Source organism: uncultured Pseudomonas sp., assembly GCF_943846705.1.
In the GTDB taxonomy this organism is placed as follows: Bacteria; Pseudomonadota; Gammaproteobacteria; order Pseudomonadales; family Pseudomonadaceae; genus Aquipseudomonas.
This window is the reverse complement of sequence record NZ_OX044366.1, coordinates 841,912-1,064,538: the sequence shown is the minus strand read 5'-3', so window position 1 is coordinate 1,064,538 and position 222,627 is coordinate 841,912. Positions and strand designations below refer to the sequence as shown.

The following is a 222,627-nucleotide window of genomic DNA, read 5'->3' as shown; positions in this document are numbered from 1 at the left end:
GGCGGTGATTGGCAAGGAAACCCGCGAGCAGATGCTCGCCCAGGAAGGTCGCCTGCCCGACAGCTTGATCGCCTGCATCGGCGGTGGTTCGAATGCCATCGGCCTGTACCATCCGTTCCTCGATGATAAGGATGTGCAGATCATCGGCGTGGAAGCGGCCGGTTATGGCATCGCCACCGGCAAGCACGCCGCCAGCCTGAACGGCGGTGTACCGGGCGTACTGCACGGCAACCGAACCTTCCTGCTGCAAGATGATGACGGTCAGATCATCGACGCCCATTCGATTTCCGCCGGCCTGGATTACCCCGGCATCGGTCCCGAGCACGCCTGGTTGCATGAGGTGGGTCGCGTTGAATACACCTCGGTCACCGACGACGAAGCCCTGGCAGCGTTCCACACCTGCTGCCGTCAGGAGGGCATTATCCCGGCCCTGGAAAGCGCCCACGCCCTGGCTGAAGTGTTCAAGCGCGCCCCACAACTGCCCAAGGATCACCTGATGGTGGTCAACCTGTCCGGGCGTGGCGACAAAGACATGCAAACCATCGTGCACCACATGGAAAAACAGGAGAAGCACGCATGAGCCGCCTACAGAGCCGCTTTGCCGAGCTGAAACAACAGAATCGCGCCGCCCTGGTGACCTTCGTGACCGCCGGCGACCCGAGCTATGACGCCTCCCTGGCCATTCTCAAGGGCCTGCCCGCAGCCGGTGCCGATGTGATCGAGTTGGGCATGCCGTTTACCGACCCGATGGCCGATGGGCCGGCGATCCAGCTGGCGAATATCCGTGCCCTGGAGGGTGGCCAAAATCTGGCGAAAACCCTGCAAATGGTGCGCGAGTTCCGTGCCGGCGAGCAGGTCACGCCGCTGGTGCTGATGGGCTACTTCAACCCGATCCACAAGTACGGCGTCGACAAGTTTATTGCGGACGCCAAGGAGGCTGGGGTCGATGGCCTGATCGTGGTCGACCTGCCACCTGAGCATAACGTCGACCTGTGCGACCCTGCCCAGGCCGCCGGCATCGACTTTATCCGCCTGACCACCCCGACCACCGATGATAAGCGCTTGCCGACCGTGCTCAACGGCAGCTCAGGCTTCGTCTATTACGTCTCGGTGGCCGGTGTCACCGGTGCCGGCTCGGCCACCCTGGAGCACGTCGAGCAGGCCGTTGCCCGCCTGCGCCGCCACACCGAGCTGCCGCTGTGCATCGGCTTCGGCATTCGGACGCCGGAGCATGCGGCGACTATCGCCCGCCTAGCGGATGGCGTGGTGGTCGGCTCGGCGCTGATCGATCAGGTGGCCAATGCGGCCAGCAGCGAGCAGGCGGTGGCGGGGGTACTCAACCTCTGCGCCGCCTTGGCCGAAGGCGTGCGCGGCGCGCGTAGCTGATAACCGTGGCACGGGCGGGCGTGTGCGCATGCCCACCGGTGCTGGTGGTTGCCGCTTGTGCACGGGCGGCTGCCTAGCGTCCAATAGCGCCTTTGGTTTTCGAGTCTTCTCATGTCCCGTCCGCCTACCGCCCGCAAACCCCGCGCCAGTAGCCAGAGCCGCATTGCCGGAATTCTTGCCGCTGCTCGCGAACTGCTGGCCGAGCAGGGTGTGGCCAGCCTGTCGATCTACAGCGTGGCTGAGCGGGCGCAGATCCCGCCGTCATCGGTGTACCACTTCTTCGCCAGCGTACCGGCGTTACTGGAAGCCCTGACGGCGGATATCCACGGTGCGTTTCGCGCCTGCCTGCAGGAACCGGTGGAGCATGCCAGCCTGCGCGACTGGCGTGATCTGTCGCGGTTGGTCGAGCAGCGTATGTTGGCGATCTACGCGGCCGATGCCGCTGCACGCCAGCTGATTCTGGCGCAGCATGGTCTGGCCGAAGTGACTCAGGCTGATCGCCAGCACGATATTGAGTTGGGGCAGTCCATGCAGGTGGTGTTCGACCGTCACTTCCCCTTGCCGCAACTGCCGGAGGATGTCGACGTGTTTGCCCTGGCGATGGAGCTGGGTGACCGCGTGTATGCCCGCTCGATACAGCTGCACGGCGCAATCACCCCGCGCATGGCTGAGGAGGGTATGCGCGTGTTCGATGCCTATCTCGGCTTGTACCTGCCGCCCCATCTGCCGAAACGCATTCTGTAGGCTGGGTTGGGCGCTTATCGCGTGGCGAACAACTCACGCGTAATCGGTGCGCCTTAACCCGCCAAATGGGCTGATGCTGCTGGGTGGGTTACGCGACAGCCTTTTACCGCAGCCTTCCTTGAGGCATACGCTAGGTGTCGCTAACCCACCCTACAGCGCTTTTTCAAACACCTGCGAGTTGCGCTGGAAGTTGTACAGCGAGGCGCGGGCGGCGGGCAGGCGGTCGACGCTGCTCAGCTCAAAGCCGCGCTCGCGGAACCAGTGGGCGGTGCGGGTAGTGAGTACGAACAGGGTTTTCAGGCCTTGAGCGCGGGCGCGTTCCTCAATGCGCTCAAGCAGCTCGTCACCCCGCCCGCCATGGCGGTAAGCCGGGTTGACGGCCAGGCAGGCCAGCTCGCCAAAATCCGAGTCGGCAATCTGGTACAGCGCGGCGCAGGCAATGATCAGGCCTTCGCGCTCGACGATGCTGAACTGCTCGATCTCGCGCTCCAGTACCTCGCGTGAGCGGCGCACCAGAATGCCCTGGTCTTCCAGTGGGGTGATCAACTCCATCAGCCCGCCGACATCTTCGATGGTCGCTTCACGCAGCGATTCGAACTGTTCCTGCGCCACCAGGGTGCCGTTGCCGGTGCGGGTAAACAGCTCGCTGAGCAGCGCACCGTCTTCGGCGTAGCTGACGATATGGCTGCGGCGTACCCCGCCTTTGCAGGCTTCGGCGGCGGCGTCGAGCAGTTCCGCCTGGTAGCTGTTACCCAGGCGCTGCAAATGTGCTGGTACTTGCTGTGGGCGCAGTTCGCGCACCAGCTTACCGGCCTCGTCGAGTAGGCCGGACTCGGCACCGAACAGCAGCAGCTTGTCGGCGTCCAGGTCGATGGCGGCGCGGGTGGCGACGTCTTCGCAGGCCAGGTTGAAAATTTCTCCGGTGGGCGAATAGCCCAGCGGTGACAGCAGCACGATGCTGCGCTCATCCAGTTGGCGGTTGATGCCCTTGCGGTCGATGCGCCGCACTTCACCGGTGTGGTGGAAATCGACGCCATCGACCACGCCAATCGGTCGCGCGGTGACGAAGTTGCCGCTGGTCACGCGCATGCGTGAGCCCTGCATGGGTGAGCGCGCCATGTCCATTGACAGGCGCGCCTCAATGGCGATGCGCAGCTGGCCGACGGCATCGATCACACACTCCAGGGTCGGCCCGTCGGTGATGCGCAGGTTGTGTTGATAGCGCGGCGTCAGGCCGCGCTCGGTCAGGCGCGCCTCGATCTGCGGGCGCGAGCCGTGCACCAGCACCAGGCGCACGCCCAGGCTGTGCAGCAGCACCAGGTCGTGAACGATATTGCCGAAATTCGGGTGGGCAACGCCCTCACCGGGCAGCATCACCACAAAGGTGCAGTCGCGGTGGGCATTGATATAGGGCGAAGCGTGGCGAAGCCAGTTGACGTGGTCGTGCATTACCTGAAGAACCTGTGTCGAATGAAGAACGCATGGATTGGCGTGGGTGCGCCAGACGAGGCAGCCGGGAGCGCTTTTATCGTCGCAGTTGGAGCAGCTTCACGCGTTCTCTCCTGCAGGTGGCACGGTCGGTTGGTTGGGTTGCAGGCAGTAATGATTGATCAGCCCGCGCAGTAGTTCGATGGTCGGCTGCAAACGTGAGGTGTCTAGGTATTCACCGGGCTGGTGGGCGCAGTCGATATCGCCGGGGCCGAGTACCAGGGTTTCGCAGCCAAGTTGCTGAAGGTAAGACGCTTCGGTGGCAAATGCTACTGAGGCGGCGGTGTGTCCGGTCAGGCGTTCGGCGACCCGCACCAGTTCGGCGTCGGCATTTTGCTCGAAGGGCGGCACGCTGGGAAACAGCGGCGCATAGTCGATTTTCACCTGGTGTTGCTCCGCCAGCGGTCGCAGCTTTTGCCGGATCACCGCGCGCAGCGCTTCCGGCTGCATGCCGGGCAGGGGGCGCAGGTCGAACTCCAGCGAGCATTGGCCGCAGATACGGTTGGGGTTGTCGCCACCATGAATACAGCCGAAGTTCAGGGTCGGCAGCGGCATAGTGAATTGCGGGTTGTTGAATTCGTGCTGCCACTGGCTCCGCAAGCTGCGCAGCTCCAGCATGACGTCCTGCATGGCTTCCAGGGCGCTGCGGCCCAGGCTCGGATCGGAGGAGTGACCGCTCTGCCCGAGGATGTCGATGCGCTCCATCATGATGCCTTTGTGCAGGCGAATCGGTTTCAGCCCCGTTGGCTCACCAATCACCGCCGCGCGCCCCAGCGGCTGTCCGGCTGCGGCCAGCGCGCGGGCGCCGGACATCGAGCTTTCTTCATCGCAGGTGGCGAGAATCAGCAGGGGTTGTTTAAACGGCTGTGCCAGTAACGGCTGCACAGCTTCGATGATCAGGGCGAAGAAGCCCTTCATGTCACAACTGCCAAGGCCCACCCAGCGCCCGTCGACTTCAGTGAGCTTGAGCGGGTCGGTCTGCCAGAGCGCGGCGTCAAACGGCACGGTATCGCTGTGTCCGGCCAGCACCAGGCCGCCTGGGCCACTGCCATAGCTGGCGAGCAGGTTGAATTTGCCCGGGGCAACTTGCTGCACGTCGCAGCTGAAACCGAGGTCGCCGAGCCAGCTTGAGAGCAAGTCGATGACCGGGCGGTTGGACTGATCCCAATGCGCCTGAGTACAGCTCACCGACGGGGCGGCGATCAGGGCGGCGAATTGGTCTTTGAGGGAAGGCAGGGGCATCAGCTATCTCCGCAAGCGAGACCCATCATAGGGCCAACGCTTGCAGAGATAAAACCGAAAAGGACTTTCTTAGAGGAAGATGCTGCGCAGGATATAGAAGAAGAAGATCGACAGCGCAGCGCCCACCGGCAGGGTGATCAGCCAGGAAATAAAGATTTTACCGATCACGCCCAGGTTCAATGCACCGATGCCGCGGGCCAGGCCCACACCCAGTACCGCACCCACCAAGGTATGGGTGGTGGATACCGGTAGGCCCATGGCCGAGGCACCGACCACGGTGGTGGCGGTGGCCAGTTCGGCAGCAAAACCACGGCTAGGGGTCAGCTCGGTGATTTCCTTGCCGATGGTGGCGATCACCTTGTAGCCGTAAGTGGCCAGGCCGATGACGATACCCACGGCACCAAGCAACAGCACCCAGCCCGGTACGGCAGACTTGGCACCGATCACGGCTTCACCGCCAGATTGGATCACCCCGACAATCGCCGCCAGTGGGCCGACCGCGTTGGCCACATCGTTGGAACCGTGGGCGAAGGCCATGGCGCAGGCGGTGAAGATCATCAGGACGGCGAAGACCTTCTCCACGCTGGCGTAGTGGAAGTCTTTGTCGGCTTCGACGTCGATCTTGATCCGGCTGAGCAGGGCGATGCCCAGCAGCATGACAGCGCCACCTACGCCCAGAGAAAGGAAGAATCCTTCACTGGTGGAGAGGTTCAAACCGATGTGCTTGAGGCCCTTGGTCAGGGTCATGATGCTGACCATAAAGCCGGTGATAAACATGTACAGCGGCACGAAGCGCTTGGCATTAAGGAAGGGATTGTCGGTGTCGATGATCAGCTTTTGCACGCTGGTAAACAGCCAGAAGGCGACAAAACCCGAGAGCAGTGGCGACACTACCCAGCTGGCCACGATCGGACCAACACCACCCCAGTTGACTGCGTCCATGGACACACCAACCGCGGCAAAACCGATCACCGCGCCGACGATGGAGTGCGTGGTGGAGACCGGCCAGCCTTTGGTTGAGGCCACCAGCAGCCAGGTGCCGGCCGCTAACAGGGCCGACATCATGCCCAGAACCATGAGGTCCGGGGTGATCATCGTGGCATCGACGATACCGTTCTTGATGGTTTCAGTGACTTCGCCGCCGGCTAGATAGGCACCGGCAAACTCAAACACCATGGCGATCAGGATCGCCTGTTTGATGGTCAGTGCGCGCGAGCCCACCGAGGTGCCCATGGCGTTAGCGACGTCATTGGCGCCCACGCCCCAGGCCATGAAAAAGCCGAAGAGGCAGGCAAGCAGCAGCAATACGAGGCCGTAGTCCGCAATCAGAGACATAAATAATTAATCCGTAGATTCCAGAAAGGACACTGGCGCATTAGCGCGCCAGCAGTTGTTCCAGTCGGTTGCCGACACGTTCGGCACGGTCGGCAACGTCGCCGACCCATTCGATGATCTTGTAGAGGAACATCACATCGACCGCAGGGAGATCCTTTTCCAGTTTGAACAGCGCCCGACGTACTTCGATTTGCATCTTGTCGGTGTCGCGTTCGATTTGCTCCAGCTCCATGACCATGGATTCGACCAGTACCGCTTCGCGGCCACCAAAGCCGGTTTCCAGCAACTCATCGAGTTCGTTCATGGCTTTCAGCGCCTGGGCGCTGGCATCCACGGTGCGTTGTACAAACGCGCGCATCAGCTGTTGTAAGTCTTGCGGAATGGCCATTTGCCGACCGAGCATAAGGCCGGCGATGTCCTTGGCGCGGTTGGCGACTTTGTCCTGTACACTCAGCAGTTCAAGCAGATCCGAGCGCGGGACCGGCAGGAACAAGCTTTTCGGCAGGTGTAAGCGCACGCTCTTCTTGAGCTTATCGGCCTCTCCTTCGAGGCTGGCCATTTCCTGTTGAACCTGTTCCACCTTGGCCCAGTCTTCAACCATCACGGCTTCGAAAAAAGGCACCAGGTTCGCTGCGCACTCATGAGCCTTGGCAAAATGTTTTTGCATCGGTCCGATGGGTGAACGGCCAAACAGGCTGGCAAATGGATTGACTGGCATAGGGTGAACCCCGGCGTTAAGAAGTTGGCAAGTATACGGATCAGTCCGCAGGCTCGCCAGCGCAGGTAATCGGACTGAAACAATTTCATAGTAGGCGTTGATTCCCATCATCATGAACAAAGAAACCGAAATTAAACTGCGGGTTAGCCGTGCAACCCTGGCCGCCCTGCGTGACCACCCGTTGCTGAAGAAACGCAACAAGAGTGGTTGGGAGCAGCGCGAACTGTTCAATCAGTACTTCGATACGCCTGCGCGCGATCTGGCGGCGGCCAAGGTTGCCCTGCGCGTGCGCCGCGATGGCGAGCAGTTTATCCAGACCCTGAAAACCCGCGGGCAGAGCGTGGCCGGTTTGTCCGAGCGCAACGAATGGGACTGGAACCTGGCCAAAGCCAAGCTGGACCTGAAAAAGCTCGATGACAGCTGCTGGCCAGCGGCCCTGGCCGAGCTGGACAAGAAGCAGCTGGTACCTATTTTCACCACCGACTTTGTCCGCGAGAAGGCGGAAATCGCCTGGGGCCGTGGCAAGGCCAAGGTGGTGATCGAGGCCGCGCTGGACCTGGGTAAAGTGATTGCCGGTGAAGGCCAGGAAGAAATCTGCGAGCTGGAGCTGGAGCTGCGCCAGGGTGAGCCCGAGGCGTTGCTGGAGCTGGCCGCCGAGCTGGCTGCCGATTTGCCACTGATGCCATGTGACATCAGCAAGGCCGAGCGCGGTTATCGCTTGTTCGATGCCAGCAGCTACAGCCTGAATTTGCCGGCACCTGCGCTGAACGCCGAAACCAGCCTGGATGACAGCGTAGTTGCGTTGGGCTGGCACTTGCTGGGCAGCAGCCAGCGTTTGGCTGAGCAGTACCGTTTCAATGGTCACTGGCGTTTGCTGGTCGAGTGGCTGGAGCAGTTGGTCGGTTTGCGTGCCTTGCTCGGCAGCCTCGGCCAGGCCGCGCCGCGTGCCAGCAGTCATGCCCTGCGTGAGTTGTTGGATGCGTTGCTGCTGGAATGGCGGCCACGGCTGCTGGCCGGTCAGCTGGATGAGCAGGTGCGTAAAAATGCCCCGGCGCAGTTCGCCGCCGAGCTTGAAGCCACCCGCTGGGGGCTGTTCTCCCTGATCACCTCGCGCTGGTTGCTGGCGCGCAGCTGGACCCTGGAGCGCAATAACCGCGGCAACCGCCAGGGTGCTGCGGTGCTGGGTAACTGGTTGCCGACCCTGATTGCCGATGAGGGCGCTGCGCTGCAGTTGCGTCGTTATCAGCAGCAGCCGGAAGACCTGGCTGAGCAGCTGCCGCGCATCGAGCGCCTGCTGGTTTGGCTGCATCTGGCGCGTGAGGTGCTGGAGGTGCTGGAAGTCGACCGTTTGTACGGCGAGCTGAACAAGCTGGTCGAACTGGCTAATCAGGCCATTGATCCGGATGTGCTGGCGGCGCGCAAGGCGCAGCTATTGACCATCGGCTCGTTGAAGGCTTGGCGTCAGCTGGTCAAATAACCATCACGCTGGCGGCAACTGAGCGCCAGCATGGGGAAAAGCGAAGGCTTGCCCGCTCTGCCCACCCACCCGGTGGCCGTCAGCGCGGGCAGGCCTTCTGTGTTTTTAGCGGATGCTGGGTGTGGCAAACCGAGGGGCGATTGATCACTCAGCTGCCACCACGAAAGCGCGCCCACACGGCGTCGACGGCGGCTCTGTGTTTTTCTGGCGGGGTTTCCAGTGCGTGCAGACGGCGTTTGGTGTCGCGGTTGGGGTAAAGGCCGGGCTGGTTGCGCAAGGCTTCGTCGAGGAACTCCCTGGAATCGGCATTGCCGCTGGGATACAGGGTTTCTGCGGTGATCAGCGCGGCTACTTTGGGTTGCATCAGGTAGTCGATAAAACGATGAGCCAGGTCGGGGCGCTTGGCGGTGCTGGGGATCACCAGGCTGTCGATAAACAGCACCGAGCCTTCATCCGGCACGAGAAAGCGTACTGGCTGGCCGGCATCAGCGGCAGCCAGTGCATCGCCGACCCAGGCCATGGCCACGCAGAGTTTGCCCTGGTTGAGGTCGTCGATATAACGCTCGCTGTCGATATAGCGCAGGTTGGGGCGTAAACCATCCAGGACCCGGCTAGTGCGCTCGATGCGGCTCGGCGCGCTGCGTACCAGGCTGCGACCCTGGTAGTTGAGCAGCACGGTGAGGGTTTCATCGGCAGCGTCGAGCACGCTGACGCCACAGCTGGCCAGGCGTGAGCTCTGTTCGGCGTCGAATAGCAGGCTCCAGCTATCTGGCAGTGGGCCGCCAAACGCGGCTTCGGCTTGCGGTGTGTTGATCGCCAGGCCTACCGCGCCCCACAGGTAGGGCAGCGCATGGCGGTTGGCTGGATCAAGGGCGACCAGGGTGCTGAGCAGTTGCTTGTCGATGTGTTTACGGTTCGGTAGCAGGCTGAAGTCCAGCGGCTGCAGGGTGCCGTTATTGATCAGTGCTGGCAGGGCGTCATGCGACGGCACGGCGATGTCGATGGCTTCGCCGCTGGCCAGTATGGTGTCTAACTCTGAGTCGGTGCTGTAGGTGCGATATTCCACGCGGATGCCGCTCTCGGCCTCGAAGTCCTTAATCACCTGGGGGGCGATGTAGTCGTTCCAGTTGTAGACGCGGATCACCTCCTCGGCGCTGGCCAGCAGCGGCGTCAGGGTAAGCAGCAATACGGCAAACAGGCGAGGCATAGTGATCTCCCGAAGAGGTTGATGTGGCATCAGCAGGAATTCGCGGCGCAACTTGCCCGTCTTCGCCTGAGGGTGCGAATAAAGGTAGGTGGCGCGTTGTACGGAATAAAAAAACGCCGGCTCGAAGGCCGGCGTTGGGTGTTGCATCAAACCGTGTGCAAGTACCAGTTGTACTCAAGGTCGGAGATTGAGTTCTCAAACTCGGCCAGCTCGCTTTCCTTGCAGGCGACGAAGATATCGATGTATTTCGGGTCGATATAGCGCGCCAGAACTTCACTGTCGTCCAACTCGCGCAGGGCATCGCGCAGGTTGTTCGGCAGGCTTTGCTCGTTTTGTTCGTAGGAGTTGCCTTCGATAGGCGCGCTCGGCTCGATCTTGTTGGTCAGGCCGTGGTGAACGCCGGCCAATACCGCTGAAAGCAGCAGGTACGGGTTGGCGTCAGCGCCCGCGACGCGGTGTTCGATGCGCACGGCATCAGCTGAGTCATTTGGCACACGCAGGGCGACGGTACGGTTGTCGATGCCCCAGCTCGGCGAGTTCGGCACGTAGTACTGCGCACCGAAACGACGGTAAGAGTTGACGTTAGGGCAGAGGAAGGCCATCGATGCCGGCATGGTTTCCAGGACGCCGCCAATTGCATGGCGCAAGGCATCGTTCTGCTCGGGGTCTTCGCACGAGAAGATGTTCTTGCCATCTTTGTCGAGAATCGAGATGTGCACATGCAGACCGTTACCCGCTTGGTTCGGGTACGGTTTGGCCATGAAGGTGGTGTCCATTTCATGGTCGTAGGCGATGTTTTTCACCAGGCGCTTGAGCAGCAGCGCGTAGTCGCAGGCCTTGATCGGGTCGGCGACGTGGTGCAGGTTCACTTCGAACTGCGCCGGCGCACTTTCCTTGACGATGGCGTCGGCAGGAATGCCCTGCTCTTTGGCACCTTCAAGAATGTCCTGCAGGCACTCGGCATATTCGTCGAGGTCGTCGATCAGGTACACCTGAGTTGAGTGTGGGCGTTTGCCTGATAACGGTGACAGTGGCGGCTGCGGACGGCCGTTCACGTTAGCCTGGTCAATCAGGTAGAACTCCAGCTCGAAGGCCGCACAGATGGTAAGGCCCAGTTCGTCGAACTTCTCAACCACCTGACGCAACACTTCCCGCGGGTCGGCAAAGAACGGCTCGCCTTCCAGCTCGTGCATGGTCATTAACAGTTGCGCGGTTGGGCGCTTCTGCCAAGGCTCGTAGCACAGGGTGTTGGGGATGGGGTAGCAGACACGATCGGCATCGCCGATATCCAGGCCCAGGCCGGTGCTTTCCACCGTCGAACCGTTGATATCCAGTGCGAATAGAGAAGCCGGGAGATTGATGCCGCGTTCGTAAACCTTGTGCAGGCTCGCGCGCTCGATACGCTTGCCGCGCACCACACCATTCATATCTGCAATTAGAAGGTCGACGAACAAGACCTCTGGGTGTTTCTTAAGGAACGCGTTCGCTTCGTTAAGCTGAACGACACGCGGGGGTACAGACATGATGCAACACCTTTTATGTTAAAAATATCAATCATGCAATTGCACAGGTGTGAGTCAATCTTAAACACCTGATGCTGTCAAGAGAGGCGTGTTTTGCCCCTGATTGGGGCGTTATGAGCATTTTTAGGGCGTCACAGGGCAGTCATGACCTGCTGCGGCCCTTGTTTTTCGGGGTGCTCAGTCGGGTGTGTTCAATTTTTTACATGACTGTTGTGAAAAAAAATGAACAGCGCTAAGCTCGGTTAAAACCTATAACAGCAATAAAACGGGTGTCTCATGTCGCGCCAGCCGATAATCGGCGTTAGTGCCTGTACCAAGCAGATCGGGCACAACATCTACCACACCGCCGGTGACAAATACCTACAGGCGATTGTGCATGTTGCCGGTGGTATGCCTGTGATTATCCCTGCACTGGCTGAGCAAATTGATCAGGCTTACTTGCTGCAGCACCTGGATGGCTTGGTATTCACGGGTTCGCCATCCAACGTCGAGCCCCACCATTATGCAGGCGACGCTAGCGAACCGGGCACTGCCCATGATCCGGCGCGCGACAATACGACAATTCCTCTGATTAAAGCAGCAATTGCCGCCGGCATCCCGGTACTGGGTATTTGTCGCGGCTTTCAAGAGATGAATGTGGCGTTCGGTGGCGCGTTGCACCAGCGTGTGCACGAGATTGATGGGCTGATGGATCACCGCGAACCCGCGGACCTGCCTGCCGAGCAGCAGTATGGTTTACGTCACGCGCTGCACATACAGCCGGGCGGGCTGCTTGCTGGTATCGGCTTACCGAACGAGATTCAAGTCAATTCTATACATGGTCAGGGCGTTCAGCGTCTGGCGCCGGGCCTTCGCGTAGAAGCTCTGGCACCTGACGGGTTGATCGAAGCGTTTTCCGTCAGTGGAGCCAAAAGCTTCGCATTGGGGGTGCAATGGCACCCCGAATGGCAGGTACGATCCAACCCGAATTATCTCGCCATCTTCCAGGCCTTTGGTGAGGCTTGCAGGAAGACGGCGGGGCAACGTTGAGCCAGTTATATATAGGCTGGCTTATATCAACCCTGAGGTCTCTATGAGCACCAAATTAGACCAGCTTTCGAGTTGGCTGAAAGAGCGCAAAATCACCGAAGTTGAATGCATGATCAGCGACCTTACCGGCATCGCCCGCGGTAAGATTTCGCCGACCAATAAGTTCCTCGACGAGAAGGGCATGCGACTCCCTGAGAGTGTGCTGCTGCAGACCGTGACCGGCGACTACGTCGAGGACGACATCTATTACGACCTGCTCGACGAGGCGGACATCGACATGTTCTGCCGCCCCGATGCGGATGCGGCTTTTCTCATCCCTTGGGCGCTTGAGCCGACGGCCATGGTCATCCATGACACCTTCGACAAGCAGGGCAACCCGATCGAACTGTCGCCGCGCAACATTCTCAAGAACATTCTCAAGCTGTATGCCGATAAGGGCTGGAAGCCCATCGTTGCGCCGGAGATGGAGTTCTACCTGACCAAGCGTTGCAGTGACCCGGACTTCCCACTGGAAGCGCCGATGGGCCGCTCCGGGCGTCCGGAAGTGGGTCGTCAGTCATTCTCCATCGATGCCGCCAACGAATTTGACCCGTTGTTTGAAGATGTTTACGACTGGTGCGAAATCCAGGGGCTGGACCTCGATACGCTGATTCACGAAGACGGGCCGGCGCAGATGGAAATCAATTTCCGTCACGGCGAGGCGCTGCATCTGGCCGACCAGATCACCGTATTCAAGCGCACCATGCGTGAAGCCGCGCTCAAGCATGATGTGGCGGCGACCTTTATGGCCAAGCCGATCACTGATCAGCCCGGCAGCGCCATGCATATTCACCAGAGTGTGGTGGACATCAAGACCGGTAAGAGCCTGTTCTCCAACGCCGATGGCAGCATGAGTGAGTTATTCCTCAACCATATCGGCGGCATGCAGAAGTACATCCCTGAGTTGTTGCCGCTGTTTGCGCCGAACGTTAACTCGTTCCGCCGCTTCCTGCCGGATACCTCGGCCCCGGTGAACGTTGAGTGGGGCGAAGAAAACCGCACCGTGGGCCTGCGCGTACCGGAAGCCACGCCGCAGAACCGCCGCGTGGAAAACCGCCTGGCCGGTGCCGATGCCAACCCTTACCTGGTCCTGGCGGCGTCCTTGCTGTGCGGCTACATGGGCATGGTGGAAGGCCTCAAGCCGAGCGCGCCCGTTAAAGGGCGGGGCTACGAGCGCCGTAACCTGCGCTTGCCGATCACCATCGAGCATGCGCTGGAGCGTATGGAGGCCTGCAAGGCTGCCGAGAAGTACCTGGGCGAGAAGTTCATGCGTGGCTATGTCGCGGTTAAGCGCGCCGAGCACGAGAACTACCGGCGGGTGATCAGCTCCTGGGAGCGCGAGTTCCTGCTGCTGTCGGTGTAACAGTCAGGTGCCTGGCGCAGGTGATCCTTGCGCCGGGGGGCCATCAAACATTTTATCGGGCTGTCAGGCACAGCCCGCGTCATCAAGGTGTTGTTATGAACAGTCAAGTGACCAACCCGAAAACCCGCGAATGGCAGGCCATGAGCCGCGAACACCATCTCGCGCCGTTCAGTGATTTCAAGCAGCTGGCGCAAAGCGGGCCACGGATTATTACCCAGGCCGACGGCGTGTACCTGTGGGACAGCGAGGGCAACAAGATCCTCGATGCCATGGCCGGGCTCTGGTGTGTAGCCATTGGCTATGGTCGCAAAGAGCTGGCAGACGCCGCCGCCAAGCAGATGCAAGAGCTGCCCTACTACAACATGTTCTTCCAGACCGCCACGCCACCAGCGCTGGAGCTGGCCAAGGCGATTTCCGAGCTGACGCCGTCAGGTCTGAACCACGTGTTCTTTACCGGTTCCGGCTCGGAAGGCAACGACACCATGCTGCGCATGGTGCGCCATTACTGGGCGGTCAAAGGCCTGCCGAACAAGAAAGTCATCATCAGCCGCATCAACGGTTATCACGGCTCCACCGTGGCCGGTGCCAGCTTGGGCGGCATGAAGGGCATGCACGAGCAAGGTGATTTGCCGATTCCGGGCATCGTGCACATCCCGCAACCGTACTGGTACGGTGAAGGCGGCGACATGAGCCCGGAGGAGTTCGGTATCTGGGCGGCCGACCAGCTGGAGCAGAAGATTCTCGAAGTCGGCGAAGACAATGTCGCAGCCTTTATTGCCGAGCCGATCCAGGGCGCGGGCGGTGTGATCATCCCGCCAGACAGCTACTGGCCGCGCATCCGCGAAATCCTCGCCAAGTACGACATCTTGTTTATCGCCGATGAAGTGATCTGCGGTTTCGGTCGTACCGGCGAATGGTTCGGCAGCGACTATTACGGCAACACCCCACACATGATGACCATCGCCAAGGGCCTGACAAGCGGCTACATCCCCATGGGCGGGCTGGTTGTGCGTGACGACATCGTCGATGTGCTCAACCAGGGGGGCGACTTCAACCACGGCTTCACCTATTCGGGGCACCCGGTGGCTGCTGCTGTCGCCCTGGAAAACCTGCGCATCCTGCGTGAAGAAAAGATTGTTGAGCGTGTTAAAGCAGAAACGGCACCGTATTTGCAAAAACGCTTACGTGAGCTGGCTGATCACCCGCTGGTGGGTGAAGTGCGCGGTGTTGGCATGTTGGGTGCCATTGAGTTGGTGCAGGACAAAGCCAGCCGCAAGCGTTTCGCGGGTGATGTGGGGGTGGGCATGATCTGCCGCGGTCACTGCTTTAATAACGGACTGATCATGCGCGCCGTAGGCGACACCCTGATCATTTCGCCGCCGCTGGTAATCAGCCATGCGGAGATCGACGAATTGCTAGAGAAGGCGCGTAAGTGCCTTGATCTGACCGCCGCAGAGGTGTTGGTTTAAGGTTATATATTCCTTGTTTTTCAGGCGTTTACGTCTGAATGTTGAAACACTGGAGTGACCTTGCCAGACTGCGCCAATGCGTGTGTCAGGCTCACCGGAAGGTGCTGCAGAGGGCTGCGCACTTTCTGGAAAACGACTACAACAACAGGAGCTGTACGCATGAAAATATTCGGCAAAACCCTTCTCGCGTTGTCCCTTGCTGGGGCTGTGGTGAGTGCCGCTCAGGCGGATGACAAAGTTCTGCACATCTACAACTGGTCCGACTACATCGCAGAAGACACCATCGACAACTTCCAGAAAGAAACCGGCATCAAGGTCGTCTACGACGTCTTTGACAGCAACGAAACCCTGGAAGCCAAGCTGCTGGCCGGCAGCTCGGGCTACGACATTGTCGTGCCATCCAACCCTTTCCTGGCTAAGCAGATCAAGGCCGGGGTATTCCAGAAGCTGGACAAGTCCAAGCTGACGAACTGGGAAAATCTCGACAAGAGCCTGCTCAAAGCGCTGGAGCCGAGTGACCCGGGTAACCAGTATTCGGTTCCCTACATGTGGGGCACCATCGGTATTGGCTACAACGCCGACAAGGTAAAAGAAGCGCTGGGCGAGAATGCCCCGGTCAACGCCTGGGACCTGGTGTTCAAGCCGGAAAACATGGCCAAGCTGAAAGGCTGCGGCGTGACCTTCCTGGATTCGCCGACTGAAATCCTCCCGGCTGCGCTCAGCTACCTGGGCTTTGCACCGGACAGCACCAACAACGCTGAGTTGAAGAAAGCCGAAGCGCTGTTCCTCACCATCCGTCCTTATGTGCGCTACTTCCACAGCTCCAAGTACATTGGCGACCTGGCCAACGGCAACATCTGCGTAGCCATCGGTTATTCGGGGGACGTGTATCAGTCCAAGGCCCGTGCTGAAGACGCCAAAAACGGCGTGAAAATCGGCTACAACATCCCTAAAGGTGGCGCTGGTAGCTTCTTTGACATGCTGGCCATCCCGGCTGATGCGAAGAATGCTGAAGAGGCCCATGTGTTCCTCAACTACCTGATGCAGCCAGAAGTCATGGCCAACATCACCAACTTCGTCCAGTTCCCTAATGGCAACGCCGCCGCTACGCCGCTGGTGGATGAGGTGTTGCGCAACGACCCGGGCATCTACCCGGACGCCGAGACCATGGCCAAGATCTACACCTTCCCGGATCTGCCATCCAAGGTGCAGCGCACCATGACTCGCAGCTGGACCAAGATCAAATCAGGTCAGTAATGCCATAGCCCTACGGTATGCGGTGGGTTCGCCCACCGCACTGCCTACAAAAATAAGGACATCACTATGCGTCGTACTCCTCTTTTGGCCGGTCTGTTGGCCGCCGCCGTCAGCGTCTCCGCCGTGCAAGCCGCCGAGCCTGTGGTCAAGGTCTACAACTGGTCTGACTATATTGGCGAAACCACCCTGGCTGACTTCCAGAAAGCTACGGGTATCAAGGCCCTGTACGACGTCTTTGATAGCAACGAAACCCTGGAAGGCAAACTACTGGCGGGCCGTTCCGGCTACGACGTCGTGGTGCCGTCCAACCATTTCCTCGGCAAGCAGATCAAGGCGGGCGCATTCCAGAAGCTCGACCGCAGCCAGCTGCCGAACTGGGAAAACCTTGACCCGCTGCTGCTCAAGCAGCTGCAAGTCAATGATCCCGGTAATCAGTACTCGGTGCCCTATCTGTGGGGTACCAACGGTATCGGCTACAACGTAGCCAAGATCAAAGAAGTGCTGGGTGTCGACAAGATCGATTCGTGGGCCATGGTCTACGAGCCTGAGAATATGAAGAAGCTCGCCAGCTGTGGCGTCAGCTTCCTCGACTCGGCCGACGAGATGCTCCCCAGCATGCTCAACTACATGGGCCTCGACCCGAATACCCGCAGCACTGAAGACTTCGCCCAGGCTGAAGCCAAGCTGCTGGCCGTGCGTCCTTACGTGCGTTACTTCCACAGCTCCAAATACATCGGTGATCTGGCCAACGGCAATATCTGTGTAGCCGTCGGCTTCTCCGGTGACATTCTGCAAGCGGCCGACCGTGCTGAAGATGCCGGCAAGGGCATCGAGATTGCCTACAGCATCCCGAAAGAAGGCGCCAACCTGTGGTTCGACATGATGGCCATTCCGGCCGATGCCGGTAACCCGAAAGAGGCGCACGCCTTTATCAACTATTTGCTCGACCCGGCTGCGATTGCCGGGGTCAGTGATTACGTCGGCTACGCCAACCCGAATATCAAGGCGGGTGAACTGATGGATCAGGATGTGCGCAATGACGAGGCGGTGTACCCACCGCAGGATGTGCTCGACAAGCTGTATATCTCGGCGGAACTGCCGGTGAAAGTACAACGATTGATGACACGTAGCTGGACCAAGATTAAGTCCGGCCAATAAATATAAAAAAGCCCAGCCAGTCTGGCTGGGCGCTACTGTTGCGGGAGTGTTGGGAATGGCAGTTGCTTCCAGTGCCTATAAGAAAGTGCTTGAAGGCGATCAACAACCAAAAGAGGTGTTGGTCAAGATCGAGCGAGTGTCGAAGAAGTTTGATGAGGTTGTGGCCGTTGATGACGTCACGCTGACCATCAACAAAGGTGAGATTTTTGCCCTGTTGGGGGGGTCCGGTTCAGGCAAGTCGACCTTGCTGCGCATGCTCGCCGGTTTCGAGCGGCCCACCGAAGGGCGGATCTTCCTCGATGGCGAAGACATCACCGATCTGCCGCCTTACGAGCGGCCGATCAACATGATGTTCCAGTCCTACGCGCTGTTTCCGCACATGAGCGTGGCCGAGAACATTGCCTTCGGCCTCAAGCAGGACAAGATGCCCAAGGCGGAAATCACTGCCCGCGTCGACGAAATGCTCAAGCTGGTGCACATGACCCAGTACGCCAAGCGCAAGCCGCATCAGCTCTCTGGTGGTCAGCGCCAGCGTGTGGCCTTGGCCCGCTCGCTGGCCAAGCGGCCGAAACTGCTGCTGCTCGACGAGCCGATGGGCGCGTTGGACAAGAAGCTGCGTTCACAGATGCAGCTAGAGCTGGTCGAGATCATCGAGCGCGTCGGCGTAACCTGCGTGATGGTGACCCACGATCAGGAAGAGGCCATGACCATGGCCCAGCGTATCGCCATCATGCACCTCGGCTGGATCGCCCAGATCGGCAGCCCGGTCGACATCTATGAAACCCCGACCAGCCGCCTGGTCTGCGAATTTATCGGTAACGTCAACCTGTTCGACGGCCAGGTGGTGGTCGATAAAGAAGATCACGCACTGATCGACAGCCCCGACCTTGAGCGCAACATCTACGTCGGCCACGGGGTTAATACCTCGGTGCAGGACAAGAGCATCACCTACGCCATTCGCCCGGAAAAACTGCTGTTTACCACCGAGCAGCCCAGCTGTGAGTACAACTGGTCGCGCGGCACCGTGCACGACATCGCCTACCTAGGCGGTCACTCGGTGTTCTACGTACAGCTGCCGAGCGGCAAGATCGTCCAGTCATTTGTCGCCAACGCCGAACGGCGCGGCGCACGACCTACCTGGGACGACGAAGTGTACGTCTGGTGGGAGGACGACAGCGGGGTGACATTACGCACATGAATATCAGCCGAAGCATTAGCCGCCGTATGCCCAAGGGCCGGCACCTGGTAATCGGGGTGCCCTTCCTCTGGCTGTTCCTATTCTTCCTGCTGCCCTTCATCATCGTGATGAAGATCAGCTTTGCCGAAGCCGACGTTGCCATCCCGCCCTACACCGAGGTGTTCAGCTGGGTGGACAACACCTTCACCCTGATCGTTAACCTGAGTAACTACATTTTCCTCAGTGAAGATGCGCTGTACCTGGCGGCTTACCTGGGGTCATTGAAAATAGCCGCCGTCAGTACGCTGCTTTGCCTGCTGATTGGCTTCCCCATGGCCTATGCCATCGCTCGGGCCGACAAGGCCAAGCAGATGGTGCTGTTGCTGCTGATCATGATGCCGACCTGGACGGCCATCCTGATCCGCGTGTATGCCTGGATGGGCATTCTCAGCAACAACGGCCTGCTCAACAGCTTCCTCATGTGGCTGGGGGTGATCAGCGATCCGTTGCAGATCCTCAACACCAACCTGGCGGTGTACATCGGTATCGTTTACTCGTACCTGCCGTTTATGGTGCTGCCGCTGTTCGCCAACCTGGTCAAGCATGACCAGAGCCTGCTCGAGGCCGCTGCGGACCTGGGCTCGAGCACCTACAACAGCTTCTGGAAAATCACCGTGCCGCTGGCCAAAGGCGGGATCATCACCGGCTGCATGTTGGTGTTTATCCCGGTGGTGGGTGAGTTCGTGATTCCTGAGCTGCTCGGTGGCCCGGAAACCCTGATGATCGGCAAGGTGCTCTGGCAAGAGTTCTTCAACAACCGCGACTGGCCGGTAGCTTCCGCCTTGGCCGTGGTCATGCTGGCGATCCTGATCATTCCGATCATTCTGTTTAACCGTCACCAAGCTAAAGAAATGGAGGGCCGGCCATGAAGCGTTTCAGTTTCTCCAACTTTATGTTGTGGGCGGGCTTTGCCTTTATCTACCTGCCGATGTTGATCCTGGTGATCTACTCGTTCAACGGCTCGCGGCTGGTGACGGTCTGGGGCGGTTGGTCGATCAAGTGGTACGTCGGCCTGCTCGACAACACCCAGCTGATGAACTCGGTGATGCGCTCGCTGGAAATCGCCTGCTACACCGCGATTGCCGCCGTAGCGCTCGGCACCATGGCCGCCTTCGTGCTGACCCGCGTCACGCGCTTCAAAGGCCGCACGCTGTTCGGTGGCCTGGTCACCGCACCGTTGGTCATGCCCGAGGTGATCACCGGTCTGTCGCTGCTGTTGCTGTTTGTGGCGATGGCCCAGCTGATCGGCTGGCCGGCTGAGCGCGGCATCATGACCATCTGGATCGCCCACACCACCTTCTGTTCGGCCTATGTGGCCGTGGTGGTGTCGTCGCGCTTGCGCGAGTTGGACCTGTCCATCGAAGAAGCGGCCATGGACCTCGGTGCCAAGCCGTGGAAGGTGTTCTTCCTGATCACCATCCCGATGATCGCCCCTTCGCTGGCGGCCGGCGCGATGATGTCCTTCGCCCTGTCGCTGGACGATCTGGTACTGGCCAGCTTCGTCTCCGGGCCGGGTTCGACCACCTTGCCGATGGAAGTCTTCTCCGCCGTGCGTCTGGGCGTGAAGCCGGAAATCAACGCGGTCGCCAGCCTGATCCTGTTGTCGGTGTCCTTCGCCACCTTCCTGGTGTGGTTCTTCGCCCACCGCGCCGAAGAAAAGCGCAAGAAGGCCCTGCAGGAAGCGATGGATGAAACCACTGGTGTCCTCCAGCAGGACGGTCCCGATAACCGTCGTGACCCCTCGCAAGTGCATGCCTGATCGCACCCTGCGGTAATGCACAAGGGCCACGTATGTGGCCCTTGTGCATTCTGCTTCGCCTGTTCGGCAGCGGCTAACGTCGTCTGCCAGCGGCTGCTCGGGCTAACCATTTCAGCGAGCGCTCAGCTGTATTGCCCGCATAAACGACCCGCGAAGTGCGCCCTGTTAAGGGGCTACAGCCGCTGCGGCGAAGCCAGCCAAGGCTTTTTGCAGCGTCTGTGTTACGGGGCAATCGGCTAGTGCATGGCGCTGCGCCAAAAACTCGGGGTCGTTGTAGCCCAGCCATACCTGCGCTGAGGCGTCTTCCCAGACCAGAGCCTTCAGTGGCAGGTCAATACCCACCGATTGTGCGCACTGCATAAAGGCGGTGCCGCCCTGCGGATTACCAAACAACAGAACCTCGGTGGGCCGCAGCGTCTTGCCGACCTTGGCTGCCCCGGCGGCATGGTCAATGCGCGCGAAGACGTGCAAACCCTTGGCCTTAACGATGGCCTCGAACTTGTCCATGGTCGCTTTCGCGGCATGGGGGCTCTTGAGCGCAATCAGGCCGTCAGCCGCTTGTGCATGGCTAAACAACGCAAACAGGGCGAGGGTGGCAAGGAGCTTGATGGTTTTCATGGGGTTTCCTTGAGCGCGTGAACATCGAGTGAAGGCCGTGTGCCACAGGCGGTCTTTGGGTCTGTATGGGCTATTGATCCAGATGAAATTTATGCAACAGCCGATGCAGGATGGGGGCTATCACGATAGTGCTGGTGGCAATGTAGACATAGCCAGAGAAAATCCCGAAAAGACTGGTGAACAGCTTTCCAGCCGTAGACTCTGGAATAACCGACAAACCCAGCCCACTGGTTAAGGTAATCGACGCCACCAGCGCCGCATCCAGCGCCATGTCGTCAAAATAAACATGCCCGGCGATGCCCAGCATTAACGTCAGCACGACCAGTGTAAAGGCGACCAGCACATGCAGGCCAACCCGCCGCCGGAAGGCTTTTTTGTCGATTAAAAGGCTGCTTTTACTTTCGTACATGTTCCCTCCCTGATAACTGACATACCCCATAACTCGTAGGTTATGAGGTGAGCGTTACTGTGTAGAGCCTAACCGGCGGCTTGCATCACCCACCACCGCTATTACTTACCGTAAAAGGATTAAGCGATAATTTTTAACGCGATATAAGGCGCGAGGTTAAATACAAGAAAGATGACTTTGTAAAAAGCCAGGTACTGAAAATATAAATATGGCAGCTGGTTTTTAGTTACACCCATAAGGCGACTATGCATAGCTGAAATAGGCCCTCGGCCAAGCATCAGTATGAGTGAGGTGATGCCGAACACAGCGATGTTGATAAAAGTACACCAACCGAAAAACGCAGTGAGTTGAGCGAGTGACATGGCAGGGGCCTCCAGTGCTGGCGTGCGAGCGGTGCCTGGAGTTTAGGTCAAGCGCCGGGCTTTGGCCCGTGCCGGAGAGCGGCGGTAAAGCCGGACACTGCAGAGCAGGCGCCGCAGTGTCCGGCAGGGCATAAGCGCCGATGGCTTATGTCAGGTCTTTGATTGTTTCCGACGTACCGTTATTTTTTACGGACTCAATGCCCTTATCACGAGACGCCGCAGTCGCATACATTTGGCTGGAGCCAATAATCTGATGGTTAGCCGCCTTTAAATTAAAGTACGCCTTATGGTTTGCCGACTCTTTTCTATCGTAACGCTCATCGGCCTGACAGTTCTTTTGCACCGAGGCAATACCGTTCTCGGCGCTTGCTCTCGACTTATACAGCTCGCTTGTGAGGATGGTCTCCGCATTGCCCGCTTTAAGCACAAAGCGGAACTGCCCGTCACTGCTATTCGTCAATTCATACCAACCAGCCATAGACATCTCCTTGTTTAGATTGCTGATGTGCGTGATGAGTGTAGTCGAAAGAATAAGGCTGGGCGGCGGATAGCAATCATGATCTTCGTGATCGATTGAGCCCTGGCCACCACTGCGCGAACTACAGAGTGGCCAGGGCGGTAAAGCCAAAAATAGGCCGGATATACGAATGCAACCGCTGACGACAAGTGCAAAAACAAAGCTTTGCTCACTACTTGTGGCGAGAGTTCATATACACTTATTAGGCTAATGGTTAGCCATTACTTTATTAATGAATGCGTGAAATTTATATTTAAGATTTCGTTTTTTGAGTGATGTGAGATTTTCACTTGGATACGCACCGGTTGTGATCATACGGAGTAAATCTCTGTCGTTTGGTAGTCGATAGCCAGACGAAACGCAGTGTGAGTTTAGCCAGTGCTCAGTTTCTTTAACAAAGATACTTAGTTGGTCACATTTGTAGCGGGCATCAACATGTTTCCACCACAGCATAATCGAAGATGCTAATCGCCGTTGAATGTCGTCCAGATAGTCTTGGCTAGTTGGGGCGATACTTGCCACAATGTGCTCTACGATCTTGTGGGTATAGAAAAGTAAATATGGAAGCCGACTATATAGATAGTTCCACTGTGTGATTTTTTGGCTCCAGCCAGAAAAAATAAAATTAATATTTAGTTGCTCAGTACGAATCGCTTTGTGCTCAGTAAATAAATGCATGGCGTGATTGCACACGCCGTCAAAACTATCGCCGCTGCTTTTGTCATATCTGAGCTGTGCTATATATTCGGCATCTAACCGAGATGATTCGCCAATAATACCGAGAACATTGTTAATGCGCGTGGCATGACCTGAAACCCCGCCTGCATTTTGCGACCTAAGCTTCAGCGGATCTGCCGCTAATGTTTCTGAGAAATTTAATTCATCGAGCACTATTGATTCAAGTAAATAAAGACTTTCCTGTAGTGGCTTTCGTATGAGCATAAAAGAGATCCCTAGTTTGGCTTTTCTGGAGTTTTCTAGGCACTCAAATACACAATGCATCATGTCTGATAGAACTGCGGGCAATATCGTGGTCTTTAATATATTTGCTCGATCATTTAGACGATTTTCTTTTTCGAGCCATGAAAAAATATCATCGGCGTCTACAAGAGATTTATGTTCTTCATCGCTCTTTAATTCAACTCTCGTGGTAAAAAAATTTCCTTCTTCACCTGATACTAAGATTTGCACCATTACATCATGTATGGAAAAGCACAAATCATGAGCATTATCAAAGGTGCTTGGCAGGAATCTTCCTTTTTTGTTTTTTGATGCGGAAGTCAATAGAGCACCTTTGTAAGGGGAACCTAACTATTAATTAGGCGACACGTGTGTCGCGGTCTGTCGCGAAGCGTGTCGCATAAGCTTCCTTGCTGTCAGCTAAGCCCTAGTCTCGCTTGAATGCGGTCGGGATAAACGCGATATGCAGGACGCAAGCCTAAGCGGCTGGATCAAGTGCACCAGCCAATTTGTGTACGAAGCTATGCCATCCGCATTGAGGCTGTCTACGCCGAGTGGGTAAAGCGCTTTAGTCCGCGCGTGGTTGCAGTACTAACTGGCTGCGGCTATTGGCTTTAATCGCCTCAGCATCCAGGTGCATCGGCACGTACTCACCGCGCATATAGCCTTCGGCCTGGTCCTGGTAATGCGCGTCGAACAGCACGCCACTTTGCCCGACCGGGTTTATGCCCAAGGCCGTGCTGGCGTCGGCCAGATCAATCAAGCGGCGGGTCGAGGGGCCGTAGACTACGGACCAAGGCGCGGGGCCGATGGGTTGCGAGAGGTTGTTCGGCGTTTCATGGCCGCCCGGTGCGGCGAACGGGCCGACGTTGAACAGCTTATCCAGCGGCTGCTGCTGGCCCAGCGGGTGGTTGTGGGTAAGGGTGTGGACGTTGCGCCAGGCCCACTTGGCTGAGTCATTACCCAGGGAGCTGCGCAGGTGAGCGAGGCTGGCTTGCCAGGCGGCTTTGACCGTATCCGCGCGGCTTTCCACGGCGTCGCTGCCGCGCTTGTCCCACCACGGCGAGTGGGCATCGGCGACCAGGCGCGGCAGGGCGCTGTCGAGTACCCGGGTTTGCAGCAGGTTGTTGAAGAAGGCTTCGCTCAGTTCATCGGCCATGGCTGCGCGGGTTAACTGGTAAACCAGTTGGTTGAATAGCGTGGCGGCCGTGCTGTCGAGGCTGTGCTGGCCATCCCAGCTGAGCAGTTGCTCGACCAGCGCTTGCTCTTCGGCATCGCCAGCGGCGGCGCGTAGGTCGGCAGCCAGCGGGGCGAGCAGGCGCTGCGGGTAGCCGGTGCCGGGTTCCAGTTGCAGCGCCTGGCTGTTGTTCAGGTCCCACTTCACGCTGCTGTCGCTAAGGCGCTGATTCAGGCGTTGGCCACGGTCGGGCAGGTTGTAGTAGCCGGGGATGGCCATACCGGTGGGCGATACGGGCTGGTAGTTGGCCGAGACGATATAGCCACGCGCCGGGTTCTCTTCCTGCGGGTTGGCGCTGAAGGGGTAGTAACCGTCTTTGTCGGCTTCGCCGCTGGCACCGTCGAGGATAAAGCTTGGGTTGACCCCGGCCGGGCGGCGCGGCAGTTTCGCCGCCGCCCACCAGCCGATATCGCCAGTGGCATTGGCCCAGACAATGTTCAGGCCCGGCGCTTCGATGTTTGCCACGGCGCTGCGCGCTGCTTCCAGGCTGTTGGCGCGGTTGAGTTGGTAGAAGCCGTCGAGAATCGGGTTGTCGGTTTCGAGGAACGCCCACCACATGGCAATCGGTGTGCTACCGGCGGTTTCGCCCAAGGCGCTGTTGATGATCGGGCCGTGCGGCGAGCGGCGAATGGTCAGGCTGACGGGGTCGGCATCCTTAACCTTGATCTGCTCTTCGCGGCTGTGCAGTTCGACCCACTGGCCGCGATACCAGACCTGACTGGGGTTGTCCGGGTTGGTCTTTTCGGCGATCAGGTCGAGGTCGTCATTCTGGAACATGGTGATGCTCCAGGCGAACTCGCGGTTATGCCCCAGCGAGGCGACCGGGTTGAGCGCCTGGTGGTGGCCATACAGGCTGAAACCGGGGTAGCTGAGGTTGGCTTCGTACCACACCGACGGTACGGCGAAGCGGATATGCGGGTCGCCGGCCAGCAGCGGTTTGCCGCTGGCGGTGCGGCTGCCGGCAACGGCCCAGGCGTTGCTGCCTTCGAATTGCGGCAGGCCGGCATCTTCCAGGGCGGCCAGGCTGAGCTTGGCGATGGCGTTGAGGTCTTGCCAGTCGCCGGCGGCGAGGTTCTGCCCAACCACGCCCTGCGGGTGCCAGTCGAGGTCGAAGACCTTGAGGTAGTCCGCGCCCAGTTGGTCGCGGATATGCGTCAGCACTGGCTCGGTGCGGAAGGCGGCGGCGAAGCTGTAGGCCATATAACCGGCGACGCTGAGGGTGTCGGCAGCGGTGAAGGGGCGCTTTTTGATGCCCAGCACGTCGAACTCAAGCGGGGCCGGATGGTTGGCCTGGTAGTGGTTGATGCCGTCCAGGTAGGCCAGCAGTGCTTTGCTCGCCGGGGTGCTCATGTCCAGTTTTGCCGCGTAACGGTCGGCATGTTCGCGGATGCCCAGGGTGCGGAACAGGCGGTCGGTGTCGAGCAGCTTGCTGCCGAGAACCTCGGCCAACTCGCCACGCGCCAAGCGGCGCAGAATTTCCATCTGAAACAACCGGTCCTGGGCGTGCACATAGCCGAGGGCGCGGTACATATCGGCTTCATTTTGCGCCTGAATATGCGGTACGCCGCGCTCGTCGTAATCCACTGTGACTGCGGCCTGCAGGGCGCTCAATTGCAGCTCGCCAGTACGTTGCGGCTGCTTGCTGTCGATGTACCAGTAAGCGCCGCCAGCAGTGGCGGCAACTATCACGGCCAGGGCAGTCAGGGTGCGTTTCATTGGGTCTTCCTTGTTAGCGGTTTGCGCGCATTGTGCGGGCTGGCTGCGGTGCAGGCATTGACCGAATACAGCAAGAGTGAAAGTCTTTGGTCAATTAACGGGAGTTGTATGGCCACCGATCCGCATAACAGCATCGCCAGCATCGCCAGCATGCTGACCCATTCTTCGACCCTGCGCCGTTTGCTCTATGAGGCGCTGGCGGCGTTGCACCTGGACCCCACCGATACCTACCGGCAGGCCTATCAGGGCGTGGTACTCGCGCCGCCGCTGCTCAACGCGCGTGAAGACCACGACAACGCGCCGCGCTTTTGGCAGGCGCTGGCGGGTATCAGCGGCGATGTGGATATCGGCCTGCACCTGGCGGAAACCATGCAGCCGCGGCCGATGGATGTGGTCGGCTATCTGCTGTTGGCCAGTCGGGATCTGGGCCAGGCGCTGGAGAGTTTTCTGCGCTTTCAGCACATCCTTTCCGGCGGCTTTGCCGCACGTCTGGAGCTGGAGGGTGAGCAGGCGCGGCTGATTTTTGACCTGAATTACCGTGGCGTCGGTTCGCTGCGTCAGCAGATGGAGTGCCTGGCCCTGCTGCTGCAGAAGATGCTCGCGAGCATCAACAACGACGGCAGTTTTCAGCTGTCCGGGGTGGAGTTCCGTCACCCTGCGCCGCGCCGCCTGAGTGAGCATCGACGTTTGTTTGGCCTGCTGCCGCGCTTTGCCCAGGCCCATGATGCGCTGATCTTTCCGCGTGCCTGGCTTGGCCGGCCGTCGCGCAGCGCTAACCCACGGTTGTTCGCGGTGCTGTGGGCGCAGGCCGAAGTGGAGCTGGCCGAGCTGCAGGAAAACCAGCTGCTCAACCGCGTGCGTTACTGGCTGGAGGTCAACCTAGGGGTGCAGTTGTGTGACCTGCCGAACTGCGCCAAAGCCCTGGGTTTCAGCGTAGGCGCATTGCAGCGGGCGCTGGCCGAACAGCAGCAGAGCTTTCGCCAATTGCACGATGAAGTGCGCCGTCTGCGCGCGCAAAGCCTGCTGGAGCAAGGCTTGGCGATCCGCGAAGTGGCCCGCGCCTGCGGCTTTGCCGAGTTGTCGCCGTTCTACCGCGCCTTCCGCCGCTGGCGGGGCGACACGCCGCAGGGTTATCGCACTAGCGGCTGACGCGAAAGCGCCGGCTCAAATTGCTCAGGCGTGCGGCTAGCTGGTTGAGTTGCTGGCCGTCGTTATTCAGCTGCTGGGCATCGCCGAGGGTTTGTTCCGCCACCTGCTGCACGCTGTGCAGATGCTGGCTGACTTCCGCACTGGTGGCGGCTTGCTCGTGGGTGGCGGCGGCAATCAGCTCGTTCATCTGGGTGATGGCGCTGATGTCATGGGCTACCGCGCCGAGCAGTTCAGCAGTGGCTTGGCTGTCCTGCACGCAACTGCGTACGCTCTCGCGGCTTGCCTGCATGGCGCTGGCCGCCTGGCGACTGCCTTGTTGCAGGCCGCTGATGATCTGCTGGATTTCCGCGGTGGACAGCGCGGTTTTCTGCGCCAGGTTGCGCACCTCGTCCGCTACCACGGCAAAGCCACGGCCATGCTCGCCCGCGCGAGCGGCTTCAATCGCCGCGTTAAGGGCGAGCAAGTTGGTTTGCTCAGCAATTGAGCGGATCACTTCCAGCACTTTGCCGATTTGCTCGGACTGGGTGGCCAGCGCTTGCACCTCGCTTTCCGTCACGTCGATTTGTGTGGCCAGCCTGCCGATTTCGCTGCGTATATGGTTGACCGAGCGGCTGCCCTCGGCGGCCTGCTGGTTGGCGGTTTGTGCGGCGGTGGCGGCACCATCGGCGTGCCCGGCCACCTCATCAATCGCCGTGCTCATCTGCAGCATGGCCGAGCTCATGTAGATGATTTCACCTTGCTGCTGATCAGCCCCGGTGCGCAGGTGGCCGGTGGCCTGCAGCAGGCTGTCACCCATCTGTTGCAGGCCTTGGGTGTCCTTGATTACTTCACCGACCAGCTCATCGAGGATGTCGAGGAAATGGTTGAAACCCTGGCTGACTTTGCCCTGCGCGGTGCTGCGGTAGCTGAGGTCGATTTGCTCATCGTTTTCCGTGAGTTTTTCGGCGGCCTGCATCAGCGCGGCACCTTCGACGGCTTCCGCGTGAGTCTGCAGGGCCAGGTAGATCAGAATCGCGCTTTCCACCACGACGTACAGCGCATGCAGAAAGATCAGCGGCCAGCTGCCATTCTTCACCACCAAGACCTCGACACCCTGCGCTTGCAGGGCGAAGAAGCTCAGGTGGTGCACGGCAATCACCACGGCGGCGACCACGATTGGCAACCAGTCGCGGTAATACACCAGAAAGGCCAGGAGCACGAAGATGCCGAAATGCATTTCTAGCATGCCGCCTGACTGGTTGATGTGCAGCGCCGACATCACCATAAAGGCTGCGCCCATCACGCAGCGCAGTAACCGTTGGCCGCTGATCAGCTGGTTGAGCACGCTGACCACCACGGCCGTACCGCCACCGACCAGCAGCGCCTGGCCCCAGGTGCCATGCCAGGCCGCGAGGCCGAGTGAGTAGACAAACATCAACCAGAGCACACCCAGCATGATGCGATCCGCTTTGCGGTAGTGCTGTTGCAGGGGGGAAAGGCGAGTAGGCATGGCGGGGGACCCGAAAGGTTGCGTTGCAGTCACGGTGAGTGTGGCAACCATCCTTGGCGAGTCGCTCATGTTGAGCGTTAAGTTGTACATGCTATTGCATTTGTATAATTCTAGTCGAGGGTTGTTGGGCCGAGATTAGCCCGTCGGAGCCCGCGGCAGGTGTTGTATCGGCATGCCGAATCTAGACATGAGGTCGCTTCTGCGTGTACTCACGCAGCACTGGCCTGCAGCCGTCAGTCGTTCTGCCAGTCGCAGAAGCAGCCCACCGCCAAGGTGTTGCTGGCGTTTACTGGGCGACCTGCGATCAGGGCATCGAGAATCGGCTCGATAAAACTGTTGCTGGAGGTGCAGGTGGCGCCTTCGCTGTAGGGGCCGAAGTAGGCCAGTTGGCCTGTGCGGTCCCAGACGGCCACCGCCGGGCTGGCCGGAATTTGCCCGCTGCCGGGCAGTGCCGCGAGCGGTTGCAGGGCGCTCAGGGTGCTCGGCAGCTGGCCCGTGCTGCCGGGCTTCTGCACGGCATAAAAGCTCACGCCTTGCGGGGCAAAACGTTCGGTCAAATCGGCCAAGTGCTGCTGGTTGCCGATATTGCACGGGCAGGCCGGATCCCAGAAATGCACCAGACGAATCGGTCCCGGGCCGGCCAGCTCGTCAGGCAGGCGCAGTTGCTCCCCGTAGAACAGCGCGGTCTGCTCGCTGAAACTGCGCAGGTAGCGCGCCTCATACCACCAGTAAGCGGCGAGCATGGCGGCGCCCCAAAGCAAAATCAGCAGGCTGGCGAGCAGGGTGTTGCGCGAGGGTCGGGTCATGGGCAGTCTTCACTTAACAGGCGCGCAGCTTGCCATGGCTGGCGTGACAGCTGAATATCCGCCCCCTGATAAAGCCGGCCCGGATGGCCTGCGAATATTCTCCTGTGATCGATGGAAGCCCCATGCCTGAGCCGTTTCAGCCGCAAAACCTGATTGCCAGTCTGCGACCCTTGGCCGCAGCCGGTGCGCTGTCGCCGGCTGAGCAGGCGTACCGACAGTTTTATGGGTTTAGCGATGCGCTGGCCGCACGCAGCCGCATGGGCTGGTTGCAGACGGGTGGTTATCAGATTGCCACGCAGCTTTGGTGGCCAGAGCAGCCGCGCGCCACCTTAGTGTTGCAGCACGGTTATTACGATCACGTTGGCTTGTACCGGCATGTGATCGAGTGGGCGCTGGGTCAGGGCTTTGCCGTGCTGGCCTGCGATCTGCCGGGGCATGGTCTGTCCAGCGGCGCACGTGCCAGCATCGGTGATTTTGCTGAGTACCAGACGGTGTTGCGTGCGCTGCTGGGCGAAGCCGCTGAGCTGGATTTACCAACGCCCTGGCACCTGTGTGGGCAGAGCACCGGCGGGGCGATCCTGATCGACTATCTGCTGACCGCTGAGCCTGTCGCGCAGGTTGGCGAAACCATTCTCCTGGCCCCGCTGGTGCGGCCACGGGCGTGGGGCTGGTCGCAACTCAGCTACCGGGTGATGCGCCACTTCGTCAGCGAGATTCCACGGCGCTTCAGCGTCAACTCCAGCGATGCGGCCTTTATCGAGTTCGTCCAGCACCACGACCCGCTGCAGCCGCGCAACCTGCCAACTGCCTGGATTGCTGCGCTGAGCCGCTGGGTGCCGCACATCGAGGCCGCGCCGCGCAGCACGCGCAGCCCGCTGATCATTCAGGGTGAGGCGGATATGACCGTGGACTGGCGGCACAACCTCAAGGTGCTGCAAGACAAGTTCGCTGCGCCGCAGATTCTGCGTTTGCCCGAGGCCGGGCATCACCTGGCCAATGAAGCGCCGGCCTTGCGCCAGCGCTATTTTGACTGGCTCAGCCAGCGCCTGGGTTAGATCCCGCGGGGTGCCGGGGCCAGGTTGGCGGTGCTCTGGCCAACCGCCAGACCGCCGCGGATAGCACTCAGCGCTGCTTGGTAGTAGGCCTTGCCGACGTCGGACTGAGCAAAGCTGACAAATTCCTCCAGCTCGGCATCACTCAACTCACGGTAAACGTGCAGCAGGGTGTTATCCAGGTCCGCACCGATCTGCTCCATCAGGCGCTGGCGCTGACCATTGAGCAAGGCTTGCGCGCTGCCGCCACCGAGCAGGCCGGGGAGCATCTGGCTGAGGCTGTCAGCGGCCACGCCGGCGAGCGCCAGGCTGACTTCGGCACCGGCTTCCTTGGCCGGCAGGGCCTGGGCCAGGTGGCGAATCAGCAAGCGACGGGTGGCACTGGCCTCAGTGCGCGGCAGGCCGTCGGCATAACGCGCCAGTTGGTCGCTGCGGGTGGCGAGCAGTTCGGCATCGACAATCTTGCGGCCCAGCGCTGACTGGAAAAACTGCAAGGCGCTGGCCGGTTGGCTGAGGCTGTTACGCAGGCCCTGTTGCGCGCGCTGGTCGACGGCGGCGGCGGCAAAGCGCTGGTTGCTGTTGTTCACCAGCGCCTGGTGTACCGCCGGCGGCAGGCTGCTGCGGTAGCGCTCCTGGGCGGCTTGCAGGGCATCGCTGAAGTGCATGCGCTGCTGCGGCCAGCCTGCCGCCTGATACAGCTGCAGGTAGTCATCGGCCAGGGCGGGCAGGCTCAGCAGCAGGGTTAGAACAACGGCAAGGGCGCGCATAGTGACTCCATTCTTGGGGCGGCTATTTTCGGTGTGCATTAAGAGCTTGTCGAGGTCAGTCGGCGGGCTGCTAGAATCGCAAACCTATATTTAGGTAGGTACTCATTCCTTCGGGGCGATCATTGAACACCTGCTCATCTAACGACCTCAGCGCCCGTGTGGCGTGCATTATCGATGACCTGGCCGAACGCGGCTGGTCACTGCAAACACACTTCATTGTCCCCACTCTGACCCTTGAACTGGCCGAAGAGTGCCGTAAGCGAGCAGCCGCTGGTTTATTGGTGCAGGCCGGTGTCGGCCGCAGTGCCCTGGCGGTTATCAACGAGGGGCTGCGTGGTGACCATATCCAATGGCTGGAGCCCGGGCAGAGCGCCGCCTGCGATCAGTACCTGGCGGTTATGGACGAGTTGCGTGGAGCCTTGAATCAGGCGCTGTATCTGGGGCTGGAGGATTTCGAAAGCCACTTTGCCCTGTATCCGCCTGGCGCCTATTACAAGCGCCACCTGGATCGTTTTCGTGATGATGACCGGCGCGCGGTCTCCGTGGTGTTTTACCTCAATGAGGCGTGGCAGGCCGAGCAGGGCGGCGCGCTGCGCCTGCACTTAGCCGATGGTAGCCAGCACGACGTATTGCCCCAGGCGGGCAGCTTGCTGGTGTTTCTCTCGGCGGACATGCCCCATGAAGTGCTGCCGGCCACCCGTGAGCGCCTGTCGCTCACGGGCTGGCTGCGCCGCCGTGGAACTGGGCTGCTTTAGCCTGCTGAATGTGAGGCCGTTATGCAGAAAATACTGATCAGCCGGTGCCTGCTGGGCCAGCGCGTGCGCTATGACGGCGGTGCCCATGGCCCATTTGCCCTGCTTGAGCGTTGGCAGCAGGAAGGGCGGGTGGTGGCGTTGTGCCCGGAAGTCGCCGGTGGCCTGCCAACCCCGCGTGCGCCGGCAGAAATCCTCGGTGGCCAGGGCGCGCAGGTGCTCGATGGATTGCTGCCAGTGCTGACCGTAGACGGTGAGGATGTCACCGCCGCCTTTGTTTCCGGGGCCGCGCAAGCGCTGGCCTTGGTCGCGCAGCATGGCATCCGTATCGCCCTGCTCAAGGCGCGCAGCCCGTCGTGCGGTAATCAGGAGAACTACGACGGCAGTTTCAGCGGCACCAAAGTGGCGGGCGAAGGTGTGACGGCAGCGGCTTTGCGCCGCGCCGGGGTGCAGGTGTTTAGCGAAGAAGAGCTGGCGGCTGCCGAAGCGGCGCTGGGCGCGCTTGAAGCCCAGTCGCTTGCGTAGGATGGGTTGAACTCAGCGATAGCCATGCTGTTGGGTTACACGGCGCATGAGATTCGTGGCGACTGTGGATAAACCACAGGCGCCGCTAACCCAACCTACGTGACGTCCGTTTTACGGGCATAAAAAAGGGAAGCCGAAGCTTCCCTTTTTCTTGCGTGGCGCGCGGCTTAGAACAGTACGCGGCTACGGATAGTGCCTTTCACGTGTTGCAGCTTCTCCAGCGCCAGGTCGGAGTATTCGGCGTCGACGTCGATCACCACATAACCCACTTTGGCATTGGTCTGCAGAAACTGGCCGGAGATGTTGATGCCGTTCTCGGCGAACACGTTGTTGATTTCGCTCATCACGCCCGGGATGTTAGCGTGGATGTGCAACAGGCGGTGCTTGCCCGGATGCGCCGGCAGGGCCACTTCAGGGAAGTTGACCGAGGACACCGAGGTACCGTTGTCGCTGTACTTGACCAGCTTCTCGGCCACTTCCAGGCCAATGTTGGCCTGCGCTTCGGCGGTAGAGCCACCGATGTGCGGAGTGAGAATCACCCGGTCCAGGCCACGCAGCGGGCTTTCGAACTCTTCGTCGTTGGACTTGGGCTCGACCGGGAATACGTCGATGGCCGCGCCGATCAGGTGCTCGTCCTTGATCGCTGCAGCCAGGTGATCCAACTCGACCACGGTGCCGCGAGCGGCGTTGATCAGGATGCCGCCCTTCTTCATTGCACGGATTTCCGCCTCGCCGATCATCCACTGGGTGGACGGCAGCTCAGGTACGTGCAGCGACACGATGTCGCACAGGCCCAGCAGGTCATGCAGTTTGGCGATCTGGGTGGCGTTACCCAGCGGCAGTTTGGTCACGGTGTCGTAGAAGAACACCTGCATGCCCAGGGACTCGGCGAGTACCGAGAGCTGCGTGCCGATCGAGCCGTAACCGACGATACCCAGCTTCTTACCGCGGATTTCGAAGGAGTTGGCTGCCGATTTGATCCAGCCGCCACGGTGGCAGGAGGCGTTCTTCTCGGGGATGCCGCGCAGCAGCAGGATCGCTTGGGCCAGCACCAGCTCGGCGACCGAACGGGTGTTGGAGAACGGTGCATTGAACACCGCGATACCGCGCTCACGAGCGGCTTCCAGGTTGACCTGGTTGGTGCCGATGCAGAAGCAGCCGACGGCGACCAGGCGCTTGGCGCAGTCGAGGACTTCTTCGGTCAGTTGGGTGCGCGAACGGATACCGATAAAGTGCGCGTCGGCGATCTTTTCTTTCAGCTCGTCGTCGGAGAGCGCGCCCTTGAGGTACTCGATGTTGGTGTAACCAGCGGCCTTCAGGGTATCCACTGCATTCTGGTGGACGCCTTCAAGAAGAAGGAACTTGATCTTGCTCTTGTCGAGAGAGGTCTTGCTCATCGGAGTACCTGTTGTCCCACGTAATGGTGTCAGGGAAGGGTCAGCGGCAGTGCTGACTGCACCCGCAGATCGGCTAAGAGGCATGATTCACGGGGGGCGTATGCTAGCATACGAGCCCCGCGAAACACCTACCCTGGCAGATGAAGCGTGCTCAGGGTGACCATGAATCGTATGAGAGTTCCGTAGATGACCAACCCTGCGCTGATCGAAGAGCTGAAGACCCTGGTTGAGCCCGGCAAAGTGCTGACCGATGCCGATTCCCTGAATGCCTTCGGCAAGGACTGGACCAAGCATTTCGCCCCAGCGCCCTTGGCAATTGCCTTCCCCAAGAGCATCGAGCAGGTGCAGGCCATCGTCCGTTGGGCCAATCAGCACAAGGTCGCGCTGGTGCCATCGGGCGGGCGTACCGGGCTTTCTGCTGGCGCAGTGGCGGCCAATGGCGAAGTGGTGGTGTCGTTCGACTACATGAATCAAATTCTCGAATTCAACGAATTCGACCGCACCGCCGTGTGTCAGCCAGGCGTGGTGACCAAGCAGCTGCAGATGTTTGCCGAAGATAAAGGCCTGTATTACCCGGTGGATTTCGCCTCGGCGGGCTCCAGCCAGATTGGCGGCAACATCGGCACCAATGCCGGCGGGATCAAGGTGATTCGCTACGGCATGACCCGCAACTGGGTGGCTGGGCTGAAAGTGGTCACCGGCACCGGCGAGTTGCTGGAGCTGAACAAGGACCTGATCAAGAACGCCACCGGCTATGACATGCGTCAGCTGTTTATCGGCGCCGAAGGCACCCTGGGCTTTGTCGTCGAGGCCACCATGCGCCTTGACCGTGCGCCGAAGAACCTCACCGCGATGGTGCTCGGCACGCCGGACTTCGACTCGATCATGCCGGTGCTGCACGCCTTCCAGAACAAGCTGGATCTGACCGCCTTCGAGTTCTTCTCCGACAAGGCCCTGGCCAAGATCATGGCCCGCGGCGATGTGCCCGCGGCGTTTGAAACAGAATGCCAGTTCTATGCGTTGCTGGAATTCGAAGCCAGCACCGAAGAAGTCGCCGAAGCGGCCCTGGCCACCTTCGAGCATTGCGTCGAGCAAGGCTGGGTGCTCGACGGCGTGATGAGCCAGAGCGAGCAGCAGCTGCAGAACCTGTGGAAGCTGCGCGAGTACATCTCCGAGACCATCAGCCACTGGACGCCGTACAAGAACGATATCTCGGTCACTGTGTCGAAAGTGCCGGCGTTTCTGCACGATATCGACGCCATCGTCGGTGAGCATTACCCGGACTTCGAGATCGTCTGGTTCGGCCATATCGGTGACGGCAACCTGCACCTGAATATCTTGAAGCCGGAGAACTTGTCCAAGGACGAGTTCTTCGCCAAGTGCGCGACGGTGAATAAGTGGGTGTTCGAGACCGTGCAGAAGTACAACGGCTCGATCAGCGCCGAACATGGCGTGGGCATGACCAAGCGCGATTACCTGACTTACAGCCGCTCGGACGCCGAGATTGGCTATATGAAGGCGATCAAGGCGGCGTTCGACCCGAACGGGATTATGAACCCGGGCAAGATTTTCCCGCTCTGAAAGCTACTGCACTCGGTCATGCTGCGTTGGCGGAGTCAGGAAAAATGCTCATTGGCACTAACCAACTGCGCTTTTTCCCGACTCCGCCGCCTTGCCTACCTTCGCTCGCGACGCTTTCAGCAAGCTGATTTAATCTTTCGTCGAAGCGACAGTCCGCGCTGAGTTGCCCACTATGGGCGATCAACTATGCAGATCGTAGGGCGGCTTCATTCGCCCCGCATAACTGCTCGCACAAAGAGCCGAGCACCGTATTCCCATAAGGAGTTGCCCATGAGCTACCAGCATCAGTATGTCGATGGCACCCACATCCACTTTCCCATGGGCAAAGTGGTGTGCATCGGTCGTAACTACGCCGAACACGCCAAAGAACTGAACAATCCGCTGCCCACCGAGCCGTTGCTGTTTATCAAAGCCGGCAGCTGTGTGGTGGCGCTGGATGATGGCTTCACCCTGGTCGAGGGTAAGGGCGACGTGCATTACGAGGCGGAAATCGCCGTGCTGATTGGCAAGCCGCTGTCGCGTACGCCGAATGCCGAGGAAGTGCTGGACGCCATTTCCGGCTTCGCCCCGGCGTTGGACCTGACCTTGCGCGACCTGCAAGCCACGCTCAAGGCCAAGGGCTACCCCTGGGAAACCGCCAAGTCGTTCGACGGCGCCTGCGTACTCGCGCCCTTCGTGCCGGGTGATGCGGTTGAGGACCTGAGCGATATCGGTATTCGCCTGGCGATCAACGGTGAGGTGCGGCAGGACGGCAACAGCCGCGACATGCTCAATCCGATTCTGCCGATGATCCAGCACATCTGCGGCCATTTCAGCCTGCAGCCGGGCGATGTGATTCTCACCGGCACACCCGCTGGTGTGGGTGCGCTGCATAAAGGCGATGAGCTGGTGCTGGAGTTGTTGGGCCATAGCCGCTTCGCCAGTCGCGCCCTGTAACCAGCGCTTAGCCCTCAGCTATACGTGGCGGGCACTTGGAGGTGTCCACTGGCTGGGGGGTTAACAGAAACTTAAGCGTTGCTCGCTAGTCTGATGGCCATCGTTCTTATGAGTAGTGTGCGATGTCGATCTGGATTTTCCGGCTGGTGCGTCTGCGCTGGCTGCTGCTGTGTGTGCTGCTCGGTGCTGGCCTGTTGGCGGCGAATTATCTGCACTGGGATGACCGACTGTCGTTCTGGGCCAAAGAGCAGCGTGTGAGCGCCGCCGAGCAGGCGCAGAGTATCTGGTTGCCGGGGTATCGGGCGGTGCTGCAAGGCAAGCCCTTGCAGGGCCTAGAGCATGATGAGCTGTCCGGGCTGACTTACAGTGCCGAGAGCAACACGCTGTTCGCTGTCACCGGTAAGTCCCCACAACTGATCGAGCTGAGCCTGGATGGCCAGGTGATGCGGCGTATCGATCTGCATGGTTTTGCCAATCCCGAAGGCGTGGAGGTGCTCTCCGGCGGTCGTTTGGCGATCATCGATGAGCGCAAGCGCACCCTCACCACTTTCAAACTGGGCGCACTGACTCGCAGCTTGGAGTTTACGGATCACCCCTCCTATGACCTGGGCTTTGCCGATGCTGGCAATAAGGGCTTCGAGGGTATTGCCTGGGACTCGCGCAATGAACGCGTGTTGCTGGGCAAGGAGCGTGGCCCGCTGGGGCTGTTCAGCCTGCCGTTCCCCGGCGAGGATGGGGCGGCCGGTACCTTGCAACCGCTCGCCTCCGAGCAGCTGTTTCTGCGCGATATTTCCTCGTTGACCTACGACGCCCGCACCGGCCATGCGTTGGTGCTATCGGATGAGTCGCGGCTGCTGCTGGAGGTGAACGAGCAGGGCGAGCCGGTCAGCTTTATCAGCCTGGCCCGCGGCATGAACGGCCTGCAGCGTGGCATCGGTCAGGCCGAAGGGGTGACCATGGATGCGGACGGCAATATTTATATCGTCAGCGAGCCCAACCTGTTCTATGTGTTGCGCAAAGAGCCGGCCAAGGTACAGCCACGTGAAGTGGATTAAGTTCGACTTCGGCGGCACCCGCAGCTCTGCTCCCACCCTCAGCAAGCGTAAAAAATATTGGACTCATTGATTGGGGTTTTTATATTTTTATTGTTGTATATCAACGATTTATGATTTTTTACAACGATTTGTGCGGGTGTTCTTAGGCACTATCGTCAAACGATTTGCACTTATTTGTTTGACATATTTTACGGCTTTGGCAGACTTGCTCGCAGGGTGTAGGGGCTTTTAGGCCCTTATGCCGAGCGCACAACAGGGTGCGTGCAACAGTGCTCAGCGCCCTGCATAGCAATGGCCGGTTGTCCGGCCCCAAGGTGAAGTATGTCCAGCAACGATAACAACAAGCGTCCAGCATCACGCAAACCGGTGGTCCTGATGTCCATGGGCACCCAAGAGCGCAAAGGTCACGCTTATCAAGTCATGACCCACAAATACATCACGCCAGTGGCCGAACTATCCGGCTGTGTGCCGTTGTTGGCGCCGAGCTGCTGTGGCGTCGATGACATTGACCAATACCTGTCCATGGTCGACGGCGTGTACCTGACCGGAGCAGGCAGCAATATTGACCCGGCGCTGTACGGGCAGAAGAACAAAACGCCGAGCAAAGGCCAGGATAAAGACCGCGACCTGTTCGATATTCCCCTGATTCGCGCGGCACTCAAGCGCGGTTTGCCGTTGTTTGCGGTATGTCGTGGCATGCAGGAAATCAACGTGGCGCTGGGTGGCACCATCCATCAGAAGGCCTATGAAGTGCCGGGCTTTAATGATCACCGCGAAGATTCCACCGATCCGGTGGCGGTGCAGTACAGCGACAGCCATACCGTACGTGCGCTGCCCGGCAGCTGGTTTGCCGAGCTGATGGGCGAGGAAGCGTTCCCGGTCAACTCACTGCACGGCCAGGCGGTCGATCAGTTGGGTGAGGGTGTCGAGGCCCTGGCCCATGCCGAAGATGGCTTGATCGAGGCGTTTCACCTGCCGGGCGTTGAGCAGTTCACTCTGGCGGTGCAATGGCACCCGGAGTGGCAGGCGGCGCAGAACCCGCACTCGGTGAAAATCTTCAAGGCATTCGGCGATGCCTGCCGTGAGCGTGCCGCTCTGCGCGACCAGTAAGCGCCTGTTTCTGTCTTGCATGTCTCTGGCTCGCGAGATCGTAAGGAGACGCTACGCGCTACAGCTCCACATAAAGAAGCCCCGCATGCGGGGCTTCTTTATGTCTGCGATTTAGCCGGCACTGCCGCTGGGGCGGTACTGCAAGGCTTCACCCAAGTGAGCGCGGCTTATATGCGCGGCGCTGTCCAGGTCGGCCAGGGTGCGCGCGACCTTCAGCACGCGGTGCGCGGCGCGCAAGCTCAGCCCCAGGCGCTCGCAGGCGTTTTCCAGCCATTGGCGGTCTGCATTGGGCAGGCTGCAATGCTGCTGCACGCCATTCAGGTCGAGATGGGCATTGGCGCAGCCTTGCCGATTCAGCTGCTGCTGGCGCGCCTTTACTACCTGAACGGCCAGCTCTGCACTGCTCGGCCCAGGCGCTGCGTCGGCGTTAAGTCGGGTGGTTTCGCGTGGCACTGTCAGGTGCAGGTCAATGCGGTCGAGAAAGGGCCCGGAGAGCTTGTTACGGTAGCGTTGGACCTGCTCGCTGCTGCAGCGACAACGCCCGGATGGATCGCCCAGATGGCCGCAGGGGCAGGGGTTCATTGCCGCCACTAGTTGAAAGCGTGCGGGGAAGCGCACCTTGTCGCGGGCGCGGGCAATCACGATATGCCCGCTTTCCAGGGGCTCGCGTAGCACCTCCAGCACTTTTCTATCGAACTCGGGCAGTTCGTCCAAAAACAGCACGCCTTGGTGGGCCAAGGTGATTTCGCCCGGTTGCGGGCGACTGCCGCCACCGACCAGCGCCGGCCCCGATGCACTGTGATGCGGGGTGCGAAACGGCCGTTGTGGCCAGGCGCTCAGCGGCGTGTGGCTGGCCACCGAATGAATGGCGGCGACTTCCAGTGCTTCCGCTTCGTTCAGCGCGGGTAACAAACCCGGCAGGCGGCTGGCCAGCAGGGTCTTGCCGGTGCCGGGAGGCCCGGTAAACAGCAGGTTATGCGAGCCCGCGGCGGCGACCAGTAGCGCGCGTTTGGCGGCAATTTGCCCCTGTACTTCGGCTAAATCCGGGTAGGGCAGCAGCTGACGCAGCAGGCCTTGGGCTTGATACGGCGCGATGGGCGTTTGCCCGTTGAGGTGCGCGGCGACTTCCAGCAGATGCTCGACGGCAATCACCGTCAGCCCAGACGCCAGGCTGGCTTCCTCGGCATTGGCCTTGGGCACCACTAAGGTGCGTCCGGCGGCGCGGGCGGCCAGGGCTGCGGGTAATACGCCTTGCACCGGGCGTATGGCTCCGGAAAGTGCCAGCTCGCCCAGGCATTCAAGCTGTTCCAGTGCCACCGCCGGCACCTGGCCGCTGGCGGCGAGAATGCCGAGGGCGATGGCCAGGTCGAAGCGACCGCCATCCTTGGGCAGGTCGGCCGGGGCCAGATTCAGGGTGATGCGTCGGGGTGGGAAGTCGAAGGCGCAATTGAGAATCGCGCTGCGCACGCGATCCTTACTTTCCTTTACCGCTGTTTCCGGCAGCCCGACCAGTGCCAGTGATGGCAGGCCGTTGGCCAAGTGGGCCTCGACGGTGACGGCGGGCGCTTCAACGCCGACTTGGGCGCGACTGTGGACTATGGCCAGGGACATCGATCACTCCTTGATCGGCAGATGCATCCGCTCGGGCGTTAGGCGTTGCTTGCGGTGGCGTCTGCGCTGCGGGTTTCCATCTCGGCGACCTTGGCTTCGAGGGCTTCCAGGCGCGCGCGGGTGCGGGCTAATACGACCATCTGACTGTCAAATTCATCCCGGCTGACCAGGTCGAGCTTGCTGAAGGCGCTTTGCAGTAGCACCTTGAATTGGGCTTCGAACTCGCCGCGCGGCAAGGGTGCGTCACCGTTAAACAGGCGCGAGGCGTGGGAGGTCAGGGCGTCTAGCAGGGCTTTAGGTGGCAGCATAATCAGGTTCCGTTTACAGATGGCGGCAGTGTAGCACGCAGCTTTATCCGGCTTGCCGGGTGCGCCTGGCGCAGGCTAGGTGCTGTTTGCACGGTTTTTGCGCGTTGCGCGGCCGGCCGTTGCACCGTTGTAGTGCGGTGGGTGTCGCTAGCGATCGGGTAAAAACCGCCGTGTTACCTGTAAGGCCATGAAATAAATAGATTTTTTATGACCTGGCAAGCTTTCTGCTTTGTCTCCTGTGACACATGCACCGATGCAGTTCCAGTAGGTCAGGCGAAGCGAGGAAGTGTTTCGTTGGAGCGGTTGCTGAGCATCGATGCCGCTGGATCAGGGCGGCGATGCATTACAAAAGCCAGGCACTGCGCTTAGACTTGAGCCGGGTTCGTAATTCCTGGGGCAAGTCCACCATACACGGGAGAGAGTTACATGAAGCTAGTCACTGCCATCATCAAGCCGTTCAAGCTGGACGACGTTCGTGAGTCACTGTCGGAGATCGGCGTGCAGGGCATCACTGTCACTGAAGTCAAAGGCTTTGGGCGTCAGAAGGGCCATACCGAGCTGTACCGCGGCGCTGAATACGTGGTCGATTTCTTGCCAAAAGTGAAAATCGACGTGGCCATCGCCGACGACCAACTCGATCGCGTGATCGAGGCCATCACCAAGGCTGCCAATACCGGCAAAATCGGTGACGGCAAGATTTTCGTTGTAAACCTGGAACAGGCGATCCGCATCCGTACCGGCGAAACCGGCACCGACGCAGTTTAAGCCTCCGCACGAACCCCACGCCCCAGGAGTTAAACCATGACTCTGCGAAAAATCGCAGGGCTAGGAGCCCTATTGTCTCTCGTTCCTGGCTTTGCCATGGCCGAAGAGGCAAGCCTGAACAGCGGCGACACCGCTTGGATGTTGGTCGCCACTGTACTGGTGCTGTTTATGACCATCCCCGGTTTGGCGTTGTTTTACGCCGGCATGGTGCGTTCGAAGAACGTGCTGTCAGTGTTGATGCAGTGTTTTGCTGTTACCGGGTTGATCAGCATTCTGTGGGTCGTCTACGGCTACAGCCTAGCCTTTGATACCACCGGCATGGAGCAAGGGGTGGTTAACCTCAACTCCTTTGTCGGCGGCTTCTCGAAAGCCTTCCTATCTGGTTTGACCCTGGACAGCCTGGTGGCTGGAATCCCTGAGAGCGTGTTCATCACCTTTCAGATGACCTTCGCCATCATCACCCCAGCCTTGATCGTCGGTGCCTTTGCCGAGCGCATGAAGTTTTCGGCCATGCTGATCTTTATGGCCGTGTGGTTCACCCTGGTTTATGCGCCTATCGCGCACATGGTCTGGGGTGGCGACGGTGCGCTGATGTGGGACTGGGGCGTGCTCGACTTCGCCGGTGGCACCGTGGTGCACATCAACGCCGGTATCGCCGGTCTGGTGGCCTGCCTGGTGCTGGGCAAGCGCAAGGGTTTTCCGACCACGGCTATGCCGCCACACAACCTTGGCTACACCCTGATCGGTGCCAGCATGCTCTGGGTCGGCTGGTTCGGCTTCAACGCAGGTTCTGCGTTGGCCGCTAACGGCAGCGCCGGTATGGCCATGTTGGTCACCCAAATTGCTACGGCAACGGCGGCGCTGAGCTGGATGTTCGCCGAGTGGATCACCCATCGCAAACCTAGCGTATTGGGCATTGCCTCGGGTGCTGTGGCAGGTCTGGTGGCGATTACTCCGGCATCCGGTACGGCGGGGCCGATGGGCGCTCTGGCGATTGGTCTGGCCAGCGGCGCGATCTGCTTCTTCTGCGCCACCAGCCTGAAACGCAAGCTGGGCTATGACGACTCCCTCGACGTGTTCGGCGTGCATGCCGTAGGCGGCATTGTCGGCGCGATTCTCACTGGGGCGTTCGCCGCGCCGGCCTTGGGCGGCTTCGGCACGGTGGAAGATATTCCAGCGCAATTGTGGATCCAGTTCGAGGGGGTGGCCTTCACGGTGCTGTACACCGCGCTGGTGACCTTGGTGATTTTGAAAGTGATCGACCTAGTAATGGGCCTGCGGGTCAGTGAAGAGGAAGAGACCATTGGCCTCGATCTCGCCCTGCATAACGAACGCGGCTACAACCTGTAAGCACACGGAGCGCGTCCGGCGCCAACCCGGACGTCTTAACCGAATAGCGCTATAAAAGCGCAACGGCAAGAGGTGAACCATGGACAACACAGCATTGACTGCACTGCAGTACGGTTTTGATACCTTCTACTTTTTGGTTTGCGGCGCCTTGGTCATGTGGATGGCAGCGGGTTTCGCCATGCTCGAATCGGGCCTGGTGCGCGCCAAGAACACCACCGAGATTCTCACTAAAAACATCGCTCTGTACGCCGTGGCGAGCATCATGTACCTGGTGATCGGCTACCACATCATGTACTCCAGCCCGGAAGGCGGCATCCTGCCAAGCCTGGGCTTTTTGATCGGTGACGAGAACAGCGTTGAGTCGGTCCTCGGCGGTGGTGACGATGCGCCGTATTACTCGGCGCGTTCGGACTTCTTCTTCCAGGTGGTGTTCGCCGCGACCTGTATGTCGATCGTGTCTGGTGCCGTGGCTGAGCGCATGAAACTGTGGGCCTTTCTCGCCTTTGCGGTGGTCATGACCGGTTTCATCTACCCGGTACAGGGCTTCTGGAAGTGGGGTTCGGGCTTCCTCAACGAAGCGGGCTTCCTCGACTTTGCCGGTTCCGGTGTGGTGCACATGGCGGGTGCGAGTGCTGCTCTGGCGGGTGTGTTGCTGCTCGGTGCACGTAAAGGCAAGTACGGCCCGAATGGCCAGGTTAACGCCATTCCTGGCGCCAACCTGCCGATGGCGGCGCTGGGTACCTTTATCCTGTGGATGGGCTGGTTCGGCTTCAACGGTGGCTCGCAGCTGAAGATGAGCACCGTCGAAGACGCTAACGCCGTGGCCAATGTGTTCGTTAACACCAACATGGCCGCTGCCGGTGGCCTGATTGCGGCGCTGATCGTGGCACGTATCCTGTTCGGCAAGACTGACCTGACCATGGCCCTTAACGGTGCGCTGGCGGGCCTGGTGGCGATTACCGCCGAACCGCTGACCCCGACTGCCCTGCAGGCCACCCTGATCGGTGGTGTGGGTGGCGTGCTGGTGGTGTTCTCGATCCTCGGTCTGGACAAGCTGAAACTCGACGACCCTGTCGGTGCCATCTCGGTGCATGGTGTGGTCGGGATCTGGGGCCTGTTGGCGGTTTGCCTGACCAATGGCGATGCGACTCTCGGCGCGCAGCTGCTGGGTATTGGTGCGATCTTCGCCTGGGTGTTCATCACCAGCCTGATCGTCTGGTCCATCATCAAGCTGGTGATTGGTCTGCGGGTAACCGAGGAAGAGGAATACGAAGGCGTGGACATTGCCGAGTGCGGCATGGAAGCCTATCCGGAATTCACCAAGCGCTGATTTCCGCTGGTTTGAACAAGGGCGCCTAATGGCGCCCTTTGTTTTTTCTGCGAGAGTTAAGGTCTGTTTGTTGTGATCAAATGGCAACAGACCCTAAAATGCGCGCCGTTGAGTGCAGATCGCCGATGCGCAGCGCTCAGCCAAGGCAGGACCCCCTGGATTTTTTATCAGCGGCGTTAGAAAGCTGACGCAGCTGGGCTATAACTACTCTGCTTTTCGCAAGTCATGAGGTTGGAACATGAGCGACGATGATCTGGAAAACGACGAATTAGAAAGCGCTGACGAAGACGAAAGCGAAGAATTGGCTGCCGCAGATGACGACAGCAGTGATGATGGCGACGGTGACGACGAAGTCGTACCCGCCAGCAAAAGCAAAAAAGCCAAGTCCGCTGTCTCGGTAGACGAACTGCCGAGCGTAGAAGCCAAGCAGAAAGACCGTGATGCCTTGGCCCGCGCCATGGAAGAGTTCCTCTCGCGTGGCGGCAAGGTGCAGGAGGTCGAGCCGAATGTGGTCTCAGATCCACCGAAAAAGCCGGAAGGCAAATACGGCAGTCGCCCTATCTAAGCGCTTGCGGTAAACCAAAAAGCCCACAGGTCAAAAGCCTGTGGGCTTTTTTGTGGTGGCTCGGATCGTAGGATGGGTTAGCCGCCGTGGCGATATTTGGCAATGTGGCATTTGGGGCGTAACCCTTCACTGCTGCGTGCCTGCCGGCATGCTGTGGGGTTACGCGGCAGCAGAGTCTGTGAGGTGCGCGGGATGGCGTTGGCCGCTAACCCAGCCTACGCCTGACGCCCTATAGGCTCGCCGTTCAGCTCCAGCTGTGCAGCAGTGCGGGCAGTTCGGCCAGGCTGCGAACCTGCCCATCCGGCAGATTATCGGCCTCCCAGGTTTTGCCCTGAGGGTTGAACCAGATGGCGCGCAGCCCGGCAGCCTGAGCCCCGGCGATGTCATCGCTGGGATGGTCGCCGATATGCACCGCGTGCTCGGCGGCAATACCGGCGCGTTTCAGCGCTTCGGTAAAGGGTTTCGGGTCGGGCTTGCCGACGCCCAGTTCCTCGGCGCACAGGGCGAACTGGAAGTAGTCCGCCAGACCGAGGCGGCGCACATCGGCATTACCGTTGGTGATCACCCCGAGTTGGAAACGATTGGCCAGTGCCTCGAGTGTGGGATGCACTTCGGCGAACAGTTCGACCTGATGACGCGCCGCGAGGAATATCTGAAAGCCGGCCTCGGCCAGCACCTGCGCGTCGCTGTGCGGGTAGCCTGCGTCTGTCAGGGCATGCAGGAGGATACGCCGACGCAGCTCGCTGAGGCGATGCTTGAGCATTGGTTCGGCCTGCAGCAGGCCGGCGCGAATCGACCACAGGTGCTCCACCGGCACTGCGCCGAGGCGCGGTGCGTGCAGGGTCAGCCAGTTGCGCAGCGCCGCCTCGGCGTCCTGCATCACCGGGGTGACATCCCACAGGGTGTCGTCGAGGTCGAAGGTGATTAGCTGAATAGTCATTCTGTGCCGCCTTTGCGTTTAGCCCTGGGGTGAGCCTGGTCATAGACGGTGGCCAGGTGCTGGAAATCCAGGTGGGTGTAAACCTGGGTGGTGGCGATGTCGGCGTGGCCGAGCAGTTCTTGCACGGCGCGCAAGTCCTGCGACGACTCGAGCATATGACTGGCGAAGCTATGGCGCAGCATATGCGGGTGCAAGTGCTGGCCCAGTTCGCGCACGCCGGCCTGGCGTACCCGCAGCTGCACCGCGCGCGGGCCGATACGGCGGCCCTGCTGGCTGATAAACACCGCGCCGTCGGCAGGCTTCGCCAGGGCGCGTAATGGCAGCCATTGCTCCATGGCCTGACGTGCCATCCGGCCGATGGGCAGCTCGCGGGTCTTGTTGCCCTTGCCCGTCACCCGCAGCAACCCGGCGGGCAGGTCGAGGCCGTCGAGGTTCAGGCTGACCAGTTCCGACAGGCGCAAGCCGGATGAATAAAACAGCTCAAGCATGGCCTGGTCGCGGCGGGCGATAAAGTCGTCTTCCAGCGCGCCATCAAGCAGTTGCGCGGTGCGGTCGGCGTCCAGGGTTTTCGGCAGGCGGCGCTCGCCCTTGGGCGGCATCAAGCCGCTGGCGGGATCACTCTGGCAGTGGCCTTCGCGGATCAGGTAGCGGTACAAGCCGCGAGTGGCTGACAGCAGGCGTGCCAGGCTGCGGCTGGACTGGCCTTGCATGTGCAGGCGGCCGACCATACGCCGCAGGTGCGCGCTGTCGAGCGCGCTCCAGCGGTCAATTTGTTCAAGCGTGCACAGCGCCAGCAGCTTGCTCAGGTCGTGGCGGTAGCCGATCAAAGTATGCGAGGACAGCTGGCGCTCACTGCGCAGGTGCTCGAGGTAGGCGTCCAAGAGGTCTTGCATGCAAGCTCCCTGCGGTGCGCTCGTTGCGCGGCTTAGCGTACCGAGCGCAAGGGGGTGGCGAAACCGGGTAAAACCCGCGCCAGGACTTCGGCGATATAGCCGAGGAACAGGGTGCCCAGCGAGCTTTTGTAATGCTGTGGATCGCTGCTGCCAATTGCCAGCACACCGTGCAGGCCTTGATCGGAGATGCTGACCACTGCTGCCGAACCGACCTGTTTGGCGTTTTTGCTGCCGAACAGGAAGTTCAGTTCATGCTCACGCAGCACGCCGCAGATGGTCTTGCCGCCGGCCAGCAGGCCGCCGATGGCCTGATGCGCTTCGGCGCTGCTGACGGAGCGGCCCACGGGCAGCGGCGCGTCACTGAACAGGATCAGGCTGACAAAGGGCACCTGAAACTCACTGCGCAGGCTGTCTTCCACGCAGCTGACCACCTCTTCCAGGCTGTTGGCATCGAGCAGATCAAGCACCAGGCGGCGGGTTTTGTCGAACAGGCGGTCGTTGTCGCGGGCCACGTCCATGAGTTGTGAGAGGCGATGGCGCATTTCGATATTGCGCTCGCGCAGCAGTTTTACCTGGCGCTCAACCAGCGACACGGTATCGCCGCGCTGGTGCGGAATACGCAGTTCGGGGATCAACTCGTCGTGGTCGATAAAGAATTCCGGATGCAGGCGCAGGTAGGCGGCAACTGTTTCCGAATCCAATGGCTTGGGTAAATCCTGCTTGTCGGTCATAAACGGACCTGTCCTTCGTAAACACGAACGGCGGGGCCGGTCATCATAACGGGCTGGCCTGGGCCTGCCCATTCAATGCTCAGCTTGCCGCCGGGCAATTCGATCTGCACCGGAGAGTCCATCCAGCCTTGGCTGATCGCCGCTACTGCCGCCGCACAGGCGCCGGTGCCGCAGGCCTGGGTCTCGCCGGCACCGCGTTCCCATACACGCAGCTTGGCGCGTTGGCGGTCGACTACTTGCAGGAAGCCGACATTGACCCGCTGCGGGAAGCGCGGGTGGTGTTCCAGCTTCGGCCCCAGGCAATGCACCGGGGCGCTGTCGACGCTGTCGACCCGCAGCACGGCATGCGGGTTGCCCATGGACACGGCCGCCAGTTCAACCTGTTGCTCGTCCACCGCCACGCGATAGCTCAACGCCTGCTGTTCGGCCTGGAACGGAATATCGGCAGGCACCAGGCGCGGTGCGCCCATGTTGACGCTGATCTGCCCATCGCTGCGCACGTCCAGCTCGATGATGCCGCCCTTGGTTTCCACGCGTATCTGCTTCTTCACCGTCAGGCGTTTGTCCAGCACGAAGCGCGCGAAGCAGCGTGCACCGTTACCGCACTGCTCTACTTCAGAGCCGTCGGCATTGAAGATGCGGTAGCGGAAGTCCACGTCCGGGTTGCTCGGCGGCTCGACCAGCAACAACTGATCGAAGCCGACGCCGGTGTGGCGGTCGCCCCACTGCTTGGCGTTTTTCGGCTGAATGTGCGCGTGCTGGCTGACCAGGTCGAGGACCATAAAGTCGTTGCCGAGGCCGTGCATCTTGGTAAAGCGCAATAACATGAGCGTGTCCTTTTAGCTCGCGGGCGGCAGGCTGCTTTCGCCTGCAAAAAGCTCGCTGAGCGTCTCGCGACGACGCACTTCGAAGGCCTGTTCGCCATCCACCATCACCTCGGCGGCGCGGCCGCGGGTGTTGTAGTTGGAACTCATGACAAAGCCATAAGCACCGGCCGAGCGCACCGCCAGCAAATCGCCTTCAATCAGGGCCAGATCGCGGTTCTTGGCGAGGAAATCGCCGGTTTCGCAAATCGGCCCGACGATGTCGTAATTGCGGGTGGCGGCATCGCGCGGTTGCACCGGCACCACGTCCATCCAGGCTTGATACAGTGCCGGACGGATCAGGTCGTTCATCGCCGCATCGACGATGGCGAAGTCCTTGTGCTCGGTGTGCTTGAGGTACTCGACCTGGGTCAGCAGGACACCGGCGTTGGCCACAATCGAACGGCCCGGTTCAAACACCAGCTTCAGGTCACGCCCGGCAATGCGCTCACGCACCGCCTTGATATAGTCGCCGGCCAGTGGTGGTTGTTCATCGCGGTACTGCACGCCGAGGCCGCCACCCAAGTCCAGATGCTTGATCTGGATGCCTTGGCCGGCCAGGTTGTCGATCAGAGCGAGCAAGCGCTCCAGGGCGTCGAGGAACGGCGGCAGCGTGGTCAGCTGCGAGCCGATATGGCAATCAACACCGACCACCTGCAGGTTCGGCAAGGCCGCTGCGCGGGCATAGACCGCAGGTGCATGCTCGATATCGATGCCGAACTTGTTTTCTTTCAGCCCGGTGGAAATGTACGGGTGGGTGCCCGCATCGACGTCCGGGTTGACCCGCAGCGAAATTGCCGCGGTCTTGCCCAGCTCAGCGGCGACAACCTGTAGGCGTTCCAGCTCGTCAGTGGATTCGACGTTAAAGCAATGCACGCCCACTGCCAGGGCGCGGCGCATATCGTCGCGGCTCTTGCCCACACCGGAGAAGACGATCTTGCTCGGCTCACCGCCGGCGGCTAGCACCCGTTCCAGTTCGCCGCGCGAGACGATGTCGAAGCCGGCGCCGAGGCGTGCCAGGACATTCAAAACGCCGATATTGGAGTTGGCTTTGACCGCAAAACACACCAGATGCGGCATGCCCTGCAAGGCATCGGCATAGGCGCGGTACTGCGCTTCGATATGTGCACGCGAATAGACATAAGTCGGCGTGCCGAAGCGTTGGGCGATGGCGGACAACGCCACCCCTTCCGCGAACAGCGCACCGTCGCGGTAGTTGAAGGCGTTCATGCGCTGTCCTTATTCGGTCTGGGCAGGTTCGGCTGCGGGTTCGGCCTGGGCCGGCGCGGGCTGGCTTTCTTCTGGCAGGAACAGCGGGCCTTTCTGGCCGCAGCCAGCGAGCAGGGTGCTGAGAGCAACCACGGTGAAGAGGGCAGTAAACAACCGCTTCATGATGAAATCCCTATAAAAAGCATAATGCGCTGGAGTATACCGAGGCCCCGACGCCTTGCCTATGCGCTGGGTTTCCCGTCTGGCGGGGCCTGCCTGTATCTTTGGTGCAGGCGCCAGCAGCGCAGATCAGGCGACTGGATGGGCACGCTCGCAGCGCTAAACCCTTGGTTTCAATCGCCGGCCTACAGGGTTTGCTCGATTACTTGGGGCGATAACGTGCTCGATGACGCGCCTGCAGCAAATCGCCGGGCGTTTGCTGCTGAGTCCGCGTACCCTGCAGCGGCGTTTGCCCGAAGCCGGGTTATGCTTTTGCCCGTTGCTGGGTGAACTACGCCCGCAACGGGTGCTGTATGGTCGGCGTGATCCGGCGTTGAACCGGGCAATGCACCGGTGAGTATCAGCCGTCAGCTGAACAAACATTTATCACCACAGCCCAAGACTGTTGCAGTCGCTGAACTTTTTTTGAGGTACGTCGCAATGAGTTTGACCGAAGCCCGCTTTCACGATCTGGTCGATGCCACCCAGCAGGCGGTGGAAGATATTTTCGATGACTGCGACCTGGACCTTGATCTGGAAAACTCGGCCGGAGTGCTGACCGTACGATTCGAGAACGGCACTCAGCTGATCTTCAGTCGCCAGGAGCCATTGCGCCAACTCTGGCTGGCGGCCCGTTCCGGTGGTTTTCATTTTGATTACGACCAGGCCAGCGAGCGCTGGATGTGCGACAGCAGCGACGAGCAGCTGGGTGAAATGCTCGCGCGCATCACCCTCGAGCAATCCGGTGCCGACCTTGAGTTCGAAGAGCTCTGAGGCGGTGGGCGAGCCGATTGACTCGCCCTGCCGTCGCCAGTGCTGCCTGGATGATCAGGATATCTGCCTGGGGTGCGGGCGTACGCTGCAGGACATTCTGGACTGGAGTAAAGCCGACCAGCCGCGCCAGCGCGCGATTTGTGCGGCGGCCGAGGTGCGCCTGCAACAGCGTGACGATAACCCTTGACCGGGTGGTCTTGTTTATTTAGGTAGCTGTGGTACGGTCAGCAAAATCTTGCAAAACCCCGTCTTCGTGATGGGGTTTTGCTTTTTTCACCATCCGTAAAGGGGACATACCCGCACCATGACCAGCCCATCTTCGCTCATCATCACCCGTCTTGATCTGCAGCGCTTGGAGCATTTGCTCGACAGTCTCGATGACTTCGGCCCCAATGCCGTGGCGTTGCAGGCCGAACTCGACCGTGCCGATGTGGTGGGGCATGACGAGGTGCCGGCCGGGGTGGTGACCATGAATTCGCGCGTGCATTGCCGCGAAGAAAGCAGTGGCAAGGATTACCACCTGACCCTGGTCTATCCGCAGGATGCCCGCAGTGAAGGCAGTGTTTCGATCCTCGCGCCGGTCGGCACGGCCCTGCTCGGTCTGTCCGTCGGTCAACATATTGACTGGGTCGCGCCCAGCGGCAAAGTGCTCAAGCTGACACTGTTGGCGGTGGAATATCAGCCGGAAGCTGCCGGCGAATACAGCCGCGGCTGAGTCGTGCGCTCAGGCTTTTTGCAGCGCCTGATTCAGCGCCGCCTCAAGGCGGCTCTTGTAACGCAGGTAATGCACGCTCTGCATATGCCCTTCGCCGAGTACCGCCGACAGGTCTAAGTCGGTGATATAGCAGGGGTAGCGCGCGCTATCGCGGCGTTGCGCGAGGATGTGTTGGGCGACGGCGGCGAACAGATCGCCAGCGTATTCCAGTTCAGAAAACTCTCGGTGATTACAGTACAAGGTGACGTGCGAGCGTCGGCCATCGCCGGGTTCGACGATGGCCTGCACGTCATAAAACGGGTGGCTGATCGGTGACAGCGGCGGCGAGCGGCGTTCCAAACTCTGCGCGCGCAGCGGTGCATCCGGCAGCACTTGGTAGTAGATAATCTCCAGCGGCTGGTGCGCCGGCAGGTTATCCAGCGGCAGCAGGGCATTGCGCCGGTACAGCACTGATTGCAGAAAGCGTTGCAGTGGGGTGAGCAAGCTCTGCTCATCACGGTACGGCAGTTGTTGGCGCCACAGCGCGTTGTGTTCGTCGAGCACCGTCAGCTCGGCCTGCTCGCTGGCTTCGTTCAGTCGGTAGAACACTTGGATGCACTGCGGCCGGCCGAGCGGCAGGATCAGCGCCAGGTCCTCACCTTGCAGAGCGCTTCGATCCAGATGTAAATCACTGTAGCCGGGCAGCTCTGCGCCCAGGTGTTCGATTAGCGTGGGCAGGTCTTTCAGGCTGGTGTGGCTGACGTGCCCGGGCTTTAGTTCAAGCAGGTGGTACTGCTGCTTGATCTGCAGCAGGTAGCGATTGGCCTGTTTGCTGCTGAAGCTGCCGAGGGTTTCGCGGAACAGTTCCTCGACCCGCTCAGCAATCGCCGTGGCGCGGTTGCGGCAAAAGCAGCGCACCCGCAGGTTAGGTTTACGGCCGTTGGCGGGGAGGTTGTTGAGGAAGTCGCGCAGGCAGTCGAGCAGTGCAGTGGGGCCGTCATAGCGGGTCACCAGCACTTCGTTCCAGCTGTTCAGGGTGACCTGGTCGAGGGTCAGAATCAGGTTCTCGCGCACCCCGGAATAACCCAGGGCATCGGTGCGCTCGCTGGTCATGTGCATGTTCATCTGGCTGAACTGCTTAAGCGGATCGATGCCGACGTTGACCAGTAACAGCACCTCGCTGGGGATGCTGGCGCTGAGCAAGGCGCTTTCGTCGATTGCCGGCAGTGGCAAGGGGATCGCCTGCTGCAGACTACTGAGCAGGTTGGACAGTTCAAACTCGCTGAGGTCGCTGCTGCCAGGGTGCAGCGACAGGCGTGTGCTGCTGTCGATCACGCCATTGCGCTGGCACCACGCGAGCAGCTCGATCAGCTCGCGTGAGCGCTTGAGCGGTGAGAAATCGGCCAGCTCTTGTGCGTTGACGTTGCCGCTGTAGAGGGCCCAGAGGGTTTCGTTGGGATCATCCGGGCTGGGGCTCTGGGCCAGGGTTAGGGTGTCTTCGGCGAGGTCGGGGGCGATGCCGGGGTTAATAAATTCGATCTTGCCGGCCTTGCGCTCGAATGCCGCGTACAGGCGGCGGCCGAGGATACCGAGGTCGCGACTGTTGAGCGAACTGCCCACGGCGGCGTTACGCGCGAACGCCGACAGAAAGCGATAGCTGTAGGTCAGTTCATTGACCAGCATGCGCCGCTCCACGCTGACCTGGCGGACCTTCCACTGGCTACGGCTGTCGAGCATGGCCAGCTGGCGACTGTCCCAGTTCCAGTCATGGGTCAGGCGCTCCAGCAGCAGGCGTTGCCAGCTCTTGCGGTTGTGGCGCGGCGGCCGGCTGAGCTTTTTATCGACCTTGAGGTACAGGCAGCGGCGGATCAGCTCTAGGCGTTCGTGTTCGCCACGGCCGAGCAAGTATTCCTCTAAACGACGATACACCACGATATAGGGGTCGAGCTCATCGACATCCAGGCGGTTGGCGAACACGGCCTGCTTGAAGCGCAGCGACAGGCACTCGACCTTGGGGTGTTCGCTGGCGTAAACCTCGGTCAGCAGCAGCTTGAGCACCGACTTGTAGGGCGACTCGATGCCCTTGAACAGCTGCCACATGCCCGCGCCGATAAACTCTTCCGGCGGGATGCGCGCCAGGTGCCCGAGGTCGATGACGTCCTCGCTGCGGACAAAGCGCTTGGCCAGCAGGGTGCTGGTGTAGTGCTGATAACGCTGTTCTTCATACACGGGGACCAACCACCACAGCGGAGTGCGCCCGCCGAGCCAGATCGCAGTGCGGTAGAACTCGTCGAGCAGCAAGTAGTGCTGGGTGGTGCCGCAATCGTCCGAGGTCAGTTGCGATTCGCGCTCGCCGAGGATGAAGCGTGCGGGGTTGATCAGAAAAAAATGCGCCTCGGCACCCAGGGTTGCCGCCCAGCTTTCCAGCAGTGCGCATTTCTTATGCAGCTCATGCAGCTGTTGCGGGCTGAGGTCGCTGGCGTGGCACACCCAGAGGTCCATGTCGCTCTGCTCGGCCTGCGCGACGGTGCCCAGGCTGCCCATCAGAAACAGGCCGTGGATAGGCAGCTGATCTTGGCTGCGGTAAGGCTTGTAGGTGAATGAGCGCGTCAGGCGCTGCACCTCGGCCAGCAGTTCGTCATCCGGGGTGAAGCCGCTGAGGCCGGCCGGGGTTAGCCCGGAGACGTAGCCAGGGAGCAGCGGATGATTGACGTGGAACAACAGCGGCAGCAGTTTCAGTACCAGCTGCTGGCGCGTCGACAGCGCCTGCATGGCACGTTGCAGGCGGCCCTGGTTGAGAGTGAGGAAGCGCGCGCGCAGCTGCGTGAGTACCTTGCGGTCGATACCGTCATCAATGTCCGGGCGAATTTCCTCGGTGCGACTCATGCTCAGGCTCTGCGGGGCTATACGTGATCATGCCTGGCCAGGTGCTGGCGGACGGCTGTGGATACAGGGTTGTCGCCTGCGTCGCGGGCCGCGTGAACGTGCCGCTACAACGCAGGCTGGGGCGGGTTAGGCGGCTTCGGTTACGTTGAGAATGGTCAGTAGGGTTTGTGCGTGTTGCGCTGCATCCAGGCCAAGGCTGGTCAGGTAGCCACCATCGGCTTGGCTGATCAGGCCTTTGTCATGCAGGCGGATCGCGGCGGCAATCGCCGAGGGGCTGGCCGTGTGGTGAACCTTGATGCCTTCCTGGGTGGTGCCCAGGTTGAACAGTGCGAGGATTTCCAATTCGGCAATCAGTTCGGGGGTAAAGGCCATAAGTACTCCAGCTTCATGTTTTAGTGAGCTGCGGCCGGCGGCTGCAGCACCCGCTGCGGTAAATCGGCTGAAACAAGGCAGCCTGCCATGGCAGTGTAGTGAAGCGCCGCACAGTCTGCTGTGGCTTGATGCTGCCAGAACTCGGCAGGCAGTGGGGTAAAAATCTGCGGACTTTTTACGGTGCCTGTTCCGGCAGCTCGGGCAAGGCGCGCAGGCCTTGCTCGTAGCGGGCGAGGTCGAAGGCGCGGTCATCGCGCAGCATCACCTCGATTTCATCGGCCAGTACCAGCGCCATCAGCTCGATGATCGCTTCGCGCTCGTAGCCGACCAGCGTCAGTTTGTTCAGCACGGCCTGGACGAAGGCCGGTTCGCCGGCTTCGAGCTGGTTTTCAATGGCCTGAATCAGGGTGTCCTCGGCAAAGGCCTCGTCGTCTTGCTCGCTCATGTACTACTCCGGAAGGTGGCTGCTTCAGCCCTGGGCAAAGTCCAGCAGGGCTTGGCCAGTAAGGCGGTAGGTGGTCCATTCGTCTTGGGGTTTGGCGCCGAATGATTCATAGAACTCGATAGCGGGCGTGTTCCAGTCCAGTACTGCCCACTCCAGACGGCCACAACCTTTGCTCACGGCCAGTTGTGCTAGGTGCCGGAGCAATGCCTTGCCAGCGCCGATCTTGCGGTGAGCGGAGTGGACGTAGAGGTCTTCGAGGTAGATGCCGTGTTTGCCTAGCCAGGTCGAGTAGCTGAAAAAGTACACGGCATAACCAATCGCTACGCCATCGGCTTCGCAAATCAGCCCATGCGAAGTACTGTCAGGGCCGAACAGGCTCGCTTCTATGCCGGCTACGTCGGTTTTTACCTCGTGTTCGGCTTTTTCGTAGATGGCCAGGTCGGTGATAAAACCCAGGATTAGGGCCGCGTCTGCGACTGTGGCGGGACGGATGTGCAGGGGCATGTGGAGCTCGCAGCAAGGGCTAGTTCAGCCGTAGAAAAATGCCAGCGTAACTAGAGCTAGGGCAATCAGGCAAAGAAAACCGCACGCAGTGATCCCGCAGGCGTCTGGGGCTTCCGGGTCGCTGGCCGTTAAAAAGAGTCGCGGCTAGCGACCGAGGCCGAGCAGGCACACTGCAAGCCCGCCCGTGCCCCGGCCATCGAGCACCGAGGATGATGCGCGCGTGGCGGTATTACTCGGCTAGGTTGATGCCCGATCCGCCCATCTCCTTGGGCACGTCCTGCCACTTGGGCAGGCCGTCGGTGATCCGCAGCATGGCCTCTTGGTAGTGCACATGCAGCTCTGGGCTGAAGGTGAGTTGCGGCAGCAGCGCGGCATACACATCGATCAGATCCATGCCCGGATGTTCGGTGAACAGGTGGCCGCCGCAGCGCTGGCACCATTGGCGCTTGCTCTGCGCGGTCTTGTTGTAGTGGCCGATATGTTCTGCACCCTGGGTTATCTCGAGCGCCTGTGGTGGCCAGAGGGTGAAAGCATTAACCGGTCCGGCGGACCACTGGCGGCATGACTCACAATGGCAATAGCCCATGGCGGCCGGCTCGCCACTGACGGTGAAGCGCACTGCGCCGCAAAAGCACTGGCCCTGATAGCTAGGTTGGCTGTTCATGAGTGTTCTCCTCTCATTGGCCAGGCGCAGTGCGTCTGGCCCTGGCTGGGTTTTATTGATCAATAAAGTGCGCCGCTTCCAAGGGTGCGCGCCGCACGTGCAGGTCGAAGATGTCCGGGCGTGCGTAGTGGCCGCACACGTCCAGGGCTCGGCGTGCCGGGGCTACCCGGCTGCTGTCGATCTGCGCGTAGAGAATGCCGCTCTCGCGGTGCAGGGGGCCGGCGACGCTGTGGCCTTGAGGGTCGATGACCACTGAGTCGCCGTCGTTGATCCATTCGTCTGCCTCGGGAAACAGTTGCGCACGTCCTGGCAGGCCCTTGGGAATATCGCTGCCGCGCAGCACGGTACCGCTGCCGAGCACCCAGCAGCGGCCTTCGAGGGCGATGTGGCGCAGTGTTGCCAACCAGCCCTCGCCGCTGTCATAGGTGGGCGCCACATAGACCTGTACGCCTTCGGCATACAGGGCGTAACGCGCCAGTGGCATGTAGCTCTCCCAACAGATCAGCGTGCCGAGGCGGCCGACTGGGGTGTCGAGCGTACGCAGGCCAGAGGCGTCGCCCAAACCATGCACCATGCGTTCGGGGTTGGTCGGCATTAGCTTGCGATGGCGATTGAGCAGCGCACCGTCCGCAGCGATCACTACCACGCTGTTGTAGAGAGTGCCGCCACCTCGGCTGCTGTCGCACTCGTTGAGGCCGCACACGATGGTCACAGCGTGGTGGCGGGCGGCTTGCTGCAAGGGGGCCAGATCGCCGCGGGCGATATCCACTGCGTTGGCCAGCAACTGTTCGTGCAGCTGGCCCATCAGTGCGCCGTCCTTGCCGGCCGCCAGGCGCCAAATCCACGATGGGTAGCCGGGAATGAATTGTTCCGGCAGCACCACCAATTCGGCACCTGCGGCGGCGGCCTCGGCTACCGATTCCACTGCCCTGACCAGGGTCGCCTGGCGATCGAGCAATACCGATGGACGCTGAATGATTGCAATCATGCTCATGGTCGTTCTCCTCATTGCGGTGAACTCATGAGTCTCAGCCTGCGCCTGGTTTAATCGCGCAACTAGTCCAGAATCTGAAGTGTTCCTACGCGGAGGGTTGAAGATGGACAACAGCTACGGGCAGTTCTGCACCGTTGCCCGCGGCGCCGAGGCGCTGTGCAGTCGCTGGACGCCCTTGGTGGTACGTGAGCTGTTGTGCGGCAGCAAGCGCTTCAATGATTTGCATCGTGGCGTGCCGCGCATGTCCAGCAGCCTGTTGGCCCAGCGCCTGCGCCACCTGGAAGAGGTCGGCGTGCTGCAGCGCACAGCCGTCGGTAATGTCTGGGAGTACAGCCTGACGGCGGCCGGTGAGGACCTGCGACCGATCGTCATGGCCCTCGGTCACTGGGGTGCCCAGTGGATCGGCAGTCGCCTGCGTGACGATCAACTTGATGCCGGACTGCTGATGTGGGACGTGCGCCGATTTGTCCGCCTCGAGGCGTTTCCATCTTGTCCGGTAGTCATCCATTTCAGCTTTCGCGACGCGCGTCCGGGTGAGGGACGTTGGTGGCTGGTGGTCGAAGAGGGGGTTGCGGACCTGTGCCGTGACGATCCTGGGCGCGAGCTGACCCTGCTGGTCGATGCCACCGTGCGCGCCTTGACCGAGGTGTGGGCGGGGGATCGAACGCCGAAAGAAGTTATCCACAGCCATGAATTAAGCGTAGACGGGCGAGAGGCGGATGCGCAGAGCCTTTGGCTGTGGCTAGGTACCAGCGCCTTCGCCGAGACCCGGCGCAAGCGTTCTGACCCACTGGCCAGCTGAACATGCTGCCGACGTGGGCGACAGCAGCGTTATGCCGGCGGCGCATTGCGCGCCGCCGTGTACCGCCGGACTAGCGCTCGCCTAACAAGGCTAAGCCGCGCTTGACCGCTGCACGCACCTGATTCGGCGCGGTGCCGCCGATATGGTCGCGGGCATTCACCGAGCCTTCCAGGGTCAGTACGGCGAACACGTCCTGTTCGATCTGCTCGCTGAACTGGCGCAGTTCTTCCAGGCTCATCTCGGCCAGGTCCTTACCGCTGTCGACGCCGTACTTCACCGCATGGCCGACAATTTCGTGGCAGTCGCGGAACGGCAGACCTTTGCGTACCAGGTAGTCGGCCAGGTCGGTGGCGGTGGAGAAACCACGCAGCGCCGCCTCGCGCATGATCGCGGCTTTTGGCTTGATCGCCGGAATCATGTCAGCAAAGGCACGCAGGCTGTCGCGCAGGGTGTCGGCGGCGTCGAACAGCGGCTCTTTGTCTTCCTGGTTGTCCTTGTTGTAGGCCAGCGGTTGGCCTTTCATCAGGGTCAGCAGGCCGGTCAGGGCGCCGAATACACGGCCGGTCTTGCCGCGCACCAGCTCAGGCACGTCGGGGTTTTTCTTCTGCGGCATGATCGAGCTGCCAGTGCAGAAACGATCCGGCAGATCGATGAACTGGAACTGCGCGCTGGTCCACAGCACCAGCTCTTCGGAGAAGCGCGACAAGTGCATCATGGCAATCGAGGCGGCGGCGCAGAATTCGATGGCGAAGTCGCGATCCGATACGCCGTCCAGCGAGTTGCCGCCCACCGCGTCGAAACCGAGCAGTTGCGCGGTCATCTCACGCTGAATCGGGTAGGTGGTGCCAGCCAGTGCCGCCGAGCCCAGTGGCATGCGGTTGGTGCGCTTGCGGCAATCGACCAGGCGCTCGTAGTCACGGCTGAGCATTTCAAACCAGGCCAGCAGGTGATGGCCGAAGGTCACTGGCTGCGCGGTTTGCAGGTGGGTGAAGCCGGGCATGATGGTCTCGGCTTCACGTTCGGCCTGTTCCAGCAGGCCCTGCTGCAGGCGGGTGATCTCGGCGAGGATCAGGTCGATCTCGTCACGCAGCCACAGGCGGATGTCGGTGGCGACTTGGTCGTTGCGGCTACGGCCAGTGTGCAGTTTCTTGCCGGTGACGCCGATGCGGTCGGTCAGACGCGCCTCGATGTTCATGTGCACGTCTTCCAGATCGATGCGCCAGTCGAACTGGCCGGCTTCGATCTCGGTCTGGATGGTCTTCAAGCCGTCGATGATGCTGTCGCGCTCGGCATCCGTCAGCACGCCGACTTGAGCCAGCATGGTGGCGTGGGCGATGGAGCCCATGATGTCGTGGCGATACAGGCGCTTGTCGAATTCGACTGAGGCAGTAAAGCGGGCAACAAAGGCATCGACGGGCTCGCTAAAACGGCCGCCCCAGGATTGATTGGTTTTTTCAGTGCTCATGGGCTTCGCTCGGCTGGTGCGCAATAACAGCCTGACCGCATGGCGCGGCCGGCAAGACAGAAAGTCCGTCGATAATAACAGGCTGGCAGACAAAATCGCCGCATCGCGTTGCCTGGGGCCACAGCTAGGCTTAGCCCTGGCAATGTTGCGTCGGTCACAGTTTTATTGGTCCAGGCGTATTTCGGTGGTTTATTTTGCCCGACCGGAGCGGTCTACCTTGCCGCTGGGGCGGCCCACGCGGAAACTGCGGCGATGAAAATAAAAAGCCTGTTATCAGAAACACAATCACCTGCGGTCGATGACTTTTTCGTGCCAGAGCTGTGCGAGCCGGAAGCGTTACTGAGCATGGTGCTGTTGGCCGAGTTGCTGGTGCTGGTGCTGGTACTCGCCGAGCCGATGCTGCCGGGCTTCGACTGGGTGCGCCTGGCGCTGACCTCGCTATTTGTGCAGTGGATCGTGCTGCTTTCGGCCGCCGTGCTATGTCGCTTGCGCCCGTTAATGGCGCGTATGCCGGCGGCCACGGCGGGAACCTTGTGCTGCGCGATTGTGGTGGCCTTGAGTTTGATGTGTACCGCCGTCGCCGATTATTACCAGTTGGGCGGGCCGCTGCCGCGTAATGGCGAGGCCAATCTGTACCTGCGGCATGCCCTGATCAGCCTGATTATGTCGGCCCTGCTGTTGCGTTATTTCTACCTGCAAAGCCAATGGCGCAAGCAGGAGCAGGCGGAGTTGCGCGCGCGGATTGAGTCGCTGCAGGCGCGTATCCGTCCGCACTTTTTGTTCAATAGCCTGAACAGCATTGCCAGCTTGGTGGTGGTTGACCCGTACAAGGCCGAGCAGGCGGTGCTCGACCTTTCTGACCTGTTCCGCGCCAGCCTGGCCAAGCCCGGCAGCCTGGTGCCCTGGCGGGAGGAGCTGGAGCTGGCACAACGATATTTGTCGATTGAGCGCTATCGGCTCGGCGAGCGTCTACAGTTGCAGTGGGAGGTTGCCGGTGTGCCGGATGATCTGCCGATTCCACAGCTGACGCTGCAGCCCTTACTGGAAAACGCCTTGATTTACGGCATTCAGCCGCGCATCGAAGGCGGCTTGGTGCAGGTCGAGGCGAGTTATCACGAGGGGGTATTCCAGTTGTGCGTGAGCAATCCATACGAGCAACTAGGCGAGCCGCCGCCGTCGCGCGGCACGCATCAAGGGTTGAGCAATATCGATGCGCGGCTGGTGGCACTTTTCGGCCCGCGGGCCAGTCTTAGCGTAGAGCGCCGTGACGGCCGCCACTTCACGTGTCTACGCTATCCTTGTGTAAGACCCAAGCAGGAAGTCCGTGCATTATGAATGTCCTGATTGTCGATGACGAACCCTTGGCCCGTGAGCGCCTAAGCCGAATGGTGGGCGAGCTCGAGGGCTATCGCGTGCTTGAACCCTCAGCCTGCAACGGCGAGGAGGCCCTGAGCCTGATCGACAGCCTGAAGCCGGATGTGGTGCTGCTGGACATCCGCATGCCGGGTCTGGATGGTTTGCAGGTAGCGGCCAAGCTGTGTGAACGTGAAGCGCCGCCGGCCGTGATTTTTTGTACCGCCCATGACGAATTTGCCCTCGAAGCCTTCCAGGTCAGTGCGGTGGGCTATCTGGTCAAACCTGTTCGCACGGAAAGCCTCAGCGAAGCCCTGAAGAAAGCCGAGCGGCCTAACCGCGTGCAGTTGGCAGCCCTAACCCGGCCGGCTGCGGACAGCAGTGGCGAGCCGCGCAGCCACATCAGTGCACGGACGCGCAAAGGTATTGAGCTGATTCCGCTGGATCAGGTGATCTACTTTATTGCCGACCACAAATACGTAACCTTGCGCCACGCCGGCGGCGAAGTGCTGTTGGACGAACCGCTGAAGGCACTCGAGGACGAGTTTGGTGAGCGCTTTGTGCGTATTCACCGCAATGCCCTAGTGGCCCGTGAGCGTATTGAGCGTCTGCAGCGTACGCCGCTCGGGCATTTTCAGCTGTTTCTCAAAGGCATGAACGACGAGGCGCTGATCGTCAGCCGCCGGCATGTGGCGGGCGTGCGCAAGTTGATGCATAACCTCTAAGTCAGGAGCTGCAATCCAGATAGCCCGGGTTGCAGGCCTGACAAGGGCCAGCCTGTTATGATCTTAGGCAGTTTGTTTTCTGGAATTGCCCATGTCTCGCGAAATCCGCATTGCCACCCGTAAAAGTGCCCTGGCCCTGTGGCAGGCCGAACACGTCAAAGCCCGTCTGGAGCAGGCGCACCCTGGCCTCAAGGTCAGCCTGGTGCCGATGGTCAGTCGTGGTGACAAACTACTCGACGCGCCGCTGGCGAAGATCGGCGGCAAGGGCCTGTTTGTCAAAGAGCTGGAAACCGCCCTGCTGGAGAACCAGGCTGACATCGCCGTGCATTCGATGAAGGATGTGCCGATGGACTTCCCCGAGGGCCTGGGGCTGTTCTGCATCTGCGAGCGCGAAGACCCGCGTGACGCCTTCGTCTCCAACACCTATGCCAGCCTCGATGCGTTGCCGCCCGGCAGCGTAGTCGGCACCTCCAGCCTGCGTCGGCAGGCGCAGTTGCTGGCGCGTCGCCCGGACCTGAAAATCCAGTTCTTGCGCGGCAACGTCAACACCCGCTTGGCCAAACTGGATGCCGGTGATTACGACGCCATCATCCTCGCCGCCGCTGGCCTGATCCGTCTTGGCTTTGAGAGCCGCATCCGCGACTCGATCAGTGCCGAGGACAGCCTGCCCGCCGGCGGCCAGGGTGCGGTAGGAATTGAGTGCCGCAGTGCCGACAGCGAGATCCATGCCCTGCTGGCCCCCTTGCATCACCGTGACACCGCATTGCGGGTGACTGCCGAGCGCGCGCTGAACAAGCACCTGAATGGCGGCTGCCAAGTGCCGATTGCCTGTTATGCGGTGCTGGAAGGTGAACAGTTGTGGCTGCGTGGCCTGGTCGGTCAGCCGGATGGCTCGCAACTGCTGCGCGCTGAACAGCGGGCCAGTAGCGCCGCGGCCGAGCAGTTGGGCGTGCAGGTGGCTGAAGCCCTGCTGGCGCAAGGCGCAGGCGCTATTCTGCAAGCCGTATACAGCGAGGCGGGCACGGAGTGAGTGGCTGGCGTTTGCTGCTGACACGGCCGACCCAAGAGTCCGCCGCGCTTGCCGCAACCTTGGCCCAGCAGGGCATTTACAGCAGTAGTTTGCCGCTGCTGGCCATTGAAGCCCTGAGTGAGCGCGTCGAGCAGCGTGCCACGCTTGCCGATCTGCACCGCTACTGCGCGGTGATTGTGGTGAGCAAACCGGCGGCACGCCTGGGCCTCGATCTGCTTGGGCGCTGCCAGTTATCCGTACCTGCCGGGCAGCCTTGGTTCAGCGTGGGTGCCGCCACCGGGCAGATACTTAGCGAGCATGGCCTGCTGGTGCATTATCCCGAACAGGGCGATGACAGTGAGGCGTTGCTTGCCCTGCCGCAGTTTCAGCAAGCGCTGCTGACGGCCGCTAACCCGCAGGTACTGATTTTGCGCGGCGAGGGTGGCCGGGAGTTGCTCTCCGAACGCTTGCGCGGCCAAGGCGTGCAGGTGGATTATCTACCGTTGTATCGTCGGGTGCTGCCGGCTTACCCGCCCGCCGCGCTGGCCAAGCGGGTTGAGGCTGAGCGTCTGAACGCCCTGGTGGTCAGCAGTGGGCAGGGCTTTGTGCATTTACGCGAGCTGGCCGCCGAGGCCTGGACGCAGCTGGCCCTGCTACCCTTGTTTGTACCCAGCTCGCGAGTCGCCGAAATGGCCCGTGCAGCGGGTGCGCAATTTGTTGTGGATTGTCGTGGCGCGAGTGCCGCGGCGTTGCTGGCAGCGTTGCAAGCGCAACCTACCCCTGATCTCTGACGCAAAGGATGGATACGTGAGCGAAGCAACTACTCCGAAAGACCAAGGCCCGCAAGAGCCTGAACAGACTCTGGTGGATGCCGCCATGGACACACCGGTCACGCCTGAACCCAGCGCGAAAGAGCCAGCCGCACGTGGAAACGGCCTGGCGCTGCTGGCGCTGCTGATCGCGGTGGCAGGTGCCGGAGCTGGGGGCTGGGGGCTGTGGCAGTTACACGGGATGGATGCCCGCGCACAACAGCAGCTGAGCCAGTTGCAGGAGGCGCGTACTGAAGCGCAGAACGCGGCGCAGAGCCTGGCGCAGGTTGGTCGGACGCTGCAATCGCGTATGGATCAGCTGCCCGGCGTCGATGACCTAGAGTCTCGTCGCCTCTTGCTGACGCAATTGCAAGGTGGCCAGCAGTTACTCAGTCAGCGTTTGGAAACCGTACTGGGGGCCAGCCGCCAGGATTGGCGTTTGGCCGAGGCTGAGCATTTGCTGCGTCTGGCCAGCCTGCGTTTGTCCGCCTTGCAGGATATCAACAGCGCCTCCGCACTGGTTTCGGCTGCCGCTGAAATCCTTCAGGAGCAGGATGATCCCGCCGCATTTACCGCGCGTGAACAGTTGGCCAAGAGCCTGCAAGCATTGCGTTCGACCCATAACCCCGACCGTACCGGGCTGTTTCTCCAGCTCGGCGCGTTGCGTGAGCAGGTGGCGCAACTCAATGCTCAGGCCCCGAGTTTCAGTGGCGAAGGCGGTGTGCTGAGTGAGCTGGCGGCTGCCGATGGTGCGCTTGAGCCGGCGTGGTGGCAGCGTGGCCTGCAGACCTTGTCGGAATATTTCCGCCTCGACTTCAATGCCGATCGCAATATCCGGCCTATGTTGGCCGGCCAGAGTCTGACCCAGGTACGTTTGGCCCTCAGCCTGGCGCTGGAGCAGGCGCAGTGGGGGGCGCTGCATGGCCAGAGCGATGTCTACCGACAGGCTTTGCAGCAGGCGCGTGAGGTGTTGGATGCGCACTTTGATCTGGATAACCCCAATAGCCGGGCCTTGCGTGCGCGCGTCGATGAACTGGCCGAGCAGCCGATTGCAGTGACGCCACCGGACTTGAGCCCGGCGCTGAACGCCGTGCAGGCATACATGCAGGCCAAGCAAGACGCGCGCCTGCAGCCGCCAAGCGAGACTAAGCCTGCGGCTACGGCAGACGGTGCTGCCGCGGCAGCATCGCAGGAGGCGCGGCAATGAAGCGTATCTACTGGTTGCTGCTGATCTTGGCGGTTGTCGCCGGCGTTGCCAGCCTAGTGTTGTTCGGCCTGCCGTTGGCCGAGCATAAAGGCTATGTGCTATTTGCCTTCCAGGGGTTTCGCTATGAATCCAGTCTATGGGCGTTCGTTGCCTTGCTGCTGGCCCTCTGGTTACTGGTCTACCTGGTGCGCTTGAGTGTCAGGTTGCTGGTGACCTCCGGCGGTCTGCTCAACCCGTGGTCACGCTTACACAGCCGTCGCCGTGTCCGCCAGGCATCCGAGCAGGGCTTTCTCGAGCTGGCTGAAGGTCGCTGGGCGCGCGCCCTACGTCACCTGACGCAGGCGGCAAAGCATTCGCCGCAGCCGCTGAGTTATTACTTGGGTGCTGCCCGTGCGGCGCACCAATTGGGGCAATACGAGGACAGCGATGGTTTGCTTGAGCAAGCCCTTGATCGTCAGCCGCAAGCGGAGCTGGCGATTGCGTTGTTACATGCCGAGTTGCAGCAGGCGCGCGGCCAGAGCGAAGCGGCGCTGGATACGTTACAGGTCATGCGCGCGCGCCATCCGCACCATCATCTGGTGTTGCAACAGTTACAGCAGCTCTATCTGCAGACCGAAGACTGGTCAGCCTTGCTCGGGCTGTTACCGGATCTACGCAAGGAAAAATCCCTGGGAAATGCCGAACTAAGTGAGCTGGAGAGCCAGGCCTGGCGTGGACGCTTGTTGCAGGCTGGGCAGCCGCTAGGTGGTGATACACAAACTGCTCTGGTCTTGCTGCAACAGGCCTGGCAGGCGATGCCAGCCGCGCAGCATAAGCAGCCTGAACTGGTGGCCGTGTATGCCGAGCAATTGCGCCAGTTGGGTGCCGAGCATGAGGCGGAAGAGCTGCTGCGGCCGTTCCTCAAGCAGCATTACGACACGGCCCTGGTGCGACTCTACGGCTTGCTGCGTGGGCGTGATCTGAGCCGGCAGTTGCAGGCGGCTGAGGGCTGGTTGAAGCAGCATCCTGATGATGCCGGTCTGCTCCTGACGCTGGGGCGGCTATGCCTGCATAGCCAGTTGTGGGGCAAGGCTCAGGATTACCTGGAAAGCAGCCTGACATTCGAGCGTCACCCGGAAACCTGCACCGAACTAGCGCGCCTGCAAGCGCAATTGGGTGATCTGGAACGCAGTAACAACCTGTATCAGGAAGGCCTGCGCCTGCTTGACTCGCGCTTGTGTGCGTCGGCGTTACCCGCAGCGAGCTGATCGAGTTGTTTGCTGAGGCCTGATGCGGGCGGTGTTGATGGTTTGCCTGGCACTGCCGATGACATCGTGGGCGGGGCTGTCGGCCAGGTCTTTTTGAGCGTTTATAAGCCCGCAATGACTGAGGAAGTTGAGCGAGCGCCGGTTAAACGCTTGTATGAAATTATCTCCGGTGCTGCCTTGAAGGCTTGGGCCTGCGGGAATAGTCTGGCCTGCAGTACCGCCGGAAACTTGCCGTTTCACGGCTGTCTTCCCAGACCTTGCTCCGACTGACAAGAAACTGTCTCGGTGCAGGCGAACAACACTAATAGTAATAGGGAAGTAGAGGTCATCATGCTCGAGAGTTGTCAGAACGCACAGGAACGCTGGGGTGGAGTTCACCTGCTGATTGACCGCTGGCTGCAAGAGCGCAAGGAACTGGTGGATGCTTACGCAGCCCTTACCGGCTCAGCGCAAGCGCCGAGTGCCGATGCCTTGCAGCACTTCTGCGAGATTCTTGTCGACTATGTGTCGGCTGGGCACTTCGAGGTCTACGAGCAGTTGACCAGCGAAGCCAAGGCATTTGGTGATCAGCGTGGTCTGGATCTGGCCAAGAAAATCTATCCGCGCATTGAGGTGATCACCGAAGCGGCGCTGGCCTTCAATGATCGCTGTGACGCTGGCGACTGCAATGATTCGGCTTCGTTGCTCGATGAATTGAAACGTCTGGGCCAGTTGTTGCACGAGCGTTTCGAGCTGGAAGACTGCCTAATCGAAGTCCTGCATAACGCCCATCAGGAACAGGCTTCGCCTGCTCTCTGAGGCACTGGCTCGCTACGCCTTGGTGTCGAGCAACTCCAGCTCGAACACCAGGGGCGAGTAGGGTGGAATCAAATCCCCCGCACCTTCTTCGCCATACGCCTGCGCTGATGGAATGACTACGCGCCATTGCGCGCCCACCGGCATGTGCTGCAGCGCACTGCGCCAGCCAGCGATGACGCTGTCTAGGCGAAACCACTGGGCGGTCTGACTTTCGTCGAACTGACTGCCATCTGCGAGAAATCCGACATAACGCACCTGAATACGGTCTGTCGGGCCGGGCTTATGACCGTTGCCGGGGCGTAGCTCCTGCATCAACACACCATCCTGCAGCACACGAACGCCGGTTTTGGCTTTCTCGGCGGCGAGAAAGCGTTGCTCTGCAGTCTTGGCTTTTTCGGTTGCCTCCGGTGCGTTGGCGAGCTGTGTTTCGTGTTCGGCCAGCAGGTGTTCAATGCGCGTGGCATCCAGTGCCAGTGGTTGATTGCGATAGGCCTGACGCAAACCATCGAGTAGGGCTTGCAGTTCCAGATCAGGCACCTCGTCGCGCAGCCGCTCACCGAGTTTTACCCCCAGACTGTAAGCCAGGTCATGCGCCTGCTCTTGCGCTTGAACGAAGGGGGCGAGCAAACAGAGTAGTAGCAAGGTGAAGCGTGGCATGAGCGTACTCCGGCGAAGGGGGCACGATTATGCCAGCTCGGCCCGTGCGCTCAATGTGTGAGGTGGCAAGGCGAGTAAAAGGCGGTCTAGTATGACGCCATCTTCACCCGCCTGGAGGCGCGTCATGTCGGCCACAAAGAATGCAAAGAAGAAATCAGTGAGTACGCCGCTGCACCTGTTACAGCAACTTTCCAGCAGCCTGCTTGAGCATCTCGAAGATGCCTGCACGCGCGCCTTGGTTGATGCCGAAAAGCTCCTCGCCAAGCTGGAAAAGCAACGTGGCAAGACCCAGGAAAAACTGCACAAAGCCCGCAGCAAAATGCAGGATGCAGCCGTCGCTGGTAAGGCCAAAACCCAGGCCAAAGGTAAAGAGGCCGTGGCCGAGCTGGAGCAGTTGCTCGACATTCTCAAAGACCGCCAGAGCGAAACTCGCAGCTATATTGCCGGGCTAAAGCGTGACGCTCAGGAAAGTCTGAAATTGGCGCAGGGCGTCGGCAAGGTCAAAGAGGCCGTTAACAAAGCGCTGGACAGCCGCTCGGCCAAGGCGGCTGCCGCCAAAACGGCGGTTAAGCCTGCGCCGCCTAAAGCCCCAGCCAAGCCTGCGGCCAGAAAAGCTGCCGCCAAGCCGGCCAGCAAGGCGGTCACTGCGGTGGCCAAAGCACCCGCCAAACCCGCTGCAAGAGCGCCTGCCAAGGTGGCCAAACCAGCGGCCAAGGCACCGACCAAAGCGGCAGCGAAAAAGCCTGCAGCGGCGAGCAGTGCCAAGCCTGCCGCCAGCAAGCCGGCTGCATCTAAGGCCGTCGCAAAGCCTGCGGTGAAGAAGGTCGCAACGGCTAAGCCAGTCAGCCAGGCTGTAGCGAAGCCCGCTGTGAAAAAAGCCCCAGCCAAGCCAGCGGCTAGAAAAACTGCAGTTAAACCGGCCGTTGTCAATGCGCCGGTTGCCGAAGCGGCGGCGCCTGCCGCGAGCACTGGCGGCACGCCACCAAGCGCGGATTAAGCGCTAAGTTGCGCCGCTGCGCTGTGCAGCGTTTGCAGGGCCTCGCGGCTGGCCAGCTCAGGCGCGAGGCTTTGCAGCCAGTTCGGTGGCGCGTTCGCCGTATTACTCGGCCAGTGTTGCGTGCACGCCGCCAGGCGCTCTAGCTGCTGGCGCTCGGCATTCAGTTCCAGTCGTTTGATGTGTTCACGTAGCGTCGCCAGCGCCTGATCGCCCTGTGCGGCCTCACGCCAGCTTTGCCGCAAATTGCGCAGCGGCAGGACTACTTGCTGTTGCCAGGGCTGCGCCAGGATGCGCAAGGCCGCGGTACGTTCTTCGTCACAGGGTATCTGCCGCGTTTCCAGCCACGCGCCGCAGAGCAACAGGCACACATCTGCCCCCTGGGCTTGCAGTTGCAGGCACGCGGCTTCGACGCCCGGGCGTTGATAAAGCGTTTCGGCGAATCGCCACAGATCAGTGGGCATGGTGCTTTCCGGATTTCTCAAGGGGGACTCTGGTAGACTCCGCCGCCATTATGATCCGACTCCTGAACCTGACTTTACAGCGTGGCCCTCAGCGTCTGCTAGAAGATGCCGAGATGACCCTGCACCCCGGCCACAAAGCCGGCCTGATCGGCGCCAATGGTGCCGGCAAATCCAGCCTGTTTGCCCTGTTTCGTGGCGAGCTGAGTGCGGACGCGGGCGATTGCCTGATTCCCGCCGACTGGCGCGTGGCCCACATGCGCCAGGAGATCGACGCGGTCGAACGCCAGGCGGTGGATTACGTGCTCGACGGCGATGTGCACCTGCGTCGAGTGCAAGCTGACTTGGCCGTGGCCGAAGCCGCGCATGACGGCGCGGCGGTGGCGCGGTTGCACACCGAGCTGGATACCCTCGACGGCTACAGCGCCGATGCCCGTGCGCGCAAGCTGCTCGCCGGCCTGGGCTTTGACAGTGCACAGATGGACCGCCGCGTTGGCGATTTCTCCGGTGGCTGGCGCATGCGCCTGAACCTCGCGCAGGCGCTGATGTGCCCGTCCGATCTGTTGCTGCTCGATGAGCCGACCAACCACCTCGACCTCGACGCGATCCTGTGGCTTGAAGGTTGGCTGAAAAGCTACCCCGGCACCTTGCTGCTGATTTCCCATGACCGCGATTTCCTCGATGCGGTGGTGGATCATGTGGCCCACCTCGATCAGCAGAAGCTGACCCTGTATCGCGGCGGCTATTCGGCGTTTGAACGCACCCGTGCCGAACGCCTGGCCCAGCAGCAACAGGCGTACGAGAAGCAGCAAGTGCAGCGCGCGCACATGGAAAAGTACATCGCCCGCTTTAAGGCCCAAGCCACCAAGGCGCGTCAGGCGCAGAGCCGAATCAAGGCACTGGAACGCATGGAAGAGTTGTCGGCGGCGCATGTCGACTCGCCGTTTGATTTCAGCTTCCGTGAAGCCGACAAGATTTCCAGCCCGCTGCTGGACCTGAGCGAAGGTCGCCTCGGTTACGGCGATAAAGTGGTGCTGGAGAAGGTCAAACTGAACCTGGCGCCCGGCGCGCGTATTGGCTTGCTCGGACCGAACGGGGCGGGTAAGTCGACCCTGATCAAAAACCTGTCGAACGAGCTGCAGCCGATTAGCGGCCGCTTGCAGCGCGGCGAGAACCTGGTGGTCGGCTACTTTGCCCAGCATCAGCTCGATGCCCTGGATGACAAGGCCAGTCCGCTGTTGCACTTCCAGCGCCTGGCCCCGACCGAGCGCGAGCAGACCTTGCGCGACTTCCTTGGTGGTTTCGACTTCCGTGGCCCGCGCTGCGATGAGCCGGTGTTAAATTTCTCCGGTGGCGAAAAAGCCCGTCTGGCCCTGGCGTTGATTGCCTGGGGCAAGCCCAACCTGCTGCTGCTCGATGAGCCGACCAACCACCTCGACCTGGAAATGCGCCTGGCGCTGACCATGGCCTTGCAGGAGTTCAGCGGCGCCGTGGTGGTGGTCTCCCACGACCGGCATTTGCTGAAAAGCACCACCGATGAATTTCTGTTGGTTGCCGACGGCCAGGTTCAGCCGTTCGACGGTGACTTGGAGGACTACGCCCGCTGGCTGGTGGACTACCGCACGCGGCAGGCACCGACGAGCGGCGGTGAGAGCGCCCCAGACAAAGCCGACAAGCGTGTGCAGCGCCAGGCCGCTGCCGCTCTGCGCCAGCAATTGGCCCCGCACAAGCGCGAGGCCGACAAGTTGGAAAAAGAGCTGGGCCAACTGCATAGCAAGCTCGCGGCCGTCGAGGCTCGCCTGGGTAGCAGCGAGATTTACGAAGCGGCACAGAAAGACCAACTACGTGAGGCATTGGCCGAACAGGCCGCGCTGAAAGTCCGCGAAGCCGATCTGGAAGAGCGCTGGATGGCGGCGCTGGAAACCCTCGAAAGCTTGCAGGCCGAACTGGAGGCCGCCAGTTGAGCATCACCCTGCCAACGCTGGAGTGGCTGCTGGCCTGGCGCGAACCGTTGCTCAGGGCCGGGCAGATCATACTGATTTTGCTGCTGGCCTGGCTGGTTCAGCGCATTCTCACTCGCGGTATCACCCGGCTCGGTAACCGCTACCCACAGCTGCCGGCAGAGTTGCTTATGCCGCTGCGCGGCTTACTGCGCTGGTTGATTCTGGGCAGTGCTTTTATGCTGGTGCTGGAGCGCCTAGGCGTTTCGGCACAGGTGCTGTGGACTGCACTGACCGGTTTTGCCGCCGTGGCCGCGATTGCCTTTTTCGCGATCTGGAGCGTGCTGTCCAATATGTTCTGCGCGCTGCTGATCTTCGCCATGGGGCCGTTTCGCATCGGTGATTGTGTCGAAGTGCTGGAAAGCGCCGACAAGCACGGGGTGCGCGGCCGGGTGATTGCGATCAACCTGTTCTACACCACCCTGGAAGACGTCACTGGCGATGCGCCCGGCGCTTGGGTGCAGATCCCCAATAGTCTATTTTTCCAAAAAGCCGTGCGCCGCTGGCGCAACGGCCAACTCCCCCCTGAACGTACTAGCGAGATCTGATTCCTATGGAATGGCTGAGCAACCCTGAAATCTGGGTCGCATTTCTGACCCTGACTGCCCTGGAAATTGTCCTTGGCATCGACAACATCATCTTTATCTCGATCCTGGTCAGCCGCCTGCCAAAGCATCAGCAACCCAACGCGCGTTTCTTCGGCCTAGCCCTGGCCATGGGCACGCGAATTCTGCTGCTGCTGTCGATCAGCTGGGTGATGCGACTGACCAACGATCTGTTTCACCTCTTCGGTGAAGGCTTCTCCGGGCGTGACCTGATCCTGTTCTTTGGTGGCCTGTTTCTGTTGTTTAAGAGCACCGCCGAGATCTTCCATAGCCTGGAAGGCGAAGAAGAAGCGCAGGCCAACGGCGGCAAGGCCTACGGCTTTATGGGGATCATCGTGCAGATCGCGATTATCGACATCGTGTTCTCGCTGGACTCGGTGATTACCGCAGTCGGCCTGGTCGATAACGTGCCCGTGATGGTTGCGGCCATCGTCATTTCGGTGATCGTGATGATGCTCTCGGCAGGCACCATCAGCGATTTCATCGATAAGCACCCGAGCTTGAAGATGCTTGCCCTGTCGTTCCTGATCGTGGTCGGCACCGTGCTGATCGCCGAAGCCTTCGACGTGCATGTGCCGAAGGGTTATGTGTACTTCGCCATGGCCTTCTCGTTGGCCGTTGAGGCCATCAACATCCGCATGCGCACCGCCCGCGCCCGTGCGCGCAAGGAAGAGCTAGGCCCGGTGCAACTGCGCAAAGACATGCCGGACTGATTCGCCCGCTAGGCGAGTAACACAACAAGGGGTAGGCTTCGGCCTGCCCCTTTTTCTGGCCTGCTTTTAATTGGAGATTGACGCCATGGCTCTCGAAACCTGGCTTGCGTTCTTTGTCGCTTGTTGGGTGATCAGCTTGTCGCCAGGTGCCGGGGCGATTGCCTCGATGTCTGCGGGGCTGCAATACGGGTTTCTGCGCGGCTATTGGAATGCGCTGGGCTTGCAGCTGGGCCTGGCGTTGCAGATTGCCATTGTGGCGGCCGGTGTGGGGGCGATTCTGGCGGCGTCGGAGCTGGCCTTCAGCCTGATCAAGTGGTTCGGCGTGGCGTACCTGGTGTACCTCGGTTATCGCCAGTGGCAGGCGTTGCCCAGTGATATGACGGCGCAAACCGAGCGGCCCATCGGCCGGCCGCTGACCTTGGTGTTGCGCGGTTTTCTGGTCAACTTCAGCAACCCCAAGGCGATTGTCTTTATGCTCGCGGTGCTGCCGCAGTTTCTCAATCCACAAGCGCCGTTGCTGGGTCAGTACCTGGTGATGGGCGTGACCATGATCTGCGTTGACCTGATTGTCATGGCCGGCTACACCGGCCTGGCGGCGCGGGTGCTGGGTGCGCTGCGCTCGCCCCGTCAGCAGCAGTTGATGAACCGGACCTTTGGCGCGTTGTTTATCGGCGCAGCGGCGCTGCTGGCCAGTGTGCGCCGCGCGGCGGTTTAGTTACACGTCGGGCTACCAAGGGATCGGCTGTCCATCCCAGCCCCAGAATGTGCCGGTTTGCTCTGGGCCGTGCCGCTCAATCTGCGCCAGCAGGCATTCGGCGGCATAGCTCGGGGTGAACAACTTGTCGGCCGGCACATTGGCCTGAAAGGGCTTCGACAACGCCGTATCGGTGGTGCCTGGGTGCAGGCTGAGTACGCAGCTGTTGCGGTTGAGCCGACTCAGCTCGATGCTGGCCGTGTGCAGCAGCTGGTTCAGCGCGGCTTTGCTGGCGCGGTAGCTGTACCAGCCGCCGAGGCGGTTGTCGCCGATCGAACCGACCCGCGCCGAGAGCGCCGCCACCGTGCACGGATGCTTTCCGCGTAACAACGGCAGTAGGTGCTTGAGTAGCAGGATGGGCGCAAAGCTGTTGCGCTCAAAGGTCGCTAGCAGCCCCTCAAGATTGAGCTGCGCCAAACCCTTCTCGGCTTTCGCGGCACCGTCCTGCAGCACCCCGACCGTGCACAGCAGCAGATGCAGGCGTGGTATCGCTGCGCGCATCTGCGCGGCCAGTTCACTTAATGCCTGCTCGTCGCATACGTCCACATCCAGGCAGTGCAACCGCGTGCCGTGCTGCGCGCCTAGCGCCTGCAACTCAGCTGACTGGCTCGCCTGGCGGGCGACAGCCCAGACCCCGGCGATATCCTTGCGCGCCAGCAGTTGCGTGGTCAGTGCCAGGCCAATGCCGCGGCTGGCCCCACAGATCAACGCAAAAGCCGGTTCTTCTAGGCGTTGCGAAAAACTCATCGAATGACTCCTGCGCGATTGCGACTATCTGTCGCGGGCAATGGCCGATCAAAGGTTGAGGAATGCCATTGAGAGGATGACAATGAAATCGTCATTCATTCGTATTTGGGATCTGCTCCTATATGACTACCGTATTGCGTTACTTCAGTTGGTTGCTGCTGCCCGTATTGGCGCTGTGCAGCCTGACTGCCATGGCCGAGCCCATTGAGGGCGCGGCGCAAGCCCTGCATCTGCTCGGTTATCTGGGCGCTGACTACCCGGCCACTGTGGCCAATGGTCAGGTTGTCGACTCCGGCGAATACCGCGAGCAACTGGAGTTTCTCACTGTACTGCAAGGGTTGCTTGTCGCGCTGCCGGCGCGGCCTGAGCAGGTTCAATTGCAGCAAGGCGTAGCCCGTCTGCGTGAGGGCATTGAGCAGCGGGTAGGCGGTGCTCAGGTGGCGCAGCAGGCGCGCCAGTTGGCCGCGACCTTGGCCGCGGCCTATGAGGTCAGTCAGGCCCCGGCGATCACCCCCGACCCCAGCCGTGGCGCACCCTTGTTCGCCCAGCATTGCAGTGTTTGTCATGGCGACAGCGGTGCGGGTGATGGGCCGGCGGGTATCGGCCTGGAGCCGCCACCGGCCAACCTGGGTGACCTGGCGCGGTTGAATCGGCTGAGTCTGTACGACCTGTTCAACACCATCGGCCTGGGCATCGACGGCACCGATATGGCGGCCTATGCCGATCAGCTGGACGATCGGCAGCGCTGGGATCTGGCCAGCTATATCGCCGGCTTTAGCGCTGCGCCTGTTGAGCAGGGCGAGTCGTTCGGCCTGGCGGCGCTAGCCGGCATGACCCCGGCCGAAGTCGCCGCCGCACAAGGCGACGCGGCCGCTGCACGGTTCCGCGTTCAGCGCGCACAGCCGCCGGCGCAGCAGCGCGGCCCGCAGCAGTTGATTGCGCACACCCAAGCGATGCTTGAGCGCAGCCTTAGTGCGTACCGCGGCGGTGAGCATGAGCAGGCCTATGACCTGTCGGTAGCCGCCTACCTGGAAGGCTTCGAACTGGTTGAAGGGGCGTTGAACAACCTCGATCCGGCGCAGCGCAAGACCACCGAGCGGGCGCTGATGGCCTATCGGCAGGCACTCCAGGATGGTCTGTCGGTGCCTCAGGCTGCGCAGCGTTTAGAGCAGGCTAAGGCCGAGCTGGTGAGTTCTGCGGCGTTGCTTGAGGGCAATGGCTTGTCGGATTCGCTGAGCTTTTTCTCCAGCCTGTTGATCCTCTTGCGTGAAGGCCTTGAGGCGATTCTGGTGCTGGCGGCGATTCTCGCGTTCTTGCGCAATACCGGCCAGCAGCAGGCGGTGCGCAGCGTGCATCTGGGCTGGGGCTTGGCTTTGCTGGTGGGTGTTGGCACCTGGGCGCTGGCTGCGTATCTGATCGACGTCAGCGGCGCTCAGCGTGAGTTGCTTGAGGGCCTTACCGCCCTGTTTGCCAGCGTCATGGTGCTCTGGCTCGGCGTGTGGATGCATGACCGCCGGCATGCGGCGGCTTGGCAGGATTACATCAAGAACAGCCTGGTTGGCGGTGGCGGTCGTTTCGGCTTCGCCGTGCTGGCGTTCTTCTCGGTCTACCGCGAGCTGTTCGAGGTCATCCTGTTCTACGAAACCCTCTGGCTACAGGCTGGGCCGCAAGGCCATGGCATGGTTCTGGCCGGCGCGGCAGCGGCCTTGGTGCTGCTGCTCGGGCTGGCTTGGGTGATCCTGCGGGGCTCGCGCAAGCTGCCTTTAGCGACTTTCTTCGGTGCTAACGCGCTGTTGCTCTGTGCGCTCTCGGTGGTATTTGCCGGGCATGGCGTGGCTGCCTTGCAAGAGGCCGGGGTGCTCGGTACGCGGCCGCTGGCGTTCTTTGAGTTCGACTGGTTGGGCATCCATGCCGATGCTTACGGCCTCTCGGCCCAGGCCGCCGCGCTGCTTGCGATTGTCTTGCTCTACGGTCGTAGCTGGCTGGGTGAGCGTCGGCGGCTGGCCGTCTAAGGCCCCAGGCGTTGCCGGCATGGCTTACCATGTCGGCTTTAGCGCCTAAGGAGAATGCTGCGCCATGCGAGTCTGGATTGATGCCGATGCCTGCCCTAAAGCGGCCAAGGATCAGGTGGTTAAATTCGCCTTGAAACGACGTTTTGAGGTGCTGCTGGTGGCCGGTCAGTCTCAGGTTAAACCGACGTACAGCTGTGTGCGCTTGATCGTGGTGCCCAGTGGCCCGGATGCTGCCGATGATTACCTGGTCGAGCATGCGCTGCCCGGCGAACTGGTGATCTGCAGTGACGTGCCGCTGGCTGATCGCCTGGTGAAAAAAGGCGTGGCGGTGCTTGATCCGCGTGGGCGTGAGTTTGATGAGCGCAATATGGGTGACAAGTTAGCGGTGCGTAACCTGTTTACCGAATTGCGTGAGGCGGGCCAGGTCGGTGGTGGTCAACCGCCGTATGGCGAACGCGACAAGCAAGCGTTCGCCAACAGCCTGGACCGTATTCTCACGCGCCTGCAGCGCCAGACCTGAGGCTTAGCCGCAGAGGTAGGTGCCGGTGCCAACCGCCACTAGGGTGCCGTCATCGCTGTGCAGCTCGCTGCGCACCACGGCCACCTTGTTACCGCTGCGCAGCAGCACGGCATTGGCGGTAAAGCGCTGGCCGCGCCCTGGGCGCAGATAGTCGATACGCAGGTCAATGGTGCCGAGCTTGGACAGCCGCGCCATGCGTTCGGCGCTGGAGAGGTGTTGGTGTTTGTCGAAAGCACCGATCAGCGCCATGGCCCCGCCGGCCACATCCAGCAGTGAGGAGATCACCCCGCCATGCAAAATGCCGTGGACGAAGTTGCCGATCAGCTCAGGCTTCATCGGCAGGTGCATGGTCACGCGCTGCGTGCTCAGCTCATCCAGCTCAATGCCGAGCATCTGGTTAAAGGGGATGCGCTGGAAGAAGCTGCTGACGGCTTGTTGCAACTCGTCGGTGAGTTCGAAAGGGCGGTTGTTCATGGGGATGCTGCCAAGGCTGAGGGATGACCAACCTGCCGCACGGCGGATGATCTGACCAGTGGCGCGGCCGGAGTGCCGCGCGCATTGGCATGATTGGCCTGATCAGTGGCTGATCAGGCCTCTGTTTCACACGGGATGGCTGAGCTCTAGGACCCGGTCAACCAGCTTGTTGATCCCCGAGGCGGCTTCGCTGATCGACTGCGCCAGCATATAGGCCGGAGTGCTGACCAGTTTGCGCTCGCTGTCTTCGACCAGCTCACTGACTTCACACTCATGATGCTGTGCGCCCATTTTGACCAGCGCGGCAGCGGTCTCATGGTCGTTGCCGATGGTGCAGATTACCCCGCTGCCAAAGATTTTTGCCGCCAGCGCCGGGGCGATGCACATCAGTCCCACCGGCTTGCCGGCGCTGACAAAGGCCTGGGTGGCGCTCAGCACGTCCGGCTGCACCGTGCAGTTGGCACCGCTGATGGCGAAGTCGGAGAGGTTCTTCGCCACGCCGAAGCCGCCGGGCATGATCAGCGCGTCGAAGTCGCCAACATGCAGCTCTTTGACGTCCTTGATCTTGCCGCGGGCGATACGCGCCGACTCGACCAGTACGTTGCGCGTCTCGTCCATCTCATCGCCGCTGTAGTGATCAACCACGTGCAACTGCGCGACATTGGGGGCGAAACACTGCACCACTGCGCCGCGCTGATCGAGGCGCAACAGGGTGATCACGCTTTCATGGATTTCCGCGCCGTCATAAACGCCACAGCCGGAAAGAATTACCGCGACTTTCTTGTTCATTAAATTCTCCTGAGTTACCAGCTGTAACCGGTTGAGTTGTGTCCCTGGCGCCTGTTAACGCTGTAGGCCCGGCGTGCAGCCGAGCGCAACCAGGCTCTGGCTGTCGCCAAATGCTACCCAGGTTGGCATGGTATGCCGCTAGGGCAGGTGCCCTGCTGCGCTAGGCTTGATTGAGCAATCCTAGCCGTTAGCCGCGTGCAGCGATATGACGTTTTATGCCCTGGGTGAAACCATGAATTACATTTTGTATGCCATACCGTTTTTCCTGGTTCTGATCGGCTTAGAGCTGCTGCTCGACCGTTGGCGCGGGGTCAGCACCTATCGCTTCTCCGATGCGCTCAACAGCCTCAGCGCAGGGCTGCTGTCGACCACTGTGGGCCTGCTGACCAAGGCCGTCGGCGTGCTCAGCTACACCCTGGCCTGGCAACAGTTGGCGTTGTTCGAGTTGCCGGCCAACAGCTGGTGGGTGTGGTTGTTGGCCTTCGTGTTCTACGACTTCTGCTATTACTGGAACCACCGTCTGGGGCATGAGCGCAATGTGCTCTGGGCCGCGCATTCGGTGCATCACCAAAGCGAGGACTACAACCTCTCCACTGCACTGCGGCAAACCAGCAGCGGGTTTATCTTCGGCTGGATCTTCTACCTGCCGATGGCCGTGGCTGGCGTGCCACCGCTGGTATTCCTGACGGTGGCGGCACTCAACCTGCTCTATCAGTTTTGGGTGCATACCCGGCATATCCCCAAGCTGGGCTGGTTTGAATGGCTGTTTATCACGCCGTCCAACCACCGCGTGCACCATGCGCAGAATACGGCGTATATGGATCGCAATTACGGCGGCGTGTTGATTCTCTGGGACCGATTGTTTGGCACCTTCCAGGAGGAGCTGGACGAGGAACCGGTGATATTCGGTGTGACCACGCCACTGGCCAGCTGGAACCCGCTGTGGGCCAATGCGCAGTTCTATGTAGCGCTGTGGCGTGATGCGCGGCGGGCTGAGTCCTGGTGGGACAAGCTGCGCATCTGGTTTATGCGCACCGGCTGGCGGCCCGCCGATGTGGCGGCCAAGTACCCGCAGAGCAAGGCGGATCTCAGTCAGTTCGTTAAATTCGAGGTGCCCTTGAACCTGGCGCAGAAAGTCTATGCCGGGGTGCAGTTCAGCCTGTATGTGCTGGGCGGTACGCTGCTGATGGGCCAGGGCGCTGAGTTGAGCCTGGCGCAGGTGCTGCTGGGCGTGGCTTGGATGGCCGTGGGGCTGTATATCATCGGCAGCTGGTTAGAGAACCGCCCCAGCGCCAAGCGCCTGGAAGTGCTGCGGTTGCTGCTGAACCTGCCGGCTGTCTGGTTGGCGCTGCAGCTGGGTTTGCTGACGGCGCAGCCGCTGCTCTGGGTGTTGTTGCTGGGTTACAGCCTGCTCAGCCTCGGCGCGCTGTTCTGGGCGCCGCGCGGGCAGGCGGTCGTGCCTGCTTAGCGGCGCGATGTAACCTGCGCAGACTCAAGCACGGTGGGCCGGCGCAGGCTGTTACAGGCTGATTGGATTCAGGTCCGAATCGGTGAGTGTGCCCGGTGCGCCTGCCACATAGCTTCGTCAGAGCCCCGGCGCTATGCTGGCTGATCTTGCGGCAAGCGGTCGCAGTGCAGTGATGCGTTGTCATACTTTGGTCATAATGGCCGCTTATAACTGTCACACTCGCCCGTCGCTACGGGCCTTGGAGTCTGCCGTGAGCTTTACCCCTGCAAGCCGCCTGTTTCCCGCCACCCGCCTGCGCCGTAATCGCCGTGATGATTTTTCCCGCCGTTTGGTGCGTGAAAACCGCCTGAGTGTCGACGACCTGATTTTGCCGGTGTTCGTCCTCGACGGCGAAAACCGCCGTGAAGCGATTGCCTCAATGCCGGGTGTCGAGCGTTTATCCATTGACCTGCTGCTCAAGGAAGCCGAGCACTGGGTGGCCTTGGGTATTCCCGCACTGGCCTTGTTCCCGGTGACGCCGCTGGAGAAGAAGTCGCTGCTGGCTGAAGAGGCCTGGAACCCGGACGGTATTGCTCAGCGCGCGATTCGTGCCCTGCGTGCCAAATTCCCCGAGTTGGGCGTGATCAGCGATGTGGCCCTGGACCCGTTTACCACTCACGGGCAGGACGGCATTCTTGATGCTGACGGCTATGTGCAGAACGACATCACCGTTGATGCGCTGGTCAAGCAGGCGCTCTCGCATGCTGATGCCGGTGCTCAGGTGGTCGCGCCGTCAGACATGATGGATGGCCGTGTGCAGGCGATTCGTGAAGCGCTGGAGCTGGCCGATCACACCAATGTGCGGATCATGGCCTACTCGGCCAAGTACGCCAGCGCCTATTACGGCCCGTTCCGCGATGCGGTGGGTTCGGCGGCCAATCTGGGCAAGGCCAACAAGGCCAGCTACCAGATGGATCCGGCCAATGGCGACGAAGCCCTGCATGAAGTGGCCGCTGACCTGGCCGAAGGTGCGGACATGGTGATGGTCAAGCCGGGTATGCCCTACTTGGATATCTTGTTCCGGGTTAAAGCGGAATTCAAAGTGCCGACCTTTGTCTATCAGGTCAGTGGTGAGTATGCCATGCACATGGCGGCTATCCAGAATGGTTGGTTGAGCGAGGCGGTGATTCTCGAATCACTGACCGCCTTCAAACGTGCGGGTGCCGATGGCATCTTGACGTATTTCGCCGTGCGCGCGGCAGAACTGCTGAAACAGGGGTAGTAACCCCTCCAGGACTTTGCAATGAACACCGAAGGACTCAGTACCCCTGAATTAGCAGACGCCCAGCCGGTCGTCGACGAGGTTTTAGCCGTGGAAACGCCTGTCGTTGAGGCTCCAGCGCCGGTTACACCAGCGCCGGTGGTGACCCACAATCTGGATGACAGCAGCCTGTATATCCACCGTGAGCTGTCGCAGATGCAATTCAATATCCGCGTGCTGGAGCAGGCGCTGGATGAGTCCTATCCGTTGCTCGAACGGCTGAAGTTCTTGCTGATTTTCTCCAGCAACCTAGATGAGTTCTTCGAGATACGCGTCGCCGGGCTGAAGAAGCAGATCACCTTCGCTCGCGAACAAGCCGCCGCCGATGGTTTGCAACCGCACCAGGCGTTGGCGCGGATTGCCGAGCTGGCGCACGAACAGGTCGAGCGCCAGTACGCGATTCTCAACGACACACTGTTCCCCGCGCTGGCCAAGCACAACGTCAACTTTATTCGCCGGCGCTTCTGGAATGCCAAGATCAAAGCCTGGGTACGGCGATATTTCCGCGATGAGATCGCGCCGATCATCACCCCGATCGGCCTTGATCCGACGCATCCGTTCCCGCTGCTGGTGAACAAGAGCCTGAACTTTATCGTCGAGCTTGAGGGGGTCGATGCCTTTGGCCGTGACTCGGGTCTGGCGATCATTCCGGCGCCGCGCTTGCTGCCGCGGGTGATCAAGGTGCCGGAAGATGTCGGTGGCCCGGGCGCCAACTACGTGTTCCTCTCGTCGATGATCCACGCGCATGCCGACGACCTGTTCCAGGGCATGAAGGTCAAGGGCTGCTACCAGTTCCGCCTGACCCGTAACGCCGACCTGTCGGTGGACACCGAGGACGTTGAAGACCTGGCCCGCGCCCTGCGTGGCGAGCTATTCAGCCGCCGTTACGGTGATGCCGTGCGTCTGGAGGTGGTCGACAGCTGCCCGCAACCGTTGCTCGACTACCTGCTCAAACAATTCAATTTGACCGAGTCCGAACTGTATCGGGTCAACGGCCCGGTCAACTTGACGCGCTTATTCAGCGTCACCGGGCTGGAGAGTCACCCGGAGTTGCAGTACACCCCGTTTACCCCGGTGATCCCCAAGCTGTTGCAGAACGCCGAGAACATTTTCAGTGTGGTCAGCAAGCAGGACATCCTCTTGCTGCACCCCTTCGAGTCGTTTACTCCGGTGGTCGATTTGCTGCGCCAGGCGGCGAAAGACCCACACGTTCTGGCGATCAAACAGACCCTGTACCGCTCCGGGGCTAACTCGGAAATTGTCGATGCGCTGGTGGACGCCGCGCGCAACGGCAAGGAAGTCACCGCAGTCATTGAGCTGCGCGCGCGTTTCGATGAGGAGTCCAACCTGGCCCTGGCCAGTCGCCTGCAAGCGGCCGGCGCGGTGGTGATCTATGGCGTGGTTGGCTTCAAGACCCACGCCAAGATGATGCTGATTCTGCGCCGTGAAAACGGCGATATCGTGCGTTACGCGCACCTTGGCACCGGTAACTACCACGCTGCCAACGCTAAGCTGTACACCGATTACAGCCTGCTCACCGCCGATGTGGCGCTGGGTGAGGACGTGTCGAAACTGTTCAGCCAGTTAATCGGCATGGGTAAGACCCTGCGCATGAAGAAGCTGCTGCATGCGCCGTTCACCTTGAAGAAGACCCTGCTCGACATGATCGCCCGCGAAACCGCGACGGCCGCCGACGGCAAACCGGCGCATATCATGGCCAAGTTCAACTCGCTAACCGATGCCAAGATCATCCGCGCGTTGTACAAGGCCAGCCAGGCCGGGGTGAAAATCGAACTGGTGGTGCGCGGCATGTGTTGCCTGCGCCCGGGCATTGCCGGGGTCTCGCACAATATTCAGGTGCGCTCGATCATTGGCCGCTTCCTCGAGCACACACGGGTGTTCTACTTCCTCAATGGCGGCGAAGAGCAAATCTACCTGTCGAGTGCCGACTGGATGGAGCGCAACCTCGACAAGCGCGTTGAGACCTGCTTCCCGGTAGAGGGCAAGAAGCTGATTTTGCGGGTCAAGAAGGAGCTGGAAAGCTACCTGAGCGACAACACCCAGGCCTGGGTGCTGCAGTCAGATGGGCGCTATGTACGCTGCAGCCCGAGCGGCAACCAGAACCCGCGCAGCGCTCAGGCGGGTTTGCTGGAGAAGCTCACCGCACCGCTGATTAGCGCGCGCTAAGCTCGATGCCGATCCGCTTGAGCCAACCGGCTTCCTGAGTGAAGTCCGCTTTGGTCAGCGGGTTGTTTTCCAGCCAGCCGTCCGGGAAGTGAATTTCCAGGCTCTGTTCGCGGGCCTTGAGCTGTACGTCAGGCATCTCATGGTTGCCGCGAATGTGGTGGAACAGGATGGCGAAGCGCAGCAGCACGCACAGGCGGATCAGCTTGATGCCCTCGGCGCCGAAGTCGGCGAATTTATCCTTGGGGATATTGCGTCGATGGCCGCGCACCAATAGGGCGAGCATCTGCTGATCTTGGCGGGAGAAACCGGCCAGGTCGGAGTGTTCAACCAGGTAGGCGCCGTGCTTGTGGTACTGATAGTGGGCGATATCCAGGCCCACCTCATGCACCTTGGCCGCCCAACTGAGCAGCTCGCGGTGCCAAACATCTTGCAGTTGCCAGTCGCGGGCGACGTTTTCCAGGGCCGCCAGGGCCTTGCTTTCAACGCGGGCAGCCTGCTCCTGATCAACGTGGTAACGCTCCATCAGCGAGCTGAGGCTGCGCTCCCGTACGTCCTCATGCTGATGGCGGCCCAGCAGGTCATACAGCACGCCTTCGCGCAGGGCGCCTTCGGAGTGGCTCATGCGCTGGATGTCGCAGGCGTCGAAGATGGCTTCAAGAATCGCCAGGCCCGCCGGGAAAATTCCCCGGCGATCGGCTTTGATGCCATCGAGATCGAGTTTTTCCGCCTCGCCAATCTTGAATAACTTGCGCTTCAGCCAGGCCATGCCCTCGGCGTTGACTTCACCGTTGCCGAGGCCGGCGGCTTGAATGGTCAAGCCAATCGCCTTGATCGTACCCGATGCACCGACCACATCTTCCCAGCCGAGGCGGCGCAGGGCGTGCTCGATGCCCATGATCTCCAAACGCGCGGCGGTGTAAGCCTGGGCGTAGCGTGCCGGGGTGATTTTGCCGTCTTTGAAAAAGCGTTGGGTAAAGCTCACACAACCCATCTGCAGGCTTTCGCGCAGTAAGGGCTCAAAACGTTGGCCGATGATGAATTCGGTGCTGCCGCCGCCAATATCGGTCACCAGGCGCTTGCCCGGCGTGTCGGCAATGCTGTGTGACACACCGAGGTAGATCAATCGGGCTTCTTCTCGGCCAGAAATTACCTCAACCGGGTGACCGAGGATTTCTTCAGCGCGGCGGATAAACTCCGCGCAGTTGCGTGCTTCACGCAGGGCGTTGGTGCCGACTACACGCACCGCGCCATCTGGCAGGGTGGCGGTCAGCTGAGCGAAGCGGCTCAGGCAATCGAGCCCTCGCTGCATGGCCGCTTCGCTGAGCAGGCGCTGCTCATCGATACCGGCGGCCAGTTGGACTTTATCGCCGAGGCGTTCGAGGATGCGGATTTCGCCGTGGTTGGCTTTGGCCAGCACCATATGGAAGCTGTTGGAGCCCAGGTCGATAGCTGCAATCAAAGGGAAAGACTCGGCAGGGGTATGCGGCATGGTAGAACAATCTCAATGCGGAACCGTGTCATCGTGCCACGATAGCCTAGCTCAGCCAACGCATACTGGTGTCGCATGCACACCTCGCGGGTGTTGTTCAGGGGGCTATGCGGCGCTATGGCGAGGCCTGCCGGCTGTCTGAATAAATTGTCATGCGAGCGCCCGAGCGGCTGATTTGTGGTCACGCCATAGAGAAGCTCAATTGTCGCCGCCTTCCTGTGTGGGGAAAGCCGGGCTATGATGTCGCCCATCTTTTGCTTCCGAACACGGAGACTTCCATGAGCGAATTCATCACCAATGTCAGCGATGCCAGCTTCGACCAAGACGTCCTGCAAGCCGAAGGGCCGGTGCTGGTCGATTACTGGGCTGAGTGGTGCGGCCCGTGCAAGATGATTGCGCCGGTACTCGATGAGATCGCCCAGGCTTACCAGGGCAAGCTGAAAGTGTGCAAACTGAACATCGATGAAAATCAGGACACCCCGCCGAAGTTCGGCGTGCGTGGTATTCCGACTCTGATGCTGTTCAAGAATGGCAATGTCGAAGCGACCAAGGTCGGCGCACTGTCCAAGTCACAACTGGCAGCCTTCCTCGACAGCAACATCTAAGTTGCGCTGAGACGTCAGTACCGGCTGAAAGCCCTGCACATTGCGGGGCTTTTTTCTGCCTGGGCGCTAGACGTGCGAATAAAACCGGTGTTACATTCGGCCTCGCTGTATTTCCTATGCAGCCCCCCTGCAAGCCGTCACCGACGCATTCCTTTCTGAATCCTTCGATACATAAGCAGGCGATCATTCGCCTTCTCAGCGGCGCGGGCTTCCAAGCTAAATAGCTTATCTTCCCTCCTTCATGAATTACGTCATTCCTATGAATCTGACCGAACTCAAGCAAAAGCCGATTACCGAACTGCTGGAACTCGCTGAACAACAAGGCCTGGAAAACATGGCCCGTTCGCGCAAGCAGGACGTGATTTTCTCCCTGTTGAAAAAACACGCTAAAAGCGGTGAGGAAATCTCCGGTGATGGCGTGCTGGAGATTCTCCAGGACGGTTTCGGCTTTCTCCGCTCTGCGGATGCCTCGTACCTCGCTGGCCCCGATGACATCTACGTCTCGCCGAGCCAGATCCGCCGCTTCAACTTGCGCACGGGCGATACCATCGTCGGCAAGATCCGCCCGCCGAAAGAAGGCGAGCGCTACTTCGCGCTGCTCAAAGTTGACACCATCAACTACGACCGCCCGGAAAACGCCAAGAACAAAATTCTCTTCGAGAACCTGACGCCGCTGTTCCCGACCAAGCGTCTGGTCATGGAAGCCGGTAATGGCTCCACCGAAGACATTACTGGTCGCGTCATCGACCTGTGTGCGCCGATCGGTAAAGGCCAGCGCGGCCTGATCGTGGCACCGCCGAAGGCCGGTAAAACCATCATGCTGCAGAATATCGCGGCCAACATCGCGCGCAACAACCCCGAGTGCCACCTGATCGTGCTGTTGATCGATGAGCGCCCGGAAGAAGTGACCGAAATGCAGCGCACCGTGCGCGGCGAAGTGGTTGCCTCGACGTTCGATGAGCCACCAACCCGCCACGTGCAGGTTGCCGAGATGGTGATCGAGAAGGCCAAGCGCCTGGTCGAGCACAAAAAGGATGTGGTCATCCTGCTCGACTCCATCACCCGTCTGGCGCGTGCCTACAACACCGTGATCCCAAGCTCTGGCAAGGTCCTCACCGGTGGTGTTGACGCTCACGCCCTAGAGAAGCCGAAACGCTTCTTCGGCGCGGCGCGGAACATCGAAGAAGGCGGTTCGCTGACCATCATCGCCACCGCGCTGGTAGAAACCGGTTCGAAGATGGATGAAGTGATCTACGAAGAGTTCAAAGGCACGGGCAACATGGAGCTGCCGCTGGACCGTCGTATCGCTGAAAAGCGTGTGTTCCCGGCCATCAACATAAACCGCGCCGGCACCCGTCGCGAAGAGTTGCTGACCGCCGATGACGAACTGCAGCGCATGTGGATTCTGCGCAAGCTGCTGCACCCGATGGATGAAATTGCCGCCATCGAGTTCCTCACCGACAAGCTGAAAGCGACCAAGACCAACGACGAGTTCTTCCAGTCGATGAAGCGCAAGTAACATAGGCGGTCTGCAAAAGCCGGGGAAACCCGGCTTTTGTGCATCTGGGGGTTACTCAACCTTCTGAAAGACCGAGTTCGGCGCTAAACTTTACGGCCCTATTGCTCGGCCCGAAACGAGGCATCTGCATGCAGTATCGTGATCTGCGCGATTTTATTCGCGGTCTGGAAGCGCGTGGTGAACTCAAGCGCATCCACACGCCGGTTTCCCCTGTGCTGGACATGACCGAAATCTGCGACCGCACCCTACGTAAAGGTGGGCCGGCGCTGCTGTTCGAAAACCCAGCAGGCTTTGATGTGCCGGTACTCGGTAATTTGTTCGGCACACCCAAGCGTGTGGCCTTGGGCATGGGTGCGGAAGAGGTCAGCGAGCTGCGTGAAATCGGCAAGCTGCTGGCCTTTCTCAAGGAACCCGAGCCGCCGAAAGGCTTGAAGGATGCCTGGAACAAGCTGCCGATCTTCCGCAAGGTGCTGGCCATGGCGCCCAAGGTCGTCAAGGACGCGCCCTGCCAGGAAGTGATCGAAGAGGGCGAGGATGTCGACCTCGGCAAGCTGCCGGTGCAGACCTGCTGGCCTGGCGACGTAGGCCCGCTGATTACCTGGGGGCTGACCATCACCAAGGGCCCGAATAAAGAGCGGCAGAACCTCGGGATCTATCGTCAGCAGGTGATTGGCCGTAATAAAGTGATCATGCGCTGGCTCAGCCACCGTGGCGGCGCTCTGGATTTCCGTGACTGGTGCGAGAAATACCCGGACCGCCCCTATCCAGTTTGTGTGGCGCTCGGCGCTGATCCCGCGACCATTCTCGGCGCGGTGACGCCGGTTCCGGACAGTCTTTCCGAATATGCCTTTGCCGGCCTGCTACGCGGCCATCGCACTGAGCTGATCAAGGCGCGCGGCAGTGACTTGCAGGTTCCGGCCAGCGCTGAGATCGTCCTCGAGGGGGTGATACATCCAGGCGAGATGGCCGATGAGGGGCCGTATGGCGACCACACCGGCTACTACAACGAGGTGGATCGCTTCCCGGTGTTTACCGTCGAGCGCATTACCCGTCGGCAAAAGCCGATTTATCACAGTACCTACACCGGTAGGCCGCCGGATGAGCCGGCGATTCTTGGCGTGGCGCTGAATGAAGTGTTCGTGCCGATTCTGCAGAAGCAGTTTCCTGAAATCACCGACTTTTACCTGCCGCCCGAGGGCTGCTCGTACCGCATGGCGGTAGTGACCATCAAGAAGCAGTATCCCGGTCACGCCAAGCGCGTGATGCTCGGGGTGTGGAGCTTCCTGCGCCAGTTTATGTACACCAAATTCGTCATCGTCACTGATGACGACATCAACGCCCGCGATTGGAATGACGTGATCTGGGCCATTACCACGCGCATGGACCCTTCGCGCGACACGGTACTGATCGACAACACGCCGATCGATTATCTGGATTTCGCCTCACCGGTCTCCGGTCTCGGCTCGAAGATGGGCCTGGATGCCACGCACAAGTGGCCAGGGGAAACCAATCGCGAATGGGGCCGCGCTATCGTTCAGGATGAAGCGGTCAAGCAGCGCGTTGATGCGCTGTGGTCTGAGTTGGGAATTGATTGATGAACGTTACCCTGAAGCCTTCAGGTGCAGTGCTGGCGGTACGAGCCGGCGAGCGCATTTTGGATGCCGCGCGGCGGCTGGGTTACGACTGCCCACAGAGCTGTCGTAACGGCAATTGCCATATCTGCGCGGCGCTGCTGGTTGAAGGGCGAGTGCAGCAAAATGGCGTTGAGCTGAACCATGGTGAGCTGTTTACCTGCCTGGCCGAGCCGCTGCAGGACTGTGTGTTGCATTGGGATGATGTGCTCGCGCCCGGTGAATTACCGGTGCGTGAGCTGGCTTGCCAGGTGGTCGGCTGCGATGAACTGGGTGGCGATGTGTTTCGCCTGCGTTTGAGCGCCCCGGCCGGTAAGGTGCCGCGTTACCACGCCGGGCAATACCTGTTGTTGCAGCGCGATGGCGATGATTATGCGGCATTTTCCCTGGCGTCGGCGCCGCAATGCGGGCGCGAGCTGGAGCTGCATGTGTTGGCCCGTGACGAGGCCACGCTCGGGCTTATTACCCAACTGCGCAGCAGCGGTTTGGTGCGGGTGAAGATGCCGTTCGGCGATACCCATCTGGCCGAGCTTCCGGATGGTCCGCTGGTGCTGATTGCCGCGGGTACGGGTATGGCGCAGATGAATAGCCTAATCGAGCACTGCCGCGCCAGCGGCTTTGCCCATCCGGTGCATCTGTACTGGGGCGCACGTCGTCCGGAGGACTTTTACGCGTTGGAGCATTGGCCACAGTGGCAGCAAATGGCCAATTTGTTTCTGCACCAAGTGGTCAGTGATCAATGCGGCTGGCAGGGGCGTTGCGGCCTGCTGCATGAAGCGGTGCGTGAAGATTTTGCCGACCTCAGTGCGTTGCACGTTTATGCCAGCGGCTCGCCGGCGATGGTTTACGCCACCCTGGATGCCTTGGTGGAGGCGGGGATGGATGCCCAGCAGATGCGTGCCGATGTGTTCGCTTACGCCCCGCGCACTTAATCAACGCAACTAAAAAGGCCGCCCTTGAGGCGGCCTTTTTGACTAAGCGAGCTTAACGTACCTGAACCACAACTTTGCCCACGGCTTTACGTTGGCCGAGCATATTGATCGCGTCGGCGGCCTGCGCCAGTGGGAAGGTCTGTGAGACCAGTGGCTTGAGTTTGCCCTCGGTATGCCAGGCAAATAGCTGTTGGAAGTTGGCGGCATTGTCCTGTGGCTGGCGTTGTGCGAACGCCCCCCAAAACACCCCGACCACGGCCGCGCCCTTGAGCAGGGCCAGGTTGACGGGCAGCTCGGGGATGCGTCCGCTGGCGAAACCGACCACCAGCAAACGGCCGTTCCAGGCGATGCTGCGGATGGCGGCATCGAACAGGTCGCCACCGACCGGATCATAGATCACATCCGCGCCCTGGCCGCCGGTCAGGCGTTTCACTTCATCCTTGAGGTTGCTTTCGCTGTAGTTGATCAGCTCATCGGCGCCTGCGGCCTTGGCCACTTCGAGCTTCTCGGCGCTGCTGGCGGCGGCAATCACCTTGGCACCCATGGCTTTGCCGATTTCTACTGCGGCCAGACCGACACCGCCGGATGCGCCGAGCACCAGCAGCGTCTCCCCTGGCTGCAGGTTGGCGCGCTGCTTGAGCGCGTGCATCGAGGTGCCGTAGGTCATGCCAAAGGCGGCAGCGCTGGCGAAGTCCATGCTCGCGGGCACAGGCATGACGTTGTAGCCGGGTACCGCGACTTCTTCGGCGAAGCTGCCCCAGCCGGTCAGGGCCATCACCCGGTCGCCGACTTTCAGGTGACTGACTTTCTCACCAACCGCCTTGACCACGCCGGAGGCTTCACCGCCCGGAGAAAATGGGAAGGGTGGCTTGAACTGGTATTTACCTTCGATGATCAATGTGTCGGGAAAGTTGACCCCGGCCGCATGCACTTCCAGCAGCACTTCGTTCTTCTTCGCTTCGGGGCTGGCGATTTCTTCCAGTACCAGGGTTTCGGCGGGGCCGAAGGCTTTGCACAGCACGGCTTTCATCGGGCTTTTCCTCTGCGGTTAATAGCCTTGCAGTGTAGGTGTGAGGGGAGGGCGGTCAATCAGCATGCCTGCGCCTGATGGTCATGTATAAGCCTGGGGCTTGGGCCGCCGCCTGACAGTGGCTATGCTAGGCGCTGAATTCTTGAGGAATACCGCCTGTGAAAGTCTGGATCGCATTGCTGTTGGCTCTGTCCCTGCCCTTGATGGCCCAGGCCTCGGAAAGCAAAGAAGAAGCCGAAGGTAAAGAGGGCGCTGCTCCGGCGGTGTCCTACGTCACCCTGGTGCCGGCGTTGGTGGGCAATTTCGGCGATGGCCCCAAGCTCAAGTTCTTCAAGGCGGACTTGTCCCTGCGGGTGAGCGGAGCGGATGTCGAGGCCAAGGTTAAGCACCATGAGCCACTGATCCGTAACCAGTTGGTCATGCTGTTTTCCCAGCAAACCGAGGCGGCCATGGCTGCCCCTGGCGCCCGCGAAACGTTGCGTGGCGAGGCGCTCAAGCAGGTGCAGGATGTGCTTAATCAGGAAGAAGGCCAGCCGCTGGTTGAAGACCTGCTGTTCAACAACCTGATCATTCAGTAAGCCCTCACCAGGCGCTGCGCTGTTTTAGTGCAGCGCCTGGATGGCCGCCCATTCTTCGGCACGGACTGGCATGACCGAGAGGCGGCTGCCTTTGTGCACCAACGGCAACTCCAGTAGCGCACTCTGGGCTTTCAGTTGGGCCAGGGGAATGATGCGTTTGAACGCCTCGACAAAGACCACATCGACTGCGCTCCAGGGGTTTTTCTCGCTGCTGGCTTTGGCGTCGTAGTAGTGGCTGTTGGGCTCTAGCGCAGTGGGGTCGGGGTAGGCGGCGCTGGCGATGCGGGCGATGCCGGCAATTCCTGGCTCAGGGCAGCTGGAGTGATAGAAGAAAAACAAATCCCCTGGCTGCATGCTGCGCAAGAAGTTACGCGCTTGATAATTACGCACGCCATCCCAGCGTGTTTGTTCAAGGCGCTGCAGGTCGTGGATCGACAGCTCGTCGGGTTCTGACTTCATTAGCCAATAAGGCATGAACTTTGCTCCTGTGTTCCAGTCCTTTAACGGGCACCGGCTTTCTGCTGGGTTTTAGCCGTTTGCCATATCGGTAAATGGGTTGTGTGGATGGCCGCCGTTGCTGGACCTATAACAATAATTGCCGCGGATACACCGTGCGCCATGCCTTCAAGGGGGAGGCATTCGATGAAACGTAAACCAGATGTGTTGTGGGTATTGGTGATTCTGTTCAGCCTGGGCGTGGTAACCACGGGTTACACCCAGAGCATGTGGGAGCATCAACCCGCACCGGTTACCCGGTCCAACGTGGCAGGCTGAGCCGGTTTTGTACCGCAGGGAGCGCGGTACCAACCTCGCCAGTCAGTACCACGCCTTGTCCGTCACGGTGCCTTGTAACGGCACGTCCCAGCTGGCCATAGCCAGTCGCTCAACCTGCTGACACTCATGCGCCAGGCCCAGCAAGGTCGGTTTGTGCCAATTTTTGCGCTGCCCGCGATAGGCCAGGCTACGGTCATAGAACCCGCCGCCCATACCCAGGCGTGCGCCATGGCGGTCGAAGCCGACTAGGGGTAGCAGCACTAAATCCAGCGTCCAGACCTTGCGCTGCTGTTTGCCGTTGCGCCGAGGTTCGTAAATACCGAAGCGGTTCTTGCGCAAGGGCTCATCGGCGCGGACACGTTGAAACACCATTTTGCTGCGCGGCCAGGGGCTGAGTACCGGCAAATAGGTCGCCTTGCCACGCTGCTGTGCTGCACGTAGCAACGGGCGTGGGTCGATCTCACCGTCATTGGGCAGGTATAAGGCAATGTGCTGTGCGCGGCGAAATAGCGGGTGTTGCGCCAGCTGTTTATACAAGCCGAGCGCGGCCTGCCGTTGAGCGTGGCGGCTGAGTGCGCGTCGCTGTGCCCGCAGATGGCGGCGTAGCTGGGCGCGACTTAAGGCAGTGGTATTGAGCATGGGCTATTGCAGTAGCAGTTGCCGCGAACGGGCAACCGGCTGGAAAAAAGTGACTCCCCGACGTGCCGCTGTCGGCTTGGCCCTTGAACCCGAAAGTTCAAGGTGGAGGTTGCAGGAGACCTTAAGGCTTTCCGTCGAGCGGACATGCACACCGGCCTCAACTTGCAACCTCCGGGGTTGTGCGAATCGGCTCAGGGACATCACCAACTGGCGCACACTCCAGGGAGCTGCGGGCAGTATACCCCAAACTGCCGCTGTGCAATTAGCCGCCGTGTTCATCGCTATCCGAGCTCAGGGCATTATCAACCCGGTTCAGCAGGTTACGCACCTGCTCACGGTTGGCTCCGGCCAGTTGATCAAGATGTTGCTGTTTGTGTAGCAGGTCATGACTGATGTTCAGTGCGGCCATTACGGCGACGCGGTCGGCACCGACAACTTTGCCGCTTGAACGGATCTCCCGCATCTTGCCATCCAGGTAGCGCGCAGCGCTTTCCAGGTTGCTGCGTTCTTCGCTCGGGCAAGCGATGCAATATTCTTTGTCCAGGATCTGGACGGTCAAGGTATTCGACTGGGACATTAATCCTGCTCCAAGGCTTTAAGGCGCGAAATCATGGATTCGACCTTATGCCGGGCCATTTCGTTCTTTTCAATTAAGTGGGCACGCTCTTCACGCCAGGCTTTTTCTCTCGCCAGAAGCTGTCGGTTTTGCGCTTTGAGCTGCTCGGCACGCTGGATCAGCACGTCCAGTTTGTTCGCAAGAGCCTGCAGGTCGACGTCTTCCATGGTTCTCTACTCGTACTAGGTGAGTGGGCTGCAAGTGAAAAATAGCGTCTTTAGGGTGGTTTCGACAGTGCCGGACGGTTCGCGGTGCTGTTGATTGGCGTGTTTTGCAGTGTCGGGCAGGTTGGCGCCAGCAGTTGAGGCTTTTCCCCGAGGATCACGGGGTGACCTGTGCATGCCTGCCGAGTCGCTTGCATAGTCTTGGGGCGCTTGCCGGTGCTAGGATACAGGGCCTCCATTCTAGTGATTGCGCAGCTTTGCGCCTAGTTATCTATGCCAACTTCAAATTCGCCGTACTCCGCTTTTGCCGCTCTGCTTGCCAGCAACGGCCACACCGTTTCCCCTGCCGAGTTGCATGGCCTATTACTCGGCCGTAGCTGCGCGGGTGCGGGCTTCGAAATCGACTCCTGGCTGGTGGATGCCGCCGAGTTGCTTGGCGCAGCACCGGAAGACAGCGTGCGTCAGGCGCTGATTGGCCTGCAGGAAATGATCAAGGGTGAACTGGGCAGTAACGATGTCACCGTCGTGCTGCTGTTGCCCAGCGACGATGCGCCGCTTAGCGAGCGCGCCGTGGCTCTGGGACAATGGTGTCAGGGCTTCCTCGGCGGCTTTGGTTTGACCGCCCGTGACAGCGCCTTGAGCGCTGAAGCCATGGAAGTGCTGCAGGACCTCGCGGCGATTGCCCAGGTGCAGAATGCCCTAGAAGAATCCGAGGACGGTGAGAGCGACTACATGGAAGTGATGGAATACCTGCGCGTTGCGCCGCTGCTGTTGTTCAGCGAGTGTGCCAAGCCTGAGGTGGTGGCGGCGAAACCGTCGCTGCATTGATTTTCAGCCTATAGAAGTGGACGCAGCCTGCCCATGATCAGCATCCCCAAGTCGGAATACGCCCGTCGGCGCAAGGCGCTGATGGCGCAGATGGAACCCAACAGCATCGCGATTCTGCCGGCCGCGCCGGTGTATATCCGCAACCGCGATGTGGAACACATCTACCGTCAGGACAGCGACTTCCAGTACCTCTCCGGCTTCCCCGAGCCGGAGGCGGTGATTGCGCTGATTCCCGGCCGTGAGCATGGCGAGTACGTGCTGTTCTGCCGCGAACGCGACCCGCTGCGCGAGCTGTGGGACGGCCTGCGTGCCGGCCAAGACGGGGCAATCAGCCAGTACGGCGCCGATGACGCGTTTCCGATTGGCGACATCGACGACATTCTGCCGGGGCTGATCGAAGGTCGCGACCGGGTCTACTCCTCCATGGGCACTAACCATGAGTTCGACCGCCAGTTGATGGAGTGGATCAATATGATCCGCTCTAAGGCGCGCCAGGGTGCCACACCACCGAATGAATTCATCACCCTTGAACACCTGCTGCATGACCTGCGGCTGTACAAGTCGGCGGCGGAAGTCAAAGTCATGAAGGAAGCGGCGGAGATTTCCTGCCGCGCACACGTGCGGGCCATGCAGGCCAGCCGTGCCGGGTTGTTCGAATACCACCTGGAAGCCGAGCTGGATTACGAATTCCGCAAGGGCGGGGCAAAGATGCCGGCCTATGGCTCGATCGTCGCGGCAGGCAAGAATGCCTGCATCCTGCATTACCGCGAGAATGATGCACCGCTGAAAGATGGCGACCTGGTGCTGATTGATGCCGGTTGCGAGATCGATTGCTACGCCAGTGACATCACCCGCACCTTCCCGGTCAGCGGTACGTTCTCCCCCGAGCAGAAAGCCATCTACGAGCTGGTGCTGGCTTCGCAGGAAGCCGCATTCAAGGAGATCGGCCCAGGCAAACACTGGAATCAGGCCCATGAAGCCACGGTGCAGGTGATTACCGCCGGGCTGGTCGAGCTGGGCCTGTTGCAGGGTGATGTCGCTGAGCTGATCGCTGCAGAGGCCTACAAGCCGTTTTATATGCACCGTGCCGGTCACTGGCTGGGTATGGATGTGCACGATGTCGGCGAGTACAAGGTGGGCGGCGAATGGCGCGAGCTTGAAGTCGGCATGGCCATGACCGTCGAGCCGGGTATTTATATCGCCGTGGACAATCAGGATGTGGCGAAGAAGTGGCGCGGTATTGGCGTGCGCATCGAGGATGATGTGGTGGTGACCAAAACCGGCTGTGAGATTTTGACCAGTGGCGTGCCGAAAACCGTGGCTGAGATCGAAGCGCTGATGGCCGCTGCTCGTAGCGCGGCGGCCTAAATGATTCAGCGTGTGGATATCGCCATCATCGGCGGTGGCCTGGTCGGCGCCAGTCTGGCGCTGGCCCTGCAAGCCGAAGCCAAGCAGCGTGGTTGGCAGATTTGCCTGATTGAGCCGTTTACCCCGGGTAGCGGCTACCAACCGAGCTACGACGCGCGTTCGACAGCGCTGTCGTTCGGCTCGCAGCAGATCTATCAACGCCTCGGCTTGTGGCCGCAGATCAGCCAGCGCGCCGAGCCGATCAAGCAGATTCATGTCTCCGACCGTGGTCGTTTTGCCGCTGCGCGCCTGAGCGCCGAGGAAGAGGGCGTGCCGGCGCTGGGCTATGTGGTGGAAAACGCCTGGCTCGGTGAATGCTTGTGGCAGGCGCTGGACCCGCATGCGGTGAGCTGGCGCAGCCCGGCTCAGGTTGTGCGTATGCAGGCGCTGGCGGATGGCTATCGACTGGTGTTGGACGATGGCAGTGAGCTTGAGTGCAACCTGGCGATCATGGCCGAAGGTGGCCGCTCTGGCTTGCGTGAGCAGCTGGGGATCGATGTCAGCACCACGCCCTATGGGCAGAGCGCGCTGATCGCCAACGTCAGCCCGCAGGATGCGCACCACGGCTTGGCCTTCGAGCGGTTTACCGAAGAAGGGCCGATGGCCCTGTTGCCATTGGCGGATAAGCGCTGCGCGCTGGTGTGGACTCGCGCCACGCTTGAAGCCGAGCGTTTAATGGGGCTCGCCGATGCGGCGTTTCTCACCGAGCTGCAGCAGGCCTTTGGCTACCGCCTGGGCAGCCTGCGCCAGGTCGGTACCCGGCATCTGTATCCGTTGGCCCTGACTGCCGCTAAAGAACAGGTGCGCAAACACCTGGTGGTGCTCGGCAATGCCGCGCACAGCCTGCATCCGATTGCCGGGCAGGGTTACAACCTGTCGCTGCGCGATACCCTGGTGCTGGCCGAAACCCTGCTGGAGAGCACCGCGCCGCTGGGTGATTTAGCCACCTTGCAGCGCTACCTGAGCCGTCAGCAGAGCGATCAGCAGCTTACTGTAGGCTTCTCCGATCAGGTCACACGGCTCTTCAGTACCGCTCAGCCGTTGTTGGCGACCGGACGCAATCTCGGTCTACTTGGTCTGGATTTGCTGCCCCCGGCGAAACGCTGGTTCGCCCGCCAGGCCATGGGCCTCGGCACCCGTTCGGAGTCTTGAGCAATGTCAGTGAAGAAAATGGCGCGCAAAGCGCGGCTGCTGCGCTGGGCGCTGAACCTGTATCCACCGTATCTGGGCGCTGGCGTGCGGGTGCGCCACATAGGCGCGGACTTCCGGCAGGTGCAGGTGAAGATGGTGCTGGGTTGGTATAACCGCAACTATGTGGGCACCCAGTTTGGTGGCAGCCTTTACTCGATGACCGACCCGTTTTTCATGCTGATGATCATGGAAAACCTCGGCCGTGAGTTTATCGTCTGGGACAAAGCCGCCCGTGTCGACTTTATCGCCCCGGGCACAGGCCCGGTGTACGCCGATTTCAGTATCGACGAGGCGCTGCTCGAAGACATTCGTCAGCACACGGCAGGCGGCGATAAGTACCTGCCCGAGCTGCATGTAGAGGTGCGCGATGGCAGCGGCACCCTGGTGGCGCGCGTGCATAAAACGCTCTACGTGCGGCTTAAGCCGCGCGCCCGACAGGCCGCCTAAGGAATGGACATGCACGCAGATTTGATCATCGTCGGCGCTGGAATGGTTGGCAGCGCGCTGGCGCTGGCCCTGCAGGATCAGGGCCTGGATATTCTGCTGGTCGATGGCGGACCGCTGAGTGTCGAACCCTTTGCCCCGCAGGCGCCGTTCGAGCCGCGGGTCAGCGCCTTGTCAGTCGCCAGTCAGCGCATTCTCGAGCGCCTCGGCGTGTGGCCGGGGGTCGCTGCCCGGCGGGCCTGTGCTTATGGCGAGATGCAGGTGTGGGATGGCTCTGGCACGGGGAGCATTCATTTCAGCGCGGCCAGTGTGCATGCCGAGGTGCTTGGCCATATCGTAGAGAACCGTGTGGTGCAGGATGCGCTGCTCGAGCGCCTGCACGACAGCTCGATTGGCTTGCTGGCGAATGCCCGCGTCGAGCAGCTGCGACGCTCCGGTGACGGCTGGTTGCTGAGCCTGACGGATGGTCGCGAATTGCGCGCGCCGCTGCTGATTGCCGCCGATGGCGCCAACTCGGCTGTGCGCCGGCTGGCGGGTTGCGCCACCCGTGAATGGGATTACCTGCATCACGCCATCGTCACCAGTGTGCGTTGCGCCAAGCCGCATCAGGCTACCGCCTGGCAGCGCTTTACCGATGACGGGCCGCTGGCCTTTCTGCCGCTGGAGGGGCCTGAGGGTGAGCATTGGTGCTCGATCGTCTGGTCAGTCACCCCAAGCGAAGCCGAGCGGCTGATGGCGCTGGATGACGGCGACTTTCGCCGCGCCCTGGGCTTCGCCTTCGAGCATCGCCTCGGCGAGGTGCTGCAGGCGGATGAGCGCCTGTGTATTCCGCTGCGTCAACGGCATGCCAAGCGCTATGTTGCAGAGGGCCTGGCGCTGGTCGGCGATGCCGCGCACAGCATCCATCCGCTGGCCGGGCAGGGGGTTAACCTGGGCTTTCTCGATGTCGCGGTGCTGGCTGAGGTGCTGTTGCATGCCGCGCAGCGCGGCGAGCGCCTGAGTGATGTGAAGGTGCTCAGCCGTTATGAGCGTCGCCGCATGCCGCACAATCTGGCGATGATGGCGGCGATGGAAGGCTTTGAGCGGCTGTTCCAGGCTGACCCATTGCCGCTGCGACTGCTGCGCAACAGTGGCCTGAACTGGGTCGATAGCCTGCCTGAGGCCAAGGCGCTATTCGTGCGTCAGGCGTTGGGTTTGTCGGGCGACCTGCCGGATCTGGCACGGGCTTAACCCCGGACTTTTTTACCCTGATGAGTGCTGCCGAGGTGCGACTGCGGCTAGTAAGGCGCGCTCGCGCCTCCAGCGGCTGAGTTCTTCCGGCCGCGGCGCATGCAGGTCTGGATTTTCCACGGGCAAAAAAAGCCCGGCACTAAGGCCGGGCTGAACAATGTGTAGATTAAGTACACATGGAGTCGCTGTCAGTTCATCCCCAGCCAGTTAGGCAGCGCCATGGACACGGCAGGCACGTAGGTGATGATCATCAGGAAGCCGAGCAGCAGCATCAGCCACGGCCAGGCGGCCTTGATCACCGACGTCAGCGGCATACCGGTCACCGCCGAGGTGACGAACAGGTTGAGCCCCACCGGCGGGGTAATCAGGCCGATCTCCATGTTCACCACCATGATGATGCCCAAGTGAATCGGGTCGATGCCCAGCTGTACGGCAATCGGGAAGAGGATCGGCGCGAGAATCAGGATGATCGCCGACGGCTCCATAAAGGCCCCGGCCACCAGCAGCACGATGTTCACCACCAGCAGGAACTGCCACGGCTGCAGGCCCATCTCGATCACCCAGGCGGTGATGGTCTGGGGGATCTGCTCGGTGGTCAGTACGTGGGCGAAGAGCATGGCGTTGGCGATGATGAACATCAGCATGATGGTCAGCTTGCCGGAGTCCAGCAGCACCTTGGGGCACTCGCGGATGGTCATGTCTTTGTACACGAACAGCGCGACGAAACCGGCGTAAACCGCGGCCACAGCGGCGGCTTCGGTCGGGGTGAACATCCCGGAGTAGATGCCGCCGAGGATGATCACCATCAACAGCAGGCCCCAGATCGCCTTGCGTGCCGTGCTCAGCAGCTGGCGCAGACTGGCGCGTGGCATGGCGGGCAGGTTCATCTTCCGCGCGACGATATAGATCGCCACCATCAGCGCCACGCCCAGCAACAGGCCCGGCACCACACCGGCCATAAACAGCTTGCCCACCGACTGCTCGGTGGCGGCGGCATACACCACCATGACGATCGACGGCGGAATCAAAATACCCAAGGTGCCGGCGTTACAGACGATGCCAGCGCCGAAGGCCTGCGGGTAACCCGAGCGCACCATGCCGGCGATGGCAATCGAACCCACCGCCGCCACGGTGGCGGGCGAGGAGCCCGACAGCGCGGCAAACAGCATGCAGGCCATTACCGCGGAAATCGCCAAACCGCCACGGATATGGCCGACGCAGGCGTTGGCAAAGTCGATCAAGCGCTGCGCGACACCGCCGGTGGTCATAAACGCACCGGACAGCAGGAAGAACGGAATCGCCAGCAGGGTGTAGTGCTCGGAGGTTTCAAACAGCTTGATCGCCAGCGAGCGCACTGAGTCCGGGCTGAACAGCATGATCGTCACCGAGCCGGCCAGGCCCAGCGAAGCAGCAATCGGCACGCCGATAAACATCAGCAAAAACAGCAGGAGGAAGAGGAACAGAATGGTCATTAATTGTGCTCCCCGTGTTCGTTGATTTTCAGCGCGTCGGCGGCCTCATCAGCCAGGCCCAGACCGGTCTGCTCATTGCGCAGAATGCGTACGAAAATTTCCAGAAAACGGATAAAAACCATGGCGTAGCCGAACGGCACGATCGCGGTGATATGCCACTGCATGATGCCGTAGTGGCCGAGGTCTTCCGCGCCGATGCCGGCGGTAAACAGGGTGTGTACCCAGTCGAAGCTGGCCACGGCAATTAGCCCGGCATAACCCAGGCAAGCCAGGCAGGCGATCACGCCGATCACCCGCTGGATCGGTTTGCTGGCCAGTTTTACCAGCGCATCGACGCCGATATGCCCGGCGGTGCGCACACCGTAGGCCAGGCCGAAGAAGATCAACCAGGCGAATAACGCCTTGGTCAGGGCAATGCTCCAGGTCATCGACTGGGCCATGCCGAGAATGCTGTCGCCAATGGCGAAGAACAACTCACTGCTGCCTTCCCAGCGATCGGCCAGGTTGTAGAACAGCGTGTAGAGGTTATTGAGGATCACGTAGACGAAGGTCACCAGCGTCATGGCGGCCAGCAGAAAGGCGATAAAACCTTCCTCGAAGTGGTCCCAGACGCGCCGCAAGGCGTTCATCATTTGAGTCTCCAGGGTGTGGGCGGTACACCCGGGCGGGATGGCTCGGGTGCTCAGTCAAGGTAGGTGCGGGCCGCAGGGCGACCCGTGCAGCCTTACTGGTTGGCCGCGTCGGCCGCTTTGATCAGGTCTGCGCCGATTTCTGCTTCGAACTTGCTCCACACCGGCTTCATGGCTGCGCGCCACTCAGCACGCTGCTCAGGCGTCAGGCTGATGATCTCGGTGGTCTTGGCGTCAAGGATGCGCTGCTTGTCGCCGTCGTTGAGGGCGCCAGCCTGCTTGTTCACTTCAGCGGTCACTTCGACGATGATCTTGTCCAGCTCGCTGCGTACATCGGCAGGCAGGCCGTTCCAGAACGTGGTGTTGGTGATCAGCATGTAGTCCAGAACACCGTGGTTGGATTCGGTGATGAACTTCTGCACTTCATGCATTTTCTGGCTGTAGATGTTCGAGTAGGGGTTCTCGGCACCGTTGACCACGCCAGTCTGCAGGCCTTGGTAAACCTCGGCGAAGCTCATTTTGCGCGGGTTGGCGCGTACGGCTTTGAACTGCTCTTCGAGTACGGCAGAGGCTTGTACACGGAACTTCAGGCCGCGGGCATCTTTCGGCTCATGCAGCGCCTTGTTGGCGGACAGCTGCTTGAGGCCGTTGTGCCAGTAGGCCAGACCGGTGATGTTCTTTTCTTCCATGGATTTCAGCAGCGCCTGACCTTCCGGGCTCAGCTGGAAGCGGTCGACGGCGGCCATGTCCTGGAACAGGAACGGCAGGTCGAAGACCTGGATTTGCTTGGTGTACTGCTCGAACTTGGCCAGCGATGGGGCGATCAGCTGTACGTCACCGAGCAGCAGGGCTTCCATCTCTTTACCGTCGCCGAACAGTGAGGAGTTCGGGTAAACCTCGACCTTGACCTTGTCGCCCAGACGCTCTTCGGCGAGCTTCTTGAACAGCGCCGCGCCTTGGCCTTTAGGGGTGTGGTCGGCGACCACGTGGGAGAACTTGATCACGATCGGGTCGGCCGCTTGGGCCATACCGGCGATGCTCAGCGACAGGGCGCAAGCCAGCGCCTTGGCAGTCAGTTTGAACATGGAGTCTTTCCTCTTGTTTTTGTGTCACGTGATGCGCCGTAGCGCTGCAAGTCGGGCGAACATGCTCAAGTCTAGGCGGCCTGTCAGAAAATGACGGGCGCTGGGCAGCGTTGGCCTAGATTTGTGCGTCTGTGAGTCGCCGGCAACAAGCTAGAGCAACCGCCATGCCAGGCGCTTGAATAAAGGCCGCAAAGCTGATGCAGCGCAGCGCCCGCAAGGCTTGGCGGGCGGCTGCATCAGGGTTGAGGGCGCTCTGTTAAGAGGCTGTATTGGTGATAAGTGGCGGGAATTCGCCAGTTAGTCGGGGCTGCCTGGCGAGCTTCCGCCAGTATCGGCAAAGCTCAGCCCGTGTTTACGCAGTTTGTCGTGCAGGGTTTTGCGCGGCACGCCGAGGGCTTCGGCGAGGCTGCGCAGCGAGCTGTGCGAGCGGCTTAGTTCGGCACTGATCAGGCTGCGCTCGAAGGCTTCAACCTGAGCGTTCAGGCCACTGCCATGGTGCTCTTCGGTAGGCGTGGCAATCTGCGGTTGCAGGTCGAGGTCCAGTTCCAGGCCGAGGGCGAAACGCTCAGCAGCGTTCTGTAGTTCACGTACGTTGCCCGGCCAAGAGTGGCGCAGCAGGGCGGCGCGTTGGCCCGGTTGCAGGTGACGTTCGGCCAGGCCGTGGCGGCTGCTGGCGGCTTCAGCGAAGTGCTGGAATAGCAGCAGGGCATCTTCGCCGCGTTCGCGCAGAGCGGGGATACGCAGCGGTGCAACGTTCAAGCGGTAATACAGGTCGGCGCGAAAGCGGCCCTGATCGGCCGCCTGGCGCAGGTCTTCCTTGGTCGCGGCGATCACCCGGATATCCAGCGGGATCAGCTGATTGCCGCCCAAGCGTTCAACCACCCGCTCCTGCAGCAGGCGCAGCAGCTTGACCTGGACTTCCAGGCTCATGCTTTCGATTTCATCGAGGAACAGGGTGCCGCCATTGGCAAATTCGAACTTGCCGATGCGGCGCTTTTGCGCACCAGTGAACGCCCCTTGCTCGTGGCCGAACAGCTCGCTCTCGACCACCGACTCGGCCAGTGCGCCGGCGTTAATCGCCACGAACGGCCCACTGCGCCGGTTCGACAGGTCGTGCAGGGCGCGGGCGACCACTTCCTTGCCGGCGCCGGTTTCGCCGAGGATCAGTACATCACTGTTGATCCCGGCCAGTGCGCCAATCTGCTCGCGCAGGCGCAGCATGGCGGGGGATTGGCCGACCAGGCGCGCCGACAGCGTATGCCGGTCGGCCAGGGCCAGGCGCAGGCTGCGGTTATCCAGCACCAGGCGGCGCAGGGCCAGGGCGCGACGCACGCTGTCGAGCAGGTCGTCGCTGGCGAAGGGCTTTTCCAGAAAGTCATAGGCCCCTGCGCGCATGGCCTGTACCGCCAGTGGCACGTCGCCGTGACCGGTTATCAGCAGCACCGGCAGTTCCGGGTCCTGCTCCTGCAGCTGTTGCAGCAGTTGCAGGCCGTCGATGCCGGGCATGCGGATATCGCTGACCACCACGCCCGGCCAGTCGCGCTCGATCCGCGCCGCTACGCCGTGGGCGTCAGCCAGGGCGCTGACCTTGAGTCCGGCCAGGTCGAGGGTTTGGCTCAGCGCCTGACGCAGGTGCGGGTCGTCGTCGATCAGCAGCACCTGGGTGCGGGAGTCGATCATGCTCATACCACAAAGTCCTCTGGCGACTGGGTTTTGATGCCTTGGTCCGCGGCGCGCAGGCGCAGGGTCAAGAGCGCGCCGCCATCAGGGTGATTGGCGAACAACAGCTCGCCGCCTAGGGCGCGCATCAGGGTATCGCAAATGGCCAGGCCAAGGCCGAGGCCTTGGGCGCTGGTTTTGGTGGTGAAGAATGGCTCGCGGGCGCGCTGCAGTGCTTCCTGGCTGAAGCCGGGGCCATTGTCGCGCAGGTGCAGGTCGACGCCGTCGGCGCTGAGTTCGGCGCTTAACCAGAGGCGACGTGGCGGCGCTACTTCGCTCAGGGCATCGAGGGCATTGGCCAGCAGGTTGCCGAGCACCTGACGCAGGCGGGTTTCCCCGGCCTGTACCCACAGGGTGGCGTCTGGCAGGTCGCGAATCAGCTCGACCTGCATGCTCCGGCGGCGCTTGGCCAGTAGCGCCAGGGCATCATCGATGGCCGGTTGCAGGGCCACGCTTTCAGGCGCGTGACGGTCACGCCGGGCGAAGGCGCGCAGGTGAGCAATGATCGAGGCCATGCGCTCGGTCAACTGGCTGATCAGCTTGAGGTTGGCGCGGGCGTCTTCGCTGCGCTGGTGGTCAAGCAGCACGCCGGCGTTGTCGGCATAGCTGCGGATCGCCGCCAGCGGTTGGTTAAGCTCATGGCTGATGCTCGCACTCATGGTGCCGAGGGCTGACAGCTTGCTGGCCTGTACCAGTTCGTCCTGGGCTTGCACCAATTCTTGCTGCGCCTGCTCACGTTCCAGCACCTCCTCTTTAAGCCGGCTGTTGAGCCGCTCCAGATCCAGGGTGCGCTCGAGCACGCGCTGCTCAAGTTGTTGGCGGGCTTGGCTGTCGAGGGCGATATGTTCCAGGTAGTGGCGGCGGCGCTGCATCAACAGGCCGATCAGCAGAACCAGGGCCAGCAAGGTGCTGCCGCCCACGGCCATGGTCGTGCGCACGGGCTGATCGAGCTGTGAGCGCGGGGTGAGGATGCTCACGGTCCAGCCGATCTCATCGAGTGTCTGGCCCTGACGCAGCCAGGCACTGGGGTTGAGCTGCAGCGGAGGTGGTGACTGGATGCGATAGGGCAGGGTGTCAGCAATCGCGACGCGCTCAGCATTGTCCAGCTCACGGGTGGCGTGAAAGCGCCAGTCAGCCTCTGAGGTAAGAATCACCACGCCATAGCTATCCGTGACCAGCAGTTGCTCCGGGCGATTGCCCCAGAGTGTTTCGGTGTGGTCGAGGTCAACTTTGACCACCATCACGCCAAGGATTGTCTCGCCCTCGCGGATGGCCGCAGCGAAGAAATAGCCGCGCTTGCCGGAGGTCGTGCCGAGGCCGAAAAAACGTCCAGTGCGGCCTTGCATGGCCTCGCGAAAGTAGGGGCGGTAGGAAAAATTACGCTCTACGAATGAGTCTTCCTGCTGCCAGTTCGACGCGGCCAGGGTGGTGCCATCTGTGCCCATCAGGTAGATGACATCGGCCCCGGTTTGCTGGCGGAGCTGCGCGAGTAGCTGGTTGGCTGAGGTGCGCAGCGATGTTTGCTCGGGGTGTTGCAAGACGCTGCGTAAGGCGGGCAGGTCCGCCAGGATGGGCGGCAAGACCTCGTAGCGGCGCAGGGTTCCCAGCAGGTTGGCGACGTAGAGGTCGAGCGTCTGCCGGTTCTGTTCGACCAGCACCCCACTGTAATAACGCTCGGTCAGGTGCTGCAGTGGCCACAACAGTGGCGCCAGCAGCAAAACCAGAACGGCCAGGCTTCTCCAGCGTGGACGGCGAGGGTGGGGTGACGGGACTGGCATGCGCTTACTCGGGCAATGGCATTGGTTGAGAGTGGCGCTTATGCAATAAACGGGCAAGCCCGCTTATATCGCCACTACGCAAAGCGGACATCCAGCCACCGCGCTACCGGCCGCAATGAGTAGGCCGGCGATGCGGGCCATTAACGAACAGTCAGGCAGTCGTTCAGCGCGCTCTGCCAGGTGGGCAGTTGTATGCGCCAGTCCTGTTGCAGCTGGCTGCAGTTCAGGCGCGAGTTGAGTGGCCGTTGTGCGGGGGTCGGGTAAGCGCTGCTGGGTATCGGCTGCAGCGTTGCCACGGGCTTTCCCTGGCCTTGCAGGTGCGCGGCAATCGCGCTGGCGAAACCGAACCAGCTGGTCTCGCCCAGCGCGGTCAGGTGATACACCCCCCAGGGTCCGGCGTGACCGCTGCGCCAATGCACAATCAATTGCGCTGTGGCCTGGGCAATGCTCCCGGCCCAGGTTGGCGCGCCGATTTGGTCGGCGACGATATTCAGCGTTTCGCGCTCCTGCAGCAGGCGCTGCATGGTGAGCAGGAAATTTTTGCCGTGCTGCGAATACACCCAGCTGGTGCGCAGAATCAGGTGCATGCCGCCAACCGCCTGGATCGCCTGTTCCCCGGCCAGCTTGCTGCGGCCGTAGACGCTCAGTGGCTGGGTGGCATCGCTTTCGCGGTAAGGCTCGGCTTGACGGCCATCGAAGACATAGTCGGTGGAGTAATGAATCAGCGGAATATTTAGCTCGGCGGCGGCTTCAGCAAGGATGCCGGGCGCTATGGCGTTGATCGCAAAGGCCCGTTCGGGCTCGCTCTCGACCTGATCGACGGCGGTGTGCGCGGCGGCATTGATGATCAGCGCAGGATGCAGGCTGAGGACGTGCTGGCGAATCAGCTCGGGCTGAGCCAGATCCAGTTGGTCGCTACCCAGTACCGTCAGCGCGCATGTGCCGCTAAGGCAGCGCTGCAGCTCCTGGCTGACCTGGCCATGCTTGCCGAGCAAGAGGATCTTCATGGGAAAACCTGCGCGTCGACAAAGTTGAGGCCTGCCTGGTCTTTGGCTGATAGCTGCGGAGCCTCACCTAACGGCCAGTTTATGGCCAGTGTCGGGTCATCCCAGCGAATGCAGCGCTCGTGTTCGGGGGCATAGTAATCGGTGGTCTTGTAGAGAAACTCGGCGTATTCGCTGAGCACCACAAAACCATGGGCAAAGCCTTCCGGCACCCACAGCTGGCGATTGTTGGAGGCGGACAAATGCACGCCGACCCAGCGGCCGAAAGTGGGCGAACTGCGGCGCAGGTCCACGGCGACGTCATACACTTCGCCGGCCGTGACCCGCACTAGTTTGCCTTGCGCTTGCTGCACTTGGTAATGCAGGCCGCGCAATACACCGCGCTGTGAGCGCGAATGGTTGTCCTGGACGAATTCGCGCTGCAGGCCGGTGGCGTCGGCGAAACTGCGGGCATTGAAGCTCTCGAAGAAGAACCCGCGCTGATCGCCGAACACCTTGGGCTCTAGAATGATCACCTCGGGGATGTCAGTGGCAATAGCCTGCATGCTCACTCCTCAGCCAGTTTGAACAGGTACTGGCCGTAGCCGGTTTTACCGAAAGCATTGGCCTGTACCAGCAGTTGTTGGCGATCAATCCAGCCCTGTTGGTAGGCGATTTCTTCCAGGCAAGCAACCTTCAAGCCCTGGCGGTGTTCGATGGTTTGTACGTACTGCGAGGCTTCTAGCAGGCTGTCGTGGGTGCCGGTATCGAGCCAGGCGAAGCCGCGGCCGAAGCGCTCGACGCGTAAGTCGCCGCGCTGCAGGTAGGCGTTGTTAACGTCGGTGATTTCCAGCTCGCCACGCGGCGAGGGCTTGACCGCCTTGGCGATCTCGATCACGTCGTTGTCATAGAAGTACAGGCCGGTGACCGCGTAGCTGGATTTCGGCGCTGTAGGCTTTTCCTCGATGGAAATAGCCTTGCCCTGGGCGTCGAACTCGACCACGCCGAAGCGTTGCGGGTCATTGACCCAGTAGCCGAAGACCGTGGCCCCTTTGGGTTCAGCGGCCGCGCGCAGCAACTTTTCGGTGAAGTGCTGGCCATGGAAAATATTGTCGCCGAGGATCAGGCAAACCGAATCGCTGCCAATAAAGTCTTCGCCCAAGACAAAGGCCTGGGCCAAACCGTCGGGCGAGGGCTGCTCGATGTATTCGAAGCGCACGCCAAACTGGCTGCCATCGCCGAGCATCTTGCGAAAGTTTGGCAAGTCCTGCGGCGTGGAAATAATCAGGATTTCGCGCACACCGGCGAGCATCAGCACTGAAATCGGGTAGTAGATCATCGGCTTGTCATAGATCGGCAGCAGCTGCTTGGATACGCCCAAGGTGATGGGGTGCAGGCGGCTACCGGAACCGCCGGCGAGAATGATGCCTTTCATGTGCTGCTCCTTAAAGTGCGCCGAGGCGTTCGCGCTGGTAGCTGCCATCTTGCACGCGGCGGCACCAGTCAAGGTTATCCAGATACCACAGCACGGTTTTCCGTAGACCGCTGGCGAAGGTTTCTTCAGGCTTCCAGCCCAGTTCGCGTTCGATCTTGCTGGCGTCGATGGCGTAGCGCAGGTCATGGCCGGGTCGGTCGGTGACGAAGCTGATCTGCTCTTTATATGAGCCACTCTGGCGTGGGCTTAACTCATCCAGCAGCGCGCAGATGCTTTCCACCACGTGCAGGTTCGTCTGCTCGTTGTGCCCACCTATATTGTAGGTTTCGCCAACCTGACCCGCGCTGACGACTTTAAGCAGCGCGCGGGCATGGTCTTCCACATACAGCCAATCACGCACCTGTTGACCGTTGCCATACACCGGCAGTGGTTTGCCATCCAGAGCATTGAGGATGACCAGCGGAATCAGCTTTTCCGGGAAGTGGTAGGGGCCGTAATTGTTCGAGCAGTTGGTGATCAGCACAGGCAGGCCATAGGTGCGCTGCCAGGCGCGGACTAAGTGGTCCGATGCTGCCTTGCTTGCCGAGTAGGGCGAGCTGGGCGCGTAGGGCGTGCTCTCGGTAAACAGGTCGTCTACGCCATGCAGGTCGCCATACACCTCGTCGGTGGAAATATGGTGGAAGCGAAATGCCGCCTTGCGCGCAGGATCCAGCTGCGACCAGTAGCTGCGCGTGGCCTCAAGCAGTGCGTAAGTGCCGACGATATTGGTCTGGATAAAGGCCGAGGGACCGTCGATGGAGCGATCGACATGGGATTCGGCCGCCAGGTGCATGATCGCGTCCGGCTGAAATTCGCTCAGCGCCTGGCTGACTGCCGCGCTATCGGCAATGTCTGCGTGTAGGAAACGATAGCGGGGATGGCCTGTAACGCTGGCCAGCGACTCGAGGTTGCCGGCATAGGTCAACTTGTCGAGATTGAGCACCTGATGCTCGGTGTTGCTCAGCAGGTGACGAATCAGCGCCGAACCGATAAAGCCGGCGCCGCCGGTGATGAGAATGTGCACGGGCCTGTACCTTTTTATAAAGGGAGGTCGGTAAGAGTTGCCAGGCAGTGTTACAAGTTGAGCCTAGGCCGGCAAGTCATCCGCCTTTTCAATACGCATAAAAAAACCCCGCATCGCTGCGAGGCTTTCTTTATATGGTGCCGGCACCAGGAGTCGAACCCGGGACCTACTGATTACAAGTCAGTTGCTCTACCAGCTGAGCTATACCGGCATTTCAGGGTCGCCATTATATCCATTCATTTTCAGCTGTAAAGCTGTCTGAGCGTGGTTTTATACGGGTCTTGTTATCAGCAGCGAAATGCTTATGCACATGCGTGGTGTATTTAGTACGTTCGTGTTCGGGCTTTGTGATCTGCTTCTCGGTATTTCATAAGTGCATGTTTTCACAAGAAATATTTTTAGGTTAAAAAATGTGCAGCTCGGCAGTAGCGTGCCGTGGCGGGCGTTTGCGTTGTTTGCTCAGAATCTGTCAACAGAGTTATCCACAGATGTTGTGGGCAACTTGGGTTAGCGTTCGGCGAGCAGCAGCAGGTTGCGTGGGCTCTGTTGGTGCGTGCAGAACGTGCCTAGGCGCACGCTGTAGCCCTGCTCTTGTAGGTATAGGGCGCGGTCGAGCAGTAACCAAATTTCCAGAGGGCGGCGAAAGAGGCCGCGCAGCAGCTCCAGGTTGCGCACCTCGGCCAGGCGTTGCCAGCCATACTGCTCAAGCTGCTGCCAGTTCTGTGAAGCCGGTGTGGGCAGGTGTTTGAGGGCGGCGAGATCTATGCAGTACTCGGCAAAGGGCTTGTCCAGCCAGGCGGGTGGCAGAGAGGGAGTTGGCAGGTAGTCGTCGACGCCGCGTAGCTGACGTTGCAGCAGGTCGAAGGCCAGGCGTCTGGCCATCGACTGGTCGCGCTGGCGGCGTACCCGTGCCCCTGCGGTAACGGTTTCGCTGAGTGGCAGGCCGAGGTCGTCGATCGATAGCTGCAGCGTCGAGGCTTGAGCCTGTGTCGACAAGGGCTGATAGCGCTCTGTGCTAATGCGGTTGTAGCAGCAGGGGGCCACTGCCAGCTGTTGGCAGCCGGCCTGGCTGGCCAGTTGCAGCAGGCGCGTGTGCAGCTCGCCACAGGCATGCAGCGCCACCGGTGTGTGCCGCGCCTTGATTTGCGTTAATGCCTCGTTAGCCAGTACATCCTGCTCGATATGCTCTGCCCTGATACCGAGCTTGTGGCTGAGCTGCTGGCCGCTGCTGACCAGTTGTGGGTTGTATTCCAGGCAAGTCAGTGCTGCGCCGTTGTGCGCCAGCCGGCGACCGAGGTGGCCTTTGCCGGCGCACCAGTCCAGCCAGTGTCGCGGCGTCTCGGTAAAGCTCAGGCTGCGCGCGAAGGCGTCGATCTGTTGCCATTTGCGGCCGGGTACGTCTGCGCTAAAGCGTGCGGGCAAGGTGCTGGCGGGTGAGTGGGGCAGCTCACCAATCTGGCTTAGTGCATGCGCTGTCGTAGCCAGTTGCGGGAAGGGTGTGGGGGCTGGCAGTAGATGCGGTTGGTTATGCGCGGCTTCGGCGTGTTCCAGGCTTTGCGCTCGGAGCCAGGCCCCCAGTTGCGGATGCTCGGTTTCCCAGGGCAGGGCTGGATAGTGCACAAAAGGTCGAGGTCGCCACAGCGCCTGATGCTCGCGCAGGAAGCTGTCGAGCGCCTGGAAGCGCTGCAGCAAGGCCGCGTCTTGCAAGGGTTGAACTGCTGAAGTCGTTGGCATATGGAGTGTTGCCGAGGGCGTGTGCCCCGGCAATCAACGGCCCTGGCAGGCGTCGACGCGCAGCCAGCGCTCCAGCAGCTTGAAGCCGCGTACCAAGAGGAAGGCGATCAGCAGGTAGAACATCCCGGCGGCAAAGAAGATTTCCACCGGCATGTAGGTGCGAGCAATGATGGTGCGCGCCATGCCGGTCAGCTCAAGGAGGGTCACGGTGCTGGCCAAGGCGCTGGCCTTGAGCATCAAGATCACTTCGTTGCTGTACGCCGGCAGGCCGATGCGCGCGGCGCGTGGCAGGACGATGTAGAACATGGTCTTGGCCCGTGACATGCCGAGCGCGCGTGCCGCCTCGACTTCGCCCGGTGGCACGGCCTGGATGGCACCGCGCAGGATCTCGGCGATATAGGCGGCGGTGTGCATCGTCATGGTCAGTACCGCGCACCAATAGGGCGAGCGCAAATAGGCCCACAGCGGGCCTTCGCGCACTGCGTCGAACTGCGCCAGGCCGTAGTAGACCAAGAACAGCTGAACCAGCAGTGGGGTGCCACGGAAGAAGAAGATGTAGCCATAGGGCATGGCCCGGACGTACCAGTGCCGGGATGAGCGTGCGATACCCAGTGGAATGGCCAGGACCAAGCCGGCAAAAACGGCGATGGCCACCAGCTCCAGCGTCAGGGCTGCGCCTTCGGTGAGGCGGGGCAGCCACTTGATAATCACGTCCCAGTTCATGAGGCGCTCCTGACAAAGCCACGGCTGGCGCGTTTTTCCATCAGGTGCATGCCGATCATCGCCAAGACTGTCAGGCTCAGGTAGATAAAGGCTGCAACGAGATAGAAGGTGAACGGCTCTTTGCTTGAGGTCACGGCAATTTGTGAGCGGCGCATGATTTCTTCCAGGCCGATTACCGAGACCAGAGCGGTGTCCTTCATCAGGATCATAAACAGGTTGCCCAGGCCGGGCAGGGAGATGCGCCACATCTGCGGCAGGATCAGTCGCCAGAATATCCGTGGTTTGGACATGCCCAGCGCTTGGCCCGCTTCGCGGTGGCCTTTGGGGATCGCCAGGATTGCGCCGCGAAATACCTCGGTGGCGTAGGCGCCGAAGCAGATACCCAGGGCGATGGTGCCGGCGGCGAAGGCATTTAGCTCAAGGCTTTCGATGCCGAGCAGGTCCGCCAGGTTGCGCATCAGCTGCACGGTGCCGAAATAAATCAGCAGCACCCAGAGCAGCTCGGGAATGCCGCGCACGATGGTCGAGTAAGTTCCGCCAAGCCATTGCAGCGGCTTGTACGGGGAAGTCTTGGCCAATGCGCCGAGCAAGCCGAGCACCAGACCCAGGCACAGCGCGCTGAGCGCCAGCTTGATGGTCATCAGGGTGCCAGCAGCCAAGGCTGGGCCGAATCCGTAGAGATCGAAGGTCATAGGGGCTCAGAAGCCTGCGTCGCCCACGGGGCGACGCAGTGCCGGCGGCTTAGTAGATGCTGAACGGGAAGTACTTGTCGTTAATCTTCTTGTAGGTGCCGTCAGCCACAATCTCGGCCAGGGCGGTGTTCAGCTTTTCGCGCAGGGCGTCGCCTTTGCGCACGGCAATGCCGATCTTGTCGTTATCGAATACCGGGTCGCCTTTGAATTCGAAGCCTTTGCCGGCATCGCTCTTCAGCCACTCCCAGTTGACGAAGGTGTCAGCCAGTACGCCATCAAGGCGACCCGAGGTGAGGTCGAGGTAGGCGTTTTCCTGGGTGTCGTACAGCTTGATATCGACCACGCCATCGAGGTTGTCTTCCAGCCAGGTGCCGGCGATGGTGGCGCGCTGGGCGCCGATGATTTTGTTTTGCAGGCTGGCTTTGTCAGTTTTGAAATCGCTGCCTTTCGGGGCGATAAACTGCAGTTTGTTGGTGTAGTAGGGCTCGGTGAAGTCGACTGCCGCTTTGCGCTCGTCGGTGATCGACATGGAGGCGATCAGGAAGTCGAACTTCTTCGCGTTGAGCGCCGGGATGATGCCGTCCCAGTCGGAGGTGACGACTTCGCACTCGGTCTTCATTTTGGCGCACAGGGCCTGGCCGATTTCTACGTCGAAACCGCCGACCTGGCCACTGGCGTCGATCAGGTTGAACGGCGGGTAAGCGCCTTCGGTACCCAGTTTCAATTTGTCAGCAGCGACGGCGCTGGTGCCGAAGGCCAGGGTGGCGGCTGCGGCCAGCAGGATCTTCTTATAGTTCTGCATGCGTAGTTGCTCCGTGTTTTCAGTGATTACTGGACATGAATTGTTTGCAGCGCGCCGAGTTCGGGTTGTCGAACACTTGCTCCGGAGAGCCTTGCTCTTCAACCAGGCCCTGATGCAGAAACACCACCTCGCTGGAGACCTGACGGGCAAAGCCCATTTCATGGGTCACCAACAACATGGTGCGGCCTTCATCGGCGAGTGCGCGGATCACATTAAGCACTTCTTGTACCATTTCCGGGTCGAGAGCCGAAGTGGGCTCATCGAACAGAATGACTTTCGGCTGCATGGCCAGAGTGCGGGCAATCGCTGCGCGCTGCTGCTGGCCGCCGGAAAGCTGATTGGGGTAAACGTGGCGCTTGTCGGCGATGCCGACTTTGGTCAGCAGCGCTTCGGCCACCTCTATGGCTTCGGCCTTGCTCTGGCCGAGCACGCGGCGCGGGGCTTCGATAATGTTATCGAGCACGCTCATGTGCGGCCACAGGTTGAAGTTCTGGAAGACAAAGCCGATCTCGCTGCGCAAGCGATTGATCTGTCGGCTGTCAGCGGCAACCAGCTCGCCATTTTTCGCCGCTTTGAGCTTGAGCTCTTCGCCGGCGACGATGATCTGACCCTTGTGCGGGTTTTCCAGCAAATTGATGCAGCGCAGAAAAGTCGATTTGCCGGAACCGGAGGAGCCGAGGATGGAAATCACATCGCCATCGCGAGCGGTGAGCGAGATGCCTTTAAGCACCTCAAGGTCGCCGTAGCGTTTATGCAGGTCGCGAATTTCCAGCGCAGGCGTGGCCTCGGCCATGGGGTGTCCTCTTGTTATTCGTGGCGCTCAGGCGTTATGCGACGTTCCTAGCGAGGCGCCAAGCTAGCATAGCGTTTCGCTGACCGCCAAGCCGTTTACCGGCCTCGTGGTGCTTAGCCGGCCATGCTTGTCGCTTGGTTGCAGTTGGCTGTCGCGCAGGTGCAATTTCTCCGCTCCCAGGCAGATTGCTGGGTTGCTGTATGAGGAATCGCAGGCAAGAAAAAACCCCAAGGAATTTAACTTCGCTTGGGGTTTCTCGGTATTTTGGTGCCCGGGGACGGAATCGAACCGCCGACACGGGGATTTTCAATCCCCTGCTCTACCGACTGAGCTACCCGGGCAACGGGGCGTATTAGACGGATTTGCAGGCTGGGTGTCAAGCGTGAGTTTGAAAAATATTTAATTAATACGGGCGGTTAGGGGCGAAGGAGGGTTTTTCGGGGGGTGAAAGCTGTGGAATGGGCTGAGTGCAGGCCATTCCACAGATGATGCGCCGACTTATTCGCTGGGCGGCACGTAGCCTTCGGCCTGGGCGTACTCTTCGCCGGAGAGGAACTTGTCCATCTCGGCCTGGAGGAATTTGCGGTCTTCGGCGTTCATCATGTTCAGCCGGCGCTCGTTGATCAGCAGGGTTTGGTGCTTTTGCCATTCTTCCCAGGCTTGTTTAGAGACGTTGTTGAAGATGTCCTCGCCTTTGGCGCCTGGATACGGTGGGCGCTCCAGGCCGGGAAGTTCCTGTTTGTGTTTGCGGCACTGTACGGTGCGGGTCATGGCGTTTCTCCAAAGTTCGGTGCGGTTGCAAGTGCATCGGCCGCACGTTTCAGCAGTTTCTTGACTGGGGCGGCTAGCCCTAGGCGCGGCGGGGTGGCGAGGTTATACCAGAGCCAGTCGGCCTCGGCCACGACGTGCGGCGCGGCCTCGACCCGGATCAGCCAGGGTTCGATGGCCAGTTGGAAGTGGCTGAAGGTGTGGGTCAGTGCGGCCTGCTCTTGGCGTGCGCCTAAGCGTAACTCGTGGCGGCTGGCCAGGTCGTCCAGGCTTTGCAGGTCGTCCAGTTCAGGCAGGCTCCACAGGCCGCCCCAGAGGCCGCTGGACGGGCGGCGATAGAGCAGTACTTCGCCGTGGCGGTTGGCGAGGATTGGCATCAGCGTGCGCTTCTGCGGCAGCGCCTTGCGCGGCTTGGGGATGGGGTAGCGAATCTCCAGGCCGAGCAGGTGCGCCTGGCAGCCGCTTTTCAGTGGGCAGAGCAGGCAGCTGGGTTTGCTGCGGGTACAGAGCGTGGCACCGAGGTCCATCATCGCCTGGGTGTAGTTATTTACCCGCGTCTGCGGGGTGAAACGCTCGGCCACTGCCCATAGCTGTTTGGCCACTTTCGGCTCGCCCGGGTAGCCTTCCTGGGCGACGTAGCGTGCCAGTACGCGCTTGACGTTGCCGTCGAGAATCGGCGCGCGCAGGCCCATGCTCAGGCTGGCGATAGCGCCGGCGGTGGAGAGGCCGATGCCGGGAAGTTCGGTGAGCTGGTCGACATCGCGAGGAAATTCGCCGGCATGTTCGCGCATGATGATTTGTGCGGTTTTCTGCAGGTTGCGTGCGCGGGTGTAGTAGCCGAGGCCCGTCCACAGGTGCAGCACTTCGTCCTCGGGTGCTGCGGCCAGGTCGTTGACCGTTGGCAAGGCAGCCATAAAGCGGTCGAAGTAGCCGAGCACGGTGCTGACCTGGGTCTGCTGCAGCATGATTTCCGAGACCCACACGCGATACGGGGTGATGCCCTGTTGCCAGGGCAGGTCCTTGCGCCCGTGACTGTCATACCAGTCGAGTACCGTGGTAGAAAACTGCGTCGGGCTCATCGGTTGAACAGGCCCTTGAGTGCATCTTTCAGTTCGGGGCTGACCTTGTCGCCGAGTTTTTCTTCGAGCTTTTCGTTGAGCTTGTTGCCGGCCAGCTTGGCGGCAACCTTGCCCAGGCCGTCCTGATCCAGGCGGCAGGCCTTGCCGCCCATTTCCAGCGGGCCGCGGCAGCGCACTGGCCATTCGATGCCGACATAACGCTCATTGACCTGACAGGCTGGGTCGGGCATCTCGCGCTGGTCGCCGATGACGGTGATGCCTACGCGGTAGTCGAGGCCGAGGATGCGCAGGTCGACATCGCCCTTGCCGTTGACCGCCAGGCCGGGAATGCGTGCCTTGAGGTCGGGGTTGTGGGCAACCCCGTTGCGCAGGGTCAGGCTGCCTTGCAGGCTTTCAAAGGGCGTGTCCTTACCGCGCGGGTCGCCGCTCAGGGCTTTGCGGTTGAGGGTGGCGATGCCGCGGCACAGCTGCTGCTCCAAGTTGGCGCCGACCAGCACGCCGTCATTCAGCAGGAAGCTGGCGTCGCCATTAAGGCCGTCGATCCAGGCGCGCTGGCTGTTACCGCTGGTGCTCAGGTTGGCATTGAGATCAAGCAGGCCTTTGACCGGCGAAGGCTGCTCGGGCTTTTTCAGGAAGGGTTCGAGCTGAATGCCGCGCAGATTATTTTGCACACTGAGCAGCGGCACAGCTGGGCGTAAGTCGATGCTGGCCTTGGCGTCGAAGCTGCCGCTGCCGATGCTGCCGCGCACATCTTGCAGGGTCAGCAGGCCGCCTTTGCCCTGCGCCTTGGTGCTGAATGTGTTGATGGCCTGTTGCTGGACGGTGAGCTGGTCGAGGCTGAGGTTGAGCTGTACATCCAGCTTGCGCAGCGTTGCAAGCGGCAGCACTTCGCTGCTGCTCCAGGCGTGCTGCGTTGGCGCATCGGGCAGCGGTGTGCTGCCGCTCTCGCCGGCGCTGGCGACGCTGGCCTTGACCTCTGCCTGGCGCGCCGCAGCGGCATCGTTGCTGTCTTTAGCCGGTGCAGGCAGGTAGCGGTCGAGATTCAGCTGGTCGCCCTTGAGTTGCACGCGCAGGGCTTGCTTGGCGAAGTCGGCAATCGCCAGCTGGCCGCTGAAGTGGCTGTCATCGAGGGTCAGCTTGAGGTCTTCGAAGGTCAAGCTGTTGGTGGTGCCGCTGAGGCGGGTGACCAGTTCGAATTGGCTAAGGGTTTTCTCATCATTCATCGGCGGCAGTTTCTGGCCGATGGTGCTGAGGAACTCACGCAGGTTGAGCGGAGCAATGGACAGGCCGCCGCTGAGCTTTGGCTGCTTGTCGAGGTCACGTACTTTCAGCTCGCCAAGGGCGCGCAGCTGATTGCCGGAGAACTTCAGACTGTTCCATTCGGCGACCTGGGCGGCCAGGTCGACCAGCAGCTGGCCTTGGGCGGAGTAGGTCAGGGTCTGGCCGTCGAAGGGCTCGCCGGAGACTTCGCCGGAGAACTTGGCGTCTTCCAGTTGGTAGCGCTTGAGGGCGCGGTCGAAGCGCAGTTCGCCTTGCAGTTCGCTTCGCGCGCGCAGCACTGGCTTGTTGAGGCCAAAGAAGGCGCTGAGCTTAATTGGGATGCCGGCACCCTCGCGGATCGCGCCGGTGGTCAGCTGGATGCTTTCGGCGCTGAATTGCTGGCCTTTCTGCGCGTCGTGGTAGTCGATGCGTGCGCTGTTGACGATCAGGCTGTCGATGTCCAGTTTCAGTGGCTGGCTGCTGTTCTCTGCTTCAGGCGTTGTGTCGGCAGCTGGCGTGTTGTCGCTAGCTTGGGTGTCGCGGGTGGTTGCGGCGGTTGCCGGCTTGCCGACATCTTCCCAGTTGCTGCGGCCTTTTTCGTCGCGCTGCAGGTTGAGGTTGAGGCCGTCGATGCGGATGTCGCTCATCTGCACTTCTTTGCGCAGCAGCGGCAGTACCCGCACCGATAGGCCGAGCAGGCGCAGGTCGGCAAAAGGCTTATCCGGGGTGCTCAGGCTGGCGAGGCTGGCATCGGTCAGCTCCAGGCCGAGCCAGGGGAACAGGCTCCAGCCGATATCACCCTTGAGGGTCAGCTCCAGGTTGGCCTTGTCGCGGGCTAACTGGCGGATTTCGTCTTTGTAATCGTTGGGATCGAACAGGTGGGTGAGGGCAAAGCCCAGCGCCACGATGATCAGCAAGAGCCCTAGAAAAAACAGGCCAATGATTTTGCCGAGCGCTTTCATGTGCGAATCCTTGTTTCGAAACTGAAGAGTGAAAAACAGCAATTTGAGCCGGCGAGTATAGCGCCAGTGCTTTGGTTCGGGCCGTCGACAGTTCTGTTTGCCGAGTGTTTTTGCAAGGGGTTTTTACGCTGAAGCTTAGGCGCTGAGCCTGCGCGGGCAGGCTCAGCGCATGACTGGGTGGCCTGGCCTGGGCATTTGGATTGGCAAGTCGGCGGCCGGTTCCCTGTGGTTTGCCCGTATGCAGGCGCTCGGTGTAGCGGCGGCTGTCCAGTTTCGAGGTGTTTTCGCTGTTGCTGGCTGCTTTGGCGCTGGGCCGGATGGGCTGTGTGTCGAGCGAGGCCTTGCTGTGGCGGTGGCTGTCAGCGCAAATATCCGGGCAGGTCTATACGACTAACGAACATTGCCTCATATGCCCGGGGCATAAGAGGCAATGTTACGCTCTCGGCGCGCGGGCTATTCTGCACGCGCTTCAAGGTCAGTGCCTTGCCTGCACACTAATAAGAAGAGAGCATTTCTATGACTGACGCCCTCGTCCTGGACGGCGCTTCGGCAGCGCCTGCATTCCTGTCCAAGGAACGCATCATCGCCCAGCCCGGCTTCAACCGCTGGCTGGTGCCGCCCGCTGCCCTGGCCATTCATTTGTGTATTGGTATGGCCTATGGATTTTCGGTCTTCTGGCTGCCGCTATCGAAAGCCATTGGTATCGATGCGCCGCTGGCTTGCACGGCCGATATTGGCTTCTTCGAACAGCTATTCGCCAGCAATTGCGACTGGCAGATCTCCATGCTGGGCTGGATCTACACGCTGTTCTTCGTCTTCCTCGGCTGTTCTGCGGCGGTTTGGGGTGGCTGGCTGGAGCATGCAGGTCCGCGCAAGGCCGGTCTGGTGTCGGCGTTGTGTTGGTGCGGTGGTCTGCTGATTTCTGCGCTGGGCATTTACAGCCATCAAATTTGGCTGTTGTGGTTGGGCTCCGGAGTGATCGGTGGTATTGGCCTTGGCCTGGGTTACATCTCGCCGGTGTCAACGCTGATCAAGTGGTTCCCGGACAAGCGCGGCATGGCCACTGGCATGGCGATTATGGGCTTCGGTGGCGGCGCCATGGTTGGCGCACCCTTGGCGGCTGAGTTGATGAGCCACTTCGCCAGCGACACGGGCGTCGGCGTATGGCAGAGCTTCGTGGTCATGGCGGTCATCTATTTCGTCTTTATGGCCGGTGGCGCGCTGTCCTACCGGGTGCCGCCCACCGGCTGGAAACCGGCTGGCTGGAAGGCGCCTGCGGCCAAAGCGGGCAACAGCATGATCACCAACCGTCATGTGCACGTCAGCGTCGCCTGGAAAACCCCGCAGTTCCGCCTGGTCTGGGCGGTGCTGTGCCTCAACGTATCGGCGGGTATCGGTATCATCGGTATGGCCTCGCCACTGTTGCAGGAAGTGTTCGCCGGGCAACTACTGGGTAACGACCTGTCCTTCAACGAATTGAGTGCTGCGCAACTCGGCCAGATTGCTGCAATCGCGGCTGGCTTCACCGGCTTGCTCAGCCTGTTCAACATTGGCGGGCGTTTCCTTTGGGCCTCTTGCTCGGACTTTATCGGCCGTAAAGCCACCTACTTTGTGTTCTTCGGTCTGGGCTTTGCGCTCTACGCCGCAGTGCCGCTTCTTGGGCAGCTGGGTAGCCTGGCGCTGTTCGTGCTGGCGTTTGGCATCATCCTGTCGATGTATGGCGGTGGTTTCGCTACGGTGCCGGCTTACCTGGCGGATCTGTTCGGTACGCAGATGGTCGGTGCCATTCACGGTCGCCTGCTCACCGCGTGGGCGGCTGCCGGGGTGCTCGGCCCGGTGCTGGTCAACTACCTGCGCGAGTACCAGTTGAGCATCGGCGTTGAGCGCGCTGCGGCGTACGACATCACCCTGTACATCCTCGCTGGCCTGCTGGTGTTGGGCTTTATTTGCAACCTGCTGGTGCGCCCGGTGGCGGATAAGTACTTTATGAGCGAAGCCGAGTTGGCCGCCGAGCGTGCGCTCAGCCATGACGCCGGTCGTGGTGAAGTCGCGGTGCTGGAGTGGGCGGCTGATCCGGCTTCCAAGCCGCTGGCCATTGCCGCCTGGTTAGCGGTTGGGCTGCCGCTGGCGTGGGGTATCTGGATCACCCTGCAAAAGACCGCGACGCTGTTCCAGTAAGGCGCGCGCGGCACCCCAGAATCCCGCTGGCGAGGCTGTTCGTCAGCGGGTTTTTTGCTATCTGCTGGCCTTGCTTCAAGGTTGCGCGCTTATCGGCCTATAATGGCCGCCCTTTGGCACAACGACTTTGTGGAGCTGGTGATGATCGAGCGTACGGCATCTGTCGAGCGCAATACCCTGGAGACCCAAATCAAGGTCTCGATCAACCTGGATGGTACGGGCAAAGCCAAGTTTGATATTGGCGTCCCCTTCCTTGAACACATGCTTGATCAGATTGCCCGACATGGCCTGATCGACCTGGATATCCAGTGCAAGGGCGACCTGCATATCGACGACCACCACACCGTGGAAGACGTCGGTATCACCCTCGGCCAGGCATTCACTAAAGCCATCGGCGACAAGAAGGGCATGACCCGATACGGCCATTCCTATGTGCCGCTGGATGAGGCGCTGTCACGCGTGGTCATCGACTTCTCCGGGCGTCCCGGCCTGCAGATGCATGTGCCGTTTACCCGGGCCACCGTGGGCGGTTTCGACGTGGATTTGTTCCAGGAGTTCTTCCAGGGCTTCGTCAACCATGCCTTGGTCAGCGTGCACATCGATAACCTGCGTGGCACCAACACCCACCACCAGATCGAAACGGTGTTTAAAGCCTTCGGTCGCGCGCTGCGCATGGCGGTGACGTTGGATGAGCGTATGGCCGGGCAGATGCCGTCGACCAAGGGCTGCCTGTAAATGCAGACCGTTGCGGTAATTGACTACGGCATGGGCAACCTGCACTCGGTGTCTAAGGCCCTTGAGCACGTAGGGGCAGGCAAGGTACTGGTGACCAGCGATGCCCAGGTGATCCGCGAAGCCGATCGCGTGGTGTTCCCCGGTGTTGGCGCGATCCGCGATTGCATGGCCGAGATCAAACGCCTGGGCTTTGATCAGCTGGTGCGTGAAGTCAGCCAGGATCGGCCGTTTCTCGGCATCTGTGTGGGCATGCAGGCCTTGCTGGAGCACAGCGAGGAGAACGACGGTGTCGATTGCATCGGTCTGTTTCCCGGCAAGGTGCGTTTCTTCGGCAAGGGCATGGTCGAAGACGGTGAGCCGCTGAAAGTGCCGCACATGGGCTGGAACGAAGTGGCGCAGTCGGTCAAACACCCGCTGTGGCACAACATCCCGGATCTGGCGCGCTTCTACTTTGTGCACAGCTACTACATCGAGGCCGGCAACCCCAAACAGGTGGTGGGTCGCGGGCATTACGGCAAGGATTTCGCCGCAGCGCTGGCCGATGGCTCGCGCTTTGCCGTGCAGTTCCACCCGGAGAAGAGCCACACCCACGGCCTGCAATTGCTGCAGAACTTCGCCGCCTGGGATGGGCGCTGGTAAATGAGTCGAGGCAAGCTGAAGCCGCCGATCATGACCCTCAACGCCGAGCAGGAGCGTGAAGCCTGCCAGGCGATCAAGCGCTTTATGGCCGAGCGGTTTGAATTGGAACTGGGCAGCTTCGAAGCGGCCGAGGTGCTCGAGCTGTTTGCCCGTGACGTGGCACCGCACTACTACAATCGGGCGATTTTCGATGTGCAGACTCACCTGAAAGAACGGTTCGAGAGCATCGAAAGCGACCTCTGGGCACTCGAAAAGAGCTGACCCACCGAATTCACACGACTTGAGCAGGTTCAACCGATGCTGATTATCCCCGCTATCGATTTGAAGGACGGCGCCTGTGTGCGTCTGCGCCAGGGCCGCATGGAAGACTCCACGGTGTTTTCCGATGACCCGGTGAGCATGGCCGCCAAGTGGGTTGAGGGCGGCTGCCGTCGCCTGCACCTGGTTGACCTTAACGGAGCCTTTGAAGGTCAGCCGGTCAATGGTGAGGTGGTGACCGCCATCGCCAAGCGCTACCCGCACCTGCCGATCCAGATCGGCGGTGGCATCCGTTCGCTGGAGACCATCGAGCATTACGTCAAGGCTGGCGTCAGCTACGTGATCATCGGCACCAAGGCGGTGAAAGATCCGCAGTTCGTCACCGATGCGTGCAAAGCCTTCCCCGGCAAAATCATCGTCGGCCTGGATGCCAAAGATGGCTTCGTTGCCACCGACGGCTGGGCTGAAGTCTCCACGGTACAGGCCACCGATCTGGCCAAGCGTTTTGAAGCCGATGGCGTCAGCGCCATCGTTTATACCGATATCGCCAAAGACGGCATGATGCAGGGCTGCAACGTCGAGGCCACCGTGGCGTTGGCAGCGGCCAGCCGCATTCCGGTGATTGCCTCGGGCGGCATCCACAACCTCAGTGATATCGAGAAACTGCTGTTGGCCCGCTCGCCAGGCATCGTTGGGGCGATCACCGGTCGGGCGATTTACGAAGGCACTCTGGATGTCGCCGAGGCGCAGGCCTTCTGCGATAGCTTCCAGGGCTGATCTGAACGTAGGGTGGGTTAGCTGCGCTGCGGCGTAACCCACCGATGGAGTCATCCGTTGACGCGACGATGGGTATCGCTGCGCTCAACCCATCCTACGAGTGCATTGTTATGGCTTTGGCAAAACGCATCATCCCCTGCCTCGACGTCGACAACGGTCGCGTGGTCAAGGGCGTGCAGTTCGAGAACATTCGTGACGCCGGTGATCCGGTGGAAATTGCCCGGCGCTATGACGAGCAGGGTGCCGATGAAATTACCTTCCTCGACATTACCGCCAGCAGTGATGGTCGCGACACCACCCTGCACACGGTTGAACGCATGGCCAGCCAGGTATTTATCCCGCTCACCGTCGGTGGCGGTGTGCGCAGCGTGCAGGACATTCGCAACCTGCTGAATGCCGGCGCGGACAAGGTATCGATCAATACCGCGGCGGTGTTCACCCCGGAATTCGTCGGCGAAGCCGCCTCGCGGTTCGGCTCGCAGTGCATCGTCGTAGCCATCGATGCCAAGCGGGTTTCCAAGCCGGGTGAAACCCCGCGCTGGGAGATTTTCACCCACGGTGGGCGCAAGCCGACTGGCCTGGATGCGGTGCTCTGGGCGAAAAAGATGGAAGACCTCGGTGCCGGTGAGATCCTCCTGACCAGCATGGATCAGGACGGCGTGAAGAGCGGCTACGACCTGGGCGTAACCCGCGCCATCAGCGAAATGGTCGGCATCCCGGTGATCGCCTCTGGCGGTGTCGGCAACCTGCAGCACCTGGCCGACGGCATTATCGAAGGCAAGGCCGCTGCCGTACTGGCTGCGAGCATTTTCCACTTCGGTGAGTACACCGTGCCGGAAGCCAAGGCTTATATGGCCAGCCGCGGCATCGTCGTCCGTTAAAGCCTTCTGGCGGGCAGTCCTGCCGGCCACTGCTGCGGGGCAGTCGACAGCAATATGTCGACTGCCCCGCTACAATCACGCCGTCCGTAACTGGCTCGAATGCGTCCGCAATAAGGTGTGTCTGCTTCATCGCCAGGCGGGTGAATGTGTAGGCGTGCCGGCGTTACTTCAGGCTGGGCTAAGCCAGCCGGGCTGAGTATGCTTGCCGCTTAGGCCAACTAACGATGTGAGACGTCATGTTAAAGCAACTACTAGCCGCCCTTGCCGGCACTGTTATGGTGCTCGCAGGCAGTGCGCGGGCGGAAATCGACCCGAACTACCGCATGGTCCTGCTGACCGAGAACTTCCCGCCCTACAACATGGCGATCAACGGCAAGAACTTTGCCCAAGAAGACAATATCGACGGCATCGCGGTGGATATTGTCCGGGAGATGTTCAAGCGTGCTGGCATTCAGTACAACATGACCCTGCGCTTCCCGTGGGAGCGCATTTATAAGCTGGCGCTGGAAAAGCCTGGTTATGGCGTGTTCGTCACCGCGCGTCTGCCTGACCGCGAAGCCCTGTTCAAATGGGTCGGGCCAATTGGCCCGGATGACTGGGTGTTGCTCGGCAAGGCCGATAGCCCAATCACCCTGAACAGTCTGGAGGACGCCAAGCAGTACCAGATCGGTGCTTACAAAGGCGACGCAATTGCCCAGCACTTAGCAGAGCAAGGCCTGCAGCCGGTCACCGCATTGCGCGACACGCAAAATGCCAAGAAGCTGATGGCCGGGCAGATTGATCTGTGGGCCACTGGCGATCCTGCTGGGCGTTACCTGGCCAAGCAGGAAGGCATTTCCGGCCTGAAAACCATTCTGCGCTTCGACAGTGCGGAGCTGTATCTGGCCCTGAATAAAGAGGTGCCGGACGAAGTGGTGCAGAAGCTGCAAGGCGAGTTGGACAAAATGCGCAGCGAAGGCTTTGTTGACGATATTCTGAACAACTATCTGTAATCGCTAAAACCAGCGGGCTGAGCACAAATCAGCCCGCGTCCATGGATGGATGCAGCCACGTGTCATACGTCGCCGGGCCTGTGCCCGAGCAGGGATGCCGCTAGCCATAATCACAATTCATGCGAGCGGAATGACCTATGTTGAAAACCTTGAAAAGCGGTCTGTTGTTGGGCCTTGTGCTGAGTGCCTGTGCGGCCCGTGCAGAGCTCCCAGCCGATTACAAAGTGGTGTTGCTGACCGAGAATTTCCCGCCGTTCAATATGGCGGTGGATGACAAGAACTTTGCCCGTGATGATGGCATCGACGGGATCAGCGCCGAGATCGTCCGGGCGATGTTCAAGCGTGCCGGCATCAACTACACCCTGACTCTGCGCTTCCCCTGGGATCGCCTCTATCGTCTGACCCTGGACAAGGCCAACTATGGCCTGTTCTCCACCACGTTCACGCCTGAGCGGCAGCCGTTGTTCAAGTGGGTCGGGCCCCTGGCCAAGACCGGTTGGGTGCTGTTGGCTGCGCCGGGTAACAACGTCAGCGTCGCCAGCCTAAAGGACGCCGCGCAGTACCAGATTGGCGCATACAAGAACGATGCGGTCAGCCAGCACCTGGAAAGCCAGGGCTTGACGCCGACCAACGCCTTGCGCGATCAGGAAAACATCAAGAAACTGCTCAGTGGCAAGATCGACCTGTGGGCCACCACTGACCCGGTTGGCCGCTACCTGGCCAAGCAGGAAGGTGTCAGTGGCCTGAATACTGCGCTGCGCTTCAACGAAGCGGAGCTGTACCTGGCACTGAACAAGGACACCCCCGATGAGGTGGTGCAGCGCCTGCAGAAGGCCTTGGATGAGTTGCGTGCCGAAGGCTTTGTTGACGAGATGACCAATAACTACCTGTAGAGACAGGGGTTACTAAAAAGCCCGGCCTTGAGTGATCAAGGCCGGGCTTTTTAGTGTTTGCCCGCGCGGGGCATGGCGCCAGTTATCCTCAGTCGCCGCGGGTCACGCTCAGGCCTTTGAGCAGGTTAAGTGCCTGGCTCAGCTGGTAGTCATCGTCCTGCGGGCGTACCGGTGCCCCGGCTTTACTCTTGCTGGGTTTGTCCGCGCCACCGTTGCCGTTGCCCAGGTGGCCCTGCAGATCGGCTTCCTTGATGCTGCTTTCCGCTATCTCACGGGTCAGCTTGGCGCGCGCGACTTCGATGTCCGGGACGATGCCCTGGGCCTGGATCGAACGGCCGTTGGGGGTGAAGTACAGGGCAGTGGTGAGCTTCAGGGCGCGGTCGTTGTTCAGCGGCAGCACGGTTTGCACCGAGCCTTTGCCGAAGCTGTCAGTACCCATTAGCACGCCACGCTTGTGATCCTGCAGGGCACCGGCGACGATTTCCGAGGCCGAGGCGCTGCCGCCGTTAATCAGCACCACCAGCGGTACGCCTTCGCTGGTGTCGGCGGGGTCGGCGTTGAAGCGCAGTTCGGAGTTGGCGATGCGTCCTTCGGTGTAGACGATCAGGCCCTTCTTGAGGAAGTGATCGGTGACTTCCACGGCCGCCTGCAGCACGCCACCGGGGTTGTTGCGCAGGTCGAGGACCAAGCCGCGCAGTTTCTTGCCATTGTCCTTGCGCAGCTTGCTCAGGGCCTTGCCGACTTCTTCGCCGCTGTTGACTTGGAACTGGGTGATGCGCACGTAGCCATAACCGTCGTCGAGCAACTGGCTTTTCACGCTCTTGACCTTGATCACCGCGCGCGTCAGTTCGACCTCGAAGGGTTTGCTGCCTTCGCGTACCAGGGTCAGCTCGATATCTGTGCCGGCTTTGCCGCGCATTTTTTCGACCGCTTCCATCAGCGACAGGCCTTTGGTCGGCTGGCCGTTAATTTTCACAATCAGGTCGCCGGGTTGGATGCCTGCAGCGGACGCCGGGGTGTCATCAATCGGTGACACCACCTTGAGAAAACCGTCTTCGCTGCCGAGTTCAATGCCCAAGCCGCCGAATTCACCGCTGGTGCTTTCCTGCAGGTCGCGGAAGGCTTCCGGCTCGAGGTAGGCCGAGTGCGGGTCGAGGTTGCTGAGCATGCCCTTGATCGCGTTTTCCAGCAGGGTCTTGTCGCTGACCGGCTCGACGTAGGCCGATTTGATGCGGTCCATGACCTCGGCAAAAGTGCGCAACTCGTCCAGTGGCAAGGGCGCGCTGTCATTGACCGTGGCAGGGGCGTCGGCCGGCGCGGCGAAGACGGCCGTGCTGCCCAGCAGGGTAACGGCCAGGGCGAGGGCGGTGAGGCGGAACAGATGCGGCATGTTGAACGTACTCCTGGTCCAGAATCGATAATCGCGGCACTTATCCTTGTGCGCGGCACCATTGAGCGGGGTCAATCGGGCGGCCCTGCTGGCGAATTGCGAAATACAGCGCCGAGGCCTCTTGGCCGCCGCTGTTACCAACAGTGGAGATGGCTTCGCCGGCTTTGACCACGTCGCCGGCGTTCTTCAGCAAGCTTTGGTTATGCCCATAAAGACTTAAATAGCCGTTGCCATGGTCGAGAATGACCAGAAGCCCGGCGCCGCGCAACCAGTCGGCAAATACCACGCGTCCGCCATGCACGGCCTGCACCTGGCTGCCCGCAGCTGCGCCGATCAGTACGCCGTCCCATTTGGTTCGCGCATCGCCACCACGAGGGGTGCCGTAGCGGGCCACAAGACGGCCATTGACCGGCCAGGGCAGCTTGCCGCGGGCTTTGGCGAATGGCCCGCCGAAGCTGGCTCCGGAACTGACCAGCGGGCCGCTACTGGCGGCTTTTGCCGGGCTGCGCGATTGCGCCTCACGTTCGGCGAGCAGAGCCTGCTGGCGCGCTGCTTCGGCTTCGCGGGCCTGGCGGGCGAGGGTTGCCTCGATGGTTTTCAGGACGCGGGCCAGGTTGGCTTGTTCTTGCTGGCGGGCTTTGAGCTTCTGGTCGCGGGCGGAGAATTCCTTGCTCAGCTTGGCCAGGGCCAGCTGGCGCTCTTGGCGCACGCTGGCGAGTTGCTTGCGGCGGCCGTCCAGGGCGCTTTTCTGCTCCAGCAGTTGGTTCTGCTGGTTGACGATTTCCATCTCGACGTTGGCCAGTTGGCGCAGGGTTTCATTGAATGCGCCGAGTTGCTCCATGCGCGCTTCGCTGAGGTAGTCATAGTAGGTCAGGGTGCGCGAGAATTTTTCCGGGTTCTGCTGGTTGAGCAGTAGCTTGACGTACTCCTGGCGGCCGCTCTGGTAAGCGGCGCGGGCCTGGATGCCGATCAGGCGCTGCTGTTCAAGGCGCGCGCCCTGGAGTTTTTTTTTCTCGCTGTCGAGGCGCTGGATCTCCTCTTCGCTGTGTTTCAGGTCCTGCTGCAGGTCTTTAACCTGCTTCTCCAGCTGGCCCATTTCGCTTTCGGTTTTCTTCAGGTCTTTCTGCACGCCGGATTTCTCCTGCTGCAGCTTTTCCAGCAGTTGTTTTAGCTCACTGACATCGGCACGTGCGGCGTCCAGTTGCTTCTGTGCATCACGCTTCTCGTCAGCGAGGGCAGGCGTGAGTAGGACAGTCAGGAAAATAACGGCGAGGGCACGAAACATGGGGCTGACGCTACCTGAATTAAGAACGCGCCTAGTATGCCTAAAAAATGCCTGGGAGCCATTTTTAACATCATGCAATGGCGGTCTAGGGCGCGCGGTTCATGGATGACAGGTTGCCAGAAACGGGCGGCTGGCGGCACACCGTTGGTGTCGCGAGCGGCCTGTGATCGACAGCCTTAAACCGTCAGCACGTGGCCCGCCAGCCAGGCGTTGCACCTGGCTGCGGGCAATGGCTTAGTTCAGCTCGACAATGCTGGTGCCGGTCATTTCAGCCGGTACCGGCAGGCCCATCAGGGTCAGCACGGTCGGGGCCACATCGGCCAGTACGCCGCCTGGGCGAATGCTCGCTGGGCGCTTGCCGACATAGATGAATGGCACCGGCTCACAGGTATGCGCGGTATGCGCCTGGCCAGTGCTTTCGTCGGCCATCTGCTCGACGTTGCCGTGGTCGGCGGTGATCAGTGCTTCGCCACCGACCTTGTCCAGCGCCGCGACGATACGCCCGACGCAGCTGTCCAGGCACTCCACGGCGGCCACGGCGGCGGCGAACACGCCGGTGTGGCCGACCATGTCGCCGTTGGCGTAGTTGACGATGATCACGTCATAGCGCTGGTTTTCGATGGCATCGACGATCTTGTCGGTGACTTCCGGCGCGCTCATCTGCGGCTGCAGGTCGTAGGTGGCGACGTTCGGCGAGGGGATCAGGATGCGCTCTTCGCCGGCAAAGGGCTCTTCGCGGCCGCCGGAGAAGAAGAAAGTGACGTGGGCGTACTTCTCGGTTTCGGCGATGCGCAGCTGGGTTTTGCCGTTGTTTGCCAGGTATTCGCCGAGCACGTTGGTCAGCGCCTGCGGTTTGTAGGCGCTGGGTGTCGGAATGCTCGCAGCGTACTGGGTGAGCATGACGAACTCGGCCAGCTGCGGCACGCGCTTACGCTCGAACGCGTTGAAGCCGGGCTCGACAAAGGCGCGGGTCAGTTCGCGAGCGCGGTCGGCGCGGAAGTTCATAAATACCACGGCGTCGCCGTCTTCCATCTGCACCGGTGCGCCGATGCGGGTGGCTTTGACGAACTCGTCGCTCTCGCCGCGTGCATAGGCGGCATTCAGGCCTTCCACGGCAGTGGCGGCGTTGAATTGGCCTTCGCCATCGACTAGCAGCTGATAGGCCTGCTCGACGCGCTCCCAGCGATTGTCGCGGTCCATGGCAAAGTAACGGCCACTGAGGCTGGCGATGCGGCCTTTACCCAGTTTGGCGAAGGCGGCATCGAGCAACTCGATAGACGGTTGTGCGCTTTTCGGCGGCGTGTCGCGGCCATCGAGAAAGGCGTGCAGGTAGATTTTTTCCGCGCCGCGTTGCGCAGCCAGTTCGGCCATGGCGACGAGGTGATCCTGATGGCTGTGCACGCCGCCCTCGGAGAGCAGGCCGAGGATGTGCACGGCTTTGCCGGCGCTAACGGCCTTGTCCACCGCCGCGGTGAGGGTCGGATTGCTGAAGAATTCGCCATCACGGATGGCTTTGGTCACCCGGGTGAAGTCCTGGTACACCACGCGCCCTGCGCCGAGGTTCATGTGGCCGACCTCGGAGTTGCCCATCTGGCCATCCGGCAGGCCCACATCCATGCCCGAACCGGAGATCAGGCCGTGGGCTTGGGTGGCGCGCAAGTGGTCGTAGACCGGCGTGTTGGCTGCCATGATGGCATTCGATTCAGGGCTGTCACTGTGGCCAAAGCCATCGAGGATGATCAGTACCAGGGGTTTGGGCGTGGCGCTCATAAAGCTGGCTCGCTTTGCGTGAGGGGCGAATAAAGGCTGGGCATTTTACGGCCAAGTGGCGCAAACGTCACGGTCGGGCGGGGTTTGGCCGGCCTGTGTGGCTGTGTATACTGGCCGACATTTTACCGTTCCGGAACCGCACAATGCTCGCCAACTTGATTGAATTTGCCACTACTCACTATGTACTGAGCGGGTTGTTCGTGACCCTGCTTGCGCTGCTGGTATTCACCGAGGCGCGTAAGGGCGGGCAGAGCCTGAGCAGCCGCGAACTGACTGCGCTGGTGAACAGCGAGCAGGGTGTTGTGCTGGATATTCGCGGGCAGAAAGACTTTTCTGCCGGGCATATCGTCGGTGCATTGAATATTCCGAATGAGAAGCTCGCCGGTCGCATGGTTGAGCTGGACAAGCACAAAGCCAAGACCTTGATTGTGGTCGACGCCATGGGCCAGCACGCCGGTGCGGTCTGCCGCGACCTGAAGAAGGCCGGTTTCACTGCCGCCAAACTGTCGGGTGGCATTGCCAGCTGGCGTGGCGACAACCTGCCGCTGGTGAAGTGAGATGCAGCCTGTCGTCATCTACTCCAGCGATTGGTGTCCGTACTGCACCCGCGCCAAGCAACTGTTGGCGAACAAGGGCGTGGCGTTCGATGAAATCAAGGTCGACGGTCAGCCGGAGGTGCGTGCGGAAATGACCCGCAAGGCGCGCCAGACCTCGGTGCCGCAAATCTGGATTGGCAGCACCCATGTGGGTGGCTGCGATGACCTGTATGCCCTGGAGCGCGCCGGCAAGCTCGACGCGCTGCTCAAGGTTTAACTCCCCTGTTTATCCGTACCTAACGACAAGAAGGCTTTGCCATGACAGAACAAGCTAGCAACGGCGCCGCTCAGGGCGAACAGAACCCGCAATTCTCCCTGCAGCGCATCTACGTGCGTGACCTGTCCTTTGAAGCGCCGAAGAGCCCGGAAATCTTCCGTCAAGAGTGGACGCCGAGCGTCGCCATGGACCTCAACACTCGCCAGAAGACGCTGGACGGTGACTTCCACGAAGTGGTGCTGACCCTCTCGGTTACCGTGAAGAACGGTGAAGAAACCGCGTTTATCGCTGAAGTGCAGCAGGCCGGGATCTTCCTGATCCAGGGGCTGGACGCTGCCTCGATGAGCCATACCCTCGGTGCGTTCTGCCCGAACATCCTCTTCCCCTATGCTCGCGAGACCCTGGACAGCCTGGTGGTACGTGGCTCGTTCCCGGCGCTGATGCTGGCTCCGGTGAACTTCGATGCGCTATACGCACAAGAGTTGCAGCGCATGCAGCAGGCCGCAACGCCAACTGTTGCTCACTGAGCCGCTGTCTAAGCAATAAAAAAGCGCCTGAGGGCGCTTTTTTATTGGCAGGGAGCTACGGCGTTTTATTCCTGCGGCGCTGCGGCGCTGCGGGGGGCGTCTGCGGCATGGCGAAATCATGCTGGCGCCAGGCTTCATAGACGGCTACGGCGACCGTGTTGGACAAGTTGAGGCTGCGGCAGCCGTCGCGCATCGGTAGGCGCAGGCGCTGCTCGGGCGGCAGGCTGTCGCGCACCTCTTGCGGCAGGCCGCGGCTTTCCGGGCCGAACAGGAAGGCATCGCCAGGCTGGTAGCTGACCTGGTGAAACGGCTGTGAGCCCTTGGTGGTGAACGCGAAGACGCGCGGCTGGCCGAGATTTTCTAGGCAGCTGGCGAGGTCACTGTGGCGCTGTAGCGTGGCGTATTCGTGATAATCCAGGCCAGCGCGGCGCAGGCGCTTGTCATCCAAGTCGAAGCCCAGGGGTTCGATCAGGTGCAGGTGGCAGCCGCTGTTGGCGCAGAGCCTGATAATGTTGCCGGTATTGGGCGGTATTTCCGGTTGAAAAAGGATGACGTGAAACATGCGCGGCTCCGAGCGTGAAGGCGAGCAGCATTCTACAGACCTGCGGCCACGTCCGTGGGGGCGGGTTATTGCTTCGTTGGCGGTGTTTGGTTTTCTGATTGGCTTGATGATTGGCCGCATGCTGCAACCCGAGCCGCTCTGGCTGGAGCGCGTAGAGGTGCTCGATAACGGTCTGGCGCTGTGGTTTAACGTCGAGCCGCTGCCGCGTGAAGAGCATGCCGGCGGTGTGTTTATCGTGCGCCTGGAGAGTTTTGGCCGCCAGCAGCAAGGTCAGTTGCGGGTGCAGGGACGTTTAGCTAATTGGCGTTTGCAGCGCGAGCGCAAGGATCTGCTGCTGCGGGTGGTGGCGGCCCGCCCTTTGCGCGGTGAGTGGCGCGCTGAAGAGCTGGACGGGCGCTGGCGGCTGGTGGTCAGCCTGGCGGAGCAATAAAAGTGGGGAATCCCCGGCCTGCCTGTACCAAGGTCCCCAAAACTGGGATTGCTTGAGTCTATGCAGGCTGTGTGCCAGTTTTGTTACGTGGGCTGAATGTCGCGTAAATACTGGGCGTAAGGCTGTTTTAGCAGCTTCTTAGCAGTGTGCCAGCAGCGCGATTGAACCACTGCTGTGCGACAGGCTGATGTGGTGCATTGCCTTGGCGCATTTTCCGTTTGTTTGCCGTAATAAAAGACAACGGGCCCACTGGGCCCGTTGTCTTCTCTGCGTGATGCGCTCACGGCTCAGTCGTCGCCATCGTCCTCGTCGCTGCTGTCGACGTTCATGCCCAGTTCCTTGATCTTGCGCGTTAAGGTGTTGCGGCCCCAGCCCAGCAGCACGGCGGCGTCACGGCGGCGGCCGGCGGTATGCTTGAGCGCCGCCTCGATCATGATCCGCTCGAAGGCCGGTACGGCCGTATCCAGCAAGCTGGACTGACCGCGGCCCAGCGCCTGCTCGGCCCACTGCCGCAAGCCTTGCTCCCAGCTGCTGGCGGGGGCGTTTTCCTGTGGTTGGCTGAGCAGTTCGGGTGGCAGGTCGCCAACATGCACCTCACGGCCCGAGGCCATGACGGTAATCCAGCGGCAGGTGTTTTCCAGCTGGCGTACGTTGCCGGGCCAAGGCAGCTGCGCCAGGTAGTCTTCGGTTTGGTTTTTTAGCAGCTTCGGCTCAACGGCCAACTCCAGCGCGGCGCGGCTGAGGAAATGCCGGGCCAGGGTGGGGATGTCTTCACGGCGGTCGGACAGACGCGGGATGTGGATGCGAATGACGTTGAGGCGGTGGAACAGGTCTTCGCGGAACTTGCCGGCCTGCACCAGGGTTTCCAGGTTCTGGTGGGTCGCAGCAATGATGCGCACATCCACCTTGACCGGGGTGTGGCCGCCGACGCGGTAGAACTCACCGTCGGCCAGTACCCGCAGCAGGCGGGTCTGGGTGTCGGCCGGCATATCGCCGATTTCATCGAGAAACAGGGTGCCACCGTCGGCCTGCTCGAAGCGTCCGCGGCGCAGATTGGCCGCGCCGGTAAAAGCGCCTTTCTCATGGCCGAACAGTTCGGACTCCATCAGGTCTTTGGGAATCGCCGCCATATTCAAGGCAATAAACGAGGAGGCGGCGCGTGGGCTGTGGCGGTGCAGAGCGTGGGCGACCAGCTCCTTGCCGGTGCCGGACTCGCCGTTAATCAGTACGGTGATATTAGAGTGCGAGAGGCGGCCGATGGCGCGGAATACCTCCTGCATGGCCGGTGCTTCGCCGATGATCTCCGGCGTGGGTGGCTGCTCGATCGGTACGCTTAAACCTTGCTGCTCCTGAGCGTGCTGGTTGGCGCGCTTGACCAGGGCGACGGCTTCGTCGACGTCGAACGGCTTGGGCAGGTATTCAAACGCACCGCCCTGGTACGAGGCCACTGCGCTGTCGAGGTCGGAATGCGCGGTCATGATGATCACGGGCAAGCGCGGGTGCATCTCACGAATGCGCGCCAGTAGCTCAAGGCCGCTGGCGCCGGGCATGCGGATATCGGAAAGGATTACATCGGGCTGCTGTCGCGCCAGGCGGCTGAGTACGCTGTCGGCGCTGTCAAAACTTTGGGTGGTTATGCCTTCTTGCTGCAGGGCCTTCTCCAGCACCCAGCGGATGGAGCGGTCGTCATCGACAATCCAGACGGTTTCACTGTTGCTCATGACGGCGTTACTCCTTGTTCCAGCGGCAGGAAGATCGAGAACACGGTATGGCCTGGATGGCTCTCGCACTCGATCAAGCCTTGGTGCTGGCTGATGATGTTCTGGGTAATGGCCAGGCCCAGGCCGGTGCCATCGGCACGCCCGCTGACCATGGGGTAGAAGATGGTTTCTTGCAGCTCAGCCGGGATGCCGGGGCCGTTGTCGATAATCTCGATTTTGGTCACCAGGCGATGGCGGCAATGGCCGATGGTGAACTGGCGCAGGGTGCGGGTGCGCAGGGTGATGCGCCCCAGGCGCAGGTCGCTCTGCGGGGCGAGTGCCTGCATGGCATTGCCGACGATATTCAGCACGGCCTGGATCATCTGCTCGCGATCGATCAGTACATCGGGAATGCTCGGGTCGTAGTCGCGCAGCAGCATGATGCTGCCCTGGGTTTCGGCTTCGACCAGGCTGCACACTCGCTCCAGCACCTCGTGCACGTTGGTCATGGCCAGCGAGGGCAGTTTGTTCGAGCCGAGCATGCGGTCGACCAGATTACGCAGGCGGTCGGCCTCCTCGATGATCACATTGGTGTAATCCTTGAGGCTTTCTTCGGGCAACTGGCGCGCCAGTAATTGCGCTGCACCGCGGATGCCGCCGAGGGGGTTTTTGATTTCATGGGCCAGGCCGCGCACCAGGATTTTCGTGGTCTCCTGCTTGGACAGCTGTGCTTCTTCCTTGGTGATGCGCAGCAGCCGGTCACGCGGGTGAACTTCCAGCAGCAACAGGGTTTCACCCCGGCTGAGCACTGGGGTCACCGCATAGTCGACGGTCAGCGTCTGACCGTTAACCGAGGTCAGTACGGCTTCGCGTTTGTTGAACGGGTGAGCGTTCTGCACGGACTGGCGCAACGCGCTCAGCGCTTCGCTGGACTCGGTAAACAGCTCGCTGATGAACTGACCATGGCTGCGCTGGCCGCTGACGGCCAGGAGCATTTCCGCTGCCGGGTTCATGTACTCAAGACGCAGGTCGTCGTTGAGCAGCAGCGTGGCCGTGGTCAGGTTGTCCAGTAGCAGGCGGTGCAGTGCGTCGTTGATGATCATAGTGGGATGTCAGCAGACCCTTGAGTTCCAGCAATGCAGCTGGAAAATGCAAGAAGCAAACCAAAGCCCCGAAAAGAAGCGTGTTTGGCCGTGGGATGCCGGAAATTAGCTACTTACAGCGCAGCCGGGCCGAATCGAGCGACCCAAAACAGGGAGAGTATAGAAATGCCGGGCAGTAAGTGCACTGACTTGGTGCGCTCGGCTGATTTAGATAAAGGGAACGAAGGGGATGTTTTTCTTTTCGGGTGGTTTGCCGCTGAGCGGGCATTCCGGGCGTACGCCGTAATCGGCCTTTTTACAGGGGTTGATTTTGCGCTTCTGCGTCAGGGAGATGCGCTGCATGTGGAACGGCTGGCTGGGGGTGCGCTCGATGATGCGGCCTTCCTGATCAATCACTTCCACTGCCAGTTGGTGGGTGCCACGGTCGATATTCTCCAGCGGGAACACCGGGCTGCTGCCCGCTTCACCCACTTGTTGACCGTCCATGAGCAGGCGGTAGCTGTGCTGCGGGTACAGGCCCGGCTCGCTGTTGATACTGACAATCAGGTTGCCGGCGCTGTCGCGGATGGTGGCGTCGGGCTGCGGTACCAAAATGCGCAGCAGGCTGTAGCGCTGCGCAGGTTGCGGCGGGGCGCTGAGAGTCTGGGTGGGCGCTGGCGTCTGCATGGCTGGCATCGAGTTGCTGGGCGCCAACTCGACACGCTCGGCATTGCCGGACTTGGGTTTGTCGGTGAAGACGCGATTGCCTTCGGCGTCTATGTAAGTGTAGACCTGCGCCAGTGAGGGCAGGGCAAGCAGCATCAGGCCGCAGAACAACAGGTTGCGCATAGGTCAGGGAGCTGGCTTGGGTTTAGGTGTCGGGCGTAGGGCTGGGCTACTGGTGTTGACCCGCTGTACGGTAAAGGTGCTGGTGGCGCTTTGCTGAATCGAGTGTTCGCCGCTGAGCACTTCCACGGCCAGGCTGTGCTCGCCACGGTCGGCATTGCTCACTTGCAGGCGCGGCACGTTGCTCGGCTGGCCATAAGGCTTGCCATCGAGTAGCAGGCGTAGGCGGTGGTTATTGGCCAGGCGCGGTTCTATCGTCACCCCGACGCTGAAGGTGCCGTTGTTGGCGCGCATGGCTTCATCGTCAGGCAGGCCTGTGAGCTGCAGTGTGCTGTAGGGCGCGGCCTGTACCGTGGTATCGCTTAGCGGCGCTGCTGGAGCGCTGGGGACTGGCATCGACACGCTATTGGTGGCCGGCAACTCGACGCTTTCGCTCGCTTGGCCCTCAGGTGGCTGGTCGGTGAACACCGTATTGCCATTGGCGTCGGTGTACTTGTAGATCTGTGCACTGGCTGGCAACGCCAGGCTCAGCAGCAGGCAGATGAGTAGAGGGCGCATGGCCTGACTCTCCCGGTTAATGTGTCCTAAGCGTTGCACTGGCCAGGCGCTCTGGCAAGCGTGTTGATGACTGCGCGTGTGCCAGCGCAGAAAACACCGGGTTAAACGGTGCTGTTGGGTTCTCACGCAGCGGCCATTAAACGCAAAAAGGCCACCCGAAGGTGGCCTTTTGTGTTGCGCGCTGGCTTAGACGCTGTAGTACAGGTCGTATTCCAGTGGGTGTACGAAGGTGCGAACCTTAACTTCTTCTTCCGATTTCAGCTCGGTGAAGGATTCCAAGAAGTCCTTGGTGAATACGTCGCCCTTGAGCAGGAAGTCGTGGTCGGCTTCCAGTGCTTCCAGTGCTTCTTTCAGGCTGCCGCACACTTGCGGGATCAGCTTGGACTCTTCTGGAGGCAGGTCGTAGAGGTTCTTGTCGGCTGCGTCGCCAGGATGGATCTTGTTCTGGATGCCGTCGATACCCGCCATCAGCAGTGCCGCGAAGCACAGGTACGGGTTGGCTGCCGGGTCCGGGAAACGTGCTTCGATACGACGGCCGCGTGGGCTGGCAACGTAAGGAATACGGATCGAGGCCGAGCGGTTGCGTGCCGAGTAAGCCAGCATCACCGGCGCTTCGAAGCCAGGCACCAAGCGCTTGTAGGAGTTGGTGGCTGGGTTGGTTAGGGCGTTCAGCGCCTTGCCGTGCTTGATGATGCCGCCAACGAAGTAGAGGGCGGTATCCGACAGACCGGCATAGCCTTCACCGGCGAAGGTGTTCTTGCCGTCTTTGGAAATCGACATGTGTACGTGCATGCCCGAACCGTTGTCGCCATACAGCGGCTTCGGCATAAAGGTCGCAGTGCGGCCGTAGGCTTCGGCTACGTTGTGTACGCAGTACTTGAGGGTCTGTACTTCGTCGGCTTTGGTCACCAGGGTGTTGAAGCGCACGCCGATCTCGTTCTGGCCGGCTGCTACTTCGTGGTGGTGCACTTCAACGAACTGGCCCATTTCTTCCAGAGCGTTGCACATGGCGGTACGGATTTCGTGATCCGAGTCAGCTGGCGGAGTCGGCAGGTAGCCGCCTTTCACGCCGATGCGGTGGCCATTGTTGCCCTGGCGGCCTTCGGTGTCGGCGTCGCTGTTCCACGAGGCTTGTTCGGAGAAAATCTTGAACATCGAGCCAGACATATCCGACTTGTACTTAACGGAGTCGAAGATGAAGAACTCTGGCTCCGGGCCGACGAATACGGTGTCGCCGATACCGGTGGTTTTCAGGAACTCTTCGGCACGCTTGGCGATGGCGCGTGGGTCGCGCTCGTAGCCCCGCATGGTCGACGGCTCAATCACGTCGCAGACCAGGATCAGCGTTGGCTCTTCGGTGAACGGGTCCAGGACAGCGGAGCTGTCATCCGGCAGCAGGATCATGTCGGAAGCTTCGATGCCTTTCCAGCCTTCGATGGAGGAGCCGTCGAACATCTTGCCGACTTCGAAGAAGTCTTCATCCAGTGCGTCGCGTGCTGGCATGCTGATGTGGTGCTGCTTGCCGCGAATGTCAGTGAAGCGCAGGTCTACCCACTTCACGTCGTGCTCTTTAATAAGTTGAATCGACTTCGACATGCTGTCCTCCAGGTGGCTAAGGCTCGAATGCTGAGCCCCTCAATTATTTGGTACGGCCGGCGGCATAGTCCACCGGCGCATCCTGCCTCACAAGAGAGCAAATTGCATGCCAGTGCACGGGAGTGGGCGTGAGCCCTGAAATTAAGGGCTTTCCTGGGTCGTATGGCGCAATTCAGGTAATATCGGCACTATAATGGTGCGTAATAATTCTTGAGAGCACCTATATGGTGCGTTATTTGCTGTGTGAGGATTTTTGATCAAAGTGTGAGCAATTTCCGCTATAATCCGCGCCCCTGTTTTTTCGCGGCCTCGGCACTCATTGTTTCCATGAAACTGATCGTTAAAGTCTTCCCAGAAATCACCATTAAAAGTCGGCCGGTGCGTAAGCACTTTATCCGGCAGCTGGCGAAGAATATTCGTTCGGTTTTGCGTGAGTTCGACCCCCAGCTGCAGGTCAGCGGCGTGTGGGACAACCTGGAAATCGAAACCCAGATCAGTGAGCCGAAAACCCTGCAGGCGATGATCGAGCGTCTCAGCTGCACGCCGGGCATCACCCATTTTCTTCAGGTTGATGAGTACCCGCTGGGTGATTTCGATGACGTGCTGGAAAAGTGCAAGCTGCACTTCGCTGATCAATTGCCGGGCAAGATTTTCGCCGTACGCTGCAAGCGTGCCGGCAAACATGCGTTCAGCTCCATGGATGTCGAGCGTTATGTCGGCAGCCAACTGCGTCAGCAGTGCGGTGCGGCCGGTATCTCGCTGAAAGATCCGGATGTTGTGGTGCGCATGGAAATCCGCGACCAGCGCCTGTTCGTCATCCATCACCAGCACGAAGGCCTGGGCGGTTATCCGCTGGGTTCGCTGGAGCAAAGCCTGGTGCTGATGAGCGGTGGTTTCGACTCCACCGTCGCCGCCTATCAGATGATGCGCCGTGGTCTGGTCACGCATTTCTGCTTCTTCAACCTCGGCGGCCGTGCTCACGAGCTGGGCGTGATGGAAGTGGCGCACTACCTCTGGCAGAAATACGGCAGCTCACAGCGCGTACTGTTTATCAGCGTGCCGTTCGAGGAAGTCCTTGGTGAGATTCTCGGCAAGGTCGACAACAGCCACATGGGCGTAATTCTCAAGCGCATGATGTTGCGTGCCTCCACGCGTATGGCCGAGCGCTTGCAGATTGAGGCGCTGGTGACCGGCGAGGCGATCTCTCAAGTCTCCAGTCAGACGTTGACCAACCTCGCGGTGATCGACTCGGCCACCGACATGCTGGTGCTGCGTCCGCTGCTGGCCAGTCATAAACAAGACATCATCAACACCGCCACGCAGATCGGCACCGCCGAGTTCGCCAAGCACATGCCGGAATACTGCGGAGTGATTTCGGTCAATCCGACCACCAAAGCCAAGAAGCTGCGTGTCGAGCATGAGGAAGCTCAGTTCGATATGACCGTGCTCGACCGCGCCCTGGAGCGTGCAACCTTGCTGCCGATCGACAGGGTGATCGATGAGTTGGGCAAGGATGTACAGGTCGAAGAAGTCAGTGAAGCCCTGGCCGGCCAGGTGATTATCGACATTCGCCACCCGGATAACGCCGAAGAGCAGCCTCTCGAGCTGCCCGGCATCGAGGTACAGGCGCTGCCTTTTTACGCCTTGAACAGCAAGTTCAAAGAGCTGGATGCTGCGCGCCAATACCTGCTGTATTGCGACAAAGGCGTCATGAGCCGTTTGCATGCCCATCATCTGTTGAGCGAGGGGCATGCCAATGTGCGCGTTTATCGTCCGACATAAAACGCCTGGGTTGAATGGCGGGAGCATCCGCCATCGCCCTCCCGACATACCGGCGGCGTGAATCAGGCTTTTACGCCGCCGAGCAGAAATCGCATTTAGTTAATACTCGCCCCCTACACTAGGCGGCACACCGAATCCTCTGATTGAGATACACACGTGATCGATAAACTACGCAACATCGCCATCATTGCCCACGTTGACCATGGTAAGACCACCCTGGTTGACGCCCTGCTGCGTCAATCCGGCACCCTGGAGCGCAGCGAGCTCAACGACGAGCGCGTGATGGACAGCAACGACCAGGAAAAAGAGCGCGGTATTACCATCCTCGCGAAGAACACCGCGATCAACTGGGGTGGCTACCACATCAACATCGTTGACACCCCCGGCCACGCCGACTTCGGTGGCGAAGTTGAGCGCGTGATGTCGATGGTTGACTCCGTGCTGCTGGTGGTTGATGCCCAAGACGGCCCGATGCCGCAAACCCGCTTCGTGACCAAAAAGGCCTTCGAAGCCGGCCTGCGTCCGATCGTCGTGATCAACAAGATTGACCGTCCTGGCGCGCGTCCGGATTGGGTTCTGGACCAGATCTTCGACCTGTTCGACAACCTCGGCGCGACCGAAGAGCAGCTGGACTTCAAAGTGGTTTACGCCTCGGCCCTGAACGGTGTTGCTGGTCTGGATCACGCAGAGATGAGCGAAACCCTGGACCCGCTGTACCAGTCGATCATCGACAACGTGCCGGCCCCAGCCGTTGACGTTGATGGCCCGTTCCAGATGCAAATTTCGGCACTGGACTACAACAGCTTCCTCGGCATTATCGGCGTTGGCCGTATTGCCCGTGGCAAGGTCAAGCCAAACACCCCAGTAGTGGCTATCGACGCCAACGGCAAGCGCCGCAACGGTCGTATCCTCAAGCTGATGGGTCACCACGGCCTGCACCGCGTGGACGTTGAAGAAGCCGGCGCGGGTGACATCGTCTGCGTCAGCGGTATGGACCAGCTGTTCATCTCCGACACCCTGTGCGACATCAACAATGTTGAAGCGATGAAGCCGCTGACCGTCGACGAGCCAACCGTTTCCATGACCTTCCAGGTCAACGATTCGCCGTTCTGCGGTAAAGAAGGCAAGTTCGTCACCAGCCGTAACATCAAAGAGCGCCTGGACAAAGAGCTGCTGTACAACGTGGCCCTGCGTGTTGAGGAAGGCGACAGCGCCGACAAGTTCAAGGTTTCTGGCCGTGGTGAGCTGCACCTCTCGGTACTGATCGAAACCATGCGTCGCGAAGGCTTCGAAATGGGCGTTGGCCGTCCAGAAGTGATCATTCGTCTGGTCGACGGCGTTAAGCAGGAACCCTTCGAAAACGTCACCATCGACACCCCGGAAGAATCCCAGGGCAAGGTCATGGAAGAGATGGGCCTGCGTAAGGGCGACCTGACCAACATGGTGCCGGATGGTAAAGGCCGTGTACGTCTGGAATACAACATCCCTGCGCGTGGTCTGATTGGTTTCCGTAACCAGTTCCTGACCCTGACCAACGGTGCTGGCATCCTGACTTCGATCTTCGATCGTTACGACACCATGAAGTCGGGCCACATGTCCGGCCGTCAGAACGGTGTACTGGTTTCGGTTGAAACCGGCAAGGCACTGACCTACTCCCTGGAAACTCTGCAGGCGCGTGGCAAGCTGTTCGTTGAGCACGGTCAGGAAATCTACAACGGTCAGATCGTTGGTCTGAACAGCCGTGACACCGACATGGGCGTCAACCCAACCAAAGGCAAGAAGCTCGACAACATGCGTGCTTCGGGTAAAGACGAAACCATCGCCCTGGTGCCACCGGTTCGCTTCACCTTGGAGCAGGCCCTGGAATTCATCCAGGACGACGAGCTGTGTGAAGTGACGCCGAAGTCGATCCGTCTGCGTAAGAAGATCCTCGACGAAGGCGAGCGCACCCGCGCTGCCAAGAAAGCCAAGAACTGATCCAGTTCTAGCTAACTGAAAAGCCCCCGCCGGCGAGAGCCGGCGGGGGCTTTTTCTTGCGTGGGTAAAAAGTGGCTGACCCAACAGGTTGTTAACGGAATTTTCACAGGCGGGCTGGCATAAAGGCTGCGGTCATTCAGTTGTCATGAGGTTGCTATGTCTGCAGGGCTGCAAGTGTCGCCGGGTAAACGCGTGGATTGGGCTGGGTTGGGTTGGGCGTTTTTGTTCTTCTGGTATTTTTCCGGGGTTACCCAGTTATTGATCCAGCTGACCGGTACGGCAGGGTTTTCCGGCTTTCGTCAGGCGTTTTTGGTCAGCGCTTTGTGGCTGGTGCCCTTGCTGTTGTTTCCGGCGCGAGCTCGGCAATTAGCCGCGGTGATTGGCGCGCTGTTGTGGCTTTGTTCATTGGGCAGTTTTGGTTACTTCCTGGTGTACGGTCAGGAGTTCTCGCAGAGCGTGATCTTTATCATGTTCGAATCGAACATCAATGAGAGCCGCGAATACCTGATCCAGTACTTCGCCTGGTGGATGCTGCCGGCATTTTCTGCCTATGCGTTAGGTGGCTGGCTGCTCTGGCGCAAGGTGCGTCCGGTGTATTTGTCACGCCCAGGCGCCTTGTTCGCCGCCGCGATCGCGGTGTTTGTCTCGGTGGGTTATCCGGCGCTACGCCAGTTCAGCAAGCACGACAGCTGGCAGGCTGGTTTTGACAACTTTACCCAGCGCATTGAAGCGGCCACGCCGTGGCAGCTGGCGGTGGGTTACAAGAATTACAGCGAGCAACTGGCCAATATGCAGGTGCTGTTGGCCGAGAATGCCAGCATTGCGCCCTTGGCCAATCTGCAGGATGCCCACGCCGGGCAGCCCGCGACTCTGGTGTTGGTGATCGGCGAATCAACCAACCGTCAGCGCATGAGCCTGTATGGCTACCCGCGTCAGACCACCCCGGAGCTGGATGGGCTGCGTGATCAGTTGCAGGTATTCGACAACGTGGTAACGCCGCGGCCGTACACCATCGAAGCGCTGCAGCAGGTGCTGACCTTTGCCGATCAGGAGCATCCCGAGCGTTATCTGACCACGCCGTCGGTGATCAACCTGATGAAACAGGCGGGCTATAAGACCTACTGGATCACCAACCAGCAGACCATGACCAAGCGCAACACCATGCTCACCACGTTTTCCGAGCAGGCCGATGAGCAGTTCTACCTGAACAACAACCGTGAGCAGAACGCCCGTCAATACGACGGTGATGTGCTGGCACCGTTTGCCAAGGTGTTGGCCGATGGTGCGCCGCGCAAGTTCATCGTGGTGCACCTGCTCGGTACGCATATGAGCTACCAGTACCGTTATCCACCAGCGTTCGAGCGTTTCACGGACCGCAGTGGGGCGCCGGATAACGTTACCGACGATCAGCTGCCGACCTATAACAGCTACGACAATGCGGTGCTGTACAACGACCATGTGGTCGCCAGCCTGATCAAGAATTTATCGGCGGCGCAGGCTAATGGCATGTTGCTGTACCTGTCTGACCATGGTGAAGCGGTATTCGATGCGCCCAAGCCGGACGTGCTGGGGCGTAACGAGGCGGCACCCACCAGTCCGATGTACACCGTGCCGTTTATTCTGTGGAATTCACCCCAGTGGCAGGCGCAGCAAGCGCGTGACTTCAGCGCGGCGCTGTCACGGCCGTACAGTTCCTCGCACTTTATCCACACCTGGGCCGACTTGGCCGGGCTGCGCTTTGATGAATATGACGCGCATAAAAGCCTGGTCAGCAATGACTTCCAGCCGATGCCGCTATTAATTGGTAACCCGGCGCAGCCAAAGAGCTTGATCGACTTCAGTTTGATCAAGCCGAAGCCGGCTGCCCGCCTCAATCAGCTTGCGCAGCGTGAGAAGGGCTCTAAGGCCAAGCTTTAAGCGCGCTGGAGTAGCGCGAGTGACGGCCACTTGGCTGAAGCTCAGGGCATCAAGCGATTAGGCAGCGTATGACTTGCTGCCTTGAGGCTGAGGTCGGCAGGGGCACCTGTTGAGAATGCTGGCGCCTTGCCGTTGCCGCCGCGGCATGGCGCTGCCGTTGCGCCTTCTCGCCCGCATGTAAGGGCGGGAGCGCCATGCCATGCACACATTGCCGTCTCGGCCGTGTACGCGGTGCTCAGCTTTTCGGCTTATAAGCGCAATAGCCTGGGCGCGGGCCGATTTTCGGATGGTTGCGGCAGGTGTCCGGGCGCTTTTCGTAGATGGTGCACAGGCGGGTCTTGCGGTCCAGGTAGTAGCAGTCGTTATTGCTCATGCGGGTTATGGTGAACGTCCCCGACTTTTGGTGGAAACGCTCGACAAGACCCTCTTTCTGTAAGCGTTTAGCGATGTTCTTCGGTGGCTCGCTGCGCTCGAACTCGTCGACCACGCCAATACGGATCAGGTCGCCTAGGCGCACTTCGACCGGCAGGGTGCAGCAGCTGGACATGCAGCTGTGGCACATGTCGGCGGTGTATTTAGCCCAAGTATCCAGGCGGTCGAGTTCGGCGGCGGCAATCAGGTTGTTTTTCATCGGGCTGGGCGTGTGTCGGTTGGACGGCGGGCGATGATAGCGGGCCTGAAAGATTTTTGAATGACAATCTGCCGGCTGGTTGCATTTTGCCTAGCCGTGGCTGAGCAATAGTTACCTGTGCTGTGATGCGCACGGCATCCGTCTCTTTGGGTAAGGTACGAGCAGCCTCTTATACTGCGGCGACACTCTGGCCGACATTTGTTCGCACGTTGTTCGGGCTATATCTATTTAGGGATGCAGTGCATGCAATTGATTTTCATGCTGCTTGGCCTGGTGCTGGGCGCTTTGGCGGATGAAACACTGAGCGCCGCGCTGATTGGCGCATTGCTTGGCCTGGGGCTTGGTCAGGCACTCAGAATGCACGGATTGGCACGTGAAAACGCCGCGCTAACCGCGCAGCTTAAGGCCGTCACCCAGCGTTTCGAGCAGGGCACCGCCGCACTTTATGCGCGTTTAGAGAAACTGGAGCAGAGTGCCGCTGCTGCGCCTGAGCAACCACCCGCGCCGGAGCCTGTCAGCCCTGCAGTTGAGCCGGCATCTGTCGCCAGTGCTCAGGCGGCTGAGGCTGAACTCGATTGGACGCTGGACTTTGATCAGCCTGAGCCCGGCGCCGAGCCGCTAGCAGCGAAGCAAACAGCGCCTGAGGCGCAAACCGCAGCAGCCACGGCATCTCCTAGGAAACCGTCGACGCCACGTCAGCCGAGCCTGATTGAGCGTGGGTTTAGCGCTGCGAAGAGCTGGTTGCTGGGTGGCAATACGGTGCTGCGCGTCGGCGTGGTGCTGTTGTTTCTCGGGCTGGCCTTCCTCCTGCGTTATGCCACCGAGGGCGTGGTGGTGCCGGTAGAGCTGCGTTATGCCAGCGTGGCCGCCAGTGCCATCGCGCTGCTGGGGCTGGGCTGGTGGCTGCGCGTGCGCAATCCCAGCTATGCATTGATGTTGCAGGGCACCGGCGTTGCCGTGCTGTACCTGACTGTGTTCGCCGCCATGCGCCTGCATCCGTTGCTCGCCCCTGCTGTCGCGCTGGGCTTGCTGGTGCTGGTGACGCTTTTCTCGGCGATTCTGGCAGTCAAACAGGACGCTCTGGGGCTTGCCGCTGCTGCTGCACTGGGTGGTTTCGCCGCGCCGATTCTGACCTCTACCGGCAGTGGCAGCCATGTGGCGCTGTTCAGCTATTTTGCTCTACTCAATGCCGGCATCTTTGCCATCGCCTGGTTCAAGGCCTGGCGCGTGCTCAACATGATCGGCTTTGTCGGCACCTTCGGCATCGGTTTCGCCTGGGGCATCCGCGCCTACACCCCGGAATTGCTCTGGAGTACCGAGCCATTCTTGCTGCTGTTCTTCCTGATGTATGTGGCCATCGGTCTGTTGTTTGCCCGGCGTAAGCTGCGTGAGGCGGCAGATGCGCCCGAGGGTCGTGATCAACTGCTGCGCTGGGCGGCGCGCAAGGGCGACTATATCGATGCCACTGTGTTGTTCGGCCCGCCGCTGATGGGCTTTGGCTTGCAGTTCGCCCTGGTGCAGCATATCGAGTTCGCCGCGGCCTTCAGTGCCCTGGCCCTGGGTCTGTTCTACTTAGTCCTGGCGCGGCTGCTGGTCAATCGTACTGGTGAGCGTGCCGTGCTGCTGGTGGAAACCTGCCTGGCGCTAGGCGTGGTGTTCGCTAGCCTGGCCATACCATTGGGCCTGGATGCGCGCTGGACCTCAGCGGCCTGGGCCGTGGAAGGCGCGGGGATTTACTGGCTGGGCCTGCGCCAACAGCGCGGTTTGGCGCGGGCGTTCGCTCTATTGCTGCAGGTGGGCGCAGCGTTGGCGTTTGCCATCGGTCTACGCGGGGGTGAGCACAGCCTGCTGGACGGTGCGCCGTTGGGCGCGCTGATGCTCGGTGTAGCTCTGCTATTCAGTTACTGGCAATTACGCCAGAACGCCGCTGCAGCGAGCCGTTGGGAAGTGCGCGGCATGCCGTTCTTGGCCTGTTCCGGGCTGGCCTTTCTCTACCTGATCGCGCCGTTACTGTTTGCCGCCCAAGGCAGCGCGATCAGTTGGGCGATTGCCGGTGTGCTGACCTTATGGCTGGGCCTGCGCCTGCAAGCCCGTAGTTTTCTGTTCAGCGGCTTTGCCGTGCAGTTGCTCGGCGGCCTGCTGTTTATGCTGGATATGGCCAGCAATGCCGTCGCCGGGGCGGGCGGTTTTTCCGCCGGCTGGCAGGGCTTGCTGACGTCCTCGCTGATCGGTTTTGGGCTGATTGGCGGGATGCTGCTGGCCGCCCGTGATCCGCAGATCAGCCAGGATCGCCGCTTGTTGCGCGGCCTGTCTGCGGTGCTGCTGGTCGGCCTGGTATTCCTCAACCTGGCGGTGCTGTTCGTCTTGCCCTGGGCCACCGCCAGCGCGGTGTGGGGGGGCGGCGGGCTGCTGATCATCTGGCTGAGCCTGCATCTGCAGCAGCGGGCCAGCTTTATCTTCGGCCTATTGTTGCAGGTGCTGGCTGGCTTGGTGTTTCTCGCGGTCAGCCCGTTGTTGTTTGGTCAGTTGTCTGCCGAGGGTATTCGGCCCCTGGCCCATGTGGACTTCTGGACGCCACTGGTGCTCGGTGTGGCGGCCTTGATCGGTGCCTGGCGCTTGCAGCAGCTGGCGCGCCGCGAAGTGCCGAACGCTTTGGGCAATGTCAGCCTGCTGGGCTTGGCGCAGCTGTTATTGGTGTGGGGCGCCGCCTGGTGGGCCGTGGCCTTGAGCAGCGAAGTGCTGCGTTTTGTCGCCGCCGAATGGCAGGCCAATGCTTTGCTGGCGCTATTGGCGGGCAGTGTGGCGTTGGCGGCGTTCCTTGCGCCGCGCACGCGTTGGGCTGAACTGGCGGTGCTCTGTTGCCTGCTGATTCCGCTGGCTGGCGTGGTGATGCTGCATGCCTGGCACACCACCTATGAGCCCGCCGCGCAGTTCGGCTGGTTGGCCTGGGCGCTGCTGTTTGCCGTGCATTTTTGGGCATTATGCTGCCTGGCTGGGCAGCTGCCAGCGGGCGCTCTTAGCGCGGCACATGTACTCGGTTGCTGGTTATTGCTGGGTGTATTGGCCTTGGAATTGCGTTACCTGTTCTTGGTCATGTCGGAGCAGTACAACGCCTGGCGCTGGTTGGGCTGGGCGCTGCTGCCGAGTGGCTATGTGTGGTTGATGTCGCTGCAGCGGCGCTGGCCTTGGCCGGTGGGCGTGTACCTGCGCGAGTACCGTTTGCTGGCAGCAGCCCCATTGGCGTTGTTGCTGCTGGGCTGGTTCTGGCTGGCTAACGCCGTCAGTGCCGGTGATGCAGAGCCCTTGGCTTATTTGCCGCTGCTTAACCCGTTGGAGCTGGGCTTGTTGTTTGCCCTGGGTGCAGCGTTCGCCTGGGCGCGCATGGGGTTGGCTGAACTGGGCATGAGCACAGTGCGCAGCCAATGGTTGACCCAAGCGCTGGCGGGGGCTTCGCTGTTTGCCTTGCTCACGGCGATGGTCATGCGTACTGCTCATCATTGGGGCGGCGTGCCGTATCAGCTGGATGCGTTACTCGACTCAATGCTGGTGCAGGCGGGCTTGTCGATTGTCTGGACGCTGATAGCTCTGCCGCTGATGGTCTTCGGTAATCGTTTGGCGCGGCGCGAGCTGTGGTTGCTTGGCGCGGCGTTGATCGCAGTGGTGGTGGCCAAGCTGTTCTTTGTCGAGCTGAATAACCGCGGTGGCCTGGAGCGCATCGTGTCATTTATTGGGGTGGGTGTATTGCTACTGGTGGTGGGCTACTTCGCCCCCTTGCCGGCCCGCCCGGCGGATGCGGAACAGCCGCAGGAGCACGCATGATGAGTCGTTTAACCCGCGCAGCGCTGAGCATGCTGTTGGCTGGAGCGCTGTTTAGTGCCCAAGGCTTGGCGCAGGAAAAAATTGATGACTACGCCGTGCAACTGCCGCTGACCCTCGCTGGCGAAGGCCCTTGGTATCGGCTGGATGTGCCAATGGCGCTGCATTTCGCCGCGCGCTATGGCGACCTGCGTGATCTGCGGGTGTTCAATGCTGAAGGCCAGACGTTGGCCTATGCACTTGTCGCCGGGCAGGGCGATTTGCGCGAAAGCCCGCAGGAACATGCGGTGAAGGGGTTCCCGCTGTATGCCGAGCAGGGCGACAGCATAGGCGTGCCCAATCTGCGGGTGCAGCGCAGCAGCAGTGGTACCTTGATCGAGCTGCTCGATGAGCCTGAGGGGGCGGCCAAGCCGGCGCTGTTGCGTGGTTGGCTGCTGGATGCCAGTGCGCTCAAAGAGCCACTGGTGAGCCTGAAGCTGGATTGGGCGGATGGCCAAGACGGCTTTCAGCGCTTCAGTATTGAGGCCAGCGATGACCTGCAAGCCTGGCAGTCTTGGGGTACTGGGCAACTGGCGCGCCTGGCGTTTGCTGGCGAGCGTGTCGAGCAGCGTCAGGTCGAGCTGCCCGGGCGCAAGGCGGGCTACTTGCGCCTGCTCTGGCAGAGCCCGCAGCAGGCGCCGCAGCTGACCGCAATATCCTTGCGCAGCCAGCGCAGTGACCATGTCCCCGCGCCCTTGGTGTGGTCTGAACCGCTGACGGCGACGCTCAGCGCGGACGGTCACTACTGGTGGCAGCTGCCGTTGGCGTTGCCGCTGCAACGCCTGCAGGTTGAACTCAGTCAGGCCAATACCCTGGCGCCTATCCGTGTCACGGGGCGCAGCGAAGGCAAGGGGGGCTGGCAATCGCTGGCTCAAGGCTTGCTCTATCGGCTGCCGGAAAACGGCACGCAAATTCGTCAGGATGAATTACCGCTGCCAGGCTGGGCGGTGCAGCAGCTGCGCCTGCAGATCGACGAGCGCGGCGGTGGCCTTGGCAGCGAACCCCCGCCAATCAAGGTGGCGGTGCGTGCTACGCAGTTGGTATTCCTGCAGCGCGGCAATCCACCTTACCGGCTGGCCCTTGGGCGGGTAGGCGCTGAGTCGGCTGCGTTGCCGTTAACCACCTTGATTCCAGGTTATCAGCCGCAGCGCCTGGCGCAGTTGGGTACGGCTAAAGCGCAGTTGCAGGATGGTAAGTTGCAACAGCAAGCGCAGAGCGTCGATGCCAATAACCAGTGGCGACGCTGGGGGCTATGGCTGGTACTGCTGCTCGGTGTGGGGTTGCTGGCCTTGATGGCGGCCAGTTTGCTGCGTCGGCCCAGTGCCGATTAGCGCGCTATCGCGGCTCTTTTGCTGAAATAAAGCCCAGCTGATTCGGGCGCTTACAGTATTGTTAGCCGATTAATTTGATTGGACTTTGAGGTCAGGAAGGCTCTTGCGTATTACGACGATGAGCAGTTTTGCGATGGTGCGCGCGCGTTTGCCCGTTGGGTTGTGCCGGCGTGATCAGGTGTTTTGTTTAGCGGTGCCCTGCCGATGAATGCCTGCGAGGATTCCGGCTGGGCGCTCAGTGCCCCGGTATTACTGACCGCTGCGGTGTGTGTAGGCGTGCTGCTGTTGGCGCGATGGGTTACCCGGCAGCGCTACTTCCCTGGGCGCGAGAGCTTTATCGTGCTGCATCTGGCCAGTCTCTGGTGGATGGTGGCGGCGAGCCTGGAAATGGCGATGCAAGGCCCGCAGTGCAAGATGTTCTGGGCGAGTATGGCCTGGCCAGGCATTCTCATGACGCCCACCTTCTGGGCGGTTTTCCTCTGGCAGTACATCAACAGCGTGCGACAGCCACTGCCGCTGCGCAGCGGCCTGGGCCTGGCCGTGGTGCCGCTGCTGATCTGGCTGATGGCCCTGAGTAATCCCTGGCATGGGCTGTTCTATGCGGCGGGTACCGCGCCACTGAGTGATGAGTTGGGCGCACCGATCCGCTATCAACACGGTCCGCTGTTTTATGCGGCTGCGGCCTACGTGTATCTATTTATGACCTTTTGCATGGGCGTGGTGTTACGCGCAGCGATCGTCAGCCATGGTGTGCACCGCCGGCATTTCCTGGCATTTGTTTTGGTCACCGCAGTGCCCTGGGCGGCCAATATCAGTTATGTGGTGTTTGGCTGGATGTTATTCGGCTTCGACCCGACGCCGTTCAGCTTTGCCTTTACCTTGCTGGCGTTTGCCTGGCTGATTGTCGGGGTGCGGCTGTTCGACCTGTTGCCGGTGGCCCGCCACCTGTTACTGGAGGCGCTACTCGACCCGGTACTGGTAGTGGATGCGCAGCTGCGCGTGATTGAGGCCAACCCGGCAGCGCTGAAACTAGCCGGTCTGCGCAGAGGTTGGCAAGGGCGGCCACTGGTGGATTGGCCGGTCCTTGGGGCTGATCTACGGTTGTTGCTCGGCGAGCCGGTGTCGGGCGAGCAGGAGCGCCTGCTGACCCTGGCCAATTCGGCGCGTTATTTTGAAGTGCGTGTACGCGCTATCGAGCGCGAGACTCATCGCGGCACCCTGATATTGGGGCAAATGCTCTATCTGCGTGACGTCACCCAGCGTCATCTCAGCGAATTGAAACTGGCCGAAGCCCTGGCCCTGAGCGAGGAGCGTTTGCGCACAATCTCCAACCTGCATGAGCAACTGCAGGAACAGGCCCTGCGTGATCCGCTCACGGGCTTGTATAACCGTCGTTATCTGGATGAGTTCTTTGCCCGCGAACTGTCCGTTGCGCAGCGCGAGCGCACGCCGATTTCCTTGGCGCTGATCGATCTGGACCATTTCAAACGGCTCAACGATGAGCATGGCCACCTAGAGGGAGACGATGTACTCAGGGGCGTTGCACAGCACCTGCGGGATAACCTGCGCAGTTCGGATGCGGTATTCCGCATCGGTGGCGAAGAGTTTCTGCTGATCCTGCCGCGCGCCAATGCACATGAAGCCCGTGCGCGACTGGAAACCATCTGCCGTGAACTGGCAGCCCATCCGTTGCCGACTCGCGGTGGCGCGCGCTACGTGACCCTGTCCGCAGGCCTAGCGCTATGGCCCGAGCAGGGGCTGGTGCTGGATGAGTTGCTGCAGATAGCTGATGCGGCGCTTTATCAGGCCAAGGATGAGGGGCGTAATCGGGTGTGCAGCCTCGCCTGAACCGTTGGGCGCGGCGCGGTGGAGCGCCTTCTATCCAGCGCTAAGGCGCTTTGTCCGCTAAAGGGGTAAACTGCGCGCGATTTCCTATCCTCCGGAGCCCTCCATGTCCCGCGTTACCCTCAGCCGCTACCTGATCGAGCAGACCCGCTGCAACAACACCCCGGCCGATCTGCGTTTCCTTATCGAAGTGGTCGCACGGGCCTGTAAGGAAATCAGCCATCAGGTGTCCAAGGGCGCGCTGGGCGGCGTACTGGGCAGCATGGGTACCGAGAACGTGCAGGGCGAGGTGCAGAAAAAGCTCGACGTGATCTCCAACGAAATTCTCTTGGAGGCCAACGAGTGGGGCGGTCACTTGGCCGGCATGGCCTCGGAAGAGATGGACAACGCTTACCAGATTCCTGGCAAGTACCCGAAGGGTGCCTACCTGCTGGTATTCGACCCGCTGGACGGCTCCAGCAACATCGACGTCAACGTTTCGGTCGGCACCATCTTCTCGGTGCTGCGTTGCCCGGATCGCAACGGCGCTGAGGGTGACCTAGGCGAAGAAGCCTTCCTCCAGCCAGGCACCGAGCAGGTGTGCGCCGGTTACGCCATCTACGGTCCGCAGACCATGCTGATGCTGACCCTCGGTGACGGCGTCAAGGGTTTCACCCTGGATCGCGAACTGGGCAGCTTCGTGATGACCCACGACGACATCAAGGTGCCGGAAGCGACCAAGGAATTCGCCATCAACATGTCCAACCAGCGCCACTGGGAAGCACCGGTGCAGCGTTACGTCAGTGAGCTGCTGGCGGGCGAAACCGGGCCGCTGGGCAAGAACTACAACATGCGTTGGGTCGCGGCGATGGTTGCCGACGTACACCGCATCCTCACTCGCGGCGGTGTGTTTATGTACCCGCGCGACAGCCGTGATCCAGCGATGCCCGGCAAGCTGCGTCTGATGTACGAAGCCAACCCGATGGCGATGATCATCGAGCAGGCGGGCGGCGTGGCTACCAACGGCACCGAGCGGATTCTCGATATTCAGCCGACCTCCTTGCACCAGCGCGTTGCTGTCTTCCTCGGCTCCAAGGAAGAAGTTCTGCGCATCAGCGCTTACCACCGCGAGTAAGCGATGCAGCCCTGGCAGCCGTTACTCGACTGGTGGTTCGGCCCCGGCGTAACGGCTGCCGAGGTGGCGGCCAGCCGCACAGCGCTTTGGTTTGCCAAGCAGGACCAACAGGATGATCAGGCCCGCGAGCAATTTGCTGGCCTGGTCGAGCAGGCTCTGGCGGGGCAGTTGCAAGGCTGGCCGCGTGAGCCGCAGGGCTGGCTGGCGACCTTGCTGTTGCTGGACCAGCTACCGCGCATGATCTTTCGCAACACCCCGCGTGCCTTTGCCGGCGATGCGCTGGCTCGCCCTTTGTCGTTGCATGGGCTGAGTCAGGGCTGGGATCAGCAGTTATTGCCGATTCAGCGCGTGTTCGTCTATCTGGTGCTGGAGCATGCCGAAGAGCTGGCGCTGCAGAATCAGGCCGTGCAGCTGTTCAGTAGCTTGCATCAGCAGGCTGCGACTGCTGAGCGTGAACTGTTTGCCGGCTACCTGGATTATGCCGAGCGCCACCAGCAGGTCATTGCCCGTTTTGGCCGTTTCCCTCACCGCAATCACATTCTCGCTCGCTCCTCCAGTCGCGAAGAATCTGCCTTTCTGCGGGAACCTGGCTCGCGCTTCTAGCATCCAAGCAGGCAAGCTCGGTATTGCTATGCCAAGCTGGTCTTGGTCATTTCCTCAGGAGTTCCTCATGTCTCTGCGCGTCGCCGCACTACTTGCCGGCTGCCTATTGTTAGCGGCTTGCAACAAGGTTAATCAGGATAATTACGCCAAGCTCAAGCCAGGTATGAGCAAGGTTGAGGTCGAGAACTTGCTCGGTAAGCCTTCCGAATGCGCAGGTGCCTTGGGCATCTCCAGCTGCACATGGGGCGATGAGCAGCGCTTTATCAGCGTGCAGTACGCCGGTGAGCAGGTCTTGCTGTTTTCCGGCAAGGGGCTGAAGTGATGCGCTGGCTGGCGGTGCTGGTCGCAGCGGTAACGCTGCTAGGTTGTGCCAACTCAGGCACCGGGGTGGTGCCGCCGAAAACCGTAGAGCGGGTTGATCTGCAGCGTTATCAGGGCACTTGGTATGAGCAGGCGCGTTTGCCGATGTTCTTCCAGCGCCATTGTGCGCAGTCCGAGGCCAGGTATACGCTGCAAGAAGATGGGGCGATTGGCGTGACTAACCGCTGCCGCACCTTCGATGGCGATATTCAGCAGGTGCAGGGCCAGGCCGTACCTCAGGTGCCAGGCGAAACCAGCAAGCTTTGGGTGCGTTTCGACAACTGGGTGAGCAACCTACTGCCGGGGCTGACCAAAGGAGAGTACTGGGTGCTCTATCTGGATGACGACTACCAGGCTGCACTGGTCGGGCATCCCAACCGCCAGTACCTGTGGCTGTTGACGCGTGATCAGGAACTCAGCGCGCCAACCCGCGCGACCCTGCTCGAAGAAGCGCGCCGCCGTGGTTATGACACCGCTGAGCTGATCTGGCGGCGCAGCGATGTGCCAGCGCCGCTTTAACGCTGACGAGGTGGCTCACTATCAGTGCTTCGGTGGATATCCGATGGCGCTATTGCCAACTCAGGCGTGCCAGCTGCCACTGATGATTTTCCAGCCACCACTCCATCTTTACGCTGTAGTGACGGGCGCTGTCGGGGATCAGGCCTTCGGCCCCGGCCAGGCCTACTTGAGCCGCAGTATGGCCTTTCTCACGGTAGTTCGCGTCTAGGTAGCTGTCCTTGCTCAGGGCCAGCACCTTGATGTTTTTGTGGCGCATAAACAGCAGCAACATCGTGCGCTGCGCCCAGTCGCGGTCAAACTCGCCTTGGGCCGAGAACTGTGGGTGCAGTTGCTCGAGTACCGCGCTGTTTTTCTTCGCTTCGAGGTTGTCCTGCAGTTGCTGCACGGCAGCTTCGAGGGCGGCTTGTGGGTCATCTTGATTGCCGCAGCCGCCGAGCAGGCTGCAAAGCATTACGAAAGCGAGGGCAAATATCCGTATCGGCATGTTCAATTCCTGTTTCATGGTTATGATGCCCGGCAGAGCGTCAAATGCCGGCACCCGCTGGTGCCTCGCGCAGGCCGCGACGCTACGCAACGCTTTATTCAGGTCAAGTCAGGAGCATGCCATGCAGACCTTGTATCCGGAGATTAAACCCTACGCCCGCCATGAGCTGGCGGTGCAGGCACCGCACGTGCTGTATGTCGACGAAAGTGGTTCGCCGGATGGTCTGCCCGTGGTGTTTATCCACGGCGGTCCGGGGGCCGGTTGTGATGCCGCCAGTCGGCGTTATTTCGACCCTAATCTATATCGCATCATCACCTTCGACCAGCGTGGCTGCGGCCGCTCCACGCCGCATGCCAGCCTGGAGAACAACACCACCCAAGCGCTGATCACCGACATGGAAGTAATACGCGAGCAGTTGGGCATCGACAAATGGGTGCTGTTCGGTGGCTCCTGGGGTTCGACCCTGGCCCTGGCCTACGCGCAGGCCCATCCGCAACGCGTACATGGGCTGATTCTGCGCGGCATCTTCCTTTGCCGCCCGCAGGAAATCAGCTGGTTTTATCAGGCCGGTGCCAGCCGCCTGTTCCCGGATTATTGGGAGGATTACCTGGCACCGATCCCGCTGGATGAGCGCGCTGACCTGGTGCAGGCCTTCTATAAACGCCTGACCGGCCCTGACCAGATTGCCCAGATGCATGCGGCCAAGGCCTGGTCGACCTGGGAAGGCCGCACTGCCACCCTGCGGCCTAATCCGCAGGTGGTGGATCGCTTTAGCGAGAGCCATCGTGCGCTGTCGATTGCCCGCATCGAGTGCCATTATTTCGTCAACAACGCCTTCCTTGAGCAGGGTCAGCTGCTCCGTGACATGCCGAAGATCGCCCATTTGCCGGGGGTGATCGTGCATGGCCGGTATGACGTGATTTGTCCGCTGGATAACGCCTGGGCCTTGCATCAGGTATGGCCGAACAGCGAGCTGCAGATCATTCGCGATGCTGGCCACTCGGCCGCCGAGCCGGGAATCACCGATGCCTTGGTGCGAGCCGCGGATGACATGGCCAGCCGCCTGCTCGACCTGAGGCCGGACGAAGCATGAAAGCACTGATTCAGCGGGCGCGTGGTGCCCGCGTGGAAGTGGCGGGCGAGGTGGTTGGCGCGATTGATCAGGGCCTGCTGGCGCTGGTCGGGGTTGAGCCGCATGACACCCCGGCCAGCGTCGAAAAAATCCTGCACAAACTGCTCAACTACCGGGTGTTTAGCGACGCGGCGGGCAAGATGAACCTGTCGCTTAGTGATATCGCTGGCGGCCTGTTGCTGGTTTCGCAGTTCACACTGGTAGCCGACACCAAGAGCGGTCTGCGTCCCAGTTTCTCCAGCGCCGCACCGCCGGCCCTGGGCGCTGAGTTATTTGATCTGCTGGTGACGCAGGCGCGGGCTAAACACCCGCAGGTGGCCACTGGGCAGTTCGGTGCCGACATGCAGGTGCACCTGGTCAATGACGGGCCGGTGACATTCTTGCTGGAAAGCTGAGTCGTCTGGCGCCTGCTGCGCTGTTCAAAGCGCACCCGGCGAGCGCCTTCCGCGCAGTGTTAAAACAGCCGCGCCAGTAGTGCAGTGACCGCCGTTTCTACGCGCAGAATGCGTTCTCCCAGCTGCACCGGTTGCAGGCCGGCCTGCTGCAGCTTTTCCACCTCATAGGGGATCCAGCCGCCTTCCGGGCCGATGGCCAGGGTGACTGGCTGCTCGACAGCCCGGGGACAGGCCGGAAAATCTCCGGGATGGCCGGTCAGGCCGAGGGTGCCGGCGGCAATGCTGGGCAGATGGTCTTCGACGAAGGGTTTGAAGCGTTTATCGATGATCACCTCGGGCAGTACGGTATCGCGAGCTTGTTCCAAACCGAGGATCAGCTGTTCGCGAATCGCCTCGGTTTCGAGAAACGGGGTTTGCCAGAAGCTTTTTTCCACCCGATAGCTATTCAGCAAAATCACCCGGGGTACGCCCATGCTGCTGACCGTTTGCAGCACCCGGCGCAACATCTTCGGTCGTGGCAGGGCCAGCAGCAGAGTGAGCGGCAGTTTGCTCGGTGGTGGCTGGTCGAGTTGCACCGACAACTCGGCCTGTTCAGCATCCAGGCGCAGTAGCTGGCCGCTGCCCATCAGGCCATTCAAGCGGCCAACGCGCAGGCTGTCGCCGGCTTCGGCGCGGTGTACTTCATGCAGGTGTTTAAGGCGGCGGCCGCTCAACAACACGCGGTCGGCGGCGATAAAATCGCCGTCTTCGAGTAGCAGCAGGTTCACGGTTGTGCGGCTGGCGGTTGATCGTTGGGCGCGTCTTGGCTGTCGGTTTCGTCCGCCTCATCCTGTTCCGCGCGACGCTTGACCAGGCTGCCGCACAGCAAGCCGGCCTCAAACAGCATCCACATGGGCACCGCCAGCAAGGTCTGCGAGAAGATGTCGGGCGGCGTCAGCACCATGCCGACTACAAAGCAGCCCACCACCACGTACGGCCGGCTTTTACGCAGGGTGGCAACATCTACCACACCAATCCAGATCAGCAGGAAGGTGGCAATCGGGATTTCAAAGGCCACGCCGAAGGCAAAGAACAGGGTGAGGACAAAGTCCAGATACTGACCGATGTCAGTCATCATCTCCACGCCTTCCGGAGTCACGCTGGCGAAGAAGCCGAACATGATCGGGAACACCACGAAGTAGGCGAAGGCCATGCCGCCGTAGAACAGCAAGATGCTAGAAATCAGCAGCGGGATGGCAATGCGCTTCTCGTGCTTATACAAGCCCGGCGCGATAAAGCCCCAGATCTGATGCAGGATGATCGGGATGGCCAAGAATAGCGCCACCATCAGGGTCAGCTTGAATGGCGTGAGGAACGGCGAGGCCACGCCGGTGGCGATCATCGTCGCGCCTTCCGGCAGGTAGGCACGCAGCGGTGCGGCGACCAGCGCGTAGATGTCCTGGGAGAAGTAGAACAGCCCGGCAAACAGCAGGAATACCGCCCCGACAATCCGCAGCAGGCGTGTACGCAGCTCAGTCAGGTGTGAGACCAGGGGCATTTCCTGATCGCTGTCCGTTAGTCGGCTCATGGCTGCGGGCTTTTATCCTGGCTGCTGGTTTCTGGTGCGGCGGGCGTGTCGCCCAAGCTGCTGAGGGGGGCGTTGAGCTTCTGCTTGGCCGCGTTCATTTCACGCTCAAGCTCGAGAATCTGCTCGTTATGCAGCTGGCGGCGAATTTCGTCCGCGCCGATCTCGCGCTCGACCTCAGCTTTGATCGCGCTGAAGCTGCGCTTGATTCGGCCGATCCACAAACCAGCCGTGCGCACCGCGCCGGGCAGGCGATCGGGACCCAATACCAAGAGGGCGACGATGCCGACCAGCAGCAGCTCGGTAAAGCCAATATCGAACATGGCTTAGTCTTTTTTCGCCGGCTCTTCGACCTTGCGCGCCTGGGCGTCAATGGTCTGGCCTTTGGGCTCTTCTACGGCCGGTTTGTCGTCTTCGTTGCCCATGGATTTTTTGAAGCCCTTGATCGCATCACCGAGATCGGAGCCCAGGCCTTTGAGGCGCTTGGTACCGAACAGCATGACCACGATCAGTAGGATGATCACCAGTTGCCAGATGCTAATTCCACCGAATCCCATAACGCGTACTCCGAAGTAAGAGGTTGATCAGCGGATGATTACAAATTACTGCGCTCGGCCATGCTGCGTTGAAATCAGCCTCAGAATGCTCATGTACAGCTCGTACACTACGCTTTTTCGGCTAGTTTCGCCTTGCCTGACCATCGCTCGCTACTTTTGTAAACACCCTCTTAGTTGTGTGGCCGCGCGGCTTTTTCCGCGTGCCCGGACAGGCCAAAACGACGATCCAGCTCGTCCAGTACAGCTTGTGGATGCTGGCCAAGGGCGGCGAGCATGACCAGGCTGTGGAACCACAGGTCAGCGGTTTCGTAGATTACATCGCTGCAGTCACCGCTTAGCGCAGCGTCTTTGGCGGCAAGGATGGTTTCCACCGACTCCTCGCCGACTTTTTCCAGAATTTTGTTCAGGCCCTTGTGGTACAGGCTGGCGACGTAGGAGCTGTCGGCGGCCGCGCCTTTGCGCGACTCGAGTACTTCGGCCAGGCGGCTGAGGGTGTCGGTCATGCCCGTGTCACTCATGTTTGTTCCCTGCGCTATAGATGGCGTGCGGATCTTTGATTACCGCCTCGACAGTTTTCCAGCTGCCGTTCTCGAAGACCCGGTAGAAGCAGCTTTCACGGCCGGTATGGCAGGCGATGCCGCCAATTTGCTCGACTTTAATGATGATCACGTCGGCATCGCAATCCAGGCGCAGTTCATGCAGCTTTTGCACGTGGCCGGACTCTTCGCCCTTGCGCCAGAGCTTGCCGCGCGAGCGCGACCAATAGATCGCACGTTGTTCGGCAGCGGTCAGTGCCAGGGCTTCGCGGTTCATCCAGGCCATCATCAGCACGCGGCCGGTTTTATGGTCCTGGGCGATTGCCGGCACCAGGCCGTCGCTGTTCCAGTTGATTTCGTCGAGCCAGTCAGTCATCGCAATATCCGCCCGTGCAGGGCTACTTGATTCATAAAGCTAGTGTGCCAGTGCGCACCCGGTGTGGCTATCGGCGCAACACCAGATAGACGCCGCCTACGACCATCAGCCAGCTCGGCCAGGCGAGCAGGGTCAAGGCCAAGCCTTGGCTGGCGGCACCGGCAATCAGCGCCGCACCCAATAGACGAGCCGGCCATTGGCGGCTGATCGCAGGTTGTTCTTGGCGCTGCGCCGGTTGCTGGTTGAGGCGCTCCAGCGTCTCGCGGGCGATTTGCGACAGATGCGGCACTTGCTCGGCCTGCAGCTGCAGGTTGCGCAGCAGGTGCAGGGGGCTGATGCGCTCACGCATCCAGCGCTCAAGGAACGGCTGGGCCGTGCTCCACAGGTCGAGATCCGGATACAGCTGGCGGCCTAAACCTTCGATATTCAGCAGGGTTTTCTGCAGCAGCACCAGTTGCGGCTGCACTTCCATGTTGAAGCGCCGCGCGGTCTGGAACAGGCGCAGCAGCAATTGGCCGAAGGAGATGTCTTTCAGTGGGCGTTCGAAAATCGGCTCGCACACGGTGCGGATTGCCGCCTCGAAATCATTGACCTTGGTTTCGGCCGGGACCCAGCCCGAATCAATGTGCAGTTGCGCCACGCGGCGGTAGTCGCGCTTGAAGAAGGCCAGCAGGTTGCGCGCCAGGTAGTCTTGGTCTTCGGCGGTCAAGCTGCCGATGATGCCGCAGTCGATGGCGATGTACTGCGGGTTCCACGGCGTACGCGTGCTGACGAAGATATTGCCGGGGTGCATGTCGGCATGGAAGAAACTGTCGCGGAACACCTGGGTGAAGAAGATCTCCACGCCGCGCTCGGCCAGCAGTTTCATATCAGTACGCTGGTCGGCCAGGGTTGCCAGATCGGTGACCTGAATTCCGTAGATGCGCTCCATGACCAGCACTTTCGGCCGGCACAAGTCCCAGTACACCTGCGGTACATAGAGCAGTGGCGAGCCTTCAAAATTGCGCCTTAGCTGGCTGGCGTTAGCCGCCTCACGCAACAAATCGAGTTCGTCGTAGATGGTTTTTTCGTAATCGCTGACCACTTCCACCGGGCGCAGGCGGCGTGCGTCGGCTGACGACTTCTCGGCCAGTTTGGCCAGTAGGAATAGCCAGGCGATGTCTTGTTCGATCACCGGGGCCAGGCCCGGGCGAATCACCTTGATCACCACTTCTTCGCCGCTTTTCAGTTGCGCGCCATGCACCTGCGCCACCGAAGCAGAGGCCAGAGGCTGTGCATCGAAGCGGGCAAATACTTCGCTGACCTTGGCACCCAGCTGGGCTTCGATCAGCGCCTGCGAATGGGCGGGATCGAAGGGCGGCACCTGATCCTGCAATTTGGCCAGCTCATCGGCGATGTCCGGCGGTAGCAGGTCGCGGCGCGTCGAGAGCAACTGACCAAACTTGATAAAGATCGGCCCCAGTTCTTCCAGCGCCAGGCGCAGGCGCGCGCCGCGTGACAGGTTCAGCGTACGCCGTGACAGCCAGCGCCAGGGCAGGGCATAACGCAGTGCGCGCAGCCAGAATGGCAGCGGCAGGGTGAACAGCAGGTCATCCAGTTGATAACGGATAACCACGCGCTGAATGCGCAGCAGGCGACGGATGGCAAGCAGCTTCATGCGATGGGCTTATGGTGTTGGGCTAGGCGTTCAATGCGAGCATCGAGACGGTCGAGGGACAGCTTTAGCTGGTCGAGTTCGGCAAAGCGTGCGTCGGCTTCGCGCTGGCCGACCAGGCTACGCGACTCTTCGCTGAGGTAATCCGCCAGGTTCAGGCGCAGGCTATCCAGAGTTTGGCTGGTCCAGCTGACGCGGCTGCGTAAATGCCCGCCGAGCAGTTGGCTGCCGACCGGGCCGAGCCAGCGAGACAGCTCGTACTCCCAGTCCAGCTCCAGGTCTTGCAGGATGCCGGCAAGCTCCAGCAATGCGCCGCTGTCGCCCTCCAGGCTGACTTCAGGGCTGTGCAGGATGCTGGTTTTGTCCTTGCTGGTGGCCAGGCGCACGAGGCTGGCGGCGGGCGCGCGCAAACTGCAATCGGCCTCACCGGCCCATTGCGCGGCCAGTTGCAGGCCACTGGCGCTGGGCAGAATAAACAGCTGCAGGTTCGGCGCGGCGCATTCCACGGCAATCACCCGGCCGCTCAGGCGCGCCAGCCGCGGCAGCGCGGTGCTGTCCATGGCCAAGACGCGATTAAGACCGAGCTCGACCCCGGCCAATAGCCCGGTCAGTAGCATTAGGGCTTGATACCACGGTGCAGGGCGACGATGCCGCCGGTCATGTTGTGGTAGGTCACACGCTCAAAGCCGGCCTCCATCATCATCGCTTTGAGGGTGTCCTGATCCGGGTGCATGCGGATCGACTCGGCCAGGTAGCGATAGCTTTCCGCGTCATTGGTGATCAGTTTGCCGGCCAGCGGCATGAACTTGAACGAGTAGGCGTCGTAGAACTTCGACAGCAGCGGGTTGGCGGGTTTGGAAAATTCCAGAACCAGCAGGCGGCCGCCGGGCTTAAGTACTCGCAGCATCGAACGAATGGCGTCTTCTTTATGAGTGACGTTGCGCAGACCGAAAGCGATGGTCACTACGTCGAAGTGGTTGTCCGGGAACGGCAGTTTCTCGGCATCGGCCTGAACGAAGCTGACATTGCCGGCCACGCCTTTGTCGAGCAGGCGATCACGGCCGACGCGCAGCATCGACTCATTGATGTCGGCCAGCACCACTTCGCCGGTCGGGCCGACCAAGCTTGAGAATTTACGGGTCAGGTCGCCCGTACCGCCGGCGATATCCAACACCCGATTGCCGCTGCGTACGCCAGATAGCTCGATGGTGAAACGCTTCCACAGGCGGTGCATGCCGCCGGACAGTACGTCATTCATCAGGTCGTATTTGGCGGCCACCGAATGGAAAACTTCGGCGACTTTATCGGCCTTCTGGCTTTCTGGCACGCTCTGGAAACCAAAGTGTGTGGTGGGTTCGCTGTCGCTGTTCTTGCGCGGGTCGTTCATCGTGCCCTTTCCTAAAACACAGAGGCTGCCTCTAAAGTGGCGGCCATTCTAAACCCAAAAAGCCCCGCTGGGTTTGGGCCTTACACGGCAAAGGACAAAGATGCTCGCCCGCTTTGCCGCCGGAGTTGCTTGCAGCTTGCGGCTTACAGCCTTGCTATAGTCGCAGCGACTTAAGGTCGCAGTTAACTGGCGAGGAGAAATGCCATGGCCAAGATCACTATCGAACGCCCCCACAACCTAGGCCGCGAAGCCGCCCGCGAGAAAGCCGAGCAATTAGCCGAGCGCCTGGCTCGCCAATATGACGTGCGCTACCGCTGGAATGGCGACAGTTTGGAGTTCAAGCGCAGCGGGGCCGATGGCAGCATCGAGGTGCGTGAGAGCAGCGTGCGTGTGCAGCTCAGCCTGGGCTTGTTGCTGTCCGCAATGAGCAGCAGCATCAAGCGCGAAATCGAAGAAGCGCTGGATAAGAATTTACAGGCTTAGTATGCGGTTTCTAATTTTCATCGATACCTTACGTCTAAGCCTGCATTCCGTGGGCGTTTCCTCGAAACACTAGAGTGAGGTGCACCATGTCGAAAGTTGCCGTTAAAAAGAAAGTCGTCGTTGAAGAAAGCACCAGCGTGCTGAGCGACGCCAAAGTTTACGCCCGTAAAATCTGGTTGGCTGGCCTGGGCGCTTACGCCAAAGCCGGTCAAGAAGGTAGCGAGTACTTCAAAGACCTCGTGAAAAGCGGCGAAGGTGTTGAGAAGCAAGGCAAGAAGCTGGTCAACGAACAAGTTGAAGCAGCCAACAGCCAGATCGACAGTGTTAAGAGCACTGTCACCAACAATGTCAGCAGCGTGAAAGGTAAGTTTGAAGTGCGTCTCGACAAAATCGAGAAAGCCTTCGACAACCGTGTAGCCAGCGCACTGAACCGCCTGGGCATCCCATCTAAGCAGGATGTAGAAGTGCTGTCTGCTAAGCTGGATGAGCTGAGCGCGTTGCTCGAGCACGTCGCGCGTACCAAATAAGGAGAGCAGCAGAATGGCCGTCAAAAAGAAAACCGAAAAGCAAACCACTTCCTGGATCGGCGAAGTAGAAAAGTACTCGCGTCAGATCTGGCTGGCTGGTTTGGGTGCTTACTCCAAGGTCAGCAAGGACGGCAACAAGCTGTTCGACACGCTGGTTAAGGATGGCGAAAAAGCCGAGAAGCAAGCCAAGAGCGAAGTCGACAAGCAAGTTGGCGCGGTGAAAAGCACTGTGAACACTAAAGTGGACACCGCCAAGTCGCGCGTTGATGAAGTTAAAGACAAGGCGTTGGGCAAGTGGGGCGAGCTGGAAGAGGCCTTCGACAAGCGCCTGAACAATGCTATCTCGCGCCTCGGTGTACCGAGCCGCAATGAAGTTAAAGCGCTCAACGCCAAAGTTGAAAGCCTGACCAAGCAGATCGAGCAACTGACCGGCGTATCGGTTAAGTCGGTCAAGCCAGCGGCCAAGAAAGTAGCTGCCAAGCCAGCCGTTAAGCCGGCTGCCAAGGCCGCTGCTAAGCCTGCGGCCAAAGCGGCTGCTAAACCAGCCGCCAAGCCTGCCGTTAAGCCAGCTGCCAAAGCCGCGGCGAAGCCGGCAGTAAAACCTGCTGCCAAGCCAGCCGCTAAGCCAGCCGCTAAGCCGGCTGCCAAACCCGCCGCGGCTAAGCCAGCTGCGCCGGTAGCCGCTGCTGCACCTGCTGCACCTGCTGCGGCCGTTGTGCCTGCTGCACCGGTGACACCTGCCGCGCAGTCGTAAGACTCAGCCGCAGTACTCGCAAACGCCCGGCCCAGTGCCGGGCGTTTGCGTTTCTAGCGGTATTTAATTTTCAAGGTAGCGTTGCGCCAGGTGTTCGGCGGCGTAACGGGACTCTTCGGCCAGGTGTGGGGCCACCAGCATCATCACTTGGTAGACCACCAGGCGGCTCTCGCCTTCGCGGCCGATGATGCGTTGGTAGTCGAGGGAGAACATCAGGGTTAGGGTGATCTGCTCGACTAACTGACCCAACGATTGGGTATCGCTTTGCAGTTGACCGTCGATCTGCAGTTGCGCCAGCAGCTCGGCCAGGGCGCGCTTCAGGCTGTTCAGCCAATGGCGCATGCCGCGCTCCAGTTTCGGCAGGCGGCTGGTCAGGTTGGACAGGTCTTGGAATAGAAAGCGGTAGTGGGCCAGGCGCTCGACGATCAAGTGCAGAAATAGCCAGTAGTCTTCCACATCCAGCTGCACATCCTCGGGCGGCGAGAGTAACGGTGCCAGTTCGGCCTGAAAGCGTTCGAACAAACCGAGGATCAGTGGCTCTTTGCCGTGAAAGTGGTAGTAGAGGTTGCCTGGGCTGATACCCAGTTCGTTGGCGATTTCCAGGGTGGAGACGTTTGGTTCACCCTTCTGGTTGAACAGCAGCAGGGCGCATTCAAGGATTCTGTCGCGGGTCTTCATTGGTTCTTCTTATTCTGTCCGCAGAAAGGTTGACGATACCTGGCCCGCAGCAGGCTGCGAGCCGTTTGAGCATGGCTGGGTAAACGCTTAACGCACATGCACATAGGTGCCGGGTGCCGCTTCCATGGCCGGGTAGTTCGGGTTGCCCAGGGTCATTAAGGTGTCGCTCTGTTCGCCGGAGCGCTCCTGCATCCAGCTCAGCCACACCGGCCACCAGCTGCCCTGCAGGTGCTCGGCGTCGTGGTACCAGGCGCGCGGGTCGTCGCTGAGTTTGGGGCTTTCCAGGTAATTGGATTTTGGATTGCCTGGCGGGTTGAGGATGCTCTGGATATGTCCGCTGTTGGACAGGATAAAGCGCCGATTGCCACCTAGTAGCAAGGTCGAGCGGTACACCGCATCCCAGGGTGTGATGTGGTCGTTGATGCCCGCCACGCTGAAACTGTCCACCGTGACCTTCTGCAAATCGACCGGTGTGCCGCAGACTTCCAGGCCGCGTGGCTGGGTCAGTGGATTGTGTTTAAAGAAGTCGATCAGATCGCCATGCAGCGCTGCGGGCAAGCGTGTGTTGTCGTTGTTCCAGTAGAGAATATCGAAGGCCGGCGGCTGCTTGCCGAGCAGGTAGTTGTTGACCCAGTAATTCCAGATCAGGTCATTAGGGCGCATCCAGGCAAATACCCGTGCCATGTCGCGGCCATCCAGCACGCCCTGCTGGTAGGAGCGGCGCTTGGCAGCTTCCAGGGTCTTCTCGTCGGCAAACAGCATGGCCGGACTGTCGATCTGGCTGTCGAGCAGGCTGACCATATAGGTGGCGCTGGCCACTTTGCGCAGCTTTCGTTTGGCCTGCAGGTGGCCTTGCAAGGCGGCGATGGTCAGGCCGCCGGCACAGGCACCGAGCAAGTTGACGTCTTTACTGCCGGTGATTTCACGGCAGGCATCAAGGGCCACCTCGAGTGCTTCCACATAGCTCGACAGCCCCCATTCACGGTGCCGCGGATCAGGGTTGCGCCAGCTGACCACGAAGGTTTGCAGGCCGTTCTTCAGGGCGTATTGGACGAAGCTCTTTTCGCTGGAGAGGTCGAAAATATAGAACTTGTTGATCTGTGGCGGCACGATCAGCAGCGGCTTGGCGTACTGTTTCTCGCTCATCGGCTTGTACTGGATCAGCTCCAGCAGCTCGCTGCGGAACACCACCGCGCCGCTGGTGGTGGCCAGGTTATGGCCAACCTCGAAGGCGTGCTTGCTGACCTGGCTGGGCATGCCGTCGTTGTTCAGCAGGTCATCGAGCAAGTGGCGCGCGCCCTTGAGCAGGCTGCTACCGCCACTGTTGAACAGTTCCTTGATCACCTGCGGGTTGAGCAGGGTGTTGCTGGGGGCTAAGGCATCACCCAGCAAGGTGGCGATAAAGCGCGCACGGGCCCGGTCGTCGGCGTCCAGGTTGCTCTCATCAATCCAGCTGGTGAGCTGTTTCTGGCAGGCCAGATAGCCTTGCAGGCCGCGGCTGAAGAGTGGGTTGTCACGCCACGTCGGGTCGGCAAAGCGCGGGTCGTGCGGGTTGACCTGGAATGGCTGGTCGCCGAGCAGCACGCGGCCCAGTTGGCCACCTAAGGCCAGCGCATGGCGAGCGCTGTGAATGGGTTGCTTGATGCCTTGCAGGGCCAGGCCGCGCAACGTGGAGAGTAGGTCGCGGCCGCGCAGACCGACGACCGCGTTCTGGGCGTTCATCACGCGATTGTTCGCGGGGTAAGCGCGTTTGGCAGGTTGGTCTCGCATTGGGCAACACTCCGTCGTCAAACCGTGAGACTTCAAGGTTGATAGCTCAGCAGCAAGGCTTGTACCAATGCGCGCGCATGTGCATTCCAGACAGCTGCGCGCGAAGACTCAGGTAATACAACGTGCCTGAAAGTGGGTCAAGCGCTGCGCTGCTCGCACTATTCCGGTGCGTGTGGCGGGAACCTCTGTATCAACCAGTGGGTGGTTAGCCGTGAGTGCGTGCCGGCGTGGGCTGGGGGTGCATGATGGCGCGCTGACGTTCCTCTTCCAGGAACTTCATGATGATCGGCGCAACCGCTTCAGCGCGGGTTACCAGGAACAGGTGGCCGTCATCGATCACGTGCAATTCCGAGTTAGGAATGCGCCAAGCCAGCAGGCGCATATTCACCAGCGGGATTAGCGGGTCGTCGTCGCCGGCCATCACCAGGGTCGGTTGGCGAATTTTGTGCAGCCAGTGGATGCTGGTCCAGCCGAGGCCGGCGAACAGCTGCCAGTAGTAGCCCATCTTGCCGCCCGAGCGGACTTTACTGGCATGTGCCAGTGCCAGTTTGGGGTCGCGGCGGAACGCCCCGCCGTAGATTTGCGGGGCAATCTGCACGCCATAGGACGGTTGCACATAGCGCCGCGGGCTGGCCATGCACCAGAGCACTTTGGGTTTGCCGGGAATCATCACCGCGCCGGCCGAGGTGGCAGCAAGGATCAGTTTCTTACAGCGTTCCGGGTAGTCGTGGGCGAACTGTTGCGCCAAGGCGCCACCCCACGACACGCCAATCGCGTTGACTTGGCCGTAATCCAGGTAGTCGAGCATGCGCGCCGCCAGTTTGGCTAAACCTGGGAAGCGATACGGTGTGCTGGGTGTTGATGATCCGCCAACGCCGGGTACGTCGAAGGCGATTACTTCGAGGTCCGGGTCCAGAGCGCGCACGAACGGCATGACCAGCTCCAGGTTGGCCCCGATGCCGTTGAAGATCAGCAGCGGGGTCATTGTGCCGTTGCCGGGGCGAACGGCGGTGCGGAGGGTCTGGCCGTCCAGCTCGATGGTGCGAAATACAAATGGTAGCGACATGCGCAGAAGCCCTATCAGTTAAAACGCTGAGTCAGACCCTCCGGGTCTTTGTCAGAAGCGCCAGGGCGAAGCCTGGTTCGCCCCACCCGCTCAAATGAGTGGGTGGGGAACGACACCTCCAGTGCCGCGGGCAGTGTGCGCAGTGCGCAGGTATTAACGTTCGTGAACGTAAGTGCCGGGGGCTGCTTCGCCGGCCGGGTATTTCTTGTTACCCAGTTGGGTTGGGATCTTTTTAAGCGCGCCGGAGCGCTCGGTGAGCCAGTTTTGCCAATGCAGCCACCAGGAGTCGGTGTGTTTGGTTGAGGTGGCTTGCCAGGTTTTCGGGTCCGCGTGCATTTGCGTGTTGGTCATGTAGCGTGCTTTCGGGTTGCCAGGCGGGTTGAGAATGCTCTGGATATGCCCGCTGTTGGACAGCACGAACTCGACATTGCCGCCGAACAGATTGGCCGACTTGTAGCAGGACTCCCACGGCGTGATGTGGTCGGTGGTGCCAGCCACGCAGAACAGATCGCTGGTGACCTGCTTGAGGTCAATCGGAGTGCCACAGACTTCCAGTCCGCCCGCGCGAATCAACGGGTTGGAGGTGAACATGTCGATAAATTCGCCATGCAGGGCAGCAGGCAGGCGCGTGGTGTCGTTGTTCCAGTGGAGGATATCGAACACCGGTGGCTCGTTGCCCAGCAGGTAGTTGTTGACCCAGTAGTTCCAGATCAGGTCGTTGGGGCGCATCCAGGCGAAGATCTTGGCCATGTCGCGGCCTTCCAGCACGCCAGCCTGATAAGACCGGCGCTTGGCCATTTCCAGGCTTTTCTCGTCGGCAAACAGCGCCACGTCGGTTTCCAGGCGGTTATCCAACACGCTGACCAGCAGGGTCAGGGCATGCACCTTCTTCTCACCCAGCGCGGCGTAATGGCCCAGTAGCGAGGTGGTGGTGAGGCCGCCGGAGCAGGCCCCGAGCATGTTGATGTCTTTGCTGCCGGTCACGGCGCTGACCACGTCGATGGCTTCTTTCAGCGCCTCGATATAGGTCGATAGGCCCCACTCGCGGTGTGCTTTGGTCGGGTTGCGCCAGCTGACTACGAAGGTCTGCACGCCGTTGCGCAACAGGAAGCGCGCCACGCTCTTCTCCGGCGACAGGTCGAACACGTAGAACTTGTTGATCTGTGGCGGTACCACCAGCAACGGGCGCTCGAGTACCTGTTCGGTGATCGGCTTGTACTGAATCAGCTCCAGCAGGTCGTTGCGGAAAATCACGGCGCCATCGGTGGTGGCCAGGGTCTTGCCGACCTCGAAGGCGTTCATGTTGACCTGGCTGGGCATGCCGCCGTTGTTGACGATGTCATGGGCCAGGTGGGACAGGCCGTCGAGCAGGCTTTTGCCGCCGGTTTCGAAGAAGCGTTTGACCGCGGCCGGGTTGGCCATGCTGTTGGTCGGCGCCATGGCTTCGGTCATCAGGTTGATCACGAAGTGGCCACGGCTAGCATCCTGTTCGGACAGGTTGCTGTGCTCGACCCAGTCATGCAGTTCCTTACGCCAGGCCAAGTAGGTCTGCAGGTAGCGGCGGTACAGGGGGTTCTGGCTCCAGGCCGGGTCGGAAAAACGCCGGTCGCCGTCTGCGGCTGTGAGGTCGGATTGACCGAGCATCACGTTCTTCAGCTCGATACTGAAGTGGGCCAGGTGTTTGGCGCTGTGCAGGGGCTGCTTGAGGGCTTGCTTGAGCACAATGCGGGCGGAGGTGAGCAAGTCTTTACCGCGGATACCAATGACCGGGTTGAGGCCCAAGGTGTTTTCGGAGGCCTGGTGCTTCAGGTCATCATTGTTCTTATTTGTCATCTACAACGCTCCATTGTCCTGAGACGAAATACCGGCGGACGGTTGTGCACGGCGACACAGGGCTAAGGGCCAGGTATTGCCCGGATTACCAAGGGCGGATTGCTCCGCAATCTTCCCCGTTGCTGGCCAGGCCAGTAACGCGAAAACTTCCAGCTACTTGGTTACCCGAGTTTATTAATTTGTGCAAGCGAGGCGCAATTTGGGCCGTATTTAGAGGAAGTATGCAGAGAAGGATTAGAAAATGCGCTCTAACCGGGTAGAAACCACTGGCTAGAGGGGCTGTGGTGGTACGGCAAACTGCTGAGCAGCGCGGAGGAGGGTAACGGGAGGTGCTAAGCGCCTGAGTCAGGGGCGGTGTGCGCTCTGGGCACTTCAGAGCATTAACTTGACCACGCTCTCGCTGGGGTCGCGGGACTTGCCGGCGGCGCTCAGTGCGGCCAGGTAATCGTTCCACAGCTCGTTCTGGCGCAGGGCCAGTTGCTCAAGGTAATCCCAGCTGAACAGGCCGCTGTCGTGACCGTCATCGAAACTCAACTTCAGCGCGTAGTTACCGGCCGGCTCGATCTTGCTCAGGCCAACGCCGAGCTTGCCGGTTTGCAGGATGGGCTTGCCGTGGCCCTGTACTTCCGCCGACGGCGAATGCACGCGTAGGAACTCGGCGGGCAAGGTGTAGTGTTCGTCGGCCCCGTAGTGCAGTTCCAGGGTTTTCGAGGCTTTGTGCAGCTTTATCGCGGTAGGAATACGCATGGCGGGTCCGCAGGGTCTGTGGGCGGGCGTGCTGGCGATCATGTTAAATCGCCAGCCGCTCGCGCACTACAGCGTGTTGTTAGAGGATGTAGCGTGACAGGTCTTCGTCCTGCGCCAGCTCGCCGAGGTGGCTGTTGACGTAGGCTGCGTCGATCACGATGGGTGTGCCATTCTGCTGGCCGGCCAGGTCGCCGGCGCTGAAAGAGACCTCTTCGAGTAGGCGTTCGAGCAGGGTGTGCAGGCGGCGCGCACCGATGTTCTCAGTCTTTTCGTTGACCTGATAAGCAATCTCGGCGATGCGCTTGATGCCCTCGGCCATAAACTGGATGCCCAGGCCTTCGGTGTTGAGCAGCGCGGCGTATTGCTCGGTTAGCGAGGCCTGCGGCTCGGTGAGGATACGTTCGAAGTCTTCCGGGGTCAGGGCTTTGAGCTCGACGCGGATCGGCAGGCGGCCTTGCAGTTCAGGCACCAGGTCACTCGGCTTGCTCAGGTGGAACGCGCCGGAGGCGATAAACAGGATGTGGTCGGTCTTGACCATGCCCAGCTTGGTGTTCACCGTGCAGCCTTCGATCAGCGGCAGCAGGTCGCGCTGCACGCCTTCGCGCGATACATCGGCGCCGCTGGTGTTGCCGCGCTTGGCGACCTTGTCGATCTCGTCGATAAACACGATGCCGTTCTGTTCCACGGCTTCGAGGGCCTGGGCCTTGAGCTCCTCTTCGTTGACCAGGCGCGCGGCTTCCTCGTCACGCACCAGCTTGAGCGCTTCCTTGACCTTGAGCTTGCGGCTCTTCTTTTTGCCCTTGCCCATGTTGGAAAACAGGCTTTGCAGCTGGTTGGTCATTTCTTCCATGCCCGGTGGGGTCATGATTTCGATGCCGGCCGGAGCGTCGGCCACTTCGATCTCAATGTCCTTGTCGTCCAACTGGCCTTCGCGCAGGCGTTTGCGGAACAGCTGGCGGGTGTTGGAATCGCTGCCCGACGCGGCTTCCTCGTTGAAACCCGTGCGGGCCGGCGGCAGCAGGGCGTCGAGGATGCGCTCTTCGGCGGCGTCTTCGGCGCGGTGACGGACCTTGATCATCTCCTGCTCGCGGAGCATCTTGATCGCCGCATCGGCCAGATCACGGATAATCGACTCGACATCCCGGCCGACATAGCCGACCTCGGTGAATTTGGTCGCTTCCACTTTGATAAACGGCGCGTTGGCCAGCTTGGCCAGACGCCGAGCGATCTCGGTCTTGCCGACGCCGGTCGGGCCGATCATCAGGATGTTCTTCGGCGTGACTTCGGCGCGCAGCTCAAGCGGCAGCTGCATGCGCCGCCAGCGGTTGCGCAGGGCGATGGCCACCGCGCGCTTGGCGTCGTCCTGACCGATGATGTGGCGGTTGAGCTCGTGAACGATCTCGCGGGGCGTCATGGACATGCGGGTTTACTCCAGCGGAAGCCGCGCCTATTCGGCGCAGTCTTCTTCCTCAATGGTCAGATTTTGGTTGGTGAAGACACAGATGGAGCCGGCAATGTTCAGCGCGGTTTCGGTGATTTCACGGGCGCTCAATTCGGTTTTTTGCAGCAGGGCCATGGCCGCGGCCTGGGCGAAGCCGCCACCGGAGCCCATGGCGATCAGGCCGTGCTCGGGCTCAACCACGTCACCGTTGCCGGTGATGATCAGCGAGGCGTCTTTGTTGGCCACGGCCAGCATGGCTTCCAGGCGGCTCAGCGAGCGGTCGGTGCGCCAGTCTTTGGCCAGCTCGACGGCGGCGCGCACCAGATTACCTTGGTGCTTCTCCAGCTGGCCTTCAAAACGTTCGAACAGGGTAAAGGCGTCGGCGGTGGCACCGGCGAAGCCGGCTAGCACTTGGCCGTGGTACAGGCGGCGAACTTTTTTCGCGTTGCCTTTCATCACGGTATTGCCGAGGGACACCTGGCCGTCGCCGCCCATGACGACTTTGCCGTTGCGGCGTACTGAAACGATGGTGGTCAAAGGAGAGTCTCCACGCAGCGGGGGCGAAAGTGCCCAATGCTGATGAAGTGGGGGCAGCGGCGGCCCGCTTCAAGCCCTGGGGCGCATGCTGTCCGACAAATTGTCGGTGCGCGCGCCGCAGGGCCTGAATTGTGGGGCTTTATTGCACCTGGCGCTGCTGTAACAACAGATTACTGAAGCCGCTGGCGGAAAGGGATTTCTGCGCCTGGCCAAGCTGCTCGCGGCTGGCGAAGGGGCCGACCAAGACGCGGTGCCAGGTTTCCTCACGCACGGTGCCGGACTCCACTTTCACGCTTTGCCCGAGCAGGATGATCTGCGCGCGCAAGCTGTCGGCGTCGTCCTTGCGGCGGAACGAACCGGCCTGGAGGAAGAACTGCGAGCTGATCGGGCCTTGGGCGACCACGGGCGGCGGTGGTGGCACCTGGCCGTTGAGCGCGGCTTGGGCACGGGCGGCATCGATCTTTGCCGCTTCTTCCGGGGTCACCGGTTTCTGTGGTGGCACAACCGCAGGCTCTTCGTTGGCCTGTTGCGGCAAGATGACTTCCGACTCCGGCAGCAGGGTATAGAAATCGTACTTGGGCTTGGCCGGCTCCTGAGTGGCGGGCTTGGCGCTCGCCGCCTTGCTGGCCTGATTGGCGCGGGCTTGTTCGACCTTGCTGCGCTTGATCTCGTCGCGGCCGGGTTCGAGGCTGAACAGAAACACCATAAAACCGCCAATCACCAGGCCGCAGACCAGCCAAAACCAGCCCGGCACCGGCTTTTTCGCCGGGGGCTTATAGCGGCTGGCGCCGCGTTTGGCGGCGGGTTTCTTCTTCGCCGCCACTTACATGCGCTCCAGGGTTTCCAGGCCGAGCAATTCAAGGCCTTGCTTGAGCGTACGGCCGGTCAGCGCGGCCAGGCGCAGGCGGCTTTGCTGGGTCGCCGGGTCTTCGGCGGCGAGGATTGGGCAGTGCTCGTAGAAGCTGGAGAACAGCCCGGCCAGGTCATACAAGTAGGCGCACAGCTGGTGCGGCTCGCCTTTGTCGGCCACGCCGTTCAATACTTCGCTGAACTGTGCGAGCTTGCCCGCTAGCTCGATCTCGTGGGCGGCCTGCAGGTCGAGCTGGCCGTGGATTTCCTCGAAACCCTTGCCCAGCTTGCGGAAGATGCTGGCCACACGGGTGTAGGCGTACAGCAGATAAGGCGCGGTGTTGCCTTCAAAACTCAGCATCAGCTCGAAGTTAAAGCGGTAATCGCTGGTGCGGTGCTTGGACAGGTCGGCGTATTTCACTGCGCCGATGCCGACGGCGTGGGCAATCTGCCGTAGCTCGTCTTCACCCAGCTCCGGGTTTTTGCCTTTGACCAGGCTGTAGGCGCGCTCTTCGGCTTCATCGAGCAGGTCGATGAGTTTTACTGTGCCGCCATCGCGGGTCTTGAACGGGCGGCCGTCGGCGCCGTTCATGGTGCCAAAGCCCATGTGCTCGAGCTGCATGCCGTCATGCACGAAGCCAGCACGGCGGGCGACCTCGAAGGCCATCTGGAAGTGCAGGGCCTGACGCTGGTCGACAAAGTACAGGGCGCGATCGGCCTTGAGCTGCTGGCTGCGGTAACGCATGGCGGCCAGGTCGGTGGTGGCGTACAGGTAGCCGCCGCCGGCTTTCTGCACGATCACCGGCAGTGGATTGCCTTCGGCGTTCTTGAACTCATCCATAAACACGCACTGCGCGCCGTTGCTCTCGCTGAGCAGGCCCTTGTTGCGCAGGGCTTCGATGATCCCCGGCAGCTCGGCGTTGTAGGCACTTTCGCCTTTTACGTCAGCCATCGACAGCTTCACGCCGAGGCGGTCATAGGCCTTCTGGCAGTGCGACAGGGAAATATCATTGAAGCGGTGCCACAGGCGCATGCATTCAGGCTCGCCGGCCTGCAACTGGACTACCAGCTCGCGAGCGCGTTCGGCAAACTCGGCGGAGTCGTCGAAGCATTTCTTCGCCGCGCGGTAGAAGCCTTCGAGGTCAGCCAGCTCGCTTTCGGCGGCCTCCGGATTGGCTTCCATAAAGGCCAGCAGCATGCCGAACTGGGTGCCCCAGTCGCCGACGTGGTTCTGCCGGATGACCTCGTCACCGAGAAACTCCAAGACCCGCGCCACGGCGTCGCCGATGATTGTGGAGCGCAGGTGGCCGACGTGCATTTCCTTGGCCAGGTTCGGCGAGGACAGGTCGATCACCACCTTCTGTGGGTTGCCGGCCTTGCGTACGCCGAGGTTGGCGTCGGCGAGCAGGTCGTCCAGGCGTGCGGCCAGGGCTTGGGTATTCTGGTAGAAGTTGAGAAAACCCGGGCCGGCGATTTCGACTTTGCTGATGCCTGGATCATCCGGCAGCGCGGCAATCAGCTTCTCGGCCAAGTTACGCGGCTTCATGCCGGCGGGTTTGGCCAGCATCATGGCGATGTTGCTGGCGAAGTCACCGTGGGTCTTGTCTTTGGTGTTCTCCACCTGAATGGCCGGGCTCAGGCCCGCAGGCAGCACGCCTTCGGCGGTGAGGCGGGTCAGGGCTTGCTGGATCAGGTGGCGAATGCTGTCTTTCATGGTCTGCTCGGTCGGCCGTTGAGGGCGGCGGCGCACAAAGGCGCTGGTTGAAAACTGCACATTATCGACGCCCTTAGCCTGCAGCTTCAAGCAGCGTGTGGTTTTGCCGGGTTAAAGCTCGACAGTGTGGGCAGTTGGTCACATCAGGGGGCGAGTGACAGGGTCTCTATAAAGAAGCGCCGCAGAGGCTGAGAGCTCCTGCGGCGTGGGGCTGCTTAGGCCGAGCGTTGCGCGGTATTACGTGCGGCGGCATTGCCCGCCACGTAGTAGGGCGCCGTGCTGCGTGGCAGCGGGCTGCGACCACGAATTTTATCGGCGATCTTCTCGGCCATCATGATGGTTGGGGCATTCAGGTTGCCGGTGGTGATCAACGGCATGATCGAGGCATCGACCACACGCAGCCCTTCCAGGCCATGCACACGGCCCTGGCCGTCGACCACTGCCATGGCGTCTTCGCCCATCTTGCACGAGCAGGAGGGGTGGAAGGCGGTTTCTGCGTGCTCACGGATAAAGTCGTCCAGCTGGGCATCGCTCTGCACTTCCACGCCGGGACTGAGCTCACGGCCGCGATACGGGTCCAGCGCCGACTGCGCCATGATTTCGCGGGTGATGCGGATGCCGTCGCGGAACTCGCGCCAGTCCTGTTCGTGGGCCATATAGTTGAAGAGGATGCTCGGGTGCTGGCGCGGGTCCTTGGATTTGACCCGAACACGCCCACGGCTGGGCGAACGCATGGAGCCCATGTGCGCCTGAAAACCGTGCTCCTTGACCGCGTTACTGCCGTTGTAATTAATCGCCACCGGCAAGAAGTGGTACTGGATATTCGGCCATTCGAACTCGGCGCTGGAGCGGATAAAACCGCCAGCTTCAAACTGGTTGCTGGCGCCGACGCCTTTACCCTGAAGCAGCCACTGCGCGCCGATCATCGGCTGGTTCCACCATTGCAGTGCCGGGTATAGCGACACCGGTTGGGTGCAGCTGTACTGCAGGTACAGTTCGAGGTGGTCCTGCAGGTTCTCGCCCACGCCGGGCAGGTCATGCACCAGTGGAATATCCAGCTCACGCAACAGTGCCGCCGGGCCGACTCCGGAGCGTTGCAGGATTTGCGGAGAGGCAATCGCACCGCTGCACAGCAGCACTTCACGGCGGGCCTTGGCGGTGGTCGGTGTGCTGCTGTCGCCCTGCAGGTAGTCGACGCCAGTTGCCCGTTTAGCATCGAACAAAATGCGATCGGTGAGGGCATGGGTGACGATGGTCAGGTTGGGCCGTGCGCGGGCCTGATCAAGATAGCCGCGCGCGGTGCTGGCGCGCCGGCCCTTGGGCGTCACGGTACGGTCCATCGGGCCGAAGCCTTCCTGCTGGTAGCCGTTGAGGTCGTCCGTGCGCGGGTAGCCGGCCTGTACGCCGGCTTCAACCATGGCGTGGAACAGCGGGTTATTGCCGTTCTTCGGCGTGGTTACGCTGACCGGGCCATCGCCACCGTGGTAGGCGTTGGCGCCTATATCGCGGGTTTCCGCCTTGCGGAAGTACGGCAGGCAATCCAGGTAGCTCCAGTCTTCCAGGCCCTTTTCCTTGGCCCAGCCGTCGTAGTCCATGGCGTTGCCACGGATGTAGCACATGCCGTTGATCAGGGACGAGCCGCCGAGGCCCTTGCCGCGGCCACATTCCATGCGGCGGTTGTTCATGTGCGGTTCGGGGTCGGTCAGGTAGGCCCAGTTGTAGCGCTTGCCTTGCAGCGGGAAGGCCAGGGCGGCGGGCATTTGCGTGCGGAAGTCCAGGCGGTAATCGGGGCCGCCGGCTTCCAGCAGCAGCACGCTGACATTGGCGTCTTCAGTCAGGCGGGTGGCCAGTACGTTACCGGCCGAGCCGGCACCGATGATGATGTAGTCGAATTCTTGAGACATGGGCGTCACCTGTAATAGCGGGTCTGCGCAACCCGTAGACTGGGTTAGGCGCAAGACCGGGCTTGGTTATGCAGCCGATCTCGGTGCGCCGTAACCCACCGGGTCGATCGGATTGACGAGCTGGTGGGTTAGCGGCGTCATGCTCCGCTGCACGCATGAAGGTGCTGCGCCGCGCCGCTAACCCACCCTGCGATCTCGCCTAGAACACCGATTCGAAATCGCCCATTTCGAGTTGCACCGATTTCAGGCGGGTGTAGTGCTGCAGGGTGGTCAGGCCGTTTTCGCGGCCGACCCCGGACTGCTTGTAGCCGCCCACCGGCATTTGCGCGGCGGATTCGCCCCAGGTATTGATCCAGCAAATACCGGCTTCCAGCTGGTGGATCAGGCGGTGCGCGCGGTTCAGGTCGGGGGTGACCACACCGGCCGCCAGGCCGTAGTCGGTGGCGTTGGCGCGCTGGATCACTTCGTCTTCGCTGTCATAGACCAATACGCTCATCACCGGGCCGAAGATCTCTTCGCGGGTGATGCGCATGTTGTCGGTGCAGTCGGTGAACACCGTGGGCGCGACATAAGCGCCCTGGGCCAGTTCGCCGTCTTCCAGGCGCTGACCGCCAATCAGCAGGCGCGCACCTTCGGCGCGACCACTGTCGATATAGCCCATGACTTTTTCCAGATGGGCAAGGCTGACCAGCGGGCCGAAGTTGGTGGCTTCATCCTGTGGGTCGCCGACGCGGATGCGCTTGACCCGCTCGAGCAATTTGCTCTCGAAGCTGGCCAGCAGGGCGCGCGGTACGAACACCCGGGTGCCGTTGGTGCACACCTGGCCGCTGCTGTAGAAGTTGGCCATCATCGCGATGTCGGCCGCGCGATCAAGGTCGGCGTCGGCGCAGATAATCAGCGGCGACTTGCCGCCCAGCTCCATGGTCACGTCTTTCAGTGACGAGCTGGAGGCGCTGGCCATGACCTTCTTGCCAGTCACGGTGCCACCGGTGAATGAGACTTTCTCGATGCCCGGGTGCTCGGTGAGCCACTGGCCCACTTGGCCGTCGCCAGTCAGCACGTTGAAGACGCCATCCGGTACGCCGGCTGCGCTGTAAATCTCGGCCAGTTTGAGCGCCGACAGCGGCGTGACTTCGCTGGGTTTGAAGATCATCGCGTTGCCGGCGGCCAGCGCCGGGGCGGATTTCCACAGGGCGATCTGGATCGGGTAATTCCACGCGCCAATCCCGGCAACTACGCCCAGCGGCTCGCGGCGGGTGTAAACGAAGCTGCTGTCGCGCAGCGGAATTTGCTCGCCTTCGATGGCCGGAACCAGGCCAGCGTAGTACTCCAGCACATCAGCACCGGTGACGATATCGACGTAGCGGGTTTCCGACAGCGGCTTGCCGGTGTCGAGGGTTTCCAGTGCGGCCAGTTCATCGTTGCGTTCGCGCAAAATCTCCACGGCCTTGCGCAGGATGCGTGAGCGCTGCATGGCGGTCATCGCCGCCCAGACTTTTTGCCCGGCGGCGGCGCTGCTCACGGCACGCTCGACGTCGGCCTGGCTGGCCTGTTGCACCACGGCCAGCAATTCGCCATTGGCTGGATTGAGGCTGTTAAAGGTGCGGTTGCTGCTGGCGGGGCTATGCGCGCCGTGGATGTACAGGGCTTGCTCGGGGAAGCGGGGCATGATCGTTCCTCTCGTCGGTGAAGCGCGGACGTAGGAGCCGCCCGGCGCGGGGAATTAGGGGTTAAGCCTACGTTATTTTTATTGATCGTTCAATCAATAAAAATCCAGGAAACAGCCGTAGGCCTTGCCTGACATGGCTTGCAGCCCGTTTAGAAAATTTCTTTCGACGCCGTTAAGGCGTGCTGATACCCAGTTGCAGGTCGAGGTAGTCGCAGGCGATTTTGGCGGCCTGCTGGGTGTCGAAAGTTTCTCCGGTGAGGGCGCCGCGCAGCCAGAGACCGTCGATTAACGCCGCCATGCCTCGCGCGGCTTGGCGCGCCTCGGGAATGGGCATTGCCCGGCGGAACTGGCTGCACAGGTTGGAGTACAAGCGCTGGTCATTGACCCGTTGTAAGCGGCGCAGGGCGGGCTGGTGCATGCTGCTGGCCCAGAACGCCAACCAGGTTTTCATGGCCGGGCCGTTGACCTGGCTGCTGTCGAAGTTGCCTTCGATGATGGCGCGCAAATGCGCCCGTGCACTGTCTTCGGGCAGCGCGGCGCGGCGTTCGCGCACCGCCAGCGTGAGCGAGTGCATAAGGTGACGCATGGTCGCCTCAAGCAGGCCGTTCTTGTCTTTGAAATAATGGCTGATGATGCCGTTGGACACCCCGGCCAGGCGCGCGATGTAGGCAATGCTGGCGTCACTCAGGCCGACCTGATCAACCGCCAGCAAGGTGGCGTTAATCAGTTGCGAACGGCGGATGGGTTGCATGCCAACCTTGGGCATTGGGTGCTCCGTGTGCAGGTTATAGGGCGGGCCTGTGTGCCGGTGGCGCAGAGGCCCAGGTGCTTATGCGGTGGTGACGTAGCGCAGCAGTTCGACCACCTGCTCGGGGGTTTGCGCCCAGGCCATGGCGGCGGCGTCGACTTCTTTCAGCGGGTGAATGATGTCGTCGTTGTGCAGGGTGATGTAGGGCTTGCTCAGCGCGGCGCAATAACCGGCGTCGAAGGCGGCATTCCATTGCTTGTACTTATCACCGAAGCGGATCACCGCGATGTCGCATTTTTCAATCAGATTTTTCGTGCGGATCGCGTTGACCTTGGAGGACTTGTGGTCGCGCCAGAAGGGCTGGCTTTCCGCTCCCAGCACGTCGCCGGCGGCGTCGCTGCTGTCATGGTCGGTGACGGCGGAAGTGAAGGCGATGTCCAGGCCGAGTTGTTGCGCACCCGCCATGATTTGCTCGCGCCAGTCGCTGTGGATTTCGCCGGAGAGATATACGGTCCAGGTCATGGGAACCTCTTGCAGAACTAGATGGTGAATGGAGGCGTCACGGCCTTTAACGGTCAGCCAGTTTGCCACGCCAGGCGGGCTTTTTCATGGTGGCGGCTGATGGCGATGCTTGGTCGTGGGGTGTCGAGACGCGCCGACCGTCATCGCTACCCCCGCGCATCGACTAAGCCGTCAGCGGCTGTCAGCAAGTAACAGGGCTAAAAAAGGCGAGCTATAAGCTCGCCTTCTGCATATCAACCAAGGCTGCTTATTTGAGCCACTCGGCCACGCGCTCTGGGTGTTTGGCGACCCAGTCTTTGGCCGCTGCTTTGGGCTCGGCACCATCGCGTACGGCGAGCATTACCGCACCGATCTCTGCGCTGTTCCAGTTGAACTTATTGAGAAAGGCCACGGCTTCTGGTGCCTTGTCCTTGAGGCTTGGGTTGGCCACGGTGTTGACGTGTTCGGCATCGCCAAAGACGCCTTGCGGATCTTCAAGGAAGCGCAGGTTCCACTTGGCGAACATCCAGTGCGGCACCCAGCCCGGTACGACAATGGCTTTTTGCGACTTCTCGGCGCGGGCCAGCGCGGAGGCCATGGCCGGGCCCGAGCTGCTCAGCAGTTTGAGGTCAAGCTTGTATTCTTTGATCGCCTCTTCGGTGCGACGCATGATGCCCGCGCCGGCATCGATGCCGGTGATCTGACCATCGAAGTCATCGGCGTAGGTGTTGAGGTCGGCAATGCTCTTGGCTTTGACGTAGTCCGGCACCACCAGGCCGATTTTCGCACCGTTGTAGTTGGTGCCGAGGGTCTCGACCTTGTCTTTGACCTTGGCGTAATACTCGCCGTGGGTCACCGGTAGCCAGGCGCTGAGGGTCATGTCGAGGTCGCCGCGAGCGACGCCGTTCCACATGATGGCGGGCTCGACCGGCAGCAGTTCGACCTTATAACCCAGTTTGCTTTGCAGGATTTCAGCGGCGACATGGCTGGTGGCCACGCTGTCGTCCCAGCCGTTCACGAAACCGATTTTCAGTTCGGCTTTGTCGGCGGCCATGGCGCTGGACATGCCCAGCGCCAAGGTGGCGGCGCCGAGGCTGGCGAGGCAGATTTTTTTCAGATTCAACATAAAACGGATTCTCTTGTTATGGCAGCTCTGCGGCTGCGTGGGTCTGTTGCAGTCGGGCTTAGAGGCCGACGTGTTGTTTCACGGCTGCCACGGCGTCCTGACCGTCATAGGTGGTGACGCCTTCGAGCCACTGCTCAAGTGCCTGCGGGTTGGCTTTGATCCACGCGCTGGCAACTTCTTTGGGATCTTGCTTGTCGAGTACTTTTTCCATCAGCTGGCTTTCGATCTCGACGCTGAACTGCAGGTTGTTCAGCAGCGTGCCGACGTTGGCGCAGCGCGCTTGGTAATCCTTCGACACCACGGTGTAGACCTTGGCCGCGCCGTAATCAGGGCCGAAGACCTCGTCACCGCCGTCCAGGTACGTGAGGTCGTACTGGGTGTTCATCGGGTGCGGCGCCCAGCCGAGGAAGACCACCGGCTGTTGCTTCTTCACCGCACGTTGCACCTGCACCAGCATGCCGGCTTCGCTGGACTCGACCATGCGGAAGTCGCCCAGGCCGTACTGGTTGTCATCGATCATTTTCTCGATCAGCAGGTTGCCGTCATTGCCCGGCTCAATGGCGTAGATCTTGCCCTTGAGCTGGTCCTTGAACTTGGCAATGTCCTGAAAGCTCTTGAGGCCCGCTTCGGCTGCATAGGTCGGCACGGCCAGGGTGTACTTGGCACCTTCGAGGTTGGCTTTTGGCAGCACTTTTACCCCGTCATCCTTGAGGAACGGCTCAATCACCGCATCCATCGATGGCGCCCAGTAGCCGAGAAAGACATCAATCTGGCCTTTCTTCACACCGGTAAAGGCGATGGGTACCGAGGCCATGACTTTGCGTGGCTGGTAGCCCAGGCCTTCGGTCAGGGTCATGGCCACACCGGTGGTGGCGGCAATGTCAGCCCAGCCGATTTCGGCGAAGCGGACCTGCTTGCAGCTTTCCGGTTCCTGGGCCCAGGCGGCCTGGGTCAGGGCGCAGCTGATAAGGGTGACACTGGCAAGGCTTTTAATCGGGTTCATGGCTAACTCCTTAAGCAAAAAATAGGGTGCTACGGGCGTTGCAGCTTGGCGTTGAGCCAGGCGAACACACCGGGGCGATTGGCGATTTGTGGGTTGCCGAAGCTTTCGGTGATGCGGTCGAGAATGATCGCCAGCAGCACCACAGCCATGCCGCTTTCAAAGCCGAGGCCGATATCCAGGCGTTGAATACTGGCCAGTACCTCGTTACCCAGGCCGCCGGCACCGACCATCGAGGCGATGATCACCATCGACAGGGCCATCATGATGGTCTGGTTAACCCCGGCCATGATCGAAGGCATGGCGTTGGGCAGTTGCACCTTGAACAGCAGCTGGCGTCCGGTGCAGCCGAACGACTGGCCGGCTTCGACGATTTCTTTATTCACCTGGCGGATGCCGAGGTTGGTCAGGCGCACCGCAGGCGGCATGGCGAAGATCACCGTGGCGATGATTCCGGGTACGCGGCCGAGGCCGAACAGCATGGCCGCCGGGATCAGGTAGACGAACGCCGGCATGGTCTGCATAAAGTCCAGCACCGGGCGAATGGTGGTAGCAACCCGCTCACTGCTGGCGGCCCAGATACCCAGGGGAATACCCAGCAGCAGGCTGATGAACGTGGCCGAGAAGGTCAGGCCGAGGGTCACCACGGTCTGCTCCCAGAAGCCGGTCAGCACGATCAGGGCGAAGGAAATGGCGGTAAACACGGCGAACTTGACGCCGATACGCCACAAACCGAGGCCGACGAACAAGGCAATCAACACCCAGGCCGGTGGCCACATCAGCAGGTTTTCCAGGGCTTCGGAGAAACCATTGACCACGCTGCCAATGCTGTCGAACGCACCGCTGTAGTTATCCAGCAGGTATTCCACGCCGTCGTTGACCCAGGTACCTAGGTCGATTTTTTTCTCACTCATTGGATTCTCCCTGCATGCGGCTCAGAAGGCGGCCCTTACTGATGGAGCCACTGTATTGGCCGTCTTCGTCCACCACCGGCACCGGGCCGTCGGTTTCCACTACGCGTTCGATGACCTGCTCCAGCGGCATGTCGTGGGACAGCGGCTCGACCTGCAGCAAGGCATCGTTTTGCAGCGGTTGGGTGGCGTCGCCGTTAACCATCAAGGCAATTTTTTCCAAGCTGATGGAGCCCTGGAATTCGTTGTTTTCATTGACGATAAAGGCGTAGTGCTGGTCTTGCTCCTGCAGGTCCTGGCAGATCTGCGCGGCATCCGGGGCTTCACCATCATGCCCATACAGCGGCACGGTGTCGGTCATGATTTGCCCGGCGGTGAGGTAGCGGCTGGTGTCGACGGTGTCGAAAAAGTTGCGCACATAATCGTTGGCAGGGTGGTCCACCAACTCTTGCGGGGTGCCAACTTGCACCAGCTTGCCGCCTTCCATGATGCCGATGCGGGTGCCGATGCGCATGGCCTCTTCGATGTCGTGGGAGACGAAGATGATGGTGCGCTGATGCTCTTTTTGCAGGTCGAGCAACAGGTCCTGCATCTCACGGCGCTTGAGTGGGTCGAGGGCCGAAAAGGCCTCGTCCATGATCATCATCGACGGGTCGACCGCCAAGGCGCGAGCCAGGCCGACGCGTTGCTGCATGCCGCCAGACAGCTCATGCGGGTACTTGTCGGCGAAGCTGTCCAGGCCAACCTGGGCGAGCACCGCCATGGCTTTTTCTGCGCGCTCCTTGCGGGCCACGCCGGCCACTTCCAGGCCGAAGGCCGCGTTATCGAGCACGCTCAGCGAAGGCATCAGGGCGAAGGACTGAAAGACCATGCTCATGTCGCGGCGGCGCAGTTCCACCAGTTCCGCCTGCGGCATCTTGGCGACGTTCTGGCCGTCGATATAGACGTTACCCGCGCTGGGCTCGACCAAGCGGTTGATCAGGCGAATCAGGGTCGACTTGCCCGAGCCGGACAGGCCCATCAGCACGAAAATCTCGCCTTCCTCAACGCTGAACGACACGTCGCTGACGCCAATTACAGCGCCTTTTTCGGCGAGGATGCGCTCTTTATCCCAGCCCTGCTTGAGCAGGTCGATGGCGTCTTGTGGCTGATCACCGAAGACCTTGTAGAGGTTTTCGACAACTATTTTTCCAGATGGCATGCAGTGTGTGTCCCTTCAAGGGGCCTGCGTAGCTGCGCGAGGCAAATGCCAAGGCAATAACGTACAGCGCGCTGACAAAGGCGAGCGTGGCAGGCTTGAGTGGGTGTAGGCAGGGAGGGGGAACGCGGCGGGTTGACGCGGATGGCGTCGGGCATAGAGGCGGCCCCGCTCCAGGTACGCAATGACCGTGGGCGAAACGCGGGAGTGCTGTTGAGTAAACCGTTCTTTGCCGTATTGCAAACCGTGATCCATATCCTCTGCGGGTGAAACCGCCCGATGATTCGGGCAAACACATCTCGTTAGGAGGTGCGTTGTCAGTTCGATAGTCAGCCAGGTCGCGTTCGCCTCGACGAACAACTTCAGCGGGTCGTGATCAGCGCCAAAAAACCGTTAACGATCAGCGGTGCAAATCGCGTGAATAAGTACGCTGAAGTGCGGCGGCCTAGCGACTGCCTTTAAAAACAATAACAGATGTTTCCCTGTCATGGCCAAGGCTGGAGGCCGCGCCAGCCGTGGTTCGCAGTGTTTGAAATGGCCACAGGTAAGGCGGTTAGGGGGCTGCGCTGCAATCGCAAAAAGCGCTAATTTTTTTTGCGCTAATGCCTTTTTTGGAGGTTTTTGTTGATTGACTGTTCAGTCTAAAACCGAAAAGCCTCTGTATCGCTTGCTAAAAAAACGACCGCGAGAGGGCAATAAATCCGCGCAGAATGGCGACGGCTGACGGGGTAAAAAAAGGCCTGATTATTTCGCGTAGGCTGTGCTCAGGGTGGGTGATTTTTTTGGCTGGATTTAACCGCGATTGCCTGCGGGTTTTGGCGTGCAAAGCCGGGCTGTCGGTCAGTGTTATTGGTTTGCTGGACATCCCTCGACCTGTGGCGGCGATGCTCAGGCGTGCATGAGTCGCGGTTTTAGGGCGATTTCAGCTGCATGGACGGGCGCAAGGCAACGCGTCTAAGTTAGCTTGTTGGCGTGTATTTACAGGAAAACACTGTTACTTCGGCTAAAAGTAGCTAAAAATCCATTTTCAGCGCTGATTTAAGGTGGTTGCATCATGCAGGTGAGCCATCTTTCTGCGCTGATATCTTATTGCCACCCACTCCCTAGGTTCCCAGTAATATAGCCCGCCTGATCATCTACGCTGTTTACAGCCGTTGGTTCTTGTCTTGTCCGGGTGTAATCCATGCTGAAGCGCATCGCTGTTGCCGACGTCCGTGTCGGTATGTACATCCACGAGTTCTGTGGCTCCTGGATGGACCATCCTTTCTGGAAGTCAAAGTTTCGCCTTGAGAGCGAGAAAGACCTGCAGCGGGTTCAAGCCAGCAGCGTTGGCGAGTTGTGGATTGACGTCAGTAAAGGCCTGGATGTTGCCCAAGGCACCGTCAGTGCCAGCACTGAGGAAGTGGCGGCGCAAACCGAGGCAGATCTGTTGGCAGTGGCGCATAGCCAGCCAGAAGCGCTGACCTCGTCGATGGAGGAAGAACTGCAGCGTGCGGTCAAGCTATGTGCCACTGCCAAGGCCGCAGTCATCAGCATGTTTGGCGATGCACGCATGGGCCAGGCCTTGCAGTTTGAGCAGGCCGGCGAGCTGGTCGAGGAAATCTCCGAGTCAGTGTTGCGCCATCCCAATGCCCTGATCAGCCTGGCGCGCCTGAAAAATGCCAATGAATACACCTACATGCACTCAGTGGCCGTCTGCGCGCTGATGATTGCCCTGGCCCGCCAGCTGGGCTTGGATGATGTTCAGGTGCGTGAAGCCGGGCTTGCCGGTCTGTTGCATGACATCGGCAAAATGGCTATTCCCAATGACATCCTAAATAAGCCCAGCAAGCTGACTGACAACGAGTTCGCCACGATGCGCGACCATCCTGTAGCCGGTTCGCAGATGTTGCTCGACAGCAAGCAGGTCGGCGCGCTGGTGCTGGATGTGTGCTTGCATCACCACGAAAAAATCGACGGCACGGGCTACCCGCATCGTCTGGCCGGTGAGCAAATCAGCCTGTACGCGCGGATGGGCGCGGTGTGTGATGTGTATGACGCGGTGACCTCCAACCGACCGTATAAGAACGGTTGGGACCCTGGCGAGTCCATCCGCAAGATGGCTGAGTGGAAAGGCCATTTTGACCCCCTGGTGTTCCAGGCATTTGTCAAAGCTGTGGGCATCTACCCGGTGGGCTCGTTGGTGCGCCTGGAAAGCGGACGCATTGGTGTGGTCATGGAGCAGAAAACCGGCTCCCTGTTGACGCCCATGGTCAAAGTATTTTTTTCGGCCAAGAGCAAAATGCCGATTGCGCGCGAAGTCATCGACCTCAGCCAATTGGCTGGGCGTGACAAAATCGTCGGCCGCGAGACGGCCGAGAAGTGGGGGTTTCGCCATGTCGACGAACTCTGGAGTGGCCTAGCCGGTTAAGCGCCTGCGCGGAGGTAGGCGCCCCGTGCCTCAGTGCTTCCTGTCTTTCACTCCTGCTGCACACATTACGACCGCCAGGCGCGCCGCTTGGGCGTGCTTTTTGCTTTGACTTAGCTTTGGCGCGGCCCGAACTGGCCGCCCTTCTCAGGTTGAGGTGTGTATGACGGGAGTACTCAAACCGGGTGTGCGGTTGTTGGAGCGGTTCAGCTTCGCGCGCAAGTTTCAGCTGGTGTTCGTGTTGTTTGCCTTGCCGTTGGGTTTTTCATTGTGGGTGATCAGCAGCAATAACCTCGATCGGCTCAACGCCATCGAGCATGAGCTGGAAGGCAGCAAGGCCCTGCAGGGCATGGCCGGCGTGCAACAGGCGCTGATTGAGCAGCGCACCCTGCTGGCGCGCTGGAAGGGCACCGAGACGGCCGCCGAAGCGCTGTTGCGTGAGCGCGCCGCTCACCTTGCGCCGGCCTTGCAGGCGCTGGAGCAGCCACTCAAATCAGCGCTGCTGAGTGACCAGGCCCGCCAGCATTGGCAGGGCATCAGTGCTGGGCAGGCCGAGTTGGGTGTTGATGTACTGGGTAAGTTGGCCCTGCCGGATGCCCTCGAACGTTACCAAAAGAACCTCCTGGGCCTGCTTGCCCTGCGTGAACAGGTGGCCACTGACAGCGGCCTGATCCTCGACCCGAACCTCGACACCTACCTGATGATGGAGCAGCTGACCTACACCTTGCCGCGCCTGCTCGAACAATTGGGCGACTTTGCCAGCCAGGGTTATGGCGCTGTGGTGTCGCAGCACTTCACCCTGCAGAGCCGGGTGTTGATTCGTGATCTGCGGCGCAGCCTGGATGAGTCGCACAGTCAATTGCTCAAGGCGCAATCGACCTTGGGGCTTGAAGCACCGCGCGCCATGCGTCAACTGCAATCGCCCTATGACGAGGCGCTGCAAGGTTACCAAGCCTTTCTCGCGGGGATTGACCGCGACATGTTCGAGGCCAGCCCGATGGCGTTGACTCCTGCGCAGTTCGTGCAGCGTATCGAAGCCCTGCAGAGCCAGTTGTTGAATCTACAGGCGGCGCTGTATCAGCAGTTTGCGGCGAGCCTCGGTGACTATCGCCAGCAGGCGTTGAGCACTATGTTCAAGACGATTGGGGTCTTCAGCCTGCTGACCCTGTTGGCGCTGTATGTCTTGTTCTGCCTGAATGCCTCAATCCGCCGCAGCACCGCCGGGATTATCGTCGCGGCCGAAGGCCTGCGCGATGGCGACCTGTGCGCACGCATGCAGGTACACGGAGCGGATGATCTGGCCAGCATCGCCATGGCCCTGAATAGTGCAGTCGACCAGTTGCGCGGCTCGATGCAGGGGGTTAATCAGCAAAGCCAGCAACTGGGCGGCACTGTGCAGGTACTCAATGGCGAGGCGCACAATGCCTTGCAGTCGGTGGAGCAGCAGCAGGCGCAAATGAGCCAGATTGCGGCGGCCGCCACGCAAATGGCGGCCACGGCACAAAGCGTGGCGCAGAGTTGCGAGCAGGCCGCAGTGGAGGCCAAGCAGACTCGCGAGATCGCCAACCAGAGCAATCAACGCAGCAACCGCACCAGCGAAAGCATGCGTCAGCTCAGCAGCCGGTTGGGCGACAGCGCCAGCACCTTGCAGCAGCTGCGCACGCAGACCGAGCAGATCACCCGCGTGGTGGATGTGATCAAGGGCATCGCCGAACAAACCAACCTGCTGGCGCTGAATGCCGCTATTGAGGCCGCGCGGGCTGGCGAACAGGGGCGCGGTTTTGCCGTGGTCGCCGACGAGGTGCGCTCGTTGTCGCAGCGCACGCAGAACTCCACAGCGGAGATTGCCGAAACCGTGGCCAACCTGCACCGCGTGGTCGGTCAGTCGGTGACGCAGATGGAAGATGCGGTGCGTCAGGCCGAGGGTGATGTTGGCAGCGTGCTGGCCATGGGTGATGACTTGGACGCGATTGTTGAGTCGGTGCAACGGGTGACCGACCGCTTGGCGCAGATCGCCACCGCCGCCGAGCAACAAGCCGCCACCGCCGATGAGGTCAGCGGCAATATTCAACAGGTCGACCAGGCCGCCAGTGTCTTGCTTGAAGGGGCGCAGGCGGTGAGCAGTGCCGCCGAACAACTGCGCCAGGGCAGCCAGGTGTTGGCGCAGAACACCGCGCGCTTCAAGCTTGATTGACCGACTCGTCGCGACCGGTAGGGTGGGTTAGGCGCATGTCGGGGTTTTACCGGATGGTGCGCATGTGGCAGCGCCGTAACCCACCAGCGGTCGGCGGGGCTCGCAAGGTGGTGGGTTGCGCGGCGCTCCGTCTGCGTGGATTTTGTTGGGTTCAAGGCTTGGCGCCGCTAACCCATCCTACTGCTCTGCGACCAGCCTTGACGCTGGCAGCGGCCTGCCGCAGGCTCCTCGCCGAGTTGCCACGAGCAGGACGCCCATGCCGCACATTCTGATTGTCGAAGACGAAGCCGCGATTGCCGACACCTTGATTTTCGCCCTGCAAAGCGAAGGCTTCACCACTCGCTGGGTCAGCCTGGCCGAGCAGGCGTTGGCGGAGCAGCAGTGCAAACCGGCTGATCTGCTGATTCTTGATGTCGGCCTGCCGGATATCAGCGGTTTTGAGGCGTGCAAACGCCTGCGGCGATTTTCCGAGGTGCCGGTGATTTTTCTTACGGCGCGCAGCGAGGAAATCGACCGGGTGGTGGGCCTGGAAATCGGTGCCGACGATTACGTGGTCAAACCGTTCAGCCCGCGTGAAGTGGCGGCGCGGGTCAAGGCCATTCTCAAGCGCATGGCGCCACGGCAAGTTGAGGCCGAATGCCTAAGCAACAGGCCGTTTCGGCTAGATGTTGAGCGTGTACAAATTCACTACCACGAGCAGTTGCTGAGCCTGACTCGCCACGAGTTCCGCCTGCTACAAAGCCTGCTGGCGCAGCCCGAGCGGGTGTTCTCCCGCGAGCAGTTGCTTGATGGCTTGGGCGTGGCGGCTGATGTTGGTTACGAGCGCACGATCGACAGCCATATCAAGAGTCTGCGCGCCAAGCTGCGTCAGGTGAGCACCAATGCCGAGCCGATCCAGACTCATCGCGGCCTTGGCTACAGCTATTCGCCGAGACACGCCTGATGCCGCTGGGGATTCGCATCTTCCTGGTGTACTTCCTGTTTGTTGGCCTGGCCGGCTGGTTTGTCCTGAGCACGGTGATGGATGAAATCCGCCCAGGGGTGCGCCAGTCCACCGAAGAAACCCTGGTCGATACCGCCAACCTGCTGGCGGAAATTCTGCGTGACGAGGTCAAGGCCGGGCGCTTGCAGCAGAGTCGCTTGCCGCAGGTGTTGCAGGCTTACGGTCAGCGCCAGCCGCAGGCGCAGATTTGGGGTGTGGAGAAAACCCAGGTCAACCACCGCATCTATGTTACCGATGCTCAAGGTATGGTCTTGCTGGACTCCACGGGCACGGCGGTGGGGCAGGACTATTCACGCTGGAACGATGTACTGCGCACCCTGCGCGGCGAATACGGGGCGCGCTCCACCAAGGAAGACCCCAGCGACCCCGACTCTTCGGTGATGTACGTGGCCGCGCCGATTATGGATGGCGCGCAGATTATCGGCGTGGTCTCGGTGGCCAAACCCAACCGCACGCTGCAGCCCTATATCGAGCGCTCTGAGCAGCGCCTGGCCTGGCTTGGCGGTGGCTTGATCGTATTGGGCTTATTGATTGGTGCATTTCTCTCCTGGTGGCTCAGTGCCGCGCTGCGCAAGTTGACCCGCTACGCGCAGGCGGTGAGTGCCGGGCAACGTGCGGAGTTGCCCAGCGTACGTGGCGGTGAGTTGGCGCAACTGGCCGAGGCCATAGAGCGCATGCGCACTGAGCTGGAGGGCAAGGCCTATGTCGAGCGCTACGTGCACACCCTGACCCACGAACTGAAAAGCCCGCTGGCGGCGATTCGCGGCGCGGCGGAATTGCTCGATAGCGAGATGCCCGCCGCACAACGCCAGCGCTTCGTCGCCAATATCGATCAGGAAAGCGCGCGCATGCAGCAGCTGATCGAGCGGTTGCTGCACCTGGCTCAGGTTGAGCAGCGTCAGGGGCTGGAAGAGCAGGTCGCGGTGCCGCTGCGGGCGCTGGTTGATGCCTTGTTACAGGCGCAAATGGCGCGAATATCCGCCGCTGAATTACGTATTGAGAACCTGATTGCCGCGGAGTTAAGTGCCTGCGGTGAGGCATTTGTACTGCGTCAGGCACTCAGCAATTTGCTGGATAACGCCCTGGACTTCACGCCTCTGGGGGGGCTGCTGCGCTTCAGCGCCGAACGCCTGGGTGAACAGCTCGAACTGCGCCTGTTTAACCAAGGCGAGGCCATTCCGGATTACGCCCTGGCGCGCCTGAGCGAGCGCTTCTATTCGCTGCCGCGCCCCAGCAGCGGGCGCAAAAGCACCGGTTTGGGGCTGAATTTTGTCGAGGAAGTGATGCAGTTACACGGCGGCACATTGCGTATCGGTAATGCCCAGGGCGGGGTCGAAGTGTGTCTGCGCTTACCGCGTTTCGTTGACGATTGAGCGCGGCCTCTGGCATTGCCCTTGCTTGATGCCAAGGGTTGCGTTGAGTCCGGGCAGGTGCTCTGATCGACCCCATGGGTTGGCGACGAGGGCCAGGCCGGGCACTATCCTTATTGTTACTCCCTAATAAGAAACTGAGTAGGAGCCACTGCATGATCACAGTCGCCGAGATCCTCCGTGCCAAGCCACAGGCTGCGGTTTATAGCGTCACGCCGACCACGTCGGTACTCGAGGCCATCAAATTGATGGCCGAAAAGGGCATTGGTGCACTGGTGGTGTTGGATAAGGGGCGCCTGGCGGGCATCGTCAGCGAGCGTGACTACGCGCGTAAGATTGTCTTGTTAGAGCGCTCGGCTGCCGACATTGCGATCAGTGAGATTATGACCGCCGATGTGCTGACCGTCGGTCTGCGTGACACCTCGCAGGACTGCATGCAGCTAATGACCGACCGCCATCTACGCCATCTACCGGTATTGGCTGAGGGCGAACTGATTGGCTTATTGTCGATCGGTGATCTGGTCAAACACACCATCGCCGAGCAGGCCAGCCTGATTCAGCAACTGGAACAATACATTCGCGGCGAGTAGTGCTATTCAGCCTGCTGCGCACCTCAGGCGTAGCAAAGGCTTAGCGGTGGATAGTGCTGTGCGGTTTGGGTGGCACGCGCATACTGGCTGCTCAATAACCCTGAGGTGACGATTATGACCCTTGCCCTGACTCCGCTACTTTCGCTGATCGCCGGTATTCTGATCCTCGTGGTGCCGCGCTTGCTGAATTACATCGTGGCGATCTATCTGATCGTGGTTGGCCTGGTCGGGATATTCGGCACGGGCAATTTCAACCTGCGCTTCTAAGCGTTGCGCCGCCCCGGTTTGCCGGGGCGGCTGCGTTCAACTCGCCTTCTAGTGCCGCCAGGCCGTTTGCCCAGACTCTCCACGCACTCTCCATCTGCCCTCCATAAAACCCCCATCTGCGCTGCCCAGACTCTGCCTACCTAAACCGTATCGGAGAGTTGCACCATGAACCGCATTCTGGGATTCAAGCTGGGCGCTGTCGCGCTGCTGATTTTGCTGCTGTTGATTCCGCTGTCGATGATCGATGGGTTGGTCAGTGAGCGGCAGTACCAGCGCGCCGAGGTGCTGCAGGACATCGCGCGCAGTTCCAGTTACCGCCAGCAGCTCACCGGGCCGATTCTGGTGATGCCGTACACCAAGGTCTGGCACCAGTGGAAAACCCACGCCAAGACCGGTGAGCGCTATATGGAAGAGCAAAGACGTAGCGGCCGTTTGTACTTTCTGCCGGAGCGCTTTGTGCTCAACGGCACGGTGGCGACCGAGGAGCGTGCGCGGGGTATCTACAAGGCGTTGCTGTACCGCAGCGACAACCAAATCAGTGGCGCCTTCAAACTACCGGCGCGGCTTGGCTTGGGTGATGACCTCGGTCTGTATCAATTCGCCACGCCATTCCTCTCCGTTGGCATCAGTGATATTCGCGGTATCAGCAACGATCTGCAGCTGCGCTTTAACGGCGGCAACTGGGGTTTTGCGCCAGGCTCGGGCGATGAGCGTTTGGGGGCCGGTGTGCATGCACCTTTGCCGCCGCTCGATAGCCAGGGCGGACAGGTGCTGGAGTTCGCCTTTGATTTAAAGCTGCAAGGCACCGAGCAATTAAGTATCACCCCGGTCGGCCGTGACAGTCGGGTTGAGCTGAGCGCCGACTGGCCGCACCCGAGCTTTGTCGGTGAGTACCTGCCGAGTAGCCGCGAGGTGCTGGCGACTGGTTTCAAGGCGCACTGGCAGACCAGTTTCTTCGCCACCAACCTGGAAGAGGCGCTGCGTGACTGTGTGCACGAGGACAGCTGCAATGCGCTGACCGCGCGCAACTTTGGGGTGAGCTTTATCGACCCGGTGGATCAGTACCTGAAAACCGAGCGGGCGATTAAATACGCGTTGCTGTTTATCGGCCTGACCTTTGCTGTGTTCTTCCTCTTTGAAGTACTCAAACGTATGGCTGTACACCCGGTGCAATACGCCCTGGTGGGCATGTCGTTGGCGCTGTTTTACCTACTGTTGCTGTCGCTGTCCGAGCACCTGAGTTTTGTTCTGGCTTACGCCATTGCGGCAACCGCCTGCGTGCTGCTGATCGGCTTCTACGTCAGCCATGTGTTGCACAGTGCGCTGCGTGGCGGGGGCTTCGGTCTGCTGTTGGCGGCGCTCTACGGCTTGCTGTTTGCCCTGTTGAATGCCGAGGACTACGCGCTGCTGATGGGCTCGATTCTGGTGTTTGGCGTGCTCACGGGGGTGATGGTGCTGACGCGCAAACTCGACTGGTACGGCGTGGGCAAAACCAGTCCGGCCAGCAGCCTTTGACCAACCAGGGCGCCGCTCAGGCTGCGCCCGCTGGGGAGCCCAATATGATGCGTGTATTGATGCAGTTTTCCGCCTGTTTCGTCCTGGGCCTCGCGGTCGCTCTGCTGGTGCTGCTGGGGCTGATGTTTTGTGGCCAGTTTGATCTGCTCAAGGCGCTGCAGCTGACGGGGCAGCCCTTGGCGCAGTTGAGCCTGTTACTGCTGCCGGAAGCGTTCTGGAATGACCTGACGGGCGTGAGTAACGCCACGCAAAGCCGCGCGGTGCAGTCGTTCCTCAGCCTGTGTGCGGCGCTCGGGCAGATTGGCCTGCTACTGGCCGCCGGCTTCTTTCGCCTGTGGTTCGTGCGATGAGCGGGCATGTGGGGCTGCGTGAGGAGGCGCGTGCGGGGTATCTACTGGCGCGGCGGATTGCTCGGCTGTTTCCCTGCCCGAGTGAGCGCGCTTGGGCGGCTCACCCGGTATCGCTGGATGGAACTCGTGCGCGTGATGCCACGGCCAGGAGGTAAACGGCTTGCTCACTGATGGGTGGCTGAGCGACCCATCAGCGACGCGCAGCGTGGAGGGTGCCTGGGTTAATCGACCCTGGCGTCTGAATCCGCCACGCTGAGCACCAAGTAACGGCAACCCCGTGCGAAGTTTTGCAAGGAAATGACCTCGCCTGATACCGCACCCAGTAACGCACTGCCGAGCGGTGAGAAGATCGAAACCTCGTGGGTTTCGTGGCTGCTCTGGCTGTTTGCCACCAAGGTCAGCTCGGCGATGCTGTCGGCCTCAAGGTCGAGTAGCTTGAGGGTGCTGCCGACGGTGGCCACCTGAGCAATTTTGCCGCTCGAACGGAAGCGTTCGATACGGTCAAGTTTGCCGATGAGCGTGGTCAGGTCACGCGGGCCGATCAGGCAAACGCGGGTGTTTTTTAACAGGGCTTTACGTGCATGCAACGTCATGGTGTCTCCTAGACGCAACAAATCCGGATTAAACCGGGTGAATAAACGGGCGGTGCTGATGTTGTTAATTAGTTTAATCCGCAGGCTGCGGTGTTTAGCGTCGCCGCTAAATTAAACCTCGTCTGTCGTGCAGCAGTATTTAATATATCCACTGGTCGTGCCGCAGCTGAGCAGGTAGTTAGCGTGCTTGCTGGTTTATGTCGGTAAACAAGTGGTTTAAAGAGCGTAACCGGTGGATTGTTTTTATTATTTTGCTCGGCTGTCTATAGGTACTACCATAATGCATCTGGAAATATAAGCAAGCCCTCTGCTTTGGGGGTTATGGGCTGTCTGCCGTTGGCGTAGGGGTTTGTGCGTATTAACGCGTTACCGCGTCAAGTTTAATAGTTTATTGCGCTTCGAACGTTATTGTTCGACGGCATTGTTTAATACAGTCGCTACCCTGTGCAAAGTGACTTGCTTCGTCTGCGCTGTGGCCTTGTCGCAGTTTAACTGTATGGCCGCTGGTTAATTATCTGGATAACCCTCTGACCCTGCAATAAGCCGTGTCGGGCCGCGCGGTCTATTGTTCAAGACGGGTGGGGCGGCGTCATGTTGTTTTGGCGACTGCCGCTTCAGTTGATCGTGCCAGTGACGACGCGCCCTATATGTTCAGCCGCTACGCGCGCCCAGCAGCGGCTATTGCCGACCTTAAAGGAGCATAAAAGGAGCATAGGTTCGGGCACGCCAATAGCGTCGTCTGTGTGCGGTTTGTTTGGCCGGGTTAGCCTGCTGTTGTCCGCGAGCGTCTTCTGCCTGTGCTGCGAGCGCCTGTCGGCTTGCCTGCAGAGTCGCGCGCAGGGCTCTTGTGCGCAGGGATTGGCAGGCGCGCAATGCGCAGGGCGTAAGGTTGGCGTGGTGTGGCGACCCGCTGGGATGCCGTAGTTTTTGGCGAAGTATTTGTTAATTAAGGAGAATTTTAAAAACCAGCACGGCCTAAGCGAGCTAATACCAATGTCTAGCTGTCGGCTTGTGGAATCCGCTGCTAGTTTGAAACGGTACGAGAATAACAATAACCGGAGGAGTTTATGACTTCTGAACAAGCAAACGCTGCAGCATATTGGAAGGCGAATGTTCGGCTGATCACTTGGAGCCTGGTTGTCTGGGCACTGGTGTCATACGGTTTCGCCATACTGCTTCGACCCCTGTTGGCAGGTATCTCTGTCGGCGGCACCGACCTTGGTTTCTGGTTCGCCCAGCAAGGTTCGATCATCACCTTTGTCGGGATCATTTTCTTCTACGCGTGGAAAATGAACAAACTCGATAAACAATTCGGTGTCGAGGAATAACCCATGAGCCAGTTTGTAATCAATATGCTGTTTGTGGGCGCCTCCTTCGTGCTCTATTTCGGCATCGCCATCTGGGCCCGTGCCGGCTCGACCAAGGAATTCTATGTCGCCGGCGGTGGTGTTCACCCCATCACCAACGGCATGGCCACTGCGGCTGACTGGATGTCGGCAGCGTCCTTTATTTCCATGGCGGGGCTGATCGCTGCCGGCGGTTATGCCAACTCCACCTTCCTGATGGGTTGGACCGGCGGTTATGTGCTGCTGGCCATGCTGCTGGCACCTTACCTGCGTAAGTTCGGTAAGTTCACCGTGCCGGACTTTATCGGCGATCGCTTCTACAGTAGCGGCGCACGCCTGGCTGCCGTGGTCTGCCTGATCATCATCTGCGTAACCTATGTAATCGGTCAGATGGCCGGTGCTGGCGTGGCGTTCTCACGCTTCCTAGAAGTGAGCAACTCCACCGGTATCTGGATCGCGGCTGGCGTGGTGTTCTGCTACGCGGTGTTCGGCGGCATGAAGGGCATCACCTACACCCAGGTGGCGCAGTACGTGGTGCTGATCATTGCCTACACCATCCCGGCGGTGTTCATCTCCCTGCAACTGACCGGCAACCCTATCCCGATGTTCGGCATGTTCAGCGAGCACACCGAGTCAGGTTTGCCACTGTTGCAGAAGCTCAATGACGTGGTTATGGAGTTAGGCTTCACCTCTTACACCGGGGATATCAGCAGCAAGCTAAATATGGTGCTGTTCACCCTGTCGCTGATGATCGGTACCGCCGGTCTGCCGCACGTCATCATTCGCTTCTTCACCGTACCGAAAGTGGCTGACGCACGTTGGTCTGCTGGCTGGACGCTGATCTTTATCGCTCTGCTCTATCTCACTGCGCCGGCTGTAGCTTCCATGGCTCGCCTGAACCTGCTGACCACGGTTTATCCGCAGGGTGTTGAAGCGCCAGCGCTGGCGTATGAAGAGCGTCCGGAGTGGGTGAGGACCTGGGAAACCACCGGTTTGATCCAGTGGGAAGACAAGAACAGCGACGGCCGTATCCAGCTGTATAACGATGCTGCTCCAGCCTTTACCCCGACGGCCGAATCACTGGGCTGGAAGGGCAACGAGCTGGTCGTTAACAACGACATTCTGGTACTGGCTAACCCGGAAATTGCCAACCTGCCGGGCTGGGTCATTGGCCTGATTGCAGCGGGTGCGATTGCGGCGGCATTGTCGACGGCGGCTGGGTTGTTGCTGGCGATCTCGTCGGCGGTGAGTCATGACCTGATCAAGAACATGATCAACCCGAAAATCAGTGAGAAGGGGGAAATGCGCGCTGCGCGAATCTCCATGGCGGTGGCGATCTTGTTGGCCACATGGCTGGGGCTCAATCCACCAGGCTTTGCCGCGCAGGTGGTGGCGCTGGCATTCGGTATCGCGGCGGCTACGTTGTTCCCGGCGTTAATGATGGGGATCTTCTCCAAGCGGGTAAACGACAAGGGCGCGATTGCCGGCATGCTGGTTGGCTTGGTGTTCACCGTCGTCTACATCTTCCTGTACTTGGGTTGGTTCTTTATTCCGGGCACGGCGACCTTCGCCAACACCCCGGATAACTGGATGTTCGGCATCTCGCCGCTGTCTATCGGTACTGTGGGTGCGGTGATCAACTTCGCGGTCGCCTACGCCGTGTCGCTGGCCACTGTGGCTCCGCCGCAGGAGATTCAGGACCTGGTCGAAAGCGTGCGGACTCCCAAAGGTGCTGGTGGCGCGTTGAGTCACTGAGCATAATCAGCCTGATCGTGTGTGATCAGGGTCTTACCAGCGGGCCTCCTTAGGAGGCCCGTTTTATTTCGGGAGTGGATTAATGTTGTGGACAATACTCGCCATCGTGGTTGCGGGGCTGGGGGCGGCTGGTATCGCCATGTTGTTGCGCAAGCTGTCGGGTAACCGCTTGCCGAAGTGGATCATTCCGGCGCTGGGTGGCCTGGGTATGCTCAGCTATCAGATTTACTACGAGTACTCTTGGTTTGAGCATCAGCTGCAGCGCCAGCCTGCCGAATCTGTACTGGTGGCCAGTGAGACTGGCGAGGTGTTCTGGCGACCCTGGACCTTCTTTTGGCCGATGACCACCGCGTTTACCGTACTCGACAGCAAAAGCCTGCTGCGTGAAAACGCCGCGTCTGACAACGTTGTGGCCTTCAACCTGTATCGCTTTGAAAAGCAGCACGTTGATCGGGTCAGCCATCAGCCGCATTTGCTCAATTGCAGCACCGCCGAGCTGCTGCCGCTGGATGCGCAAAAGAAGCCGCTGCTGCAGCAGATGAAGCAAATAGACCGTGATGAGGTGCTCTACCGGCGTGCCTGCTCCTGAGTCGTACTCAGGCAGGGGTCGATGTGCTGACTTATTGAGGCGGCGTGTACGCCGCCACTAGATTGAATGTGCCAGCTGGCGGCGTCGGCTATTGAGCTGCTGCAGCAGCGTTGGCAGGCTATCAAGGCCCTGCTGGCGCGCCTTGCTGAGTAGGATCAGCGCCAACTCGGCGGTGACCAGCGCGTCGGCGCTGGCATGATGGCGCTGCTGCACCTGCAGGCCGAAGTGCTGGGTCCAGCCGTCCAGGCCGGCATTGCCCACCGTGGCCTTGGGGCACAGCAGTGGGGCAATTTCTGCGACATCAATAAACGTATGCTGCAAGCGCAAGCCCAGGCTCTGTTTCAGGGCGCGGGCCAGCATGCGTTGGTCGAATTCGGCATGGAAGGCCAGCAGTGGGCTGTCGCCGACGAACTCCATAAACGCCAGCAGTGCCTCCGCAGGCGCTTCACCCTCAGCAATTTCGCTGGGGGCAATGCCGTGGATCAGGGTGCTGGGGTTGGCCTGGTGCCCCTCGCGTTGCAGGGTGCATTCGAATTGCTGGCTAAGGTCGATGCCGCCATGCTCGATTACCACCGCGCCAATCGACAGCACCAGATCGCGGCGCATGTTAAGGCCGCTGGTTTCCAGGTCGAGGACGACGAAACGCTGCTGCTGCAGCGGCTGTTCGTCGAGTGCTGCTGGCGTTGCCAGGTTTTCCCGGCGCTGCAGCTGTGTCTGCGACAGTGCCGGTCTGCGCCCGGTGAGCCAGTTGAATGTGTTCATAGCTGATACCTCGCGGCCAGGCTGCTTTGCAGCCGCTGCGCCTGGCGGAAAGACTCACGCAGGATGCGTCGATCCAGGTGATTGAGGTGGTCGGGGTCGACGCGATTTGAATAAGGCTGACCCTTACGTGCCTGCACCTGGTGTTGCTGCATGCGCGCTTGCTGGATGTAGTGGTAGGCCTCTTCATACGCCGCGCCGTCCTGGGCCTCGATAACGCCCTGGTCGATCAGCCCACGCAGGCGCTCCAGGGTGTTGCAGCTGCTGATACCGTGAGCCAGGGCCAGCAGGCGCGCGCCATCGACGAAGGGCGTCAGGCCTTGCACCTTGAGGTCCAGGGTGTCCTTTTCAACACCTTTACGGGCCACGACAAAGTCGCGGAACAGGCCAACAGGCGGACGCTGGCGCAAGGCGTTTTCAGCCATCATGCGCTGAAACAGGCTATTGCTCGCGACCTGTTTAAGTATGCCCTTGCGCAGTTGCTCGCAGCCCTGCGGATCACCCCATACGCTGCGTAGGTCGAAGTAGATGCTGGAGGCCAGCAGGTTTTCCGGGGTGGTGGCGTGAACAAAGCTGTCGAAGCGCTTGCGCCACTCCTGGTGCGACAGGCATAGCTCGGGGTTGCCGGCCATGATGTTGCCCTTGCACAGGGTGAAGCCGCATTGCGCCAGACGCAGGTTGATTTCATGGGCCACTGGCAAGAGCCGGCCGCGAATGGCGGCGGCCTCGGCGGCGTCAGCGGCCTCGAACAGAATGCCGTTGTCCTGATCGGTGTGCAGGGTTTGCTCGCTGCGGCCTTCGCTGCCGAACACCAGCCAGGTGAAGGCTATGCCGGGGTCGCCGAGGTCTTCCAGGGTCAGCTCAATCACGCGGCACACGGTGTGGTCGTTGAGCAGGGTGATCAGTTGGGTAATCTGCGTCGAGCTGGCGCCGTGGGCGAGCATGCTGTCGACCAGTTGGCGCACGTCACTGCGCAGCGCCGCCAGGGTTTCCACCCGTCCGGCGTGACGAATAGTGCGCGCCAAGTGCACCAGATCAACCCGTTGAAGGCTGAACAGGTCGCGCTCGGATATCACCCCGCAGAGCTGCTCATGCTGCACCAGGCAAACGTGGGCAATATGCCGCTCGGTCATGGCAATGGCCGCGTCGAAGGCGCTGGCGTCCGGCGGCAAGTGGAAGGGCGACGGGGTCATCAGGCGGTCGATGGGCTGGGCCAGGTCGATGCCGTCCGCCACGACGCGGCGCAGGTCGCGCAGGGTGAAAATCCCCAGCGGCTTGAGTGCCGGATCGACAATCACAATGCTGCCGACTTGCTGTTCATGCATCAGTTTGACCGCGTCACGCAGCGGCATCTGTGGGGCGCAGCTGATGGGCGTGCGCATGGCCAGTTCGCCGAGTCGGGTGTCCAGCGAATACTGTGCGCCGAGGGTTTCCACCGCACGCATCTGTACCTGTTGGTTAGCCTGATCGAGCAGGCTGCTGACGCCGCGCAAGGCGAAGTCGCGCAGTGGGTTGGACAGGGCGAACAGTTTGATAAAGGCAGGTTTGTTCAGCAACAGGCAGAAGGTGTCTTCGGCGGCCAGGTGCTCGGTGCGGGTGGCGCGCTCACCGATCAGGGCGGCCAGGGGAAAGCATTCACCAGTGGTGATCTCGAAGGTGGTTTCCGTGCCGCGCCGCGCCGAATGGGGCCGCTCGCCATGCACGCGGCCCTGCTTGACGATAAAAAACTGCTCAACCGGGCCGTCGTCCGGTTTGACGATGGTTTCGCCAGCGCCATAGAAGCGCAGCTGGCAGTTCTCCACCAGATACGCCAGGTGGGCGGTATCCATCTGGTTGAACGGCGGGAATTTCTGCAGAAACGCCATGGTGCCATGGATGTTCTGCAGCACCGCCGTCTTGCCTGCCTGGGCGAATGCGTCCGTTGTGCTCATGGGCATCTCGACAATGATCTGTAGCCTATGCTCGGCCGAGGCAGGAAATGCTGCCATTGGACGTAAGTCTAGACGCCATCCGCTTACGCCCTCGCGCGGCGATGCGCAGGCGTGAGCGGCGACCTTGGCCAATCGTCAGCCAAAAAAAAACCGCCCCGGAGGGCGGTTTTTTCACAGCGACTGCGAATTACAGGCCGTTAGCGGCTTTGAACTCGCGGCGGCGGCGGTGCAGGACTGGCTCGGTGTAACCGTTTGGCTGCTTGGCACCTTCGATCACCAGTTCCAGGGCAGCCTGGAAGGCGATGTTGCTGTCGAAGTTTGGTGCCAGCGGGCGGTACAGCGGGTCGTTGGCGTTCTGCCGATCGACGACCGGCGCCATGCGCTTGAGGCTGGCAACAATCTGCTCCTCAGTGGCGATGCCGTGACGCAGCCAGTTGGCCAGCAGCTGGCTGGAGATGCGCAGGGTGGCGCGGTCTTCCATCAAGCCGACGTCGTTGATATCCGGCACTTTCGAGCAACCAACGCCCTGGTCAATCCAGCGCACCACGTAACCGAGGATGCCCTGCGAGTTGTTATCCAACTCGTTCTGGATTTCCTCAGGCGACCAGTTGGTGTCCTGGGCCAGCGGAATGCTCAGGATGTCATCGACGGACGCCGGCGTGCGCTTGGCCAGTTCGGCCTGACGGGCGAACACGTCAACCTTGTGGTAATGCAGGGCGTGCAGCGCCGCGGCGGTTGGCGACGGTACCCAGGCGGTGTTGGCCCCGGATAGCGGGTGAGCGATCTTCTGCTCAAGCATGGTGGCCATCAAATCAGGCATGGCCCACATGCCTTTGCCGATCTGTGCGCGGCCTTGCAGGCCAGTGGCCAGGCCGACATCGACGTTGTTGTTCTCGTAAGCGCCGATCCACTTCTCGTTTTTCATGGCGGCTTTGCGCACCACGGCGCCGGCCTCCATGGAGGTGTGGATTTCGTCACCGGTACGGTCGAGGAAGCCGGTGTTGATAAACACCACGCGCTCGCTGGCGGCTTTGATGCACGCCTTGAGGTTGACGGTAGTGCGCCGCTCTTCGTCCATGATGCCGACTTTCAGGGTGTTGCGCGGCAGGCTCAGGGCGTCTTCGACACGGCCGAAGATTTCCGTGGTGAAGGCCACTTCTTCCGGGCCGTGCATCTTCGGCTTAACGATGTACATGCTGCCGGTGCGGGTGTTTTTGCGGCTGGTGTTGCCATTCAGGTTGTGTACGGCGATCAGGCTGGTAAACAGCGCGTCCTGGATGCCTTCCGGGATTTCGTTGCCTTGGGCGTCGAGAATTGCCGGGTTGGTCATCAGGTGACCCACGTTGCGAATGAACAGCAGGCTGCGCCCGTGCAGGGTCAGCTCGGAGCCGTCGGTCTGGGTGTAGACGCGGTCCGGGTTCATGGTGCGGGTAAAGGTCTGGCCGCCTTTGACGACTTCTTCGGCCAGGTCACCCTTCATCAGGCCCAGCCAGTTGCGGTAGACCACGACTTTGTCGTCGGCATCGACCGCAGCGATGGAGTCTTCGCAGTCCATGATGGTGGTCAGCGCCGCTTCCATCAGCACATCTTTAACGCCGGCCGCGTCGGTCTGGCCGACCGGGGTGCTGGCATCAATCTGGATCTCGAAGTGCAGGCCGTTGTTCTTCAGCAGCACGGCGATTGGCGCGTCGCTTGCGCCCTGGAAGCCAACCAGTTGCGCGTCATCACGCAGGCCGCTGTTGCTGCCGCCTTTGAGGGCGACGACCAGCTTGCCGTCAACAATGGTGTAGCCGGTGGCGTCGACGTGCGAGCCAGCGGCTAGCGGTGCGGCATCGTCGAGGAAGGCGCGGGCGAAGGCGATAACCTTGTCACCACGAACCTTGTTGTAGCCACGACCTTTTTCCGCGCCGCCTTCTTCGCTGATCACATCGGTGCCGTACAGGGCATCGTACAGCGAGCCCCAGCGGGCGTTGGAGGCGTTGAGGGCGAAGCGTGCGTTCATCACCGGCACAACCAGCTGCGGGCCAGCCAGGCGGGCGATTTCTTCGTCCACATTCTGAGTGGTGGCCTGGAAGTCAGCCGGCTCTGGTAGCAGGTAGCCGATTTCCTGAAGGAAGGCTTTGTAAGCGGCCGCGTCGTGGGCCTGACCGGCGCGGGCTTGGTGCCAGCCGTCAATTTGCGCCTGAATCTGGTCGCGCTTGGCGAGCAGTGCGCGGTTTTTCGGTGCCAGGTCATTGATGACCGCTTCGGCACCTGCCCAGAACGTCTCGGCAGCAATGCCGGTACCGGGGATGGCTTCGTTGTTCACGAAGTCGAACAGCACTTTGGCAACCTGCAGGCTGCCTACTTGAACGCGTTCAGTCATCACTTGCCTCACTCTGCTCAGCTCTACTTAATAGCCGCGTCGGACATGGGTAAAAAGTCATGTAGTCCGAGGCGCGGCATACTACATCAAGATCCGGGGAAAATCAGTCGACGCGCGTCGCTCTGCGACTAAGAGGGATGTTGCAGTCACTCTGCGTGATCTTTTGTATATTTAATCTCGCAATATTGTTTCATATAAATCAAAAAACAGTACACAGTTAATTGTGCGTGCCGCTCTTGGTCGGCCCGTGGGCAGCTTGCCTATACTGCATAGCACCTCTTACGGAATGTGACCCCTATGCAGATAAAGGCCGCCACAGCCGCTGACTTGGATGAATTGGCCGAGTTATTTGGCGCTTACCTTGGCTTTTATGAAGTGAGCAAGCCTCAGGCGCAGGTGCGCGATTTTCTTGCCGCTCGGCTGAGCAACGCCGACTCGACGATTCTGTTGGCCCGCGATGATCAGCGGCGGGCGCTGGGCTTTGTTCAGCTGTATGCCTTCTTTGCTTCGTTAGCGCTGCAGTCCGCCTGGTTGCTTAGTGATCTCTATGTCAGTCAGCAGGCCCGTCGCCAAGGTGTGGGCGAGGCGTTGATGAATGCCGCCCGCGCCCATGCCGAAGCCTCAGGCGCTTGCGGTTTGCAGTTGGAGACGGCAAAGCGCAATCTGCCAGGACAAGCCCTCTACGAGCGCCTGGGTTATGTGCGTGATGAGGTGTTTTATACCTATTGGCTAGAGTTGCATTGAGCCGCTGTTGAACAAGGAGCAAAGCATGGATCATCTGGTACTTACGGTTATTGCCCCGGATCAGCCGGGCTTGGTTGAACGCGTCGCTCAGTGCATCAGCGAGCATGGCGGAAACTGGCTGGAAAGCCGTATGTCACGCATGGCCGGGCAGTTCGCCGGAATACTCCGGGTCGATGTGCCGTTGGCGGGCCACGCTGGGTTGGTCGCGGCTCTGGAAGCGCTGCAGACACAGGGCATACGTGTACAGGTCGCCGCCGGTGGCGACGTGCCAGTGACTGTCTGGCGGGCAATTCGCCTGGAGTTGGTGGGCAATGACCGGCCGGGTATCGTGCGCGATATCACTCGTTTGCTTAGTAGCCAGGGCGTCAACCTGGAGAGCCTGAGCACCGAAGTGCTACCGGCGCCGATGAGTGGCGAGTTGCTGTTTCAAGCCCAGGCCTTGCTGGGCGTGCCGCAGAGCCTGAGCCTGGAGCAGTTGCAGGAGCGCCTAGAAACCCTCGCCGATGACCTGATGGTGGAGTTGAAGCTGCAGGCTGAGGAGTAAGCAGGAGGGTTATCCACGGCCCGTGTGGATAACTCTGTGGGTAGCATGAGGAGCCCCGGAGCAGCGCTTAGTGCTCCGGGGCTTTTTAGTAAGTGCTTAAAAAATGCTCAGGAAGCATTTTTAACGTCGCGTAGCGACGGCCCTGCCAAGGGTGGCTGTCATGGATGACAGGCCATAAAAAATAAGCACTTACTTTGTGGGTTGTGCACAAAGGTCGGGGATGCTCTGTGGATAAGCCGGGGGCAACTGGCTGCAGCCCATGAGCCGTCTGTGCTGCAGTGTGCTGGTTGTTTATTGAACAGGCCGACGTTTGCGCAGGGTTAGCCAGGCGTCGAGGCTGTAAATGGCCAGGCCCGCCCAGATGCAGATAAAGGCCAGCAGTTTGCTCGGGTCGAAATGCTCACCAAACAGGAAGATCGCCTGCAACATCACCAAGGTCGGAGCCAGGTACTGCAGAAAACCAAGGGTGGTGTAGGGCAGGTGTCGGGCCGCAGCGTTAAAACAGACCAGAGGCACCAAGGTGATTGGGCCGGCGACGATTAGCCAGAGCGCTTCCGGGGTGCTCCAAAAGTCGGCTTGAGTACTCATGGCCACTGGGTTGAGCAGCAGCCAACCGACGGCCAGAGGTATCAGTAGCCAGGTTTCCACCACCAGCCCGGGAAGGGCGGCCACGGGTGCCTGTTTGCGAATCAGCCCGTAGAAACTGAAAGACAGTGCCAACACCAGCGATACCCAGGGAATGCTACCAACCTGCCACAGTTGCTGCAGCACACCCAGCGTCGCCAGAGCCACGGCCAGCCACTGCAGGCGCCGCAGACGCTCGCCGAGAATCAACATGCCCAGTAGCACGTTGACCAGCGGGTTGATGTAGTAGCCCAGGCTGGCCTCGAGCATGCGCCCGTCATTCACCGCCCACACATACACCAGCCAGTTGGTGGCGATCAGCAGGCCGCTCAAGGTCAGCACAGCGAAGCGTTTGGGATTGTTGAGCAGTTCGCGCAGCCAGCCAGGATGTTTCCACACCAGCAGCAGTAAGGCGCCGAACACCGCGGACCAGAGCGCCCGGTGCACGATGATTTCCAGTGCTGGGACGCTTTGTATGGCTTTGAAATAGAGCGGGAACAGGCCCCAGATGATGTAGGCGGTCAGGCCGAGAATGTACCCGCGACGCAGGTTGGCGGTGGCCATGCAGGGTCCTTGCTTAGGTTGCTAACTAAAGAGTCAGGATTCTAGTCGCCACGCGGTGACTTGTCTGGTTGTTCAGCTTCGTGGCCAGTGCTCTGCAGGTAATTACTGTAAATCTGGCTTTACGGGGCGACGGCAACTGTTATGGCGCAGCACCGGCTGTCGCTGAGTCAGAGCTGTAGGATGGGCAGAGCGCAGCGATAGCGATCATGACCGCCCCAGATGGCTATCGCCTTTGGTAGCCCGTCCCGCGCATGGCAGCCGGGCGGGGCCGGCGCGATTCAAAACAGCTTGAGCGGCTCTTCATCCAGTGCGGCCAACTGCTCGCGCAGAATCAGGATCTGATCGCCCCAGTAACGTTCGCTGCCGAACCAGGGGAAGCTCATGGGAAAGGCCGGGTCGTCCCAGCGCCGCGCCAACCAGGCGCTGTAATGCATCAGGCGCAGGGCGCGCAGGCCTTCAATCAGCGGCAGTTCGCGCGGGTTGAAGTCATGAAACTCCTGGTAGCCATCCATCAGCTCCGAGAGCTGGCCGAGACGCTCATGGCGTTCGCCGGCCAGCATCATCCACAGGTCTTGTACGGCCGGCCCCATGCGGCAGTCGTCGAGGTCGACCATGTGGAAGGTGTCGTCGCGGCACAGCAGGTTGCCCGGGTGGCAGTCGCCGTGCAGGCGAATCGCCTGTACCGGATGGTTGGCAAACAGGGCGTCCAAACGCTTGAGCACGTCGCGGGCCACCGACTCGTAGGCGGGCAGCAGGCTACGCGGAATAAAGTTGCCCTCCAGCAAGGTCGCCAGCGATGCGTGGCCGAAGTTGCTCACCTGCAGGGCTTCGCGGTGGGCGAACGGCGTTAACGAACCGACCGCGTGCAGGCGGCCGAGCAGCTGGCCGAGGCGGTACAGTTGGTCGAGATTGCCGGGCTCCGGCGCGCGGCCGCCCCGGCGCGGGAATAGGGCAAAGCGAAAGCCAGCATGCTCAAACAGTGTCTCGCCGTTGAGAATCAGCGGCGCGACGACCGGCACATCGCACTCAGCCAGTTCGAAGGTGAAGCTGTGCTCTTCGCGGATCGCCGCATCGCTCCAGCGATCCGGGCGGTAGAACTTGGCGATCAGTGGTGTTTCGTCTTCGATGCCCACTTGATAGACGCGGTTTTCGTAGCTGTTCAGCGCCAGCACGCGGGCGTCGCTGAGGTAGCCGATGCTCTCCACGGCATCCAGCACCAGGTCGGGTGTGAGTGCGGCAAATGGATGGGACATGGTTGGCTCCGGCAAGTGGGTCGCGAAGTGTACCGCTTCTGCAGGGTCGGGCGGTGTGTGGGCGCTAGGAGGATGCGGTTGAGCGCAGCGATACCCATCGATGATCTTGAGGCCGGCATTCGCTGTGATGGGTCTCGCGATGCTCAACGCCATCCTACGAATCTGTCGCTGCTGTTGCCTCTCAGTCGCCGGGCTTGGGCGTGCGCGCCAGGCAATACACATCGACTCGCGCCGCCCCGGCTTTCTTTAACAGGCGCGCCAGGCTCTCGGCGGTGGCGCCGGTGGTCAGCACATCATCGACCAGCGCCACATGCAGGCCGCTGATCTGGCTGTCCGCTGAGAGGGCAAAGGCCTGGCGCAAATTGCGTTTGCGCGTGGCCGCGTCGAGTTGTTGCTGCGCCGGGGTATCGACAATGCGTTGCAGCCAGTGCGCCTGCTGCGGCAGCTGCAATAAAGCGCTCAGCCACTGCGCGAGCAGCCCGGCCTGATTGAAGCCGCGCTGGCGTTGGCGTTTATCCGCCAGTGGTACGGGCAACAGCAGTGCGGGCTTGCTCAGCCCTTCATCGAACGCATGTTGCAGATGATGTGACAAAAGCTCGCCGAGCAGACGTCCCAAAGGCCACTTGGCTTGGTGCTTGAACCGCGTAATCAGGCTGTCGATGGGGAAGGCGTAGCGCCAGGGCGTTTCGACCTTGCTAAAGCTGGGTGGTTTGTTCAGGCAGGCCCCGCACACCAAACCGTGGCTGGGCAGCGGCAGGGCGCAGACCTGGCAATGCCCGCCGAGCCAGGGCAGCTCGGCTTCACAGCTGGTGCAGATGGCCAGCGCGCCGTCCGTTGTTTCATTGCAGAGCAAACAGATTTGTTTGTTTTTTAACCAGTTGTAAACCGGTCGCCTTGGTTCTGGTTGACAGCGCATAAGCCTTCCATAATTATGCCGAACATCCGTGTCGTGCTTGCTGACTCTAGGTTCTGTGCCAAAAGTTGTCGAGCGAAGGTCAGGCGAGGCAAAAGCTGGCGAGGAAGCGCAGTTTACGAACTGTAAATGAGCATTCCGAGCCGGCTTTTAACGAAGCATCACCGAGCGCAGGCACTTTTCGTACAGAACCGAGCAAGCCACTGCCCCTAACAAGGAACAACCGATGAGCGCCACCACCGCCGCCAACTTGCGTCACGACTGGACTCTTGCTGAAGTCAGGGCGCTCTTCGAGCAACCGTTTAACGACCTGCTGTTCGCCGCACAGACCGTGCACCGCGCACACTTCGATGCGAACCGCGTGCAGGTCTCGACCCTGCTGTCGATCAAAACCGGTGCCTGCCCGGAAGACTGCAAGTACTGCCCGCAGTCCGGCCACTACAACACCGGCCTGGAAAAAGAAAAACTGCTGGAAGTGCAGAAGGTGCTGGAGGCGGCCGCCGAGGCCAAGGCCATCGGCTCTACCCGTTTCTGCATGGGCGCGGCGTGGAAGCACCCGTCGGCCAAAGACATGCCCTACGTGCTGAAGATGGTCGAAGGCGTCAAAGCCCTGGGCCTGGAAACCTGCATGACCCTGGGCAAGCTGGATAAAGAGCAGACCCAGGCGCTGGCCGACGCGGGTCTCGACTACTACAACCACAACCTCGACACCTCGCCGGAGTTCTACGGCAGCATCATCACCACCCGCACCTATGGTGAGCGTCTGGAGACCCTGGCCTATGTGCGTGATTCGGGGATGAAGATCTGCTCGGGCGGCATCCTGGGCATGGGTGAGTCACTGGACGACCGCGCTGGCTTGTTGATTCAACTGGCTAACCTGCCGGAGCATCCTGAGTCGGTGCCGATCAACATGCTGGTCAAGGTCAAAGGCACGCCGCTAGCGGACGAGAAAGACGTCGATCCATTCGACTTTATCCGCATGCTTGCCGTGGCGCGGATCATGATGCCGCAGTCGCACGTGCGCCTGTCCGCCGGCCGTGAGGCGATGAACGAGCAGATGCAGGCCCTGGCGTTCTTCGCCGGTGCCAACTCGATCTTCTACGGCGAGAAGCTGCTGACCACCGCCAACCCACAAGCCAACAAAGACATGCAACTGTTTGCCCGTCTCGGCATCAAGCCGGAAGAGCGTGAAGAACACGCAGACGAAGTGCACCAGGCGGCCATCGAGCAGGCCCTGGTCGAGCAGCGCGATTCCAAGCTGTTCTATAACGCCGCCGTCTGAGGCGCAGAGGTCTTTCCCGTGGGAGCGTTCGCAGTCGCGATGACTAAACAGCATCGCGGCTGAAGCCGCTCCCACGGTCATCAAGGTTGCCCATGTCTTTCGATCTCGCCTCCCGCCTCGCGGAACGCCGTGCGGCTCAGCTCTATCGTCAACGGCCACTGCTGGAAAGCCCGCAAGGGCCGCTGGTGCAGGTCGATGGCCGTGAGCTGTTGGCTTTCTGTTCCAACGACTACCTCGGCCTGGCCAACCATCCACAAGTGATCGAGGCCTGGCGTGCCGGTGCGCAAAAGTGGGGCGTGGGCGGCGGCGCGTCGCACCTGGTGATTGGCCATAGCACGCCGCACCACGAGCTGGAAGAGGCGCTGGCCGAGTTCACCGGCCGGTCGCGTGCGCTGCTGTTTTCCACCGGTTACATGGCCAACCTTGGTGCTGTCACTGCGCTGCTCGGCAAGGGCGACAGTGTGCTGGAAGACCGCCTCAATCATGCCTCCTTGCTCGACGCGGGCTTGCTCTCGGGTGCACGCTTTTCACGCTATCTACACAACGATGCGGCGAGCCTGGCCAGCCGCATGGAAAAAACCACCGGCAATACCCTGGTGGTCACCGACGGCGTGTTCAGCATGGACGGTGACCTGGCTGACCTGCCGGCGTTGTGCGCCGCAGCCAAGCAGAAAGACGCCTGGGTGATGGTCGATGACGCCCATGGTTTCGGCCCGCTGGGCGCAACCGGCGGCGGCATCGTCGAGCACTTCGGCTTGGGCGTGGATGATGTGCAGGTGCTGGTCGGCACGTTGGGCAAAGCCTTCGGTACGGCTGGGGCATTTGTCGCCGGCAGCGAAGAGCTGATCGAAACCCTGGTGCAGTTCGCCCGGCCCTATATCTACACCACCAGTCAGCCGCCGGCATTGGCCTGCGCCACGCTGCAAAGCCTGGAGTTGCTGCGCAGCCAGCACTGGCGGCGTGAACATTTGAACGTGCTGATTAAACGCTTCCGCGAGGGCGCGCAGGCCATCGGTCTTGAACTGATGGACAGCGCCACGCCGATTCAACCAATCCTAATCGGCGACAGTGGCCGCGCCATGCAGCTGTCGCAGATGCTGCGCGAGCGTGGCTTGCTGGTGACGGCGATTCGTCCGCCCACGGTGCCGGCCGGCAGTGCTCGGCTGCGCGTGACCTTGTCTGCCGCCCACAGCCTGGAGCAGCTGGAGCTGTTGTTGGAGGCGCTGGCTGAGTGCTGGCCGCTGCTGGCCGAAGAGGGGGCCGCGCATGCGTGATCGACTGATTCTGCTGCCCGGCTGGGGCCTGGGTACTGCGCCGTTGCAGCCGCTGGCCGACGCCTTGCGCGGGCTGGATCCACGCCTGCATGTGCAGATCGAACCGCTGCCTTTGCTAGATTCCAACGACCCCGCGGACTGGCTGGATGAGCTCGATGCCAAGCTGCCCGAGGATACCTGGCTCGGTGGCTGGTCGCTGGGCGGCATGCTTGCGGCCGAATTGGCAGCGCGCCGAGGCGGGCGTTGTAATGGCCTGCTGACCCTGGCCAGCAACCTGCGCTTTGTCGCTGAACCAGGCTGGTCGGCAGCGATGGAGGCGAGCACATTTAGCGCCTTTCGTGAGGGCTGCGCGGCCAATGCGCCCGCCACCCTAAAGCGCTTCGCCCTGCTCTGCGTACAGGGGGCTGCGGATGCGCGCGGCCTCTCGCGTCAGTTGATAAGCGCTGCGCCGCACTCTCAGGCGGCCACGCTGTTAGCTGGGCTGGATGTACTGGCGGCACTGGACACGCGGGCGGCGCTGCAGGCCTTTGTCGGCCCGCAGTTGCATCTGTTCGCTGGTGCCGATGCATTGGTGCCGGCCTTGGCTGCGCAGGAGCTGTTGGCGTTGCTTGCGGATGTCGAAGTTGGCCTGATTGATCAGGCCAGTCATGCCTTCGCCCTGGAGCGCCCCCATGAAATCGCTGCCGCGATTCAGGCTTTTTTGCATGAGGCCGGTGATGACTGATCTGGCCCAAGAACCACTCGGCGGCCTGCCGGACAAACGCCAGGTGGCGGCTTCGTTTTCCCGTGCGGCCGAGAGCTATGACAGTGTCGCGGCCCTGCAGCGCAATGTCGGCCAGCAGTTATTGGCGCAGCTGCCTGCTGCAATCAGCCCGGCCCGCTGGCTCGACCTGGGCTGCGGTACGGGCTATTTCAGCCGTGCCTTGGCCGAGCGCTTTGCGGCCAGCCAAGGCGTCGCGTTGGATATCGCCGAAGGCATGTTGCAACACGCCCGGCCGTTGGGTGGCGCGCAACAGTTTATCGCCGGCGATGCCGAGCGCCTGCCGCTGCAGGACGAGTCCTGCGAGCTGTTGTTTTCCAGCCTGGCGTTGCAGTGGTGCGCCGATTTTACGGCCGTGCTGGGTGAAGCCGAGCGCGTATTGCGCCCTGGCGGTGTGCTGGCTTTTAGCAGCCTGTGTGTCGGCACGTTGCAGGAGTTGCGTGACAGCTGGCAGGCGGTGGACGGCTTTGTGCACGTCAATCGCTTCCGTCGTTTTGAGGATTATCAGCGCCTGTGTAGCAACAGCGGCTTGGCGCTGCTGAGCCTGCAGGTTACGCCTGAAACCCTGTATTACCCTGATGTGCGCAGCCTGACCCATGAACTGAAAGCCCTCGGCGCGCACAACCTCAACCCCGGCCGGCCGGGTGGCCTGACTGGCCGTGCGCGCATGCTGGCGCTGCTCAAGGCCTATGAACAGTTCCGCCAGCCGGAAGGGCTGCCGGCGACCTATCAAGTGGTCTACGGCGTATTGCGTAAGGAAATTGCCTAGATGAGCCAAGCGTTCTTCGTCACCGGTACCGATACCGAAATCGGCAAAACCACTATCGCCGCCGGCCTGCTGCATGCGGCGCGGCTCGCCGGGCTGTCCACGGCCGCGGCCAAACCGGTGGCCTCGGGCTGTGTGGTGACGGCGGATGGCCTGCGCAATGACGACGCCCTGGCGCTGCTTGGCGAGTGCAGCCTGGTGTTGCGTTATGACGAGGTGAATCCGCAGGCATTCGAGCCGGCGATTGCCCCGCATCTGGCCGCACGTGAAGCCGGCGTGTTGCTGGATGTGGCGGCACTGCAGGAGCCTGTGCAGGCCATTCTGGACAAGTGCGCGGACTTCACCCTGGTGGAGGGCGCGGGCGGCTGGCGCGTGCCACTGGCCGGGCAGGCGACGTTGTCGGACCTGGCGATTGCCTTGAAACTGCCGGTTGTTCTGGTGGTGGGTGTGCGCCTGGGCTGCATCAACCATGCGCTACTGACGGCCGAGGCGATCCTGCGTGACGGTTTGTCGTTGGCAGGCTGGGTGGCCAATGTGGTCGACCCGCACACCTCGCGCCTTGAAGACAATCTCGCAACCTTGGCGCAACGCTTACCCGCGCCATGCTTGGGCTATATCCCGCGCCTGGCCGAAGCAACGCCGGCTGCGGTTGCCAGTTATCTCAATCTCGATCTTCTACGCAGCCCGCTATAAGCCCGCTAAATGCCATAGCCTTTTGCCTGTACGTTTTTCGAGCAATATCTGCTTAAATCAAGGCTATTAGTGGTCAGTCAGAGTAGGAGCTTAGGCATGGAGATTTCAGGAAGCGCCTTCAGTTCGGCTGTCAGCAGCATTCAATCGGGTCAGCGCCGCGTCGATCAGGCAGCAGCAGCGATCGCCAGTAATGCCGTTACCCAGCCGCAACAGCCGACCTCCACGCCGCCCGCTAATCAGGTCAACCCAGCCCCCAGCTTGGCTGAACAGACCCGCCCCGATCTCGCTGAAAGCCTGGTCGCCCTGCGTGAAGGGCAGAATGCAGCACAGGCCGGTGCCAAGGTGATCAAAACGGCTGATGAAATACTCGGCACCCTGATCGACACCACGGCTTGAGTCGCCGCCCCTGGCGCACTCAAGCCCGGTAAAGAGGTAAGCAACGCCGGGCGAGGAGTCATTGCATGCAGATTAGCGGCGCTTCGACTTATTCTGCGCCTGCAGCCAATCCACTGCCGGTTCGCCCCCTGGCGTCGAGTGCTTCCCCTGACGTCTCCCCCGATATCATCCGCGCCGCTCAAGCGCCCGTCACTGCGCCTCAAGCGCTGACCGCTGCGCAGTCCTCCTCGGCGCGTGAAGAAGCCGACAAGCCAACCGATTCGTCGAGCAACTCCGATACAGCTAAACGCACTCAAGGCGAGCCAAGCCCCGAGCAGGCGCGGCGTGAGCAACTCGAAATTGCCGAGTTGCTCAGCCGTGATCAGGAGGTGCGTAGCCATGAGCAGGCGCATGCGGCGGTTGGCGGGCAATACGCAGGTGCGCCGAGCTATACCTATGCGCGTGGCCCGGATGGCAAACGCTATGCGGTAGGTGGCGAGGTGGGTATCGATGTGGCTCCCGTGGCGAATGACCCCGAAGCGACCCTGCGCAAAATGGACGTGGTGATCCGCGCTGCTCTGGCCCCCGCCGAGCCATCGGCGCAGGACCTGCAGGTGACAGCGCAAGCCCTGGGGCTGATGGCTGAAGCCCGCGTACAGCTGGCGCAACAACAGCGCAGTGAGGCGCAGGCCAGCAGTGATGCGCGTGCCGAGCCAGGTAAAGAGGGGGACGATAAACCCGTCGAGGCGCCGGGATCTGCAGGGCCAAACGCGGCTAATCTTGATCTGTACACGCAACTAAGTGGTGTGCAGCAGCCAGCCCCGCTGGTCGAACTGGTGACGTAAGCGGCGCGTGGGGTGCTTGACATTAAATAGGCATAAACGTATGTTTCAAACGCTTGTTTGATTGATTCGATTGCTAAAGAGACAATCGAGCGCCGGGATTGCTCCCGAAATGACCGAATACCCGGTCACCTACACATTAAGAATCCACCGCAGAGGTCAACCGCTATGCCTGATTACAAGGCCCCCTTGCGTGATATCCGTTTCGTACGCGACGAACTGCTCGGCTATGAAGCGCATTATCAGAGCCTGCCTGGCTGCCAGGACGCTACTCCGGACATGGTCGACGCCATCCTTGAGGAAGGCGCGAAGTTCTGTGAGCAAGTGCTGTCGCCCCTGAACCGTGTAGGTGACACCGAAGGCTGCACCTGGTCCGCTGAGGGCGTGAAAACCCCTACCGGTTTCAAGGCAGCCTACAAGCAGTATGTAGAAGGCGGCTGGCCGAGCCTGGCGCACGACGTAGACCACGGCGGCCAAGGCCTGCCTGAGTCCCTGGGGCTGGTTGTCAGCGAAATGGTCGGCACCTCGAACTGGTCGTGGGGCATGTACCCAGGCCTGTCGCACGGCGCGATGAACACCATCTCCGAGCACGGTACCGACGAGCAGAAGCACACCTACCTGACTAAGCTGGTATCCGGCGAGTGGACCGGCACCATGTGCCTGACCGAGCCGCATTGCGGCACCGATCTGGGCATGCTGCGTACCAAGGCCGAGCCTCAGGCTGACGGTTCGTACAAAGTATCCGGCACCAAGATCTTCATCTCCGCCGGTGAGCACGACATGGCCGATAACATCGTCCACATCGTCCTGGCCCGCTTGCCCGACGCGCCGCAAGGCACCAAAGGCATCTCGCTGTTCATCGTGCCGAAGTTCTCGGTTAACGCTGACGGTTCGGTTGGCGCGCGCAACGCGGTGACCTGTGGCTCGCTCGAGCACAAGATGGGCATCCACGGTAACGCGACCTGCGTGATGAACTTTGATGGCGCTACCGGTTACCTGATCGGCCCAGCCAACAAAGGCCTGAACTGCATGTTCACCTTTATGAACACGGCGCGTCTGGGTACTGCTCTGCAGGGCCTGGCGCACGCTGAAATCGGCTTCCAGGGCGGCCTCAAGTACGCTCGTGATCGTCTGCAGATGCGCTCCCTGACTGGCCCGAAAGCGCCGGAAAAAGCCGCTGACCCGATCATCGTCCACCCGGACGTGCGGCGCATGCTGCTGACCATGAAGGCTTTTGCCGAAGGCAACCGTGCGATGGTGTACTTCACCGCCAAGCAGGTTGATATCGTCAAGTACAGCAAAGACGAAGCCGAGAAGAAGCAGGCCGACGCACTGCTGGCCTTCCTCACGCCAATCGCCAAAGCATTTATGACCGAAGTCGGCTTCGAAGCAGCCAACCACGGCGTACAGATCTATGGCGGCCACGGCTTTATCGCCGAGTGGGGCATGGAGCAGAACGTTCGCGACAGCCGCATCTCCATGCTGTACGAAGGCACCACCGGTATCCAGGCCCTCGACCTGCTGGGCCGTAAAGTGCTGCAGACTCAAGGCGAAGCACTGAAAGGCTTCACCAAGATCGTGCACAAGTTCTGCCAGGCCAACGAAGCCAACGACGCTATCAAAGGCCTCGTGGAGCCGCTGGGCAAGCTGAACAAGGAGTGGGGCGATCTGACCATGAAAGTGGGCATGGCCGCGATGAAAGACCGCGAAGAAGTCGGTGCCGCTTCGGTGGACTACCTGATGTACTCCGGCTATGTCTGCCTGGCCTACTTCTGGGCTGACATGGCGCGCCTGGCGGCCGAGAAGATCGCAGCTGGCACTGAAGATGAAGCCTTCTACAAGGCCAAGCTGCAGACCGCACGTTTCTACTTCGCGCGCATCCTGCCGCGTACCCGTAGCCACGTTGAGGCCATGCTGTCCGGCGCCAACAACCTGATGGACATGGACGAAGAGCACTTCGACCTGGGCTACTAAGCCTTAGACCTCATCAGGCCAAAAAAAACCGCCGCCCTTTTGGGTGGCGGTTTTTTATGTCCGGTGTTTTACAGGTCATTTAGTGGCCTTGGCTACGTACCCAAGCCTGCCAGCTAATGACGCTGTATTCAGCATTCGCACGGTGATTGTTGCCGTTCGGCGTGGGCCTTAGCGTAGAAGGCTAATTCACGCTCTAGCTGACGGAGAAGCCAGCATGCCCGAGTACAAAGCCCCCCAGCGCGATATGCAGTTTTTGATCGACGAGGTCTTCGACTTTCATGCGGGTTACGCCGCGATCGGGGCCAGCGATGCCACTCCGGACATGGTCAGCGCGATCCTGACCGAGGGGGCGAAGTTCTGCGAGCAGGTGCTGGCGCCGTTGAACCGTTCCGGCGACGAAGAGGAGTGTCAGATTAACGACGGTGTGGTGACCACGCCTAAGGGCTTCAAGGAAGCCTTTGCCCAATACGTTGAGGGCGGCTGGAATGGCCTGGCCGCCGATCCAGCCTACGGCGGGCAAGGTTTGCCGCAGTCGCTGGCGTTGATCATCAGTGAGATGGTCGGCGCCAGTAACACTTCGTGGGGCATGTACCCCGGTCTGACCCACGGTGCGATGTCGGCGATCCATGCCCACGGCAGCGAAGCGCAGAAGCAGGCCTACCTGAGCAAGCTTACCGAAGGCCGCTGGACCGGCACCATGTGCCTGACCGAAGCGCACTGCGGTACCGATCTTGGCCTGATCAAGACCCGCGCCGTGCCGCAGGCCGACGGCAGCTACGCGGTTACGGGGAGCAAGATCTTTATCTCCGCTGGCGAGCACGACATGAGCGAAAACATCGTGCACCTGGTGCTCGCCAAGCTGCCTGATGCGCCGGCGGGCACCAAGGGTATCTCGCTGTTTATCGTGCCCAAGTTTCTGCCCAATGCTGACGGTCAGGCAGGGGCGCGCAATGGCGTAAGTTGCGGTTCGATCGAGCACAAGATGGGCATTAAGGCTTCGGCCACCTGCGTGATGAACTTCGACAGTGCCACCGGCTACCTGATCGGCGAGGCCAACAAGGGCCTCAACTGCATGTTCACCATGATGAACCACGCGCGCCTGGGCACCGGTATGCAGGGTCTGTGTCTGGGGGAGGCGAGCTTCCAGGGCGCGATCAAGTACGCCAGCGAGCGCCTGCAGATGCGTGCGTTGACCGGGCCCAAGGCGCCGGAAAAAGCCGCCGACCCGATCATCGTGCACCCGGATGTACGGCGCATGCTGCTGACCATGAAGGCGTTCAACGAAGGCAACCGTGCGCTGGCCTATTTCACCGCGCAACTGATCGACCAGGCGCACGCGGGAAGCAGCGCTGAGCAGCGCGAAGAAGCGGAAAACCTGTTGGCCTTCCTCACGCCGATCTGCAAAGCCTTTATGACCGAAACCGGCCTGGAGGTGACCAACCACGGCATGCAGGTGTTCGGCGGCCATGGCTTTATTCGTGAGTGGGGCATGGAGCAGCTGGTGCGTGACTGCCGCATCGCGCCGATTTACGAAGGCACCAACGGTATCCAGGCCCTCGATCTGCTCGGGCGCAAAGTGCTGGGTAGCCAGGGCAGACTGCTGCGCGGTTTTACTAAGATCGTGCACAAGTTCTGCGAGGCCCAGGCTGAGCATCCGCAACTCAAGGGCTATGTCGCCCAACTGGCAACGCTGAACCAGCAGTGGGGCGCACTGACCCAGAAGATCGGCATGGCGGCGATGCAGAACCCGGACGAGGTCGGTGCGGCGTCGATGGACTACCTGATGTATTCCGGCTACGTCACCTTGGCGTATTTCTGGCTGCGCATGGCGGCGGTGGCTGAGCAGAAGCTGGCGGCGGGCACCGGCGAAGCCGCGTTCTACCAAGCCAAACTGGCCACCTGCGAGTTCTACTTCAAGCGCCTGTTGCCGCGCACCGCCATGCACCTGGCGGGTGCAGAGGCGGGCAGCGATAGCTTGATGCGCTTGCCGGCCGAGCATTTCGCTCTCTGACCAGCGGTTAAGTGTCTACCGGGCCCGCCTTTTGGCGGGTTTTGCTTTAAAAGGCGCTAATTGACGCATAGTGACTATTAGGTCATTACGCGACGCTATGTGTCTAAAAAGTTGTTCGGTTAGACTCGTTGCACATCTTTATACCTGCTGGTTCGTCCGAGGATTTGCCCCATGGCTGACTACAAAGCTCCCCTGCGTGATATGCGCTTCGTACTCAATGAAGTGTTTGAAGTTTCCAAGCTGTGGGCCCAGTTACCGGCCCTGGCGGAAGTGGTGGACGAAGACACCGCCGCTGCAATTCTGGAAGAAGCCGGCAAGGTCACTGCCGGTACCATCGCCCCGCTCAATCGCAGCGGTGACGAAGAAGGCTGTTCCTGGGCTGACGGCGCGGTGAAAACCCCAGCCGGCTTCCCTGAGGCTTACCAGACTTACGCCGAAGGCGGCTGGGTGGGTGTCGGTGGTGACCCGGTATTTGGCGGCATGGGCATGCCCAAGGCGATCTCGGCCCAGGTCGAGGAAATGGTCAACTCGGCCAACCTGTCATTTGGCCTGTACCCGATGCTGACTGCCGGTGCCTGCCTGTCGATCAACGCCCACGCCAGCGAAGAGCTGAAAGAAAAATACCTGCCGAATATGTATTCCGGCCAGTGGGCGGGTTCCATGTGCCTGACCGAGCCGCACGCGGGCACCGACCTAGGCATCATTCGTACCAAGGCTGAGCCGCAGGCCGATGGTAGCTTCAAGGTGTCTGGCACCAAGATCTTTATCACCGGCGGCGAGCACGACCTGACCGAGAACATCATTCACCTGGTGCTGGCCAAGCTGCCGGACGCACCGGCGGGCCCGAAAGGCATCTCGCTGTTCCTAGTGCCGAAGTTTATGGTCAACGCCGACGGCTCGCTGGGCGAGCAGAACGCCCTGTCCTGCGGTTCGATCGAACACAAGATGGGCATCAAGGCGTCGGCCACCTGCGTGATGAACTTTGATGGCGCCACCGGCTGGATCGTCGATGCGCCGAACAAGGGCCTCGCCGCCATGTTTACCATGATGAACTACGAGCGTCTGGGCGTGGGCATCCAGGGTCTGTCCCTGGGTGAGCGCAGCTACCAGAACGCCGTCGAGTACGCTCGCGACCGTATTCAGAGCCGCGCGCCGACCGGCCCGGTGGCCAAAGACAAAGCCGCCGACCCGATCATCGTGCATCCCGACGTGCGCCGCATGCTACTGACCATGAAAGCGCTGAACGAGGGCGGTCGTGCCTTCTCCAGCTACGTGGCCATGCAGCTGGACACTGCCAAATTCAGCGAGGACGCCGCTACTCGTAAGCGTGCCGAAGAGCTGGTCGCTCTGCTGACCCCGGTGGCCAAGGCCTTCCTCACCGACATGGCGCTGGAGACCACCACCCATGGCCAGCAGATTTTCGGCGGCCACGGTTATATCCGCGAGTGGGGCCAGGAGCAGCTGATCCGCGACTGCCGCATCACTCAGATCTACGAAGGCACCAATGGCATCCAGGCGCTCGATCTGGTCGGTCGTAAAGTGGTCGGCAGCGGCGGTGCGTTCTACAAGCACTTCGCTGACGAGATCAAAGCCTTTACTGACTCGGCTGATGCGTCACTGGCCGAGTTCGTCAACCCGCTGAAAGAGGCTATCGCCAATCTGGAGCTGATGACCAGCGACTTGCTGGAGCGCGCCAAGGCCAACCCGAATGAAGTCGGCGCCGCCTCGGTCGAGTACCTGCAGGTGTTCGGTTACACCGCCTACGCCTACATGTGGGCACTGATGGCGCGCACTGCCCTGGCCAAGCAGGATCAGGACGAGTTCTACGTGAGCAAGCTGGGTACTGCGCGTTTCTACTTCGCGCGTCTGCTGCCGCGTATCCACTCGCTGACTGCGTCGGTCAAGGCCGGTAGCGAGAGTCTGTATCTACTGGACGCTGCACAGTTCTAAGCGCGTACGGCACTGCAAAAAACCGGCCAATGTGCCGGTTTTTTTGTGCCTGAGAGTCAGTGGTCAGTCTCTGTTGCGTGAGCGCCGACAAGCTGCGTGCTGCTGGCGGCCGATCAGTTGTTGATCTGCTGCTCGACCAGCGCCGGGTTGTCGATAAAGCGATTGCGTGTGCCTTGCAGGGTGGCAATCTTGTCGTTGCGCGCCAGCTCTTCGGCGTCTGGTGGGTCCATCTGGTGCCACTTTTTGTACACCTGCACCTGGCCAACGATGGGCAGGTCGTATTCGACATGCATATAGAAGATCGCCCGGGCAATGTTGCCCTTGGCTTCGTCGCGGGGTTCAACCAGTTGGAAGCTGGTTGGCATGTCGCAGCCGATGTCTTCGAACTTGCTCGACACGCTATCATCCAGGTCAGCGAACTGCGCGTTGCGCCGTACCAGTTCGACGCGGGTCAGGGCCGGATAAAGGTTATGCAGGTCGGAGGCCATATAAACGTAGCGCGGGTTCATGATCCCGCACTGGCGGTTGGTGACGCAGCGCAGGGCGCTTTTCAGCTGTTTGTTGCTGTAGATCGCGCTGGCTTTGAACTGGCCGCTTTCCGCGCTAAAGGTTTTGCCGCAATACAGCGACGTACCGCCCTGGCCATAAAGTTGGCTCCAGAACAGTTGCACGGCGGCTTTGGGATCGGAAATCTGGTTTTGCCCGTTGGCGGATGCTAATGGGCTGATGCCGGCTGCTAGGCAACCGATGGCAAGGAACAATGAGCGCATGTGTAGCCCCAGTGACCGCCGTTGTCGGGGTCTGTTGTTTTTGTAAGACAAGTTGAAGTCTAACAAGACCTGCGTCACAAAATAAAGACAAGCGTTTGCTTGGTTCTGTTCGTGTAGGCAAAGGCTTACACGGCGTGCTGCGGATCGCCACTATGCCGGCAGCCGGCTGGTGGCTAATCTACTGCCCATGGACGTCGCGCAGGAAGCGCATTGAAACACTAGGGATACGTGGGATAGCTGCCAGGATGGCAAGCAGATCAAGGATGTCAGCAAACAGTCTGCAAAAGCCCCGCAATCGCGGGGTTTTCTTTTTTTGGCGCTGGCCAAACGACTTTAACCTTTCTCGAACTCGCTGACGCCGCGCGCCTTCCGCACTGGCTCGGCTTCGCCATGGGTGACGGCAAGCTGCGCAGAGCAAGGGTCGTACTCTTTCGTCAACTATCCCGACCAGCAAGCCTACGCCGGTGAGCCGTTGGGCATTTCCGTTGGCGCTTTTCCGCTACCATCGAACTCTCTTTCGCATGCGATAAGGATTGCCTCATGTCCATTGCCACGCTGATTTTCCTGGCGCTTGCCGCCGCGCTGATTTTTTTCGTGATTGGTATTTACAACCAATTGGTGAAGTTGCGTAACCGCTTTCAAAACGCCTTTGCGCAGATTGAGGTGCAGCTCAAGCGCCGTTATGACTTGATTCCCAACCTGGTGGAGACCGCCAAGGGCTATATGGCCCATGAGCGTGAAACGCTGGAGGCAGTAATTGCCGCACGCAACAATGCGGTAGCCGGGCTCAAGGCCGCTGCGGCGCAACCCGGTAATGCCCAGGGCATGGCGCAGTTAGGCGGCGCTGAGAGTCTATTGAACAGCGCGATGGGTCGCTTGAATGTCACCCTTGAAGCCTATCCGGACCTCAAAGCCTCGGCGAACATGCAGCAGCTCAGCGAGGAGCTGAGCAGCACCGAAAACAAAGTGGCGTTCGCCCGCCAAGCGTTTAACGATGCGGTGATGGCCTACAACAGCTACAAGCAGGCGTTCCCGCCGGTGTTGCTGGCGGCCAGCTTCGGCCATGCGCAAGATGCCAGCCTGTTGGAGTTCGCCGACAGCGCAGCGATTCAGGCCGCGCCGAAGGTGACGTTCTAGATTAGGGGCGCAGTGGCGTGAACTTCTTCGAACAACAGGATCGCGCCCGGCGCAACAGCGGGCGTTTGTTGATTCTTATGCTGCTGGCGGTACTCAGCCTGGTCACCCTGACCAGCTTGGCGCTGGGGCTGATCTGGCAGCTATTCGGCAATAACTCGAACTCGCTGGGCCTGCTTGAGGGCTCCGGCAGCCTGCTGCCCAGTTGGCCGCTGGTGGGGTGTGTGGCGCTGGTGGTGATCGGCGTGGTGCTGCTGGGCAGTCTGTATAAACACCTGCAGTTGAGCCGCGGCGGCCAGGCGATTGCCGAACGCCTCGGTGGACGCTTGATCAACCTGTCGCCACAAAACTTCGAAGAACGCCGGCTGCTCAATGTGGTGGAGGAAATGGCCCTGGCTTCAGGCACCACGGTGCCGCCGGTGTATGTGCTCGATGATGCCGGGATCAACGCCTTTGCCGCCGGCCTGACACCGCAGGATGCGGTGATCGGGATTACCCGTGGGGCGATCTGCCAGCTCAGCCGCGAGGAGTTGCAGGGGGTGATTGCCCATGAGTTCAGCCATATCTTCCACGGCGACATGCGCCTCAATACCCGCTTAGTTGCGGTGCTGCACGGCATTCTGCTGTTGGGCCTGATCGGCGGTTTTCTGCTGCGCAGCAGCGGGCGTGGTCGCCGCTCCAGTCGCGATAACTCGGCGGCGATCGTTATCGCCATCGGCGTAACGCTGTGGTTGCTGGGTTATGCCGGCACCTTTTTCGGCAACCTGATCAAGGCTGCGGTGAGCCGCCAGCGCGAGTACCTGGCCGATGCCTCGGCGGTGCAGTACACGCGTAACCCGGACAGCATTGCCGGCGCCTTGAAGAAAATCGGCGGTAACCTCTACGGCTCGCAACTGCGGGCCGGGCATGCCGCCGAGTTCAGCCATATGTATTTTGCCGCCGGCATCAGCCAGGCCCTGGAAGGCATGCTGGCCACCCATCCGCCACTGGAACAACGCATCCTCCGCATCACCCCCGGCTGGGATGGCCGCTACCCGCATGTGCCCGCGCTAAACGCGGTGCCGGCGGCAGAGAACGCTGCTACGGCCGGCGCGGTGCCTGACCTGAGCGCTTTTCTACCGGGCTTGAGCCCTGCTTCGGCAAGCGCGGCGATTAGCGCCATTGGTGACCCGCAGGCACCGCACTTGGTCGCGGCGCGCAGCACCCTTGCGCATCTGGACGCTGCTTTGAGTGCGGCTGCGCACAGTTGCAGCGGCGCTCAGGCATTGCTCTACGGCCTGCTGCTCGACCCTGCTGAGGTGCAATCGGCGCAGCAAGTGCGACTTCTGCAACCGCGCATCAGCGCCGAAGTGGCCGCGCAGCTTGAGCACTTGCGCGAGCCACTGCGTCAGCTGCCGCTGGGTATGCGCTTGCCCCTGCTGGACCTGGCCATGCCCGCGCTGAAACAGCTGGCTGCCGATCAGTTCAGCGCCTTGAAGGCCAACCTGGCCGTACTGATTCGTGCCGATGGCCGGGTGGCGCTGCTGGAGTGGACGTTGTTGCGCATTGTTGAGCGCAATGTCGAAGGCGTGCGCGCACAGGCCAGCCGCTACTCGCTGCCGGAGCTGGCCGCTGAGGTGCTCGTGGTGTTGTCGTTGTTGGCCCGTGCGGGGAGTATGGATGAGGCTGCCGCACAACAGGCGTTGACTCAGGCTGATAGCGAACTGCCGTTTAAGGTCGGCCAACTGCTCGCGGTCGACGCCAGTGGTTTGTCGGCGCTTGAGCGGGCGCTACGGCGCTTGAGCCTGCTCCAGCCGCTGCAGAAGCCGCAGCTGCTCAAGGCCATGGCGCGTTGCATCGAGCACGACGGCAAGATCAATGCCGCCGAGGCCGAGTTGATGCGCGCTGTGGCGGATATTCTCGACTGCCCGATGCCGCCATTGCTCGCAGCGCGTGGCTGAACGCCTAGCCACGTAACGACAATACGTGCTGGAGCACCGCAGGAGCCGCTAACGCCTAGCCGCTGGCGACAACGCTGAATCAGCGAGTGCCAGCGGCTAGGCGCGCGTCATTGCGCGCTTAGTCACATCATTGCGCCTGCAACTGGTAATGACGCTTTTTACCGAGGCTGATGCGCGCGCCCAAGTGCGCGGTGGTCAGCTTTAACTCGGCATCATCCAACACCTCGCCATTCAGCCGCAGGCCGCCGCCAGCAGCCAGACGACGTACGGCACTGCCAGACGGCTGCAGCTGGTGCTCGAGTAGCAACTGCAACAGGCTCAAGTTGCCATCCAGGCGCTGCGGATCGACGCTCAGCGCCGGCAAGGCGGCTTCGGCAGTGCTGCCAACAAACAGCTCGGCGGCGGTGGCGGCGGCGGCCTGGGCGGCTTGCTCGCCGTGGGCCAAGGCGGTGGCAGCGTTGGCCAGGATGATTTTCGCTTGGTTCAGTTCGGCACCTTCGAGCGCACTCAGGCGCGCGACCTCATCCATCGGCAACTCACTGAACAGGGCGAGGAAGCGGCCGACGTCGGCGTCGTCACAATTGCGCCAGAACTGCCAGAAGTCATAGGGCGACAGCTTGTCGCCATTCAGCCATACCGCACCGGCAGCCGATTTACCCATCTTGCGCCCGTCGCGGGTGGTCAGCAGTGGCATGGTCAGGCCGAACAATGGCTGGCATCCCTGGCGGCGGCCCAGTTCCACGCCGTTGATGATGTTTGCCCATTGGTCGGCACCGCCCAGTTGCAGGGTGCAATTGTGCCGGCGCGCCAGTTCGGTGAAGTCGTGGGCCTGCAACAGGGTGTAGCCGAATTCCTGAAAGCTCAGCGAGTGCTCGCGGTCCAGGCGGTTGCGTACCGCATCGAAGGTCAGCAGGCGGTTGATGGAAAAGTGCCGGCCGACCTCGTTGAGAAACTGCAGGTAGCCGATGCCGTCCAGCCAATCGGCGTTGTCCACCACTCGGCCAGCATTTGGGGCATCGCCGAGTTCAATGTAGCGGGCAAAGCAGCCGGTAATCCCGGCGATGTTCTGCTGGATTTGCGCTTCAGTCAGTACCGGCCGGCTGCTGTCACGAAAGCTCGGATCGCCAATTCGTGTGGTGGCGCCGCCGATCAGCAGGATCGGCTGATGGCCGGCGCGCTGCAGGTGGCGCATCAGCATCAAGGCTTGCAGGTGGCCGACATGCAGGCTGTCGGCGGTGGCATCAAAACCGAGGTAGAAGGTCTGCGGACCTTGGTTCAGCGCCTGGCGCAAACCATCGAGATCCGTGCACTGGTGGATGAAGCCACGGGCGCTGAGCTGGTCGAGTAGGTCGGGGGATGTGGCGGGCATAACAGTCTCCTGGAGTTGGCAAAAAGCCTGAGGAGACCGGTGTAAATCAAGGATGACCGAGCCGCCTCAGGCGGATCGGACATGCAACAACGCATCTACCGCCTGGTGAGAGGTGGCAGAACGTAATAAAACGCAGAGATGGGGCAGATGTGTCTGTGCATGCCCGGCACTTTACGGGCTGGGGTGGGTAAGTCAACTCGCAGCTGACTAATAGCTGCCAGGTTAGTGCGGTTATCAGTCTGGCAAAGCAGTTAGGTTTTCAGGCACAGTGCGCCCTAAATCCACTAT

General features: G+C 60.8%; 213 protein-coding genes, 2 tRNA genes, 1 other RNA gene and 1 pseudogene (1 of these 217 only partly in view). 109 read left to right on the top strand and 108 right to left on the bottom strand.

Annotated elements, in window-relative coordinates; all coding sequences use genetic code 11:
* The 3 genes from trpB to Q0V31_RS05170 all read left to right on the top strand — a co-directional run.
* Positions 1-580 carry the end of a tryptophan synthase subunit beta gene (trpB, locus tag Q0V31_RS05180; RefSeq protein WP_298185218.1) on the top strand. The gene continues 632 nt to the left of window position 1, outside the view, so 580 of the gene's 1,212 nt are visible here — the last part of the coding sequence; its start codon lies off the left edge, out of view; its stop codon occupies positions 578-580.
* The gene (gene trpA / locus Q0V31_RS05175; RefSeq protein WP_298185216.1) at positions 577-1,386 is read left to right on the top strand and encodes a tryptophan synthase subunit alpha; all 810 of its coding nucleotides are present in this window, start codon (positions 577-579) and stop codon (positions 1,384-1,386) included. Before trpB ends, trpA begins: the two co-directional genes overlap by 4 nt.
* Positions 1,387-1,497: 111 nt before the next feature.
* The gene (locus Q0V31_RS05170; protein ID WP_298185214.1) at positions 1,498-2,130 is read left to right on the top strand and encodes a TetR/AcrR family transcriptional regulator; all 633 of its coding nucleotides are present in this window, start codon (positions 1,498-1,500) and stop codon (positions 2,128-2,130) included.
* A gap of 150 nt (positions 2,131-2,280) precedes the next feature.
* On the opposite strand, the gene argA is transcribed toward Q0V31_RS05170, so the two are convergent.
* The 4 genes from argA to Q0V31_RS05150 form a co-directional block, all read right to left on the bottom strand.
* Positions 2,281-3,579: an amino-acid N-acetyltransferase gene (argA, locus tag Q0V31_RS05165; RefSeq protein WP_298185212.1), complete on the bottom strand. Its 1,299-nt coding sequence runs from the start codon at positions 3,577-3,579 to the stop codon at positions 2,281-2,283.
* Between the two features lie 99 nt (positions 3,580-3,678).
* Positions 3,679-4,860: an acetylornithine deacetylase gene (argE, locus tag Q0V31_RS05160; protein WP_298185209.1), complete on the bottom strand. Its 1,182-nt coding sequence runs from the start codon at positions 4,858-4,860 to the stop codon at positions 3,679-3,681.
* 69 nt (positions 4,861-4,929) lie between these two features.
* A complete protein-coding gene (locus tag Q0V31_RS05155; protein ID WP_298185206.1) occupies positions 4,930-6,195 on the bottom strand; it encodes an inorganic phosphate transporter in 1,266 nt (421 codons plus the stop codon).
* A 40-nt stretch (positions 6,196-6,235) separates the two neighbouring features.
* Positions 6,236-6,913 (bottom strand): TIGR00153 family protein, encoded by a 678-nt coding sequence (locus tag Q0V31_RS05150; protein ID WP_298185203.1) that lies wholly within the window; start codon positions 6,911-6,913, stop codon positions 6,236-6,238.
* Positions 6,914-7,025: 112 nt separating this feature from the next.
* On the opposite strand from Q0V31_RS05150, the gene Q0V31_RS05145 reads away from it, so the two are divergent.
* Entirely contained in the window at positions 7,026-8,390 is a 1,365-nt protein-coding gene (locus Q0V31_RS05145; protein ID WP_298185201.1) for a CYTH domain-containing protein, read from the top strand.
* A 148-nt stretch (positions 8,391-8,538) separates the two neighbouring features.
* Here Q0V31_RS05145 and Q0V31_RS05140 read toward each other — a convergent pair whose 3' ends face one another.
* Positions 8,539-9,597: an extracellular solute-binding protein gene (locus tag Q0V31_RS05140; protein ID WP_298185199.1), complete on the bottom strand. Its 1,059-nt coding sequence runs from the start codon at positions 9,595-9,597 to the stop codon at positions 8,539-8,541.
* Between the two features lie 146 nt (positions 9,598-9,743).
* Positions 9,744-11,120: a glutamine synthetase family protein gene (locus Q0V31_RS05135; RefSeq protein WP_298185196.1), complete on the bottom strand. Its 1,377-nt coding sequence runs from the start codon at positions 11,118-11,120 to the stop codon at positions 9,744-9,746.
* Positions 11,121-11,396: 276 nt separating this feature from the next.
* On the opposite strand from Q0V31_RS05135, the gene Q0V31_RS05130 reads away from it, so the two are divergent.
* The 8 genes from Q0V31_RS05130 to Q0V31_RS05095 all read left to right on the top strand — a co-directional run bounded on the left by Q0V31_RS05130 (position 11,397) and on the right by Q0V31_RS05095 (position 20,431).
* Positions 11,397-12,149 carry a gamma-glutamyl-gamma-aminobutyrate hydrolase family protein gene (locus Q0V31_RS05130; RefSeq protein ID WP_298185194.1) on the top strand — a complete coding sequence of 251 codons (753 nt, stop codon included), beginning with the start codon at positions 11,397-11,399 and terminating at the stop codon, positions 12,147-12,149.
* Between the two features lie 43 nt (positions 12,150-12,192).
* On the top strand, positions 12,193-13,551 hold the full coding sequence (locus Q0V31_RS05125) for a glutamine synthetase family protein (RefSeq protein WP_298185192.1): 1,359 nt from the start codon (positions 12,193-12,195) through the stop codon (positions 13,549-13,551).
* Positions 13,552-13,646: 95 nt separating this feature from the next.
* A complete protein-coding gene (locus tag Q0V31_RS05120) occupies positions 13,647-15,020 on the top strand; it encodes an aspartate aminotransferase family protein (protein ID WP_298185190.1) in 1,374 nt (457 codons plus the stop codon).
* A gap of 159 nt (positions 15,021-15,179) precedes the next feature.
* Positions 15,180-16,277 carry a polyamine ABC transporter substrate-binding protein gene (locus Q0V31_RS05115; RefSeq protein ID WP_298185188.1) on the top strand — a complete coding sequence of 366 codons (1,098 nt, stop codon included), beginning with the start codon at positions 15,180-15,182 and terminating at the stop codon, positions 16,275-16,277.
* 66 nt (positions 16,278-16,343) lie between these two features.
* Complete coding sequence (locus Q0V31_RS05110) at positions 16,344-17,435, top strand: polyamine ABC transporter substrate-binding protein (protein WP_298185186.1); 1,092 nt, start codon at positions 16,344-16,346, stop codon at positions 17,433-17,435.
* Between the two features lie 55 nt (positions 17,436-17,490).
* A complete protein-coding gene (gene potA / locus Q0V31_RS05105; RefSeq protein ID WP_298185184.1) occupies positions 17,491-18,633 on the top strand; it encodes a polyamine ABC transporter ATP-binding protein in 1,143 nt (380 codons plus the stop codon).
* A gap of 26 nt (positions 18,634-18,659) precedes the next feature.
* Positions 18,660-19,541: an ABC transporter permease subunit gene (locus Q0V31_RS05100; protein WP_298190922.1), complete on the top strand. Its 882-nt coding sequence runs from the start codon at positions 18,660-18,662 to the stop codon at positions 19,539-19,541.
* Positions 19,538-20,431: an ABC transporter permease subunit gene (locus tag Q0V31_RS05095; RefSeq protein ID WP_298185181.1), complete on the top strand. Its 894-nt coding sequence runs from the start codon at positions 19,538-19,540 to the stop codon at positions 20,429-20,431. Before Q0V31_RS05100 ends, Q0V31_RS05095 begins: the two co-directional genes overlap by 4 nt.
* 165 nt (positions 20,432-20,596) lie before the next feature.
* Here the strand turns inward: Q0V31_RS05095 and Q0V31_RS05090 are convergent, their stop codons facing one another.
* From Q0V31_RS05090 to Q0V31_RS05065, 6 genes are all read right to left on the bottom strand, one after another.
* Positions 20,597-21,049, bottom strand: a complete 453-nt coding sequence (locus tag Q0V31_RS05090; protein WP_298185178.1) for a DUF302 domain-containing protein — start codon at positions 21,047-21,049, stop codon at positions 20,597-20,599.
* A gap of 70 nt (positions 21,050-21,119) precedes the next feature.
* Complete coding sequence (locus tag Q0V31_RS05085) at positions 21,120-21,458, bottom strand: hypothetical protein (RefSeq protein ID WP_298185176.1); 339 nt, start codon at positions 21,456-21,458, stop codon at positions 21,120-21,122.
* Between the two features lie 119 nt (positions 21,459-21,577).
* A complete protein-coding gene (locus Q0V31_RS05080) occupies positions 21,578-21,820 on the bottom strand; it encodes a DUF6868 family protein (protein WP_298185174.1) in 243 nt (80 codons plus the stop codon).
* 145 nt (positions 21,821-21,965) lie between these two features.
* Entirely contained in the window at positions 21,966-22,298 is a 333-nt protein-coding gene (locus tag Q0V31_RS05075) for a YegP family protein (RefSeq protein WP_298185172.1), read from the bottom strand.
* A 246-nt stretch (positions 22,299-22,544) separates the two neighbouring features.
* Complete coding sequence (locus Q0V31_RS05070; protein WP_298185169.1) at positions 22,545-23,621, bottom strand: hypothetical protein; 1,077 nt, start codon at positions 23,619-23,621, stop codon at positions 22,545-22,547.
* 244 nt (positions 23,622-23,865) lie between these two features.
* Positions 23,866-26,250 (bottom strand): penicillin acylase family protein, encoded by a 2,385-nt coding sequence (locus tag Q0V31_RS05065; protein WP_298185166.1) that lies wholly within the window; start codon positions 26,248-26,250, stop codon positions 23,866-23,868.
* 108 nt (positions 26,251-26,358) lie between these two features.
* Here Q0V31_RS05065 and Q0V31_RS05060 point away from each other — a divergent pair, with 108 nt between their 5' ends.
* A complete protein-coding gene (locus tag Q0V31_RS05060) occupies positions 26,359-27,399 on the top strand; it encodes an AraC family transcriptional regulator (protein ID WP_298185164.1) in 1,041 nt (346 codons plus the stop codon).
* Here Q0V31_RS05060 and Q0V31_RS05055 read toward each other — a convergent pair.
* Both Q0V31_RS05055 and Q0V31_RS05050 read right to left on the bottom strand, forming a co-directional pair.
* Complete coding sequence (locus tag Q0V31_RS05055) at positions 27,389-28,888, bottom strand: methyl-accepting chemotaxis protein (protein ID WP_298185161.1); 1,500 nt, start codon at positions 28,886-28,888, stop codon at positions 27,389-27,391. The two genes, Q0V31_RS05060 and Q0V31_RS05055, sit on opposite strands and share 11 nt — an antisense overlap.
* 233 nt (positions 28,889-29,121) lie before the next feature.
* Positions 29,122-29,694: a DUF6436 domain-containing protein gene (locus Q0V31_RS05050; protein ID WP_298185159.1), complete on the bottom strand. Its 573-nt coding sequence runs from the start codon at positions 29,692-29,694 to the stop codon at positions 29,122-29,124.
* A gap of 122 nt (positions 29,695-29,816) precedes the next feature.
* Between Q0V31_RS05050 and Q0V31_RS05045 the strand changes: the two genes are divergently transcribed.
* The gene (locus Q0V31_RS05045; RefSeq protein WP_298185157.1) at positions 29,817-30,749 is read left to right on the top strand and encodes an alpha/beta hydrolase; all 933 of its coding nucleotides are present in this window, start codon (positions 29,817-29,819) and stop codon (positions 30,747-30,749) included.
* Here Q0V31_RS05045 and Q0V31_RS05040 read toward each other — a convergent pair.
* Positions 30,746-31,513: a hypothetical protein gene (locus Q0V31_RS05040; protein ID WP_298185155.1), complete on the bottom strand. Its 768-nt coding sequence runs from the start codon at positions 31,511-31,513 to the stop codon at positions 30,746-30,748. The genes Q0V31_RS05045 and Q0V31_RS05040 overlap by 4 nt on opposite strands.
* A 122-nt stretch (positions 31,514-31,635) precedes the next feature.
* Here Q0V31_RS05040 and Q0V31_RS05035 point away from each other — a divergent pair, with 122 nt between their 5' ends.
* Both Q0V31_RS05035 and Q0V31_RS05030 read left to right on the top strand, forming a co-directional pair.
* Positions 31,636-32,268 carry a 2OG-Fe(II) oxygenase gene (locus tag Q0V31_RS05035; RefSeq protein ID WP_298185152.1) on the top strand — a complete coding sequence of 211 codons (633 nt, stop codon included), beginning with the start codon at positions 31,636-31,638 and terminating at the stop codon, positions 32,266-32,268.
* Positions 32,269-32,289: 21 nt separating this feature from the next.
* Complete coding sequence (locus Q0V31_RS05030) at positions 32,290-32,790, top strand: DUF523 domain-containing protein (protein WP_298185150.1); 501 nt, start codon at positions 32,290-32,292, stop codon at positions 32,788-32,790.
* Between the two features lie 167 nt (positions 32,791-32,957).
* On the opposite strand, the gene serA is transcribed toward Q0V31_RS05030, so the two are convergent.
* Positions 32,958-34,187 carry a phosphoglycerate dehydrogenase gene (serA, locus tag Q0V31_RS05025; RefSeq protein ID WP_298185148.1) on the bottom strand — a complete coding sequence of 410 codons (1,230 nt, stop codon included), beginning with the start codon at positions 34,185-34,187 and terminating at the stop codon, positions 32,958-32,960.
* A 186-nt stretch (positions 34,188-34,373) separates the two neighbouring features.
* Here serA and Q0V31_RS05020 point away from each other — a divergent pair, with 186 nt between their 5' ends.
* From Q0V31_RS05020 to Q0V31_RS05005, 4 genes are all read left to right on the top strand, one after another.
* On the top strand, positions 34,374-35,768 hold the full coding sequence (locus Q0V31_RS05020; protein WP_298185146.1) for an FAD-binding oxidoreductase: 1,395 nt from the start codon (positions 34,374-34,376) through the stop codon (positions 35,766-35,768).
* A 270-nt stretch (positions 35,769-36,038) separates the two neighbouring features.
* Positions 36,039-36,704 (top strand): fumarylacetoacetate hydrolase family protein, encoded by a 666-nt coding sequence (locus Q0V31_RS05015; RefSeq protein WP_298185144.1) that lies wholly within the window; start codon positions 36,039-36,041, stop codon positions 36,702-36,704.
* A gap of 122 nt (positions 36,705-36,826) precedes the next feature.
* Positions 36,827-37,759, top strand: coding sequence for an SdiA-regulated domain-containing protein (locus tag Q0V31_RS05010; RefSeq protein WP_298185141.1), 933 nt, complete (start codon positions 36,827-36,829; stop codon positions 37,757-37,759).
* A gap of 321 nt (positions 37,760-38,080) precedes the next feature.
* A complete protein-coding gene (locus Q0V31_RS05005; RefSeq protein WP_298185138.1) occupies positions 38,081-38,869 on the top strand; it encodes a gamma-glutamyl-gamma-aminobutyrate hydrolase family protein in 789 nt (262 codons plus the stop codon).
* A gap of 111 nt (positions 38,870-38,980) precedes the next feature.
* Here Q0V31_RS05005 and Q0V31_RS05000 read toward each other — a convergent pair whose 3' ends face one another.
* Together Q0V31_RS05000 and Q0V31_RS04995 are read right to left on the bottom strand one after the other, a co-directional pair.
* Entirely contained in the window at positions 38,981-40,480 is a 1,500-nt protein-coding gene (locus Q0V31_RS05000) for a YifB family Mg chelatase-like AAA ATPase (protein WP_298185135.1), read from the bottom strand.
* A gap of 38 nt (positions 40,481-40,518) precedes the next feature.
* Complete coding sequence (locus Q0V31_RS04995) at positions 40,519-40,788, bottom strand: accessory factor UbiK family protein (RefSeq protein ID WP_298185133.1); 270 nt, start codon at positions 40,786-40,788, stop codon at positions 40,519-40,521.
* 426 nt (positions 40,789-41,214) lie between these two features.
* Between Q0V31_RS04995 and glnK the strand changes: the two genes are divergently transcribed.
* The 4 genes from glnK (at position 41,215) to sutA (ending at position 44,798) form a co-directional block, all read left to right on the top strand.
* Positions 41,215-41,553: a P-II family nitrogen regulator gene (gene glnK, locus Q0V31_RS04990; protein ID WP_021700071.1), complete on the top strand. Its 339-nt coding sequence runs from the start codon at positions 41,215-41,217 to the stop codon at positions 41,551-41,553.
* 36 nt (positions 41,554-41,589) lie between these two features.
* Entirely contained in the window at positions 41,590-42,903 is a 1,314-nt protein-coding gene (locus tag Q0V31_RS04985; RefSeq protein WP_298185115.1) for an ammonium transporter, read from the top strand.
* Positions 42,904-42,982: 79 nt separating this feature from the next.
* Entirely contained in the window at positions 42,983-44,233 is a 1,251-nt protein-coding gene (locus Q0V31_RS04980; RefSeq protein WP_298185113.1) for an ammonium transporter, read from the top strand.
* A 238-nt stretch (positions 44,234-44,471) separates the two neighbouring features.
* Positions 44,472-44,798, top strand: a complete 327-nt coding sequence (gene sutA / locus Q0V31_RS04975) for a transcriptional regulator SutA (protein WP_298185110.1) — start codon at positions 44,472-44,474, stop codon at positions 44,796-44,798.
* 244 nt (positions 44,799-45,042) lie between these two features.
* Here sutA and Q0V31_RS04970 read toward each other — a convergent pair whose 3' ends face one another.
* Genes Q0V31_RS04970 through Q0V31_RS04945 form a run of 6 tightly spaced genes read right to left on the bottom strand, consistent with a single transcriptional unit; the run spans position 45,043 to position 49,617 of the window.
* Positions 45,043-45,738: an HAD-IA family hydrolase gene (locus tag Q0V31_RS04970; RefSeq protein ID WP_298185107.1), complete on the bottom strand. Its 696-nt coding sequence runs from the start codon at positions 45,736-45,738 to the stop codon at positions 45,043-45,045.
* Positions 45,735-46,631 (bottom strand): tyrosine recombinase XerC, encoded by an 897-nt coding sequence (xerC, locus tag Q0V31_RS04965; RefSeq protein ID WP_298185105.1) that lies wholly within the window; start codon positions 46,629-46,631, stop codon positions 45,735-45,737. Before xerC ends, Q0V31_RS04970 begins: the two co-directional genes overlap by 4 nt.
* Positions 46,632-46,663: 32 nt before the next feature.
* Positions 46,664-47,362, bottom strand: a complete 699-nt coding sequence (locus Q0V31_RS04960) for a DUF484 family protein (protein ID WP_298185101.1) — start codon at positions 47,360-47,362, stop codon at positions 46,664-46,666.
* Positions 47,359-48,189, bottom strand: a complete 831-nt coding sequence (gene dapF, locus Q0V31_RS04955) for a diaminopimelate epimerase (protein ID WP_298185097.1) — start codon at positions 48,187-48,189, stop codon at positions 47,359-47,361. The genes Q0V31_RS04960 and dapF overlap by 4 nt, the downstream gene beginning before the upstream one ends.
* 12 nt (positions 48,190-48,201) lie before the next feature.
* Entirely contained in the window at positions 48,202-49,455 is a 1,254-nt protein-coding gene (gene lysA, locus Q0V31_RS04950) for a diaminopimelate decarboxylase (RefSeq protein WP_298185094.1), read from the bottom strand.
* A 9-nt stretch (positions 49,456-49,464) separates the two neighbouring features.
* Positions 49,465-49,617, bottom strand: a complete 153-nt coding sequence (locus Q0V31_RS04945; protein WP_298185092.1) for a lipoprotein — start codon at positions 49,615-49,617, stop codon at positions 49,465-49,467.
* 232 nt (positions 49,618-49,849) lie between these two features.
* Here Q0V31_RS04945 and Q0V31_RS04940 point away from each other — a divergent pair.
* From Q0V31_RS04940 to rnk, 4 genes and pseudogenes are all read left to right on the top strand, one after another.
* Positions 49,850-49,990: pseudogene (locus Q0V31_RS04940) on the top strand (AraC family transcriptional regulator); the annotation flags it as partial.
* Positions 49,991-50,094: 104 nt separating this feature from the next.
* Complete coding sequence (gene cyaY, locus Q0V31_RS04935) at positions 50,095-50,427, top strand: iron donor protein CyaY (protein WP_298185089.1); 333 nt, start codon at positions 50,095-50,097, stop codon at positions 50,425-50,427.
* Entirely contained in the window at positions 50,408-50,614 is a 207-nt protein-coding gene (locus Q0V31_RS04930; protein WP_298185087.1) for a DUF1289 domain-containing protein, read from the top strand. Before cyaY ends, Q0V31_RS04930 begins: the two co-directional genes overlap by 20 nt.
* A gap of 117 nt (positions 50,615-50,731) precedes the next feature.
* Complete coding sequence (rnk, locus tag Q0V31_RS04925) at positions 50,732-51,142, top strand: nucleoside diphosphate kinase regulator (RefSeq protein ID WP_298185085.1); 411 nt, start codon at positions 50,732-50,734, stop codon at positions 51,140-51,142.
* 9 nt (positions 51,143-51,151) lie between these two features.
* Here rnk and Q0V31_RS04920 read toward each other — a convergent pair whose 3' ends face one another.
* From Q0V31_RS04920 to Q0V31_RS04895, 6 genes are all read right to left on the bottom strand, one after another.
* Positions 51,152-54,007, bottom strand: a complete 2,856-nt coding sequence (locus Q0V31_RS04920; RefSeq protein WP_298185082.1) for a class I adenylate cyclase — start codon at positions 54,005-54,007, stop codon at positions 51,152-51,154.
* Between the two features lie 126 nt (positions 54,008-54,133).
* Complete coding sequence (locus Q0V31_RS04915) at positions 54,134-54,379, bottom strand: TIGR02647 family protein (protein WP_298185079.1); 246 nt, start codon at positions 54,377-54,379, stop codon at positions 54,134-54,136.
* Between the two features lie 175 nt (positions 54,380-54,554).
* Positions 54,555-54,824: a hypothetical protein gene (locus Q0V31_RS04910; protein ID WP_298185074.1), complete on the bottom strand. Its 270-nt coding sequence runs from the start codon at positions 54,822-54,824 to the stop codon at positions 54,555-54,557.
* 24 nt (positions 54,825-54,848) lie between these two features.
* Entirely contained in the window at positions 54,849-55,328 is a 480-nt protein-coding gene (locus tag Q0V31_RS04905) for a GNAT family N-acetyltransferase (protein ID WP_298185070.1), read from the bottom strand.
* A gap of 229 nt (positions 55,329-55,557) precedes the next feature.
* Positions 55,558-55,992, bottom strand: coding sequence for a GFA family protein (locus Q0V31_RS04900; RefSeq protein ID WP_298185068.1), 435 nt, complete (start codon positions 55,990-55,992; stop codon positions 55,558-55,560).
* Positions 55,993-56,044: 52 nt separating this feature from the next.
* A complete protein-coding gene (locus Q0V31_RS04895) occupies positions 56,045-56,986 on the bottom strand; it encodes a carbon-nitrogen hydrolase family protein (protein ID WP_298185065.1) in 942 nt (313 codons plus the stop codon).
* Between the two features lie 103 nt (positions 56,987-57,089).
* On the opposite strand from Q0V31_RS04895, the gene Q0V31_RS04890 reads away from it, so the two are divergent.
* On the top strand, positions 57,090-57,788 hold the full coding sequence (locus Q0V31_RS04890; RefSeq protein WP_298185062.1) for a helix-turn-helix domain-containing protein: 699 nt from the start codon (positions 57,090-57,092) through the stop codon (positions 57,786-57,788).
* Between the two features lie 70 nt (positions 57,789-57,858).
* Here the strand turns inward: Q0V31_RS04890 and argH are convergent, their stop codons facing one another.
* On the bottom strand, positions 57,859-59,253 hold the full coding sequence (gene argH / locus Q0V31_RS04885) for an argininosuccinate lyase (protein WP_298185058.1): 1,395 nt from the start codon (positions 59,251-59,253) through the stop codon (positions 57,859-57,861).
* 252 nt (positions 59,254-59,505) lie between these two features.
* On the opposite strand from argH, the gene Q0V31_RS04880 reads away from it, so the two are divergent.
* The 7 genes from Q0V31_RS04880 to rsd all read left to right on the top strand — a co-directional run bounded on the left by Q0V31_RS04880 (position 59,506) and on the right by rsd (position 66,401).
* Positions 59,506-60,588 (top strand): sensor histidine kinase, encoded by a 1,083-nt coding sequence (locus Q0V31_RS04880; protein WP_298185056.1) that lies wholly within the window; start codon positions 59,506-59,508, stop codon positions 60,586-60,588.
* On the top strand, positions 60,585-61,331 hold the full coding sequence (locus Q0V31_RS04875; protein WP_298185054.1) for a LytTR family DNA-binding domain-containing protein: 747 nt from the start codon (positions 60,585-60,587) through the stop codon (positions 61,329-61,331). Before Q0V31_RS04880 ends, Q0V31_RS04875 begins: the two co-directional genes overlap by 4 nt.
* Positions 61,332-61,422: 91 nt before the next feature.
* A complete protein-coding gene (gene hemC / locus Q0V31_RS04870; RefSeq protein WP_298185051.1) occupies positions 61,423-62,361 on the top strand; it encodes a hydroxymethylbilane synthase in 939 nt (312 codons plus the stop codon).
* The gene (locus tag Q0V31_RS04865; RefSeq protein WP_298185048.1) at positions 62,358-63,131 is read left to right on the top strand and encodes a uroporphyrinogen-III synthase; all 774 of its coding nucleotides are present in this window, start codon (positions 62,358-62,360) and stop codon (positions 63,129-63,131) included. Before hemC ends, Q0V31_RS04865 begins: the two co-directional genes overlap by 4 nt.
* A gap of 85 nt (positions 63,132-63,216) precedes the next feature.
* A complete protein-coding gene (locus tag Q0V31_RS04860; protein WP_298190919.1) occupies positions 63,217-64,356 on the top strand; it encodes a uroporphyrinogen-III C-methyltransferase in 1,140 nt (379 codons plus the stop codon).
* Positions 64,353-65,603: a heme biosynthesis HemY N-terminal domain-containing protein gene (locus Q0V31_RS04855; protein ID WP_298185047.1), complete on the top strand. Its 1,251-nt coding sequence runs from the start codon at positions 64,353-64,355 to the stop codon at positions 65,601-65,603. The genes Q0V31_RS04860 and Q0V31_RS04855 overlap by 4 nt, the downstream gene beginning before the upstream one ends.
* Positions 65,604-65,933: 330 nt before the next feature.
* Positions 65,934-66,401 carry a sigma D regulator gene (gene rsd, locus Q0V31_RS04850; protein ID WP_298185046.1) on the top strand — a complete coding sequence of 156 codons (468 nt, stop codon included), beginning with the start codon at positions 65,934-65,936 and terminating at the stop codon, positions 66,399-66,401.
* A 12-nt stretch (positions 66,402-66,413) separates the two neighbouring features.
* Here the strand turns inward: rsd and Q0V31_RS04845 are convergent, their stop codons facing one another.
* The gene (locus Q0V31_RS04845; protein ID WP_298185044.1) at positions 66,414-67,058 is read right to left on the bottom strand and encodes an FKBP-type peptidyl-prolyl cis-trans isomerase; all 645 of its coding nucleotides are present in this window, start codon (positions 67,056-67,058) and stop codon (positions 66,414-66,416) included.
* A gap of 124 nt (positions 67,059-67,182) precedes the next feature.
* Between Q0V31_RS04845 and Q0V31_RS04840 the strand changes: the two genes are divergently transcribed.
* Entirely contained in the window at positions 67,183-68,055 is an 873-nt protein-coding gene (locus Q0V31_RS04840; protein ID WP_298185042.1) for an AlgP family protein, read from the top strand.
* Here the strand turns inward: Q0V31_RS04840 and Q0V31_RS04835 are convergent.
* A complete protein-coding gene (locus Q0V31_RS04835; RefSeq protein WP_298185039.1) occupies positions 68,052-68,516 on the bottom strand; it encodes a TIGR02444 family protein in 465 nt (154 codons plus the stop codon). The genes Q0V31_RS04840 and Q0V31_RS04835 overlap by 4 nt on opposite strands.
* Before the next feature lie 50 nt (positions 68,517-68,566).
* Between Q0V31_RS04835 and Q0V31_RS04830 the strand changes: the two genes are divergently transcribed.
* The 4 genes from Q0V31_RS04830 to rhtB all read left to right on the top strand — a co-directional run bounded on the left by Q0V31_RS04830 (position 68,567) and on the right by rhtB (position 72,546).
* Complete coding sequence (locus Q0V31_RS04830) at positions 68,567-70,477, top strand: ATP-binding cassette domain-containing protein (RefSeq protein WP_298185037.1); 1,911 nt, start codon at positions 68,567-68,569, stop codon at positions 70,475-70,477.
* An 8-nt stretch (positions 70,478-70,485) separates the two neighbouring features.
* Positions 70,486-71,061 carry a mechanosensitive ion channel family protein gene (locus tag Q0V31_RS04825; RefSeq protein ID WP_298190917.1) on the top strand — a complete coding sequence of 192 codons (576 nt, stop codon included), beginning with the start codon at positions 70,486-70,488 and terminating at the stop codon, positions 71,059-71,061.
* Positions 71,062-71,066: 5 nt separating this feature from the next.
* Complete coding sequence (locus Q0V31_RS04820) at positions 71,067-71,831, top strand: TerC family protein (RefSeq protein ID WP_298185034.1); 765 nt, start codon at positions 71,067-71,069, stop codon at positions 71,829-71,831.
* Positions 71,832-71,916: 85 nt separating this feature from the next.
* Positions 71,917-72,546 (top strand): homoserine/homoserine lactone efflux protein, encoded by a 630-nt coding sequence (gene rhtB / locus Q0V31_RS04815; protein ID WP_298185032.1) that lies wholly within the window; start codon positions 71,917-71,919, stop codon positions 72,544-72,546.
* A 12-nt stretch (positions 72,547-72,558) separates the two neighbouring features.
* Here rhtB and Q0V31_RS04810 read toward each other — a convergent pair whose 3' ends face one another.
* Positions 72,559-73,332 carry an SDR family NAD(P)-dependent oxidoreductase gene (locus Q0V31_RS04810; RefSeq protein ID WP_298185029.1) on the bottom strand — a complete coding sequence of 258 codons (774 nt, stop codon included), beginning with the start codon at positions 73,330-73,332 and terminating at the stop codon, positions 72,559-72,561.
* Positions 73,333-73,454: 122 nt separating this feature from the next.
* Between Q0V31_RS04810 and Q0V31_RS04805 the strand changes: the two genes are divergently transcribed.
* On the top strand, positions 73,455-75,344 hold the full coding sequence (locus Q0V31_RS04805; RefSeq protein ID WP_298185025.1) for a cytochrome c/FTR1 family iron permease: 1,890 nt from the start codon (positions 73,455-73,457) through the stop codon (positions 75,342-75,344).
* 64 nt (positions 75,345-75,408) lie between these two features.
* Positions 75,409-75,864 carry a YaiI/YqxD family protein gene (locus tag Q0V31_RS04800; RefSeq protein ID WP_298185022.1) on the top strand — a complete coding sequence of 152 codons (456 nt, stop codon included), beginning with the start codon at positions 75,409-75,411 and terminating at the stop codon, positions 75,862-75,864.
* 3 nt (positions 75,865-75,867) lie between these two features.
* On the opposite strand, the gene Q0V31_RS04795 is transcribed toward Q0V31_RS04800, so the two are convergent.
* Together Q0V31_RS04795 and elbB are read right to left on the bottom strand one after the other, a co-directional pair.
* Positions 75,868-76,338, bottom strand: a complete 471-nt coding sequence (locus Q0V31_RS04795; RefSeq protein ID WP_298185020.1) for a thioesterase family protein — start codon at positions 76,336-76,338, stop codon at positions 75,868-75,870.
* Positions 76,339-76,464: 126 nt separating this feature from the next.
* The gene (gene elbB, locus Q0V31_RS04790) at positions 76,465-77,127 is read right to left on the bottom strand and encodes an isoprenoid biosynthesis glyoxalase ElbB (RefSeq protein WP_298185017.1); all 663 of its coding nucleotides are present in this window, start codon (positions 77,125-77,127) and stop codon (positions 76,465-76,467) included.
* Between the two features lie 232 nt (positions 77,128-77,359).
* Here elbB and Q0V31_RS04785 point away from each other — a divergent pair, with 232 nt between their 5' ends.
* From Q0V31_RS04785 to ppk1, 3 genes are all read left to right on the top strand, one after another.
* Positions 77,360-78,595 (top strand): sterol desaturase family protein, encoded by a 1,236-nt coding sequence (locus Q0V31_RS04785; RefSeq protein WP_298185015.1) that lies wholly within the window; start codon positions 77,360-77,362, stop codon positions 78,593-78,595.
* Between the two features lie 250 nt (positions 78,596-78,845).
* Positions 78,846-79,856 carry a porphobilinogen synthase gene (gene hemB / locus Q0V31_RS04780; protein WP_298185013.1) on the top strand — a complete coding sequence of 337 codons (1,011 nt, stop codon included), beginning with the start codon at positions 78,846-78,848 and terminating at the stop codon, positions 79,854-79,856.
* A gap of 21 nt (positions 79,857-79,877) precedes the next feature.
* Entirely contained in the window at positions 79,878-82,082 is a 2,205-nt protein-coding gene (gene ppk1, locus Q0V31_RS04775; protein ID WP_298185011.1) for a polyphosphate kinase 1, read from the top strand.
* Here the strand turns inward: ppk1 and ppx are convergent.
* Positions 82,069-83,571 carry an exopolyphosphatase gene (gene ppx / locus Q0V31_RS04770; RefSeq protein ID WP_298185009.1) on the bottom strand — a complete coding sequence of 501 codons (1,503 nt, stop codon included), beginning with the start codon at positions 83,569-83,571 and terminating at the stop codon, positions 82,069-82,071. The two genes, ppk1 and ppx, sit on opposite strands and share 14 nt — an antisense overlap.
* A 278-nt stretch (positions 83,572-83,849) precedes the next feature.
* Here ppx and trxA point away from each other — a divergent pair, with 278 nt between their 5' ends.
* The 4 genes from trxA to Q0V31_RS04750 all read left to right on the top strand — a co-directional run bounded on the left by trxA (position 83,850) and on the right by Q0V31_RS04750 (position 88,258).
* On the top strand, positions 83,850-84,176 hold the full coding sequence (gene trxA, locus Q0V31_RS04765; protein WP_298185007.1) for a thioredoxin TrxA: 327 nt from the start codon (positions 83,850-83,852) through the stop codon (positions 84,174-84,176).
* A gap of 259 nt (positions 84,177-84,435) precedes the next feature.
* Positions 84,436-85,695 (top strand): transcription termination factor Rho, encoded by a 1,260-nt coding sequence (rho, locus tag Q0V31_RS04760; protein WP_298185004.1) that lies wholly within the window; start codon positions 84,436-84,438, stop codon positions 85,693-85,695.
* 128 nt (positions 85,696-85,823) lie between these two features.
* Positions 85,824-87,290: a 4-hydroxy-3-polyprenylbenzoate decarboxylase gene (ubiD, locus tag Q0V31_RS04755; RefSeq protein ID WP_298185002.1), complete on the top strand. Its 1,467-nt coding sequence runs from the start codon at positions 85,824-85,826 to the stop codon at positions 87,288-87,290.
* Positions 87,290-88,258 (top strand): CDP-6-deoxy-delta-3,4-glucoseen reductase, encoded by a 969-nt coding sequence (locus Q0V31_RS04750; RefSeq protein WP_298185000.1) that lies wholly within the window; start codon positions 87,290-87,292, stop codon positions 88,256-88,258. Before ubiD ends, Q0V31_RS04750 begins: the two co-directional genes overlap by 1 nt.
* Positions 88,259-88,310: 52 nt before the next feature.
* Here the strand turns inward: Q0V31_RS04750 and Q0V31_RS04745 are convergent, their stop codons facing one another.
* Positions 88,311-89,288: an NADPH:quinone oxidoreductase family protein gene (locus Q0V31_RS04745; RefSeq protein WP_298184998.1), complete on the bottom strand. Its 978-nt coding sequence runs from the start codon at positions 89,286-89,288 to the stop codon at positions 88,311-88,313.
* Between the two features lie 158 nt (positions 89,289-89,446).
* Here Q0V31_RS04745 and Q0V31_RS04740 point away from each other — a divergent pair, with 158 nt between their 5' ends.
* A complete protein-coding gene (locus tag Q0V31_RS04740; protein WP_298184995.1) occupies positions 89,447-89,866 on the top strand; it encodes a flagellar basal body-associated FliL family protein in 420 nt (139 codons plus the stop codon).
* 24 nt (positions 89,867-89,890) lie between these two features.
* Here the strand turns inward: Q0V31_RS04740 and Q0V31_RS04735 are convergent, their stop codons facing one another.
* The gene (locus Q0V31_RS04735) at positions 89,891-90,340 is read right to left on the bottom strand and encodes an EVE domain-containing protein (RefSeq protein ID WP_298184993.1); all 450 of its coding nucleotides are present in this window, start codon (positions 90,338-90,340) and stop codon (positions 89,891-89,893) included.
* A gap of 168 nt (positions 90,341-90,508) precedes the next feature.
* On the opposite strand from Q0V31_RS04735, the gene Q0V31_RS04730 reads away from it, so the two are divergent.
* A complete protein-coding gene (locus tag Q0V31_RS04730; protein WP_298184991.1) occupies positions 90,509-90,640 on the top strand; it encodes a hypothetical protein in 132 nt (43 codons plus the stop codon).
* A gap of 42 nt (positions 90,641-90,682) precedes the next feature.
* Here Q0V31_RS04730 and Q0V31_RS04725 read toward each other — a convergent pair whose 3' ends face one another.
* The 4 genes from Q0V31_RS04725 to Q0V31_RS04710 all read right to left on the bottom strand — a co-directional run bounded on the left by Q0V31_RS04725 (position 90,683) and on the right by Q0V31_RS04710 (position 92,062).
* Positions 90,683-91,279 (bottom strand): 5-formyltetrahydrofolate cyclo-ligase, encoded by a 597-nt coding sequence (locus Q0V31_RS04725; RefSeq protein ID WP_298184989.1) that lies wholly within the window; start codon positions 91,277-91,279, stop codon positions 90,683-90,685.
* Positions 91,280-91,329: 50 nt separating this feature from the next.
* A non-coding RNA gene (ssrS, locus tag Q0V31_RS04720) (6S RNA) lies at positions 91,330-91,508 on the bottom strand.
* A gap of 33 nt (positions 91,509-91,541) precedes the next feature.
* Positions 91,542-91,856: a cell division protein ZapA gene (locus Q0V31_RS04715; RefSeq protein ID WP_298184987.1), complete on the bottom strand. Its 315-nt coding sequence runs from the start codon at positions 91,854-91,856 to the stop codon at positions 91,542-91,544.
* Complete coding sequence (locus Q0V31_RS04710; RefSeq protein WP_298184985.1) at positions 91,856-92,062, bottom strand: TIGR02449 family protein; 207 nt, start codon at positions 92,060-92,062, stop codon at positions 91,856-91,858. Before Q0V31_RS04710 ends, Q0V31_RS04715 begins: the two co-directional genes overlap by 1 nt.
* Before the next feature lie 270 nt (positions 92,063-92,332).
* On the opposite strand from Q0V31_RS04710, the gene Q0V31_RS04705 reads away from it, so the two are divergent.
* Genes Q0V31_RS04705 through Q0V31_RS04685 form a run of 5 tightly spaced genes read left to right on the top strand, consistent with a single transcriptional unit; the run spans position 92,333 to position 97,159 of the window.
* The gene (locus Q0V31_RS04705; protein WP_298184983.1) at positions 92,333-92,887 is read left to right on the top strand and encodes a YecA family protein; all 555 of its coding nucleotides are present in this window, start codon (positions 92,333-92,335) and stop codon (positions 92,885-92,887) included.
* Positions 92,888-92,920: 33 nt separating this feature from the next.
* Positions 92,921-94,255, top strand: coding sequence for a Xaa-Pro aminopeptidase (pepP, locus tag Q0V31_RS04700; RefSeq protein WP_298184981.1), 1,335 nt, complete (start codon positions 92,921-92,923; stop codon positions 94,253-94,255).
* A gap of 3 nt (positions 94,256-94,258) precedes the next feature.
* Positions 94,259-95,446, top strand: a complete 1,188-nt coding sequence (ubiH, locus tag Q0V31_RS04695) for a 2-octaprenyl-6-methoxyphenyl hydroxylase (protein ID WP_298190915.1) — start codon at positions 94,259-94,261, stop codon at positions 95,444-95,446.
* 3 nt (positions 95,447-95,449) lie between these two features.
* The gene (locus tag Q0V31_RS04690) at positions 95,450-95,932 is read left to right on the top strand and encodes a DUF4442 domain-containing protein (protein ID WP_298184979.1); all 483 of its coding nucleotides are present in this window, start codon (positions 95,450-95,452) and stop codon (positions 95,930-95,932) included.
* A 9-nt stretch (positions 95,933-95,941) separates the two neighbouring features.
* Positions 95,942-97,159 carry a 2-octaprenyl-3-methyl-6-methoxy-1,4-benzoquinol hydroxylase gene (locus Q0V31_RS04685; protein WP_298184977.1) on the top strand — a complete coding sequence of 406 codons (1,218 nt, stop codon included), beginning with the start codon at positions 95,942-95,944 and terminating at the stop codon, positions 97,157-97,159.
* Positions 97,160-97,347: 188 nt separating this feature from the next.
* Here Q0V31_RS04685 and dctM read toward each other — a convergent pair whose 3' ends face one another.
* From dctM to Q0V31_RS04590, 19 genes are all read right to left on the bottom strand, one after another.
* The gene (gene dctM / locus Q0V31_RS04680) at positions 97,348-98,631 is read right to left on the bottom strand and encodes a C4-dicarboxylate TRAP transporter large permease protein DctM (protein ID WP_298184975.1); all 1,284 of its coding nucleotides are present in this window, start codon (positions 98,629-98,631) and stop codon (positions 97,348-97,350) included.
* Positions 98,631-99,260 carry a TRAP transporter small permease gene (locus tag Q0V31_RS04675; RefSeq protein ID WP_298190913.1) on the bottom strand — a complete coding sequence of 210 codons (630 nt, stop codon included), beginning with the start codon at positions 99,258-99,260 and terminating at the stop codon, positions 98,631-98,633. The genes dctM and Q0V31_RS04675 overlap by 1 nt, the downstream gene beginning before the upstream one ends.
* 95 nt (positions 99,261-99,355) lie before the next feature.
* A complete protein-coding gene (gene dctP, locus Q0V31_RS04670; protein ID WP_298184973.1) occupies positions 99,356-100,345 on the bottom strand; it encodes a C4-dicarboxylate TRAP substrate-binding protein DctP in 990 nt (329 codons plus the stop codon).
* 297 nt (positions 100,346-100,642) lie between these two features.
* Complete coding sequence (locus tag Q0V31_RS04665; protein WP_298184971.1) at positions 100,643-102,031, bottom strand: sigma-54 dependent transcriptional regulator; 1,389 nt, start codon at positions 102,029-102,031, stop codon at positions 100,643-100,645.
* Complete coding sequence (locus Q0V31_RS04660; RefSeq protein ID WP_298184969.1) at positions 102,028-103,842, bottom strand: ATP-binding protein; 1,815 nt, start codon at positions 103,840-103,842, stop codon at positions 102,028-102,030. Before Q0V31_RS04660 ends, Q0V31_RS04665 begins: the two co-directional genes overlap by 4 nt.
* A gap of 140 nt (positions 103,843-103,982) precedes the next feature.
* A complete protein-coding gene (gene rfbD / locus Q0V31_RS04655; RefSeq protein WP_298184967.1) occupies positions 103,983-104,849 on the bottom strand; it encodes a dTDP-4-dehydrorhamnose reductase in 867 nt (288 codons plus the stop codon).
* Positions 104,846-105,391 carry a dTDP-4-dehydrorhamnose 3,5-epimerase gene (gene rfbC / locus Q0V31_RS04650; protein WP_298184965.1) on the bottom strand — a complete coding sequence of 182 codons (546 nt, stop codon included), beginning with the start codon at positions 105,389-105,391 and terminating at the stop codon, positions 104,846-104,848. Before rfbC ends, rfbD begins: the two co-directional genes overlap by 4 nt.
* 2 nt (positions 105,392-105,393) lie before the next feature.
* Positions 105,394-106,260 (bottom strand): glucose-1-phosphate thymidylyltransferase RfbA, encoded by an 867-nt coding sequence (gene rfbA / locus Q0V31_RS04645; protein ID WP_298184964.1) that lies wholly within the window; start codon positions 106,258-106,260, stop codon positions 105,394-105,396.
* Between the two features lie 10 nt (positions 106,261-106,270).
* Complete coding sequence (gene rfbB / locus Q0V31_RS04640) at positions 106,271-107,323, bottom strand: dTDP-glucose 4,6-dehydratase (RefSeq protein WP_298184962.1); 1,053 nt, start codon at positions 107,321-107,323, stop codon at positions 106,271-106,273.
* A gap of 135 nt (positions 107,324-107,458) precedes the next feature.
* Positions 107,459-107,534: transfer RNA gene (locus Q0V31_RS04635), tRNA-Thr, on the bottom strand.
* Between the two features lie 296 nt (positions 107,535-107,830).
* Complete coding sequence (locus tag Q0V31_RS04630) at positions 107,831-109,057, bottom strand: methyltransferase (protein WP_298184960.1); 1,227 nt, start codon at positions 109,055-109,057, stop codon at positions 107,831-107,833.
* Positions 109,058-109,090: 33 nt separating this feature from the next.
* Complete coding sequence (locus tag Q0V31_RS04625) at positions 109,091-109,780, bottom strand: ABC transporter permease (RefSeq protein ID WP_298184958.1); 690 nt, start codon at positions 109,778-109,780, stop codon at positions 109,091-109,093.
* Positions 109,777-110,472, bottom strand: coding sequence for an ABC transporter permease (locus Q0V31_RS04620; RefSeq protein ID WP_298184955.1), 696 nt, complete (start codon positions 110,470-110,472; stop codon positions 109,777-109,779). The genes Q0V31_RS04625 and Q0V31_RS04620 overlap by 4 nt, the downstream gene beginning before the upstream one ends.
* Positions 110,473-110,521: 49 nt before the next feature.
* The gene (locus Q0V31_RS04615; RefSeq protein WP_298184954.1) at positions 110,522-111,274 is read right to left on the bottom strand and encodes an ABC transporter substrate-binding protein; all 753 of its coding nucleotides are present in this window, start codon (positions 111,272-111,274) and stop codon (positions 110,522-110,524) included.
* A 19-nt stretch (positions 111,275-111,293) separates the two neighbouring features.
* Complete coding sequence (locus Q0V31_RS04610; protein WP_298184952.1) at positions 111,294-112,067, bottom strand: ABC transporter ATP-binding protein; 774 nt, start codon at positions 112,065-112,067, stop codon at positions 111,294-111,296.
* Positions 112,068-112,332: 265 nt separating this feature from the next.
* Positions 112,333-112,408, bottom strand: a tRNA-Phe gene (locus tag Q0V31_RS04605).
* A gap of 157 nt (positions 112,409-112,565) precedes the next feature.
* Positions 112,566-112,838, bottom strand: coding sequence for an oxidative damage protection protein (locus Q0V31_RS04600; RefSeq protein ID WP_298184950.1), 273 nt, complete (start codon positions 112,836-112,838; stop codon positions 112,566-112,568).
* The gene (gene mutY / locus Q0V31_RS04595; RefSeq protein ID WP_298184948.1) at positions 112,835-113,914 is read right to left on the bottom strand and encodes an A/G-specific adenine glycosylase; all 1,080 of its coding nucleotides are present in this window, start codon (positions 113,912-113,914) and stop codon (positions 112,835-112,837) included. Before mutY ends, Q0V31_RS04600 begins: the two co-directional genes overlap by 4 nt.
* Positions 113,911-116,136, bottom strand: coding sequence for an AsmA family protein (locus Q0V31_RS04590; RefSeq protein ID WP_298184946.1), 2,226 nt, complete (start codon positions 116,134-116,136; stop codon positions 113,911-113,913). The genes mutY and Q0V31_RS04590 overlap by 4 nt, the downstream gene beginning before the upstream one ends.
* Before the next feature lie 516 nt (positions 116,137-116,652).
* Here Q0V31_RS04590 and Q0V31_RS04585 point away from each other — a divergent pair.
* The 8 genes from Q0V31_RS04585 to Q0V31_RS04550 all read left to right on the top strand — a co-directional run bounded on the left by Q0V31_RS04585 (position 116,653) and on the right by Q0V31_RS04550 (position 123,489).
* Entirely contained in the window at positions 116,653-118,314 is a 1,662-nt protein-coding gene (locus Q0V31_RS04585) for an OFA family MFS transporter (protein ID WP_298184943.1), read from the top strand.
* A gap of 141 nt (positions 118,315-118,455) precedes the next feature.
* Positions 118,456-119,049, top strand: coding sequence for an imidazoleglycerol-phosphate dehydratase HisB (hisB, locus tag Q0V31_RS04580; protein ID WP_298184941.1), 594 nt, complete (start codon positions 118,456-118,458; stop codon positions 119,047-119,049).
* Complete coding sequence (gene hisH, locus Q0V31_RS04575; RefSeq protein WP_298184940.1) at positions 119,050-119,688, top strand: imidazole glycerol phosphate synthase subunit HisH; 639 nt, start codon at positions 119,050-119,052, stop codon at positions 119,686-119,688.
* Positions 119,689-119,949 (top strand): DUF2164 domain-containing protein, encoded by a 261-nt coding sequence (locus Q0V31_RS04570; RefSeq protein WP_298184938.1) that lies wholly within the window; start codon positions 119,689-119,691, stop codon positions 119,947-119,949.
* Between the two features lie 36 nt (positions 119,950-119,985).
* Positions 119,986-120,723 (top strand): 1-(5-phosphoribosyl)-5-[(5-phosphoribosylamino)methylideneamino]imidazole-4-carboxamide isomerase, encoded by a 738-nt coding sequence (gene hisA, locus Q0V31_RS04565; protein ID WP_298184936.1) that lies wholly within the window; start codon positions 119,986-119,988, stop codon positions 120,721-120,723.
* Between the two features lie 110 nt (positions 120,724-120,833).
* Positions 120,834-121,604 (top strand): imidazole glycerol phosphate synthase subunit HisF, encoded by a 771-nt coding sequence (gene hisF / locus Q0V31_RS04560; protein ID WP_298184934.1) that lies wholly within the window; start codon positions 120,834-120,836, stop codon positions 121,602-121,604.
* Positions 121,605-121,840: 236 nt separating this feature from the next.
* Positions 121,841-122,596, top strand: coding sequence for an ABC transporter substrate-binding protein (locus Q0V31_RS04555; RefSeq protein WP_298184932.1), 756 nt, complete (start codon positions 121,841-121,843; stop codon positions 122,594-122,596).
* 137 nt (positions 122,597-122,733) lie between these two features.
* Entirely contained in the window at positions 122,734-123,489 is a 756-nt protein-coding gene (locus Q0V31_RS04550; protein ID WP_298184929.1) for an ABC transporter substrate-binding protein, read from the top strand.
* A gap of 88 nt (positions 123,490-123,577) precedes the next feature.
* On the opposite strand, the gene Q0V31_RS04545 is transcribed toward Q0V31_RS04550, so the two are convergent.
* From Q0V31_RS04545 to gpmI, 3 genes are all read right to left on the bottom strand, one after another.
* Positions 123,578-124,879, bottom strand: coding sequence for a S41 family peptidase (locus Q0V31_RS04545; protein WP_298184927.1), 1,302 nt, complete (start codon positions 124,877-124,879; stop codon positions 123,578-123,580).
* Positions 124,880-124,919: 40 nt separating this feature from the next.
* Positions 124,920-126,164, bottom strand: a complete 1,245-nt coding sequence (locus Q0V31_RS04540; RefSeq protein WP_298184925.1) for a murein hydrolase activator EnvC — start codon at positions 126,162-126,164, stop codon at positions 124,920-124,922.
* Between the two features lie 234 nt (positions 126,165-126,398).
* Complete coding sequence (gene gpmI, locus Q0V31_RS04535) at positions 126,399-127,934, bottom strand: 2,3-bisphosphoglycerate-independent phosphoglycerate mutase (protein WP_298184923.1); 1,536 nt, start codon at positions 127,932-127,934, stop codon at positions 126,399-126,401.
* Between the two features lie 143 nt (positions 127,935-128,077).
* On the opposite strand from gpmI, the gene Q0V31_RS04530 reads away from it, so the two are divergent.
* The 3 genes from Q0V31_RS04530 to secB are packed head-to-tail and all read left to right on the top strand — an operon-like array spanning position 128,078 to position 129,274.
* A complete protein-coding gene (locus Q0V31_RS04530) occupies positions 128,078-128,491 on the top strand; it encodes a rhodanese-like domain-containing protein (protein WP_298184921.1) in 414 nt (137 codons plus the stop codon).
* A gap of 1 nt (position 128,492) precedes the next feature.
* Positions 128,493-128,747 carry a glutaredoxin 3 gene (gene grxC / locus Q0V31_RS04525; RefSeq protein ID WP_298184919.1) on the top strand — a complete coding sequence of 85 codons (255 nt, stop codon included), beginning with the start codon at positions 128,493-128,495 and terminating at the stop codon, positions 128,745-128,747.
* 41 nt (positions 128,748-128,788) lie between these two features.
* On the top strand, positions 128,789-129,274 hold the full coding sequence (gene secB, locus Q0V31_RS04520) for a protein-export chaperone SecB (protein WP_298184917.1): 486 nt from the start codon (positions 128,789-128,791) through the stop codon (positions 129,272-129,274).
* A gap of 55 nt (positions 129,275-129,329) precedes the next feature.
* On the opposite strand, the gene trmL is transcribed toward secB, so the two are convergent.
* On the bottom strand, positions 129,330-129,836 hold the full coding sequence (gene trmL, locus Q0V31_RS04515) for a tRNA (uridine(34)/cytosine(34)/5-carboxymethylaminomethyluridine(34)-2'-O)-methyltransferase TrmL (RefSeq protein WP_298184915.1): 507 nt from the start codon (positions 129,834-129,836) through the stop codon (positions 129,330-129,332).
* Here trmL and Q0V31_RS04510 point away from each other — a divergent pair.
* Positions 129,835-130,266: a hypothetical protein gene (locus tag Q0V31_RS04510; RefSeq protein WP_298184913.1), complete on the top strand. Its 432-nt coding sequence runs from the start codon at positions 129,835-129,837 to the stop codon at positions 130,264-130,266. The genes trmL and Q0V31_RS04510 overlap by 2 nt on opposite strands.
* Before the next feature lie 287 nt (positions 130,267-130,553).
* Here Q0V31_RS04510 and ntrC read toward each other — a convergent pair whose 3' ends face one another.
* From ntrC to glnA, 5 genes are all read right to left on the bottom strand, one after another.
* Positions 130,554-131,987 carry a nitrogen regulation protein NR(I) gene (gene ntrC / locus Q0V31_RS04505; RefSeq protein WP_298184911.1) on the bottom strand — a complete coding sequence of 478 codons (1,434 nt, stop codon included), beginning with the start codon at positions 131,985-131,987 and terminating at the stop codon, positions 130,554-130,556.
* Positions 131,984-133,066, bottom strand: a complete 1,083-nt coding sequence (gene glnL / locus Q0V31_RS04500; RefSeq protein ID WP_298190910.1) for a nitrogen regulation protein NR(II) — start codon at positions 133,064-133,066, stop codon at positions 131,984-131,986. The genes ntrC and glnL overlap by 4 nt, the downstream gene beginning before the upstream one ends.
* Positions 133,067-133,276: 210 nt before the next feature.
* A complete protein-coding gene (locus tag Q0V31_RS04495) occupies positions 133,277-133,897 on the bottom strand; it encodes a DUF4124 domain-containing protein (RefSeq protein WP_298184909.1) in 621 nt (206 codons plus the stop codon).
* A gap of 3 nt (positions 133,898-133,900) precedes the next feature.
* Entirely contained in the window at positions 133,901-134,452 is a 552-nt protein-coding gene (locus tag Q0V31_RS04490) for a DUF4124 domain-containing protein (RefSeq protein WP_298184907.1), read from the bottom strand.
* A 186-nt stretch (positions 134,453-134,638) separates the two neighbouring features.
* Positions 134,639-136,048, bottom strand: coding sequence for a type I glutamate--ammonia ligase (glnA, locus tag Q0V31_RS04485; protein ID WP_298184905.1), 1,410 nt, complete (start codon positions 136,046-136,048; stop codon positions 134,639-134,641).
* A 327-nt stretch (positions 136,049-136,375) separates the two neighbouring features.
* On the opposite strand from glnA, the gene thiI reads away from it, so the two are divergent.
* The 3 genes from thiI to cptA all read left to right on the top strand — a co-directional run bounded on the left by thiI (position 136,376) and on the right by cptA (position 141,724).
* Entirely contained in the window at positions 136,376-137,830 is a 1,455-nt protein-coding gene (gene thiI / locus Q0V31_RS04480; protein WP_298184903.1) for a tRNA uracil 4-sulfurtransferase ThiI, read from the top strand.
* Positions 137,831-137,986: 156 nt separating this feature from the next.
* The gene (typA, locus tag Q0V31_RS04475; protein ID WP_298184901.1) at positions 137,987-139,807 is read left to right on the top strand and encodes a translational GTPase TypA; all 1,821 of its coding nucleotides are present in this window, start codon (positions 137,987-137,989) and stop codon (positions 139,805-139,807) included.
* Between the two features lie 156 nt (positions 139,808-139,963).
* A complete protein-coding gene (cptA, locus tag Q0V31_RS04470; protein ID WP_298184900.1) occupies positions 139,964-141,724 on the top strand; it encodes a phosphoethanolamine transferase CptA in 1,761 nt (586 codons plus the stop codon).
* A 235-nt stretch (positions 141,725-141,959) separates the two neighbouring features.
* On the opposite strand, the gene Q0V31_RS04465 is transcribed toward cptA, so the two are convergent.
* Positions 141,960-142,355, bottom strand: a complete 396-nt coding sequence (locus Q0V31_RS04465) for a YkgJ family cysteine cluster protein (RefSeq protein WP_090244227.1) — start codon at positions 142,353-142,355, stop codon at positions 141,960-141,962.
* Between the two features lie 243 nt (positions 142,356-142,598).
* On the opposite strand from Q0V31_RS04465, the gene Q0V31_RS04460 reads away from it, so the two are divergent.
* The 7 genes from Q0V31_RS04460 (at position 142,599) to Q0V31_RS04430 (ending at position 151,982) form a co-directional block, all read left to right on the top strand.
* The gene (locus tag Q0V31_RS04460) at positions 142,599-146,174 is read left to right on the top strand and encodes a DUF2339 domain-containing protein (RefSeq protein WP_298184896.1); all 3,576 of its coding nucleotides are present in this window, start codon (positions 142,599-142,601) and stop codon (positions 146,172-146,174) included.
* Positions 146,171-147,541 (top strand): DUF3999 domain-containing protein, encoded by a 1,371-nt coding sequence (locus tag Q0V31_RS04455; RefSeq protein ID WP_298184894.1) that lies wholly within the window; start codon positions 146,171-146,173, stop codon positions 147,539-147,541. The genes Q0V31_RS04460 and Q0V31_RS04455 overlap by 4 nt, the downstream gene beginning before the upstream one ends.
* 204 nt (positions 147,542-147,745) lie before the next feature.
* Complete coding sequence (locus tag Q0V31_RS04450) at positions 147,746-149,389, top strand: histidine kinase N-terminal 7TM domain-containing protein (protein ID WP_298184892.1); 1,644 nt, start codon at positions 147,746-147,748, stop codon at positions 149,387-149,389.
* 103 nt (positions 149,390-149,492) lie between these two features.
* Positions 149,493-150,500, top strand: a complete 1,008-nt coding sequence (locus Q0V31_RS04445; protein WP_298184890.1) for a class 1 fructose-bisphosphatase — start codon at positions 149,493-149,495, stop codon at positions 150,498-150,500.
* 3 nt (positions 150,501-150,503) lie between these two features.
* A complete protein-coding gene (locus tag Q0V31_RS04440) occupies positions 150,504-151,103 on the top strand; it encodes a DUF924 family protein (protein ID WP_298184888.1) in 600 nt (199 codons plus the stop codon).
* Positions 151,104-151,170: 67 nt separating this feature from the next.
* The gene (gene bamE, locus Q0V31_RS04435) at positions 151,171-151,425 is read left to right on the top strand and encodes an outer membrane protein assembly factor BamE (RefSeq protein ID WP_298184886.1); all 255 of its coding nucleotides are present in this window, start codon (positions 151,171-151,173) and stop codon (positions 151,423-151,425) included.
* Complete coding sequence (locus Q0V31_RS04430; RefSeq protein WP_298190908.1) at positions 151,425-151,982, top strand: lipocalin family protein; 558 nt, start codon at positions 151,425-151,427, stop codon at positions 151,980-151,982. The genes bamE and Q0V31_RS04430 overlap by 1 nt, the downstream gene beginning before the upstream one ends.
* Positions 151,983-152,031: 49 nt before the next feature.
* On the opposite strand, the gene Q0V31_RS04425 is transcribed toward Q0V31_RS04430, so the two are convergent.
* Positions 152,032-152,466 carry a hypothetical protein gene (locus Q0V31_RS04425; protein WP_298184884.1) on the bottom strand — a complete coding sequence of 145 codons (435 nt, stop codon included), beginning with the start codon at positions 152,464-152,466 and terminating at the stop codon, positions 152,032-152,034.
* A 121-nt stretch (positions 152,467-152,587) separates the two neighbouring features.
* On the opposite strand from Q0V31_RS04425, the gene pip reads away from it, so the two are divergent.
* A complete protein-coding gene (gene pip, locus Q0V31_RS04420; protein WP_298184882.1) occupies positions 152,588-153,559 on the top strand; it encodes a prolyl aminopeptidase in 972 nt (323 codons plus the stop codon).
* On the top strand, positions 153,556-153,993 hold the full coding sequence (gene dtd / locus Q0V31_RS04415) for a D-aminoacyl-tRNA deacylase (RefSeq protein WP_298184880.1): 438 nt from the start codon (positions 153,556-153,558) through the stop codon (positions 153,991-153,993). The genes pip and dtd overlap by 4 nt, the downstream gene beginning before the upstream one ends.
* Positions 153,994-154,052: 59 nt before the next feature.
* On the opposite strand, the gene Q0V31_RS04410 is transcribed toward dtd, so the two are convergent.
* The 9 genes from Q0V31_RS04410 to ubiE form a co-directional block, all read right to left on the bottom strand.
* A complete protein-coding gene (locus tag Q0V31_RS04410) occupies positions 154,053-154,760 on the bottom strand; it encodes a 16S rRNA (uracil(1498)-N(3))-methyltransferase (RefSeq protein WP_298184878.1) in 708 nt (235 codons plus the stop codon).
* Positions 154,757-155,560: a twin-arginine translocase subunit TatC gene (gene tatC, locus Q0V31_RS04405; protein ID WP_298184876.1), complete on the bottom strand. Its 804-nt coding sequence runs from the start codon at positions 155,558-155,560 to the stop codon at positions 154,757-154,759. Before tatC ends, Q0V31_RS04410 begins: the two co-directional genes overlap by 4 nt.
* Entirely contained in the window at positions 155,557-155,880 is a 324-nt protein-coding gene (gene tatB / locus Q0V31_RS04400) for a Sec-independent protein translocase protein TatB (protein ID WP_298184874.1), read from the bottom strand. Before tatB ends, tatC begins: the two co-directional genes overlap by 4 nt.
* A 3-nt stretch (positions 155,881-155,883) precedes the next feature.
* Complete coding sequence (gene tatA / locus Q0V31_RS04395) at positions 155,884-156,114, bottom strand: twin-arginine translocase TatA/TatE family subunit (protein WP_298184871.1); 231 nt, start codon at positions 156,112-156,114, stop codon at positions 155,884-155,886.
* Between the two features lie 170 nt (positions 156,115-156,284).
* On the bottom strand, positions 156,285-156,617 hold the full coding sequence (locus Q0V31_RS04390; protein WP_298190905.1) for a phosphoribosyl-ATP diphosphatase: 333 nt from the start codon (positions 156,615-156,617) through the stop codon (positions 156,285-156,287).
* Between the two features lie 7 nt (positions 156,618-156,624).
* Positions 156,625-157,026: a phosphoribosyl-AMP cyclohydrolase gene (gene hisI / locus Q0V31_RS04385; protein WP_298184868.1), complete on the bottom strand. Its 402-nt coding sequence runs from the start codon at positions 157,024-157,026 to the stop codon at positions 156,625-156,627.
* Positions 157,027-157,093: 67 nt separating this feature from the next.
* On the bottom strand, positions 157,094-158,683 hold the full coding sequence (gene ubiB / locus Q0V31_RS04380) for a ubiquinone biosynthesis regulatory protein kinase UbiB (protein ID WP_298184866.1): 1,590 nt from the start codon (positions 158,681-158,683) through the stop codon (positions 157,094-157,096).
* On the bottom strand, positions 158,680-159,297 hold the full coding sequence (locus tag Q0V31_RS04375) for an SCP2 sterol-binding domain-containing protein (protein WP_298184864.1): 618 nt from the start codon (positions 159,295-159,297) through the stop codon (positions 158,680-158,682). Before Q0V31_RS04375 ends, ubiB begins: the two co-directional genes overlap by 4 nt.
* Positions 159,297-160,067: a bifunctional demethylmenaquinone methyltransferase/2-methoxy-6-polyprenyl-1,4-benzoquinol methylase UbiE gene (ubiE, locus tag Q0V31_RS04370; RefSeq protein ID WP_298184862.1), complete on the bottom strand. Its 771-nt coding sequence runs from the start codon at positions 160,065-160,067 to the stop codon at positions 159,297-159,299. The genes Q0V31_RS04375 and ubiE overlap by 1 nt, the downstream gene beginning before the upstream one ends.
* 204 nt (positions 160,068-160,271) lie before the next feature.
* Between ubiE and Q0V31_RS04365 the strand changes: the two genes are divergently transcribed.
* From Q0V31_RS04365 to Q0V31_RS04355, 3 genes are all read left to right on the top strand, one after another.
* Positions 160,272-160,550: a polyhydroxyalkanoic acid system family protein gene (locus Q0V31_RS04365; RefSeq protein WP_298184860.1), complete on the top strand. Its 279-nt coding sequence runs from the start codon at positions 160,272-160,274 to the stop codon at positions 160,548-160,550.
* 86 nt (positions 160,551-160,636) lie between these two features.
* Positions 160,637-161,077, top strand: a complete 441-nt coding sequence (locus tag Q0V31_RS04360; protein WP_298184858.1) for a phasin family protein — start codon at positions 160,637-160,639, stop codon at positions 161,075-161,077.
* A gap of 13 nt (positions 161,078-161,090) precedes the next feature.
* Positions 161,091-161,831 carry a phasin family protein gene (locus Q0V31_RS04355; RefSeq protein ID WP_298184856.1) on the top strand — a complete coding sequence of 247 codons (741 nt, stop codon included), beginning with the start codon at positions 161,091-161,093 and terminating at the stop codon, positions 161,829-161,831.
* Positions 161,832-161,894: 63 nt separating this feature from the next.
* On the opposite strand, the gene Q0V31_RS04350 is transcribed toward Q0V31_RS04355, so the two are convergent.
* The 17 genes from Q0V31_RS04350 to proV all read right to left on the bottom strand — a co-directional run bounded on the left by Q0V31_RS04350 (position 161,895) and on the right by proV (position 181,526).
* Complete coding sequence (locus Q0V31_RS04350) at positions 161,895-162,509, bottom strand: TetR/AcrR family transcriptional regulator (RefSeq protein ID WP_298184854.1); 615 nt, start codon at positions 162,507-162,509, stop codon at positions 161,895-161,897.
* 87 nt (positions 162,510-162,596) lie between these two features.
* Positions 162,597-164,279 (bottom strand): class II poly(R)-hydroxyalkanoic acid synthase, encoded by a 1,683-nt coding sequence (gene phaC, locus Q0V31_RS04345; RefSeq protein WP_298184852.1) that lies wholly within the window; start codon positions 164,277-164,279, stop codon positions 162,597-162,599.
* A gap of 205 nt (positions 164,280-164,484) precedes the next feature.
* Positions 164,485-165,345, bottom strand: a complete 861-nt coding sequence (gene phaZ / locus Q0V31_RS04340) for a poly(3-hydroxyalkanoate) depolymerase (RefSeq protein ID WP_090244174.1) — start codon at positions 165,343-165,345, stop codon at positions 164,485-164,487.
* A gap of 153 nt (positions 165,346-165,498) precedes the next feature.
* Positions 165,499-167,178 carry a class II poly(R)-hydroxyalkanoic acid synthase gene (phaC, locus tag Q0V31_RS04335; protein WP_298184848.1) on the bottom strand — a complete coding sequence of 560 codons (1,680 nt, stop codon included), beginning with the start codon at positions 167,176-167,178 and terminating at the stop codon, positions 165,499-165,501.
* A 372-nt stretch (positions 167,179-167,550) separates the two neighbouring features.
* Complete coding sequence (locus Q0V31_RS04330; RefSeq protein ID WP_298184846.1) at positions 167,551-167,925, bottom strand: DUF971 domain-containing protein; 375 nt, start codon at positions 167,923-167,925, stop codon at positions 167,551-167,553.
* A 79-nt stretch (positions 167,926-168,004) separates the two neighbouring features.
* A complete protein-coding gene (hslU, locus tag Q0V31_RS04325; RefSeq protein WP_298184844.1) occupies positions 168,005-169,345 on the bottom strand; it encodes an HslU--HslV peptidase ATPase subunit in 1,341 nt (446 codons plus the stop codon).
* 27 nt (positions 169,346-169,372) lie between these two features.
* Positions 169,373-169,903, bottom strand: coding sequence for an ATP-dependent protease subunit HslV (gene hslV / locus Q0V31_RS04320; protein WP_298184841.1), 531 nt, complete (start codon positions 169,901-169,903; stop codon positions 169,373-169,375).
* Positions 169,904-170,042: 139 nt separating this feature from the next.
* A complete protein-coding gene (locus Q0V31_RS04315; protein ID WP_298184839.1) occupies positions 170,043-170,726 on the bottom strand; it encodes an SPOR domain-containing protein in 684 nt (227 codons plus the stop codon).
* The gene (gene argS / locus Q0V31_RS04310; protein WP_298184837.1) at positions 170,727-172,466 is read right to left on the bottom strand and encodes an arginine--tRNA ligase; all 1,740 of its coding nucleotides are present in this window, start codon (positions 172,464-172,466) and stop codon (positions 170,727-170,729) included.
* 215 nt (positions 172,467-172,681) lie between these two features.
* On the bottom strand, positions 172,682-174,370 hold the full coding sequence (gene betA, locus Q0V31_RS04305) for a choline dehydrogenase (protein ID WP_298184835.1): 1,689 nt from the start codon (positions 174,368-174,370) through the stop codon (positions 172,682-172,684).
* A 199-nt stretch (positions 174,371-174,569) separates the two neighbouring features.
* Positions 174,570-176,039, bottom strand: coding sequence for a betaine-aldehyde dehydrogenase (gene betB / locus Q0V31_RS04300; protein ID WP_298184833.1), 1,470 nt, complete (start codon positions 176,037-176,039; stop codon positions 174,570-174,572).
* 172 nt (positions 176,040-176,211) lie between these two features.
* Positions 176,212-176,805 carry a transcriptional regulator BetI gene (gene betI, locus Q0V31_RS04295; protein ID WP_298184831.1) on the bottom strand — a complete coding sequence of 198 codons (594 nt, stop codon included), beginning with the start codon at positions 176,803-176,805 and terminating at the stop codon, positions 176,212-176,214.
* A 63-nt stretch (positions 176,806-176,868) separates the two neighbouring features.
* Entirely contained in the window at positions 176,869-177,309 is a 441-nt protein-coding gene (locus tag Q0V31_RS04290; RefSeq protein ID WP_298184829.1) for a YtoQ family protein, read from the bottom strand.
* 247 nt (positions 177,310-177,556) lie between these two features.
* Positions 177,557-178,414 (bottom strand): glycine betaine ABC transporter substrate-binding protein, encoded by an 858-nt coding sequence (locus Q0V31_RS04285; RefSeq protein WP_298184827.1) that lies wholly within the window; start codon positions 178,412-178,414, stop codon positions 177,557-177,559.
* A gap of 58 nt (positions 178,415-178,472) precedes the next feature.
* Positions 178,473-179,417 (bottom strand): choline ABC transporter substrate-binding protein, encoded by a 945-nt coding sequence (locus Q0V31_RS04280; RefSeq protein ID WP_298184825.1) that lies wholly within the window; start codon positions 179,415-179,417, stop codon positions 178,473-178,475.
* Between the two features lie 29 nt (positions 179,418-179,446).
* Positions 179,447-180,328 carry a choline ABC transporter permease subunit gene (gene choW, locus Q0V31_RS04275; protein WP_298184823.1) on the bottom strand — a complete coding sequence of 294 codons (882 nt, stop codon included), beginning with the start codon at positions 180,326-180,328 and terminating at the stop codon, positions 179,447-179,449.
* On the bottom strand, positions 180,321-181,526 hold the full coding sequence (gene proV, locus Q0V31_RS04270) for a glycine betaine/L-proline ABC transporter ATP-binding protein ProV (RefSeq protein WP_298184821.1): 1,206 nt from the start codon (positions 181,524-181,526) through the stop codon (positions 180,321-180,323). The genes choW and proV overlap by 8 nt, the downstream gene beginning before the upstream one ends.
* Before the next feature lie 1,180 nt (positions 181,527-182,706).
* On the opposite strand from proV, the gene Q0V31_RS04265 reads away from it, so the two are divergent.
* The 8 genes from Q0V31_RS04265 to Q0V31_RS04230 all read left to right on the top strand — a co-directional run bounded on the left by Q0V31_RS04265 (position 182,707) and on the right by Q0V31_RS04230 (position 191,219).
* The gene (locus Q0V31_RS04265) at positions 182,707-183,933 is read left to right on the top strand and encodes an HD-GYP domain-containing protein (RefSeq protein ID WP_298184819.1); all 1,227 of its coding nucleotides are present in this window, start codon (positions 182,707-182,709) and stop codon (positions 183,931-183,933) included.
* A gap of 160 nt (positions 183,934-184,093) precedes the next feature.
* A complete protein-coding gene (locus Q0V31_RS04260) occupies positions 184,094-186,124 on the top strand; it encodes a methyl-accepting chemotaxis protein (protein WP_298184817.1) in 2,031 nt (676 codons plus the stop codon).
* Between the two features lie 256 nt (positions 186,125-186,380).
* A complete protein-coding gene (creB, locus tag Q0V31_RS04255; protein ID WP_298184815.1) occupies positions 186,381-187,067 on the top strand; it encodes a two-component system response regulator CreB in 687 nt (228 codons plus the stop codon).
* Entirely contained in the window at positions 187,067-188,500 is a 1,434-nt protein-coding gene (creC, locus tag Q0V31_RS04250) for a two-component system sensor histidine kinase CreC (protein ID WP_298184813.1), read from the top strand. Before creB ends, creC begins: the two co-directional genes overlap by 1 nt.
* A 152-nt stretch (positions 188,501-188,652) precedes the next feature.
* Positions 188,653-189,087, top strand: coding sequence for a CBS domain-containing protein (locus tag Q0V31_RS04245; protein WP_298184811.1), 435 nt, complete (start codon positions 188,653-188,655; stop codon positions 189,085-189,087).
* 114 nt (positions 189,088-189,201) lie between these two features.
* Positions 189,202-189,354 (top strand): DUF3096 domain-containing protein, encoded by a 153-nt coding sequence (locus Q0V31_RS04240; RefSeq protein ID WP_298184809.1) that lies wholly within the window; start codon positions 189,202-189,204, stop codon positions 189,352-189,354.
* A 165-nt stretch (positions 189,355-189,519) separates the two neighbouring features.
* A complete protein-coding gene (gene creD, locus Q0V31_RS04235) occupies positions 189,520-190,869 on the top strand; it encodes a cell envelope integrity protein CreD (protein ID WP_298184807.1) in 1,350 nt (449 codons plus the stop codon).
* Positions 190,870-190,913: 44 nt separating this feature from the next.
* Positions 190,914-191,219: a hypothetical protein gene (locus Q0V31_RS04230; protein WP_298184805.1), complete on the top strand. Its 306-nt coding sequence runs from the start codon at positions 190,914-190,916 to the stop codon at positions 191,217-191,219.
* Positions 191,220-191,440: 221 nt separating this feature from the next.
* Here the strand turns inward: Q0V31_RS04230 and Q0V31_RS04225 are convergent, their stop codons facing one another.
* Entirely contained in the window at positions 191,441-191,812 is a 372-nt protein-coding gene (locus tag Q0V31_RS04225) for a GreA/GreB family elongation factor (protein WP_298184803.1), read from the bottom strand.
* Between the two features lie 1,067 nt (positions 191,813-192,879).
* Between Q0V31_RS04225 and Q0V31_RS04220 the strand changes: the two genes are divergently transcribed.
* The 3 genes from Q0V31_RS04220 (at position 192,880) to Q0V31_RS04210 (ending at position 195,502) form a co-directional block, all read left to right on the top strand.
* Positions 192,880-193,140, top strand: a complete 261-nt coding sequence (locus tag Q0V31_RS04220) for a DUF4212 domain-containing protein (protein ID WP_298184801.1) — start codon at positions 192,880-192,882, stop codon at positions 193,138-193,140.
* Between the two features lie 3 nt (positions 193,141-193,143).
* A complete protein-coding gene (locus tag Q0V31_RS04215) occupies positions 193,144-194,913 on the top strand; it encodes a sodium:solute symporter family protein (RefSeq protein ID WP_298184799.1) in 1,770 nt (589 codons plus the stop codon).
* 82 nt (positions 194,914-194,995) lie between these two features.
* Complete coding sequence (locus tag Q0V31_RS04210; protein ID WP_298184797.1) at positions 194,996-195,502, top strand: hypothetical protein; 507 nt, start codon at positions 194,996-194,998, stop codon at positions 195,500-195,502.
* Positions 195,503-195,559: 57 nt separating this feature from the next.
* Here Q0V31_RS04210 and Q0V31_RS04205 read toward each other — a convergent pair whose 3' ends face one another.
* From Q0V31_RS04205 to Q0V31_RS04195, 3 genes are all read right to left on the bottom strand, one after another.
* Positions 195,560-196,264 carry a 3'-5' exonuclease gene (locus tag Q0V31_RS04205; protein WP_298184795.1) on the bottom strand — a complete coding sequence of 235 codons (705 nt, stop codon included), beginning with the start codon at positions 196,262-196,264 and terminating at the stop codon, positions 195,560-195,562.
* Complete coding sequence (locus Q0V31_RS04200) at positions 196,261-198,192, bottom strand: putative nucleotidyltransferase substrate binding domain-containing protein (protein ID WP_298184793.1); 1,932 nt, start codon at positions 198,190-198,192, stop codon at positions 196,261-196,263. The genes Q0V31_RS04205 and Q0V31_RS04200 overlap by 4 nt, the downstream gene beginning before the upstream one ends.
* A 187-nt stretch (positions 198,193-198,379) precedes the next feature.
* Positions 198,380-200,557, bottom strand: a complete 2,178-nt coding sequence (locus Q0V31_RS04195) for a malate synthase G (RefSeq protein ID WP_298184791.1) — start codon at positions 200,555-200,557, stop codon at positions 198,380-198,382.
* A 297-nt stretch (positions 200,558-200,854) separates the two neighbouring features.
* Between Q0V31_RS04195 and Q0V31_RS04190 the strand changes: the two genes are divergently transcribed.
* Together Q0V31_RS04190 and Q0V31_RS04185 are read left to right on the top strand one after the other, a co-directional pair.
* On the top strand, positions 200,855-201,301 hold the full coding sequence (locus tag Q0V31_RS04190; protein ID WP_298184789.1) for a GNAT family N-acetyltransferase: 447 nt from the start codon (positions 200,855-200,857) through the stop codon (positions 201,299-201,301).
* 25 nt (positions 201,302-201,326) lie between these two features.
* On the top strand, positions 201,327-201,845 hold the full coding sequence (locus Q0V31_RS04185) for an ACT domain-containing protein (protein ID WP_298184787.1): 519 nt from the start codon (positions 201,327-201,329) through the stop codon (positions 201,843-201,845).
* 291 nt (positions 201,846-202,136) lie between these two features.
* On the opposite strand, the gene rarD is transcribed toward Q0V31_RS04185, so the two are convergent.
* The 3 genes from rarD to Q0V31_RS04170 form a co-directional block, all read right to left on the bottom strand.
* Entirely contained in the window at positions 202,137-203,033 is an 897-nt protein-coding gene (gene rarD, locus Q0V31_RS04180; protein WP_298184785.1) for an EamA family transporter RarD, read from the bottom strand.
* 278 nt (positions 203,034-203,311) lie between these two features.
* Positions 203,312-204,286 carry a serine/threonine protein kinase gene (locus Q0V31_RS04175; RefSeq protein WP_298184783.1) on the bottom strand — a complete coding sequence of 325 codons (975 nt, stop codon included), beginning with the start codon at positions 204,284-204,286 and terminating at the stop codon, positions 203,312-203,314.
* Between the two features lie 181 nt (positions 204,287-204,467).
* Positions 204,468-205,202: a ComF family protein gene (locus Q0V31_RS04170; RefSeq protein WP_298184781.1), complete on the bottom strand. Its 735-nt coding sequence runs from the start codon at positions 205,200-205,202 to the stop codon at positions 204,468-204,470.
* Positions 205,203-205,425: 223 nt separating this feature from the next.
* Here Q0V31_RS04170 and bioB point away from each other — a divergent pair, with 223 nt between their 5' ends.
* The 10 genes from bioB (at position 205,426) to Q0V31_RS04120 (ending at position 217,126) form a co-directional block, all read left to right on the top strand.
* On the top strand, positions 205,426-206,481 hold the full coding sequence (bioB, locus tag Q0V31_RS04165; protein ID WP_298184779.1) for a biotin synthase BioB: 1,056 nt from the start codon (positions 205,426-205,428) through the stop codon (positions 206,479-206,481).
* A 92-nt stretch (positions 206,482-206,573) separates the two neighbouring features.
* Complete coding sequence (gene bioF, locus Q0V31_RS04160) at positions 206,574-207,755, top strand: 8-amino-7-oxononanoate synthase (protein ID WP_298184777.1); 1,182 nt, start codon at positions 206,574-206,576, stop codon at positions 207,753-207,755.
* Positions 207,748-208,479, top strand: a complete 732-nt coding sequence (locus tag Q0V31_RS04155; protein ID WP_298184775.1) for an alpha/beta fold hydrolase — start codon at positions 207,748-207,750, stop codon at positions 208,477-208,479. The genes bioF and Q0V31_RS04155 overlap by 8 nt, the downstream gene beginning before the upstream one ends.
* Positions 208,472-209,284: a malonyl-ACP O-methyltransferase BioC gene (bioC, locus tag Q0V31_RS04150; RefSeq protein ID WP_298184771.1), complete on the top strand. Its 813-nt coding sequence runs from the start codon at positions 208,472-208,474 to the stop codon at positions 209,282-209,284. Before Q0V31_RS04155 ends, bioC begins: the two co-directional genes overlap by 8 nt.
* Positions 209,285-209,974 (top strand): dethiobiotin synthase, encoded by a 690-nt coding sequence (gene bioD, locus Q0V31_RS04145; protein WP_298184769.1) that lies wholly within the window; start codon positions 209,285-209,287, stop codon positions 209,972-209,974.
* A gap of 96 nt (positions 209,975-210,070) precedes the next feature.
* Positions 210,071-210,370 carry a hypothetical protein gene (locus Q0V31_RS04140; protein WP_298184767.1) on the top strand — a complete coding sequence of 100 codons (300 nt, stop codon included), beginning with the start codon at positions 210,071-210,073 and terminating at the stop codon, positions 210,368-210,370.
* A gap of 65 nt (positions 210,371-210,435) precedes the next feature.
* Positions 210,436-211,194, top strand: a complete 759-nt coding sequence (locus Q0V31_RS04135) for a putative metalloprotease CJM1_0395 family protein (RefSeq protein WP_298184765.1) — start codon at positions 210,436-210,438, stop codon at positions 211,192-211,194.
* A 165-nt stretch (positions 211,195-211,359) separates the two neighbouring features.
* Positions 211,360-213,165 carry a phenylacyl-CoA dehydrogenase gene (locus Q0V31_RS04130; protein ID WP_298184763.1) on the top strand — a complete coding sequence of 602 codons (1,806 nt, stop codon included), beginning with the start codon at positions 211,360-211,362 and terminating at the stop codon, positions 213,163-213,165.
* 214 nt (positions 213,166-213,379) lie between these two features.
* The gene (locus tag Q0V31_RS04125) at positions 213,380-215,176 is read left to right on the top strand and encodes an acyl-CoA dehydrogenase C-terminal domain-containing protein (protein WP_298184761.1); all 1,797 of its coding nucleotides are present in this window, start codon (positions 213,380-213,382) and stop codon (positions 215,174-215,176) included.
* A 171-nt stretch (positions 215,177-215,347) separates the two neighbouring features.
* Positions 215,348-217,126 carry an acyl-CoA dehydrogenase C-terminal domain-containing protein gene (locus Q0V31_RS04120; RefSeq protein ID WP_298184759.1) on the top strand — a complete coding sequence of 593 codons (1,779 nt, stop codon included), beginning with the start codon at positions 215,348-215,350 and terminating at the stop codon, positions 217,124-217,126.
* Between the two features lie 113 nt (positions 217,127-217,239).
* Here the strand turns inward: Q0V31_RS04120 and Q0V31_RS04115 are convergent, their stop codons facing one another.
* Positions 217,240-217,896 carry an endonuclease gene (locus Q0V31_RS04115; RefSeq protein WP_298184757.1) on the bottom strand — a complete coding sequence of 219 codons (657 nt, stop codon included), beginning with the start codon at positions 217,894-217,896 and terminating at the stop codon, positions 217,240-217,242.
* A 540-nt stretch (positions 217,897-218,436) separates the two neighbouring features.
* Between Q0V31_RS04115 and Q0V31_RS04110 the strand changes: the two genes are divergently transcribed.
* Positions 218,437-219,033, top strand: coding sequence for a LemA family protein (locus tag Q0V31_RS04110; protein WP_298184755.1), 597 nt, complete (start codon positions 218,437-218,439; stop codon positions 219,031-219,033).
* Positions 219,034-219,050: 17 nt separating this feature from the next.
* The gene (locus Q0V31_RS04105) at positions 219,051-220,970 is read left to right on the top strand and encodes a M48 family metallopeptidase (RefSeq protein WP_298184753.1); all 1,920 of its coding nucleotides are present in this window, start codon (positions 219,051-219,053) and stop codon (positions 220,968-220,970) included.
* A gap of 127 nt (positions 220,971-221,097) precedes the next feature.
* Here Q0V31_RS04105 and tyrS read toward each other — a convergent pair whose 3' ends face one another.
* The gene (gene tyrS / locus Q0V31_RS04100; RefSeq protein ID WP_298184751.1) at positions 221,098-222,339 is read right to left on the bottom strand and encodes a tyrosine--tRNA ligase; all 1,242 of its coding nucleotides are present in this window, start codon (positions 222,337-222,339) and stop codon (positions 221,098-221,100) included.
* Positions 222,340-222,627: the final 288 nt, after the last annotated feature.

What these genes read in the sequence shown, in the direction of transcription:
- trpA (WP_298185216.1), top strand. Translation starts at nt 577, where the DNA reads ATGAGCCGCCTACAGAGCCGCTTTGCCGAGCTGAAACAACAGAATCGC.
- Q0V31_RS05170 (WP_298185214.1), top strand. Translation starts at nt 1,498, where the DNA reads ATGTCCCGTCCGCCTACCGCCCGCAAACCCCGCGCCAGTAGCCAGAGC.
- argA (WP_298185212.1), bottom strand. Translation starts at nt 3,579, where the DNA reads ATGCACGACCACGTCAACTGGCTTCGCCACGCTTCGCCCTATATCAAT.
- argE (WP_298185209.1), bottom strand. Translation starts at nt 4,860, where the DNA reads ATGCCCCTGCCTTCCCTCAAAGACCAATTCGCCGCCCTGATCGCCGCC.
- Q0V31_RS05155 (WP_298185206.1), bottom strand. Translation starts at nt 6,195, where the DNA reads ATGTCTCTGATTGCGGACTACGGCCTCGTATTGCTGCTGCTTGCCTGC.
- Q0V31_RS05150 (WP_298185203.1), bottom strand. Translation starts at nt 6,913, where the DNA reads ATGCCAGTCAATCCATTTGCCAGCCTGTTTGGCCGTTCACCCATCGGA.
- Q0V31_RS05145 (WP_298185201.1), top strand. Translation starts at nt 7,026, where the DNA reads ATGAACAAAGAAACCGAAATTAAACTGCGGGTTAGCCGTGCAACCCTG.
- Q0V31_RS05140 (WP_298185199.1), bottom strand. Translation starts at nt 9,597, where the DNA reads ATGCCTCGCCTGTTTGCCGTATTGCTGCTTACCCTGACGCCGCTGCTG.
- Q0V31_RS05135 (WP_298185196.1), bottom strand. Translation starts at nt 11,120, where the DNA reads ATGTCTGTACCCCCGCGTGTCGTTCAGCTTAACGAAGCGAACGCGTTC.
- Q0V31_RS05130 (WP_298185194.1), top strand. Translation starts at nt 11,397, where the DNA reads ATGTCGCGCCAGCCGATAATCGGCGTTAGTGCCTGTACCAAGCAGATC.
- Q0V31_RS05125 (WP_298185192.1), top strand. Translation starts at nt 12,193, where the DNA reads ATGAGCACCAAATTAGACCAGCTTTCGAGTTGGCTGAAAGAGCGCAAA.
- Q0V31_RS05120 (WP_298185190.1), top strand. Translation starts at nt 13,647, where the DNA reads ATGAACAGTCAAGTGACCAACCCGAAAACCCGCGAATGGCAGGCCATG.
- Q0V31_RS05115 (WP_298185188.1), top strand. Translation starts at nt 15,180, where the DNA reads ATGAAAATATTCGGCAAAACCCTTCTCGCGTTGTCCCTTGCTGGGGCT.
- Q0V31_RS05110 (WP_298185186.1), top strand. Translation starts at nt 16,344, where the DNA reads ATGCGTCGTACTCCTCTTTTGGCCGGTCTGTTGGCCGCCGCCGTCAGC.
- potA (WP_298185184.1), top strand. Translation starts at nt 17,491, where the DNA reads ATGGCAGTTGCTTCCAGTGCCTATAAGAAAGTGCTTGAAGGCGATCAA.
- Q0V31_RS05100 (WP_298190922.1), top strand. Translation starts at nt 18,660, where the DNA reads ATGCCCAAGGGCCGGCACCTGGTAATCGGGGTGCCCTTCCTCTGGCTG.
- Q0V31_RS05095 (WP_298185181.1), top strand. Translation starts at nt 19,538, where the DNA reads ATGAAGCGTTTCAGTTTCTCCAACTTTATGTTGTGGGCGGGCTTTGCC.
- Q0V31_RS05090 (WP_298185178.1), bottom strand. Translation starts at nt 21,049, where the DNA reads ATGAAAACCATCAAGCTCCTTGCCACCCTCGCCCTGTTTGCGTTGTTT.
- Q0V31_RS05085 (WP_298185176.1), bottom strand. Translation starts at nt 21,458, where the DNA reads ATGTACGAAAGTAAAAGCAGCCTTTTAATCGACAAAAAAGCCTTCCGG.
- Q0V31_RS05080 (WP_298185174.1), bottom strand. Translation starts at nt 21,820, where the DNA reads ATGTCACTCGCTCAACTCACTGCGTTTTTCGGTTGGTGTACTTTTATC.
- Q0V31_RS05075 (WP_298185172.1), bottom strand. Translation starts at nt 22,298, where the DNA reads ATGGCTGGTTGGTATGAATTGACGAATAGCAGTGACGGGCAGTTCCGC.
- Q0V31_RS05065 (WP_298185166.1), bottom strand. Translation starts at nt 26,250, where the DNA reads ATGAAACGCACCCTGACTGCCCTGGCCGTGATAGTTGCCGCCACTGCT.
- Q0V31_RS05060 (WP_298185164.1), top strand. Translation starts at nt 26,359, where the DNA reads ATGGCCACCGATCCGCATAACAGCATCGCCAGCATCGCCAGCATGCTG.
- Q0V31_RS05055 (WP_298185161.1), bottom strand. Translation starts at nt 28,888, where the DNA reads ATGCCTACTCGCCTTTCCCCCCTGCAACAGCACTACCGCAAAGCGGAT.
- Q0V31_RS05050 (WP_298185159.1), bottom strand. Translation starts at nt 29,694, where the DNA reads ATGACCCGACCCTCGCGCAACACCCTGCTCGCCAGCCTGCTGATTTTG.
- Q0V31_RS05045 (WP_298185157.1), top strand. Translation starts at nt 29,817, where the DNA reads ATGCCTGAGCCGTTTCAGCCGCAAAACCTGATTGCCAGTCTGCGACCC.
- Q0V31_RS05040 (WP_298185155.1), bottom strand. Translation starts at nt 31,513, where the DNA reads ATGCGCGCCCTTGCCGTTGTTCTAACCCTGCTGCTGAGCCTGCCCGCC.
- Q0V31_RS05030 (WP_298185150.1), top strand. Translation starts at nt 32,290, where the DNA reads ATGCAGAAAATACTGATCAGCCGGTGCCTGCTGGGCCAGCGCGTGCGC.
- serA (WP_298185148.1), bottom strand. Translation starts at nt 34,187, where the DNA reads ATGAGCAAGACCTCTCTCGACAAGAGCAAGATCAAGTTCCTTCTTCTT.
- Q0V31_RS05020 (WP_298185146.1), top strand. Translation starts at nt 34,374, where the DNA reads ATGACCAACCCTGCGCTGATCGAAGAGCTGAAGACCCTGGTTGAGCCC.
- Q0V31_RS05015 (WP_298185144.1), top strand. Translation starts at nt 36,039, where the DNA reads ATGAGCTACCAGCATCAGTATGTCGATGGCACCCACATCCACTTTCCC.
- Q0V31_RS05010 (WP_298185141.1), top strand. Translation starts at nt 36,827, where the DNA reads ATGTCGATCTGGATTTTCCGGCTGGTGCGTCTGCGCTGGCTGCTGCTG.
- Q0V31_RS05005 (WP_298185138.1), top strand. Translation starts at nt 38,081, where the DNA reads ATGTCCAGCAACGATAACAACAAGCGTCCAGCATCACGCAAACCGGTG.
- Q0V31_RS05000 (WP_298185135.1), bottom strand. Translation starts at nt 40,480, where the DNA reads ATGTCCCTGGCCATAGTCCACAGTCGCGCCCAAGTCGGCGTTGAAGCG.
- Q0V31_RS04995 (WP_298185133.1), bottom strand. Translation starts at nt 40,788, where the DNA reads ATGCTGCCACCTAAAGCCCTGCTAGACGCCCTGACCTCCCACGCCTCG.
- glnK (WP_021700071.1), top strand. Translation starts at nt 41,215, where the DNA reads ATGAAGCTAGTCACTGCCATCATCAAGCCGTTCAAGCTGGACGACGTT.
- Q0V31_RS04985 (WP_298185115.1), top strand. Translation starts at nt 41,590, where the DNA reads ATGACTCTGCGAAAAATCGCAGGGCTAGGAGCCCTATTGTCTCTCGTT.
- Q0V31_RS04980 (WP_298185113.1), top strand. Translation starts at nt 42,983, where the DNA reads ATGGACAACACAGCATTGACTGCACTGCAGTACGGTTTTGATACCTTC.
- sutA (WP_298185110.1), top strand. Translation starts at nt 44,472, where the DNA reads ATGAGCGACGATGATCTGGAAAACGACGAATTAGAAAGCGCTGACGAA.
- Q0V31_RS04970 (WP_298185107.1), bottom strand. Translation starts at nt 45,738, where the DNA reads ATGACTATTCAGCTAATCACCTTCGACCTCGACGACACCCTGTGGGAT.
- xerC (WP_298185105.1), bottom strand. Translation starts at nt 46,631, where the DNA reads ATGCAAGACCTCTTGGACGCCTACCTCGAGCACCTGCGCAGTGAGCGC.
- Q0V31_RS04960 (WP_298185101.1), bottom strand. Translation starts at nt 47,362, where the DNA reads ATGACCGACAAGCAGGATTTACCCAAGCCATTGGATTCGGAAACAGTT.
- dapF (WP_298185097.1), bottom strand. Translation starts at nt 48,189, where the DNA reads ATGTTATTGCGCTTTACCAAGATGCACGGCCTCGGCAACGACTTTATG.
- lysA (WP_298185094.1), bottom strand. Translation starts at nt 49,455, where the DNA reads ATGAACGCCTTCAACTACCGCGACGGTGCGCTGTTCGCGGAAGGGGTG.
- Q0V31_RS04945 (WP_298185092.1), bottom strand. Translation starts at nt 49,617, where the DNA reads ATGAAGCGGTTGTTTACTGCCCTCTTCACCGTGGTTGCTCTCAGCACC.
- cyaY (WP_298185089.1), top strand. Translation starts at nt 50,095, where the DNA reads ATGAGTTTGACCGAAGCCCGCTTTCACGATCTGGTCGATGCCACCCAG.
- rnk (WP_298185085.1), top strand. Translation starts at nt 50,732, where the DNA reads ATGACCAGCCCATCTTCGCTCATCATCACCCGTCTTGATCTGCAGCGC.
- Q0V31_RS04920 (WP_298185082.1), bottom strand. Translation starts at nt 54,007, where the DNA reads ATGAGTCGCACCGAGGAAATTCGCCCGGACATTGATGACGGTATCGAC.
- Q0V31_RS04915 (WP_298185079.1), bottom strand. Translation starts at nt 54,379, where the DNA reads ATGGCCTTTACCCCCGAACTGATTGCCGAATTGGAAATCCTCGCACTG.
- Q0V31_RS04910 (WP_298185074.1), bottom strand. Translation starts at nt 54,824, where the DNA reads ATGAGCGAGCAAGACGACGAGGCCTTTGCCGAGGACACCCTGATTCAG.
- Q0V31_RS04905 (WP_298185070.1), bottom strand. Translation starts at nt 55,328, where the DNA reads ATGCCCCTGCACATCCGTCCCGCCACAGTCGCAGACGCGGCCCTAATC.
- Q0V31_RS04900 (WP_298185068.1), bottom strand. Translation starts at nt 55,992, where the DNA reads ATGAACAGCCAACCTAGCTATCAGGGCCAGTGCTTTTGCGGCGCAGTG.
- Q0V31_RS04895 (WP_298185065.1), bottom strand. Translation starts at nt 56,986, where the DNA reads ATGAGCATGATTGCAATCATTCAGCGTCCATCGGTATTGCTCGATCGC.
- Q0V31_RS04890 (WP_298185062.1), top strand. Translation starts at nt 57,090, where the DNA reads ATGGACAACAGCTACGGGCAGTTCTGCACCGTTGCCCGCGGCGCCGAG.
- argH (WP_298185058.1), bottom strand. Translation starts at nt 59,253, where the DNA reads ATGAGCACTGAAAAAACCAATCAATCCTGGGGCGGCCGTTTTAGCGAG.
- Q0V31_RS04880 (WP_298185056.1), top strand. Translation starts at nt 59,506, where the DNA reads ATGAAAATAAAAAGCCTGTTATCAGAAACACAATCACCTGCGGTCGAT.
- Q0V31_RS04875 (WP_298185054.1), top strand. Translation starts at nt 60,585, where the DNA reads ATGAATGTCCTGATTGTCGATGACGAACCCTTGGCCCGTGAGCGCCTA.
- hemC (WP_298185051.1), top strand. Translation starts at nt 61,423, where the DNA reads ATGTCTCGCGAAATCCGCATTGCCACCCGTAAAAGTGCCCTGGCCCTG.
- Q0V31_RS04860 (WP_298190919.1), top strand. Translation starts at nt 63,217, where the DNA reads ATGGACACACCGGTCACGCCTGAACCCAGCGCGAAAGAGCCAGCCGCA.
- Q0V31_RS04855 (WP_298185047.1), top strand. Translation starts at nt 64,353, where the DNA reads ATGAAGCGTATCTACTGGTTGCTGCTGATCTTGGCGGTTGTCGCCGGC.
- rsd (WP_298185046.1), top strand. Translation starts at nt 65,934, where the DNA reads ATGCTCGAGAGTTGTCAGAACGCACAGGAACGCTGGGGTGGAGTTCAC.
- Q0V31_RS04845 (WP_298185044.1), bottom strand. Translation starts at nt 67,058, where the DNA reads ATGCCACGCTTCACCTTGCTACTACTCTGTTTGCTCGCCCCCTTCGTT.
- Q0V31_RS04840 (WP_298185042.1), top strand. Translation starts at nt 67,183, where the DNA reads ATGTCGGCCACAAAGAATGCAAAGAAGAAATCAGTGAGTACGCCGCTG.
- Q0V31_RS04835 (WP_298185039.1), bottom strand. Translation starts at nt 68,516, where the DNA reads ATGCCCACTGATCTGTGGCGATTCGCCGAAACGCTTTATCAACGCCCG.
- Q0V31_RS04830 (WP_298185037.1), top strand. Translation starts at nt 68,567, where the DNA reads ATGATCCGACTCCTGAACCTGACTTTACAGCGTGGCCCTCAGCGTCTG.
- Q0V31_RS04820 (WP_298185034.1), top strand. Translation starts at nt 71,067, where the DNA reads ATGGAATGGCTGAGCAACCCTGAAATCTGGGTCGCATTTCTGACCCTG.
- rhtB (WP_298185032.1), top strand. Translation starts at nt 71,917, where the DNA reads ATGGCTCTCGAAACCTGGCTTGCGTTCTTTGTCGCTTGTTGGGTGATC.
- Q0V31_RS04810 (WP_298185029.1), bottom strand. Translation starts at nt 73,332, where the DNA reads ATGAGTTTTTCGCAACGCCTAGAAGAACCGGCTTTTGCGTTGATCTGT.
- Q0V31_RS04805 (WP_298185025.1), top strand. Translation starts at nt 73,455, where the DNA reads ATGACTACCGTATTGCGTTACTTCAGTTGGTTGCTGCTGCCCGTATTG.
- Q0V31_RS04800 (WP_298185022.1), top strand. Translation starts at nt 75,409, where the DNA reads ATGCGAGTCTGGATTGATGCCGATGCCTGCCCTAAAGCGGCCAAGGAT.
- Q0V31_RS04795 (WP_298185020.1), bottom strand. Translation starts at nt 76,338, where the DNA reads ATGAACAACCGCCCTTTCGAACTCACCGACGAGTTGCAACAAGCCGTC.
- elbB (WP_298185017.1), bottom strand. Translation starts at nt 77,127, where the DNA reads ATGAACAAGAAAGTCGCGGTAATTCTTTCCGGCTGTGGCGTTTATGAC.
- Q0V31_RS04785 (WP_298185015.1), top strand. Translation starts at nt 77,360, where the DNA reads ATGAATTACATTTTGTATGCCATACCGTTTTTCCTGGTTCTGATCGGC.
- ppk1 (WP_298185011.1), top strand. Translation starts at nt 79,878, where the DNA reads ATGAACACCGAAGGACTCAGTACCCCTGAATTAGCAGACGCCCAGCCG.
- ppx (WP_298185009.1), bottom strand. Translation starts at nt 83,571, where the DNA reads ATGCCGCATACCCCTGCCGAGTCTTTCCCTTTGATTGCAGCTATCGAC.
- trxA (WP_298185007.1), top strand. Translation starts at nt 83,850, where the DNA reads ATGAGCGAATTCATCACCAATGTCAGCGATGCCAGCTTCGACCAAGAC.
- rho (WP_298185004.1), top strand. Translation starts at nt 84,436, where the DNA reads ATGAATCTGACCGAACTCAAGCAAAAGCCGATTACCGAACTGCTGGAA.
- ubiD (WP_298185002.1), top strand. Translation starts at nt 85,824, where the DNA reads ATGCAGTATCGTGATCTGCGCGATTTTATTCGCGGTCTGGAAGCGCGT.
- Q0V31_RS04750 (WP_298185000.1), top strand. Translation starts at nt 87,290, where the DNA reads ATGAACGTTACCCTGAAGCCTTCAGGTGCAGTGCTGGCGGTACGAGCC.
- Q0V31_RS04745 (WP_298184998.1), bottom strand. Translation starts at nt 89,288, where the DNA reads ATGAAAGCCGTGCTGTGCAAAGCCTTCGGCCCCGCCGAAACCCTGGTA.
- Q0V31_RS04735 (WP_298184993.1), bottom strand. Translation starts at nt 90,340, where the DNA reads ATGCCTTATTGGCTAATGAAGTCAGAACCCGACGAGCTGTCGATCCAC.
- Q0V31_RS04730 (WP_298184991.1), top strand. Translation starts at nt 90,509, where the DNA reads ATGAAACGTAAACCAGATGTGTTGTGGGTATTGGTGATTCTGTTCAGC.
- Q0V31_RS04725 (WP_298184989.1), bottom strand. Translation starts at nt 91,279, where the DNA reads ATGCTCAATACCACTGCCTTAAGTCGCGCCCAGCTACGCCGCCATCTG.
- Q0V31_RS04715 (WP_298184987.1), bottom strand. Translation starts at nt 91,856, where the DNA reads ATGTCCCAGTCGAATACCTTGACCGTCCAGATCCTGGACAAAGAATAT.
- Q0V31_RS04710 (WP_298184985.1), bottom strand. Translation starts at nt 92,062, where the DNA reads ATGGAAGACGTCGACCTGCAGGCTCTTGCGAACAAACTGGACGTGCTG.
- Q0V31_RS04705 (WP_298184983.1), top strand. Translation starts at nt 92,333, where the DNA reads ATGCCAACTTCAAATTCGCCGTACTCCGCTTTTGCCGCTCTGCTTGCC.
- pepP (WP_298184981.1), top strand. Translation starts at nt 92,921, where the DNA reads ATGATCAGCATCCCCAAGTCGGAATACGCCCGTCGGCGCAAGGCGCTG.
- Q0V31_RS04690 (WP_298184979.1), top strand. Translation starts at nt 95,450, where the DNA reads ATGTCAGTGAAGAAAATGGCGCGCAAAGCGCGGCTGCTGCGCTGGGCG.
- Q0V31_RS04685 (WP_298184977.1), top strand. Translation starts at nt 95,942, where the DNA reads ATGCACGCAGATTTGATCATCGTCGGCGCTGGAATGGTTGGCAGCGCG.
- dctM (WP_298184975.1), bottom strand. Translation starts at nt 98,631, where the DNA reads ATGACCATTCTGTTCCTCTTCCTCCTGCTGTTTTTGCTGATGTTTATC.
- Q0V31_RS04675 (WP_298190913.1), bottom strand. Translation starts at nt 99,260, where the DNA reads ATGAACGCCTTGCGGCGCGTCTGGGACCACTTCGAGGAAGGTTTTATC.
- dctP (WP_298184973.1), bottom strand. Translation starts at nt 100,345, where the DNA reads ATGTTCAAACTGACTGCCAAGGCGCTGGCTTGCGCCCTGTCGCTGAGC.
- Q0V31_RS04665 (WP_298184971.1), bottom strand. Translation starts at nt 102,031, where the DNA reads ATGAGCATGATCGACTCCCGCACCCAGGTGCTGCTGATCGACGACGAC.
- Q0V31_RS04660 (WP_298184969.1), bottom strand. Translation starts at nt 103,842, where the DNA reads ATGCCAGTCCCGTCACCCCACCCTCGCCGTCCACGCTGGAGAAGCCTG.
- rfbD (WP_298184967.1), bottom strand. Translation starts at nt 104,849, where the DNA reads ATGAAGATCCTCTTGCTCGGCAAGCATGGCCAGGTCAGCCAGGAGCTG.
- rfbC (WP_298184965.1), bottom strand. Translation starts at nt 105,391, where the DNA reads ATGCAGGCTATTGCCACTGACATCCCCGAGGTGATCATTCTAGAGCCC.
- rfbA (WP_298184964.1), bottom strand. Translation starts at nt 106,260, where the DNA reads ATGAAAGGCATCATTCTCGCCGGCGGTTCCGGTAGCCGCCTGCACCCC.
- Q0V31_RS04630 (WP_298184960.1), bottom strand. Translation starts at nt 109,057, where the DNA reads ATGCCAACGACTTCAGCAGTTCAACCCTTGCAAGACGCGGCCTTGCTG.
- Q0V31_RS04625 (WP_298184958.1), bottom strand. Translation starts at nt 109,780, where the DNA reads ATGAACTGGGACGTGATTATCAAGTGGCTGCCCCGCCTCACCGAAGGC.
- Q0V31_RS04620 (WP_298184955.1), bottom strand. Translation starts at nt 110,472, where the DNA reads ATGACCTTCGATCTCTACGGATTCGGCCCAGCCTTGGCTGCTGGCACC.
- Q0V31_RS04615 (WP_298184954.1), bottom strand. Translation starts at nt 111,274, where the DNA reads ATGCAGAACTATAAGAAGATCCTGCTGGCCGCAGCCGCCACCCTGGCC.
- Q0V31_RS04610 (WP_298184952.1), bottom strand. Translation starts at nt 112,067, where the DNA reads ATGGCCGAGGCCACGCCTGCGCTGGAAATTCGCGACCTGCATAAACGC.
- Q0V31_RS04600 (WP_298184950.1), bottom strand. Translation starts at nt 112,838, where the DNA reads ATGACCCGCACCGTACAGTGCCGCAAACACAAACAGGAACTTCCCGGC.
- mutY (WP_298184948.1), bottom strand. Translation starts at nt 113,914, where the DNA reads ATGAGCCCGACGCAGTTTTCTACCACGGTACTCGACTGGTATGACAGT.
- Q0V31_RS04590 (WP_298184946.1), bottom strand. Translation starts at nt 116,136, where the DNA reads ATGAAAGCGCTCGGCAAAATCATTGGCCTGTTTTTTCTAGGGCTCTTG.
- Q0V31_RS04585 (WP_298184943.1), top strand. Translation starts at nt 116,653, where the DNA reads ATGACTGACGCCCTCGTCCTGGACGGCGCTTCGGCAGCGCCTGCATTC.
- hisB (WP_298184941.1), top strand. Translation starts at nt 118,456, where the DNA reads ATGATCGAGCGTACGGCATCTGTCGAGCGCAATACCCTGGAGACCCAA.
- hisH (WP_298184940.1), top strand. Translation starts at nt 119,050, where the DNA reads ATGCAGACCGTTGCGGTAATTGACTACGGCATGGGCAACCTGCACTCG.
- Q0V31_RS04570 (WP_298184938.1), top strand. Translation starts at nt 119,689, where the DNA reads ATGAGTCGAGGCAAGCTGAAGCCGCCGATCATGACCCTCAACGCCGAG.
- hisA (WP_298184936.1), top strand. Translation starts at nt 119,986, where the DNA reads ATGCTGATTATCCCCGCTATCGATTTGAAGGACGGCGCCTGTGTGCGT.
- hisF (WP_298184934.1), top strand. Translation starts at nt 120,834, where the DNA reads ATGGCTTTGGCAAAACGCATCATCCCCTGCCTCGACGTCGACAACGGT.
- Q0V31_RS04555 (WP_298184932.1), top strand. Translation starts at nt 121,841, where the DNA reads ATGTTAAAGCAACTACTAGCCGCCCTTGCCGGCACTGTTATGGTGCTC.
- Q0V31_RS04550 (WP_298184929.1), top strand. Translation starts at nt 122,734, where the DNA reads ATGTTGAAAACCTTGAAAAGCGGTCTGTTGTTGGGCCTTGTGCTGAGT.
- Q0V31_RS04545 (WP_298184927.1), bottom strand. Translation starts at nt 124,879, where the DNA reads ATGCCGCATCTGTTCCGCCTCACCGCCCTCGCCCTGGCCGTTACCCTG.
- Q0V31_RS04540 (WP_298184925.1), bottom strand. Translation starts at nt 126,164, where the DNA reads ATGTTTCGTGCCCTCGCCGTTATTTTCCTGACTGTCCTACTCACGCCT.
- gpmI (WP_298184923.1), bottom strand. Translation starts at nt 127,934, where the DNA reads ATGAGCGCCACGCCCAAACCCCTGGTACTGATCATCCTCGATGGCTTT.
- Q0V31_RS04530 (WP_298184921.1), top strand. Translation starts at nt 128,078, where the DNA reads ATGCTCGCCAACTTGATTGAATTTGCCACTACTCACTATGTACTGAGC.
- grxC (WP_298184919.1), top strand. Translation starts at nt 128,493, where the DNA reads ATGCAGCCTGTCGTCATCTACTCCAGCGATTGGTGTCCGTACTGCACC.
- secB (WP_298184917.1), top strand. Translation starts at nt 128,789, where the DNA reads ATGACAGAACAAGCTAGCAACGGCGCCGCTCAGGGCGAACAGAACCCG.
- Q0V31_RS04510 (WP_298184913.1), top strand. Translation starts at nt 129,835, where the DNA reads ATGCGCGGCTCCGAGCGTGAAGGCGAGCAGCATTCTACAGACCTGCGG.
- trmL (WP_298184915.1), bottom strand. Translation starts at nt 129,836, where the DNA reads ATGTTTCACGTCATCCTTTTTCAACCGGAAATACCGCCCAATACCGGC.
- ntrC (WP_298184911.1), bottom strand. Translation starts at nt 131,987, where the DNA reads ATGAGCAACAGTGAAACCGTCTGGATTGTCGATGACGACCGCTCCATC.
- Q0V31_RS04495 (WP_298184909.1), bottom strand. Translation starts at nt 133,897, where the DNA reads ATGCGCAACCTGTTGTTCTGCGGCCTGATGCTGCTTGCCCTGCCCTCA.
- Q0V31_RS04490 (WP_298184907.1), bottom strand. Translation starts at nt 134,452, where the DNA reads ATGCGCCCTCTACTCATCTGCCTGCTGCTGAGCCTGGCGTTGCCAGCC.
- glnA (WP_298184905.1), bottom strand. Translation starts at nt 136,048, where the DNA reads ATGTCGAAGTCGATTCAACTTATTAAAGAGCACGACGTGAAGTGGGTA.
- thiI (WP_298184903.1), top strand. Translation starts at nt 136,376, where the DNA reads ATGAAACTGATCGTTAAAGTCTTCCCAGAAATCACCATTAAAAGTCGG.
- cptA (WP_298184900.1), top strand. Translation starts at nt 139,964, where the DNA reads ATGTCTGCAGGGCTGCAAGTGTCGCCGGGTAAACGCGTGGATTGGGCT.
- Q0V31_RS04465 (WP_090244227.1), bottom strand. Translation starts at nt 142,355, where the DNA reads ATGAAAAACAACCTGATTGCCGCCGCCGAACTCGACCGCCTGGATACT.
- Q0V31_RS04460 (WP_298184896.1), top strand. Translation starts at nt 142,599, where the DNA reads ATGCAATTGATTTTCATGCTGCTTGGCCTGGTGCTGGGCGCTTTGGCG.
- Q0V31_RS04455 (WP_298184894.1), top strand. Translation starts at nt 146,171, where the DNA reads ATGATGAGTCGTTTAACCCGCGCAGCGCTGAGCATGCTGTTGGCTGGA.
- Q0V31_RS04450 (WP_298184892.1), top strand. Translation starts at nt 147,746, where the DNA reads ATGAATGCCTGCGAGGATTCCGGCTGGGCGCTCAGTGCCCCGGTATTA.
- Q0V31_RS04445 (WP_298184890.1), top strand. Translation starts at nt 149,493, where the DNA reads ATGTCCCGCGTTACCCTCAGCCGCTACCTGATCGAGCAGACCCGCTGC.
- Q0V31_RS04440 (WP_298184888.1), top strand. Translation starts at nt 150,504, where the DNA reads ATGCAGCCCTGGCAGCCGTTACTCGACTGGTGGTTCGGCCCCGGCGTA.
- bamE (WP_298184886.1), top strand. Translation starts at nt 151,171, where the DNA reads ATGTCTCTGCGCGTCGCCGCACTACTTGCCGGCTGCCTATTGTTAGCG.
- Q0V31_RS04430 (WP_298190908.1), top strand. Translation starts at nt 151,425, where the DNA reads ATGCGCTGGCTGGCGGTGCTGGTCGCAGCGGTAACGCTGCTAGGTTGT.
- Q0V31_RS04425 (WP_298184884.1), bottom strand. Translation starts at nt 152,466, where the DNA reads ATGCCGATACGGATATTTGCCCTCGCTTTCGTAATGCTTTGCAGCCTG.
- pip (WP_298184882.1), top strand. Translation starts at nt 152,588, where the DNA reads ATGCAGACCTTGTATCCGGAGATTAAACCCTACGCCCGCCATGAGCTG.
- dtd (WP_298184880.1), top strand. Translation starts at nt 153,556, where the DNA reads ATGAAAGCACTGATTCAGCGGGCGCGTGGTGCCCGCGTGGAAGTGGCG.
- tatC (WP_298184876.1), bottom strand. Translation starts at nt 155,560, where the DNA reads ATGAGCCGACTAACGGACAGCGATCAGGAAATGCCCCTGGTCTCACAC.
- tatB (WP_298184874.1), bottom strand. Translation starts at nt 155,880, where the DNA reads ATGTTCGATATTGGCTTTACCGAGCTGCTGCTGGTCGGCATCGTCGCC.
- tatA (WP_298184871.1), bottom strand. Translation starts at nt 156,114, where the DNA reads ATGGGATTCGGTGGAATTAGCATCTGGCAACTGGTGATCATCCTACTG.
- Q0V31_RS04390 (WP_298190905.1), bottom strand. Translation starts at nt 156,617, where the DNA reads ATGACCGACACCCTCAGCCGCCTGGCCGAAGTACTCGAGTCGCGCAAA.
- hisI (WP_298184868.1), bottom strand. Translation starts at nt 157,026, where the DNA reads ATGACTGACTGGCTCGACGAAATCAACTGGAACAGCGACGGCCTGGTG.
- ubiB (WP_298184866.1), bottom strand. Translation starts at nt 158,683, where the DNA reads ATGAAGCTGCTTGCCATCCGTCGCCTGCTGCGCATTCAGCGCGTGGTT.
- Q0V31_RS04375 (WP_298184864.1), bottom strand. Translation starts at nt 159,297, where the DNA reads ATGCTACTGACCGGGCTATTGGCCGGGGTCGAGCTCGGTCTTAATCGC.
- ubiE (WP_298184862.1), bottom strand. Translation starts at nt 160,067, where the DNA reads ATGAACGACCCGCGCAAGAACAGCGACAGCGAACCCACCACACACTTT.
- Q0V31_RS04365 (WP_298184860.1), top strand. Translation starts at nt 160,272, where the DNA reads ATGGCCAAGATCACTATCGAACGCCCCCACAACCTAGGCCGCGAAGCC.
- Q0V31_RS04360 (WP_298184858.1), top strand. Translation starts at nt 160,637, where the DNA reads ATGTCGAAAGTTGCCGTTAAAAAGAAAGTCGTCGTTGAAGAAAGCACC.
- Q0V31_RS04355 (WP_298184856.1), top strand. Translation starts at nt 161,091, where the DNA reads ATGGCCGTCAAAAAGAAAACCGAAAAGCAAACCACTTCCTGGATCGGC.
- Q0V31_RS04350 (WP_298184854.1), bottom strand. Translation starts at nt 162,509, where the DNA reads ATGAAGACCCGCGACAGAATCCTTGAATGCGCCCTGCTGCTGTTCAAC.
- phaC (WP_298184852.1), bottom strand. Translation starts at nt 164,279, where the DNA reads ATGCGAGACCAACCTGCCAAACGCGCTTACCCCGCGAACAATCGCGTG.
- phaZ (WP_090244174.1), bottom strand. Translation starts at nt 165,345, where the DNA reads ATGTCGCTACCATTTGTATTTCGCACCATCGAGCTGGACGGCCAGACC.
- phaC (WP_298184848.1), bottom strand. Translation starts at nt 167,178, where the DNA reads ATGACAAATAAGAACAATGATGACCTGAAGCACCAGGCCTCCGAAAAC.
- Q0V31_RS04330 (WP_298184846.1), bottom strand. Translation starts at nt 167,925, where the DNA reads ATGCGTATTCCTACCGCGATAAAGCTGCACAAAGCCTCGAAAACCCTG.
- hslU (WP_298184844.1), bottom strand. Translation starts at nt 169,345, where the DNA reads ATGTCCATGACGCCCCGCGAGATCGTTCACGAGCTCAACCGCCACATC.
- argS (WP_298184837.1), bottom strand. Translation starts at nt 172,466, where the DNA reads ATGAAAGACAGCATTCGCCACCTGATCCAGCAAGCCCTGACCCGCCTC.
- betA (WP_298184835.1), bottom strand. Translation starts at nt 174,370, where the DNA reads ATGTCTCAAGAATTCGACTACATCATCATCGGTGCCGGCTCGGCCGGT.
- betB (WP_298184833.1), bottom strand. Translation starts at nt 176,039, where the DNA reads ATGCCCCGCTTCCCCGAGCAAGCCCTGTACATCCACGGCGCGCATAGC.
- betI (WP_298184831.1), bottom strand. Translation starts at nt 176,805, where the DNA reads ATGCCCAAGGTTGGCATGCAACCCATCCGCCGTTCGCAACTGATTAAC.
- Q0V31_RS04290 (WP_298184829.1), bottom strand. Translation starts at nt 177,309, where the DNA reads ATGACCTGGACCGTATATCTCTCCGGCGAAATCCACAGCGACTGGCGC.
- Q0V31_RS04285 (WP_298184827.1), bottom strand. Translation starts at nt 178,414, where the DNA reads ATGTTGAATCTGAAAAAAATCTGCCTCGCCAGCCTCGGCGCCGCCACC.
- Q0V31_RS04280 (WP_298184825.1), bottom strand. Translation starts at nt 179,417, where the DNA reads ATGAACCCGATTAAAAGCCTTGCCAGTGTCACCCTTATCAGCTGCGCC.
- choW (WP_298184823.1), bottom strand. Translation starts at nt 180,328, where the DNA reads ATGAGTGAGAAAAAAATCGACCTAGGTACCTGGGTCAACGACGGCGTG.
- proV (WP_298184821.1), bottom strand. Translation starts at nt 181,526, where the DNA reads ATGCCATCTGGAAAAATAGTTGTCGAAAACCTCTACAAGGTCTTCGGT.
- Q0V31_RS04265 (WP_298184819.1), top strand. Translation starts at nt 182,707, where the DNA reads ATGCTGAAGCGCATCGCTGTTGCCGACGTCCGTGTCGGTATGTACATC.
- Q0V31_RS04260 (WP_298184817.1), top strand. Translation starts at nt 184,094, where the DNA reads ATGACGGGAGTACTCAAACCGGGTGTGCGGTTGTTGGAGCGGTTCAGC.
- creB (WP_298184815.1), top strand. Translation starts at nt 186,381, where the DNA reads ATGCCGCACATTCTGATTGTCGAAGACGAAGCCGCGATTGCCGACACC.
- creC (WP_298184813.1), top strand. Translation starts at nt 187,067, where the DNA reads ATGCCGCTGGGGATTCGCATCTTCCTGGTGTACTTCCTGTTTGTTGGC.
- Q0V31_RS04245 (WP_298184811.1), top strand. Translation starts at nt 188,653, where the DNA reads ATGATCACAGTCGCCGAGATCCTCCGTGCCAAGCCACAGGCTGCGGTT.
- Q0V31_RS04240 (WP_298184809.1), top strand. Translation starts at nt 189,202, where the DNA reads ATGACCCTTGCCCTGACTCCGCTACTTTCGCTGATCGCCGGTATTCTG.
- creD (WP_298184807.1), top strand. Translation starts at nt 189,520, where the DNA reads ATGAACCGCATTCTGGGATTCAAGCTGGGCGCTGTCGCGCTGCTGATT.
- Q0V31_RS04230 (WP_298184805.1), top strand. Translation starts at nt 190,914, where the DNA reads ATGATGCGTGTATTGATGCAGTTTTCCGCCTGTTTCGTCCTGGGCCTC.
- Q0V31_RS04225 (WP_298184803.1), bottom strand. Translation starts at nt 191,812, where the DNA reads ATGACGTTGCATGCACGTAAAGCCCTGTTAAAAAACACCCGCGTTTGC.
- Q0V31_RS04220 (WP_298184801.1), top strand. Translation starts at nt 192,880, where the DNA reads ATGACTTCTGAACAAGCAAACGCTGCAGCATATTGGAAGGCGAATGTT.
- Q0V31_RS04215 (WP_298184799.1), top strand. Translation starts at nt 193,144, where the DNA reads ATGAGCCAGTTTGTAATCAATATGCTGTTTGTGGGCGCCTCCTTCGTG.
- Q0V31_RS04210 (WP_298184797.1), top strand. Translation starts at nt 194,996, where the DNA reads ATGTTGTGGACAATACTCGCCATCGTGGTTGCGGGGCTGGGGGCGGCT.
- Q0V31_RS04205 (WP_298184795.1), bottom strand. Translation starts at nt 196,264, where the DNA reads ATGAACACATTCAACTGGCTCACCGGGCGCAGACCGGCACTGTCGCAG.
- Q0V31_RS04200 (WP_298184793.1), bottom strand. Translation starts at nt 198,192, where the DNA reads ATGAGCACAACGGACGCATTCGCCCAGGCAGGCAAGACGGCGGTGCTG.
- Q0V31_RS04195 (WP_298184791.1), bottom strand. Translation starts at nt 200,557, where the DNA reads ATGACTGAACGCGTTCAAGTAGGCAGCCTGCAGGTTGCCAAAGTGCTG.
- Q0V31_RS04190 (WP_298184789.1), top strand. Translation starts at nt 200,855, where the DNA reads ATGCAGATAAAGGCCGCCACAGCCGCTGACTTGGATGAATTGGCCGAG.
- Q0V31_RS04185 (WP_298184787.1), top strand. Translation starts at nt 201,327, where the DNA reads ATGGATCATCTGGTACTTACGGTTATTGCCCCGGATCAGCCGGGCTTG.
- rarD (WP_298184785.1), bottom strand. Translation starts at nt 203,033, where the DNA reads ATGGCCACCGCCAACCTGCGTCGCGGGTACATTCTCGGCCTGACCGCC.
- Q0V31_RS04175 (WP_298184783.1), bottom strand. Translation starts at nt 204,286, where the DNA reads ATGTCCCATCCATTTGCCGCACTCACACCCGACCTGGTGCTGGATGCC.
- Q0V31_RS04170 (WP_298184781.1), bottom strand. Translation starts at nt 205,202, where the DNA reads ATGCGCTGTCAACCAGAACCAAGGCGACCGGTTTACAACTGGTTAAAA.
- bioB (WP_298184779.1), top strand. Translation starts at nt 205,426, where the DNA reads ATGAGCGCCACCACCGCCGCCAACTTGCGTCACGACTGGACTCTTGCT.
- bioF (WP_298184777.1), top strand. Translation starts at nt 206,574, where the DNA reads ATGTCTTTCGATCTCGCCTCCCGCCTCGCGGAACGCCGTGCGGCTCAG.
- Q0V31_RS04155 (WP_298184775.1), top strand. Translation starts at nt 207,748, where the DNA reads ATGCGTGATCGACTGATTCTGCTGCCCGGCTGGGGCCTGGGTACTGCG.
- bioC (WP_298184771.1), top strand. Translation starts at nt 208,472, where the DNA reads ATGACTGATCTGGCCCAAGAACCACTCGGCGGCCTGCCGGACAAACGC.
- bioD (WP_298184769.1), top strand. Translation starts at nt 209,285, where the DNA reads ATGAGCCAAGCGTTCTTCGTCACCGGTACCGATACCGAAATCGGCAAA.
- Q0V31_RS04140 (WP_298184767.1), top strand. Translation starts at nt 210,071, where the DNA reads ATGGAGATTTCAGGAAGCGCCTTCAGTTCGGCTGTCAGCAGCATTCAA.
- Q0V31_RS04135 (WP_298184765.1), top strand. Translation starts at nt 210,436, where the DNA reads ATGCAGATTAGCGGCGCTTCGACTTATTCTGCGCCTGCAGCCAATCCA.
- Q0V31_RS04130 (WP_298184763.1), top strand. Translation starts at nt 211,360, where the DNA reads ATGCCTGATTACAAGGCCCCCTTGCGTGATATCCGTTTCGTACGCGAC.
- Q0V31_RS04125 (WP_298184761.1), top strand. Translation starts at nt 213,380, where the DNA reads ATGCCCGAGTACAAAGCCCCCCAGCGCGATATGCAGTTTTTGATCGAC.
- Q0V31_RS04120 (WP_298184759.1), top strand. Translation starts at nt 215,348, where the DNA reads ATGGCTGACTACAAAGCTCCCCTGCGTGATATGCGCTTCGTACTCAAT.
- Q0V31_RS04115 (WP_298184757.1), bottom strand. Translation starts at nt 217,896, where the DNA reads ATGCGCTCATTGTTCCTTGCCATCGGTTGCCTAGCAGCCGGCATCAGC.
- Q0V31_RS04110 (WP_298184755.1), top strand. Translation starts at nt 218,437, where the DNA reads ATGTCCATTGCCACGCTGATTTTCCTGGCGCTTGCCGCCGCGCTGATT.
- tyrS (WP_298184751.1), bottom strand. Translation starts at nt 222,339, where the DNA reads ATGCCCGCCACATCCCCCGACCTACTCGACCAGCTCAGCGCCCGTGGC.